Genomic DNA, 230686 nt, shown 5'->3' on the forward strand with positions numbered 1-230686 from the left:
AGATTGAGCCGGCTTGGATATGAAATCCACTGCACCATTTTGTAAAGCAGTAATGGTTGCTGTTATTCCATCCTTTGTAGCGGAGCTCAGGATAAGTATAGGTGTTGGCCGCTGAGACATTATGCTTGTGAGTGCTACCAAACCGTTCAATTCCGGCATTTCTATATCTATAGCCACGACATCGGGCCTGAGTCTTTGAACCATGCTGATCGCTTCGGATGCATTTCGAGCTACTCCAATGACCTCGAGGGTTGAATCCTCCGAAATCAGGTTCGAGATCTGTTTACGCATGGTTACTGAAGCAGCTACAACGAGCACCTTTATTTTTTGCACTACTTCTCCTCTCCTATCAATGATAATACCCCTGACACTGTTTATTTAACTTTAAAAATAGATACCAGACTATTTAACTCTTCTGCTAGCTGAGCCAAAGCATTGGCCGTCGTTGCCGTTTCACTGCTGCTTGCCGCCATTTCTTCAGTTGCGGCGGATATGCTCTCAATTGAGAACATCACCTCAGACGATTGTGCAGCCTGTTCTTCACTGGCAGCCGCAATTTCTGTTACTTTATGAGCGGTATCGTTCACCATCGTAAGGATATGTTCAAAGGCTTCTCCATTTTTTTGTGAAAAAGCTACTCCTTCTAATACGGCATTTACACTGTGCTGCGTATTCTTCTGCATTTCTTTGATAATGCCCGTGATTTGTTTCGTAGCCCCACTGCTCCGCTCAGCTAACTTTCTTACTTCATTCGCAACAACGGCAAAACCTCGACCTTGTTCACCTGCGCGGGCCGCTTCAATCGCTGCGTTTAGGGCAAGCAGATTTGTCTGTTGGGCAATATCTTCAATCACCGCGATAATCTCACCAATCTTATCGGAGTCTTCCGCAAGTCTAGACATTTGTGTATCCAGTACTGCCATTCCTTCTACGGAGTTCTTAACCACGATCCCTCCATCTTGAGCGATACGCATCGTTTGATCTGAAAGCTCAGAGGCCTGTTCAGCACTCTGGGCTACTGAATTAATCGCCGCAGATAATTCTCGGAACAACTCATTCATCGTTTGTGCTGCACTAGCTTGACTCATACTTCCACTAGCTACTTCCTCTGTACTTGCTGAGATTTGCTGTGCAGCAGCTGAGACACTTTCCGCAGAAGAGGAAATGCCGCTAACAGTGCGTCTTAGGTTCAGAACCATTTCATTAACAGAATAAGCTAGCATTCCAATCTCGTCCTTAGATTCCAGGTTCGACGTTTCGCTTAAATCACCATTGGCCACTTTACCTAGCAGGCGCATTACTTGATTTAGAGGCCGTGCTATGATCTGCGATATTAAAAGACCCAGACCAATACTGATGAGCAGCGCAACAATAGTAACGCTAAAAGTAATCAAACGAGAGGACTGATAAAGGTCATTGGCATTAACAATCGAACCTTGAGCCTGCTTCATATTGATGTCTATTAAATTTTGCAGAAAGTCAGTCAGCTCTGTTGTAGCTGTTTGCAAATCACTTACAAGCAAAAAATTTGTATATTTCTCATTACTAATATTTGTTTTATCAATTTCAATAGTATCATCAAGACTTGTGATATAACGTTGCCAGATCTCAGGATAATCCTTCATTATGGCTAATTCTTCAGCTCTCAACGCAGTCTTGCTATATTTACCCATGATCTCTTCAATACTTTGAACGTTTTTATGTATTTTATCTTCGTATTCTTTCTTTTCTGCCGCTGTTTTAGCCATCGTGTTTATATCACGGATATTAATTCTATTTGTTAAAAATAGTTCATTCGCTTCTCCCAGATAAGCTATAGGTGTTAAGCGATTTTCGTACATGTCCACGATAGAGCGGTCCATCTTACTCAAATTCGTAATTCCATAGAATCCTACAAAGCACAATATTGCGGATACTAACAGAAATGCGGAGATTAACTTCACTGCTGTTCTTAAATTATAAAACCACTTCATTTTCCTCAGCCCCTCATTGGCGTTAGTCATTTTTTAGTAATTCTTAGGAACTATTTCATCATATACGGTAAGCAGATTAAGGTAACCGAAAAAAAATAGCGCGACCACGCAAAAATATTGCGTTATCCCGCAAAAAAAGCGCAGACCAAAAAATCCCGCCTCACAGCACCGTGAACGGGATTTTGATCTATTTGTTTGTTACGAATTTTCATAGTGAATTGTTGAAATCGGACTCCTTCAATATGCCCAGTCGTTTAGCTTTTATTGCCGCTTCAATTCTTGATTTCACATTTAGCTTCTGGAACAGACTCGTTAAACTGTATTCCAGCGATCGTTGACTCATAAGTACAATCTCTGCTATTTCCTTGTTGCTTTTTCCTTTTGCAATCTCTGTCAGCATTTCATGCTCTTTTTTGCTTATCTTCGGGTTTGCTTGGTCAATATTAATCTCCATTCCTTTAGGTGATACTTTTCTTAACTGTTTAACTAGGGTATGAGGCAAAATGACATCTCCCCTTAAAGCACAACGCACTGCTGCAACCAACTGCTCTCTATTGGTCGTTTTTGAAATAAATCCAAACAAACCCGATTCGATCATCAAGTTGAATTTGTTTGTAATTTCGTATCCGGTGTAGATTAAGATAATCGCGTCTGCGTTTATTTTCAAGACTTCCTTCGCCAAATCAATCCCATTCCCATCAGCGATATGAAGATCAAACAGCATCACGTCAAACGTATGGCTACCCACCATGTTAAGCGCCTCATGGGCTGAATTGGCTAGGGTAACCTCCATATCTCCCTCTTGTTCCAGTATCATCTTAGTCCCTTCCATGACAGAGGGATGGTCGTCCACTAACAAAATTCGAATCATGCCTAATACACCCCTATCCCCTTATTATGCCCCATGATTAATCTGCAGGTATGGATATAAAGACAGCTAATCCCTTATTCTCTGGCGAAAGAAATCGTATGGTCCCATCCATACTGCGAACCCTTTCTTTCATCCCATAAATCCCCATGCTCTTAAGAGAATCCTCTCCTAAAAGGCTCATTCCAATTCCGTTATCTTCATAATCCAAAAGCACCTGTTGCCCTTCACTAGCTAAGGAGATACGTACTTCTGTGGCACAAGAATGTTTAGCTGCGTTAGCCAAAAGTTCCTGCACAATACGGTACAGACCTATTAGAATCTCGTCTTTTAACTTATGCTTGAAAGCTGTTGACTCAAAATAAATCTGATAGTCGTTCCGCAGCTGAGCAAATTCAAACAACGTCTCAAGTGAGGAAGCAAGCCCCTCATTGATTAATGCTGGTGGCCTAAGCTCATTGCAGATCATCCGCAGTTCATAGATAACATCGAGTAAACCTTCTGTGATCTGTTCTAGCTGTTCCTTTAGTTCCCCCGTAACGGATTTATCACTTAAAAAATTATCAAGCTTACGATACCAGATGATCTGTTCTTGAAGTGCTGAATCATGTAAATCTTGAGCCAGCCGTTTGCGTTCATTCTCGGATAAATTAAACATAAAGCGCAGCAACCATGTCGGAGCTTGCTCGGAAGCCGCTAACTCAAGGTCCTTAGTTAGATCTTCTATGAGCAAAAAATTATCAAATAACACACTAACATAACGGGTAATCGTCTTCAGCCACACTCGAACAGAACTTATTTCTAATAAAATAGACTTCTCATTAATGGATAGAATATAGCTTTTTCTTCGGAACTCTCCGATCTTAAGTGAATAGCCCCGCTCGGTCTCAATAATCTCGCATATTTTATCATGGTTATCTTCAACTTCAATCATACAAATATTGGTAACCCGTAAGACCTCTCTAACTTCTTTCAGTAATCGTTGTTCCATGTGACTGATCTTCATCGCACCAAACAAATCTTGCGAGAATTGATCAAGACTCATCTGTAAGTTGAAATACCTTTCCTCGCTGTTCCGAATGATCTGCTCTGTGAGCTGTCTTTCCACCTCAATTTTTTTTCGATCACTGATATCCCTAAAGATAGAGATACATGCAACCTTACCCTTGTATAGAATTGAGCTAGCTGTTACTTCTACATCGATAATAGATCCATCTGACCGCACGACCTTTTGTTCAACAGGAGCTAATATCCGATTGGGTCCATAATAGATTTCACGCATCCGATCTCTAGCCAGCGTTATATAGTCCGGGTGGGCCCAATTAAAAATAGAGGTGCCAATCAATTGATCCTCACTACAAACTCCAAACAATCCTAAACAGGAAAAATTCACATAAAGGAATTTATATTCACTATGGAGTACTACCGCTTCAGGTGACATATCAATAAGCAGCCGATTGAGTTCCTCGCTTTCTCTAAGTTCACTCTCCATCTGGACCCTTTTTGTAATGTCTCTCGCTACGATCACAATACTAACTACTTCTCCATCCTCACCAAGAACAGGTGTACCCAAGCATTCCAGATCTATAATGTGACCTTTGATGTGAATAAACCGATTGTAAAACATCTTACATACTTTTGTCCGAAAAATATCCAAGATCTGTTCCCGCAACACTTCTTGTTCATCAGGATGAATATACTCCAAAATAGTTGTGTTCTTTATTGAACCTACAGGAAGACCAATAATTTTCTCACAAGAGGACGAAGCAATAATGAAGTTCCCTTGCTGATCCAGAACCCCAATCATATCCTCCATATTCTCTGTAATAAGCCTGTACTCCGCTTCCCGCTGAGCCAGCCGCTTTTCTACCTCCACAGATGCAGTGGTATCTCTTGCGATAACAAAGGTACCCACAATTTGATTGTTTTCATGTACAGGGATGTTTTTCATCGACCAATGGTTAACTAATCCATTCTCGCGGACAGAAGTAACCGTATAATGCTGCAGAACTCCGCCAACCGTTTTATCAAAATAATCAGACATCATATGCGAATTCTCTGCGCCAAATAAATTCACAATGGATAAGTTCTCTCCGAATCTATTAAAAGCTTCGCCAGTAATTTGCTCTGCCGCTGGATTGATAGCCACAATGCTGCCCTGCAGATCCAATTCACACACGATATCTGGATTATGGTCAAACAGGGATTTGTAGCGCTGCTCGCTTTTTAATAGAACCTCTTGCATCTGCTTTTTTTCCGTATGATCGATTAAGATCCCATTGAGCCGTACCACTGCCCCTGTCTCATCCATACTGGGAATGATCCTGACTTGGACCCATCGGAGTTCACCGCTGGCATGGATGATCCGATATTCACTGAGATTGCTTATTCCTTGCCCCACTGTAGTTATAATCTCTTGAATTAAAGGCCGCTCTTCTTTAGGAGCAATTCTTAGCCAAAAGTCATCTTCCTTCGCCTGTTCTGGTGAATATCCCGTGATATTGAAAATGGCATCCGATATGAATAACATTTTCCGTGATACGTAATCGTAAGACCAAATCGCCACATCGATCGTAGCAAACATCTGCTGATACAGAGAAAAGCTACTCTCTAACTGGGCTTGAGCATTTTTTTGTTCCGTGATATCTATGATGACGCCATCTATTCGACAAACCTTATGCTCTTGATTAAAAACGGGCGTGCCTATACTTTGAACCCACTTCAGCGCTTTTGCAGGTAACTGCATACGATACTCAAGATTACATAGGTGACCAGAGTATAATTTATCTATATAAGCATCAAACCGTTCAAGATCCTCACCGTACACATATTCACGTAAAAAATTGGGGTTATGCGTTAAAGCATGATCTGAACAGTCCACCCATTTCTCCAAAACATTCGACATTGTCAGCAAATTCGCTTCCATGTCAATAGACCATGAGGTCATATCCTTGTCGCCAAGTGAATGCATATTGAGATTCCCTCCACATAAAAAGCCCCCCCTTTTCGGGGCGGCTTTTTCTTCCTATTCGCTATTTCGCAAGCGTCTTTACATTTTAGCCATTATCTACTGAGCAATCTGCTCGCGGATATTCTGCAATATTTTCTTCTCCAGCCGGGATACCTGGACTTGAGAAATCCCAAGGCGACTGGCAACCTCTGACTGCGTTTGGTCACGGTAATATCGAAGATAAACAATCAGCCGTTCACGCTCGCTGAGACCTCCGATAGCCTCATTCAGTGCCAGCTTATCAAACCAGCGTTCCTGTGATTCGTCAGCGATTTGATCAATCAGTGTGATCGGATCGCCATCATTCTCGAACACCGTCTCATGAATCGAGGTCGGTGGCTTGTTAGCTTCCTGAGCAAATACCACTTCTTCAGGGGTAACCCCCAGTGCCTCAGCAACTTCACCGATGGTAGGCAGACGGTCCAGCGTCTTAGACATTTCATCCTTCATCTTGCGGACCTTATTAGCCATCTCCTTAAGAGAACGGCTAACTTTCAAGGTTCCATCGTCGCGAAGGAAACGCTGAATCTCGCCAATGATCATCGGCACGGCATAAGTGGAGAATTTGACCTCATAGCTGAGGTCGAACTTATCAACGGACTTCAAGAGCCCGATGCAACCGATCTGGAACAAATCGTCAGGTTCATACCCGCGGTTCATAAACCGCTGCACTACCGACCAGACCAACCGGATATTGCAGCTAACTAGTGTGTCTCGGGCAAGATTATCTCCGGCCTGACTGAGCGCGATAAGACGTTTGACCTCCGCATCGTCCAAATAGGTCGGCGGAGCTTTTTTTGACTCTGCATCCATGGCTCCAACCCCTAATTGTATAAAGCTTTTTTCGAAACGATGGTTTTCTTCATTGAGATCGAAGTGCCGTGTCCCGGTTCACTAGTGACTTCAAATTCATCCATGAAATTCTCCATAATGGTAAAGCCCATGCCCGACCGCTCCAGCTCTGGCTTTGAGGTATATAGCGGCTGTTGTGCCAGCTCCAAATCCTCAATGCCCCGTCCCTGATCCTCAATGGTTAAATGTACCGTTTCGTTGTCCAGCGAAGCTGAAATAGTCACAATACCTTCCGGATCACTATCATACCCATGAATAATACAATTGGTGACCGCCTCCGACACGACTGTCTTCAGATCATTCAGCTCGTCCATTGTAGGATCAAGCCTAGAAACGAACGCCGCTACAACTACACGCGCGAATGATTCGTTCTCCGAGAGTGCAGCGAACTGCACGTTCATGAAGTTACCAGCCTTACCATTTGTCATAACGCAACCTCCAAATCCGAGAGTGCAGTGCTCTCGTCGTCATATAGGGGCATGATCTTGAACAGGCCTGACATTTCCAGAAGTCGCTTCACAGGTGCCGTTGCATCACACACCACCATTTTGCCGCCTTTACTATGGATCAGTTTATACCTTCCCAGAATTACGCCGAGACCCGAACTGTCCATAAACTGCAGATGCTTAAGACTAAGGATCAAATGCGATACCTGACCCCGCATAATCGCTTCATCCATATCCATTCTTACAAAATCGGCGGCATGATGATCGAGTTCCCCAGATAAACGGACAATCAGCACACCCCTGTGATGCTCCATTTCCACATTAGAATTCATGCTTGCCACTCTCCTCTTCGTTGCTTTGAAAACTTGGCCTTAAGAGACAGTACCCATTCTCTTCAAGGACAAGGTTTCTACGTGGCAAATCAGGAATCCTGCCTCACGACAAAACTAGAAGAAAACCCCTATGAATCTACAAAGCACATGGGCGCAATCTACAAAAAAGCTCTTTTTAATCCATGCCGAACATCGAGCCTGTTGTACGTTTAAAGAGCTTCCACCAGCCTGCTTTTGCCACAGCTTCCCCTGCTTTAAGTTCATACTCTTTAATCACTTGGGTTCCTTGGTAGACAACCAGCTTGCCTATGGACTGGCCTTCAGCCACTGGTGCCTTCACGCTTTCTGGAAGTACTAGTTCGTGACGAATGCCTTCTTGCGTCACACCTTTTTTCAAAAGAACACTATACGTCTCTTTCGCCGTAATCGGCAGCTCGGACTTCACACCCTTCTCAATCTTAAGGGTACCGATAGCGTCCCCTTCTTTGTGAATAGTGTGGATCTTATATTGCGAAAAGAGATAGTCAAACATGCCCGACACTTCACTGTTACGTGTCTTCGTGTTCGGTTCACCCAGCACAACAGCAACAGCACGCAGACCGTCTCTTGCAGCCGTAGCAGATAAGCAGAATTTTGCTTCAGCGGTATATCCTGTTTTCAGTCCATCAGCGCCTGTATAGAAACGTACAAGCTTGTTCGTATTTACCAACCAGAATGGTTTGGTGGAATCCTTACGCAGATAATCCTGATAGGAACCGGTATATTTGATAATTCTATCATGCTTTAAAAGCTCCCGGCTAATTACCGCAATATCGTAGGCTGAGGAATAGTGATTAGCAGCTGGAAGACCGTTGCAATTGGCAAAGTGGGTATCTTTCAGACCCAGTTCTTCCGCTCTTTTATTCATCAGATCGACAAAAGCGCTCTCCGAACCCGCTATTTTCTCTGCCATCGCCACAGATGCATCATTACCGGAGGCCATAGCGATGCCTTTGAGCATCTCATCCACCGACATTTCTTCACCAGGCTCCAGGAAAATTTGCGATCCGCCCATCGATGCGGCATATTCACTCGTGCGCACCTTATCCGTCAGTTGCAGTCTTCCTTCATCCAGTGCTTCCACCGTAAGCAGCATCGTCATAATCTTCGTAATACTTGCGGGAGGCAGCTTATCATGGCTGTTCTTTTCATAAATAATAGTGCCGGTGCCTGCATCCATCAAAATCGCTGAACGCGCACCAGGCGCAAGATCTACAGCGGCAGCATTACTGCCAGAATCCTTGCTTTTTTCCTCAGCATAAGCACCTGACATCGGTCCTAGAACCGACACAACGATACAGAGCACAAGCACAGCAAAACGCATTTTTCTCACAATGGTTCCCCTCCTGAACGTTAACCTTCATATCACAGGTACTGTGTTCCAGTTTCGTCAGAAAGGGTGGAAATTATTCCATTTCCAAGTAAATAACTATAATAATTTATCGCAAGAAGTAATGATGTTGTCAATAAAAAAAAGCCCAGCAGCAGTTGCAGAGCATTTTTATTATAGGGGAGATCAAAAGTTAATTCAATTTTTAAGTATTTCCAATTTTTCCGTACTCATTTAACCCCCCTTTAAAGGAAAATGTAATATTTTAACGAATGGTATTTAAGAACTTAACTGCTTATAGAGGAGTGAATATACAGATGAACCACCTTGCAGATTGTATTGAAGCAGAAGCTAAACAGAACAATTTCTCTGGTGTAGTGCTGGTACAACAACCTGATAAAAAAGTCATCAGCAGTTGTTACGGTTATGCCAATAAGTCGGATAAGCGCGAAAACAATATTCATACTCGGTTCGGCATTGCTTCCGGGTGTAAAATATTTACCGCGATCGCTGTCTGCCAGCTGGTCGATCAGGGATTGATTTCTTTTGAAAGTAGACTAATAGATTATCTTAAAAAAGTAGATTTTCCTCTCTTTAGTCCCGACATCACCATACATCAGCTGCTAACGCATAGCTCTGGTATTCCGGATTATTTTGATGAAACAATTATGGATGATTTCGAGGATCTGTGGAAGGCACGGCCTATGTACACCTTGCGACAGCTTGAGGATTTTGTGCCGATGTTCCGGACCCTTCCCATGATGTGGACTCCTGGCGAACGTTTCCACTACAACAATGCCGGCTATATCGTGCTAGGCCTTCTGGTGGAGGAATTGAGTGGAATGACTTTTTCCGATTATGTAGAGCATCACATCTTTAAGCCTTGCGGAATGGAGCAATCCGGTTACTTTACGTTAGATGCCTTACCTGCCAACTGTGCACTAGGATACATAGAGGAAGAGAACGGTAACTGGAGAACCAACATCTACTCAATCCCGGTAAAGGGAGGCGCTGACGGTGGAGCTTTCGTCACTGCCCCCGACATGCAGCTATTCTGGAGCGGGTTAATCAACCATACATTATTGAGTCCAGTACTCACTTCATTATTGCTTACTCCCCATGTACATGTGGATGGCGAAGGCTATTATGGTTATGGTGTATGGATTACCCTCCGCGAAGAAAAAGTGTTCAAATTTCACATTATGGGCTATGATCCCGGTGTTTCCTTCCGGTCGGCTATCTATCCAGCTAGTGGCGAGACTGTAGTCGTATTATGTAATACAAGCAGCGGGGCTTCGCAGATATTCAATAAGATTAATAATCAGTTATAAATATTGCACTATTGAGCAAAACGCAAAGCAGCGACCTTCCCGTTATGGGAGGATCGCTGCTTTGTTGTCTGTTTAAGGCCATAGCCATGACAATATTTATATTGCCTTGGCTAGTACCGTGTTACCCCATCTTTAGTAACAAGCGCAAATACCAGAGGTTGGGCAGGAACAGGTTCAGAAGTGATACGGTAGGCTTCTAACACCTTACCTTCAGCTTCCTCTACTTTCTTCTCACTGGCATCATTGATATGCAAGACTGCAAGCGTCTCACCGATCTCTACAGCATCTCCAACCTTTTTAGAAAGTTGAATTCCCACAGCCAGATCGATTACGGATTCCTTAGTTTCACGTCCAGCTCCAAGCAGCATAGCCGCAACGCCAATTTCCTCGGCCTGAATCCCTTCTATGAATCCTTTGGTTTCTGCTTTCACTTCAATGAATCGCTTAGCCGTAGGGAGCTTCTCCGGAGAATCAATTTGCGATACATCTCCACCTTGTGCCTTCACGATTTGTTTGAACTTCTCTAGCGCACTGCCATCTTCAATATGCGTCATAAGAATCGAACGTGCCTCCGCTTCATCCTTGGCTTTGCCGCCAAGAACAAGCATCTGGCTGCCCAGAATAAGACAGACCTCCTGCAGATCCTTCGGACCGTGACCCTTCAAGGTCTCGATTCCTTCCTTAATTTCCAACGCATTTCCGATCCCGTAACCAAGCGGCTGGTCCATATCACTGATAATCGCAACGGTATTCCGACCCAGATGCGTTCCAATGTCAACCATCGCCTGAGCGAGTGCTATAGAATCATCCAGCGTCTTCATAAAAGCACCGCTGCCTGTTTTGACATCCAACACGATCGCATCTGCACCTGCTGCAATCTTCTTGCTCATCACAGAGCTTGCAATAAGGGGGATGGATTCAACTGTTGCAGTTACATCCCGAAGGGCGTACAGCTTTTTGTCTGCGGGTGTAATGTTGCCCGACTGGCCGATCACGGCAGCCCCGATCTCCCCTACTTGGTCAAAGAAACGCTCACGAGCCATCTCGATAGAGAAACCACTGATGGACTCCAGCTTATCGAGCGTGCCTCCAGTGTGCCCAAGTCCGCGGCCGGACATCTTCGCTACCGGTACTCCAGCAGAAGCTACCAAGGGTGCCAATACTACAGTTGTTTTATCGCCCACTCCGCCTGTGGAGTGTTTATCAACCTTAATGCCTGCGATTGGGCTAAGATCTACTTGATCGCCGGACATCGCCATTTCCATCGTTAGATCGCCGGTTTCCCGCGCGTTCATGCCTTGGAAATAAACAGCCATTGCCCATGCAGAGAGCTGATAATCAGGCACTTCACCTTTACTGTAGCCCTGAATTAAAAAGGAAATTTCCTCACGACTCAGCTCTCCACCATCTCTTTTTTTCTGAATAATATCTACAGCTCTCATATTACACCTGCACTTCACGGACAATTGCGCGAGCAAGTCCGATAAATTTTGGTCTAGTCAAATTAGTTACCTTCATTATCTGTTCAAACGTCAATGGCTCAAGCTCATTCACTTGTGTCATAGATTGGACCTCCCAAAAATTCAAAATGCAGTATCCGAAATTACATTTTCGGAATAAAGCCCAACACCAGCTTCAGGAAACGCTCACGCACACGATCTGCAGTTTCCATAACCTCTTCATGGTTGAGAGGTTGATCCAGGATTCCCGCAGCCATGTTAGTAATACAGGAGATACCCAATACCTCGATACCTGCATGCCGGGCAACAATGGTTTCCGACACAGTAGACATGCCAACAGCGTCAGCCCCCAGATGACGAAGCATTACGATTTCAGCAGGTGTTTCGTAGCAAGGTCCCAGTAGACCTGCATATACACCTTCTTTGAATTCGAAATTCTGCTGCGCTGCCGTTTCCTTCGCTACCTTGATCAGGCGGCGGCTATAAGCGGTTGACATATCCGGGAAGCGCACGCCCAGTGCAGGATCATTAGGTCCTATTAACGGGTTCCGTCCCGTCATATTCAGATGATCCGTAAGGAGCATAAGATCGCCCGGCGTGAAATCTGTGTTCACTCCACCAGCAGCATTAGTTACTAATAGGCTGGCTATACCAAGTTCTTTCATAACCCGAACAGGGAATGCTGTAACTTCCGGTCCATAACCCTCATACATATGAAAGCGGCCCTTCATCATCACGACACGGCGTCCTTCAATCATACCGATCAGCAGTTCTCCCTCATGCCCTTCTACAGTGGACACAGGGAAGTGAGGAATCTCATCATATGGAATGCTGATTCCATCGGTGATCAGGTCTGCCAGCACACCGAGTCCTGAACCAAGGATCAATCCAATTTCCGGAGCCACCGGACATTTGTCTTTTATATAAATGGCTGCTTCTTGAATTTCTTTTTGAGTTAACATGCTATGGATGATCCTCCTTAATGAATGTTGTGGCGCAACCCAAATTCTTTTATTGCAGTTTCGCTAAAAAGCTTGTCCCATACTGCGGCGCCTTCGCACCGAAATTATCAGCAATGGTTGCAGCAACATCTGAGAAGGTCTCACGAATACCCAAGCTATCTGGATGCTTAAGGCGTGGGCTGTAAATAAGCAGCGGCACATATTCACGAGTATGATCTGTTCCACTATGGATTGGATCATTCCCATGATCTGCTGAAATAATCAACAGGTCATCTTCACCAAGCGTGGATAGAATTTCAGGCAGCGCCTGATCGAATACTTCTAGTGCATGACCGTATCCTTCCGGATCGCGACGGTGTCCATATAAAGAGTCAAAATCCACCAGATTCGTGAACAGCAACCCGTTGAACGGTTGGCGAAGCTGCTCAATGGTAACTTCGATACCATGTTCATTGCTCTTCGTAGGGTAAGAAGCTGTAACCCCTTCACCTGTGAAAATATCGTTGATCTTTCCTACCGCGATAACATCTTTTCCGATATCAGCCAGCGAATTCATTACCGTTGGTTCCGGTGGTTTCACGGCATAATCATGGCGATTCGAGGTCCGTACGAACTTTCCTGGTTCGCCAACATATGGACGAGCAATAACGCGCCCTACGGAGAATTCAGGAGCCATAGTTAGCTCACGGGCGATTTTACACGCGCTGTATAGCTCTTCCAGTGGAATGATATCTTCATGTGCCGCAAGCTGGAATACACTGTCCGCAGAGGTGTACACAATCCAAGCTCCGGTCTTCATCTGCTCTTCGCCATATTCAACTAAAATTTCCGTACCGGAAGCCGGTTTATTACCGATCACTTTCCGGCCAGTTGCTGCTTCGAATTTCTCAATCAATTCTGCCGGAAATCCATCCGGATACGTATTAAATGGAACCTCAATTTTCAGCCCCATCAGCTCCCAGTGCCCGGTCATCGTATCCTTACCTACAGATACTTCCTGCATCTTGCCATAATATCCAGTTGGTGAAGCTACAGGTTCAAGCGGCGGCAGCGGAGCAATATTAGCTAATCCTAACTGCTGAAGGTTAGGCAGTTTTAATCCGGGAACACGGTTCAAAATATGGCCAAGCGTATGCGACCCTGCATCACCAAAATTCGCAGCATCTGGAGCTTCTCCGATACCTACACTATCCAAAACAATAAAACCAATTCGTTTAAATGAGGACATATTGTCTTCACTCCTTTTTTTAATATAGATCGTTCGTTCATTCGTTTGCACCAACAAGAAGAAACGGCTGTACCTTCTCCCGGAAGTCAGACGCTTCCGTAGCTAGCGATACAATGTATCGCCTGTCAGGTATCCGTTTCTGCCAAAGGATAACCTGTGGAAAATTACCCATTCCCCAGTCTATCCTATAAGTATGATTCCATCATAACTATCTTACTCACAAAAAGCATCTTTGAAGCATGATCAGCGAGCTCTGGGATGATGGCTCTCATATACTTCCTTCATATTCTTACGCGCGATACCGTTATAAATCTGAGTCGTCGAAATATCAGCATGACCCAGCATTTGTTGTACGGAACGCAAATCCGCTCCACCTTCCAGTAAATGGGCGGCAAAGGAATGCCTAAGCGTATGCGGTGTAATATCCTGCTCAATGTTTGCTTCCCGAGCGTATTTTTTTATGATTTTCCAGAACCCCTGGCGGGTTAAACGCCCACCTAGGCTATTCAGGAACATAGCCGGCTCCTCCTGATGATCACGAAGCAGCTTGTCCCGCATAAGAGAAGTGTAAGCTGCTACACTCTCTGCAGCAATGGTTCCGATGGGAACCACTCGTTCCTTGCCCGAAGTCCCTGTACAGCGCGCAAACTTCATGTCTGTATGCACATCGTCTACGTTAAGAGAAATTAATTCAGAAACCTTTATCCCCGTTGCGTAGAGCAATTCCAGCATAGCCTTATCGCGCATCCCTTGTGCTGTACTCACTTCTGGAGCAGCTAGCAGCCGCTCAACCTCCGAAACCGCAAGCACCATAGGTGGCTTCTTATCGGGCTTCATGGTTTCCATGTCCAGTGTTGGATCCTGCTCAATTAAACGTTCCTTCAGCAAATAATGAAAAAAGGCCCGCAGGGACACCGCGTTTCTGTTGAGCGTTGCAGTGGCTCTTCCCGCTCCGCGTAAGGAGCCAAGATATAACATCACATGAGATCTTCGGATTTCTTCAGGCTGCTCAACCCCCCGCTCTTCAGCAAACTCTAGAAACTGCGATACATCCCTACCGTAAGATTCCAGTGTATTCGGCGACAAGCCTTTATCTCCGGACAAATAATGTAAAAAAGGCTGCAAGTGTGACTTCATTATTTCACGCTCCTGTCCTGGCGCAGCTACTCTTAGTGTCTTCCTGCAGCACATTCAGCATGAGGCTTCAGCAGATGTGTACACAACTCTTACTCTGCATAAATCCACCCTAGCTTTCTTCGACATTCTTCTCGCTTGTTCCTGCTTCCTGCGTAGCTTTCATTCTCCGAACCAGTAATAGAAACGCAAGCGCTGCCGTGCATCCAGACCATCATCACCAACCTCGGCGTGATCAAATGCCCGAACAGCGGTGCCTTCAGGAATTCCATAGTTCTCTATCGGACTGAGCCATTCCCCTAGCCAGCTCATAGCATAGTAGAGTAAATAGCTTAGAGCCACAAACATGATCATAAAATACAGCTTACGCACTGTTTTGGGCACAGAAACAATCATAAGGACGCCTCCTATTACATATAAATGAATTCTGCTCGTCCTTCATTTTATGCTCCAAAAAAGGCTGATATGTATGGCTCTAATAGACTAATCATTTAAAAAGCCCCCTCCGGTATAGGAACCGGGGAGGACTTGTGAAGTTAATTCTTAATATAAGATAACTTTAGGATGGATTTCCGTCTGTATTGTTCTTATCAGTACAGCGGTAGCAAATCCCATGGAAATCAAGTCTATGATCAAGCACTGTGAAATTAAACTCTTTCTCCAGTCGCTCTTCCAGCGGACCGAGCCAATCCTCGCGAATCTCATCCATACTGCCGCATTGCACACAAATTAAGTGATGATGATGATGCTTCGCAGTATCTGTTCGCAAATCATACCGGGCTACACCGTCGCCGAAATTTATCTTTTCTACGACATGAAGCTCACTGAGAAGTTCGAGGGTACGATACACAGTCGCAAGACCGATCTCGGGAGCTTTCTCCTTCACGAGCATAAATACGTCTTCCGCGCTAAGATGATCTTCCTCATTCTCCAGCAGCACTCTTAAGGTCGCTTCCCGTTGGGGTGTAAGCTTGTATCCTTGGGATTGTAACTGTTGCTTAATCTTGTCTATCCGTGCTTCCACCTGTCTCCCTCCCCCTTGGATAATTACCGCACCGGTCTTCAAACCACTTCTTCCATTATAGGGGGTGTCGCTTTCAGAAGTCAAACGCTTTTACTGCACAGTCAAGGTCGTCACCGCTTGTACAAGTGAAGGCGTGACCCAACGCATCATGGTTGGTGTAACCCAGGTCTCAAAACATGAAATACCCAGGATCAAAAGCGCCATCACAAATGACAATATAGTGTACATGGTAAAAGGACGAGTCACTGGCGTCCGGCGCTGTCCCATCACCCGGCTGCGGATCATCTGCAAGGAAAAAGCTATCGCAGCTGCACTGCTAACCAGCAGCACAGGGATCAGCACCAGATTATGTGGAGCCACAGAGACTAACGCGAACAACATCCCATGCCAAGAATATTGACTGACCAGACAGCCAACCGTAAAACCGATCAGTACCCCTTTTAAAAAATCAAGAATCAAAATTCCCGGCAGCCCAATGACCGACAACCCAAGAATCCAGATCAGTCCGATCCATTTCAGATTCAAGGCCGCTATACTCCAGTACGAATCAGGTGCGGCTGGCAGACCTTGCTGATCAACCGTAACAAAGAAATTCCCCAGATAATCCCCCAGCTCCTGCTGCTGATCCATCGTAAGCGCACTAACGATAAGAGCTCCAAACACAACACCTACCAGAAATAATACGCCGACAAAAATATACAGAGGCGTCTGTTCCTTCATCATCAGCCGTAAATTACGCATTTGGGACGTTCCCCTTTCCGGTTACATGTTACACCATATGAGAAAACGTCCCGCGATATGACTTGTCCTTCAGGTAATGACTCTACTTTCTGGGCTGAACCACTTTACCGTACGTCCCGCCACCGCCTGCTGATAGCTCCAAAATTCCAGAGCGGGCCTGGACGATCATCGACGCCAGATCCGCACCTACAACGCTGGCAATTTCCGCTTCACCACAACCATGTAAAATGTTCATCTCAGTTCCAAACGCTTGCAGTAACGCGTTCATCTTCGCCTTCCCTAACCCCGGGATAAATTCAAGCGGAACCTGATAATGATAGGGTGGACGGTCAGCAGGCACTAACGGGGTCTTGCGGTCCGCAATATCTAGGATCCGGTCGAAGACACCTCTAACCAGCTTAAGACTGCCGCAATATTGGCAACGGTCCGAGTTGACATAAGCCTCATCAATAATACTGCCACAGCCCCCGCAATAGCTCCGGTGGTATTTGCCAAGCCGCGGATTAAGTCCGAAATTAGCACTTACCTTCCGCCCATCTTTACGTTCCAGTGCAAGCCGCAGTTCAGCGAACGAAGGCCGTGCCAGCTCCATCACATTATACTCACGCCCTAACTTACCTAGTGAATGCGCATCTGAGTTGGTTAGAAACGTGAAATCATCCAGTTCAGAGAGATATCCAGCCATTTCGGAATCTGCACTCAGCCCAAGTTCAACCGCAGCTATGCGGTCCAGATCAAAGATGTCCGCCATACGCTCGGCAGCACAGCCGTACAAGCCCTTGTGAGGCGTGAAAATATGTGCAGGGATAAGAATGCCTCCCCGGCCGTAAATCTCATCCTGAAGCTCCCTAGCCGGAGCATACAGGCGTTGGGAACTTAGATTCACGTTCCGCATATAGCGGCTCATCCACGTACTAAAGTCGGTCATGCGTTCCACGTCCGGCATGTAAGCGAGCACATGGCACTCTTTTCGCCCTGGCTCGCGGATTTCAATCTCTGTTCCCAGAATGATCGTAGTCCCTCGGTAAGCAATGCCTCCACCTTCAGCTAATGTCATCTCTCCAGATTCCAAAGAGCGCTGAATATCCCGCAGTACGCCAGGTGAATGACTATCTATAATACCGATCATTTCTAGTCCCTTGCGCTCTGCAGCTTCTTTGGCAATGCCCGCAAAGGTAAGCTCGCGGCTGCCGCTAATTTTGACAGCCTGACCTTCCGACGTTCGCCCAATATGAACATGCAAATCGCAATAGAAACTCTTCAGTTCAGTTGTTAATTCCATTGGCCTGTCAGCGTGTATAGATGCCAAGCGTACACTGCCATCATCGTTTTTGCATCCGCGATGCGCCCGTCAGCCATATATTGATACGCTTCCTCCAGGGTAAGCTCCGAAACCTCTAGAAATTCATCCTCGTCCAGTGACATGTCCCCTGGTTGAGCGTTAGTAGTCACATACAAATGAATAATCTCATCGGCGAAGCCGGGAGAAGTATAGAAAGATTTAAGCAATTTCAGATCTCCACTGTGAAATCCAGTCTCTTCCTGAAGTTCACGACCAGCCGCAACTAATGGATCTTCACCTTTATCCAGCTTCCCAGCCGGAATTTCTACCTCAGTGCGCTGCATGGGCTGACGGTATTGCTCTACAACAAGCATTTTGTTGTTGTTTAAAGCAAGCACCGCTACGGCGCCGGGATGCTTCACAACTTCACGTGTCGCAGTATTTCCATCAGGCAGTCTCACTGTGTCCACCTGCAAAGATATAATCTTCCCATCAAAAACAGGCTGTGTAGACAATGTCACTTCATCAAGCTCGGGTTTGCTGTGCAAATGTTGTTCTCCCATAAAGTTTCTGGTCTCCTTTTTCTCTATTGTGCATACGGTGTATTATAGCAAACTTAAAGGGAAAGAAGGAATTTCAGATGAACGAAATCTTCAGCCGTACAAGCTCATCCGCAGTTATGATGGTAGGTAAGCCGGAGGAAATAAAGGCCATCTTGGCTGGATGGATCCAGCAGTATGGGCGCGATATGCCCATGGCATACATTCTTTCCCTGCACGATCAATCCGCAATCCTTCCGTCCAAGGCAGGATGAATTCATCCTCTCCTTTGGGACTTAGCCATACATGTTCACACAACTATAGGGGGTGTCTCAAAAGCCATGAAATGGCTGCTGGGGCACCCCAGTCTTTTTGCGTCGCCCCGATTAGGGGGAATTGCGCTTAGGCCGCTGGTATTGGGCACAGGTTGATTGATTAAGCGACTAATAGGCTTACGATGCTGGCATGTGACACAACTTGTTGATCGCTCACGATGCTGGCGTCAGACACAACTTGTTGATCGCTCACGATGCTGATATCTAGCACAAGTTGTTTGATTAGGTTGCTATTGCGCCTACCTTTGTACGCTATCGGACTCAGTTGACCTTAAACACACCTTTTCCCCACTTTTGCTATGCTATCGGACCCCAGTGACGCTATCGGCACGAAAAACACACTATATGCTCCTCTTTATAAGGAATAGCTGCACGGGTGTCCGAAACTCTGCTCAAATGGCGATAATTTTGCTTATAGCGTCATCTGGGTCCTTTAGCCTCAAAAGAGGGGGCGGACTTGGCGCTATCGGACACAGCTTCCCTTAAACACACCTTTTCCCTACTTTTGCGATTCTATCGGACCCCATTGCAGCTATCGGCACGAAAAACACACTATATGCTCCTCTTCTTATGGAATAGCTGCGCTGGTGTCCGAAACTCTTCTCAAATGGCGATAATTTTGCTTTTAGCGTCATCTGGGTCTTTTAGCCTCAAGAGAGGGGTGGCATCCGGGCATTCCGGAAATTTCTACTTCGAGACTCGCCAAAAGCGGCATTAGAGGTCGCATGACTTTTTTGGGATTACCCTAAATATAGCTGCACTAAACTCCCCATAAAAAAAATACAGAGCAGCAATCCTCCGTTACGGTAGAATCGCTGCTCTGCTGTTTTATAAGGTGGTTAGCCCTTTACGCTCTCTTTTACAATATTCACAACGAGTTCAGCCACTTTAACGATATCTTCGGCTTTAATCCGTTCCTTGGTAGTATGGATATGTTCATAACCCACTGCAAGGTTAACAGTCGGAACATCTAGACCGTTGAACACGTTAGCGTCACTACCTCCGCCAGAGTGGAACAGACGTGGAGTAAGCCCCATAGAAGTAATGGCCCGCTGTGCAAGCTGCACTACCGGATCATGTTCATTAAAGCTAAAAGCAGGGTAGATGATTTCACTGCGGAATTCGCATTCTGCGCCGTATTCCCGCACAGTTGTCTCGAGCGCTTCGCGCATCGAAGCGATTTGATCGCCAACCTTCTCCTGCACAATACTGCGTGCTTCTGCATCCAGCTGGACGTGATCGCACACTACATTCGTTGGGCCGCCGCCAGCGAACTTTCCAATATTCGCTGTGGTTTCGTTATCAATACGACCCAGCTTCATGGCTGCAATCGCTTTGCTAGCGACTTGAATTGCGCTGATGCCGTCCTCTGGGTTCACGCCAGCATGAGCCGATTTTCCAAAGATTTGCATCGTGATTTTAGCCTGTGTCGGTGCTGCCACCGCAATCGCTCCAACTTCACCATTGGAATCAAGCGCAAAGCCGAAGTCTGCATCCAAGTTGCTTGGATCCATCGAACGTGCGCCCAGCAATCCAGATTCTTCACCCGCTGTAATCACGAATTGAATCTGACCATGCGGAAGCTTTTGCTCTTGGATCACTCGAATGGCTTCGAACAATGCAGCAAGTCCTGCTTTATCATCAGCTCCAAGAATCGTAGTGCCATCACTTGTAATCCATCCATCTGAACCAAGTGTAGGCTTGATATTTTGTCCGGGAACAACCGTATCCATATGGCAAGTGAACAGAAGCTTTGGAGCAGCTCCTCCATTCTCAGCTGGCCAGGTAATGAATAGATTACCTGCTCCATGTCCGGTTCTTTCCTGGGAATCGTCTTCGAGCACTTCTAAACCCAGTTCGTTAAACTTACTCTTAAGGACATCGGCAATCTGCCGTTCATTTCTTGTTTCGCTATCAACTTGGACAAGTTCCATAAACTCCTGAATCAATCGGTCTTGTGAAATCACTGGACTTCCCTCTCTTTCGTGAATACGGTACAATGGTTATACGACATTACCATCTTCATGTTAATAACTTAAACTAAATCTAAAGGAGTTACCCATGCAACGTAATAAATGGTTCAAGATCTTCATCTACGTCATGTTGTTTGCCATGATTGCCTCTACGCTCTTTATGGTTATCGAGCCGTTCCTTGCAGGTTAAACATTGCTCAGGAAGCATTAATAATAGCGGCTAGGAACTCCTTGCCGCTATTTGGCCTGCACGTTTTTTCCTAATCAACCTTTGCCATATCACAGAAAGTATCCATCAGCTCTTCATATGGAAAATGTTTCAAGAAATATGGAACCAGCTCTCTAGCCACCTCTTGAAGCTCAAATCGACGACCTGCACATTCCTCTAGAGAAGTTATCCCAAAATCGGTGATCCCGCATGGAATAATCCCTTGAAACCCGCGCGCCGCAATCCCCTCAGAAATGTTAAAAGCAAAACCATGACTGGTAATAAAACCTCTTCTAAATTTACTCTTATTAAACTTCACACCAATAGCACAGATCTTCTCATCGCCAACCCATACTCCGGTGTACTCCGGTTTACGATCTCCGACAATACCGTAGGATGCCAAATAATCAATAATAACAGCCTCCAGACTGCGCAAGTACCCATGCAAATCCACTTTGCCATCTTCTCCGAGCTTAAGGATCGGATAACCTACAAGCTGACCGGGTCCGTGATATGTAATATCTCCTCCGCGATCGATTTCAAACAGCGCGATTCCTTTTTTTTCGAGCTGCTCATGATCCAAGAGAAGATGTTCAGGATGATTTTGTGAACCAATAGTATAGGTAGGCGGATGCTGCAAAAGAATAAGTCTCTCCGGCTGCTCGCCAGAATCAATGGCATGCACACTTTCTTTTTGCAGCTCCCAGGCCGTCCCATACTCCATAATAGGGTCATATGAAATCTGCAGCTTACGAATATCCGAATTATTCATACCGTCAGGTCCCCTTTTTCAGTCTCATGCCTGCACAGTTTGGCTCGTTATTATTTTAGTAAAGTTTCGTATCCGGGGTATATCCTTCAATGTTATCCTTGACGCGTTGCAAGAAACGACCACAAATGACTCCGTCCAGAATCCGATGATCGAGCGACAGACAAATATTAGCCATTGATCGCACACCTATCATATCGTTAATGACCACAGGTCTTTTTACAATCGATTCAAATGTTAAAATCGCTGCCTGTGGATAGTTAATGATTGGATAAGAAAGAATGGAGCCAAACGAGCCTGTATTATTTACAGTGAAAGTCCCTCCCTGCAAATCTTCCAGGCTCAGTTTGCCTTCGCGTGTTTTTTGTGCCAATTCATCAATCTCACGAGCCAACCCAGCGACATTTTTCTGATCAGCCTTCTTAATCACAGGAGTGATAACCGAATCTTCTGTACCTACCGCTAACGAGATATTGATATCACGTTTGACAATAATTTTGTCTACAGCCCAGACAGAGTTCATAATCGGGTAATCCTTAATCGCACTCACAACAGCCTTCATCATGAAAGCCAGATAGGTTAGATTGATACCTTCTTTACGCTTGAACTCATCCTTATGTTTATTGCGCAGTGCGACCAGATTAGTCACGTCTACCTCAATCATTGTCCAAGCATGCGGAATCTCAGAGACACTTTGACGCATTCTTGTAGCAATTGTATTCCGGATTGGCGTTACATCAATCAGGTATTCAGAACTGCTGCCTCTGCCACCCTCAACTTCAATTGTTGGAATACGAGGAGATTCGCTCAAGTGTAGACCCGAATGGCGAAGTGGCTCTTCTGCCTTCTTCTCTTGGGCTTGAACGAACTGTGGAGCAGGCGGTTGTGACGCCATTGGGGCAGGCTGGCTAGCAGAAATCGAAGCTGCAGATCTAGCTCCGCCGCTTTCGAGGAAAGTCAGCACATCCTTACGGGTAATCCGACCACCCATACCAGTACCAGCAACTAAAGTCAGATCGATGTTATGTTCAGCAGCCAAAGTCTGTACCGCAGGAGAATAGCGTGCACGCATCATATCGCCAGCAGTTGAAGTCGCACTTTGTCCTGCAACATTATTAGAGGAATTAGCTGCAACTGTGTTAGTGTTAGTCACGTTTGCAGCAGCAGATGCAGTCACAGGCACGGCTATACGACAAATGACTTCGCCGACATTGACAACCTGGCCTTCTTCCGCCAATAGTTCACCCATAACTCCATCTATCGTTGAAGGTAATTCCGCATTTACTTTATCTGTAATAAGCTCACATATTGGTTCGTATTGCTCTACCGGATCGCCCGGTTTCTTCAGCCATTTGCCGATCGTCGCCGATACTAGCGATTCCGCCAGCTGCGGCATGATCACGTCAGTCAACTTTTGGTTGTCAGACATCTTTTCACTCCTTAAAAGTTTTACGAAGCATTGACTCTTAGAAAGACTACATAGTAAAACTTGCTTCGTAAGCATATTCTTAAAGTTTTACGAAGCTTCGTCAGCATCACCTGAGTTTTAGGAAGCTTCGCATCTACTCAACAAATTAATATTGTGCCAGCCGGAGCATTTCCGCCTTCACTTTTTCTTTACTTAGCATGAAAAACTTCTCCATTGGCGGGCTGATTGGCATCGCCGGAACATCGGGACCACAAAGACGGAAGATCGGTGCATCCAGCTCGAACAGACAATGCTCAGCAATAATAGCCGCCACTTCGCCGCCAATACCGCCCGTTTTATTGTCCTCGTGCACAATCAATACCTTACCGGTCTGACGGGCAGCAGCAATAATCGCATCACGATCCAGCGGTTGCAAGGTACGCAGATCAAGAATATGTGCTGTAATTCCTTCCTCGCGTTCCAATTCTTCCGCAGCCTGCATAGCAAAATGCAGCGGAAGACTGTAGCCAATCACCGTAATATCCGTTCCCTCACGCAGCAGATTAGCTTCGCCAATTGGAACGGTGTAATCCCCTTCCGGTACTTCTTCCTTGATCAGCTTGTAACACTTTTTGTTCTCAAAGAAAAGCACCGGATCAGGATCACGTACGGCTGCCTTCAGCAATCCTTTAGCATCATAAGCGGAGTAAGGCGCTACAATCTTCAATCCAGGTGTACCAAAGAAAATCGATTCTGGACACTGTGAATGATACAAACCGCCGAACACCCCGCCGCCAATAGGAGCACGAATGACAACCGGGCAACTCCAATCGTTATTTGAACGATAGCGGATTTTAGCCGCTTCACTGATAATTTGATTCGTCGCCGGAAGCATAAAGTCGGAGTATTGCATTTCAGCTATTGGTTTCATTCCGTACATAGCTGCTCCGATGGCTACACCAGCAATCGCTGATTCAGCGAGGGGTGTATCCATAACCCGCTCTTCGCCAAACTGTTCCTGTAGACCTTTAGTTGTGGTAAATACGCCGCCTTTGAGACCAACGTCCTCACCAAGCACGAACACGGAATCATCGCGCTCCATTTCTTCCTTCATCGCGAGCCTGATGGCATCGATATATTCCATTATAGCCATGGTTTATGCCCCTCCTTTGAGGTCGGAATCACTGTATACATGCAGCAGTGTGTCTTCCGGTTTCGGGAACGGAGCATTATCGGCATACTCGATAGCCGCTTTAAGCTCAAGATTGCATTCAGCAGCAAGATCTTGTTCTTGCTCGTCACTCCACAATCCCAGACCGATCAAGTAATTACGGAATCCTGCTACGCCGTCCTTCTTCCAGTTCTCATCAACCTCTTCTTTGGTCCGGTAAGCCAGATCATTATCTGAGGTGGAGTGTGGAGACAAACGGTACATCATCGCTTCAATCAGCGTAGGACCTTCACCCGCGAGGGCTCTTTCCCGCGCTTCCTTAACGACACGATAAACCTCAAGCGGATCGTTTCCGTCTACACGCACACCAGGAAATCCATAACCCAGTGCACGGTCGCTAACCTTGCCGCCTAACTGTTTATGAACAGGAACAGAGATTGCGTACTGATTGTTCTGGCACATGATAATAACCGGCAGCTTATTCACTCCGGCAAAGTTACAAGCTTCATGAAAATCCCCCTGATTGCTGGAACCTTCACCGAAGGTTACAAAGGAGACGAATTTCTTCTTCTGCATTTTGGCCGCCAGAGCAAAGCCAACCGCATGAGGGACCTGAGTGGTTACAGGGCTTGACCCTGTCACAATACGCAGACGTTTGCTGCCAAAGTGACCCGGCATTTGCCGCCCACCACTGTTTGGATCTTCTGCCTTAGCGAATACGGACAACATAAGTTCGCGTGTAGTCATACCCACTGAGAGCACGAAAGCATAATCGCGGTAATAAGGTAAAAAATAATCATTTTGCCGGTCCAGCGCGAACGCCGCCGCCACCTGACCCGCCTCCTGGCCTATACCGGAGACATGAAAGTTGATCTTGCCAGCGCGCTGAAGCAGCAGACTGCGCTCATCGTATTTACGAGCGAGCGACATATATCTGTACATATCGATGACCTGGCCGTCACTAAGTCCAAGCTGCTTATGTCTGTTAATCGTTTCTACAGTACCTTGGGATTCCATAAAGAGATACCTCCTTATTCATAAAGCCTGAAGTCTTACAGGAATTAAGACCAATTGTGCCCTGATCTTAAAACCTGGTACTAAGACTTGACTTGAGTATATTATAATCCCTTTCTACCCAAAAAGAAAAGCTAAGAAAAACTAAAATCCAATAGATCTTCCATCCACAGCTAACATTGCTTCTCCGATAATCTCCGAAAGGGTAGGGTGAGCATGTATAGCTTCGCCAATCTCCCAAGGTGTTGCATCCAGAAGCTGTGCCAAGGCCGCTTCTCCAATTAGATCCGTCACATGAGGACCAATCATCTGCACACCAAGAATATCTCCACTGCTACGATCGGCTACAACTTTGACAAATCCGTCCTTCTGGCCATATACAATTGCCTTACCAATGGCCGAGAATGGGAACTTCCCAATCACTACATCATGTCCAAGCTGTTTAGCTTCCTTCTCGGTGTAACCCACACTTGCTACCTCAGGCCGAGTATAGACACAGCGTGGTACTAAATGTGTATGATAAGGATGTAGCTTCTCACCAGATAGATGATTAACCGCCATTATCCCTTCATGACTGGCTGCATGAGCCAATTGAAGCCCACCGATGCAGTCGCCAATGGCATAAATATGCGGCTCTGCCGTCTGCATACTAGCGTTTACAGCAATAATCCCTTTGTCAAAGCGAATGTCTGTGTTTTCCAGTCCAATATTCTCGATGTTGGCCACTCTGCCTACGGATACAAGCAATTTTTCTGCCGTTAGGCTTTGACTTTGCTCTCCCTTACGGGCTTCGATCGAAATTCCATCCTCCGTTACCTGGCAGGTTGCAGCATCCACTGTAGTTTCAGTCAGTACCTTAACCCCACGCTTTTTCAACAAACGTTGCAGTTCCTTAGCTATCTCTTCATCCTCTTGAGGCAATAACTGACCTGCCGCTTCAACCACAGTCACCTGCACTCCAAAATCAGCCAGCATTGAAGCCCATTCGACTCCAATTACACCACCGCCCACAATGATGATAGAGGATGGCAGCTCTTCGAGCATGAGCGCTTCATCACTGCTAAGAATCACTTTCCCGTCTGGTTCGAGACCAGGCAATACTCGTGGGCGTGAGCCCGTAGCGATAATAAGATGGCTGGAAACTACTGTTTCCATCTCCCCATCTTCCAGTTCCACAGCTACAGCACCGCTGCGCGGAGAAAAAATAGAAGGACCCGTTACGCGCCCTTTACCTTTGACAACTTGTATTTTATTTTTGCGCATCAAATATTGTACGCCTTGATGAAGTTGCTCAACTACAGCTTCTTTGCGTTTCTGTACCTTTGGGAATACCAGCTGTACACCGCTTGTCTCAATGCCATAGCTCTCGCTCTCATTGATTTCAGCATATACCTCTGCACTACGGAGCAGCGATTTACTAGGAATGCAGCCCCGATGCAGACAGGTTCCTCCCAGTTTGTCCATTTCGATGACGACAACGGACTTTCCAAGCTGTGCAGCGCGAATAGCCGCCACATACCCTCCAGTACCTCCGCCAAGTATGGCCACGTCACATGAAATTGTCATGATATGTATCCTCCAGTCATTACACGTAAGTTCATTTTACTTAGTATATTGTACTCTCTTTTTGCTCTATTACAAAACTTATAAACGTCATATGCAAATGGACTTTTTCTTGCTAAAGCGTTATCATATGGGTGAATCTAAAGGGCTAAGAGGGGTAGGAGACACTTATGAAACTGTTAATTTCACGCTTCATTGCCATCCTTATTCTTGTGTTTCCGGGCTTAATAGCAATGAAGGGCTTCCTCATGATGAAGGATGATATTTTTGATTACATATCCATGCATGGTGATGATTCTGTTGTGCCCCACTTTGCTTGGCTGCATTTCGGTGGTGGATTGCTGCTCTTCGCAGCTGGCATGACTTTCCTTGGTGGCTGGATTCTGGCTAGGGACCGTAAGAAGAATTACGTAGGTCCAAGGTTCAAGGAGAAGCAAAAGGCGAAACAAGCCGGAACGCAGGAAACGATCTCTTAAGAGGCTATGCTAAACTTAGGATCAGCTTTTTCATCTCATCATTTATTCACCTAATCATCTGAATCTCGAATCGCACACAATCAAGCCTTATTACCCTACTGATTGTAATTTGTACAATAGATTTCCCCACATTCAAAGCCTCCCAGCTCACCCGATCTGGTGCTCGTTATCTATCATAAATAACATAAAGGCGAGAACTTCATGGACGCAATCTGCGCTCCCTGAAAATTCTCGCCTTTTTCTTAAATCCCCGCCTTATCAAGCGCCTCTTTCCGCCGCCCCTGTACCAACTCGCTGTACAGTCCGCCTTGCTTCAGCAGCTCTTCATGAGAGCCTTGCTGCAATAATCTGCCGCCCTGAAGCACAAGAATTCGATCAGCTGCACGTATCGTGCCAAGTCTATGAGCAATGACGAAGCTCGTTCGCCCTTTCATCAGCGCCTGCAGCCCTTCCTGAATCTTGATCTCGGTCACTGTATCAATACTGCTGGTTGCTTCATCAAGCACAAGCATAGAGGGGTTAGCAAGAATCGCTCTCGCAATGGAGAGCAGCTGCTTCTGCCCTTGGCTTATACCGCTGCCATCCGCCGAGAGCATCCGTTCATAACCTTCGGGCATTCGCATAATAAAAGAATGGGCATTGGCCAGCTTAGCCGCCTCTTCAACCTCTTCATCGGACGCATCCAGCCTCCCGTATCGGATGTTATCGCGGATACTCCCTTTGAACAAAAAGGAATCCTGCAATACAAAGGCCATATGACTTCTCAAGCTTTCCCGCCGAATCGAAGTGATATCTAAGCCATCCAGCGTGATTTTCCCCTGATTAGGATCATAGAAACGGGATAACAGCCCAATTAGCGTTGTTTTGCCTGCACCGGTAGGTCCAACTAAAGCGATCATCTCGCCAGGCTTCGCTTCAAAGCTGATATCCTGCAGCGTGTTAGAACCTCCATCATAAGAAAAAGCTACATTTTCAAACTTCACCGCACCCTGTACAGTTACAAGTGATTTGGCTGCACCTTCATCTTTAGCCTCGGTCTCTTCGTCCAGCACTTCAAACACCCGCTCGGCCCCTGCCACCGCTGAGAGCAAGGTATTCCACTGATTCGCTAAATCATTAAGCGGACGAGTAAACTGGCGGGTATATTCCACGAATACGATGATCACACCCACTGTAATCGACCCACGGATCGCAAGCAGACCACCAATTCCTGCAACTATGGCGAAGCTGAGATTATTAAGACCATTCATAAGCTTGGGGATGAAACCAGAAATGGACTGCGCCCAGTAGCCTGACAGCATAATTCGCTTGTTGCGTTCATGAAAACCAGAGATGACGCGTTCCTCTTGTGAAAAAGCCTTGATAATCCGTTGTCCGGATAAGGTCTCCTCAATATAACCGTTAAGCTCCCCTACATTACGCTGGCGTTCTTTAAATAATGGGCCTGTACGGCGTGTAATCCAGCGCATGCCTAACAACATCAAAGGCACTACGAGGAATGTGAGCAGCGTCAACAAGGGACTAAGCCACAGCATAACCCCTACGGTTCCTAGCAAGGTTAAGACACTTGAAAATATCTGAATAGCCGAGCTATTCAACGTAGAGCTGACGTTCTCGATATCATTGGTAAGACGGCTCATAATTTCCCCCTGCTGTCTCCGATTAAAAAAGGAAATAGGCAGACGGTGTAAATGGGAGAATAGCTCCGTACGCATCCGTAATACAGTTTCTTGAGCAATTTCGATCATCCATATGTTTTGCAGCCAAGAAGTCAGAGAATAAAAAATGTACACACAAGCAAGGCTTGTCAGAAAAACAACCCATGATCGCCCGCCGGTACCTTCCAGATAATTATCCACCGCTCTGCCAATCATGTATGGCCCCAGCAGCGCTAGCGCTGAGCTGAAGACAACCATGATCAGTACAAGAATAAGCTTGGCTTTACGCTCAGCTAGATAACTCCAGATCCGGATCAGCGTCCCTGACCAATCCTTCGCCTTTGCTTTGGGTTTGCCGCCAGATGCTGTCCCTAGACTTCGTCCCACGCCAAGTTCAAAATTCGGTTTAGGATGACGAAAAGGTTCAATTAATGCTTTGAACATGCTGCTTCGCCTCCTCTACCTGTGATTCATAAATCTTGCGGTACAGCTCGGAGCTTGCCATAAGCTCCTTATGCGAGCCTTTGCCAATTAATCGTCCCTCATCCAGCAACAGGATCAAATCGGCTGATGCCGTTGAACTGATTTTCTGAGTAATCAAAAAGGTTGTACAGGAGATATCCTTTAGCGCCTCCAGCAAAAGCCCTTCCGTAACCGCATCAAGGGCACTGGTGCTGTCATCAAGGATCAACATAGCCGGTTTTCTAACAAGTGCACGGGCAATCGTTAACCGCTGCTTTTGTCCGCCGGAGAGATTAACCCCTCGTTGACCAAGCATCGTGTCATAACCATCTGGCAACCCTTTTACCGTCTCGTCAATTTGTGCACCTCCCGCTGCTTGTTGGATTTGTTCCAGTGTGGCGTGTTCATTGCCCCATGCAATATTATCGCGAATTGATCCGCTGAAAAGCTGCAATTCCTGAGGCACATAACCTATCGATCTCCGCAGTCTGGAAATATCGATATCGGCACTTTTTTCACCGTCAATCCAAATGATGCCCTCTGTCTCTTCATACAAGCGCGGAATCAGACTCACGAGTGAGGATTTTCCTGATCCGGTCGCCCCCATAATCGCTACTCGCTCACCAGCAGCTACTTCAAAATGAATGTCCTCCAGGACAGAGATATCACTATTAGGATACTTAAAGCAAACGCCTTCAAATTTAACGTGGCCCTGAATTGGCTCACCTTGCAAAGTCCCGCCTTCACGAACTCCAGCTCCCGCTTCCATAACTTCTGAAACACGTTGAGAGGAGGCACGAGCGCGGGAAAATGTTACAACAAGACCAGAGATAGCTGATAACGCCCCAATTGTTCGCAAGGAGTAATTAATAACAGCAACAGTCTGACCCAAAGTAGCCTCCCCATTGGAAATGGCTATCCGTCCAAACCATAAAATCGCCAAAATCGCCGCATTCACAATAAGCATAACAAAAGGCATCGTCGTCTCAGTCAAACGCAAGGCAGACACTGTTGATCTCATCAAATTCCCGCTAAATACCGTGAAACGTTCAATCTCATACCCCATACGCACAAATACGCGGATCAAGCGAATACCCGTAAGATTCTCCTGAATCACGCCATTAACTCCGTCTAAACGCTGCTGGACCGTACGAAATAACAAGGAAGCTTTTCTCATAATCCAGTAGAGGAAAAAAATCAACAAAGGTAACGCCACCGTCAGCAGTAATCCCAGCTTCACATGAACAACTAACGCCATAATCACACTGCCTACCACAACAAGTGGCACCCGTGTCATAAAGCGCAAGCTCATAAAAATAGTATCCTGCAGCTGTGATACATCGCCAGTCAGACGGGTAATCAGTGACGAAGTAGCAAAACGATTAAATACTTCATACGTAAAAGACTGTACCTTTTCGTACAATTTGTCCCTAAGATCGAACGCAAAGCTCTGACTTGCATGGGCAGCAAAAAAAGAACTGAGTACCCCGGCTGTAAACGCAACTACCGCGCTGCCGATCAATACACTGCCCCACAGCCATACTACAGAGGTATCTTTTTCTCGGATCCCCAAGTCAATGATTTTGGAAATGATCAAAGGCTGTGATAATTCTACCGTCAATTCAATGAGCATCATTACAAGGGCAGCTATTGCAGCTACCTTATATTTTTTGAGAAAAGAGAAAATCAAAGCCATTCGCATACCCTCTTTTTCTATTCGTACAGTGCATCCCTTAACCGAGTTGACATCGTGGAAGCCTGTCCAGTTTTCAGTATTGCTCGACGCAGTGCTTTATTACTCCGATTCAATTCCACCAAATCCGCCATCATTTCTTCCAGCAAGCTTTCAGTGTCACTGGATAAATCTCCATTCTGCTGCAAAAGAGCTAACCGTTCCTTATATTCGTCTAATCTTTCAGTCACACTTATTACTTCCTTTCCCATCTCTTATTACCTCTTATCATACCACATCCAATCAATCGCAATGTTTTCACTGGATACATCTGATCCGAATATGATACTCTAATATGGTCGCATTTTTAAGATATAATCAATGTTTTTTACGAAAGGATAGATGGAAGTGGCACAATTGTTTTTCAAATACGGAGCAATGAACAGTGGTAAATCTATTGAGATACTCAAGGTTGCACATAATTATGAAGAGCAGGGGAAATCGGTGCTCATTTTCACTCCATCCATAGACGACCGGGACGAGGTTGGTTTTATTTCTTCTCGTATTGGGCTTCGGAAACAAGCAATCCCCATCGATGAGAACACAGATATTTATAATATCGTCAGCAGTAACCAACCTAAACCACACTGTGTACTTATTGATGAATGTCAATTTCTAAGCAAGGAATGTATTCTCCAGCTAGTGCGTATCGTTGATGAGCTGGGCATTCCGGTAATGGCCTTCGGACTTAAAAATGATTTTCAGAATCAGTTATTTGAAGGCAGCAAATATATGCTGATCTACGCTGATAAAATTGAGGAAATGAAGACGATCTGCTGGTTCTGCGAGCGCAAAGCTACTATGGCTCTACGAGTAGAAAACGGCAAGCCCGTATATAGCGGCAAGCAAATCCAGATTGGTGGCAATGAAGCTTACTATCCGGTATGCCGCAAATGTCACAAGAATCCACCGCTATAGCCGTGTATAAAAAGCATCCCAAAGCCATAAAGGCTATTGGAATGCTTTTTTGATTAAGAAGATATTACCCTAAATATCTTTCTTTAAGAATATTCAAATGATGATGGTCATGTCCAATCATAATGCAGGCCTGAGCTCTCGCAGAAAGAGTAGCCTCGTTAACTATTCCCTTCCGGATCCATGCTTCCTCCGGCAGAGTTTCCATTAAGAGTAATGTCGATTCTCGAACAAGCTTGTAGTGGGCCAGCAATGCTTTTAAAGTGTGCGCTTCGAAATTGGCGGTAAGTACATAGTCTTTCTCTTCAAAACCCGGCAGTGGAGTCGTATCCCCTCTGGCGATGCACAATAAACGGTAGGACATGATTCTTCCGGTATCAGCCAGATGTCCGACCATTTCCTTGATACTCCATTTCTCCGGAGCGTAACGATAGTCCCCTTGTTCTTCCGTAAGATTCGAAATAAAAGTGCAAATCTCATCCGTCTGCTCTCTAAAAATAGTAATGATGTCTCCTTCAGCTGGCACTAAATCGACATATTTTGATAATTCTTTGAGATACTCACTGCTTTCTGGACGTCGATCCATGTCTAAACCCCTCTCATTTTGAATTTTTTTGAAAAAATAGGAGGAAAATTATACTGTAGTTGTTGTATTTTAGCTCATTTTATACGATACTTGCAATAATAGGGTTAGTTAAACTAGAAGTCATCGGGAGTGTCGGCATGCTAGATTTTATTCTTTTTATGATATTTTCAATACTAGAGACTTATGCAATGTTTTTTCTGGCTTTCAAAATCTTCAAAATTGATCTATATCATAAAGAGATGGTGTTTGCTAGTTTTATTATGGGCTTTTGTTCTTATACAATTAGGATCAACTATGGGATTTTTCCATTAGATATTTTCTCACAATTTGCACTAATGTTTTGTTTTATGTGGATGTTATTCCGGATTCATCCCTTCTACGCTTCAATATTAACCGGGATGGCCTATCAAGCTTACTCGGTGATTCAAGCCAGTATTGTGTATCTATTAAACTCTGTAATGTCCATGCCTCTAAATACTTCGGACCCGATTACAAAAAACATAATGACAATGCAGATTTTATCAGCATTAGCCGCGATTCTCATTGGTATGTATGTGGGCTATAAACGTATTGGATTTGACTTTGTACCTGATAAACCCGATGTAAAAGTCAAACCAACAACTAGTGAAAAAATATTATTCGCTCTTAATCTTCCTACAGTAATTGTCGTTACTTTATTCACCTACTTTATTGAATCTAATTTCTTTTTCTTGATCCCAATTTTCTATGGGGTAATACTATGGGGATATCTATATTTCTCATACAAAAAGGACAGAAATAACTATGAGTCATTTAGCACTTAAAATTGTTGAGGTCATTAAGAAAAGTAATCCAGAGCAATCGCATTCAATTGAAATCATGCATTATGCCCTTAGCATTATTCTGAATACTTTATTCATTATTATGACTTCTTTATGCATTGGCGGGCTCACTGGACAGCTAAAGGAAACATTCTTAGCCTTATTCAGCTTCATGCTCCTAAGAATGTCATCTGGTGGTGTGCATTTAAAATCCGCAAGAGCCTGCAATATTGTATCTATCTTTATCTGTTCACTGATCCCTCATATAACTTATCTAATACATAACCATTTGATTTGGATTAATCTTTTTTCTTTACTTGTAATGATCTTATGTGCTCCGAATCCTGATGCTAATGCCCAAATCCCCAAAGAATGGTATTTGGGTTTAAAGCTACTTTCCATAATTCTGGTTTTTTTAAATTTTCGGCTCCATTCGCCTGTCATTGGATTGGCATTTTTAGTTCAATCCTTTACAGTCATAATCCCATTACAAAGGAGGACAATCAGATGAAAAAAAACTTAGCTCGTTATGCTTCTAACATTTTAGGTACTTCTGCTACTGTTTTTGCAACAATTCTGAAACCATTTGCTCACAGCCCTGAGATTCCAAAAGAACTGCGCAAGTAATTAAACAAGGATGGGGAAACGATGCGTGTCTTACAGAAAGACGGTTCCTCTAGTGATATTCTAGAGGAAGATATATTGTATTTCTCGAATTATAAGAATACAATATTCGTCCATACGAAAGAAGGCGAATTTATTCTCCCCACCACGCTTTCCGATCTTTCCGTAGCGTATGAGGGTAAGGGATTCGAACGCCTTGACCGCAGCAATGTCGTCAATATCAACAACATAGAAGGCTATGATCCCGGGCGGAAGATTGTATGCTTTAATCAAGGTACGCAGTTCACTACTGTTTCGGAATCCAATGAACCTCGCCTTAAGAAGTATCTTGCTTCACAAAAGAAAAAACCGTCAGAATAAAATTCAGTTTTTTAATAATCCCGGCATGTTCACGCATGCCGGGATTATTTTATTAAAAACTGAAACTTTTTAGCAATTTCCTCAAAATCGCACATTATGCCATAATAATCCTCAAATGTAAAGATAAATTCGTAGGATGAATGACAGGAGACGGATCCTATTCCAAATGATACCATATAGATAAACCTATAATAAAAACAATTAATGATGGAGGATCATAATGAATTACTATTTTCATCCCTCTCCACGGCCCTCATCTCTGGAATCTATATCTGACGAGGATTTACTAAGAATCTATGAGCTAGCGATTGATGCCCATGCGTTACCGGATTTCATTGAAATTATTAAAGAGATCATGAGAAGTAGAAATCTCATAGATTCTGAAAATATATAACATCCCCTTCCCCATTAAATTCACACTGACGCATGGTACACATTTTTCTTCAGCTTCAACCAACAATAAGCTCCTTAGGTCGCCTTAAGTCAACTACATTAACATAAAAAAGGTAGAGCCTCCGCGGCCCTACCTTTTTTATATGCACATATGATGGTTAATCTGAGATAAAAATAATGCTCTATTCTGTAATTTCTGTTTTGAAAACATTTTCCAATTTGCCGCCTAGTCTTTTCTTCAAGGGAACTTTAATATCTCTGCCCAATTCTTTAAAGAAAGTTTCAACATCACATTTCACATTTTTTGCAGTTGCGATTACCGCACCATCACCAACAATGTTTTGATTCGCTTCAAGAGGAACATCAACTTCGATGTCATACTTTTTGGATAATGTCTTGATGTAACGTGCGAAGATCTCCAGCAATTCCTCGTTATTAAAATTCTCTATAGCGACTTTGCCCTTGCTGGTAAACTTCATGTTAATTTTCATTATTAATATCCCCTTTTCTGTCAAACCATTTTTAGTTGTTAGTTTATGGATCAAGATGAATAGATGGCTGCAAGAAAGGGCAACATTCATTCATTTTTGAGATCATTAGCACAAGGCATACATTATTTATAAGCACCCTTTATTTGTTGTACTTTAAACTGAGTAAATTCTTTAAGTGCTTGTATGACCTGATCCTGTTCCTCTTCCTTCAGTTCATAAACGCACTCCCGTAGCCACTCGCCAAATAGAAAGGCTTGACGCCCTTTACGGGGGCTCTTTCTTAAGGAGTCGAGGTTACCCTCAAACTTATCGTTCAGGACATCGGTCAGATTGTATTTCTCAATCTTCTCTATTACCATTCCTGCCCCATATTCCGTTTCGTAAACTATAACTTCATTCGAATCAAAGGAAACGTACGATGTTTCTTTCCCTTCCTTCGCTCTGAATTCCTTAAGCTTGTTAAAGGCTGTCTCGTAGATGTAATCTTGAGACTGTTTGAGCTGTGGCAGCTCATATCCTTGCTTCAAGGTCTTGATATATTCAATATCTGGCATATAATCTGCCAAATGGTACATCCGATTCTTCAGATCCGTTCCAAGCGCTTCAATGATCTTGTCCAGATTGTCTTTAAGCGGAATGCTCTCTCCACGTTCGATTTTGCTAAGCTGTGAGTAACTTATACCGCTCTTTTCTTCCAGTCCTCTTAAGGTTAACCCTCTCGTCTTTCTGATGTGCCGAATGAAATTACCCAGCTCATCGGGATAGTTCTCAAAATCATTCATGGGAGTCACCTCCCTACTATCATAACACAACATAACAATTTGTGTTGGCTAATAACAATTATTCCTTGTTTTTACTTGCCTCTGAAGAGTAATTCCCAGTATTCCACGCCCAATATAACCCTATCTTTACAAAATACCGGAAAAAGACTCAGCGCTCGTCTGTAAGGATTTGGAATATGCTCGTTACTCGCCTCAGTTTTACTTTCTGCTTAAGCCCCATCCATCTTCTTGGTCTTACCTTCCGCTTTCTGCTCACTTTACTCACCTGGCTCACTTGGCACACTTGGCTCAACTAGCTCACCTGACTCACCTAACTCAACTAGCTCACCTTGCTTACCTAGCTCACTCAATTCTACCTCATCGGACCGAGGAGACCTTATTAAGCTGATTTCAGCCATTCTGCTCATCTATCGGACTCAGATGCAGCTATTCATTAAAATATATTACGATTCCGGGCAAAAGTATGACAATAAGAGCTATGGAGTCCGAAAATTTGGAAAAATGGACCAAAAAGTTAAAATAGCGGCAATACAGTCCGTTACGATCCCAAACCATCGAGGCTATCTGTTAAAACAAACTTTCTTGATAAAAGTAGCTCGTCCGAGCAGAACTTACCAAGTGTGCATCGCTGTTGGCGTACTTTAGCTTTAGCGTTCCTCAGCGAGCGTGTCTTAGCCTGCCTCAGCAAGCGTGCCTTAACTTTCCGTTCTCCATTTTCCCTTCTCCAATCCTTTGTGTCTCACTACCTGTTTTTACTTTTAATTCGCTTTCCCCCTCTGTGTACATGCGTGCGTACCCTGCACATATCCAACTAATCGAATTATCAAAAAAAACAGCCAGTCCCCATCAACCTGAGACTGGCCACAATCATTACTCCATAAGACTCAGCAGGTTGAGGATCATCTGTGCACTTTCAGCACGTGTTCCGTTTTGGTTCGGTGCAAATTGTCCTTCAGCCCGTCCTTGCATCAAACCAAGTCTGTACACTTCGCTGATTGCCTCTTGAGCCCACTGTGGAGCATAACCAATATCGTTGAATGCCGAAATGTTACGGCTAGCTACAGATACATTACTCTTCGCGTAAGCATATGCACGAGCCAGCATTGCAGCCATCTCCTGGCGGGAAATCTTCGCCTCCGGTTCAAACTGTGAAGCAGTCTGGCCGTTAATCACTCCAGCTTGTTTGGCTAACCCTACTGCTTCTGCATACCATTTATCTGCAGGTACATCAGCGAAACCAGGTTCCGCTTGACCTTTCAAGCCAAGCGCACGAACTAACATCGCTGTGAACTCCGCCCGTGTAACCGCACGGTTCGGATCAAATCGGTCCGCAGCTACACCCTCTACAAGCTGTTTTACCGCAAGCTGCTTCACAGCAAGGTAAGCCCAGTGATCGGACTTCAAATCTTTGAATGTTTTATCAACTTCTAAAACAACGTATTTACTAAAATGACTGACGGCAGCAGATAGATAACCATTCGTCCATGTACTGCTCATATACTCTAATTTACCCACGTCTTCGATAAAATAAATACCTAATAAGCTTCGATCTACATCTGCACCGACCTTATATGAAATCATAATCGGCTCTGCAAACTGTCTTAACGAGAAGGACTGATCATTTTGTGTGAATATGCTAAGCGACCATTCCCGCAGATCACTTTTCGCCCGCAATTGTGCACCCGCAAGTGCACTTGCACGAGCCAACAGATCCACTGCTGTATTATCAGCTACAGGTTTCAGCCGTAGCGAAATCGTACTCTTGGCAAGAGCCTCAGCTGAGATTAGCTTACTTAGTTCTGCCAGTACTGTAGCAGGAATCGTAACGGATAAATCCTGCATAACCACTCTAAGCGGTGCGCGTCCAAGCAGCTCTGCTGCATTGCCTGGCAAAAGTAATTCCGTAACCGCCCCATTAACAGAAACCACAACTTCACCTTGAGCATTCTTGCTCTCTGACAGTTGAGAAGCCGTTATGGTGACTACGCCCGTTTGTGCTGATGCCGACGGAGTTGGTGTAGCGGTTGGCGTTGGTGTCACCGCAGGTCCCGGCACCCAAGCACCCGGCGTTGATGTTGGCTCTGGACTTGGTGTTGGTGTTGGTGTTGGTGTTGGTGTTGGTGTCGGCTCTGGGCTTGGTGTCGTACCCGGCGAGCCCTCAGTCACTATCAGAATATATTCAGTGCTCAAACCGTTATAAACAGCGCTGACTTTTGTTGTACCAGCACTCAGAGCATGAAGTTCTCCAGCCTCACTAATCATTGCAATGGAATGATCAGATGTATCAAAGATTACTCCCTCGAACAATTCTTGCTTGCTGCCGTCACTGTATACCGCCTGAACAACAACGGAGCCTTTACTTCCTTGTTCCAGCGAATCCGGCCCATCCATTGTTATTTCTGTAAGAATAGGTGCTTCATCATTTGTTACTACAAGGTTATACTCAGAGGCGAACTCCCTATAGGTTACTGAAATTACAGTGGAGCCTTCCTGATGAGCCTGAACTAAACCCTGTTCATTGATCGTAGCAATATGCTCATTCAAGCTGGAATAATGAAGTCCATCTAATATTGCGGTACGTTTACCAGATGCATAGACAGCTTCTGTTACAGATTGGTCGGCTTCTTCCGGTTTAAGCTGTCTCTTTCCCTGAAGCTTAATTGCTTGCAGCGCATCTACAGTTATCGTACTTTCAGCAAAAATATTCGGGTAACCTGCCACTGTGACTCTTATCTTAGCTGTCCCTGGCTTCAATGCAGTAACCAAGCCATTTTCATTTACAGTAACAACTGATTCTGCCGTATCAGGAACGATGGTCCAAAGCTTTGTCAGATGATTAGCCTCATCCGGCCCCACCTTAGCTTGCAATTGTAGGCTAGCCCCAAGCTCAAGCTCTACAGCAGTTTGATCCAGCGTAATGGATTCCGGAACCAATTTGCCGATTACTAAACGGTCAATCTCAACCCCGTCTACTGTTCTTGCGGTAACCGTAATCTCGTTCTTCTCAATCTCAACAGCCGTATAGATTTGCTCATCTTCGTCATATATTTTTTCCTGCCAAAAACGTGGTGTCAGCGCATAGAACTTAGGACCCGAGGAACCGCCGATAACATACCGAGTGCCTTCGCCTTCTGCAACCTGTTTACCCTCCTTCATCGGAAAAGTTCGCAAATAGATATGATCATGACCGTTCATGACCAAATCTACGTTGTGCTTATCAAAGACCGGAACCCACTTCGCTTGTACCTGCTCATTCGAATAGATGCTGCCGTACGGTCCTTGATGGAAAAAAATCACCTTCCACTTTTTATCTGTAGCGGAAAGATCCTGATCCAACCACTCGGCCTGTTCAGTGAACGGACTACCTGAATGCTCTGTATTCATAACCACAAAGTGCGTATCCTTAATATCAAAAGAATAATTCGTACCTTTTACGCTCGCCGCACCGTTTTGCGGGTTATTGAATTGCGCCAGATAATCCCCATCTCCATTGGTTCCCATCACTTCATGGTTCCCGATAATCGGAACAAGTGTGGTATTCATCAGCTGCTTTTGAGCTGCATCAAACCACCAGTTCCACTGCTCTTGTTCAAAGCCCTTATCCACCATATCTCCAGCATGAACCAGCATTTCCGCATCCGGCATATACGCGTAAGCCGCTTCAATCGTATCTCCCCAAAGACCAAAACCAACCTTAGAATCTGCTTGGGAATCTCCGATAAACAGGAATTTTGTAGAAGTGTCCTCACCACCACTTGTAACAAAAGCTCCTTGCTCACTTACATTTGACTCGCCATCACCCACACGATATACATATTCCGTTCCGGGGGTAAGCGCAGTGGCCTCCGCTTTATGAACTCGCATCGTTCCGTCATTGTTGGTGTTGTAAATTGAACTGCGCCCGGTAATTTTTATTACATTCGCAGCTTGAAAGCTTGTAAACTCCGCTTTTTTCACAAGTTCTACTACAGTATCCATGGTCAACGGTTCTGTCTGCCAAGTAAACTGGCGAGAAGTTGCTGCATCTTGGCCCATCGTAACATTAACATTACGCGGAGCTGCAGTAGCGTCATATGGAGCAACCTTGAACGTCATTACAGGACTATAGGTATTTCCTTTTACCGCCTGCAATTTAAAAGTTCCTTCTGCTGAAGTGACAAAGTCAGTAGTTAGTGTTCCACTTGCCCCTGAAGCAACACCTTGTACCTCCACTCCATCGAACAGCAGCTTTGCTCCTTCAACGACACTTCCATTCAGATCTTTTACCGCAAAAGATGCATCAAAGCCCTTCGCAAGATCATAATGGTTCCAAGTGAGCATCAACTGTGTCTTCACAACAGATTCAACAGCTGCTCCAATAAAAGAAATAGGAACCCCAGTACCCTCTGTAGAAGTTACCGATCCGGATGTATTTTCAATTACAAAAGCTTTGCTAATATCTCCAGCCAACTGCTCCTGAGTGTAGAGACCCACAAAATCATTTCGAACTGTATATTGAATTTGCCCGATGAGATCCGTATCTCCCAGATTGGAGGAATTGATATTCGTTAAGTTAAGACGCACAGTGCCCAATACCGGATCAATGATGGACTCCACTTGCGTTTCTGATACCTTATTCCCCCGAATTACCTGCAAATCTTTAACTGCAGCCGGATTAAAAGCAAACGTAAGATGTCCTTCCTTCAGCTTGTTCGCTTTCTCTGCCGTTACGTCCAAAGTGTAAGTGTTGCCGGCATATACTACTTCTGGTGTTTTGTACACATAGAACGGAGAGCCCAAATTTACTGTAAAATACCATTCTTTTATCGTCTGGTTACCGCTCAAATCGCGAATGGCAACTTTTACTTTATGACGGCCTTCTGTCAGTGGAACCTTTGGTTTATAAGTGATCTGACCTTTTGGAGGATAAAAGCCATGCTCCACTAATTGATCGTCCACATATACTCGTGTTTTGTCAGGATCGATTAAGGTCGTTCCCGGATGCACCACTGGATCATAACCATCATCCTCACCATTGACGGAAAGGGTCGGTGTAGCTGTTTTGACAATTTCGTTCACGCCGGGATATGCATCTTTAAGAATAGGAGGTATTCTGTCCTCCTCTAGCGGGCCATAAATGGCACGAATATCATCAACGTAAATAGCTCCCGCACTCTTATTAAGATTGCTTGTCTCCATATAGCGGACAGGCATATCCATCGTTAACGGGGTGGTTTTCCCCTTAGGAACGGATACTTCGACGTATTTCCACCCCGTCCAGTTCACACCATTTACCTGATCAGTAAAATCCACTGGCACTGCCGCATTATTGCCATCCCGAATCTGTCCCCGCAGCCAGTGCTTTTTGCCATCTCCGTAGATCCACATACTGATCTTTTCAGGATACCCCGGAATCTGAATCCGATTGGCGGTTGAGCTTGCGGCTAAATAAGCACCGGATGTGCCTGTTTTATTAACAAAATCATATTCCAGCTTCAAGGCTTTGTCCCCGTTGCGGACAAAATCCAGATCCGACACTTCCTGAATCGCCACGCTGTTAGCTGCTGCACTAGAGGCTATATATTTATCAATGCCATTCTCAAAATCCTCCAGCATTACAGGCGGTAACCCCACATTTACTTCAAAAGAGGTCTCAACGTCCCTGTATTTAGCATAAATCTTTCCGTTTTTCCCGTTCTCACTCGTCGCCTGAAACAGACCCTTCTCGTCCACGGTTCCGATCTCGCCCTCAACCCGCCATTCGAAGCTAGGGTTGTCAGCTTGAATCACTTGTCCATTACGTAGCGCCTTCACAGTTAATTGTGCAGCAGCACCTGAAGAATAAGTTTTGATCTCATCAGGAAACCTAAGCTCTGTAAGCTTATCTACAACCTCAATTTCAACACTGCCTTTGACTGCCCCAGCCTCTACAATTACATTTCCTGTGCCGGCAGTGATTCCTCCGGTGAAGACTCCGTTCGCATCAACAGTACCAAGGTTAGCGTCCACCTGCCAATTCAGCGTACCCGAATAAGGCGCCGGATGGCCGTTCTCGTCCACTCCTGCCGCTTTGAATATAAAGCTGGAGCCTTGCAAAATACGTTCCGTATTCGGCTGCACAACCAGCTTAGAAGCCGAAGGTTGCTCAGGGGCTGTATTGACAAGCAATAAACCGTTACCGGTTTTACGCTCGTAACCATCTGAGCCCTGATTCATCATTCGGACACCAGATGTACCCGGCATTCTGGCCACAAAAGTAGAAGAACCGCCACCATCCAGATTCATGGCGTTCACTACGCCCATATCCTTCAGAATGTTGCCAAGCTCATCGGTATCTACGCCCTCACTAAAACCTGGCGATCTTCCATCCACTTCGAATAAAACGAGACTTCCATCCGCTTTTGTCCCAATGGCTGTCCGCGGATGAATGCCTAAAGGCCCTACACCTTGTTGAACTACTCCGTCTTTTACCAGCGGCCCCTCGCCGCCAATAGCTACCTTCACATCATTCCATTCTCCGCTGAGCGCAAAGCTGGCAGTAACGTTATCGCCAACAGATAACCCTTGCAGAACAGCACGGGACGTACCCTGGGCAGATAAAACCACTTTTCCTTGGGAAAGCGGCGTATTGCCTTGATTGTTGCGGATTTCAGATACCTTCAGCTTCAAGGTCTGGCCGCTTTTCACTTCTCCCTCGACAATATCTAGAACAACCTCGTCACCCTCATTGGTTGACTTTGTAGTTGTATTATAATCTTCCGTATAAAGAACCAGCTCATTTGTATTTCGGTATCGGTTGATGCTGGTCAGATTGGTTGTTTTTCCATTAATCGTTACGTTTTTGGTCAGCTTCGGCACCCCATAAATCGAGCTGCCATCTTCTTTTAAACCGAAAGTAAAAGCTGAAATCGAACTGTTCAGGATTACACCCTCATCCATAAATAACCCATTAGGAACACCCGTAGCAAAACCGGAGATTTCATAAAAATCACCGTTAATCCCTGCGATCACTCGGTTTCCAGGTGAATCCGCATACGTGGCCATTTCTGTAATGCCCTTCATACCGTATACCTTTCCATCCTTCTTACCTGCCCGCAGCTCCAAATTTCCTTGTTGCGGGTTGAACTCCACTGCATGTATCTTTTGTAAACCACGTTCATTCTGGAGATCCATCCAGGTATACATCGCCCCAGGTGCAAGCTCTGTTTGGCGAACATCAATAACGGTTCCGTAGTCTGTTGCTGGTAAATCAGAGATGGAAGCGCGAACAATTGCCCCCGGTTGTAACAACGAAATCAACAAAACAAAGATAACAACAACATTAATTTGCCTTAGATACCTTCTCACTGTGTTGACATCCTCCCCACTTGGCTGTCCTAATATCGATCTGAGCTTGGACAACATCATAGGGTTAATATTAACTAGGAAGCGTAAAGGTTAGATAAAATTTACCAAGGCATACTGTTAACTTCGTCTAATCATTTCATCAAATTCATGCTTTAGCCTGTTGATAAATCTTCGGGCGGTCTGGGAGGTCTGTTTTGAAGCAGAGACAATAGCTCCTGAATATTTCGCACGGGTATCTGGTGATCGTAACTCGATGGTTTTCATGAAGGCAGAAGTAATCTCTGATATTTTAAGAAACGAATAATCCAGACCAATTGTGATGGCCAGTCCTTCTGCAACTGCATTCTCAATCGCCCGTGTGTTGTTACTTACAAAAAGCAAATTGATCGGCCCATAGCCAGATAAATATCGCTCTACATAGTCCTTAATGTAAGGATCATCGTATAAAACCAACGTCTGCCCCACTAACTGATCCGGTGTAAGGATTGAATTCAGGGCTAGCGGTGAGTGTGGATGTACACCCACTACAATCTTTCCTTCCATTAACCTTTCAAACTTAACCCCCTTATATGTGTCAGGCATTCCCTCCGGTGAGACCATAAGTCCAATGTCCATTTCATCCTGAAGTACATTATCCAGAATTTCTTTGGGTCCTTTTTCAAAAATCTCTATTTTCACATTTGGAAAATCTGCCTTAAAACTGGAGATTACCTTCACCATCAGATGCATGGGTCCAGGTATCGTAGCAATTTTCAAATGACCACTTAACGTATCGCTGTAAATCTGTGCTTCTTCTTTTAATTCATTTACTTTCATCAGGACTTCATTTGCTTTGCTAATAATGGCATTTCCTTCTGCTGTGGGAACCGCCTTTTGCCCGCGCGAACGGATGAACAAAGTAACTCCCAGCTCAGCCTCCAGCATGGTAATGGACTGACTCATTGCGGATAGAGTGATATGACGATTCTGAGCTGCTTTGGTTAAAGAACCAATCTTTGCGACTTCTACAATATTCTCGCATTGCTCCAAATTCATTTGAATCACCCCTTAAGTTAATCTTTACTTAATAACTATTAAATTTACTTAAATTTTAATTAATTTAGACAAGTGTTACAATGTAAATAAGTTAGTAAGTAACCATTTTTACTATATCAACTTTCATTTCTAGTATAACTATATTTCTTGAGGAGGAAACTCAAATGACAGACAAAAGAGTAGCCGTAATAACAGGTGGAGCCAGTGGAATCGGGAAACAAACCGCCATTAAATTTGCAAGTAAAGGTGATCAAGTTGTCGTTGCCGATTTCAATCAACAATTAGGTGAAGAAACGGTAGCACAAATTATTAAAGATGGTGGCGAAGCAATTTTCGTCAAAACAGATGTTTCCAAATATGAAGATGTCGAAGCGCTGGTTCAAAAAACTGTAGATACTTATGGAAGAATTGACGTTATGTTCAACAATGCCGGAATCGGCCGCGTCACTCCTGTACTAGACCAAGACCTTAAGGATTATCACAGTGTCATTAATGTCAATCAGCATGGTGTAGCCCATGGGATTATCGCTGCTGGTAAAAAAATGCGTGAGCTCGGCATCAAAGGTGTGATCATCAATACAGCTTCTGTATTTGGATTCCTAGCTTCCCCAGGTACATTCGCATATCACGCTTCCAAAGGTGCGGTCATTATGATGACTAAATCCGCAGCACTTGAACTTTCGGTTCATGGCATCCGCGTGCTTGCCGTTGCTCCAGGCGCTGTAGATACGCCAATTATCCAAGGATATAAAGATCAAGGAATGGTTGACCAAATGAAGAGCAAAGTAATGGGTAACAAACTAACATTACCTGAACAAGTTGCAGACACTGTATACTTGCTCTCCTTACCAGAAGCTAGTGCAATTAACGGTAGTGTTGTAATGGCTGATGAAGGTTATGCTTCATTTAAATAAAGTTTAGGGTGAAAAAAATCCAAGGCTTCCCTCGAGGGAGGTCCTTGGATTTTTTTAAAAGTATTCAATAGATACACCCTACTCCCAAGTCCTCTGTTCATTAATCTCCAGCTTACGTTTAAACGCCTGCTCCAGATCAATACCAAGTTTATTGGCCAGATCAAAAATATTCCACACCACATCGTACATCTCGTATCCCAAGTTTTCTTTCCGCTCCGCATCTGGATGAAAAGATACCGACAAAACCTCTTTGGACAACTCCCCAACCTCAGTCATTAAGTACAGCATTCTCTGCTCAATGGTGCTGGTATCAAACCCTTTGATTTCACTGAACTCCTTAACATACTGTTGAAACTCTGCTGCATTCATTTCCTTACGCCTCGCTTTTTGGTATAAAGTTATGTAAAGTAATTATTCCTGCGTATTTACCAATTATCATCCTTTTGATCTAAGAATACAAACTCTCCAAGACTTTGCTGTTTATTAGACAAGAACGCTCTCACAATGCGATAAAAAAGAAGCGATTCCTCATTTATCGAAGAATCGCTTCTTTGCATTTTGCTCACTATAGTGATACCCCAATAGCCAACTCGTTACAATCTGAATAAAGCCACTCCGATGATCACCTTATTTACCAGCCCCTACTTCAGCCACTCTACGATTCTGGAAATGACGAATATCCGGACGCTCCAATCCTAGATGTTCACGAAGGGTACTCCCCGTATACTCAGTGCGGAACAAGCCGCGTGCTTGCAAGATGGGCACAACATGATCCACGAATTCATCCAAGTTGCCCGGCAGTACTGGTGGCATAATATTAAATCCATCGCAGCCGTACTCTTCGAACCACAATTGCATTAAATCTGCCAATTGTTCATAGGTTCCAACAAACTGCATATGTCCTCGTGCACCAAGCAAACGGCGGCCTAATTCTAATATCGATAATTTGTCCTTACGAGCCATATCCATAATCAGCTGAACCCGGCTTTTCATTCCATTTGATGCTTCTACTGGATCAGGAATCTCAGGCAGCTGTCCATCTACTGGGTATTCGGACAGGTCAAACCTCAACATGCCAGACAACATACCAACAACAGCGGCAGGAGGAATCAACTCCTGCAGTTCTTTATATTTACTTTGGGCTTCCTCTTCGGTCGCTCCAATGATCGGAGACAAGCCCGGCATAATTTTTAAGCTACCACGTTCACGGCCATAATCTGCTAATTTGGAATTGACGCTTTCATAGAAGGCCTTAGCCGCTTCAAGCGACTGCTGTGCCGTAAAGATCACCTCTCCAAAACTAGCTGCAAAATCTTGTCCTGGACCAGAAGATCCGGCTTGAATAAGTACAGGATACCCTTGAGGTGAGCGAGGAACATTGAGGGTTCCTTTTGTAGAATACCACTCCCCTTTGTATTCCACTTCTTTGATCTTCTTCGCGTCAGCAAATTGTCCCTCTTCGCGGTTGACGATTAAAGAGTCATCCTCCCAGCTGTCCCAGAGAAGCGTTGCCACCTCAACAAATTCACGTGCCATTTTATACCGAAGTCCGTGCTCTGGATGCTCCGGCTTCCCATAGTTATAAGCTTCCACATCAAGCTGGGAGGTAACAATATTCCAACCCGCTCGGCCTTCACTAATATGATCTAAAGAAGCAAATTTGCGAGCCACATTATAAGGTTCGTTATACGTGGTCGATACGGTAGCCGTTAATCCGAGTTTTTCTGTTTCTGTCGAAAGGGCTGACAACAGCGTCAATGGGTCCAGCATACCCGAAGCTGCTTGATCCGCACCCATCACATACAACAAATCCGCCAAAAACATCATATCGAACTTCCCACGCTCGGCGGTTTTTGCCAATTCGCGATAAAATTTATAATTGAAGATCTTATCCGCTCCCGATTCCGGATGACGCCAGCCATAATGATGATGTCCTGAATAATAAATAAATACACCTAAATGTAGCTGATCTTTTCTGGTTCCCATAATGACCCTGCCTTTCGAATTCTAGAGTTCGTTAACCTTTGAATGTATCACGCCAATGCAGCCATCTTCTCTCCAGCAATCGAATTGCGGAATCCGAAAGTTTTCCTATCACTGCAAAGATTGAAATTCCAACGAATACTATATCTGTTTGCGAATAAGCTCTGGCATCCTGAATCATATAGCCTATCCCCGCACTTGTTCCCATCATCTCCGCTACGACGAGTACAAGCCACGATGCACCAAGTGATAAGCGAATACCAAGTAGAATATTAGGCATTGCAGCCGGAATAATCATTTTGCTAAGCAGCTGCCATCTTGTATATTGGAAAATACGGGATACTTCAACAAGCTTGATATCAACATTACGAATTCCTAGGAAAGTGTTCAGATAAACTGGAAAAAAAGCACCTAATGAAATCATTAGTATTTTAGAAAATTCACCTACACCAAACCACAAAATGAATAACGGAATAAGGGCAAGTAATGGAATCGTTCGAAGCATCTGTAAAGATGGATCCAGTGTACGCTCTACCAACTTCCCAAGTCCTGTAGATAAGCCAAGCAGCAGTCCAGTAGCAGATCCCAATAAAAAGCCAAGCCCTGCCCGATAGGCGCTAATCCCCAGATGTCGAAACAGCTCACCGCTAGCTATTAAAGAAAAGAACTGCGCAATAATCGTAGATGGAGCAGGCAATGTCGTCGCAGAGACTAGATGGAGCGCAGCTGCCACTTCCCAAATCACCACTAGAGCTAGAGGTACAATCCAACCATGCAGTTTTTTTGGAATCCAGCTTAAACCATCGTCGTGACGCTCTATTTTATTACTGGATAGGTGATTGCTCATGATCCTTTATCTCCTCTATAACTGTCCTGCCATCTTAGCAATCTCGATTCCAACAGCTTCACTAATGAATCTGACAGTTTACCTACTACAGCAAACACGATGATCCCAACAAATACCACTGTGGTCAAAGAAAACGATCGCGCGTCATTGATTAGATAGCCAACACCTGAGCTAGAGCCCATCATCTCCGCTACGACAAGTCCAAGCCAAGCTATGCCCACAGACAAACGGATACCTAAAAAGATGTTGGGCAGTGAGGCTGGAATAATTAACTTACTCATCATCTGCCATTTACTGAATTGCAGTACTCTCCCAACATCAAACAACTTGTTGTCCACCGAACGGATTCCTAGAAATGTGTTCACGTATAATGGGAAAAATGAACCTTTGGCAATCAACAATATTTTTGAGGTTTCACCGAATCCGAACCACAAAATAAATAGTGGAGCGATTGCTAAATGGGGCAGCGTGCGCAGCATTTGCAGCGACGGATCCAGCAAACGTTCTGTTTTGTATGAAAAGCCTACCCACAAACCAGCCGCTAAGCCAAGCCCTCCCCCAATTAAGAAACCAAGCAGTGCCCGCCAAGCGGATATGCCTAAATGTTTCGCCAGCTCACCGGACGCGGTCAAGCTAACCAGTTCCCGCCATATTTCACTTGGCCTTGGCAGCAATATAGGATTTAACTTTCCCATCGCTCCGGCTATCTCCCAAATCAGGAGTAAAGCAATTGGTAAGATAAGTCCAAGCAATATATTCGTCGTTTGGATGGAAAGTCCGCGCTTCTTTACTGGATTCTTCTTATGAATTAGTGGCGAGATCACAGCTTTTTCAGCACTGAATTGCATGTAAACAACCTCTTTTCTACATCTGTGGTTTCATCCGTTACTTCAAAGGTTCCTTCAGTGCTGCTTCAATATATTGATTGTCTGTTATTTTAGAAACTTCAATCTCTTTACGGATGTTCTTAATATCAAATTGAAAATCGGCTGTCTTCTGCAATTCTTCAACAACAGCATCACTAATTGGAATGTTGATCATCTGGGAACGTTCAAACGTACCTTCGATTACCGCTGCCGGAATGTTCCGCTCAGCTGCATATCTTTCAGTCGCTTCAGCGCGATTATCTGTCTCCCAAGCTATAGCTTTGTTGGTTACTTTTAAATAAAGCGTAACTAGTTCTGGATATTTCTCTGCGAACGCTGAACGGGAGATCACAAAAGAAGGAGATAAGACACCCAATTGCTCACCATCCGTCAAAACCTTCCCTTTACCGGTCAATGCGTTTAGAGTAATATACGGATCCCATGTAGCCCATGCATCAACGCCACCGGTTTCAAATGCAGGTTGTGCTTCATCAGGCTGTAGCTGGATAATCTCAAAATCTGCTTCTTTAAGACCTGATTCCTCAATACCGCGATATAGAAAGTTGTAAGCATTGCTGCCTTTTGTAACAGCTATCTTCTTGCCTTTCAGATCCTCCAGTTTCTGAGCAGTACTACTACCAGGTACAAGAAGAGCAACGTTATTCGTACCTTCTAATACTTGTGAGATAATCTTGATAGGAATGCCCGCAGCTTGGGCTGCAATCACCGGCATGTTACCAAGAGTCGCTATGTCCAACTTATTAGAAGCGATCGCCTCTGTCATTGGGGGCCCACTTTGAAATTCCGTCCATTCTACTTTTACGCCCAGCTTATCAAATTCTTGCTCATACCATTTTTCCTCACGGGCCTTACCAAACATCCCACCACTGCCCTGCACGCCAATCTTAATGGTCACACCTTCATATTTGTTGGCGTCGTTCTTTCCCGCACTCTTTTCATTCGATGCACAACCCGTTGCAAATACAGTCAAAACAAGCATAACAAGTAGTGAATTACGAAATAATTTCATGGATCATTTCTCCCCTTTTTATAAAAAATGGACTCTCTTTATCTAGATACCAGCACCAACATCGATTGCCGGTTCTTCAACCTTCTCAAACTCACTCAGCACCAGTCGACGTAATTCTTGGAAAGAAGTACTGGATCTTTTTCGCGGAAACGGTAAATCGATGGGAAGAATATTGCGAATATGCCCAGGTCGGGGATTCATAATGACTACCCGCTCACCCAGGAATACAGCTTCATCCAGATCATGAGTCACAAATAACATAGTCGTCTTATTGCTCTGCCAAATATCAAGAAGTACCTCTTGCAGATGTGATCTAGTAAAAGCGTCTAGTGCGCCAAAAGGTTCATCGAGCAATAATACATCCGGATTACGGAGCAACGCCCTAGCAATAGATACTCGTTGGGCCATCCCGCCTGACAGCTCACGTGGATAGGATTTCTCAAAACCCTTTAATCGTACAAGTTCAATCAATTCATCTACTTTTTTGCGAACCTCTGGATTTTTAAGCGATAAATTTGCTGCAATATTATGCTCCACCGTCAACCACGGAAAAAGTCTTGGTTCTTGAAAAATAAATCCCTTCTCAATACTTGGTCCGTCGATCTGTTTGCCATTCAGTAGAACCGTGCCGCTATAGCTCGTATCCAATCCTGCCACAATTTTTAGCAAGGTACTTTTTCCGCAGCCGCTGGGACCTATAATCGTAATCAACTCGCCTTTTTTCACCTTCAGCTGAATATTGCTTAATGCGATAACATCACCTGCAGGCGCGGCGAATACTTTATTCAAATGTTCGATAACCAGTGTTTCCTCCGACACACCATTCACCCTTCCGATAAATTTAAACTAAACTATACTTATGTATTTAATGGGTATTAAGAGCAAAAAAATAATGAGAGCTTCTAAAGAACCTTATCCGATTATTCAACTAGGTTTAATTTACATCATCTTATCAGTGACATTCCTCACATGTCAAACATTATTTGCCAAATGGTTGTATGTTTTGTGAAGTGGGGAGGTTTTGCAAATGGCAAGGACATGGTATTAGTTATAGTCGATAGGGATTTATCTAATTGGAGTTCAAAACTGGCACAAAAAAATACCGCATATTTATTGGTTTTGGACCAATGAATAAGCAGTATTTTGGGGGCTGTTCACAAACCCCATTGCTTTGGGAACCTCATGCTAAATTCTGAAAGTATCAGCATTGATAATAATTCCAACTATTACTTTCTAAACGTTCTTTCATAATCTTCAAACCGTATTTTTCTAATTTGTTTACGATCCGTTGTTCTAACAATGATTCCTTCTGATTTGCCTGATGCGTCGATGCCTACTTGCGTGTTTTCGAATCTTTTTAAATAAGAATATGTACTCTCAAGAGAAGTTGGAAACTCGGAACCCTTTATGGTTTCAAGAAGTGGTGCAGACTGCAAATCAATACTTTCAATAAATCTCTTCTTCTCAATTTCATCATAAAATGGTTGATTTCCGTGATCACGCCACATCGCAATTTTCTCCTGCGATAACTCAAGAAGTCTATATAATTCATCCTTATTCAAGGAGAACACATCAAATACACGATACCCTTGAGTTTTTCTGTCAGAATAGTTCTTGGATGCTTTAGTTTTCCCTCCATAAGATTCCTGATAAATTACGGTTAATGCCCAGTCACCCTCAAGAAGGATATCTGCAATTACTTTTTCTGCTAACGGCTTAAGAAATTCCGCAATGTTCCCATAAGGATTACCGATTCTATCTCCTTTTGCATATAACAATTCTTCTCTGGAACCAATTAGATAATCAACTTCGTTATTATCATTTTTTAATAAAATGATCCTTGAATTTTCACCATCTACTTTTTCGTAAACAAAAACATCGTCTAATTCTGCGAAGCCTCTTGACTCCGTTAAAACATCATTTAACCGACCTCGTTCACCTAATTGATGATATGTAAGAATGCTTGGGTACTTTGTTAAAGAATTAATTTTCTTTAAATCCATAAACTATTCTCCCACTTTCAAATTCACTTTATATGACTCTTGTTCTTATAAACATAAACAAAGATAGCCAAGGAATATTTTACTACTGATTACGTGTTCACGTGTTATTCCTGATGGGATTGTCATAAAGAGTTCTCCTTATTTGTTTACCAATTTAACTTTGAAGATAAGTATCATCATAATCTACGTAATTACTTTGTTGAGTACGCATGAAGGTTATACGCAAAGAAGGTTCTTATATGTATTTTCAAGTGATACTCATGTAATAGAAAATCAGCAAAATAAGAATATGTAAATAGTAGTAAACACCAATAAATCTTCTTTAATAATCTGATTCAAATATTGTTTCGTTTTTATCATTTGAGAAAATAATTTTTAATTGAGCAGTCGGATTCCAAATCCTACTATCTTTTATAATTAGATATTTTCCACCTGTATATTCATACTCACGAGTCTTACTGTCAATCACCACTGAAAATGTTTTAGCATCTTTTAAAACTGGCGTATTATTAATTACAAGGCCAATTGAACCTTTCTCTAAACCACCCATAGCTATCTCATCTCGTATCATAGCCGTAGATTTAGTATAGTCAGAAGCACTACGATAAATATAAATATAGGGCAAGCTAAAAATGTAATATTCCTCGTCGTTTAGCTTTTGTATAGATACATAATCCAAATTTTCACTTTCGATAAATTGATCTAATTCTTTTTCATTGATTGCATTCCAGCTACATCCTGACAAAAAGAAGAATACACAAAAAGATAGTATTACATATCTCAAATAAAATTTCATATTCCCTCCATAATTAAATATTACACTTAGATTATTTACATCTGTAGCTATGATTCTCCTTAATAAATTCAAGCATGTACGTATCTAAAATAACAAAGGATTTACCCTACTAACTCCACTATAACATTAAATGGAATATGCTTATCTTCTACCAAGGCAATAAATTCCGAGTTGTAGCCATTAGGTATTTATAGGTTTTATGACCATAATTTATTAGTCTGTAAGATTGTATTATCAGATGATTTTGATACCTTTAATGCGAAATGATTGAAGTTGCTTGTAAACAGTGTTACTCTATCAACGGTAAACTCAAAATCTGTACTCTTCAATACATCTTATAATAGTCACTATTTTTAGTTAAGAAAGGTAACACTATGATAAAAGTTGATAACTTATCCTTCGCATTCCCGCAAAAAGAACTATATAAAAACATTTCATTTACGCTTGAAGAAGCACAACATTGCGCTTTTATAGGAACAAGCGGCAGTGGTAAAAGTACACTGATCGATATACTGATGGATCCAGAAAAATATTTGTTCGAAGGCAAGCTAGAGATGGACCCCACCTGCAAAATTGGATATGTAAGTCAGTTTTCGCAACTAGACAAATCTAAAGAAACAACCGTTTTTGAATATATAGGAGAAGAATTTATTAAGATACAAAATGAAATAACAGCTATTCTCACTGAAATGGAAACATCATCAGATATTGATTCATTACTCGAAAAGTATCAATTAGCTCTAGATGCCTTTGATTTAATGGATGGAAATGATTTTGAAAGCAATATTAATAAGAAACTAAATTTAGCCAACCTCTTGAAGCTAAAAGATGTTAGGGTATCCGACCTAAGTGGTGGGGAATTCAAGCTTATTCAAGTGATGAAGGAAATGCTGACTAGCCCAGACTTAATGATTATGGATGAGCCCGATGTATTTTTAGATTTTGAAAACCTAAATGCACTTAAAAATCTTATTAATGCTCACAAAGGAATATTGCTAGTTGTTACGCATAACCGTTATCTATTGAATCATTGTTTTAACAAAATTATACACCTTGAAAACATGGAGATCCAAGAGTTCGATGGGCGATATATTGAGTATAACTTCTCATTACTTCAGACGAAAATTGAGTTACAAGAAATCGCAGTCGCTGAACAAGAAGAAATAGAGAGATACGATAACATTATTGATAATCTTAGAGCGATCGCAACCTATAATTCAGAAGCATCTAGAGGGAGAGCGTTAAAAGCTAGGGTTAAGTTTCAAGAAAGATTGGAAGCGCGAAAAATTAAAGCGCCATTCGTTGATATTAAGCAACCAAAAATCAGTTTTGGTGTGGACAATGAAATTGAAGAAGACATCACTGTTTTAAATGTGAATAATTATAGTGTTTCCTTTGATGAGTTGATTTTAGAAAATGTTAACTTTGAGATGAAACCTACAGATAAAGTAGCCCTTATCGGTCCAAACGGTACCGGGAAAACGACTTTACTCCGAGATATCTTTAAAAATAATCATGATTCAATTGAAATAAATGCTGATATTAAAGTGGCTTATCTTTCTCAGCTTCAAGACGAAGTGCTAAAGGATTCTAATACCATACTAGAAGACTTCATCGATGCTGGGTTTGCAACTTATGACGAGATTAGAGCACATCTTTCAAACTATGGCTTTGAAGGAGAAATTCTTACTCAAAAGATAGAATCTTTATCTGGTGGCGAAAAAAATATACTGCAATTGGCGAAAGTTTCTGCTAGCAAAGCAAACTTATTGCTTCTTGATGAACCGACAAGCCATTTAGACACCTATACACAAATCGCACTGGAGAAAGCCATTGAAGATTATAAAGGTGCAATTCTCATGATTTCTCATGATTTCTATTCTGTAGTAAATGGTATGGATTATGTACTAATCATTGACGAGAAGACGATTAGAAAAATGAGTATGCGAAAATTCAGAAAGATGATTTATGCCAGTCATTTTGATAAAGATTATTTAGAAAATGAACAAAATAAAAAAGCAGTTGAAATGAAAATAGAATTAGCTTTAAAAGACAATAATTTTGAACTTGCAAAAGGTATGGTTGACGAGCTAGAAGAGCTGATTAAGTTACTTTAAATTCCAACCTTCTGAATGAAATGATTACAAGAACGATGAAATAAACTGTTGGTGGAAAAGTATCCACATTAAAGACACTGATGAATAGATCTCAGTGTCTTTTTACTGCATTGATTTTATTGATAGCTCATGCCGCGGACAGTGGTTCACTTATCATTAAAAATCTTTCCCAACACATTTTTTTCCAAACTTCTCTTCATCTCTCTGATTGATATAACTATAATGAAGTATCATGAGAAATTTTTATCAAAACAGTCTTTGGTCTCGCATTTAATTTTATACCATTGATAACCATAATCCGATAAGTTTGGTAGGATCAATAATTTGTTACCACAGCGGATACAATTATTTTCTGATAAATTTCCGTTCTTGTAGTCCGCTAAGTAACCTTCTGCTAGTTCTACTTCCTTAATTATATTTTCTAGAACAACATCGCTTATATCAAAAGGGGTCATATCTCCTCTATTTGCATAAATAGAGCGTGAAAAAGCTCCAAATCCACCAACCAGTTCGTGGTGATGGGTATTAATCCGTCCCCCACCTCTCTCAAATAATTTGATCATCGGTTCATATATATCTGGAAACTGCAATGCGATATTGTCGCGCGCATCAAGCAAAGAGCACCAGCGTAAATAATGTATACTTATTAATTTCATAAGCATAATATCAATTTTATTAAAATTCGGACACGTTTCTAAGAAAATGTCCCACTCATTTTCCTCCATCTTAAAACCTAATAACATATCCATACCTATGTATATACTTGCTGCTTCCTTAGAGATAAACTGCAAAAACACGCCGACTCTACGGTAATACTCTGCAATCAAATTAGCATCTGCTTCATATTCACCTCTAGATCTTACTTCTTCGTATCTTTTTTTTGAAATTCCAATGTATAAATTCGCATCAATATTCTTAATTCTTTCAACACCTGATTCGTAATAATTCATGAAGATTCCTCCGACTTAACTCACAAATGTAGTTCCCTATATCTGATAGAAGATTGGTTTATTTAACCAGCTCGCCCGATTGTTCCATGTCTGCTTGAGTTTCACCATTTATAAGATGGCTAATCTTTAAATAAAAACAAAACCCAATAAACCATTTAGGTTTATCGGGCGAGATTTAAAAAAGTTTATCGGCTTCAAAACAAGTTTATCGATTTTTATATACTGACTGAAAGTCGCTTCCAGCAACCCACAATCCCTTACCCCGCACTGCCCCTAACCCTTTCAACTAACCTTATGCTCAATCCGCAGCTTGTCTGCTACCATGGCAATAAATTCCGAGTTAGTAGGCTTAGATTTGGAGATATTAATGGTGTAGCCGAATAAATGGCTGATGGAGTCGATGTTGCCACGTGTCCAAGCGACTTCAATCGCATGGCGGATCGCGCGTTCTACGCGTGAAGGCGTGGTTTTGAACTTCTCAGCGATTGCTGGGTAGAGTGTCTTCGTAATCGCACCAAGGATCTCGATATTGTTATATACCATGGTGATCGCTTCACGCAGGTACTGATAGCCCTTGATATGCGCTGGGACACCGATTTCATGGATGATCGAGGTAATGTTAGCGTCGAGGTTCTTGCCCTTAGAGAGCGGCACTACATTCGATCTGGACGTCGACGAATAATTGTACATGTTGGAGGAGGAGCTCATGCTGCCTTGAGAGCCGACAAGCTGACGTACACGATTTGCCAGGACCTCCATATCGAACGGTTTCAAAATATAATAGGATGCACCAAGCTGTACAGCTCTTTGAGTGATGTTCTCCTGACCAAAAGCAGTCAGCATGATGATCTTCGGTTGAGGATTCAGATCCATATCACGTAGACGTTCCAATACACCTAGGCCGTCTAAATGCGGCATGATGATATCAAGAATAAGAACATCGGGAATTTTACGCGCTTCGCTAAGCATTTGAAGCACTTCTTCACCATTATAGGCGATACCCGTTACGGTCATATCTTCTTGCTCAGAAATGTACTCGGAAAGCAAATTCGTAAATTCCCTGTTATCATCGGCCAACAACACTTCAATATTCTGCACTGGCTGCTTCCTCCTTAATTATATCTGCTATTCGAAAATAACATTTTTTTCTTGTCTCTTACGTTTTCGACATGGAGATCGAATTCCCTTCTGTCGAAAATTATTTTTCTTTATTTTTTTTCTGCGTTGGATTATAATTAAATATTTTATCTCAATGTTCGAGGTTCTTCGTAATCGTTCGACAAAAAAATCTTAAGGCTAAACCGCCTTAAGATTTAATGAATACCTATTCTCCTGTTTGGTCACACCTGAATCTTGAAGCATCCATTCGATGAAGCACCCATAACCGGACTTAGGATCATTTACAAATACATGAGTTACGGCTCCGATGAGGCGGCCATCCTGTACGATAGGACTTCCGCTCATGCCTTGGACGATACCGCCTGTCTTATCAATAAGGCGTGGATCGGTGATCCGCAGCACCATTCCTTTAGTGGCTGGCGTTTGCTGATGTGCTACATGAATGATCTCAACCTTAAACCGCTCCACCTGTTGACCATCAACTACAGTTAGGATCTCAGCAGGACCTTCCTTGACTTGATCGCTCATCGCCACGGGGATAGGTTCTTTGTAAAGACTGTGCTCGGGATTGGAGCTCATTTTACCGAAGATGCCGAAGTCAGTATTGCTCTCCACATTTCCAAGCACTTGGCTTTCTTTCAAAAAATGCGCTCGTTTCTCGCCCGGATCGCCATCCTGGCTTTTGGATATCGAGGTGACACTGGACTGAACGATATGACCACTACCTACAACAATTGGAGTACCGGTATTCATGTCTGTAATCACATGTCCCAAAGCTCCATATACACCTTGCTCTGGAGCATAAAAAGTTAATGTGCCAACACCCGCTGCTGAATCACGAATGTACAGGCCTAACCGCCACACTTTGTCATGAATGTCATACGCGGGCTTTAGCTTAGCTGTATGCTCTTTACCTCCGCGTTTGAAGACAATGGTCAAGGGGTTATTCGCTTTACCAGCACGATCCACCAGCTTGGCCACCTTGGACAACTCGTCCAATTTCTCACCATTCATGGAGATCATCAGATCACCCGGCACTAAACCGCTGACCTCTCCTGGGGAAAGCTTAGTTTTCTCGGATACTTCAATCAGATGATGACCAACAACCAAAACACCTGCTGATTTCACTTTCACACCGATCGTTTGACCTCCCGGGATCACCTTAAGCTCGGAATGAATTCCTTGTGCAGTCACCTTGGCTGGTTCACCTTGCAGTGGTGCAGCAGAACTTAGGTTTGTTCCCGTTATGCCCGATAAACTAAGAAAGAAGGCAAATAAAAGGCCTGGCATTAACTTCCTGAGGTTAGGCTTCAATGGCTGTCACGCTCCCTTTTGCTTCTTTCGCTTGACGAAAAAGGTGGTCGCCAATTGCGTACCTATAAGATAACCTTGCCCCCAGGCTTTTATTACTGTCAATCATTGCTCCGCTTAGCTTGTTGCAGCCTTACTTGCCTCGGCCAGATTAAGCATTTCCTGCGAGTGGTGCAATGTTTTTTCGGTAATTTCTACGCCACCCAGCATCCTGGCCAGCTCCATTACACGTCCATCGTTCGTTAGGGATTCCACTTCAGTCATGGTTCTTCCATCCTCAACCTTTTTGCGGATTAAGTACTGATGGTCAGCCATACAAGCCACCTGCGGCAAGTGAGTAATGGAGAACACCTGACAGGTAGAGGACAGCTTAAACAGCTTATCTGCGATGGACTGAGCAGCTCTGCCGCTGACACCAGTATCCACTTCGTCAAAAATTAGAACTGGAATTGCATCATGGCGCGCAAAAATACTTTTCATTGCCAGCATAATACGCGACAGCTCACCACCAGAGGCAATTTTGCCAAGAGGTCTCAGGGGTTCGCCCGGGTTAGGGGATATCATAAATTCTGCGCTGTCTATCCCTTGTCTTGTGAGGCGAATACGCCGACCATTGTATTCGACTCCACGCGGGTCCTCCAGCCTGTCCAATTTGACCTGCAACGAGGTTCTTTCCATTTGAAGGTCTTTGAGCTCACCCTCCACTTGGGTGGCCAGATCAGCAGCACAAAGCTTTCGTGCTTCACTTAATTCCGTAGCTGCTTCCATTAATACAGACAGCAACGAATCGCGCTTCGCCGTCAGTTTCTCCAGATATTCATCTTTATTCTCAAGCAAATCAGTTTCCCGGTGAATTTGTTCATAATAAGCCAAAATCTGTTCTACACTTTCTCCATATTTACGTCGGAGTCCAGTGATCAAATCCAAACGATTCTCGATTTCTTCAAGTCGCATCGGATTGAACTCGATATTTTCCCGGTAATCACGAAGCTGAAAAGCAGCATCCTCTAGCTGGTAATATGAGGACTGCAGCTGTTCGAGCACTGTTCGCAGACCCTTCTCATCGTAACGAACTGCATCCTCAAGTCTGGAAATAACATTACCGATCGATTCCAAGCCTTGTCTGTCGTAAAGTAGCTCATATGCACCCGATACGGAATCCATCATTTTCTCACTGTGGGATAGTTTGACCCGTTCTTCGGTAAGTAATTCATCTTCTCCCGGTTTTAATCCGGCGGATGAAATTTCTTCAAGCTGAAAACGATATAAGTCAAGCATTTGGTATGCCTTCTGGCTGGATTCCTGTAGCTCTCGCAGCTCTTTCTCCACCTTCGCGAAGGCAGAATACCTTTCCTGAAAAACTGCCTTTAGCGGACCAATAATCGGTTCTCCGTATGTATCCAGCAGTCCCAGATGCCGTTCCGCCTTCAGCAAGTTCTGGTGCTCATGCTGGCCGTGTATATTAACCAGCTGCTCGCCGATCTCGCGAAGCATGGTAAGATTGACCATCTGCCCATTTACACGTGATGTACTTTTACCTTGAGAGGTAAGCTCGCGTCGTATAATAAGATGCTCCTCGCGCTGGGCCTCAATGCCAAGACGCTCCAAAGTCTCCCAAACGGGATGACCGCTTGGAAGACTGAAGAGCGCCTCCATCTCCGCTTTTTCACAACCATAACGAATGGAATCCGCTGAACCGCGGCCTCCAACAATCAATCCAAGCGCATCAATAATAATGGATTTACCTGCCCCGGTCTCCCCCGTAAGCACGTGGAAGCCAGGATAAAAATGCACATCTACCGCCTCAACGACGGCAAGATTGCGTATAGACAAGGTTTCTAACACTAATAGAGCACCTCCGAGAAGATGACAGGCATCTGATTAATTATAATTAAGAAATATAACCCATGATTTGTGAAATTACGGTCTTGCTGTCCTCAGGTAAACGGCAAATGATAAGGATTGTATCATCACCAGAAAGGGTTCCCATAATTTGTGGCCAGTCAATATTATCAATTAAAGCAGCGACAGAGTTAGCCGTACCTGGTAAACATTTCATCACCACAAGATTAGCCGAGGAATCGATCTGCACAAAATTATCCACAAGAACGCGCTTAAGCTTCTGAATGGGATTGTACCGTTGATCCGTTGGAAGTGAATATTTATATCTTCCATCATCCATGGGTACCTTGATGAGCAACAGCTCTTTTATATCTCGAGATACTGTGGCTTGAGTAACTTGAAAACCTGATTCCCGCAAGGCTTCCACAAGCTCGTCCTGTGTCTCGATATCCTTTTGTGTAATAATTTCACGAATCTTAATATGTCGTTGTCCCTTCATTGTTGCCTCCTGGTATATAAAAAATATGGACTCAGTTTGATTCTCCGTCGTCTTTGCCAAGCTTAATGACATGGATCGATGCTGTTGCTACATTAACATATAGAACGCCGCTGCATTCCGGATAGATCAGCAGGTAGGGAAGCAAGGTATCACGTAAGCCACTGCCAGTGAAATCCAAAGGCTTGCGTGGTCTGGAAAGGATAACTAAATATAAAGATCCTTCCTCTTTTGTCGCCACATAATCTATAAATAACCGGCTATACATCTGCGCCCCATTTACGTTGAAAGACAAGGGGATTTTTAATTTCCCTCCAACGACCTCATATCCTTCATCCTCAAGTATATCAATAGAGGGATGTGGAATAATCACTTTATTGAACGGAATTTGATCCTTCATAAAAGAACGCGGAGAACTCTGCAGCCATACATATATCCGATATATTATAAAAATCGATAATGCTACCCCAATAAACGCCATAACGACCTTGTCAGAGCTACCCGCCACTATCAATCACCTCGGTGATTTATTCGCGTGAAGCCCTGGTAAATCCTGCTTCTAAGCTGTCTTTTTATAAGCTTTCCGCATAATTGATATTATTCGCTAATTCAGCAATTTACAATTACAACGAGCACAGTAAATCCAAAAAAAGATTCAAAATATAAAGACCCGGATTTTATACCGGGTCTTTATTTTAATAAATTCAATCCCTTTGAGCAAATCTGCTCCCTCAATCTTAACAGATGAAGAGGAATTTTCAAGGTTGAACTCTTCAGACTTCCCACTCAAAAAAAACACCCCGCTGACCATTTGAGGTTGACGGGGTGTTCATAAAGCTCTAACGGCGCGCGGAGTTTCCATGAGTAGAACTCACATTAAAAGTACCCGTAGCCTGCTTAATCACTTCATCAGCAAGGGATGGAAAGTCCTCCACTTGAATGACTGCTGCAACAGCAGCTGCCGGCTGTACGGATGATTCTTCGCCTTCCGCCACTTCTGGCGTCAGTCTCCAATGAGCAAGAAACTCAATATTGCCTTCCCCGCCTGTAATTGGCGAAAAAGTCAATCCATGGAGACCGAATCCTAACTCAGCAGCCATAGTCAGTACATTAATCAAAACCTCTTTATGGACAGCAGAATCACGAATCACACCTGATTTTCCAACCTTCTCACGTCCAGCCTCAAATTGCGGCTTGATGAGTGCAGCGATATCTGCTGGACGTTGCAGCAAGGCTTTGAGGGGTGGGAGAATTATTTTTAAGGATATAAAAGATACATCAATACTGGCAAAGTCCGGAACAGGACCCTGCAAATCTGTAGGTGTCATATACCGGAAGTTCGTACGCTCCATAACGCTCACTCGCTCATCATTCCGCAGTGACCAATCCAGCTGGTTATAGCCAACATCAATGGCGTACACATGGCTTACACCATTCTGAAGCGCACAATCTGTGAAGCCGCCAGTGGAAGCACCAATGTCCAGCATGTTCCGACCGGTAAGATCAATATTAAATTGGCGAAGAGCCTTCTCCAGCTTTAGGCCTCCACGACTGACATACGGATGCACAGAGCCTTTAACCTTAAGGGTAGACTCCCGCGAGACCTTCATGCCAGCTTTTTCAATACGTTCCTCATCCGCGAGCACCAACCCTGCCATAATAGCAGCTTTAGCTTTCTCCCGGCTTTCATAAAAACCTTGCTCCACAAGCAGTACATCAATTCGTTCTTTACGGTGTTCCATGGTCATCTCCCGATCGTTCAAGGGTTACTAATTTCCGGCTTCCACTTAGGAAGACGAAGTCGTTTTGTAATTATAAGCACTTAGAGCCATCATGGACTTGATACGAGCACATAACGCTTCTACGGTAAGACCTGTTTGCTGACGTTGTTCTTTAATGGAGCCATGCTCCACGAAGATGTCGGGCACACCCATCAGATGTACACGAGCGTCATAAATTTCATGCTCCGCGTAGAACTCCAATACCGCACTGCCGAGACTTCCCGCTTGACAAGCCTCTTCAATAACAACCATATTGGTTCCAGCATGAGCCAAATCCAGAAGCATGGAATTATCAAGCGGCTTCAGGAAACGCGCATTCACAACGCCCACCTGAATCCCTTCCCGCTTCAGCAAATCAGCGGCTTCTTCAGCCACTTGAACCATAGGACCACATGCTACTACAGCATATCCTTCTCCTGTACGCAGTCGTTCCCATGATCCTATAGGAAGGGTATGCAGTTCAGCGTCCAATGCCACACCTGTTCCGTTAATACGCGGATAGCGGTAAGCAATTGGACCGTCATTATATTCAAGTGCCGTCTTCATCATATGACGCAGCTCATTTTCGTCTTTTGGCATCATCATAACCATATTAGGGATATGGCGCATAAAAGCAACATCGTACACACCCTGATGAGTCTCACCATCCGCACCCACAAATCCAGCACGGTCAATGGCGAACATAACATTGGCGTTATGGCGGCAAATATCATGGACGATCTGATCATAGGCACGCTGCATGAAGGTAGAATACACGGCGTATACCGGCTTCATCCCTTCCATAGCCAAAGCTGCACACAAGGTTGCCGCATGCTGCTCTGCAATCCCGACATCAATCATGCGATCCGGGAATTCCTTCGCAAAAGGAAACAACCCTGAACCACCTGGCATCGCAGGGGTAACTGCAATCAGACGCGAATCTTCACGTCCCAGCTCAATCAGCGTACTGCCAAATACTTCGGTGTACATTGGAGGACCTACAGCTTTAAGTGCCTGACCTGACTCAATTTTGTAAGGGGAAATGGCATGCGATTTATAAAAATCAGTCTCAGCCGGTTTGTAGCCCTTGCCTTTGGTCGTCAGCACATGCACAAGCACAGGACCCGCCACGTTATCTGCTTGATGGAAGGTGTCGATCATTTTCTCCAGATCATGTCCATCCACTGGCCCAAGATACGTAAAACCAAGCTCTTCAAACAATACTCCAGGAACCATCATATATTTAAGACTGTTTTTTAACTGTTCAGCGGTTTTCGCTAATCGTCCACCGATGGCAGGAATCTTCTTAAGCAGCCCTTCAACCTCGTCTTTGGCACGCAAATAATGACGGTCCGAACGAATTTTGCTTAAATAATTGTGCATCGCCCCTACATTCGGAGCAATCGACATTTCATTATCGTTCAAAATAACCATCAGCTTACGCTTCTCATGGCCAATGTGGTTAAGCGCTTCAAAAGCCATCCCGCCGGTAAGCGCACCGTCACCAATCACGGCAATCACCTTGTTGTCTTCGCCTTTTAGATCACGAGCCATAGCCATCCCCATCGCTGCCGACAAAGAGGTGCTGCTATGTCCAGCCTCCCACACATCATGTTCGCTTTCAGAGCGCTTAACAAAGCCGCACAATCCCTGATATTTGCGCAGGGTATCAAAGCGATCTTGACGGCCGGTCAGTATTTTGTGGACATAGGCTTGGTGGCCAACGTCGTAGATCATTTTGTCACGAGGACTGTTGTAGCAATAATGTAAGGCCAGCGTGAGCTCCACCACCCCCAGATTAGAACCGAGGTGCCCGCCGGTTGCTGTAAGCTTCTCAATCAGAAATCGTCGAATCTCCTCTGCAAGAGTAGTTAATTCTTCGACTGACAGTGATTTCAGTTGTTGTGGATCATTTATTTGTGGAAGCAGCACGAATAGTTCCCCGCTTTCCTAGATGTTGTAAAATATATAAAAACCATTATAACACAAACGAAACGGCTGTCGAAATACAGCCGCTTCGAAAGTTCATACTTAGTGATCACGTGCCATTAAATAATCTGCAATTTCCAGCAGGCGCTGGTTGTCGTAAAAACCGCCATTCAGCACAGCATTTCGGGCTGCTTCTGTAAGCTGCTTCACCTCAGCACGAGATTCCTCCAACCCAATAAAATAAGGGTAGGTTACCTTCTGCTGCTTGATATCGCTGCCTGTTTTTTTGCCAAGCTTTCCTTCATCACCAACCAAATCAAGAATATCATCCTGGATTTGAAAAGCTAGTCCGATGCTTGTACCAAAATCACGCAGAGCTTCAAGCTGCTTCTCTGTTGCCCCTGCGATACGTCCGCCGGCTAACAACGAAAAGATAATTAAATCTCCGGTTTTATGCAGATGAATATACTTCAACTGCGCAAGATCTGTTAGTCCTTGCTCGCCTTCCATATCTGCAATCTGACCGCCGACCATGCCGCGTGGACCTGCCATTTCCGCCAGATCCTCCACTATGGATAAAACATTATCAGCAGGAATGCCAAATTTACGGGAGGCTTGTACCACACTATAAAAAGCATGGGTCAAAAGCGCATCACCCGCAAGAATAGCTGATGCTTCACCAAAGACTTTATGATTCGTCAGCTTGCCGCGCCGATAATCATCATTATCCATGGCAGGCAGATCATCATGAATCAACGAGTAGGTATGTACCATTTCAATCGCAGCTGCAACAGGCAAGGCTGCTTCACGGCTGCCTCCCAGTGATTCACAAGCAGCGATCACAAGCAACGGCCGGAGGCGTTTGCCCCCTGCCATTAGCGAATACTTCATCGCTTGCTGTAAATTTTCTGGAACCGTCCACGCTGCGGGAAGAATAGTCTCAAGCTCATGTGAGAGCAAATCACTTATCGATGCGATGTAATCCTCCAGCGGCTGCCGCATGCTTTCACTTGCGGAGCTTCCCTCCAGATCATTCTCAAAGCGATTCATCGGCGTCCCCTTCCAGACGTGCACCAAACGGCTTTTTGCGCAGTTCTCCGTCCTCTTGGGTAATCATTTCGATCTTACGCTCTACTTGTTCCAGCTTGCTGCCGCAAAGCTGCGACAGCTTCATGCCCTGCTGAAATAAATCGATGGCCTTTTCCAGAGGAACGTCGCCGTGTTCAAGCTCACGAACGATTTCCTCCAGTCGGTCCATAGCGCCTTCAAAATCAAGTTCCGCTTCCTTCGTCATCGTCTTTGCCATCCTCCTTCATCCCCCATACTTGGCAGTTCAGCTGTCCGTCATTCATCTTTATCACCACAAGATCGCCAAGCTGCACTTCGGTCAGCGATTTGATTAAATGTTCTTCCGCCTCGTCATACACTAAGCTGTAGCCTCGCGACATAACTTTTAGCGGGCTCAGCGCATCCAGGTGACGAATCTCTGCCACATAGCGAGATCGCTTCTCCTGCAAACGAGCCTGCATAGCGCCCATTAACTCACGGCGCATACTGTCCGTGCGCTGACGTGCTGCGGCAACACTGTCGCGCGGATGGAACCGCTGCAGACTGTGATGCAGCACCGCCTTGCGCTCGCGGGAACGGCTGAGCCGTGCATCCGCCGAGCGCTGGAGCCGCTCACGCAGCATGTCCAGCCGCTGCGTGTGCTGAATCAGCGTGCGGCGCGGGCCTGCCAGCGCCAGCGAGCGCTGCAGCACCGAGTGGCGCTCGCGTCCACGCTGGGCGCGTTGTTGCAGCGCCTGGCGCAGCCGCTGCTGCAGCTGGCGAAGCTGCGCAGCTAGCTCGCCGGCATGAGGCACGGCCAGCTCAGCGGCCGCTGTGGGCGTAGCCGCGCGGAGGTCGGCGGCGAAATCGGCAATCGTGAAATCGGTCTCGTGGCCGACGGCCGAGATGACCGGAATCCTTGATGCCGATATCGCTCGCGCGACTTCCTCCTCGTTGAACGCCCACAGCTCCTCCAGCGAACCGCCGCCGCGGCCGACGATAAGCACGTCGGCTTCACCCATGGCGTTCAGCGCACCAATCGCCTTCACTATCGAAGGCGCAGCGCCTTTGCCTTGCACCAGTACGGGATAGATTACAATAGCTACCTGCGGAAACCGCCGCTGAAGCGTAATCACAATATCTCGTACAGCTGCTCCTGTTGGGGAAGTAATCACACCAATACACTTCGGGAACCGCGGCAACGAACGCTTGCGAGCTTCTGCAAAAAGGCCTTCTTTTTCAAGCTTGCTCTTCAGCTGCTCATAGGCCAGATATAAACTGCCAATCCCATCAGGCTGCATATGTGTGGCGTAGAACTGATATTGCCCATCCCGTTCATAGACGGTCACATTACCTCTGGCAATTACCCGAGCGCCTTCCTTCGGAATAAAAGGCAGCCGCTGGTTATGAGAAGCAAACATAATCGCTTTAATGCGGCTGCTCTCGTCCTTAAGTGTAAAATACATATGCCCGCTGCCATGATGTGTAAAGTTGGATATCTCTCCGCGAATCCACACATCCGAAAGTAAATTATCCGAGTCTAGCTTCATGCGGATATAACGGTTGAGTTCTTTGATCGAATAAACCTGCCGCTCTGCCGCCATGAATCTTACCCCTATTCCAGGCCGTGACGGCGTTTAGCCGCAATCAGCGTGTTGCTCATCAGCATTGTAATAGTCATCGGACCAACCCCGCCTGGAACAGGCGTGATGTATCCGGCAACTTCTTTTGCACTTTCATAATCAACGTCACCTGCGAGTTTACCGTTATCCAGACGGTTCATGCCCACATCGATGACAACAGCACCCGGCTTCACATAGGAAGCATCAATGAAATTAGCTCGTCCGATCGCTACAACCAAAATATCCGCTTGACGGCTAATCTCTTGCATATTAGCTGTACGGGAATGGCACATAGTTACGGTAGCATTTTCGCGTTGCAACAAGAGGGAAACTGGCTTTCCTACAATATTGCTACGACCAATTACAACGGCATGTTTACCTGCCATACCTGTTCCTGTACGTTTGATCAGTTCGATTACTCCTGCAGGAGTACATGGAAGAAGACTGTCGGCACCGATGACCAGGTTGCCTACATTGACAGGGTGAAAGCCGTCTACATCCTTTTCCACGGAGATTGCATCAATAACAGCCTTCTCCTCGATATGCTTAGGCAATGGGAGTTGAACCAGAATTCCGTCGATATCATCGCGTCCGTTTAGCTCTGCTACCAGTGCCAGAAGTTCTTCTTGAGAAGTGGATTCATCCAATTTATGCACTTCCGAATGGAATCCTAAGCTGATACAAGATTTCTCCTTATTGCGAACATAAACCTGAGATCCCGGGTCTTCACCTACTAGAATAACAGCCAAACCGGGCTTTACGCCGCGTTTCGCCAGTTCAGCAACCTCTTGGGCAATGCTAATACGAATTTCCTCGGATACTTGTTTACCACTGATGATTGCTGCTGTCATGTTAGTCTCTCCCCTTTTATATACTTTACTATGGTTTATAAATTAAGAATGGTCAGCTTTAATAGTATCTATCTCTTGGATCATCTTGCCGAGTACTCCGTTAACAAACTTCCCGGAATCATCCGTTCCAAAATGCTTGGCCAAATCGATCGCTTCATTCACCGCAACCTTCGCAGGCACATCATTGGCGAACACCATTTCATACGCTGCTAAACGTAGAATCTGACGATCCACACGTGACAGACGGCTCATTTGCCAGCCCTTCAGGTAATGTTCAAGTATATCGTCGATCGCTACCTTGTGCTCCCATACCCCATTCACATGTTCTACCACATAGTGTTTAAGCTGAATCTCGTCCGTGATTACACGTTCGGTTTCATTCTCTTCTGAAGCTTCCTCGAGCAGCATTTCTACGGCTTCCGCGCTTTCCACATCGTTCATTTCCATCTGATACAGGCTTTGGACAATAATCTCTCTAGCTATACGTCTTTTCATGTGTTCCTCCTAAAATCTTATATCGCATTAAAATATTCACTTGTACTGCAACAACGTCTACGACCCAAATATCGCTTCACACTTATTCATTCTTTCCCTAATCCTGTGAGGATTATTGCACAAAGCGAAGATACCTTCAGAGGAAGCTCGCAAATATACCTATCCCTTGTCGCAAAAAAACCGCAAAGCCTTTCTTCCGGGGGCAACGGACAACACAAACTTACGGTTTCCTGCTCCGGGAAAAAGACTATCGCGGTTCACTTAAAGGGACGCCAGCGTCCGGATAATCGCGAAACCAACTCCTGCCATTGAAACAGGGGCGCTTGCGCGGTATCCTTTCTTTTGCCGAGCGTATATCCGATGAACACTACCAGTGCAAAGAACAGCATATCCCAAAAACCGCAAATTAAATAAATCAAACCCAGACCAATGCCGAAAGTCACTCCGGCGATTCTACCCCCGTGACTTTCCCATACTTCTTTCCAAGACATAAGGGAAACTCACCTCTATTCCACTCGACTTTTGAAGCTTGGAGACTGCGTGAGGTTAGCAATATATACAGACACATCAGCAACCGGAATGCCGGTTGTCTCCTGCACAAAATCATGCACCTGACGTTGTACTTCTGTCGTAAGCAGCGGTAATGAATGCTCACCGTCCACTACTGCACGAATTGTAATTTCAAGGCCAGCCTGCGAGACACGAATACGTGACTTGAGATCTCTGATTCCCTTCACTTTACCGGCAGCCTTAAGACTCAGATTCTCAATAGTTTCCATTGAAATCTGGATATCCCCATACTCTGTACGCTGATCGACCGAAGGCAATGAAGCGCGATCACGGCGCAGAGAGATGTAGAAAAATCGGATGCTCAGAAGGAACAAGACAACTGCTACTATTATTGCTGTAATATAAGCTGCTGGTCCATTCTCAATCTCCAAAGTTCTAGGAATCGCACCGCTTAAGAGGAGGATGGCAATAACAGATAGTATTCCGATACTTAAGCTGTAGACAAACAGCAAAAGTCTGTCCAAAATTTTTGCCACGAGTCTCATAACCTCCTTAAATTAGAGTAAACCCTCGACTTTGCTGTCGGGGGTTTATGGAAGAACGATGACTGCTATTTCACACGAAGAATCGTTTCTGTTTCTTCGTTCTTGTCTACAGTGTTGTTGTTCTTGAATTGCACATCATGAATATGCACATTCACTTCCACAACAGTCAGACCAGTCATAGTCTCGATGGAGCGCTTAACATTACGTTGAATTTCAGCAGCCACTTCAGGAAGGCGATTGCCATATTCAATAATTACAGAAACATCCACCGCAGCTTCACGTTGTCCAACCTCTACTTTAACTCCTTTGGACAGATTCTTACGTCCAAGAAGTTCAACAATACCACCGGCGAATCCGCCGCTCATACCTGCTACACCTTTAACCTCAACGGTCGCCAGACCTGCAATAACCTCGATTACTTCAGGAGCAATCTGGATTTCACCGATTTCCGTCCGTTCGTATTCTGTCGGCAATGTACTCATTTTAGACTTCACACCTTTCAAGAAAGATTGTTCATGATTTCAAGCGTAAAGCACGTCTCTTATTAAACATACTATATCATTTGACGAACTTTATGACAAACAAACCGAAGTCGTCCTAAATTTCATACTCTTCAAGAAACTTAATGTCAAAGTTACCATCCAAAAATACAGGATGCTCCAACAGTTTCTGATGGAAAGGGATGGTGGTATGAATGCCTTCCACGGCGAATTCAGCCAAGGCGCGCTTCATCTTCGCAATCGCTTCCTGACGTGTAGGAGCCCATACAATCAGTTTTGCAATCATAGAATCATAGAAAGGGGAAATCGTATATCCTGGGTACGCCGCACTATCCACACGAACGCCAAGGCCTCCTGGTGGCAAATAAAAGCCGATTTTTCCTGGTGAAGGCATGAAATTACGCTCAGGATCTTCAGCATTTATACGGCATTCAATGGACCAGCCATTAATCACGATATCTTCCTGAGTGAATGACAGCGGATTGCCTTCTGCTACAGAGATCATTTCCTTAATCAAATCCACACCTGTAACCATTTCTGTTACTGGATGTTCAACCTGAATACGGGTATTCATCTCCATGAAGTAGAACTGTCCGTCCGGTCCAAGCAGGAATTCAAGTGTTCCGGCTCCCGAATAATTCACGGCAAGTGCTGCTCGAACTGCTGCATTACCCATTGCTTCCCGAATTTCCGGTGTGAGCACTGAACAAGGTGCCTCTTCAATCAGCTTTTGGCGACGACGCTGCACGGAGCAGTCCCGTTCACCTAAATGCACTACATTGCCATGTTTATCTGCAATAATCTGAATCTCCACATGCTTCATGCCTGTTAGGAATTTCTCCAGATATACACCAGCGTTACCAAACGCCTTTTGTGCTTCCTGTTGTGCAGCAGTAATCTGCTTCACCAAAGATTCCTCGTCCTCAGCAATTCGTATTCCCTTACCTCCGCCACCTGCAGTCGCCTTAACGATGATTGGGTACCCAATATCGCGGCCCAGCATGACAGCTTCCTCTACATCGCCTACAAGACCATCTGAGCCCGGGATAATCGGAACTCCAGCCAGTTTCATGGTTTCCTTCGCCACAGCCTTGTCACCCATACGGTTTATGGCATCTGGAGAAGGTCCTATGAAGATAATATTGCAAGATTCACAAATCTCTGCAAAATCCGCATTTTCAGCTAAAAATCCATAGCCAGGATGGATGGCATCACATTCCGTTAAGGTGGCTACACTCATAATATTTGTAAAGTTCAGATAGCTGTCCTTGGCCGGCATCGGACCGATGCAGTAAGCTTCATCAGCCAACCGGACATGCAGTGAATCCCGGTCGGGTTCCGAATAGACCGCGACGGTGGAAATGCCCAGTTCACGGCAGGCCCTAATAATGCGGACCGCGATTTCGCCGCGGTTGGCAATCAACACTTTTTGAATGTTCATGCGTTTCCTCCCAAAGTTTTGCGAAGCTTCCGCTCCTTAAGTAGTCTGCGGTATTTATTCCGGTTTAACCAAGAATAGTGGTTGACCGTATTCTACAAGCTGACCGTTCTCAGCAAGCACAGACACGATTTCACCTTTGATCTCCGCTTCCAGCTCATTCATCAGTTTCATCGCCTCAATAATGCAAACCGTTGATTTTTCACTTACACGGTCTCCAACATTAACAAACGAAGGCGTTTCCGGAGAAGCGGCACTATAAAAGGTCCCCACCATTGGAGACACAATTTTATGTAGTTTGCCTTCTGCAGCTGCTTGTGGCTGCTGCGCTGGAGGAACTTCACCTACTACCGGATAGGATACTTGCGGTACGCTCTGCGGCTGCGGGGCAGGCGTAAAGGGATAGGCAGCATAAGGAGTCGCCTGTACTGCTGTTCCATCAGCTTCAGGGCGATCCGGTTTGCGAATTGCAAGCTTCATTCCTTCGCTTTCGATCTCCAACTCATGTACAGAGGAGGTCTGGTCCAGCAATTTAATCAATTCCTTAATTTCGCTCAACTTGAACATATATCAGTTCACTCCTTCAGCTTTCTCTCGAAGCCACTTCTTAAGCGGACAAGATAACTTTATGTATTATATCACAATCGGTAAAAATGGAAAGAGCCCGGGGCAACCCGAGCTCTTTCGTCATTTTTCTTTTAATTATACAGCTTATTATTGCTCAGAAACGTATTGTACACTAATTTTATCTTGAGATACACTCAGTTCCTTCATTACGAGATCCACGATGCTAACCGCTTGCTTTACATCCAGTTTGTCGCTGAGAACGACTACTTTGTAGCTGTCTCCAGCTTCTTCCTTTACAATCGCTTCTCCATATTTTTGTTGAAGCTGTTCTTCAATACCGGTAATTTTGGATTCTTTTTCTTCAAGATTAAGAAGTTGTTCTTGAGCGACTGCGTTATCAGCAGGTGTTTTGTCCATGTCATTAATCAAAGCAAGCAAGTCTTGTTGGTTCTTAAGATTCTTTTGCTCACGTTCATAAAGGTAGTTAGTGAACATACTGCTCGCCGATACACTTTGAGAAGCTACTTCATCGAGAATTTCTTTGTCATTTTTGGCTGGAGTCTTGGTTGTTGTATTTGCGGCTGTATCTTTAGCAGATGTATCTGTTTTGGCGGCATCTTTAGCAGCAGTGTCGGTTGTTGCCTTCTCTGAGTCACTGCTATTTGCGGCAGCTTTACTGCTATCGTCCTTAGCAGCTGTAGTTGTACTGTCGTCCGTTTTAGCAGTAGTAGTGCTATCATCCGTTTTAGCGGTAGCAGCACTGTCATCCGTTTTGGCGGCAGTAGCGCTGTCGTCCGTAGTAGCGGCGCCAGTAGTGCTATCTACAACGCCTTCATCGGCAACAACATCGCCTTGACTAACAACTTCGTTCACAACAACACCTTTGTCGCCAACCGTTGGCAACGCTGCACCTGCTGTATCTTTCAGGGAATCAACCTGCATTGTGCCAGCCGTGTCTTTTGGAATCGAAGCACCTGAGTCTTCAGTGAATAAATAATATGCAGAGAGGACCACCATCAAGCTGAGCATAGAAACCAACCATATCGTTTGTCTTTTGCCGTTCATTCCTAATTCCTCCTAAAATTTAATCTAGTGGCTGCTTCGGAAGCACTCACTTATTGACTTTCTCCTGCTACTCTTGTTTGCGTGGTACTACTGAAATGCGCTGGATCGGGACATTCAAGCCTTTTTCTATAGCCTGCTCGACAAGTCCACGAACAACCTTGTTCTCTGCCCCTTTGGCAACTACCAGTACGCCGCGTACCTGAGGTTTGATCCGCTTCGTCACGATGGGTGTCTCGTCCCCTGATTGCGAGTAGGTTACGATTTCGCCATCCCTCGTATATTGTGTCGTATGACGTTTCCCCCCACTGGCATCCGTCTCTTCACTAAGCTGTTGGGAGTCATTCATATTACGCACCACGACAATTTCTTCTGTAGACTCCACTGTAACCATGATATCGACTGTACCGACGCCAACGATTTTCTCCAAAATTTCCTTCATCCGGTTCTCCATCGCTAGTTCGATGCTGTCGAACGAATTGGTCGTTGTGGTTGGATCACTCTGCACCAGCGCCGTTTGAGAGGACTGATTCACCGGCGGCTCACGCCCTGTATTCTCGTTATCAATCCTCTTCACATTGACGAAGGAATTGAATAGCATGATCGCTGCGCCCAGCAGACCCAGAATGATCAGCCAGCGAAAGGTATGGCTTCTCTTCGGACTGCCGGCCCCACCCCCAGCCCACTGCTCAAGCTTTTTCAGCCAATTGCTCACTCCCATCCCTCCTAAAAATTATAGTTTCTTAGAAACATCAAGCTCATGATTTGACGTTACTAGCCACGCTGCCATCCACCTGAATGACTTTGGGATCCAAATCCCACTTCAGTTCCAGCAGCTTTACAATGGACTCCATTTCACTCGAGGACGCGCTGTCTTCAGCTACAGTTCCGTTCACTGCTTTATTAGGTTCAGCTGATGATGTTGCTTCACTCTCTACGTTATCTGCCGGACTAGCGCCAATTTTAACTTCTACAGGTGCTACAGGAGAGATTGTAATGGGTGCTGTAGTCGCTGTGCTGGAAGCTCCGGAAGTACCAGGGGACTTAGCCGTTGTCTGAGGCATAGAGACCCTTACATTGGAAATGACAGGAATGTCTTCGTTACCAGTGCCGCCAGACTTCCCCATGCCCAGCGTTACGGTGACATTAACCCCGCGTTTGCCGGTCTCACTGATAATCTGCTCTTTCATCTGACCCGCCACCTCTTCGGCAGCGAGCTGCAGACTCTGTTCCTGACGGCCTTGTGCAAGCTTTTGCCCATCTGCCAGAATCTGTTCCAAGGATGGGTCTCCCTTCCCTCCGCCAGTGAACAAACCGCCCTCTTTCTCTTGCTGTCCCATAGCGACACTCAGTTCGGAGATTGCATCACCCTTCAGGAGAGAGACGATAGGGCTGAGCATCGTGAGCAGGATTAGGAGACTTAGCACCAATCTTGCATAACGCTCCATGGATTTGCTTGGGAGCAGCAATTCAACAAATGACGCCAACAGCACAACCAGGATGATCTCCCGCAGCCAACCGCCTAACCAGCTCATGGTTTCCCTCCTAAAAGTTTGGTTGCTTCACCTCATCATCACGGTCAAATTGCCCGCAGTCAGCATGATCGTAACCGCCATAAAAAACATTAAGGAAACAGCAGCCAAAGCAGCGAACACGTATACCATGCTTTTTCCAATCGTCTGGAGACAGACCACAATCGGCGTCTCTCCCAGCGGCTGCATCACAGCGGCGGCTATATTGTAGATAAGGGCAAGCACCAGGATTTTGATTGCCGGAAAAGCACACAGGAACAATATGATAATGACACCCGATAACCCGATCGCATTCTTCACCAGCAGTGAAGCTGAGATTACTGTGTCTGTGGCATCCGCGAACATTTTGCCGATGACCGGAACAAAATTCCCTGTAATATATTTAGCGGCCCGAATGGTGACCCCATCCGTTACTGAGCTTGTTATCCCTCGAACGGAAATTACACCTAGGAACACAGTTAGCAGTACACCTAACAATCCAGCACCGATGTTTCGCAGCAGATTAGCCAGCTGCGTTAGTTTATATTTCTCCGACAATGCGCTGACCAGATGCAGCACAGCCGAGAAGAACAGAAGCGGAAAAACAAGGGTGTGGATCATGGTGCCAACCGTATGAATCATAAAAACAATTAACGGATGGGTGACGGAGACCGTAACGATATTCCCCATCGAAGCCAGCAGCGCGAACAGCAGTGGAATCATCGCCATCATGAAATCGATCATCCGATCGATAGCATCCTTTGCATAACCAATAGCGATATTGAAGCTGTTCACAGCAATTACCAGCACCACCATATAACAGAGCGTATAAGCGACCTTACTGACCGTTTTTCGCTCAAAAGCGGTTTGCAGCGTCTCCAGAATCATGCTGAGCACACTGATCATCACAATCGTCACGAGCAGCTTTCCGTTGTACAGCACCTCATGCCACATAAAGCCTAGAAGCCCAGATAACACACCCTTCAAGCTGAGCCCCTTATCTCCTGGAAGCAGCATGTCCATTAGCGTGGGTGTGGCCCCGTCCGGGAAAAAACCACCATAATCCTTCATCAGCTGATCCCAGTACGACTCGACTTTATCTTTTGGCAAATTATTCACCTGGCTCTTGACCCACTGGTCTACCGGGGAGGAACTGCCGGATTCTGGTGTTGAGGAAGCTTGCACACTCTGAGCTGTACCTGCAAACCATAGAATGAAAAAGAATGGAAGCAGCAGCAGTATTATTTTTAGTTTTGGAGGACGGAAAACACTGCGCTCTTGCATAATTTCTCCTCCCGATTCGTTGCTCAGCTCTCTTTACGATTGCTTTAAGCAGGCAGTAGTTTCATGACGGTTTCGATAATGATGCTGATGATGGGTACGGCTAGTACCATAATTAGCACTTTGCCGGCGAGTTCTATTTTGGAAGCAATCGATTCCTGACCGGCATCTCGTACAATCTGTGCACCGAACTCCGCGATATAGGAAATGCCGATGATTTTGAAAACAGTCTTCAAATAAATCATTTCCATCCCCGATGACTCAGCCACCCGCTCCAGTGTAGAGAGGATCATTCCGATCTTGCCGATGAGAAACATAAAAATTAGAATTCCTGTTGTAGTAGCAAGAAGGAAGGCGAACATCGGTTTTTGTTCCTTCAGTACGAGAATCAATATGGTCGATATCAGCCCAATCCCAACAACTTGAATAATCTCCATGGCACGCCTATTGAAAAAGAAAGATCGTTTTTATTTCCTGCAGCAACCCGTCCAGCATACGAATCACCATGAACAGCACGACTACGAACCCGATCACGGTGACCCAATGTGCGAAATCCTCTTTTCCCATCTGTTTGAGCACCGTGTGTATCATGGCGATAATTATGCCAATGCCGGCAATTTGAAAAATCGCATTGACTTCAATATTCATTCCTGGCACCTCGCTAAAAGATCAAAATGACGATCAGTACTCCAAGCAGCAGACCCAGGCTTTTACTTAACTTTTCATATTTGCCTTGATCCTCTCTGGCCACCGACTCCTCCTGCTTCAATTGCTGCAATGCTAACGCGATATGAGTGCTCTGATTCGACCTATCGCTTGTGCCGAGAGTACAGCTGAGCTGGCGAAGAATCTCTCTTTCTGTCCCCTTCATAGCGGTAGACTTCCAATATGCTTCCATCGCCCGCTGGATGGCATCCTGGGCGCTTCTGTCATAGGGAGGGCTCATCTCCTCCGCTGTTTTGACAAACAACGATTTCAGCGGGTCCTTCGACTGATTCCCAATCCGCCGCATGGCTTCCGGCAGTGGGGTGAAGCCGTACATGATCTCTGTTTCCAACCGCTGTAGTGCTGCTATTAAACCTCTGATATGTCTGGGCCTGTCTGCATATTGACGAGCAAACTGGAGACCTGCAAGCGTACCAGCCACCACAATGAGCACAGCACCGAACAGCTTAAGCATGCAAATCACCACCTAGTCGATCCCCGGGAGAGATAAGCAGCATTCCTCTTTTCTGGCCATCCAGAATACGAAACGTGAGGCCTGCTTCTGAACGATGGAGTATGACATATCTCTCGAACATCTTTTGTTCCAGCAGTCCTCCAAGACCCGGCCTACGAGCCAACTCTGTTACATCTTTTCCGTGAGCGGAAGCAATGACAGATATTCCGGCATGCAGGGCCTCGGTAACTGCTTCGGCATCTTCAGGACGCCCAATCTCATCCGCGATTAATACATCTGGCGATAGCGACCGGATCATCATCATCATGCCTTCTGCCTTGGGACAGCCATCAAGAACATCAGTCCGCGGACCCACGTCAAAAGCGGGAACACCACGCCGGCTGCCAGCAATTTCAGACCGTTCGTCAACAATTCCCACCTTCAGCCCCGGTCTAATCCCTTCGCGCTTGCCCAATTCCCCTAAGGAGATTTGTCTTGCAAGATCGCGGAGCAGGGTAGTCTTGCCATGTTGTGGAGGGGAGAGAATCAAGGTGTGCATCATTCGCTGCCGCCCCTTGTCCAGTAAATAAGGCAGCACTCCATCTGCGATTCCAGGTACTTCTCGAGCAATACGGACATTAAAGCCAGTGATATCACGAAGATGCTCTACACCTCCGCCACTCAGCACTGTCCGACCAGCAAGTCCTATCCGATGACCGCCGGGAATCGTAATAAATCCTTTTCTCAGCTCTTCTTCCATCGTATATAGCGAATGGTTGCTGATCAGGTCTAGCAGTCGATGAGTGTCTTCCCGATCCGGCTTGTAAGCTTCTTCAGGCCTCTGCGTCAAACTGCCATTCACTCTTAGAAAGTGATATTTACCAGAGTAGTTAATTTCCAGCGGACGACCTTCACGGACACGAATCTCCTCCACCATTCCTAGCAGCGGAAGGGGAAGGCACTTTAACAGCGCTCTTACTTTTTCAGGAAACAATTGCAGCCAATCATCTGCCATACAAAGTACCCCCAAGCTGTCCTCTACTTAATTGCTTTATTCCATATTTATGCTTGTACGCGCCCAATATGCCTATCATCTATCATTTTTTCAAAATCCCGATTAAGAGAAAGGCTACACCGCAGCCCACCCAGCCTAATTTGCTCCATGACAGCTGCTGTGCCATCCCAGTCAGACCAATAGCTGTCGTCAATATCAATATGGTCGGGCCTACCAAAGCCAGTCCAGAATTGACAGCCAGCGCCTTATCGACCTGATTTAATCTGAGCATTATCAGCGCAGCTATAATCTCTGCACTGCCCGAGAACAACCGCAGAGTCGCCATCCAGCTTACATACTTGTCCAATCTACTCCACTCCTTTTACTAATTCATTCATACCAAAAGAGATCTGAGGCTTGTTTAGCTTTCTATTATTCATGGATATGCGTGGCTTTTTCACTTTAGACAATGAGAAATGACAGATTTGCAGATCAGACTGTGAAAGAATTCATAGTGAGTGGGTTCATAAATAAATATAATCAGTACGATAAAATAATTTTTACGAACGCCTTCATCTGTGGTATCCTTTTTAATTGGAAATATAGTGAGTTTATATTTTCAAAAAAAGGCAAACTAAAAAGACATAAGAAAAAGAGGGGATTTGTGTCATGCACGTACGAAATTACGGGCTACCGCTCAGCATGCGGTCCGTAGTCAGACCAGTAAGAGAAGCGGCAATCATTATTTTTTCAGCTTTTTTAGTCGCCGCAGGGATGAGATTATTTCTAATTCCTCATCAACTGCTAAGCGGCGGGGTAGCAGGGGTGGCTTCAGTCATCGGGTATGTAACTAATCCGAAGTACATCTCAATCATTTATTTTGCGATAAACCTTCCTGTTCTGATCTGGGGATTTATTGCAGTGGGGAAAAAGTACATCTTACTAAGCATGCTTTCCGTTTTAGCTACCACCTGGTTCATGACAATTATTCCTGCGTTGAAAGTGACCAAAGACCCGATTTTGGCTAGTATTTTTGGCGGCGTAATTATTGCTGGCGGGGTTGGATTTTCTCTCCGTGCCGGGGGTTCATCTGGAGGATTTGATATATTAGGCTCGATTATTACACGTAAGCGGGATATTCCTATTGGGAATGTACTCTTCGTAATGGATGGGCTCGTTATTCTGAGTTTAGGCTTCTTTAAAAGCTGGGACTCAGCCTTATACGCTATGCTCTGTATTTTTGTGAAAAGCAGAGTGGTTGATATGATTCATATTCGTCATGTTAAGCTAACCTGCTTCATTGTTACCAAGGAACGGGATAAAATGCTGAATCGTCTTAGAGAGCTGCCTCATGGCATCACAGTAGTCAACGCAGAGGGCGGCTACAGTCACGAGGGCAATACAATGCTGATGACCGTAACGACCCGCTATGAGCTTTCAGAGCTGCGTAAGACTATCCTTGAGACGGATCCAAGCTCTTTCGTCAATGTACTCGAGACTGTTGAAATTCTAGGCCGATTTAGACGTTTAGGATAAATACCCATATAGATGTAAAAAGGAACGCTGCATTCAAACCTGCAGCGTTCCTTTTCATTTATAGCGGGATGCCCAAAAAGGAGACCCCGTAGCTAAATAGCTGTAGGATCTCCCTTTTTATTGATTGAACGGCTCTTAACGACGATCCTTAGGACCACCAACAAAGGCCTGCTCAGTTGTATCCAGATTATAAGCGGTGTGAAGCGCCTGAATGATCGATGGCAAATTACCGGATTCGATTACACAAGAAACCTTAATTTCTGACGTGCTGACCATCTTAATGCTTACGCCCTCTTGGGAGAGTACATCAAACATTTGAGCTGCAACACCAGGATGGCTAACCATACCCGCACCAACAATAGAAACCTTCACAAGGTTATCCTCGGACGTTACTTCACGGTAAGGTAAAGTTTTATGGATTTCTTTAATGACTTCCTTCGCACGATCCAGTTCATCAAGTGAAACTGTAAATGAGAAGTCAGCCTGTTCATTCTGCACACCACTTTGCACAATGATATCTACGTTTACGCCTTCTTCAGCCAGCTTGCCGAAGACTTGAGCGAGTACACCCGGTACATCAGGTACTCCTAGAATACTGACACGCGCTACATTCTTATCATAAGCAATCCCACTAACTACGACACCTTGCTCCATGCTTGCTTCCTCCTTCACAACAGTACCTTCATTATGATTAAAGCTCGATCTAACGACCAGCTTAACTTGATGACGCTTAGCATACTCCACTGCACGCGGATGTAGTACCGCCGCTCCCAGATTGGCAAGCTCTAGCATCTCATCGTATGAGATTTCGTTCAGCTTGCGGGCTGTTTTCACAATGCGTGGATCTGTAGAATAGATACCATCAACGTCGGTATAAATCTCACATACATCTGCTTGAATAGCAGCCGCAAGGGCTACAGCTGTCGTGTCCGATCCTCCGCGGCCCAGGGTAGTGATCTCACCATCCAAAGTCATCCCTTGGAAACCGGCAACGATAACGATCTGTTCGCGTTCCAAAGACGCTACTACACGGTGTGGATCAATATCATTGATACGAGCTCTACCGTGGGTTTCGTCTGTACGGAACCCGGCCTGCCATCCTGTATAAGATACTGCATTCCGCCCGATCCCATGAAGAGCTATGGACAAAAGAGCAACGGAAATCTGCTCTCCTGTTGTCATCAGCATATCCATTTCACGTGCAGGCGGCTGCCCGTTTAATTGCTTCGCCGTATCGATCAAATCATCTGTTGTATCCCCCATAGCAGATACAACTACAACGCAGCGATGTCCCTCATCCTGCTTGTCTGCGATGCGCTTGGCAACACGTTGCATGCGTTCTGTGTCGCCGACGGAGCTGCCTCCGAATTTCATAACATAAAGTGACAAAGTCCCACTCACTCCCCATATCGGTCTATGTAGTTGCTTCTAATCGGTTTCCCGCTTTAAACCAGTATAATACGAAAATAGCGTAATGCGTTAATGATTTCATTAAAAAATTATTGATTTTCCAGAAGCTAACAAAAAGATAAGGTCAGCTTCAAGACACTAGCTGACCTCATTTCACTCGTCTTCCAGTTTTTTATTGAGAAGCTGGTCGATAAGTCAAGGCCATCACTCCAGAACTGAATCTTTTGGAGTCCACTAGCTCCAACGTCTTCTCTTCACCAACGTTATCGAACAGGCGCTGACCGCTACCCAGCAGAATCGGGAAGACCAGAAGCTGATATTCATCGACAAGGCCAAGCTGCATCAGGCTCTGCGCAAGCGTACGACTGCCAAAAACGAGAATATCTCTCCCCGGCTGTTCTTTCAGCTTGGACACCTCTTGAACAAGATCGCCCTTGAGCAAGCTTGAATTGCTCCATGTTGTTTGTTCGAGAGTTGTGGAGACTACGTACTTAGCGTATCCATTCATCATTTCACCGTACTCACCTGTCTGCTCAACCATATTTGGCCAAGCCTCTGCAAAACCTTCGTAGGTTGTCCGTCCTAACATTAGAGCGTCAGCAGCTTTCAGTTCAGCAAATTTGAAATGCTCCTGTTCTTCACTTCCGAATGAGAAGGTCCATTGTGGATTTTCCATAACACCATCAAGGGATATGAACTCAGATATAATTAATTTTCTCATATGCGCCTCCTTCTAATCCTTTAATTCGTAAGTATAACATTCCACACCCATACTGTTCCTCATGCATCCTCGTTTATATACCAAAAACCCCCCACCGTAATAACGGGGGAGGCTGATTGGTTATAAGTTCGGCAAGTATGATGCTTCCTACGCGCGGGAGATATATTTACCTTCGCGAGTATCAATAAGCAGCACATCTCCTTCATTGATGAACAGAGGAACTTGTACAGAATGACCTGTTTCAAGCTTGGCCGATTTAGTAGCGCCTTGAGCAGTATTTCCCTTCACACCTGGCTCAGTTTCAACAACCTTCAGCTCTACGCTGGTAGGCAGGTTAATCCCAAGGATTTCACCTTGGTAACTGATGATGTTTACAGTCATGTTCTCTTTAAGGAAGTTCAATTCCCATTCAAGCTGCTTGCTGGACAATTCGAATTGGTCATAAGTTTCGTTGTCCATGAAAGCATGCTCCGATCCGCTTGCATACAAATATTGCACGCCACGGTTCTCAATAATAGCACGGCCAATAGTTTCACCAGCACGGAAAGTACGCTCAACAGTGTTACCATTGCGCAGGTTTTTCAGCTTAGAGCGAACGAACGCTGCACCTTTACCTGGTTTAACGTGCTGGAAATCAAGAACGGTAAAAATATCACCGTCCACCTCTACGGTCAAGCCTGTCTTAAAATCGTTTACTGAAATCACTAAAAATCCCTCCTGAATTCGATAATTAAACTACTACTTTTCTTACTTACAGTACTGTATATTCTTTGGACGAATGGGTCAGCAGCGATATTCCGCTCTCGGTGATCACAATATCGTCTTCAATACGTACTCCGCCAATCCCCGGCAAATAGATACCTGGTTCTACAGTAACGACCATTCCCGGCTGCATGATATCGTCACTCAGCTTGGACAAACGCGGCCATTCATGAACTTCCATTCCAAGTCCATGACCCGTGCTATGTCCAAATTGATCACCATATCCGTAGCTAGCGATGATATCACGTGCCAGTGCATCACATTCCCGTCCAGTCATACCCGGTTTGATATGTGCCAACGTATGTAGCTGAGCTTCCAGCACAATATCATAGATTTCTTTCAGCTTCGGATCTGGAGCTCCGAGTGCAATGGTACGAGTCACATCTGAGCAGTATCCATCGAGTAATGCACCGAAATCAAGCGTAATAAATTCATTACCTTGAATTACACGGCTGCTTGCTACGCCATGCGGCATGGACGAACGTTCACCTGAAGCAACAATCGTATCAAACGATGACGCAGTTGCCCCGTGGGTACGCATATAGAATTCCATTTCCAAATCGACGTCTCTTTCAGTCATGCCTGGTTTGATCACATTCAGAATATGATTGAATGTAGCATCAGCCAGATCAGCTGCACGTTGCATAACAGCAAGCTCTTCAGCATCCTTGAACATACGGAGGTCTTCCACGGCTTTGGAAACTGGAACTAACACTGCCGGCTTAAGGGCTTCCGCATATGAGGTATAAGCGCTGAATGAGACATCATCCTGTTCGAAACCAACACGTACCTCACTGCCTGTTGGCAGCAACTCGCGTACTGTATCAATAAATTTAGGACCATGCTCTACAACCTTAACTCCTACCGCTTGATCCGCAGCCTGTGTCATGTACCTGAAGTCAGTTAGCAGATAACAATCATCGCTTGTCACCAATACATAACCGGACGATCCGGTAAATCCACTTAAATAGCGGCGGTTATAACCGCTGGTTATCAACATTGCTTCCAATCCTTTATCCTGCAAAACCTTACGCAGCTTGGAGACGCGCTCGTTACCCATTTTCATTCTCCTCTCGAAATAGCCACATTGTATTTTAACATAGGGATATCCCCTTGAGAAGTTTTTTCGAGCCGTTAGGCAAGTGCAGTCGCTTGCTCACGCTTTCGTTCGTCGGTATACTCAATCGCCGCTGTGTATCCAATGAACATCCCCCAAAGTAAAAAAAGGCAGAACTCACTAATCACAGTGTTCCACGGCAGCTTAAAAGGCGGCTGCATAAGAAACATTTGCGAGCCGGGAATAAATATAACTACCCACCACAAAACACCATAAACCAATCCTGGCCAAGGTCCCTTCAGATTGCGCAGAATAAGCACATATAGCAGTGAGGCTATCACTGAAAATAAGATGAAAAACAAATAACCCACGAGATGTCCATACATTGTTGTCAGAAAAGTATGTTTAAAAAACGGCTCTGCTAAATAACCAGGACTAACCTTGGTAAAGCTGAACCAGTAGATTAACCAGTGCAGCCCTCCCCAAATCAAACCTGCGAAAAAACCTAATTCGAGCGCAAAAAACCAAATATTAGTATGATCTGATTGTTGTTGATGTGATTTGCTCATAGAATTGCCTCTCTTTCCGTATTTTTAATAACGATTTGTCTCTCCTTGTCCATATAAGGTAGTATGTGCAGCAAAAGGCGATCCAACTAGTAATGTCTTCAAAAATTAGTTACAATGTATTATATAAATCATATTAATTACGGGAAGGTGAATTGGTTGTCCCAGGAAACTCCCAGCTATGGCGGCCAAGCCGTCATTGAAGGCGTCATGTTCGGCGGCAAGCATATTAATGTAACAGCCGTGCGACGAAAGAATCAGGAGATTACATTTTTGGAGGTGCCAAGAAGCGATAAGAGCTGGGTCACTAAACTGCGCAAGATTCCGCTGCTTCGCGGCCTTGTCAGTATTATAGATGCCAGCGCCAAAGGCTCTAAGCACTTGAACTATTCGGCTGAATCCTATGCCGAAGATGAATTGGAACCCGAAGAACTGGCGAAAGAGAAAGCTAAGCCGAAGAAAAAGGACGAAGGCTGGAGCCTCGGAATGATTTTTGGCGTTGCTGTAATGGGTATTCTCTCCTTCTTATTCGGAAAGCTCATTTTTACGCTTGTACCAGTATTTGTCGAAGATTTTTTATTCAAGAATGCATTTGATAACTATGTACTGCACAACCTCATAGAAGGCGGCATTAAAATGGTTCTCTTGCTGGTCTATTTATGGGCGATTTCGCAAACACCTGTGATCAAGCGGCTATTCCAGTATCACGGTGCGGAACACAAAGTCATCAGCGCCTTTGAAGCAGGTGAAGAGCTGACTGTCCAGAACGTTCAGAAATACAGCCGTCTGCATTACCGCTGCGGAAGCAGTTTTATGATGCTGACGATTATCCTCGGCGTTATTATTTACTCCGTAGTACCCTGGGATAATCTTTGGGAACGTGTGATCCAACGGATTATTCTGCTGCCTGTCGTAATCGGTGTTTCGTTTGAGGTTCTGAAGGGTACCAACGCAGTAAGAGAAATTCCAGGTCTCAAATACTTGGGATACCCTGGACTATGGCTGCAGCTGCTCACTACCAAAGAACCAAAGGATGATCAGGTAGAAGTATCCATCGCCTCTTTCAATCGTATGCGTGAGCTTGATGCAGAGATTGAAGCCAGAGGATATACGGAGGCAAGTGTGTCAGGCGGCATATTGGATCCTGCGAAAGGATGAGTGTCCTATGATCAGGCATGCTTTAATTTTTTGGATTTCAGTAATTCTTGCAATATTCGGTTTTGTGATTGGAGTCTTGACTGAGCCTTTCTATACGCTGTCGAAGCTGATTCTCCCCTTAGTACTGTTAGCGATTATCTATTATGCTTACAAAATGGGACCAGGGAAATACGCTCGCAGCAGTAATGGATCTAGAATCAAAGTCAAACCTTCGCAGAAAACCATGACCAAGGTTGCTGGGATTCGCAAGACTCAAGCAGTACCAGGCAAACGTAAAAGTTATCCCTTCCAAGTCATCGAAGGAAATAAAGGGAAAAACGATGATCAGCTTCCGAAGTACCATTAACTAAATAAAAACAAACACCAAAAAGCATCTCCACGTTTCAAAATAACGTGCGGGATGCTTTTTTTCTGATATTATAAAGCTTGCTTGTTATCTGGGGCGCCACTCCTTAAAGAAGTCTTCCCCTGCCTTCAGTCCGGCGGCATACAATTCGTCGCTTTGCATCTTCGTAATATTAAATTGGGTCGTGCCGATACCAAGCGTTGGGATGGTTACCGTGCGGACATATTTATCATCTTCAATATATTTCTCATCATGAGCAGACAGCATGGTGCTTACCATAGCTTGCAGCATACTGAACGGCCCCCTAATCCTGTGGGGCTGCGGGTCGGTTTTACCTACTGTTTGATACCCTACCGTAGGGATTCTTTTCCCCGTCACTTTACTATTCTCATTCATCCCGTCAAATAGCCATAAAGGAAAATTGCTTAATAATCCTCCATCCACAACGTATACAAATTGCTCAATAAAAGACTTCCCTCTAGCAGACTGTCCATTTAACCTGAGCATCACTGGATCAAAAAAATAAGGAATACTGCAGCTCATACGCACAGCCTTAGCCACCTCAAAATGTTCAGGAGAGATTCCATACTGTTCCAATCCATCTGGTAAGACCAATATCCGGCCATTGGTAATGTCAGAAGCAATTATAGATAGTTTGCCTGGAGGCAGATCACGAAAAGTGATAATTCCCTTTTTTAGCAAAAGCGATCTCATCCACGATTCCAAGGCTTCACCCGAATACAATCCCTTCTTCAATAACACTCGCAGTGCAGGACCTACCCAAGCCGTATTATAGATGGGAGCTCGCTTCATAAACGATGAAAAAGAAGTTCCTTGGATCATCCGACTCATTTCCTCGCCTTCATAACCCGCAGCCAGTAAAGTCGCTACAATTGCGCCTGAGGAGGTTCCAGCGACCTTTTTAAAGGTTCGCCCCGCCCTTTCCGTGGCTTCAACTGCTCCAGCGAGAGAAATCCCTTTTACTCCCCCTCCTTCAAACACAGCGTTAATCTCCATACACAATAATCCCCCGTTTCCCATAGATTCTATTGCTTATCTATGAGCACGGGGGAGCATTCATGACTCCTTATCTAGAACAGTTATCTTATTTGGACTGAAAATAAAAGGTCAGCAAATTTGATAATCCAAACGGATTGCGGACTACAATGTCATTTGCTCTGAACATAATACTGCCTGCAACCTCTTTATATTTCTCATTATATTTAAGCTGGTTGATGATTTGGTCGCCACTTTGCCATTCTGCTTTCTGGTCACTTGCTCCAACCTTATAAGCAGCTTGCCCAATATAGAGCTTAACATTTGTATTCTCTACCTCTTTAACCCACCAATCTACTAGCTTATCATAACGGGCAGTGCTAAAGGACAGACTCCAATAAATTTGCGGTGCTACATAGTCAATCCAGCCTTGCTTGATCCATGTCCGAACATCGGCGTACATATCGTCATAAGCGGTAACTCCAGCTGTGGTATCCGAACCTGTGCTGTCTTTTTTGATATTACGCCATACACCAAACGGACTAATTCCATAAGAAACCTTCGGTTTCACCTTATGAATCTGTTCTCCCAATTGACGGACGAATTCATTAATATTATCGCGGCGCCAATCCGCCTTAGAGGACAGGTTCTTCGTGTTATAAGTCTTATAAGCAGTATCATCGGCAAAAGATACACCTGAAGGATAGAAATAATCATCCAAATGGACACCATCTACATCATAGCCTTTGACGACCTCCAACACTGTATCGATAATGTGCTGACGGGCTGCTGGGATCCCTGGATTGATGTATTTTTTACCTCCTGCGTCTACAATCCATTCCGGATTTGACTTAGCCACATGATTACTTGCTAATGCGGATGTAGAAGCATCCGTTGTCGCGCGGAATGGGTTGAACCATGCATGGAACTGCATACCGCGTGAATGTGCAGCGCTGACCATATAGCTCAACGGGTCATAACCCGGATTTTTTCCTTGTGTTCCGGTCAGCACCTTAGACCAAGGAACTAGAACAGAAGGGTACAGGCTGTCTGCTGAGGTTCTAACCTGTACAAAAACAGCATTAAAACCAACAGCTTTTAGCTTGTCCAGCAGATTATCAAATTCTTGTTTTTGTTTCGCTTCGTTACCTGCAGAAGCTACTGAAGGCCAGTCCAGATTAAATACTGTAGAGATCCAGGCTCCCTTCATCTCCTTGTTAGCCGACGCACCAGGAATACTTGGAACTGTTGGCGAGGTCGGTTTTGGAGTCGCTGTAGGGGTTGGGGTCGGCGTTGGCGTAACGACTGGAGTCGCTGTAGGTACTGCTGGTGTTTCCGGATCAGCAGCCTGCGGCGGCTCTGTATTAGAGTACAAAGAAATATGTTTGGTTGCCTGATCCCAGATAACCTGTAACCCCAATTGCTCACTTACAAAACGAAGCGGCACCATAACCCGTCCCTGCTTAATCTGTACTGAGGTGTCGAGGGCTACAGAAGCATTATTAACTAATGCACTTTTCTGGCCACTGGTCAGCTTGATCTCTGTATCTCCTTGCGTGATTGTTACTGTCTTACTGCTTTGATTCCAAACTACTCCAGCATTCAACCCTTTACTAATGACGCTAATTGGCACCATCGTTACATTCGAAGCTGTGATATACGGCGGCACATCGCTTGCCAGCGCCTCGCCATCCAGTTCAATGGTAATCTGCACAGCTGCCGCACGTGCCCCAGGAGACCATAAAGGCAGAAACAATACTAATACTAGCAATCCCAACATCCATTTACGATAATTCATAATTCCTCCCCAAATCTAAAATAATATGTATCCTATAAAAAAAAGAAAAAACGGATCAATCCTCCAAGTTGATGTACCGATTCCACCCTTCAAAAGAGTGGTATCAGTCTCAGCCAGAAAAAGGACTTATCCGTTTTGACGCTAAAAACTGGGAAAGGTTGCACTAAACAAAATAGAAACGGCTATACCATCTAGTAGTTTATGCTCACCAAAGCCTTGCTGGGCATAACTTTAAGGACGATATCCGTTTCGGGAAAAAACATTTCAAGAATCGCTTGCCAGTTCATTGTGAATAGCATATAAAGTCTGCAGACGTTCTTCATCGCGGCGGAAATATTCCACCAACGTTTCGATACGTGTAATCGAATCCCAACTCAGGTGGTGCTCGATCCCTTCAACATCATTATAGATAAATTCCTGCTGTACTCCGATCAAACCGAGGAATTCTTCCAATAGTTGATGACGATCAACAAGACGTTTCCCTACTTTTTTCCCTTTGTTGGTTAGGACAAGCCCACGATATTTCTCATAGATGAGATATTCGTCCTTATCCAGTTTTTGGATCATCTTGGTCACAGAGGAGGGGTGTACTTCCAGTCCCTCGGCAATATCCGAGACCCGCGCATAACCTTTCTCATCAATGAGCTTATATATGCGCTCCAAATAATCCTCCATGCTGGGTGTTGGCATTAAAATTTACCTCTTTTCTATAATGAACCTGGCGCCGAGCCAAACCTTGCTCTAACAATGATACATGTTTCTAACGCCCCTTGGCAAGTCCTTCAAGAGAACATGCTGAGGAGTTACCCATGATTGCCATGCTTCTAATGAGACTCAGTTAGGCATAATAAACGTACTCATCTTTCAGAAGGAGCGTGAATTCATGACTATAGTGACACCTGAGACCCCTCCCGTAAAGAGAACCATAAAAGCTACAGCCCTTTTTGTCCCCGAGCTTGTTTTCTTCGAGCCGGATGCTTTAAATTACCCGAAAGGTGAACGAATCATGGAATGGGTGAAGGCTAACAATATTCCCTATCGCATGACTACATCGCATAACCGTATAATGAATTTCCCGGGTGACACAGAGGTCGAGCAATATAAAATTGCCAAAAGAACACTTGTAGTCGGCCTGCGCAAAACCTTAAAGTTTGACCAATCCAAACCCTCCGCAGATTATGCAATTCCGATCGCAACTGGCTGTATGGGCCACTGCCATTATTGTTATTTGCAGACTACTTTAGGGGCAAAGCCTTACATTCGTGTATATGTTAACACCGAAGACATCATTGACGCCGCAAAAAAATATATCGAGGAGCGCAGCCCTGAAATCACGACTTTTGAAGCAGCCTGTACCTCAGATCCGTTAGGACTGGAGCATATTACCGGGTCTCTGTCAGAACTCATCACATTCATGGCAGCGGAGCCCCTTGGCCGCCTGCGCTTTGTGACCAAATACCAACATGTTGAACCCCTACTCGATTTGCAGCATAACGGACATACCAGAATTCGTTTTAGCGTGAATGCTGACTATGTGATCAAAAATTTCGAGCCTGCTACCTCGCGGTTTGAAGAGCGAATTGAAGCGGCTGGAAAGGTTGCCCGCGCCGGCTATCCACTGGGCTTCATCATTGCCCCAATTATTTGGTATGACGGCTGGCAGGAAGGCTATGCGGAGCTGCTGGCCAAATTAGCCAAGACCCTTCCGCCGGAAATCGGAAAAGGTCTAACCTTTGAAATGATTCAGCACCGATTCACCAAAACAGCCAAGACTGTAATTGAGAAACGTTACCCGAAATCTAAACTAGAAATGGACATGGAGAAACGCAAAAAGAAATGGGGCCGCTGGGGACAGAACAAATATGTCTATCCGGATGAACAGCAAACCGCCCTGCGAGAATTTATCACAGAGCGGATTTTCGAGCACTTTCCGGAAGCAGGTATTGATTACTTCACCTAAAAAATCAGCCAATCCGGCGTTATTCCTTGTAGCCACACTGTGATCCGAAACATTTGATCCGTGAACAGCAAAATACCCATAAATACCATAAGGACGCCGCCAATCTTCATCAGCAGATTCGAGTACTTGAGGATACGCTTCACTCCGCCTAGGAAAAAGGCTAAAAGAAAAAATGGCAAAGCAAATCCGATGCTATACGCGGTAATCAATGTAAACCAAGTGCCTGGGTCGCTTGCCGAAAGAGCAATAATTGCCGTCAAAATCGGCCCGATACAGGGTGACCAACCCGCAGAAAAACCAATTCCGAAAATAAAGGAGCCCACATAACCCGCCGGTTTCCATTTTAAATCAAGCTTACGTTCACGAAGTAAAAACTGCGGCTGAAAAATCCCAAGCAAAAACAAACCCATTACAATAATTAGAATCGCCGACAATTGCCGGATCAGATCACGCTGGCCATTAAAGAATTGCCCGAATAATCCAGCCCCAAAACCAAGTGTGTAAAAAACTGCAGAAAAACCTAATATAAATGCCAATGTATGAGTCAGGGTGCGTATACGAACCTCTTTAGAGTTGCTGCCTGATTTTAATTGTTGAACGGATAACCCAGTAATGTACGATAAATAAGAGGGGTACAGCGGTAAACAGCATGGCGATATAAACGATGCCACCCCTGCGGCTAAAGCAATTCCTGCATTGATATTAGACAAAATAGCGGCTCTCCTTCCGGCATTCGAGTCACTTCATGGAGCTGCTTATGGCTCCTTTTTTTCGCTTATCGTCCTTACAAGGACACCGAAGGCGTTTATGCTTGCCTAATGTGATACCGATTACTTAATTCGCTGTTTATGCTGGCAATCCCTTTTTACCGATCAAGGTTAATACCAATAATGATATGAGCAAAAGCACAATAGTTGCACCGGGAGCCAAATTCCAGACTCCAGCTACCACTAGTCCGCCTACAACGGCAATCTCCGAAATAATAACCGCCAGGATGACCGAGGATTTAAAGCTACGGGATAGCAATAAGCTGATTGCGACCGGAATAGTCAACAAAGCAGATACCAACAGCGAGCCTACGATCTTGATGGCTGTGCTAATCACAAGTGCTGTCAGAATGGTGATCAGCATGTTAAGCAGTTTCACCGGAAGCCCACTTACACTTGCTGCATCCTCTTCAAAGCTAAGCAAAAAGAACTCTTTAAAGAACATCGAAACTACCACTACAACAGCTATAGTCACTATGCCTACAACGATCAAATCGGTATTATCGAGCGTATAAATGCTGCCGAACAAATAACTCATTACGTCCGCATTATACCCTTTTCCTAAGGTGAAAAAGAGTGAAGCCAACGCCACTCCGCCTGACATTATAATGGCAATCGACAGCTCCGCATAACTCTTATAAGCCTTGCGAAGCTTTTCAATCGCGAAGGACGCTACCACTGCAAAGATAAGGCCTGCGCCCAGCGGATAAAATCCTGTTAGAAAACCGAGTGCCACCCCCGCTATAGTAACATGAGCCAGCGTATCTCCGATCATGGATAATCGTCTAAGCACAAGAAAAACGCCTATAAGCGGCGCTGTTATACCAATCAGCAGTCCGCCCGCAAGCGCCCGCTGAAAAAAATCGCTAAATAGTATTTCCAACTTAAACTCTCCTTCTTTCGGAACCTTTTCGAACCATTCGAACATTAAAAACCTTTTTCAAACCTTTTTCGATCCCTCCCAAACCCTCCCTTCCAAGGGAGGGCCCCAAGGGCTCTGCCCTCTGGACACCCGTTAAGTGCAACTAGCGTAGGAGTTAGTGTTACTGAACATAGATAGGTCGGGGAAAGATCGCTTTCGTCCCTAAAGGGACACGCTTGCAGACTGGCGGTGCCTAGATACGAGAAAGATTAAAATCAACAAGGATTGAGTCCCCGACTTCCGCACTCGCACACTATGTATAGCTCAAATCGCAGAGAAAGCTGCGATTCAGAGTTTAATTATGACTTAAGAGAGCGTGTGCTGCAGATTCTCTTCTGTGCAATTCTGGAGATCATGTGAGTGGCGGGAGTAAAAGTTGATTTTACCATTCGTCTGCACGGGCTCATGACCTAAATAATTTTTGATCATGTCGATATCATGCGACACCATCAGGAAGGTCATATGATGATGAGCATGCATATGGGTAATTAATTCAAAGAATCCCGCTTGCGATTCGGCATCAATACCCACCGTAGGTTCGTCCAAAATCAGCAGGTCAGGATGGTTAATCAGCGCCCGAGCCAGAAAAACACGCTGCTGCTGACCGCCTGACAGCTGGCCTACTCTTTTCTCCGCGATATCTTGTATCCGCATGACTTCAAGTGCATCCTCACATTGACGATGCTGAGCCTTAGATACTCTGCGGATCAGATTCTTGTTATTATATAGACCTGACAGAACTACTTCACGCACCGTTGCTGGAAACAATGGGTTGAAGGCATTCTTTTGCGGAACATACCCGATCCGTTCCCAGTCTTTAAACTTGCGGACAGGCGTTCCGAATAATTTAATTTCACCACTGCTCGCTGGAAGCAAGCCAACGATCATTTTCATCAATGTTGTTTTACCAGCACCATTAGAACCAATGATACCAAGGAAATCTCGTTCTCTTACACTATAGTTAAGATTCGATATCACCTTCTGTTCCCCATATGAAAAAGAAAGATCCTGTATATCGATGATATGCTGATGGCAGTCCAAGGATACCGATTGCATGCTTAAGTACCGCCTTTCCCTTATACTTTCCTTATTATTGTAAGGCCATAATCAGATTTTGCAAATTTTTCTCCATCAGAGTGAAGTAATTATCGCCGTTCTTCTCTTGCTCCGCAGTAAGTCCCTCTACCGGATTAAGCACCATAGTGGAAACGCCCGCTTCGGCGGCCAGAGTCTTAGCCAGTTTATCGGAGACAAGCTCTTCAAAAAAGATATACTTAATCCCTTCATCTTTTACCATTTTCGCAAGCTTCACTAAATCCTGTCCGCGCGGCTCAGCGTCTGGCGAAAGTCCCATAATCGCATGCTGATCCAATCCATAGTCACGGGCAAGGTAAGAAAAAGCCTGATGCGATACTACGATCTTATGGTTGGGCAGCTTAGCAAGCTCCTCTTTGAATTTACTGTCTAACTCCTGCAAACGTTCCGCAAGCTTATTGTAACGCTCTTCATAACCGTCTTTATGCTCAGGATCCACGGACTGAAGGCTTTCTTTAATATTCTGAGCCATGACAATGGCTGATTTTGGACTTACCCAAGTATGCGGGTCTGTATGCAGGCTGTCTCCTGAGGCATTACTGTTATGATCCGTGTCCTCATTTTGATGAGACTCTTCCTCACTTGCCCCATGATCATGCCCGTCATCTTCATCGGTCATGATATAATCAATACCTTGACTTACTTCAACCGCCTTAACTTTACTGCTGCTATCAAGGCCTTTTAAAAAGTTAGGAACCCAGCCTTCTAAGCCTGCACCGTTATATAGAAATAGCTGTGCCTTAGAAGTGTTGATAATATCTTGACTGCGCGGTGTCCAATCATGTGGCTCCACACCCACTGGAAGCAGGTTAATAGCATTGATATCTTCCCCGCCAATCTCCTTAGCAAACTCGTAAATAGGATAAAAGGTTGTAACTACATTTACTTTCCCTTCAACTATACTTCCACTGCTCTTAGGTCCGCATGCACTTAGTGTAAATACAAGTACCAGTGCAAGGACGAGCAAACTTATACGTGATTTCATTGCCGCCATTATATTGATCTACCCCTCAAATCGTAAATTTTACTATTAGTAGTATAATAGTAATCGTTACGATAAGTCAACAAAGAAACCTCACTCAGAAGAAAGACGGTATCGTCCTTTATAAAAAAGAAATGCTCCCACAACCAACCCGGCTGAAGGAGCATTCCCTTGTTCAAGCAACCTCATTAAAAAATTTCTACAACAGTATTGTCTTATTTCACTACTGCTCCGTTTGGCATACTGTCCGGCACGGTAGCGATCGTTAGCTGGTCATCTTTAGAAGCCGCCAAAATCATCCCTTGGGACAACTCCCCACGCAGCTTCACCGGTTTAAGGTTTACGATACAAATCACTTTACGTCCCACCAGCTCTTCCGGTGTATAGAATTTCGCGATACCAGAAACCACTTGACGTTGTTCATAACCCAGATCCAGTTGCAGCTTCAGCAGCTTGTCAGCTTTTTTCACTGGCTCTGCAGCAATAACCTGGGCTACCCGCAGCTCTGCTTTAGCGAAATCGTCAATGCCGATTTCCTCTTTATGCTCTTCCACTGGCTCGGAGTCCGCAGCAGTAGGAGCAGCCGCTTCCGCCACTTCAGCCGCAGCTTTACCAGCGCCCATAGCCTCGGCAATATAAGCTACCTCTTGCTCCACATCTAGACGTGGGAAGATTGGATTGCCTTTCACCAGCTTTGTTCCTGCCGGAATCAGGCCAAAGGTCTTACCGCTATCCCAAGTCGTTAACTCACCAGGCTCAATACCCAGCTGTTCCCAGATCTTTGCTGGTGTTTGTGTCAAGAACGGCTGCAGCAGGATTGAAGCGGTACGCAGACCTTCCACCAGATGTCTCATCACTGAAGCCAGCTCGGCGGTTCTATTTTCATCTTTGGCAAGCACCCAAGGTTGTGTCTCATCGATATATTTGTTGGTGCGGCTAATGAATATTCCGATAGCTGTCAGCGCCACGGAAAACTCCATTTTTTCCATAGCTTCTTCTACTTTGGAATAAGTATTCTCAGCCGCAGCTTGAAGCTCACCATCAAATGCTGTTACATTTCCTTCATATGCCGGAATCTCGCCTGCAAAATACTTTTCAACCATAGCCCCTGTACGGTTCAACAGGTTACCAAGGTCGTTGGCAAGGTCATAGTTAACCCGGTCTACAAAGCTTTCCGGTGTGAACGTGCCATCCGAACCAAACGGTACTTCGCGCAGCAGGTAGTAACGTAATGCATCCAAGCCATAACGATCAATCAGTGTCACAGGATCAACTACGTTACCTTTAGATTTCGACATTTTTCCATCTTTCATGAGCAACCAGCCATGGGCAAATACCTTTTTCGGAAGGGGTTCACCAAGCGCCATCAGAATGATCGGCCAGTAAATGGTATGGAAACGAACGATTTCTTTACCAACGATGTGTACATCCGCAGGCCAGAACTTGTCATACAAGGTGCGATCCTCGGAACCATAACCCAGAGCAGTAATATAGTTAGTCAAGGCATCAATCCACACGTACACGACATGCTTCTCGTCGCCCTTAACTTTTACGCCCCAATCAAAGGTTGTACGGGAAACTGCAAGGTCTTCCAGTCCGGGTTTGATGAAATTGTTAATCATTTCGTTCTTACGGGATTCCGGCAAAATAAACTCTGGATTCTCCTCGTAAAATTGCAGCAAACGATCCGCATATTTACTCATCCGGAAGAAATAACTTGCTTCCTTCACCAGCTCAACCGGGTGGCCGCTATCTGGGCTTTTTGCACCAGTAATCACACCGTTGTCATCACGCACTATATCAACTAATTGCGTTTCTGTGTAAAAGGTTTCATCTGGGATACTATACCAGCCTTCATATTCACCTTTATAGATGTCTCCTTGCTGCAGCAACCGATCAAAAATATCCTGTACCACTTTTTTATGACGCTCTTCCGTAGTACGGATGAAGTCATCGTTCGAAATGTCCAGCTTACGCCATAGCTCCTTAATACCAACAACAATGTCGTCTACGAACTGCTGAGGGGTCTTTCCTGCTTCCTCTGCCTTCCGCTCGATCTTTTGTCCATGTTCGTCTGTACCGGTTAGATAACGCACTTCGTAGCCGCGCAGACGTTTGTAACGGGCCATTGCGTCTCCTGCCACGGTTGAATAAGCATGTCCGATATGTAGCTTGTCACTTGGATAATAAATTGGTGTCGTTAGGTAAAACGTTTTTTTCTCACTCATTCAGTAATCATCCTTTCTTATTAAAAAACAAAAAACTCCCGCCCCCATAATGGGGCGAGAGTATAACTCACGCGATACCACCCAAATTTCCTGTCTCTTCACAGAGCGCAGGCTTCGCCAGTTCCCTCGCGGGAACTGTCCATTAACGCTGGATCACGCTGTTATCTTACGTGAACCACAATTGCAGTTCCCGCTCGAACACAGTTCCTCCCGGACCATATTCAATCTAACGCTCCATACCGGATTTCAGCATATTCCGGCTCTCTGTAATGGACGTAACGATTTACTTATCCGTTCTTCGGAATTCATACTATTACTTGTGAATATACCCAATGGTAAGGCCCCATGTCAAGTCGCAGGGGCAGAATCCTTCTCAGCAGATTCATCTTGAAGGGGCGGCACAGGATCAAGTCCTCCAGGATGAAAGGGATGACATCTGGCAATCCGCTTAGCTGCAAGCCATGAGCCTTTCAATGGACCATGGACTTCAATGGCTTCCAGGGCATAGGCAGAGCAGGTTGGATAGAAGCGGCAGGTTGCAGGTTTAATAGGGGAAATGTACCTGCGATACACCCGAATAGGTGCCTGAATCGTTCTGCGTAGGGTCACCATTTCTAAAGTCCCTTTTGTTTATCTGATGCTGCAACTAATTCTTCTTCCCGGTTCTCTTCACATTCTTTGCAATAACCGAACACCTCAAATTTATGCTTGACTACCCGGAATTGATCGGGTGTATCCGTTAAATTCATCGGACAGAAATTAATCGGGTAGGTCTTTTGGCATTGAAGGCAGATCATATGATGGTGATGATCCTGATGATTGCAGCTTCCCTTGAACTTCACTCCGTCTTCAAAGACAATCTGTTCAAGCACACCAAGCTCTTCCATTACACGAAGATTGCGGTACACCGTATCAAAGCTAAGTCCGCTATACTTACGGCCCATATGCTCATATACATCCTTCGCTGACAAATATCCCTTATTCTCGCCGAATAACTGGGCAAGCGTTTTGCGTTGGTCGGTGATTCGCAGTCCTTGCCCCGACATGACTTCTAATATTTGTTCTGTCGACAGCATACGCTCATCTCCCATAAGATCAGTTCATTTATATTTCACTCTCTTAATAATGCCCCAAAATAAATGCCCCGTCAATGAAGCACCATGAAGCGCCCCTACGCAACCTCTGAATTATTATATTTAAACAAAAGCCCGGCTCCGTATTCCCTTACGGAATATTCAGCCGGGCCTTTATTGTAGATAATTCCCCAATAGAGCTTATAGGGATATTCCTATTTGTTATTTCTTTGCTGGAAGTGGAGTGATGAGGAAATTGACCGGCAAGTTACTGCCTGAAGCTGCTGTGAACAAAATCTCCACAGAACCTCCATACTCACCACTACGATAAACCACACTGTTCATGTCAGCGTTCGAGAGACTTCCCACGCTTGGCATATGCACGATTTGGTTATTAACCATAACCGGCCCCATATAGTTACCGCCACGTGGATTAAACGTAATCAATGAGTTTGGTGCAACATTTTCGAATCTGATCTTGTATAATACCCCGAAATTACCGGCATTGGATGCTTCCGTACCTGCCATTGGGTCTACGCCAGCCAGGTTCTTATCACTGGAATTATCGCCTAGCAGAAGTTTTGCAGGAGTTTTTCCTACCTCATCGGTAACCGTGATAATACGAGTAGAATCTTCGTAAGTTCCCCGATTATGCACTCCGTCTCGATCCAGAACTGGAAGTGTTGGAAGTGTAGTCAGTGGATCTTTATTCGCATCAATCAACATGACATTATAATCGATTGGATAATCACTAAATAAGTCCGCTTGAAGTGAAACAATTTCACTTGGTTTCATAGCAATTTGGTTTAGATCGGTCAGAATTGAGACACTTTCCCCTGGTTGCAGAACAATCGTTTTATAATGCTCATTTGTAAGCATAGATTTCCAATAACGTTCTACAGACATTTTACCAGTACCTTCAGGATATGTGCTTGGGCCTGCAAAGCCCACATATTCGGTTGTAAGCGTCGTTGGGTACAAATTGTTATTCGTAGCAATCACATACACTTTAGCTTTAATATTCAGGTTATTCTTGTGGTGAATCAAGAAGCGGGTTTTACCCAAAGAAGTCTCACGGTAAGTAACACCTTCTGTATACACCGTTTCTGGGCTGTTGCTGCGAATTAGTTTATAAGGCTCGGAAGAAAGATTATAAGCTACTTGCTGCCAAGTAGGGACCATCGATCCATCGATGCTAAACACACTGCCCGGAGATGCAAATAATCTGTTGAAATCTTCTTTACTGTACAAGATTTCATCCGAAATATTAACGGTTTTCTCAAACGTGCTGATCGCGCCATGTGAATCTTTTACTTGGACAGCAATTGTCGCTGGCCCCGGAGTAAAGAAAGCCTCGGCCTTGTTCGTCCAAGTTACGGTAATTTCATCACCATCAGGATCGCTACTTAGATCGGTATAAGTAATCATTTCACCCATCTTGTATGAATCCTTGTCTGTAGTGAAATTAGCAACTGGAGGTGTATTAGGTTTAAGCACTGTGATGGTCATGGTGTAAGGATCACTCCACTGTTGATTCGCATCCATTACGGAATAGGTTACTACATAATATCCTGGTTGATCATAGATATCCTGCTTGTTACCTCCCCAGCTTTCATCCACAATAGCTACACCATTTGGTGAGGAGCTGGAGGTTACGAAGGTCACTGGTTCACCGGCGTAAATTTCAGTTGGCACTGTGAAGGAAGCTTTAGGTTTGTTGTTTAATGTAAGGATTACTCGTTTTTGCACATTATCAACGGTATATGGAATGCCCAGTGCTCCAGTTATGGATGTCAATGGAACCATGAAAGTCCCCTTGTATTGGTAAGCTGGACCTTTCATCGTCTTCTTCTCACCATTAACTGTATAGACCTTGCTGTCGGTCTTAAAGCGCATAACGTCGCTTCCCTTGGTAACAATGGTTTCTTTCGTTTTATAATCATAAACGTATTTCACGCCTACACGTTCTACCATAGCCCGGATCGAAACGTAGGATACGCCGTTTTTCACTGCCATAGGCTGATTAGCTAAATATTCCTGGCCGTTCTGATACATTTTGTTGCTGTTCATCATAAGAATAAGCTGACTGTTAGCCGCAGCACGAGCACCATCTGTTGTTGTAGGTTCTGTAGTAACTCCAGGTGTTGCAGTCGGAAGCGGTGTTGCAGTAGGTGCAATTGTTGCTGTAGGTTCAACAGTAGCCGTAGGATCAACTGTCTCTGCAGGAATTGGAGTAGGTGTTGGTGTCGGTGACACTACTCCTCCTGGCGTCTCCGTCGGCAATGGCGGCAATGGATCAGTAGATTCTGGCATTACCTCCGGCGCAGCTGAAACAACTGTCCCAACTACAGTAGTATTACTTGGGGTATTATTGACAGCTTCAGCAAAAGCCGGCACTGCCGCGGCGGCCTGAGATACGGCCAAAACAGCAACTAACGTTAACTTTTTCAAATCCATGATATAACTCCTCTGCTCCTATTTGTAAATATAAGTAGGTCTCTGTCTTTTTCATACTCCTCTTATATTCCCCGCAAAATGCTGCCACCCACGGTAGGGCGGCAAAAAGCTTTTGCCACGATCGTCATAACAAACATAGTATTAGACGCATGCCACCATAAAAAGTTTCATTATTAAGTAAAGAAAGATTAACGCTGTATTAAATATTGTTGGACAACCACGCTGTTTCCCCTGAAAAAAATGAGATTTTTTCTATAAATATGTTTATTTTTCGTCTGACTATATTCGCTTTCATTTGCTTTTGTTACAATGTATGGAAGAATATCTTTTACATGCGAGGGATAACATGTCCAAAAAAATCTCCATCCTCGTTCAATTAATCATGGGCTTCTCTCTAATCATCTTCACCATCGTAGGATTCACCATTTTTTTGTCCTACCGCTCTTCCTCTCAAGCTGTTCTAAACCGCTCCAACCAATATATCCTGGAATCCGTCAAGCAACTTCAAGGTAAAATGGACGCAATTCTTCAGGATAACGATAAGCTTTCTTCTACGATCATGTTCAGTCCCTTGATTCAAGAAACCTTGGGTGACTTAGCGTTGTCACGTTCACCTCGTACAGACGCCATGGAAATTACTCGTTACATAGATCAACAGACACGTTCCATAAACTCTGACATCCAGTTCAAGCTGCTCGGTCTGTCCGATGATCAGGTGTATACCAACAGCAGTTCCTTAAAGGTCATCTGGGACAGCGAAAAGGAAATCCGCGATGCTTATTGGTTTCCGGCTATAGCACAGAATAAAGGCCGAATGGTCTGGTTCGGTGTAGATGTATGGCAGAACGGTAATATCCCTGTGGTGATGGGAGCCAGACAAATTAATGATTGGAATGATCTAAACCGGTTAGGAACCCTGTTTCTTGTCCTCCCTGTCGAGGTTATCCATAACGCTATCAGCCAATTTCACCTCGGCAAAAACGAGAAAATCCAAGTTGTTGATTCATTTAATACCATTGTCTATTCCACAGATCCAAAAGAAATTGGACTCTATATGAACGACGGGCTTCTAAAACAATTCAGCAATCATAAAGCCAGAATCGTTCCACAAAAAATAAACTCACGCAATCTGTTCGTATCCTATGCCTATTCCGACTATAGCGAGTGGAGCGTTTTTGCTTACATTGATTCTAAAGACGCTGTTAAAGATTTAAATACGATTCGCCGGAATATTATTTTAATTGGCCTGCTGGGGATGGGTGCTGCCCTACTATTCACTTTCTTTTTCTCTTGGACCCTATCCAAGCCCCTTCGTAATCTGGCAACCAAGCTGAGCAATGTCGAACGGGGAACTACTTTACCTTTTGTAAAAACAACCATGAACAAAGAAATGGCTATCCTTTATTCAAGCTATAATTCGATGCTCCAAAACCTGGATCATACTATAGCTGACCTATCCAGCAAACAAATTAGTGAAAAGCAAGCTCAGATCGTAGCACTCAAAGCGCAATTCCGCCCGCATTTTCTTTATAACACTTTGAATACAATCTATTGGTCGCTCGCCAACAAGCGCATGCAGGAAGAGTCCCAAATGGTACTCGCTCTAAGTGATCTGCTCCGCTATAGTATTGACCGCGGATCCGAATTCGTTACAGTTGAGGAGGATTTAAAGCAATTAGAACGATTCATTTTTCTCCAGAAGCTGCGCTACGAGGACAAATTGCAGATTGATCTTTTTGTAAATCCTGAGGTTATGAATGGCCAGCTTATGAAATTAACCCTTCAGCCACTTGTCGAAAATGCCATTACTCATGGACTTGAACCCACACTTCGGAAAGTATGGCTAATTCGCATACGCGCCTATAGTGAAGGAACCTCTCTGGTGTTAACTGTAGAAGACAACGGGGACGGCATGAGCGAGGAAAGTATGGCAGACGCATTAGTCGGCGGTGAGGTTAATCCGGAGAAGCTGCTTCATACCGGAATTGGACTATCTAATCTAAATCATCGCATAGAGCTAATCTACGGACAGGAATTTGGTCTACAGCTATCAACAAGCGAGCTTGGTGGCTTATTTGTGAAGGTCACTGTTCCATTACAGTATGATCAAAGTTAAGGGGGCACAACGATGAATGTGTTAATCGTGGACGATGAAAGTTTTGTTCGCCGTTCTCTGTCAGAAATGCTGGGAAGTGCGAATCACAACTTTAGCATTATTGGCTCGGCAGAGAACGGTTTAGAGGCTGTGCAATTGTTAAAAGAGCATATGGTTGATCTGGTGATATCCGATATCCGAATGCCCGGCATGGATGGGCTGGAACTCGCTAAGCATATCCATGAATGTTATCCAGACACTGAAACCGTGCTGCTCACAGGTTATCAGGACTTCACCTATGCCAGTCAAGCCATCCGTTATGGTGTAAAGGAATATTTGGTTAAACCAAATTCAGTAGAACATATTCTTGAAGTCGCAACAGGCGTATATGAACGTCTTCAATTGAAGAAACAGCAGAGGCAATTAACGCAGCTAAGAGAAAAAAACCTTCGGGAGAAACGCTTATCTGATCTTCTTTACGGCATCCCGTTGCCCTATTTTGAAGAACAACTTATTCCTCCTTTTCATTCCTTTGTAGTCGTAACCGTAAACCATCTTGGAGTGGGCATGCCTCAGAACTGGTCGGAACAAGCCATGTATGCAGCAGTTATAAATATATTAGAAGAATGTTTTGCGCTGTACGCCAACGTTGTTGGCATTCAAGAGGAGCAGGAAGCCATCATGCTATTATTCTATCCTCTTGAGCAGCCTAACGGCGTTGATGAGGTATTGACACAAGAGCTGCTGCATAAGCTATCAGGCATTCTGAAATCGCCATTTTGTGCAGGGGTCTCCAACCCTCACTATCAATTGGGGGCGCTCGCAACCGCCTATCATGAGAGTCTGGAAGCTTGTCAGCAGGTCAAAAAAGAGAGTACGCCATCCGTTATCTTTTTCAGAGACCTCTCCATGCATTCGGCTTCTCCACAGCTCACTGAACAACTACAAGTAAAGGCAACGCGCAGGGTAATCTCTATGATGATTGAGGTTATGAATTCCCGGCTCCAAGAAAATCTCTCCCTCAAGATGATCGCAGACGAACTGTATATGAATCCTACCTATCTCGGCCGATTGTTTAAAGATGATGTAGGGGAGCCTTTCTCTAGCTTTCTTACCAAACTTCGTATTCAAAAAGCTACTGAATTATTAGAGAATGTTACTCTCAAGGTATATGAGGTTAGCGAATTAGTAGGCTTTAAGGATCCTGCATATTTCAGTCTCATTTTCAAGAAATATATGGGGATGACTCCTCAGGAATTTCAGAAGCACAACAAATAAAGCAGAGGTGTGTTTCTCTTGAATGTAAATGGTAAGTTGATTACTGTCCTATTAACATTTGGCTTGTTACTTAATACAAGTGGTTGTCAGCTCTCCCCTTCCAAGGAAGATACCGCTTTACAAGACCCGATACAGCTGAACATCTGGCTCACTGCTGGATCAGGTCTTGAGTCGCTCATTGACCAATATCAATCCCAGCATCCCGAGCTAGAGATTCATATTCAGACCTCCACCTCCACGCAGCTTCCAGCCAAGCTACAGACCTCGTTCGCAGCTGGATATAGTTCGCCGGATGTGGCTGCCATTGATATTAGCTATTTAGATCGCTTCAAACAATTTCCTGATTATTTTTATAATCTAAAAACCTTTGAAGCTGACAATCTGAAGGACCAATTTCTGAATTGGAAGTGGCAGGAGGTGCTGGGTAATGATTTTATTTTCGGATTACCAACGGAAATTGGACCCTATGCCATGTTATATCGAACGGATATATTCGCATTATCAGGCCTCCCTACTAAACCAGAGGAAGTGGCTAAAGAAATCCAAACTTGGGATCAATTCCTTGAAGCGGGCACCAAAGTACAGGAGAGAACAGGAAAAGCTTTTGTAAATGACTTGGAGAACCTCTATCTCACCCTTCTACGTCAGTCCAAGCTTCAATATTACAGTCCCACAACACAAGAATTGATCCTCGACAATAATCCAGCGGTCAAACGAGCCTGGGACTTCTCAATTCAAGCCCTTAAGCTAAATCTGTCCGCCAGTATTGCAGTGGATACCCAACGCTGGGGTGCAGGCCTGCTCAACGGAGATTTTGCAGTCATGCTCTGTCCGGCTTGGATGATTGGTCATATCAAGAGCAGTGCTCCAACTGCCAGCGGTTTATGGAATGTAACACAAATCCCAGAAAACAGTGCTAATCGCGGAGGCTCCGTTCTGACCTTACCAAAGACAGGTAATCATCCTGATGAATCCTTTGCTCTTATTAAATGGCTAACCGAACCAACGCAGCAATTGGTTTCTTTCAAGGTACAAGGGGCTTTCCCTTCCACCCCCGAAATCTATGATGACCCAGAAATCCACGATCTGCATGATCCTTATTTTCCTAATTCAGAGCTTGGTCTGACCCTTTCGTCAGCAGCAAAAGCAGTAATTCCCACCTATTACGGCCCTCATCATGCTGACGTGGAGACAAGCATGCTCGAATACTTGACCAAAGCTGAAAAAGGCGAGCTAACTCCTGAACTGGCTTGGACCCTTGCTGTTCAAGCCGCAAAGCGAATAGACAGCTCCTTCCGCTAAGTAATATCATAAAAAGGCTCTCCCCGGCTAAATCAGCCTGCCGGGGAGAGCCTTTTTTGAATTCATTTTCGCTTTATTTTTGCGCAGCCAGGAAAGCATCCAGCTGTTTTTGTTTCTCTGCAATAATCTTATCGAGCCCTGCCTTTTTCAGCTTATCAGCATACTTAGTCAGTACGGTATCAGGATCAACAGAACCCGTATCCAAACTGATGTCGTATTCATCCATTACAGCTTTACAAGCAGCCATTTCAGTCTTCATTGAGGAGGCATCGAAGTTGAAACCAAGCGCTACAGAGGCTTTACCTTTAGAGTTAAAGGCTTTGAATTGTTCCCATTTGTCTGGAGCTTCACTTTCCCACACGGGGTTCAGGAATTGACTTCCAAGCATCCAAGCTGCAGCCGTATTATAATCAGCTGTTTTATCTGTAGCTTTGATCGTATCACCACTTACGACTTCATAGTGCACACCTTTTATACCGAAAACAAGCAGATTGTTGATATCTTTATCTGTGTGCAGAATATCTAGCACCATCATGGCCCGGGCCGGATCACCAGAGGAAGCGGAGATCGCAAGCATAGATCCAGCAGCATCACTTGTAGAAATCGTTGGATCATTGAATGCAATTTGTTTCAGCTTGCCAATCAAGCCGGTAGCATTCGCCAGCTCACTATCTTTACCTGGTTTAAGCGATTGCACTGTCATAAAGACATTGCCAGCCTTCATTGCATCCTGAGTCGAATTTGTAGCAACAGCTGCGTCTTTGTTAATGTAACCTTTTTTCATATACTCACGAGTAAGTTTAATGATTTCTTTATAACGATCCATCTCAATCATCGATTGAATCTTAGTATCTGAGGAATCTTTAAGCAGAACACCAGGAATGGCAGCATCACCAAGGGTATCGTATTGTGCCATGTACTGTGAGTTAAAGGTCTCACCTTGTTTGAAATACAATGGAGTCAGGTCAGGTCTTTTCTCCTTCACTACTTTGAGAACTGCATCCAGATCTTGGATGGATTTCACATTTGACATATCGATGCCCAGTTCATCCGCAATATCGGAGCGATAGACAACCCCACCTTGTGCAGCCAGCTCCTTGTTTGTAGGAACAGCATAATTCACACCATTGATCGCTGAACCTTTTAAGAATTGTGGATCCAGATTTTTTAGAATTCCTTGGCCGTATTCATTTAGGAGATTACCATATTTGCCGCTATCGTCATTAATCGGGAGATAAGCGCCTTTAGCTGCATTCGTTACGTAGTTCTTCCATTGAGCTGTAAAGATGATATCGAATTTTTCCTGACTCGCAATTTTCAGATTGACATCATTGTCCCATGGACCCCAATCGATCGGTGCGATATCCAATTTGGCGTTGATTTTAGGTTCCAATAACTTATTGATTTCATCTTCTACAGCTTTTTCATCCTTTTGCACGGCACCGACATAAATTAACTTGACGGTATAAGGCTCCAATTCTTTTGCCGGTTCGGCAGTAGGATCCGCGGCTGGCTCATCCGTAGCAGCAGCATTGGTAGCGGTTGCATTTTCGCTTGGAGCAGGTGAAGCTGCTTCATTATTCCCGTTATTCCCACCGCAGCCTGCTAAACTAAGACTCAGTACCATCGTTAGCAATAGTGTCATTAGTGCGCTTTTTCTAACAGCTTTCATATACACCATAACCTCCCTCAAAATATTTATATATGCTGAATCGGCCGTTCACACCTTAGCATAAAGCGGCCGAATTAAGCCATTACAATCGTCCTTAACCTTTGACAGCACCCACGGTAAGCCCTTTAATAAAATACTTCTGGAAGAAGGAATATACAAACACGATAGGTCCAATACCAATAACAGCCATCGCCATTCTTACCGTTTCTGTTGGAATATTGATTTCTACACCCTGTGCAGCCAAGGCAGCCATCGCCTGAGGACTTGCTGTCAGGAATTGAACATTCAGCATCGTCTTATACATTAGGTATTGTAAATTGACATGACCTTCGGGTGAGATAAAGATCAAACTAAGGTACCAATCATTCCAATAGGCCAGGGTCTGAAACAAACCTACTGTAGCTAACACTGGCATAGACAAAGGCAAAATAATTTGAACGAAGATCCGGAATTCTGGTGCCCCATCGATCTTAGCAGATTCGATTAAAGCTGGCGGTATGGTATTGGCAAAAAAGGTCCGTAAGATGATAACAAAGAAAGCAGAAACCAGCAGCGGCATAATTAGAATCCATAACGTATCCTTCATATGCATCATTCGCGTGTAGACCAGATACCAAGGCACAAGGCCACCATTAAACAACATTGTAAAAAACATAAAAAATGAGAAGAAATTACGATGTGGAAAATCTCCACGTGAGATAGGGTAAGCGTACATAGCCATAATGATAAGACTCAGAATCGTGCCCACCACAGTCACAAATAACGAAACGGAAGCTGCATCGATAATTTGCCAATAATCTTTTAACAGAAATTCATAAGAAGAAATATCCCACTTGTTAGGAAAAAAGCTGTAGCCGTTCTGGATAACGGAATTCTCGTCCGAAAACGATACAATAACTACGAGGATCAGCGGCACCACACAAATCGCTGTGTATATCCAAAAGAATATATTAATTAGCAAATTAGATATATTAGATATTTCATTGGGTTGTCTTTGCCGTTTTGTGCGCTTCCCTGTACGCCGTGACGACCCTATTGCTGTTTCTGTCTGGCTCAACACTCCCACCTCCCTTTAGAATAAAGCATCATCTTTACTGATTCGCCGCACTGCTAGATTCGCTAAGAAAATCAATAGAAATCCTACAACAGATTGAACGAGACCCGCGGCTGAAGACATTCCTATATCACCGATTGCGAGGAAGGTTTGATATACATATGTGTCGATAACCTGCGTCGTCGAGTATAACGCTCCTGCATTTCTCGTAACCTGAAAGAATAATCCGAAGTCTGCGTTAAAAATCCTACCTATCTGCAGCAGCGTCATTACTATAATAACTGGGCTGATTAGCGGCAGTGTGATTTTTCGAATCTGCTTCCATTTAGAAGCTCCATCAATAAGTGCAGCCTCATAATATTCATTATCTATTCCAATAATAGCGGCCATATAAATAACCGTTGTATACCCAATCTCTTTCCATATCTTCACGATTACTAGAATCCCAGGCCAATATTTGGACTGTGAATACCATTCGATAGGATCTACCCCAAAGAACGGGAGTAATGTCTTGTTCATGAACCCATGCTCTGCACTCAGAAAGCCGTATACTAAGTAACTTACGACGACCCAAGAGAGAAAATAAGGGAGAAACATAGCGCTTTGATGGAATTTCGATAGCCATCTGCTGCGCATTTCGTTAAACATAATTGCGAAAGCCAGCGAAAAAAATAGCGTTAGTATAATAAACGCTGTATTATACAATAACGTATTCCTCGTAATGATCCAGGCCGTCTCCGTCGAGATTAAATATTTGAAGTTCGCTAACCCGACCCAATCACTACCTAGAATCCCTTTTTGGTAATTGATATCCTTAAATGCAATTACCGTTCCTAACATCGGTATGTAGTTATTGATGATTAGAATCACTATCGCAGGTAACATCATCAAATAGAACACCCAATATTTCTTCATTACTCTAAGAAAATTCGGCGTTCTTCCCCTGCCTGGTTTCTTTACTTCTGACAAGCTGACGGAAGGATTCGTCACACTCATTTTTGGTTCCCCCATTCTCCATCATCCCATTCTTAAGCCCCAATTACTCTTGCTTGCCTAACGTTTTGTGTATCCTCCTTACACTCTAATTAAAACATATGATAATTTATGGGAGTATAGGGAACATATTATATTTCTATAAAAAAAGAGACGATTATCCTCGAAAATCGAGGAAAACCATCTCTTCAGCCTATAATAGAGGCAAAAAATTTAATTAATCATAGCTTATGTACCTTAATCGCATTTATCACAGCCAAAGGCTGGTTGATAATCTTTGCTCTTTATCACAGCCAAAGGCTGGGCGATAATCTTTTCTCTTCATCACAGCCAAGGGCTGGGCGATAATCTTTTTCTCTTCATCACAGCCAAGGGCTGGTCGATAATCTTTTTCTCTTCATCACAGCTAAGGCTGGTTGATAATCTTCGTACTTTATCACAGCTAAGGCTGGTTGATAATCTTCGTACTTTATCACAGCCAAGGGCTGGTCGATAATTCCTGCCTTAAATTAACTAGGCGATCGGTCCTTGTGTTCCCAGAGAGGCCCACATCCGTAGGTGTGGGACGGCCCCTATACTACGAAGAGGGGTGAGGGAGAAGGAACGGAGAGGAAGTTTGGAACTGTAGGAGCGTAGCGTTCGCCTTTATCCTCGGATTTCAACCGCTAATAGCGGTTTCTAATCAAGAAATCTGAGGATAACAGCGACCGGAAGTCCAAACATTCCTTGGAGCGACGCTAACCTCACCACTCAGCAACAAACATTCCTTGGAGCGACGCTAACCTCACCACTCAGCAGCTAACCTCACTGCACTTCGGTCCGGCATCGGTCGCGATACTCCTTAGGCGACATTCCTGTCTGCTTCTGAAATACCTTGGTAAAATAACGCCGCTCCTGATAGCCAACTCCCGAGCCAATCATCGTAATACTCTTATCGCTGTTAGTTAGCATAAACTTAGCAGCTTCAATTCGTTGTAGGGTCACGTATTCCACGAAGGTCATAGCAAAACGATTCTTAAATAAGAGACAGAAATAACTGCCACTAATCCCGATCTTATTCGCCACTTCCTCAATCCCAATATCAGAATGGAGATGTTCTGTGATGTACTTAGCTGCTTGGTTCATCAGCTGATCCGGTGTTTTTTTGCCAGAATCATCTTCACCTTCAGGGATTTCCTGAAAAATTGGAATGCTATTATACAGTTTATTCTTAAACTGCTTACTACGGATCTTAGCCCCAATCTCCCGTACCTTATTGCCAAGCTCTTCATAATGTATCGGCTTACAAATATACTCTTTAACACCTAGCCGAATCGCTTCCCGTGCATAATCAAACTCCTGATATCCGGTAAGAAGCAGCACCTCGCTATCCAATCCCATCTCCCGCAACTTACCGATAAAAGTTAACCCGTCCATCACTGGCATACGGATGTCACATAACACAAGATCAGGCTGTTTCTCCTCGGCAATACGCAAAGCATCCATTCCGCTTCGCGCCATACCGACAACCTCCATCCCCATCTCCTGCCAAGGCAACACCCTGTTCAGATTATTCAGAATTGGGGCTTCGTCATCAACCAATAATACTTTTAGCATAATGATCTTCCCCCTGCTCGTATTTAGGTATGACACATTGGATAATAGTACCATGACCTGGACTAGAACAGATAAATATTCCGTACCTGTCACCGTATTCAATGCGGATGCGATCTGCTACACTGCGAATACCAAGACCTCTGCGTTCAAGATTCATCCGGTTATCCCGTTCAGCCTTAACTTCTTGCTCCACAGGATCATTCACAATATATTGAAAAATAGCCAACTGAGACGGTGTAATACCAATACCATTATCTTCAATACGTAAAATCAAATCCCCCTGCTTCTCCCAAACCTTCACAGAAACATGACCTTTGTAATCAATGCCCTCAAATCCATGTTGAATGCTGTTCTCTACAAGCGGTTGTAACGTGAGTTTAAGGATACCGCAACTCATCAATTCATTCGGAATATCGATCTCGTATTCGAACAAATCTTCAAAGCGGAATTTTTGTATATCCAAATAATTGCGTAAATGTTTAACTTCTTCATCCAGTGTAATCTCTTCCCGATCCTGAATGCTGATTCGCAAAATACTGGCCAGCCTGTAGACCATCTCACTAACTTTTTTGCCTTCATTCTGTATAGCGAGAACATTGATTGATTCTAATGTATTGAATAAAAAATGTGGTTTAATCTGTGCCTGCAGAACACGCATCTCAGCTTGATTCTTGCGACGCTGCTCCACATGAATTCTGTTAAACAATCCATTGATTTTATCCATAAGATCATTAAAACCCTTAGCAAGCAGCGTTAGCTCATCATTCCCTTTAACTTCTACCCTAGTGGTCAGATCTCCGTCTTCAACCCGGCGCATAAAACGAACAATGACAGCGATGCCGCCGGTAATCCGGTTCATAAAAAATAAATTGAAGATCACAGCTGCCAATAAGCAAAGAAAAATCACAGCGACGAACCAGCGAGCAAATACTGTAACTTCATGAGACAACGTATCCCAAGAAGTCACAGATACCAGACTCCATGGATAGTCCTTCAAATGATACATGGAAAGAATGCTTTTCTCCCCGTTGTACTCTGTTTTGAAACTCTGAAACCCTTTTTTAAAGGTAATCTCTTTATCCGCGAAAGACTGGAAGTCCTGTCCATCCAGCTTTTGATCCGGGTCAAAAAGAATCATTCCATCATCATTTACAAGCATAAAGGAAACATCCTGATTGCTATCCCCAATTTTTAAATTGCGAAATATGGATTCGAACTCCCAATTCTTGATCTGCACAACTAGGATACCTATGTTCTGAAAGAAGCTCAATTCCTTCACTAGCCGAATTTGTGTAAACACAGGTTCAGTACCCGTAAGCTCGGGATACTCGTGAGGAGCCAGCCATTTCGGCACACCATTTAAGTCCATAACTTCCTGGTACAGATCACTTTTTTTGAATGTATCATAGGGTAGCGTTCGGAAATTTTCCTTGTTAAAAAGCGACACGATTTCAGAGTTACCTCTACCGTTAAAATTGTACAAAAATGCATAGCTGATCGATGGATGATTAAACAACAGACTACGGAAATTGCGCTGGCTCGCATTCAGATTCAGTTGCTCAGCATCAGTCAAATCCTGGTTGTTAGGATCATCTGCACTAAGGGCCATATGAAACACCGAGGTAGCAATTCCGTTGTCTGTAACGTTATCCATATCTTTTAATACATTAGAAATACTGTAACTAATCGCTTTAAGTGAGTATTCCGACTGCTGGCTGTACTTTTTTTCAATAGAATTATAAGTCACAAAAAACATAAGCATGCCTAGAATAAATAAAGGAATGATAATCAGGCCCAAAAATGCCGTAAATAATTTATAGCGCAAATTCATCGGCTAGTGCTCCTGACTGAGAATAAAGTTATCCTTTTACGCCGCCCGCTGTCACACCTTCAATAATCTTCTCCTGAAGAATTGCATAAATGATAATTACCGGCAGTACGCTGAAGACGATACCGGCTGACATTTGTGCATAGTTCATCTGGTATTGATCCCGGAATTGGACCATACCTACTGGAAGCGTTCGCAGCTCGTCATTCGACAGGAAGTAGTTAGCTAGCAAGAACTCGTTCCAATTTCCCAGGAAATTAACAATGAATACAGTAACCATAGCCGGAACCGTTAGAGGTACAATAATTCTAGCAAAGATACCCGGTGCCTTCAAGCCATCCATGACCGCAGCTTCTTCTATTTCTCTAGGTAAGTTTCGCATAAATGCTGCTAAAATAATGATGGTAAATGGAATCGCATTGGCGATATAAGGAATGATCAACGCCCAGTGGGTGTTCAGTATTCCTAACTTACGTACAATCGTATAAATCGGCAGCATTAAAGCATTATTCGGGATGAGCATTCCTACTAAAACCAGTGAGAACAAAATAGTATTCCATTTCCCCTGACGCATCCGCGTAACCGCAAAAGCAAACATAGACGCAAGCAGAATGGACACTACAGAGGCAAGGATCGAAATGTACAAACTGTTGAAAAAGTAAGTACTAATCTTGGCATTTACCCAAGCCTCCACGTAGTTATTGAAGACGAATTCCTTTGGGATGCCAAAAGGATTAAGCGCAATCTCATTATTATCCTTTTTCACAGATGAGAATAATACGAATAGGAAAGGAAACAGGATCACTAACAAATAGAATAAAAGGGCAATATGTGGCAGACTCTTTTTCAGGGCGCGTGGCATCAGTATTCAATCCTTTCTGTACGACGTGCAATCAGCAGCTGATAAAGGACTGTAACCACCAGTGTAAACGCAAAGATCAGGACAGCGATGGCATTTCCGTATCCATACTTAAAGTTCGTGATCGCATATTTAATCATGTATGTTGCCATTACATCGGTTGAACCTGCCGGTCCACCTTTAGTCATAACAATGACGATATCCGCAGCCTTCATTGCTCCAGCAATCGATAGCATAATTACAACCGAGATGATTGGTACGATTAGTGGAAGCGTGATACGAGTAGCGCGTTGAAATCCAGTTGCGCCGTCAATGGCTGCAGCTTCATCCAATTCACCAGGAATAGCTAGAATCGCCGCTAGGACCATAACGATATAAAATCCAGTCCACTGCCAAGCATTCGTCAACAAAATAGAAAGCATTGCAAATCTTTCATCTGACAGCCAGTAAATAGGATTAATTCCTACTAGACTAAGGAGCTTATTAAAAAGTCCAATGTTGGGCTCATAGATAAACCCCCAGAGAATACCGATAACCGCTGTAGACATAATGGAAGGCATAAAGACTGCTGTCTTATATAAGCCCTTTAACTTCTTCACATTAGAAATTAATAACGAGAAGAATACGATCAACGGTACCTGTATACATACGGAGAAAAGAATAAACCAACCGTTGTTTTTAACGGATATCCAGAATCGTTCATCTCCTAGAGCTTTCTCATAATTACTTAATCCGGCTGATTTAACCGTCTCCGATACACCGTTCCAACTAGTAAAGCTGTAATAAATAGAACTAAAAATGGGGTAAATGAAAAACATCGTGAACAATATCAATGCTGGAAGAACGAAAAGGAAAAATACCACTGGATTTCTTAATGCTTTATTCATGACTACCTCCGGTTGCTTTGACATCTGGCGAATAGTGAATGCTTCAGATCAAGTGCAAACACATATTTTCTTTGATTTTAAAAATGTACCCTGGATTTAGCACCAGGGTACATTCAGTTTGCAGCTATTTATTCAACTGCTGCGTTTGCTTCTTCTTGTACCTTTTGCAAAGCTTCGCCCATTTTCTCAGGAGTCGTCTGATCGCCAATCAGTTTTTGAATTTGAATGTTACTAATTTCTGTAGTTACATCAGCTTGAACAAGAGAGTCAAATGCTGGGAACGAAGATTGTGAGTTGTTAAGTACACCTACGATTTCGCTCATCAGATCATCAGTAATATTCTCATTCAATACGTTTTGGTCAATCTTCATTGCTGGCAATACACCATCTTCAACAAGTCCGCGCAATTGCATTTCTTCATTAAATAAGTTTTTAATAAAAGATTTCACAGCAGCCAATTGACGTGGATCTTTCTCAGCAGATGCAGAGAAACCATAACCATTGTTCACATCGCGCATCAATGCAGTTTGGTCACCCGCTCCGCCTTCAACTGCTGGGATGTTGAAGAATCCAACTTTACCAATCAAACCTTCGCCAGATTGGCCCGTTTTAAATACGGAGGATTTCCAAGTACCATCATACAGCAGGATCGCTTCACCACTAGTGAATTGTGTTGTGTATTCAGCATATTCAAAGCCAAGTTCGCCTTTTTTGAAGTAGCCTTTATCAACCCATTCTTTGTATTTCGCAAATCCTTTTACTACATTTGGATCAGACCATTTAGCTTCGCCTGTTGCAAATTTAGCAGTTACATCCGGACCTGCATAACGTGACCACAGGTGGTTAGCTAACATAAGTGGTACCCAACCAGCTTTGGATGCACCAGCCAAAGGTACTTTTCCATCAGCCTTGATATCAGCCAATTGTTGTTCCAATTCAGCAAATGTTGTTGGAGCCTTCCAGCCCTTGCTTGTATAGTATTCTTTGTTATAGAAGAAACCTTCACCAGAACCACCGATTGGCAATCCATAGATTTTTCCTTCATAAGTGAAAGGATCAAGATTTGAGAATTTATCCTTAATTCCAAGTTCCTCAAGGATTGGAGTCAGGTCAAGTAATTTACCTTCTTTAGCATAGATCTTGGAGTCAGGGCTACCGAACAGATCGAAGATTTCCGGTGGATTACCCGCAGCCATTTCACCACGCAATTTTTCTTTACGGTTTACATCTGAATCTACCCCATCGAGTTTAAAGGTCAGACCCGGTACATCCTCTTGTACTTTGTTAACTACTTCTTCGAGAATAGCCAGACGTTTCTGCTTGTCTGCACCGATTTGAGTGTGACGAATCGTCATTTCAAATGGCTCGTTATTTACCGGTTCTTCTGTTGCTGGAGCATTTGTAGCGGCTGAGTTAGTCGCGGTAGCGTTTCCATCTCCTTTGTTAGAAGACGCATTGTTGTTGCCTCCGCAACCAGTCAGTAAAGCTGATGATACGAAAATCAGGGACAATAGCAAAGTCATACTTTTTTTCATTTCTTGTGACCCTCCCTATATATTGATGTGCTTTACACTTCTTATTATAGAAAACAGACTTCATTATCGTAAGGTTAAGATTCATCCACTATAGGGATAAAAATCTCTAATGTAAGCGGAATCAACTACATAATAAGTTATATTATATGACACAAAAATGTTAAATCGCTTTATTCATTTGTTTTTTTATCACAAAACTTTGTTTTTACTCTAGAAACGATTAATAAAAATATCTAACTAGTCACATTACCTGACATATTTATTTATCATTCACCCCATAAACCACGTGTAACTATAGCATGTCTTTATTAGGAATAATATAAAATTCCCCCTCAGAGGAGCTTTATCCCCTCCCTTTTTACTTCCTCATAACAAAAAACCGCACCTTCAGTGATCAACCACTGAGGGTACGGTCTCTCTTAAAAATAGATATCTATTATACCAATGCCGTTTGCTTACGACCTTCTTCGACCAAGCGATATGCCCGTTGCACTTCTTCTTCTGTTGGAGAAGGTACTCCATCCAGTTCATAAGCTTTGCCGAGCATTTCCCATTTATAGATACCCATCTGATGATAAGGTAAGATTTCGAATTTCTCGACGCCATTTAAGGTCCCAATATAACGACCTAAGTTAATCAGATCCTCTTCACGATCGTGAATACCAGGTACATATACATGTCGGATCCACATCTTACGATTATGGTCTGAGAGCCAGCGTGCAAGCTTCAAAGTTCGATCATTGGATTTACCGGTTAACTTGATATGCGCTTCTTCATCAATATGCTTCAGATCAAGCATAACCAAATCTGTAACGTCCAATAAGTCATTAATCTTGTCACCTTCGTTGTAGCCATTACTATCTAATGTGGTATGCAGATTCCAACGTTTTTTTACTTCCGTGAATAACTGCTTTACAAATTGCGCTTGCAAGGTTGGTTCTCCACCGGATACAGTTAACCCGCCACCGGATGAACGATAGTAGTTTATATATGGCTCGATCTCCGAAAGTACTTCTTCTAGAGTCATTTCTTTACCTTCATCTAAAGCCCAAGTATCAGGGTTATGGCAATACTGACATTTCAGCAAGCAGCCTTGCATAAATAAGACAAATCGAATACCAGGTCCATCAACGGTTCCAAAGGTTTCCAAAGAGTGTATGCGACCTTTAATCATAGGATGTCATCCTTTCGCCACGACAGACTAACAGTCCCTTTTTCAACGATGAAGCTCCCTGTCCTTGAGACTGTCATATCCCTATATCGCGGCAATAAAATTTAAAATTTTAACAATTCTCAAACAAGATATTACCGCCCTTGAGACAAGGGCGGTATCTTCCTTGCAATTATTTCAATGTAGTACTAATTCAAAGATCTTCATGACAGAAACAAATTACATCGAACCGTGGAATGTACGGTTGATTACATCCATTTGTTGTTCACGAGTCAGCTTGATGAAGTTAACTGCATAACCGGATACACGGATAGTCAATTGTGGATAGTTCTCTGGGTGCTCCATAGCGTCCATCAGCTGTTCACGGTTAAATACGTTAACATTCAAATGCTGAGCGTTGTTATGGAAGTATCCATCCATCATGTGTACCAGGTTAGACTTACGGGAATCCTCGTCTTTACCAAGCGCCTTAGGTACGATGGAGAATGTGTTAGAGATACCATCTTGTGCATCGGAGTAAGGCAGTTTAGCTACAGAGTTCAGGGAAGCCAAGGCGCCTTTCTTGTCACGTCCGTGCATTGGGTTAGCACCTGGTGCGAAAGGTTCACCTTTCTTACGTCCGTCAGGTGTAGTACCTGTTTTCTTACCGTACACTACATTCGAAGTAATGGTCAGTACCGATTGAGTCGGCACAGAATCACGATATGTTTTGTTTTTACGGATCATAGTCATGAAGGTTTCAACCAATTCTACTGCGATGCTGTCTACAGCATCGTCATTGTTACCGTAGCAAGGGAATTCGCCTTCGGTTTCGAAGTCGATCGCAATACCTTGTTCGTTACGAATAGGTTTTACTTTGGCGTATTTAATTGCGCTTAGTGAGTCAGCTGCAACGGACAGCCCAGCAATACCACAAGCCATCGTACGCAGAATGTCACGGTCATGCAGCGCCATTTCGATACGTTCGTAAGAATATTTGTCATGCATATAGTGAATGATGTTCAAAGTGTTAACATAAGTTTTAGCCAACCACTCCATCATCGGTTTGAAACGTTTCATTACTTCGTCATAATCCAGATATTCAGAAGTGATCGCTGGGAATTCCGGTCCAACTTGTGCTCCGGATTTTTCGTCTATACCACCATTGATAGCATACAGCAATGCTTTTGCCAGGTTGGCACGAGCGCCGAAGAACTGCATTTGTTTACCGATACGCATTGGAGATACGCAGCAAGCAATTGCATAATCTTCACCCCAGTATGGACGCATTACATCGTCATTTTCATACTGAATTGCACTAGTTTCGATGGAAACCTTGGCGCAATATTTTTTGAAGGCTTCAGGCAATTTTTCGGACCACAGTACAGTTAAGTTTGGTTCCGGAGCTGGACCCAAGTTGTACAGGGTGTTCAAGAAACGGAAGCTGTTCTTGGTAACACGAGTTGTTCCGTCTTCAGCCATACCACCGATGGATTCAGTTACCCATGTTGGGTCGCCGGAGAACAGATCATTATAGTCAGGTGTACGCAAGAATTTCACGATACGCAGTTTCATTACGAAATGATCGACGATTTCTTGTACTTGTTCTTCAGTCAAAGTACCTTCAGCAATATCGCGTTCTGCATAGATGTCCAAGAAAGAGGACACACGGCCCAAGGACATCGCCGCACCATTTTGTTCTTTAACTGCTGCCAGATATCCGAAGTATACCCATTGAGTAGCTTCTTTGAAGTTGGTCGCTGGTCTGGAAATATCCATACCATGAGCGGCTGCCATTTCTTTCAATTCGCCAAGTGCACGAATTTGCTCGGACAGCTCTTCACGCAAACGAATGATATCTTCAGTCATGGAATCAACTTCAAGCTCAGTTTGTTGTTGTTTTTTGTCTTTAATGAGGAAATCAATACCGTACAGAGCAATGCGGCGGTAGTCGCCGATGATGCGTCCGCGTCCGTAAGCATCAGGAAGACCTGTAATTACGCCGGATTTACGCACAGCTCTCATGTCTGGTGTATATGCATCAAATACGCCTTGGTTATGCGTTTTGCGAATGTTCGTAAACATGTCAACGATGTTTTGTGGAAGCTCGAAGCCATAAGCTTTCGTAGCATCAACCATCATCTTGATCCCGCCGAATGGCTGGATGGAACGTTTGAAAGGAGCGTCAGTCTGCACACCTACAATTTGTTCCTTGTCTTTATCAATGTAGCCTGGAGCATGTGAAGTAATTGTGGAGACAGTATCTAGGGAAACATCCCATACGCCGCCTCTTTCTCTTTCTTCCTTGCTCAATTGGGAAATAATCTTCCACAGTTCAGTTGTGTTACTAGTAGGTCCTACGAGGAATTCTTCATTTCCCTCATAAGGCTTAATGTTACTTGCGATAAAGTTGTTAACGTCAACTTTTCTGGACCATTTACCTTTTGTAAAACTTCTCCAACCGGATTTCACTTCTTGTACATCTTTTTCAATCACCGACATGCTAAATCCCTCCATCTATATTTATAATATTTGTAGAGATCGCGGGCTTGAAGGTTGATCCCGTGTCTCGTGATCCCAAGAAAGATATGGTTGTTCGAAAATTCACAATCATTGTTCCATGTATGGGACCGTTGTTTATATAAACATTTTAGTTTATTTTCTATAAATAGACTGTGACAAATATCACCTTTCGGGTGATATTTGTCACTTATATCTAATCCACAACCATCCTATTATCTACTTAACCAAATATTAATTATCAAATCTTCCGTAGAAAGCATTACGGTATACATCTGCAAGTTCAGATACCAGTGGCAGCTTAGGATTGGCAGTTGTACATTGATCTTCAAATGCACGGTCAGCCAAGTAATCTACACGGGATTCAAAATCCTTAGGATCAAAGCCCAATTGTTGGAAGGATTCTTCGATACCCAGTTTTTTGTTCATGTCGCGAATAGCATTGATCAGGCTAGTTACACCTTCTTCAGTTGTGCGAGCTGGCAATCCCAGAATACGGGCGATTTCTGCATAACGCTCGTCAGCTACGAAGTGTGAATATTTAGGGAACGAAGCGAACTTCGTAGGTTTCTTAGCATTGTAACGAATAACGTGTGGCATAAGGATCGCATTAGTACGACCGTGAGCAGTGTGATATTGACCGCCCCATTTATGCGCCAAGCTGTGGTTAATACCCAGGAAAGCATTAGCAAAGGCCATACCAGCAAGTGTTGATGCGTTATGCATTTTTTCACGGGCAACTCTGTCGCCTTCAAGAGCCGATTTTTCAAGGTATTGGAATACCAATTGGATTGCTTTAATTGCCAGACCATCCGTGTAGTCACTCGCCATAACAGATACATAAGCTTCGATGGCATGTGTCAATACGTCCATACCTGTATCAGCTACAGCAGTTTTTGGCAAGCTATATACGAACTCTGGATCAATGATAGCTACGTCTGGAGTTAGCTCGTAGTCAGCCAAAGGATATTTAGTGTGTTGTTCAGTTGTTTTATCGGTAATAACTGCGAAAGATGTTACTTCCGAACCCGTACCCGAAGTAGTTGGAATCGCTACAAACTTAGCTTTGTTTCCAAGTTTAGGGAATTTGTAAACCCGTTTACGGATATCCATGAATTTTTGTTTCAGACCGTTAAAGTCAGCGTCTGGATGTTCATAGAATAACCACATTCCTTTTGCAGCATCCATTGGGGAACCACCGCCAAGTGCGATGATGCAGTCCGGTTGGAATCTGTTCATCATTGCTGTACCTTTTTCAACTGTAGTTGTCGATGGATCTGGTTCAACTTCCGAGAACACTTCGATCGCTACAGGAGTTTGGCGTTGACGCAGGTAATGTTCAACTCTCTCAACATATCCAAGCTTAACCATCATTGGGTCAGTGATAATTGCGACACGTGTGATATCAGGCATTTTGGTCAGGTACTGAGTAGCGCCTTTTTCGAAATAGATCTTGTCAGGTACTTTAAACCATTGCATATTCACGGTACGACGATTCACCCTTTTCACGTTGATCAAATTGATTGCTGTAACGTTTTGCGACACGGAGTTACGACCATAAGATCCGCAGCCCAGCGTCAACGAAGGGATGTTAGTGTTATAGATATCGCCGATCGCACCATGAGTGGAAGGCGAGTTAACGAGAATACGTCCTGTTTGCAGACGGTTAGAGAACTTCATGATTACTTCTTCGTTGTTGGAGTGGATAGCCGAACTATGGCCCATACCACCAAATTCAACAACTTGTGCTGCGCGTTCAATACCTTGATCTGCGTTTTTAACTTTGTAGCAAGCAAGCACAGGACTCAATTTTTCAGCGGACAATGGATATTTAGTGCCTACACCTTCAAGTTCTGCTACCAGAATCTTAGTGCCGGCAGGAACTTGAATGCCGCACATTTCAGCAATTTTCACTGCGGATTGTCCAACGATTGCTGGATTAACCGCACATTTATCAACGTTCATAGCGCCGCTAGTAAGTTTGGCAGCTTCTTCTTTGTTAACAAAGTAGCAGCCATTAGCGATCATTTTCTTTTTCACTTGATCGAAGATTGGTTCTTCGATAATAACAGCTTGCTCGGAAGCACAGATCATACCATTATCAAATGTTTTGGAAAGAATGATGTCCGTTACGGCTTGATCGATATCCGCGCTCTTTTCGATGAATGCAGGTACGTTACCAGGACCTACGCCAAGAGCTGGTTTACCACAGCTATAAGCTGCTTTTACCATTGCAGAACCGCCTGTTGCGAGAATAAGTGCAACGTCAGGGTTGTTCATCAAAGCGTTTGTTTTGTCCATCGTTGGCATTTCAATCCATTGGATACAATTCTCAGGTGCGCCAGCTTTTACAGCCGCATCATGAAGAATTCTAGCAGCTGCTGCACTACACTCTTGCGCAGATGGGTGGAAACCGAATATAATAGGGTTCCGTGTCTTAATCGCAATCAACGCTTTAAACATCGTGGTGGATGTAGGGTTGGTTACCGGTGTGATACCCATTACAATTCCGACGGGCTCAGCAATTTTTTGGAAGCTTTCATAAGCATTGTCTTCAATAACGCCTACTGTTTTATCGTATTTAATTCCGTGCCAGATATATTCTGTCGAGAAGATGTTTTTAGTAATTTTGTCTTCGTAAACCCCGCGGCCAGTTTCTTCTACAGCCAATTTAGCGAGGTACATATGTTTGTCGAGTCCAGCCAACGCCATTGCATGAACGATTGTGTCAACTTGCTCTTGATCCAGCGCCATGAATGCCTCATGTGCTTTTTTCGCTTTATCCACCAAAGTCTGAATATACTCTTCAGCGGTAGTTTGTTTAACTTGGGCGGCGACTTCGTTCTTAACTGCCATCTCCCTCGTCCTCCTGTCAATTTTTAGGTTGTTTTTCTCTACACATTTATCTTATCACATCATTTCCACCTTGTATAGTGAAATCTTTCACAAAGTATAAAGTTTTTTTGATTTGTTTTCAAAGCGCTTTCATTCGATCATATTATAGGTTTTTTACCATTATTTGTGCTTTATTATTCCTTAAATCTAAAGTTTATGTTTAAAAAGACAAGAACCGATACCCATTTTCTACCTTTTCGCTCGCAAAAATATTTTAAAAATACAAATCTAATTTTGTTGACACTCTATTTTTCTCATGACCCTCTAAAAAATAGTCGGAAGCCATCCGTTGGGTTGATTTATAAAAATATCAATAATATAAACATAAAAAAACCGACTCCTAAAGGAGCCGGTTCTGTCCTTCCTTGCCTATTCTACTTTAATTGTATCGAAGAATTTCTCTTGCACTGTTTTGGCAGCAGCTTCAAGCTGTGTCTTAGAATCTGTTCCTTTTTTGGAGAACAGCTCTTGAATTACATTGGACATGGTTGCGTAGTAGTCCTGTGTATTGTATTGCGCTTCCGGTTTACCGTCCAGCAAGCCTAAAATATCAGGGCTGTATTGATATACATTTGTATATTTATCATACACAGCTTTTGTTTTCTTGCCGAAGTCAGAATCTGCAGAATAGTAATCTAAGAGCGGCGGAATAAAGTATTTGCCATCCGTTGTACGTTGTTGCAGAACTGCATCCAGTGCTTCTAGACCTTTATCGGAGAAGTAATCAAATGTAATATAACGGAATGCCATTTCTTGCTCGTCTGGTGTTGCATTTGGATTGATTACAAGGTAGTCACCACCAAGTACCCCAGTGTGTTTTCCGCCTTTTTCCATCGCAGGCATTGGATACGTAAGTACATCTTCTGGTTTCAGACCGCCTTGATTCAACGCTTGCTCAATAACACCGTCAGAACCAGCCATTACCATTGCTGTACGACTTTGTTGGAATGCGCCTACAGCATCGCCCCAGCCCAGTGCCCAGTCCTGAGGAATCGCGTTTGCTTCCCATCTAAGTTTCTTGTAGAAATCCAGCGCTTTAATCCCAGCCTCAGAATTAAAAGTAGCTACAACCTTACCGCCTTCAATCTTCTGAATTTCACCGCCAGCCTCGAACAGGAAGTTGGTCCAGTTCCAGCCTGCTTCATTCCCTTTACCCATTGGAGCAATACCGGAAATCCCTTTTTTGGTATCAGCTACGCCTTTCGCGGTATTCAGCATATCATCCCAAGTCCAATCCATAGATGGAACAGCAACGCCTTTTTCATCCAGCATTTTTTTGTTGATCATTGTGGTTGTTACATAACCCTTTTGAGTTACGCCGAATACTTTTCCGTCAATGATAAATTGGTTTTGGAGAACCGGGTTAATTTGATCCTTAAATTCGTATTTATTCCACAGATCCGTAATGTCAGCTACCCAGCCTTTTTCAACTAGGAATTTTGCTTCTGTAGCGTAAGTGTTAAAGAAGGTTGGAGCTTCATTCGCTGCCATTTTGATGCCGATTTCACTTACATTGTACTGCCAATCGTCTTTGACGATTTCAACATTCGGATACTCCTCTTGGAAACGTTTGATCTTGTCATCTTCCTGTGCTCTAACTTCGGTTAGGTCAGGGGTTGGATAGTGAATTTTGATGGTCACTTTTCTTTGTGTGATATCATCAGTTGGCGCTGCTGTAGCACTGCCAGCATTATCTGTTGCAGCATTCGTTGGCGCAGTAGTCGCTTCCCCTTCCTTGTTTCCTGTTGTGTTTCCGTTATTGTTGTTACCGCCGCATGCGGTTAACAATGATCCGGCCACAAGGAGGCTTAGTAGCACGCTAGAGTACTTACGCATTGAAACTCCCCTTTTCAATTCATAGTTATCTTACATATCGATCATAAAAGAGAAATCGTTTACAAACGAGGTGCATTTATATTCCTTTCATGTGCATGTTTACGATCCGTGACTAAATCGGTCGATCTGCGCTTATCCCTTAACTGCTGATAATGCGACGCCACGCATAATGAACTTTTGGAAGATCAGGAAGACAAGGATCGGCGGCAACGATACGATAAATAGGATAGCGAATTTAATATTCGTATTAAGTGCCTTTACATTAATAACGTATTTATAGATTGCTGTCGCGAGCGTATATTTCTCTTCACTGTGCATAACCAGAGATGGCCAGAACCAGTCATTCCATGCAGTAGAAAAGATAAAGATCGCCAGCGTAGCAAATATCGGAACCGACAATGGCACTGCAATGGAGAAAAAGCTTCTCGGCTCAGAGGAACCGTCGATCCGCGCGGCTTCAAAAATTTCAGGATGTATCCCATCAAAAAAGTTCTTTAGGAGTAGAAAATAGAATGTATTCGCACCAGCCGGCAGCCAAAAGGCAGCGTACTGATTCAGTAATCCGAGCTCTTTTAGATTGACAAAGTTGGGAATCATGTAGCTGGTCGCCGGAATAAACAATGTCATCAGGAAAAAGAAATAAATTGCCTTTCTGTAAGGAACATTCATACGAGAAATGCTGAAAGCAGACATTCCCAATACGACTAGTGTCACGACCATATTCCCCACAAAAATATAAATAGTGTTCTTAAGGTACATCAGCAGATCAATGTAGTTCATCGCTTCTTTAAGGTTGCTGAAGTGCCATTCCTGCGGGAAAAAATGCGGTGGGAATGAGTTCACCTCTTGATTCGATTTCAGTCCGTTAAATAACGTCATACAGATCGGATACAGCATGCTAAACACCATAATCAAAATAACCACGCACATCAAGCCATAAACGATCTTATTGCTTGTTTTTTTCAAATCATGTTCTGAGAGAATCCCTCTATCTGCGCTCTTCATCTTAGTTGTCCTCCTTGTTAAGCTTGAACTGTAAAATGCCCAAACCACCTAGGACTATGAACATTAGCATGCCAAGCGCAGTCGCTGTTCCATAATCGAGTCGCGTAAAAGCATATTTTACGATCAGCAGCGCATAGGTAAGCGTAGTATTATTCGGTCCACCATCAAGCAGCGCCATTTGTGACTGATACCCTTGTGAAGTCCCGATAATCTGTAATATAAACATCAAAATGATCAAATTACGTAGCGAAGGCAATGTGATGTACTTTATACGTGCCCACACACCCGCCCCATCAATCTCAGCTGCTTCATACCAATCCCGCGGAATGCTGAGTACAGCAGCCAAGTATATTAACATCCCTGATCCAAACTGCTGCCACGTCTCCATAAAAACAAGGGAAATCATGGACCACCTTGTATCTGTCAGGAAGGCAACCTGGTCCACACCAAGCGAGCTTAATACTGCATTGATTGGGCCCACAGGATCATAAAGCCATCTCCAGAGTCCATATAGCACCACACCAGGCATTACAAAAGGTAGGTAAGCCGCTACCCGTACAAAGCCCCCGAACCTTCTCAGCTCCGAGATCATAATAGCAAAAGCAATCGGAACCCAGAACCCGATAATAAGACATAGAAGCATGTAATACCCTGTATTTTTTAACGCGGTCAAAACATCCGGATCACTAAGGGCTCTAGCATAGTTCTCAAAACCAACAAAGCTATTCCCTTTTACAAAATCAACATGGTAGAAGCTGTACAACAAGCCTTTAAAAATTGGCACCCACAAGAACATTACAAAAATAATCACAGCAGGTACGAGGAACATATATCCCCAAAAGTTTTTCTTCCAGCGGTTTTGCTTGTAAGGTGTACCCTTCAGCGCCGGCGGATTTTCGGATACAACTGCGGTTTGATTCATCAGGCTCCCTCATTCCATTTTTCTTTCAGCATTTTTCGCAAAATGCTTCCTACCTTAAATTGTAGAAAATGAGGGTTGTACTGAACATGTCTAAATCTACCGAAGTAGTATGTGTTTTTACTTCTTCAATTCACTGGGGCTAATCCCATAATATTTTTTGAAAATTTTACTAAAATGCTCCGGTGATTCATAACCTACGCGCTCGGCGATTTCGTATCTGCGAAGATCTGTGTTCAAAATCATCTCCCGGCTTTCTTCCATCCGCAGCTTAATTACATATTCCCACAGGTTGTAACCTGTATTTTTCTTAAACAGATAGCTCAAATAATTGGGGCTGACATGGTTTTTCTTAGCCACTTCATGGATGGTTAATCCTTTTTGCGCATAGTTCTCGTCAATATACTCTCTCGCTTTCTCTACAATCAGATTGCTGCGTGTATGAAGCTCTTCTACTGAAGGATCGGTTGTGTAGCTGTTCCAATTAAAATCCCCGTAGTAAAACACATAATGGTCATTGTGTTCATTATTCCAGAGAATGGCTTTGGAGGCTTGACGGTTCAATACAGCCATAAAAGAAAGACCCTTGAGAATCTGGCTGATGCCGATAACTGCATTTAAGTGCAGATATTTTTGAATATTAAAATGAAGACTACGGCCAAGGATATCTAGCCTATTAATTTGGCTGGCAGACGAATCTTCATAGCTTTTTTCATCCCACTGAATAATGATCGTAATCTCTTCATCCTCTGCGTAAAAGGCTGTCGAGTTCCACTCCTGATCCATCAGCTCTTTGGCGATATTCAGCGCGGCATAACAAAGAAGCCGTCTGTCCCGCAGGGTGTAGTGCTTCTCCTGATTCGTTCCAGCCAGAGGTACCTTAATTTTTAAGACGGAAAAATACGGCCCTTGCAGCTTCAGGTTATCCAGCTTTTGCAAGCGTTCTGCATCACACAGTACACCTTCAGGCTCAATGAGCAGCTCATTCAATAACTTGCTGTATTCCGGAAGCGGCTCTTCCAGCCGAAAGCTTTCGTTAATACCTGACATGAAAATATCCAATTCTGGTGATGGTTTCCCCATCTTAAGCAGCACATTTCGCACCGAATCCAGAAATTGCTCACTGTTCAAAGGTTTGATCAAATAATCCTTCGCTCCAAGCCTAACGGCCATTTGCGCATATTGAAACGTCTCGTGTGCAGAAATCACGATGGTCTGTACCCAGGGTTTGGCCAATTTTGCATGCTGCATTAGATCAATCCCGCTCATTGCGCCCATCTGAATATCAGTCACGAGCAGGTCTATTTCCTCCATCCGAATGCAGTCCAGCGCTTCAAAACCACTGTTTGCTGTATAAATATGGTCTATGTTTAACCCCGAAGAAGCTAATAAATTGCTCAGCCCTTTACAAATCAAGGGTTCGTCATCCACAACTAATATATTGAACATATCTGTATGCTCCCCTTCCTTAGTCCTGATTCTCTGATTTCGGAAGCTTAACCGTCACCAATGTACCGCCCTCTTTACGAGGGGTATAGCTGATGCCATAATCAGAGCCGAAGTGTAAATGAATACGCTGGTTAATGTTGCGAATCCCGTAACCGCTGGCCGGATTTGGACTGTCGTCATTCAGCACAGCTTCAATGGCCTGATAATCAACAGACTTATAGCCGTTATCTTCAATAGTGATCTCGACGGTATCGTCCACACAAACTGCGCTAATGATGATTTCCCCATCCTCGCCCATATTTTTGACACCATGAATAATAGCATTCTCAATTAACGGCTGCAGGGTAATTTTAGGAATTAGATTTCTTTTCGTATCTGGATGAATCTTCATTACTACACGAAATATATAATCATACCGGTGCTGCTGCAGCTTGATGTAGGCCGTTGCATGCTCCAGCTCTTCTTCAAGGCTAATCAGCTCCCTTCCCCGACTGAGGCTAATCTTCATAAGCTTGGATAATTCCTTGATCATCTCGGCGGATTCAACGTTACCTTCCAGCGAGCTTTTCCAGTAAATACTCTCCAAAGTGTTGTAGAGCAAATGCGGATTGATCTGCTGATAGAGCAGTTGAAGCTGTGATTCCTTCTGTTTTAGCTCCATCTGGTATTTATAAGTAATTAGTCCATTTAGCCTGCGGGCCATGTCATAGGTAGATCCAATCAGCACACTGACCTCATCGTTACTCCCTCTTTTTGGCGTCTCAGGGACACGATTGCCTGGCTCAAACTTCCGGACGAAAAAAGCTAACTTTTGCAAAGGCGTCATTAATGAACGCCAGAAATAAGTAATCATGATTAATCCAAAAACAGCATAGGCCACAGTTATGTATTGAATCACACTTTTCATTTCGTTTTGTTGCTGCAGCAGCGCTTTTACGGCGATTTTGTAGACTAGCTTCTGTCCTAAGGCATGGTTATTATTGACCACATAAATAAAATCCGAGGTAATAACATCCACGGTTCCTTCCAAATCCTCAGCAACGACCGTCTCCGGCAGCGTAATGATCTCACCAGTATTATTCGTAGTAGAAGCGAGTACACGATTATCCAGATCTGTTAAGTAAATATCACCATCAGGCAACGATATGGATTTAAGGGATTCTCCGATTTTTGCGTCCATTTTGGTAATGACTAAAACCCCAATGGTCTCAGCTTTTCTGGAGATGTTATTGACAGCTCTCATATAGGTAAGAGTCTTCAAGTTTTCCGCTTGCGCACTTAGCTTCCCTGTGAATTTTAGAGATCCGCGACCCTTTTTCTGGACAACCTCCTCGAACCAATAGGGCTCTTCCGCTTTGGAAAAGAAATATACCCCCGCCTTCTTAACCTGTGGGAAATTGGGGGCAAAAAAATAATAATCCTCGGGATCGTATATATAAAGGGAATAATAGATGCCGTCCCCACGCTCCGCTCCCTGCGAGTAACTGACCAACAGCTTCTCTATCGTCTCATAACGTTTAACCCGCTCCAGAATGGTATCCGAACCCGTCATATTAATCTGTTGAATCAGAGGATTTTGAATTACAGTGGTAGTAATTTTATTTACGGTATCGATATCTCGGTTAATGATGGTGAAGTTTTGCTTGTTCAGCTCTACATAAGCATTCGTCACATGGCGCTTCAGAATTTGCTCAGCCTTCATATTCCCGTAAATGTTCAAAAACAGAATCGGCGAGATCATAATCAGAAACAGCAGGATAAGCTGTTGTTTGACGTTTAGCTTCAAAATCGGCCTAATCAGCCTAGACAACATCGAGATACACCTCCGGGTTCAATAACTATATCAAAGTGATAAACGCTTACATATGTTTATTTTAAAGTTTTTTATGTTCATTTGTATGTAGTTTTTTCTGTTGGGCGGATAAAAAGAGCATGATGATATGTTCGCCACTACGTAGAGCGTTTGAGCTTACGATCGCTGTTATCCTCAGATTTCCTGATTTTATACCGCTGAGCGGTAGAAATCCGAGGATAAAGGCGACCACTGGCGTTTCTCCAGCTCCAAACCTCCACTTCGCAACTCCATCAACGGAACTCTTAAAAACCGCAAACAGAAAAAGTGGGAGCGGTATAAAGGACACTGCGTGGGGCTAGGAGAAATGAACTCTATATGGAAGAAGTGCCATGTATGTTCTTGAACACTTGAACACTTGAACACTCAAGTACTTCAATACTTGAATGTGCTTTGTCTGTTGGGCGTCTGGATTACTTGATGTGCGATGGTGGTATTGTAGGGCGTTGGATTGCTTAATGTGCGATGGTTGCGTTGTAGGGCGTTGTGGGCGTTGGGTTTCTTGATGTGCGACTTATTACTTATTCGGCGTTTTGCATTCCCACACACACTCTTTTCACGATGAGCGATCGGACTCAGATGCAGCTATTGGGCTAATTTTTGGCTTTTACGGGGAGTTACGGACCCCAGAGGCATTATTCGTTCCAAACGTGTGCGATATGAAGGATTTTCGCGCCAATAGCGACTATGCGGTCCGATAGGATCGCAAATGAGCCGGATTATTACTTATAGCGACTATGCGGTCCGATAAACTGTTGAGCTTTTGACTAACGTTCTGAATGACTTAATATACGGCTAATAGCGACTATGGGGTCCGATCACCGTCTGAGCTTAAGACTAACTATCTGAATTACTTAATGTGCAGCTCAACTACTTATTCGGCGTTTTGCATTCCCACACACACTTTTTTCACGATGAGCTATCGGACTCAGATGCAGCTATTTGAACAAATTCCTGCTTTTACGGGGAGTTTCGGACCCCAGAGGCGTTATTCGTTCCAATCGTGTGCGATGTGAAAGATTTTCGCGCCAATAGCGACTATGCGGTCCGATAGGTTCGCAAATGAGCCGGATTATTACTTATAGAGACTATGAGGTCCGATAGACCCTTTGAGTTTTTGAGTTTTTGAGCTTAAGACTAACTATCTGACTAACTTAATGTGCAGCTCAGCTACTTATTCGGCACTTTGCATTCCCATACACTCTCAGCACGATGAGCGATCGGACTCAGATGCAGCTATTTGAACAAATTCCTGCTTTTACGGGGAGTTTCGGACCCCAGAGGCATTATTCGTTCCAAACGTGTGCGATATGAAGGATTTTCGCGCCAATAGCGACTATGCGGTCCGATAGGTTCGCAAATGAGCCGATTTATGGCTAATAGCGACTATGAGGTCCGATGGACAGTCTGGGCCAGCTAAATACAGAGACTTTGCACAAAAAAAGACCGCCCCCAAAGTCATCCGCTACTTTGGAGTCGGTCCCATGTTCATTTAGAGCTTTAGTCTGTCAGCAGCTCATACAACCCTTTAACGACCAGATCAGCTTCCTTCAGCACCTCAGGTTTGCCGATACCTACAACCTTCATCCCAGCAGCTTTACCTGCTTGAACGCCTGCCTCAGCATCTTCAAACACAACACATTCATCCGGCTGCAAGCCTATCTCCTGAGCCGCGATCAGGAACACCTCTGGGTCCGGTTTGGCTAGTGACACTTTGTTGCCGTCAACAACTGCATCAAATAAGTCTGTAATGTTCAGCTTATTCAAAATAAACTCAGCGTTCTTACTGGCTGAACCTAACGCAATCCCAATCCCACGTGATCTCAATCCTGTTAGGTATTCTTTCACTCCAGGCAGCAGCTCCGATTCCTCGAGTCGAGAAATGTATTCTACGTACAGGCGGTTTTTCTTCTCCGCCATTGCCAGCTTCTCTGCTTCCTCAAATTCCAGGCCACCCACTTCCAGCAGGATATCAAGTGATCTCATCCGGCTCACACCTTTAAGCCGTTCGTTATCCTCCTCCGTGAATTTAAAGCCAAGCTCATCTGCAAGACTCGCCCACGCCAAATAATGATATTTGGCTGTATCTACGATCACGCCATCCAGATCAAAGATGGCGCCTTTCATATTTTCCAACATTGATTTGCTTCCTCTCCGTTGTGTATTAATATTTATAATCCCGTTTCGTCAAAGGCCAGTCGAAGGATCTCACCTGCAGAGCAGGACTTGCCTTCTCCGCCTTGCACCGAGAATACCAAGTCTCCACTGTAATCAGCAGCTGTGATCACAGTGACTTCATCCTTACTGATCCGCAGTTGGATGGTGTCGCCGCGCAGGGTAACCGGAAGCTGAACGGACTGCCAATGTTGCGGCAGAGATGGATTGATGTGCACAACCCCTCCTTCGTAGTCCAACCCAGCGAAGCCAAGAACCGCCGCCATCCAAGCACCACCATTCGCAGCCGGATGAGTCCCTCCGATGTAGAGATCCCCTACATATTGCTTAGATTCGCCGGTGAGATCGACGGTAGCCGTACGCATAAAATACGGATAGCCCCAATCCGGTGAACCAATATCAGCAGCTACCAAAGCGTAGATACAAGGGCTTAAGCTTGATCCGTGTTCCGTACGCGGTTGGTAAAATTCCCAGTTCGCTTGTTTCACTTCCTTGCTAAAGGAGTGCTTGAACAAATTCAGCATCAACACAACGTCTGCTTGTTTAAGTATGGTTGTGGTGGTAGCTAAGCCATTGCCGCCGCCAAAATACTCATTTTTATTAAGCACACGTGATTTCAGTTCTGTTAGTTTTACATCCTCCAAGGTGAGGTACCGGTCGAATTGTTCAATAACAAGACTGGCAGGATCAGGCTGTGGAACGTAAAAGCTATCCAGCATCGTTTTGAACTCCTTCAGGAATGGCCCTGAGCTAAACTGAGCGGACAATTGACTGTAGTCCTCAGGATACTTCTCTTGCAGCAAGGCTGCCGTACGCAAGGCAATCTCAAGCGTCTCTTTAACCAGTGCATTCGTAAAAGCATTATTGTTCACACGCTCATGATATTCATCCGGACCTGTAACATCCAGAATCTCAAACCGCTGTTTAACCGAATTATAGTAAGCGTAAGAGTAGAAAAAGCGAGCGCATTCCCAGATCACCTCTGCTCCTCCACTAGTAAGCAGACTTTCATCCCCTGTGAATTGAACATATTTCCAGATCCCATGCACAACGTCACCACTGATATGAACCTGCTTATCGCGGAAATAGGTGCGCATCGGCCGGCCTGTAAATACATCATTCACATTAAACAAAGTACAGGCATCGTCTCCCGTATCCTGACTTTCCCAAGCATAAAATGCGCCCAAAAATCCATATTCCGCGGCCTTACGGCGAGCACCATCCAATGTATGAATCCGGTACATCATCAAGTTCCGCGCTACCTTAGGATCACTGTGCAGGAAAAACGGCAACATAAACATTTCCGTATCCCAGAATACAGCTCCCTTATATACCTGACCCGATAATCCCCGGGCTGGAATAGACACCTTCTCCGAAACTGTAGGCGCAATGATTAACAGCTGATAGATACTATATCTCAAGGCAAATTGGGCAGCTTCATCACCTTCGATGATTACATCACTGTGTGACCATCTCTCATCCCATATCAGACGGTGAGACTTAAATAACGCCTCATAACCCAGCGCCTCAGCAGCATGGACAGATTTAACAGCTTCCGTCTCCGGCTGATCAGCATCAAGTCCAGTATAGACTGCTACATACTTAAACCATTCATACGTCTCACCCGCACGGGCATCAAAAGAAATCCGGCGAACAGCAGCACCATCTTCCAGTAGCTCCTCACCAAAACTGAATACCGCCCTCTCCGCCACAACCACCGGGATCTTCAATTCTCCGCTAACAGATGAAGAGATCAGTACCTCGTCCTTCAATTGCACCGTTTGTCCGTAGAGATGAGGCCCATTGATATCCCACACATCTACGTCAATTCCCGTCTCAATGGCTACACGGCAGTCATGTGTGCTGCGAATAGAGTATTTACTAACGAGCAAGTGAAGATTATCCAGGCTTACGAAACGATCTGCGGTAAACGTCAACGTCCCGCCGTCAGATACAGCAAATTCAGTGCTCCGATGATGAATGGCATTTCGGATATTTAGCTCCTGAGTATGAGCGACCGGTTCACGGTCAAGCACACTTAAGAGCTGATCATTACAGAAAATTTTGGTCAACAATCCATTAGGGGCATTAACGGGTTCTCTCCATTTGTCTCCTGCTCTGTCATATAGACCTGCGAGGGTGACAGCTACTAGCTCGGTTTTGCTGAATTCCTCCAGTGTGCCACGATATCCCATGTAGCCATTGCCTAGCATATATTTGTTACCGTTTGTCGTCACCAGCTGTTTATCAAAACAACTATCCTTTACGGTCCAATTCATCCTGCCAGCATCCCTTCGCCTAGCGGAAGCGTCTTCCCGGAAGCATCCACTGTAATCGACTGTCCGTACACTATAATTTCGGTACTTCCACCATTAACCGCAGTGATTGTTACTGAATTTTTGTCGACCACAATTCTCAGAAGCACTCCTTCATACAACACTTGGAAGCTATATTCATCCCAGCGTTCTGGCAGGGTTGGCTGAAAGGACAGACGCGCTCCATCCGAACGCATTCCGCCAAAGCCGTAAACAATATTCATCCAAGCAGCAGCAATTGAGGTAGTATGCAGCCCTTCACGGGTATTGCGGTTATAGTTGTCTAAATCCAGTCGAGTAGCAAATTCAAAAAACGAATATGCTTCCTCGGGTTTGCCAATTTCACTTGCCAAAATGGAGTGGATCGAAGGTGACAGCGAAGACTCATGAATACATCTAGGCTCGTAGTATTCATAGTTCGCCAGCTTCGCTTCTTTAGAGAATTGTCCGCTGTACAAGAACATAAACATAAGTACATCCGGCTGCTTAATCATGTCATAGCGATACAAACGATCATATGACCAGTTCGAATATAATGGGAATTCTGTTACCGGAATCGAATGAATATCAATATGTGGCATATCGAAGAACCCGTCATGCTCTTCATAAACTCCTGTCACTTCGTCAACCGGAATCCGCATATGCTGCGCCTTGTTGTCCCAATCGGTGAGTTCCTCGTCATGGAGTCCAGTTTTTTCTACCACAGCTGCAAAAGCAGCAGGAGCCTGTTCTTTCATCTCCCGAAGAGTCTCTAAGGTGTATTCAAAAGATTGTTGAGCCATCAGATTAATGTAACAGTTGTTATTGACCATCAATTGGAACTCATCAGGGCCCATTACGCCAAAATAACCATATTCCCCGCTGCGTTGCCCCCATTGACCACGTGTAGCATAGAATCTGCTGATCTGAATCAGCATCTCAGCCCCTTTACTATGCAGGAAGCTTTTATCACCGGTATTTTTGACATAATGCCAAATGCCATAAGAAACAGCAGTCCCTACATGAAGCTGAAGATTAGAGTGCTGCCAGAGATCACAGCTTTCTGTTCCATCTATAGTAGCAATAGGATAGCAGGCTCCCTCACAATCCACTTCTTTAGCGCGCTGCATAGCCTGTGGCAATGTTTTATATCTGAATTCCAATAAGCTCCGGGCAGCTTTTGGATTATTGAACATATAGAACGGTAAGCAATAGGATTCTGTATCCCAAAAAGCCAACCCACGATATACTTCCCCCGTCAGCCCTTTGGCACCAATATTAAAACCGGGATGATCGCCATGATAGGTCTGATAAAGCTGGAAGATACAGAAACGAATACCCTGTTGATTCTCAGGATCGCCCTCAATTCGGATATCACTTGTCTCCCAGATGCCCTTCCAATAAGCTGTCTGATCAGCGATTATTTGAGTATCCGTCAATTGGCTTGCGGTTTCAGCAAGAGACAGACCTTTGCTCCACAGCTCTTCAGCTGTATGGGCAGAATCACTATCCGAATAGTTCATAACCAGTTTGGTAAAATAGGAGACTTCTCCTTTCGTAAGGTTGAGGGTGAAATTTTGTCCAATAAACTTATCACTCTCAGTAGCAGTGAGCTGTAACGGCTGCGAGGATTGTAAGGTAAAGCTTGAGAACAGCTTATTCCCAGTATTCACTGTACTCGCCATAATAGCAGAGGACGCTCCACTTACTCCGCTGCGGAGATTGTTCCACATACATTCGCCGCGTTCTTCATGAATAATGCCGAAATCAAGACCTGCACAAATGTCCACGCTCCCCGAGAAATTAAGGGGTTCAAATTCCACCCGCTGCAACCCCAAATGAGACATAGTCATACTGACCAGACGTGTAAAGACTACTTTTAGCGACTTGCCATCGTTTAGATGCCAGACTAGCTCTCTCCGATACGTACCCTTACGAAGATCCAACCTACGCACATAATCCGTTACGCTACTTTTTGCTAAATCAAGCTGTTCACCATCTACAGATAGACGTGTATACAGCCAGTCCACTGCATTCACCATATATCTCAGCGAGCGAATAATCCCTTTGTAGTGATTGCCAATATCCAATTGTTCATTTAATCCATTAAAATAACTTCCTTGCAGGGTGTCACCTGAATACCCTTCCTCTGCATATCCCCGTACACCCATATATTCATTACCCAATGAAAAAATAGATTCCGAAGTCCGATTTCGCTCTGGATCAAAGCCCTCTTCAATAATTGCCCACGGATCAACCTTAAGATATTTGTCTGCTACTTTTGCCATATATGATTTCTCCTTCTCCTGATTTTTGCTCCAATTTCAGGATATCGCTGCATAGCAGTAGAGCCAATGTCCGACCGTAATGAAGATGTGTGCATTTATACGGAGTTGAGATAGAACTAATTTCTTGAACATGAATTTCAACTGTGTTATATGTTACAATCTAACGGGGACGCAAAAAAACAGCGATTAACCCAGTATTTGAGAATAATGGATAGCCGCTGTTCATATATCATAAACGTGAGATCACTTACTCTTTTTTAGTTAAAAAGAATATTACATCGAACACTTTAGAAGTGAAATTTATCACAATGTTGAAAATTCGACACTTTTAAACGATTTTTTATAACCAATTCGAGGGATTTTCAAGGTATAATTAATTTAAAATTTACTGAAAAACTGAGGGAATAAAGGGGATGTCGATTATGCTAAAAGAACATTACAATGTTATCGAAGCCCACGGAAATACAAACTGTTTCTCCGAACAGAATTTCAACAGACTTCTAGTTACAATGAAAGAGCGCATAGTTCCAGAGGGTTCACATCTATTCTGGGAAGGCGACTACTCGGATAAATTGTTTTATATCAAACGTGGACGTGTGAAATTAACTAAATCTACTGATGAAGGTAAAGAACTCATTCTTTATATGTATCAAGCTGGTGATATGGTAGGTCAAGCAGATCCATTCTTCAGCACTAAGCATAGCTTTACAGCCGAAGTGATTGAAGAAAGTGAAGTTGGCGTCATCGAACAAAAGGATCTAGAAATTCTCATCTGCCAACATTGTGACTTTGCTATCGACTTTATGAAATGGATGGGTATTCATCACCGTCTCACCCAAACTAAATTCCGTGATCTAATGATGTACGGCAAACCAGGTGCACTCTGCTCCACGCTCATTCGTCTTGGCAACACCTACGGTGAGAAGAGCAGCGATGGTGAGAATATCCTTATCAACAAAAAAATTACGCATACAGATTTGTCCAACATGATCGGTGCCACTCGTGAAAGTGTTAACCGGATGCTGAGCGATCTGCGTAAAAAAGATGCTGTTGAGTATGAGAACGGTATGATTGTCATCAAGGACCTTGGCATGCTGCAAGAAATTTGCCACTGCGAATTGTGTCCGAACGAAATCTGCCGGATCTAATTCCGTTATAATATACCCTCTATTCACCTCAATGAAACATACATGACCCAATTATTCTGCATAATATAAAATAGAGTGGTCCAAGGCGCCTAATGCAGGTGTCTTTTTTTTATATTCAACAAAAAAAGAGCTAAACCCAAGATCGGTTCAGCTCTAATATAGTTAATTAAAAATGGATCTTAACGGTTGTTGCGAGCACCACGCACTGGTGAGATCACCCAATAGGCCATACCGACGAATACGCCTCCACCAATGATATTCCCCAAAGTTACAGGGATCATATTATGCAGCCATCCAGCTATCGTAATGGTTTCCGGATGATTTGGAAGCAACACAGCAACACTAAGCAGAGTCATATTAGCCACACTATGCTCATATCCACTTGCGATAAAGGCAAACAGACACCACCAGATTAAGATTAGCTTAGCAGATTCACTTTTAGCGCGTGAGGACATCCATAGCGCTAAACAGACCAGCCAGTTACATAGGATCCCACGAAAAAACAGCTCAGAGAACGGGAGACTCATTTTTTTAGCAGCGGCTGTAAAAATCAAATGCTCCGGCGGCGCAGCACTGAACAACCCAGTCCCACGAATTAAAAGTGCTAAAATCACTGCACCTACCACATTCCCGATGAATACAAGAATCCAGTTCTTAACGGTATCCCAGATACTGGTTCTGCCTGCCAGTGTACTTACAGTAAAAAACATATTATTCCCGGTAAACAGCTCTGAGCCTGCAAATACTACAAGCGTCAGGGCGATGCCGAAGGATGTGCCCATAATAAGCGGTTGGAAAGGAGATTTGGCAGCCGCTAGCGGTGCTCCTAGGGAGAAAATAAGGATAATCCCAATGCCTACATAAGCACCTGCCAATAGGGCTGCTAGAAAATATCTTGGCATGCTTTCATTCATTTTGTCCCGCTTACTGACTGCCGTCTCTACGATGCTCTCCACACTTTGCGTAAACATAATACTCCACCCCACCGTTTTCTATTAAATCTATTACTACACTCTTCGGTGTCTACACGCTCACTGTAACTTTCTCTCCGTCCAGTGTGACTGGATAAGTCACCACACTACCTTGGTCTGGTGCCTGCACCTCACCCGTGCGCAGATCGATTTTCCAATCGTACAGTGGATCGTACAGATAGTGACCTGACACGATCCCTTCAGCAAGCGGTCCCCCCTTAGGATGAGGACTGCGATTCTCTACTGCATAGATGGCTCCGTCAGAGGCACGGAACACAGCCAGTTCAATATTTCCAGCAATCACTACGCGGCCAATTTGCAGCAGGAAATCCTGTACTGATCCTATTGCATACGTTTGTGTGGTCTTATTCATTGGTCTCTCCCCTTCTGTGTGTGTTATATCCGCTAGACTCTTGTTTCTTCAAAAAGCGCAGTACGAGTGCTGCTGTCATTGAGCATTTTTTTCCAAGGATCCGTAACCTGAGTCAGAGCAAAGTCAATCCGTGCGGCCAGCTCTTTGCGGTTATCTTCATTATTCAAAATGACCATTTGAATCTGCTCAAGTCCCATACGCTCAACCCACTCGGAGGTTCTCTCCAAATAATTGCCGGTCTCACGGTAATATTGCATCACAGCGGAGCACACTTCGATCAACTCTTCATCGGTCTTTATTTTGCAGAAGGAGTCAGCGATCCGTGGCTTGATCCCACCGTTACCACCGATAAACACTTCCCAACCGCCATCATTACCGACGATGCCAATATCCTTCGTACAGGATTCCGCACAGTTACGCGGGCAGCCGTTGACAGCTATTTTAAACTTGGCAGGAAAATCAAGACGTTCATACTTACGTTCTATGAGCGCGCCCATTCCCAGCGAATCCTGTGTGCCGAAACGGCAGAACTGTGAACCCACACAAGTCTTAACGGTACGTAGCGACTTGGCATAACCATAACCTGATGGCATATCGAGCTCTTCCCATACTTTCGGCAGATCCTCTTTTTTCACCCCGATTAGATCCAGGCGTTGCCCACCCGTCACCTTCACAACTTTCACATCATATTTAAGGGAGACATCAGCGATTTTCTTCAAATCCTCCGGTGTCGTTACCCCGCCGTACATGCGTGGAATAACGGTATAGGTTCCGTCTTTCTGAATATTGGCTCCCATACGTTCATTAACAAAGCGTGATTCCTTCTCGTCTTGATGTGTATCCGGATTTATCATCCCCAGATAATAGTTAATCGCCGGACGGCATTTAGAGCAGCCTTCCTCTTGTTTCCAACCCAGTACATGCATAACCTCTTTAGTAGTACTAAGACCTTTAGCTGTAATCTCAGCAACAATCTCATCCCGGCTAAGCGTTGTGCAGCTACAAATTCCTTGCTTGGCAGACTGCTCAAAACTATCACCCAGGACAAATTGTAAAATTTGTTCTACAACCGGTTTACAACCTCCGCAAGAGCGCGTCGCTCCTGTACATGCTTTTATTTCGTCCACAGTAGTAAAACCATTTTCTAAGACCGCATCCACAATCGCTTTTTTCGTAACCCCGTTACAGCCACAAACGATTTCTTCGTCCGCCATCGCTTCTACGGACGTGCTCTTTTTGGCTCCACTTCCGCAGCAGCCCGTACCCATAACCTCTGTATAAATTTCATCGGTCATTACAGCGCCTTGTTTTACTAACTTTTGCAGGTTAGCCGACTCTGTCACATCCCCGAATAGGACTGCACCAACAATGACATTGTCTTTGAGCAGAATTTTCTTATAGGTTCGCTTCCATTCATCTTTGCTTGAGATTACAGTATGTTCAGGAGAATCCATAAACTCACCTGCAGAAAATACATCCACACCGGAAATTTTTAATTTGGTGGAGACAACAGAACCTTCATATGGATTTGTATCACTTCCGCAGAGATGTTTAGCTAGAACCATCCCCTGCTCAAAGAGCGGCGCTACTAATCCGTAACAAACTCCGCGATGTTCGGCACATTCGCCAATGGAATATACATTTTGCATAGAGGTCTGCAAATAATCGTCCACTACAATCCCACGATTAACGGCAATTCCGCTTTCTTTTGCCACAGTTATATTCGGTTTGATGCCTACAGCCATAACTACAAAATCAGCCGCAAGTGAAGTGCCATCACTAAATTGTAATCCACTTACTCTCTGTTCCCCGGTCAATTCTACTGTTTGTTTGCCCATGGCAAATTTCACGCCTTGACGCTCTAGCTCAGCTTGCAACATAGAAGAGGCATTACGATCCAGCTGGCGCTCCATTAGATCTTCCATCAGATGTACTACAGTAACGTCCATGCCAAGGTTCACAAGACCTTTTGCCGCTTCCAATCCAAGTAAACCCCCGCCGATTACCGCCGCTTTGTTGTATTGTTTAGCCGCAGCCAGCATCGCATCACAATCTGCAATATCCCGGAAACCCACTACGCCTTCCTTATCACAACCAGGTACAGGTAAAATAAATGAATTCGAACCCGTTGCAATAATCACTTTATCGTAAGAAACAGCCATACCGTTATCCGCAATTACTTGCTTGGAATGCTCGTCAATTCGTGTAACTGTTGTTGCTGTATGCAAGGTAATGTTGTTATCTTCATACCAATTCCAGTCGTTTAGGATGATATCGTTGATGGTTTTGCTGCCTTCGAGAACATAGGACAACATGATCCGATTATAATTGGGATGAGGTTCGCTTCCAAAGACCGTAATGTCATAAGCTCCACCTAGCTTCAATATTTGCTCTAGCGTACCTATGCCTGCCATACCGTTGCCGACTAATACTAATTTTTCTCTCTTCGCTGCCATGGTTAGGTGCCTCCTCATTCTTATCCGTTCTTGTTGAACTTTGCTTCAACTTCTCTTCTACATAATGGAATTATACATTTCAAAATTTAAGAGAGATTGTGATTACAGTCACATTAAATGTGAATGTTTTCACATAAAAATAAGACAACTTTATTAGGTTATAACTTCCAATTAAAAAAGCCAGATCACGGATTCTGAGCAACCGTAGATCTGGCATTTATGTACTTTTTTTTAACGTATAGCCAATAAAATCTCCAATTCATCCTGCACTCTAAGCTTCATGTCCATTCCATTCTCAAGCAGCTGCTTCCCATTCACCTTCATCTTCCAAACTTCATTGCTAAGAGGAGTATAATCACCAATGGATAACACCTTTTTGTTGTCTTCGGTCAACTGCACCACACTGCTGTTCTTCAACAAACCTCTCACTGTTAAATCTTCAGTAAATCCCATAACATATGAATGATTCAAATTCACTTGCTCACTTCCACCATTCACGGTCAACAACACAATTTGAAGGGGTTCCTCTTGTTCCTTAGACATCGCCGTAATTACTAATTTTGATTCATGCCCGACTGTTCGACCCCAATCCTCAGGTCCAATGGTCTCCCCATCCATTTGCAGCTCCCAATTCATTCCTGGACCGAGTGAAATATTATTCACCGTTAGAATGCTTGTGTTATCCTCAGAAAAGGTGGCCTTCCCACTACCTTTCAGTAGGTCAAAGATCGTTATCCCTTTTCTGTAGCTCTCGCTAAGCTGCTTGTCCAAAGGGTTGGTAAGCAAGTCATTTCCCGCAACGATAAGCGAAAGCGTAGGCCCGTCTGATCCTGCTAAGCCATTATTCCCTTCATTATTAACGTCAGCAAGAGTGGAACATCCACCTATTATGAATACGATGACTAATCCTAGTAACAACCTCCACATATATTTCGTGGGCATAGTGACACCACCTTGTCCCGCCTAATGACCACACAGCGTCTCAGGCTTGTAGTAAGTTATGCATACTGTCTATTTAAGAATAACGTAAATAAGCTTTGTTCTCAAATATAAAAAAAGTCCCCTAAGGGACTCTATGAAAACTCATTTTTTCTACTGGAATCTAGGGAACAATATATTATTCTCCAGATGAACATGTTCAAAAGTCATGCTCTCCAGCTCCTCTAGCCGGGCATAAGTCAAACGATAGGTTGTACAAGCATGAGCCGGTGGGGTGAAATCAGCTGTTATTTTGCGTATTTGTCTCAATAGTTCGCCTGCTGTGTCATGTTCACTCTCAAGTTCAATTAATGCCTCGCGAAGTATGGTCAGCCCTTCTTCACTTGGATTGGCATCATATGCTAATAATTTTGGAAACTCATCTTCCTCTTCTTTAGCTGTATGCTGAAGCAGATCTTCCTTAAGTGCATTAAACAAACTATATAACTCTTCTAAATGGGGGGAATCTCCGCCATGAACCCGGTATACCTTAGTTACATTTTGGCTAATCAGGGGCAGCTCTTCACGCAGGTAATGGTGATGTTTACTCACGATATGCTCGATTAACTCTGCAGAAGGTGCTGTGTTCCATGCGAGTTCTTCTTGAGGTACCGGATATTCCTCGAACAGCTTGTTGAGATCACTAATGATCATCTCTTGATCTAGTCCACGCTCTACAGCTGCTTCAGCAAGAGGTTTGGCGCCTCCACAGCAGAAATCAATCCGTTTGGACTTGAAATAATCCGCAGCTTTTGGGAATTGTAGCACAATATCTTTTACCAGGGCATCTGGAGTAAATCCAGGTTGCACCGATTGCTTATGCTGTAAATCCGAAATTCTATCATTAGGTTGTTTAGTTTCCATAATAGTTCCTCCTCGGGATATGTGATCAGGTTCTGAAAAAATCTTTTCTACCTGTTCACCTTAACCCTGAAAGGAGTTTTGACTTGTGATTGTACTCACGAAAATTGTATCTCTTTGTTGAACGAAAAAGGTCAATTATGGAGATAAATCCCCACAATTGACCTGTCCTTTGTTTACCACACGGGCATCAATAATGTTATTTGTCTTACATTTATCTATTTGGTCACACCAAATCTGTATCTTCTATTGAACATAAGCCTGCATATACGTTCGCTTACCCTTTGCGTCCTTCAAATAAGGTCCTAAGCCAGCAAAGCGGGAGTGATCCATATAAACACCAGTCATCCATCTGCCTTCTGTTAGGCCTCCGTTCCATTTGAGGACAAGGTCAGGGGCGGATATCCATTCCTGATATATCTTTATATTCTGATCTTTGTACTCTTTACAAGGCTTAGACTGCTCCAGAAGACGTAGATCATTAAGGTAAGTTGGCACGAAATAAGAGGATATCGTATGCAAATCATCTTCATCAAAAAAGGGCTCATCCCCTAAAAAGGGTTTGAATAATACGGTATTCTCGTACATGGACCAAATTAGGGCTTGTAGCACCATGCTTTGGCGAATGCCATTATGGAACTTATATTGTCGTTGATTACTCGCCACATTCACTTCTTGAAGAGGTTCCGTCGACTCCAGGCAATGCCGTTCACAGCCGATACATTTCCAGCCAGAAGGACTTTGAATCCATTTTTGAAAAATAGTCCCGCTATCATTGTTGCCTTTGTAGAGTGAAGAGATAATGCTGTAAGGCACGCCAATCCACGCATCCCATAAGGAATCTGGAAGATGGCTATGCAGCATGAACAACGTCTTGTCATAGATGAGCTGTACTTTGATAGAAGCGTTCTCCAGCTCAGCAACATCCTTTTTTCCATACGTTATTTCCCGGGAAAACAGGGTGGTCTTCATCTCCCTCGCCTCCTAATAGTTTTGCTATGCCTGTACTCCAGCTGAGTAGATTTGAGCAAAAACCAATATTGCAAGCGTTTCCATGCAAGGAACATACAACGTTTTTTCTATTATATTACAGATTTTTTCGATCTGTGCAAGGTTTTTATTTAAAAATTGAAAAGCCCTCCTCCGTTCTTCAGGAAAAAGGGCCACAACACGACTTTGATTTCTACTCTACCCAGCTCTCAGCCCAAGACTGAATCTGCTGCATAACAGGCTCCAGCGCACGGCCTTTGTCTGTTAGTTCATATTCAATACGCACAGGTGTTTCCGGGTATACATGTCTAACCAGAATACCCTCACCTTCCAAATCCTTCATCCGCTCGGACAGCATCTTATCGCTCATTGAAGGAATGAGGCCGGAAATATCTTTAAACCGCTTCGGTCCACTCATCAATGTCTGAATAATAAGTCCATTCCAACGTTTGCCTAAGAAAGAGAAGGCTGTCTCAAATCTGGGACACATCGAAATTTGATGTTCTTCCATTGTTCTCACCTCTCACTAGCGAAACTTACTATTAGTTAGTATATATAATATTAACACATTTCATCCCTGATGAACATCGTTTACTAAAAAAAGTTCATCTGACATTATCATTATATCCTCGTTGTCAATCCCCTGTATGTGCTTTAGATTCCCTTTTAGAGATCGCTTCTGTCACGATTTGCGCCAAGTCATCATTTCCGAATAAGGAGAGTACGCCCAGAACTGTGTCATCAGAAATATCCCCTGCTTCCTCCGCAGAAACCGTTAGGGCAAGCGCTTTTCGCAAGGCTTCATTCCCTTCTTGCTGTGGATAAGCCTGTAAATATAAACTGTGCGGGTCGAGTCCTTGATTCACGCACCACTGGGCGAATACAAGGATCATCATCTCTTCCTCACGCTTATAGCTTTCGATGATTTGTTCCTCCACTAATTTACGGTTGTCTTCCATATTTTACTCCTTTCTTAGAGACCTCATTCAGCAAGCTGAGCTGCCAATCTATGACTAGGCAGAACTGCTGAAGCAGCAATACTGCATAACTCTGGTGTATTTATATTGTTCAGGAAATGATCTACCACTCCACCAAAACCTCTTCTATCCAGCACCGTATCCCAGCTTCCAAAGCTCTGGGTCCGTGGCAAAGCATTTTTTTCATATAGGATGGCTTGGTCCAGATCTGCCACTTCCACCGAACGTCCATTACCGTGCAGCTCCAGCTTCTCCAAATCAACACCCGCCTCACGAACCATACTATACATCCCCACTGAGCCTTGCTCCCAACCCAGCATTCCAGATGCCTGCACAAGTCGCCCCTCTCCATTGGATTGAAGATTACTGCGAAGCAGCTCATACTGATCTCCACATAACCATAACAGCAGATCGAGCATATGAATCAAGTCGTCATGCACAGTCTCACGGCTGCTGCCTAACTGCAGCTTCGTGCGATGTTTAATCGCGTGGCAATGGCTAATGCCTCCGGCTTCCTCGAGCCAACTCTTGGCAGTGACATACATTGGGGCAAAACGCCGATTAAAGCCCACGCCTAGCAGCAGCCCTTTATTTTCTGCCAGCTCTGCCATCCTTCTGGATTCTTCCAGATCATAGGACAGCGGCTTATCTACATACACCGAAATCCCATGTTCGAGACATTTTGTTACTATATCATAATGGGTCGTCGTTGGGCTATGCACAAATACTGCATCCAGATCCCAAGACAACAGCTCGTCCAAATTTGTCGTACCTTTAGGAAAACGGTAGGCTTTAACAGCTTGCTCTACTGTTGTGGATGAGTGACTGAGAACCCCCACTACCTCAACTTGTCCATGCTGAGAGAGCAGTGGCAAATATACTTTGCGGGCGATATTGCCAATCCCGATGATGGCGACTCTTTTGCGTGCAGAAACGATCAATGATTTAACTCCCCTCTTTATAATTCAAGAATTTATCTCTCTCTTTGTTCTCTATAAATGCTATTATACCTGCTTGGCGTTCGCCGACAATGATCTTCACTTCAATATTTACTTTTTATCCCGTATGATGAGATGAATGAGTGGAAGAAAGGGTATATTAGCTATGAGAAAATGGTTCTCGATTATTCTTTATGTTTCGGGCACAATCCTTGCGTTTATCTACAGATATGACATCCTTAGCTGGATGAAAGAGGATCATAATCTTTTCGGCTCTATAGGGATCGCAACTTTACTGGCTCTCTTTCCAGTTGTACCGTACAAAGCGGTCATCGGATTTTTTGGTTATGCATACGGAAGTTTGGCAGGTGCTTTAATTTGCTGGGTAGCTACAACCCTTGCTGCCGCATTCCTTTTCGGCGTAGTGAAGTTCTTATTTCAAGATCAAGCGAGAGCTTATCTGACTTCTATTCCCCTACTCGAAAAATTCACAAAAGGCATAGAACGGCGGCCCTTTGCTTCTATTGTCTTAGCACGTCTCTTGCCGATTATCCCGCAGACAGCAGTTAACATCTATGCCGGAGCAGCCGGACTGCCCTTCTGGAGTTATCTTGCTGCCTCAGCTATTGGAAAAATCCCAGGCATCGCCTTGTATGCCTTCCTTGGGGATCAACTGTTCCAGAACCCAGGTAATGCGATTATAGCCATTATTGTTTATGCCATTGTGCTTATTATAGCCGGACTAAGCTTTCGTTACAGTTCACAGGAAGTAAAAAACACTAGGTAACAGAGAGCTTATTTGGCGGAAGCTGGCAGGCTGTGGTTATTTGCTTTATAATTAGATTGTGATCTATTTAATTGCATTACATGAATGGAGGGATATTAATGAATGAACATCAGACTAACCATATAAATTCCAAGGCGGAAAAAGCAACCTTTGCAGGTGGATGCTTCTGGTGCATGGTCTCGCCGTTCGAGGAATTGCCAGGCATTATTAGTGTCGTCTCCGGCTATACTGGCGGGCATACAGTGAACCCTACCTATGAAGAGGTATGCTCCGAAACTACAGGACATGTTGAAGCCGTACAAATTACGTTCAATCCAGAAATTTTCCCTTATAGCAAGCTGCTTGAGTTATTCTGGCAGCAAATTGACCCAACCGATGCGGGTGGACAATTCCATGATCGCGGCACCTCTTACGGAACGGCTATCTTCACCCATTCTGAAGAGCAGAAGCAACAAGCAGAGGCTTCCAAGGCAGCTTTGCAAGAAAGCGGCCGATTCGCTAGCCCGATTGTTACCCCGATCCTCCCGGCAGCAACCTTCTATCCTGCCGAAGAATATCATCAGGGCTACCATCGTAAGAACCCGGGTCACTACAAACGTTACCGTAAGGGTTCCGGCCGAGAGGATTTTATCGAAACCCACTGGACACATAAAGAAGACAAACTAAGCTTAAAAGAACGTCTGACGCCACTTCAATATGAAGTCACTCAGAATAGCGCTACAGAGTCACCTTTCCGAAATGATTTTTGGGATCACCACGGAGAAGGCATTTATGTAGATATCGTATCTGGTGAAGCATTATTCAGTTCGCAGGATAAATACGATTCCGGTTGTGGCTGGCCCAGCTTTACACGTCCGATTCGCGATTACGCCGTGAAGGAAAAGACGGACCTCAGCCATTTGATGGTTCGCACAGAAGTGCGCAGCAAAGTAGCAGATTCCCATCTAGGTCATGTCTTCGACGATGGTCCAGGGGAAAACGGCCTGCGCTACTGCATTAATTCAGCGGCATTGCGGTTTATACCCAAAGAGGATCTGGAGAAAGAGGGCTATGGCGAGTATCGTGTACTCTTCCAGCCTGCCTAATCTTCGATAAGGCGAAATACTGTGCTGTCTTATAGAAAAGCCTCCAATTCACGGTATACCGTGAATTGGAGGCTTTTTAATTCATAGGAGCTTATTCTTTATTCTCGTCCTCGTTAGCTTTCTTATCCTTTATTGAGGTTGTCACCGTTGGCTCTGCTGGTGCAGGGAATATCTCCTTGTTCAGTTCCCGATTTTCCTGCCGTATCCGCTGGGTCTGCTGCTCCCGTCGTGCACGGATATTTTTGCGGGCAAACCAAACGATGACTAAAATAATGCCCGCACCGATTAGAATCGGCAATGCGCCTGCAAGAATTACAAAAATCCACTGAAACATAACAGATAGTGCGTTCAGGCTTCCTTTTAAAGCATCCGATGCCCGTTCCAGCAATGGACCTTGCTCTGCCTTTTCCTTCACGGCTAAGCTCTCATCCGTCTGGTACACTCTAAGCTCTACCGTTGAAAAAGATACGTTCTGATCTATATATCGCATTCTGCCTTTGATCTGCTCAATCGTTTCTTGAATCGAACCAAGCTCGTTTGCAAAGGCGACCAGATCACTTGATTTCGTTGCTTTTTTCATAAACTCTGTGTATTGAGCTTCCATTAACTGCTTTGCCTTTAGACGCGACTCCAGATCAACATACTCCTCCGAGACATCCTGACCTTGAATACTGCGCTGTAGCGATTCGTGTTTTACTTTTTCCAAATTATTCAGAAAAGGAGAGAACCCGGAGGCAGGCACCTTAAGGATAAACGTCCCTCCTTGCTCATATTGCGACATGTTTTCGTTAAACTCTATAATATATCCTTTAGCCATCGTTACCATGTTGCGGATTTCAGTCTGAGCTTTACCGTAATCTTCTACTTCCATAGTCAGATTGGCATGATAGATTAGCTTCTTGTTCAACCCTTCCACGACATCACTGCCCGTGAATCCCGCGTTCCCTTGATCCGTGTTCTCTGATGTCAAACCTTTTTCAACTGGGGCTTCGTTGCCTCCCGCTGCTGTCTCAGCTTCTGCTGAGGTGCTCTTATCCGCTAATGTAGCTTTCGAAGATTGCTCAGTGGTTGCTGCAGCAGAATTACTCGTATTTCCGCCGTCACCAGCTAATTTGTCTGCCGCCGAATTGTTATCACCCGAGCCACAACCTGCCAATACCACCGCAAGAATTAATAAACATAAGTAATGCAGACCCCATTTGCGCATTCTCATTCCTCCAAAAGTGTAGTGGTTATCCCTAGCATTGTAACGTTACGGAATGTCATGTTCTGTACAGATCTCTTCCGTCTCTCATTTCTATAACGCCCCAAAACTTGGAAGGTTGCACTGGAATATGGAATTCCGGTAAATTTCTTTTGGTTTTTCATGTTGAATACACAAAAAGCCGCATTTCTGCGGCTCTTATTGGACATATTTTTGATGTGGGAAGGTGACCCGAAAGTTAAAGAACTCATTTGCTTACAAACTCATTATTTGGTACAATTACCACGTCTAACCTAGTAAAAAAAGCCAAATACCCTCTATTCATAATGAATGAGGGCGTGACACGGCTTTGTTGAGACAAGCTCCACCTTGCTAAACAGAGCCGTTCATTGAATGATACTATCAATTACTATAAGGGGAGGTGAACCCTCATGGCAAAAGACGTAGTTTGTGAAGTTAACTCCTGCACCCACTGGGCAGAAGAGAACAAATGCAGCGCTGAATCGATCTTCGTAGCTTTCCACAGCTCCCAAGAACCAAAACGCGCAGAAGAAACAGATTGCAAAACTTTCGAAAGTAAATAAGTAAATGCCTGAAGGGACCCTCCACGGTTCCTTCTTTTTCTTTTTCATTCTAACAAGATTGAGAATTATTATCAAGTAGCTGATTATAAAAAAATAAGTGAACTAAAAAGCCAGGGTAAATTACCCTGGCTCTAATTTATTTATGTCTATTTTGATGCAATAACCCCTGACTTTTCCCTCGCAATAGCAGCAGCGCTTACCATGTTACGTAGTGCATCCTCTGTCTCCTGCCAGCCACGTGTTTTCAGACCGCAATCCGGATTAATCCAGAACTGTTCAGGGTCCAGCACCCGCAGCGCACGATCGATATTCGCCGTCATTTCTTCTACAGCCGGAACCCGCGGGCTATGGATGTCATACACTCCAAGACCGATTCCTTTATCATAGGCCTGCTCCTCAAAGCTGATAATCAGCTCCCCATGGCTACGTGAAGTCTCAATGGAGATTACATCAGCATCCATAGCCGATATGGAATCGATCATGTCATTGAATTCACTATAGCACATATGCGTATGAATTTGTGTCGTAGCCTTCACATGGTTCGTAGCAACGCGGAACGACTTCACTGCCCAGTTCAGGTAATGCTCACGGTCTTCTGCCTTAAGCGGAAGTCCTTCACGTATAGCCGGCTCATCCACTTGAATCATTTCGATGCCTGCATCTTCCAACGCTTTTACTTCATGGCGAAGGGCAAGAGCAATTTGATTGGCTACCTCTTCCCGGCTGAGATCATCACGTACAAATGACCAATTGAGGATAGTTACAGGACCCGTCAACATTCCTTTAACCGGAAGCTTCGTCAACGATTGTGCATAGACACTTTCTTTAACAGTCATAGGCTGTATAAATGCAACATCCGCGTAGATCACCGGTGGCTTAACGCAACGGGAACCGTAGGATTGAACCCAGCCATTACTAGTAAACAAGTATCCGTCCAGCTTTTCTCCGAAAAACTCCACCATATCTGTACGCTCGAACTCACCGTGGACCAGAACATCCAGACCTAGCTTTTCTTGGAAGGTAATTGCATCCGCGATCTGCTCACGAACAAATCCATCATAACGCTCCTGATTCCAGACCCCTTTACGCCATTTCAATCTCGCCTGACGCACTTCTACTGTCTGCGGGAAGCTACCAATTGTAGTGGTTGGCAGAAGTGGAAGCTGCCATTTCTCTTGCTGCACCTTTAAGCGTTCAGCAAAAGGCAAACTGCGTTGGTCCGGCAAAGCTGCAAGTGCAAGCACTTGCTCCGCCACATCCTTACGACCACGCTCAGGTAGTGCGCGGAATGCTGCAATAGCTTCACGACTAGCGGCCAGCGCTGCTTTAGAAGCTTCTCCTTTATCTGCGAGGGCTGCTCCGAGCAAACTAAGCTCTGCAAGCTTCTCATCGGCAAAAGCTAACGCATTCTTAACTGTCGCCTTCAGCTTCACCTCACCTTGAACGGTGACTGGGACATGCAGCAGACTGCAAGAAGGCTGAAGAATAAGGCGATCAAGCGGCACATGAACGCTGAGCTTTTCTACCAGTTGCAGCTTAGCGTCTAAATCGGAACGCCAGATGTTCCGTCCATCAATAATTCCGGCACCCAGCCATTTGTCCTTCGGCCAGCCAAGACGTTCGATAGAAGCCAGATTCGCTCCACCATCGTGCACAAAGTCAAGACCCAAGCCTTGAACAGGCAACTCTAGCAGTGCCTCCAACGGTTCAGCAGCTTCAAAATACGTCTGTAAAATAATATTCAAGCCCGGCACGGAGCCGGCAATTTCTGTGTATATCGAGTTAAGCAGTGTTAATTCTTCTTTACTTATGCCTGTAACAATCGCTGGCTCATCGATTTGTACCCAGCTTACCCCTTCTTGCTTCAGTTCCTGTAGCAGTTGAACATAGACTGGAACAAAACGTGCAGCAATCTTGGCGATATCTGCCGCTGCGTAACCTTTGGACAGCTTAAGGAAGGTATACAGACCTAAAAGTACCGGTTTACCTTCAATCCCTGCCTGCGATTTAGCAAAACGATAAGCCGCTAGAGGTTTATTTTCAGTCAGGCGTGGTGTTTGTGTGCCGATCTCTGGAACGATATAGTGATAGTTCGTATTGAACCATTTGGTCATCTCACAGGCAGTAGCCTCAGCATTACCACGGGCCATTGCAAAATAAAGATCAAGCCCGATGTCGCCGCCATCATACGTGTACCGTGGAGGTACAATTCCAAACATAACAGCCGTATCCAACACATGGTCATAAAAAGTAAAATCATTTACCGGAATAAGCTCAATTCCTGCCTCTTGCTGGGTCTTCAAATGCTGCAGCTGAATTGCTGCCATTTCGGAGCGGAATTGCTCCTCATTTATTTTCCCCTGCCAGTAGGCTTCCAGTGTCTTTTTCCATTCGCGGTTCTTTCCGATTCTCGGATATCCAAGATTGCTTACTTTTACTTTATTCGTCATCTCGATACACTCCCTCTTCCATCTCTTATTTCAAACTCCAAAGCTACTTGCTTTCCTATAAAAAAGAGCGCCCTTCCCTAAAAAAGTCAAAGGGAAAGACGCCCATGATATACCCATGGTTAACGTCTAACACCTCCCTATCTTCCGTAGGTGAAGCAGTGCTGTTGAAACAGGCAGGTCTCCTGGCTAGCGGCGTCAACATCTTGAGCAGTCTTCCCAGCAGTAGTAAATTGCCAGTGACCTCTGTTGCTCGAGATTCTTCCGTTACAGTGGCGGGACCGCATCGGCTTCGAACCGAATTTCCCTATTAAGCCTACCGAATTACTATTTTCCGGTCAGCACCTGTCTCCGATATCATTCATCATTTGAGTGTCTTAATCTGATGTCATCATACGTGAAAGCCCCAGCAATCTGCAATAGATTACTGGGACTTCTGTTATATCGATTCCTTATAACGGACTTAGAAAAATACGAAATATACTACAGCAGCAAGAATTATACGGTATATAGCAAACGGTAAGAGCTTGATACGATTGATCAGTTTTAAGAAGAAACGCATCGATAACAGCGCAAATAGGAAGGCACTAATAAAGCCTGCAATAAAAAACGGCAACGCGTCCATGGTGAAATATTGCCAGTTTTTCATCAGTGACAACAGACTGGCACCTGCCATGATGGGTACTGCCATAATAAACGTAAAATCAGCAGCGGCACGATGGCTCATCCCGAGGAGTACGCCACCAGAAATCGTCGAGCCCGAGCGTGAAAATCCAGGCCATAACGAAAAACACTGTACAAGACCTACACCAAGTGCCTGTTTGTATGTAATCTGATCTACACTCTCAGTTCTGATCTTCTTCGGCCCAAACAGATCGGCAATAATCATTAATATAGCCCCAATCACTAGACCAATTAACACTGTTGATGTAGAGAATAAATGCTCATCAATATAATCATTAAACAGAACACCTAACACACCTGCAGGCACTAACCCTACCAGAACCTGAGTCAGCTTGAGGTGCCCGCCCTGCTCCAACTTCGGTAGCTCCTCTGTTACAGGATCCAACTGCTTACGGCTGAAACGCTTTAAACCCAACAGATCAATGAACCGATTTCTAAAAATCACAACAACCGCTAATATTGAACCCAGTTGAATAACTACTTTGAAGGTATTTGCCGTATATTGTCCAAATAACTCCTGTGATTTCAGCCACATATCATCAACAATAATCATATGACCCGTGGAGGATACTGGAGCAAATTCGGTTAAACCTTCAACAAGCCCCAAAATAATGGCTTTAATAATCGTTAATAGCTCCATGTGTTTCCCTCCTTTTTAATAGTCATTTCTATTATCAGTCCACTACCCGCTTAGCCCTCAGTGTTCATTCTCCGGCTGCGTTTGCGGAAGTACAGAAACCCAAGAATAACTAATCCACCAGCAATTAGTACATAGACTACATTGGAGTACACGTCCATGTACATAGCAATGTCTTCCCAGGATTCTCCTAAAGCCGCGCCAATAAGCACAAGCAGCAAATTCCATCCCAATGTGCCAATCGTTGTGAAGATCATAAATACTCCAAATTTCATGCCCGACATTCCCGCCGGAATCGAAATCAGACTGCGGACCAGCGGAACCATCCGACAAAACAATACAGTCCAGTAGCCATATTTATCAAACCAGGCGTCAGCCTTGTGGATATCTTTTTTACTGACCCTAATTAGGCTACCCCAGCGTTCAACCAGTTTCTCTAACCGGCTCACATCCAATAATCGGCCAATATAATAGAGAATTACTGCACCCAGTAGTGAACCAGCCGTGGCAGCAATGATTACACCAGGGATCGTCAAGCTCGTCGTAGTCGTCATAAATCCTCCAAAGGGCAGGATCACTTCTGAAGGAATTGGTGGAAATATATTTTCAAAGGCCAGCATCAGAAAAATACCGAAGTAACCAAACTGCTCCATAAAATCTGTAATCCATGCTTGCATCTTGTTACCCCCATTTCTCATATCAAGTTCTTCTTCAGGTTGCGTAAATAGCGGCTGCGAATAAAAAAGAAGTATAGTCCTTGAACAGCCAAATATCCGAGTAACACCGCGCCTGTCTCCGTTGCGATAGATAAGTAGAACAACCGTTGAAGCGCAATAAAGGCAAACACACTGTGTAAAATAGCTATTCCGACCGGCACAAAAAACAACAAAGACAGCTGAATCGTAACTATTCGATTGAGTTCTTTATCCGTAAGTCCCATCTTGGACAAAGTGGAATATTGATTGCGATCATGATCAAGATCGGTATATAACCGGAAGTAAAGAAAGCTGCCTGCCGCGATAAAAAAGACAGTACCCACCAGCAAGGAAGCAAAAAGCATTGTGTTATACAATGTTTTCTGAAGCTCAAACAGCGTGCCGCTGATCACAATCGCATACGGAGAATCACTTTCATAGGACTGTTTGCCTTTATGGGCAAGATCAGCAGCGATACCTACCGTCTGTGGAAAATCCTCTACATAAAAACCTGTATAAAGATCCGTCTGCACGGGATCAATAGCGCTGTAGAGCTCATCACTGATCACGACACCACTAAAATCCCCGCCATCTCTACCATCCAGCTCCGGCAATAAATATTCGGCGATGGGAACTTGCTCGGTATAACCTATTTCTTTAATGGCAAGTCCTTGCTGCAAGGAATAGACCGCTTTTACTCTGCCTTCTGTTAAACTGCGATCCCGCTGTGAACCAATCATCACCAGACCTTCGTTGCCCACCAGAGCACGCTCATCTGTTGGGAACCCTGCACGTTGCAGGGCGAGATTATAATCACTGAAAGCAATCAAGGGAAGGCGTAAAGTGCGATCGGGTCCAGTCTGAGCTTCGACCTCAGCATATTTAATCGGGATACTAAGCGCTTCATAAGGGAGTCCGTGCGTCTTGAGCTCTTCCTTAATTTCGTTCAGATGCTGATCAAAGGGTACACCCGTCTGATTTCCTTTGGCTACATAACCCACTGCTGCGGGATAATCCAATTTCAGCTCTCTGGAAAGTGTATGTATCGATGCAAATACCCCTACGGAAGTGAAGGAGACTGCGGATACAATCGTCACCATAAAAAACATCCGGCCATTCTCTTTCCAGCGGTAGGACAAACCGGATAAAGTGATGATATTCGTACGATGCCAATACAAGCGCCGAATGTCCTTAAGCAGCTTAACCAAACAAATACTTAGCTGGGTATAAAAGAGATACGTCCCGATAACCGTAATCGCAACGACCGGAAACATGACTTTCTCTACGGAAGCAGCTTTTGCAGTAGCCGCCATATAATAACCACTGATCAGCAGTACAGCAGAAATAATAGATAATACAAAGGATACTTTGGGTTCTTCTTCTGCCTTACGCTCTCCCTGAAACAGACGCATCAGTGACTCATTGCCGATAAAAACAAAGGTGCAAAGTGATATCAGAAAAAACAATAACACGAAGCTGCAAATCGTAAGCACAAGTGCCTGCCATGGGAGATGAAAGGTTAACAGGGGAATTCCCAAAAAAGTAGATCCGATCATCAAAAATAATTTGCCCAGAAGTAACCCGAGAAGGGTACCTGTCAGGATGGCAGAGGTGCCGATCATCATATTTTCCAGAAAAACCATGGTGTTCAGCTGTCTCTTCGTCATTCCATGCATCAATAAAATTCCGAACTCCATCTTGCGCGACTGCAGGAAGGATCCAACGGATACGAGTACGAACAAAGAACAAAAGACATAAATAATTGCCTCTGCCACCATCATCGTATGAGCCGCCGTACTATAAATTAAGCTCTTTGAAATATCCGGATGGTAAATAAACAAAGCGCACACGAAAAAGATCATCACCGAAAAAGCACTGACGACAAAGTAAGCTGCATATTTGCGTTTATTACGTGTTACATTCCTATAAGCGAATTGCCGAAAGGTCATGGCTGGTTCCCCCAAGCAGAGACAGCATATCAATAATACTTTGGAAGAAAGCGCCTCTATTACTGCCCTTGTACATTTCACTATAGAAACGTCCGTCTTTAATAAAGATGACCCGGTTGCAAAAGCTTGCAGCCACTGCGTCATGTGTGACCATCAGCACCGTAGCTCCTTCTTCCTTATTCACCTCTGTCAACATATTCATGACTTCCCCTGAGGCTTTGGAGTCCAGATTGCCTGTGGGCTCATCCGCCAAAATTAACGATGGACGATGAATCATCGCCCGGGCGATAGCCGCCCGCTGCATTTGTCCGCCTGAGACCTCGTACGTGCGCTTCTTCAGCAAATGTTCGATGCCAAGCAAGGTAGTGACCTCTTTCAGCCTGCTCTCCATCTCTGGGACACGAGCACCTGCAAGCGTCAAAGGTAATACGATGTTTTCCTCTACAGTGAGCGTATCCAGTAGATTAAAATGCTGAAAGACGAAGCCTAGCTCATGACGGCGAAAAAGCGCCTTTTCTTTTCTGCTAAGCAGATTAGGATCTCGGCCGTTGATCAGAATCTGACCGGAGGTCGGTTGGTCGATGGTGGCAATCGTGTTGAGCAGCGATGTTTTCCCGCTCCCGGATGGACCCATTATGCCAACAAACTCCCCCTTTTCTACAGAAAAGCGGATATGATTCAGCGCCTGAGTGGACACTTTACCCTCATATATTTTTGATAAATTATGAACATCTAGAATGGGCAAGTGTTACCTCTCCTTCTTTCGACTGGATTGCCTTCATTATACAAAGTGTACACATAGGCTGCTATTTCTGAAACTTACAATGCCCTTACACATTTGTAAGGTTTGTTATATGCTGCTCCCTAAATACAATCCGCACGGTGGTCCCGCTTCCTTCTTCGGAACGGATACTCACCTCATGTCCAAGTTTGCCGCAGATCTGCTTCACGAGATATAAACCCATCCCCGTAGATTCCTGGAAGGTTCGTCCATTCACCCCGGTAAAATAAGCATCGAACACACGCGGTAGATCTCCTGCTGGTATGCCTACTCCTTCATCCCGGATCTCAAGCACAGTCTGCTTATCTTCCGTGACCATCCCTTGGAAATAAACATGTTTGCCCTCTTCTGTCGTATAACGTACAGCGTTCGTAATCAGCTGCGTAAGGACAAAAGTGAGCCATTTTTCATCCGTGTTTACGGTAATCTGTTCATCTATTTGTATAGCTGGAAATACTCTTTTTCGAATAAAAAGACGCTTCTGCTCAGAGGTCACACCACGTACGATGGTCTCCAAATTCAGCCGTTCCACATAAAAATCGTGCTCGAAAGTATCCAGACGGGCCGTATAAAGCACGGTATCCAGTCCTTTTTTCAGACGATCCAGTTCATCACCAATTGCCGTAAAAGGAGGGCCATCCTTATCCTGAATGATCAGATGAATGACAGACAACGGCGTCTTCATGCCATGTACCCATTGATTAATAAAGTGAATATGCTCTTCTAATTTGTGGCGGTAGCTGTGCAAATCATTTTTGTAGAGGCGGAATTGCGACCCCAGTAAACCTCGCAAGCTTACGGCTAGCGGAGAATCCTGTGTAGGGCCACCTGCCTCATCGAGAGAGGAGGGCGTAGTCTCCAAACGTTCATAGAACGTGCGATTGGTGACGTAACGGTAAGCGAGGTAGCCAATCAGTAGACAAGTGCTGAGCAGCGCGGCATATAAACTTACATTCAGACCGCTGCCCCCATCCAGCCGATACACTAATGTGATCAGGACTAGCTGGGCTAGATAGACCACAATCAGGGGGAACTGTTCCCGTAAAAACAACTTCATTCCTCATCCCCCCAATTCGGAATCAAACGGTAGCCTTGACCGCGTACGGTTTGTAGTCCATCTGTGATAGCGAGAGCGGCAAGTTTTTTGCGTACACGTGTAACATATACATTTAAGGTATTTTCATCCACGAAGGCTTGATCATCCCAGATTTTTTCGAGCAGCCTGTCCCGGGTAACGATGACGCCTGATTTTTGCATTAGCTCATCTAGTATCTTGGCTTCCGTGTGGCTTAAGTCCACTTTAGCTTCGCCTCGGGTAAGGATTAGCCGCTCTACATCCAGCGTCATTCCGGCAACGTTTAGTGTGCGTTCATTATTCCCACCGGCATAGGTGCCGTAGGCGCGCCGCAGCTGACTTTTGATTTTGGCCATCGCGATTTCGTAATCAAAAGGCTTAGTGATATAATCGTCGGCTCCATTTTCCAGCGCCATTACTTGGTCCATTTTGCCATCGCGGGCAGATATAAAAAGAATAGGGCAGGTTGAAATTCCGCGAATCTGGCGGCACCAGTAATAACCATCGTATTTTGGCAAATTTACATCAAGGAGTACCAGATGTGGCGTGAACGCCTCAAACTGAGTGCGGACCCGCTCAAAATCACTCACCGCCTGCGTTTCATATCCAAACTTATGTAAATAATCCTGCAGCAAAGCCACAAGTCCACGGTCATCTTCTATAATAAATATTTTGAACATATCATGCCTCCGGTCCAGCCTTAACAATATAAGGGGGTCTGCCAAATAATATATACACCGTGCATAGGGTTAGTCAAATCGGAAGGAAGAAAAAAGAACCCATGAAGCACCTGTTTACGGCACCTTCTAGGTTCTTGGATAAGTTAGGTTTAAGGATATCAACTAGTCCCATTGTTTCTTCTGAATCCCGGCAAGAACTCTCTCTACAGGTGCCCAGCCGATAAGTTCTGGTTGGCTCCAGCCCGGAGCAGCTTGCAGATGGCAAATTTCCATGTAGTGATCTATCCTAACTATATCCCAGGCATGAATGGCCTCGCCATTCCCAAGGGCCAAAGCTACATGCCCCCAATCCTTAAACTCACCGTCCACCAACCCTGAGCAAGCATAAAAAACAAACGCGCCAGCTGGCGGAGCCCCGGTATTCTTGTGCGCATCGTACAGCCCTGCGGATTCGCGTGCATCGCTGCCTCCCCACATTTCGATTCCATTGCTTCTTTCATATGCATCTTCAACAAAAGCAAGACAACGCAGCGGATACTCCTGCGACCCCAGCCGCTCCTTAGCCCAACTAATGGCACTCTCAATTTCCTTGCCAAATTCCACGTCCATTACCAATATACATTCCTCCAAAGTACGATATAGTGTTGAACACATCATACCTGAACCTGCTACTCATGAGCTGGTATTATATAGTTATCAATTAAACTATCCCAATCCTACCTGAGTGGTCATCTACTTCGGCCAACCATTACTTACAAAAACATAAAAAACCGTAAATGAGCATAGCTCATACGGCTCTAACAAACTATAAATTGGTTTAAAGATACAGGAGTGGTGGTGGTAGTGGTAACAGTAGTAGTAGTAGTAGTAGTAGTAGTGGTAGCGGTAGTGGAGGACAATGTAAAGTTGATATTGCAGACGCCGAACGGTGATATCCCATCGAACATAAGTAACTTATTGCTTGTTGGAGTAGCTCATCTGCGGGATTTATACCGTACATCTGACCGTATACGCTCGATTGCCTCCATTCTACGGAATTTATACCGTACATCTGACCGTATACGCTCTATCGGCTCCATTCTACGGGATTTATACCGTACATTTGGCTATATATGCTCCATCGGCTCCATTCTACGGGATTTATACCGTACATCTGACCGTATACGCTCTATCGGCTCCATTCTACGGGATTTATACCGTACATTTGGCTATATATGCTCCATCGGCTCTATTCTAAGGGATTTATACCGTACATTTGGCTATATGTGCTCCATCGGCTCTATCTGCGGGATTTATACCGTACATTTGACAGTGTCGCGTAAATCAAAGCACTTTTGCCATTCTTTCGTGCCAAACTAGCTCATTCGAGTAAATTAAAGGCACTTTTGCCCTTCTTTCGCGTCACACTAGCTCATTCGAGTAAATCAAAGTCATTATTGCCCTTCTTTCGCGCGATACTAGCTCATTCGAGTAAATTAAAGGCAGTTTTGCCCTTCTTTCGCGCCAAACTAGCTCATTCGAGCAAATCAAAGGCAACTCTGCCCTTCTTTCGCACCACACTAGCTCATTCGAGCTAATCAAAGGCAACTCTGCCCTTCTTTCGCGCCACACTAGCCAATACGTGCAAATCAAGGGCAATTCTGCCCTTCTTTCGCGCGATACTAGCGAATACGTGCAAATCAAGGGTACTTCTGCCCTTCTTTCGCGCCACACTAGCTCATTCGTGCAAATCAAAGGCACTTTTGCCCTTCTTTCGCACCACACTAGCTCATTCGTGCAAATCAAAGGCACTTCTGCCCTTCTTTCGCGCCACACTAGCTCATTCGTGCAAATCAAAGGCACTTTTGCCCTTCTTTCGCGCCAAACTTGCTGATTCGAGTAAATCAAAGGCACTTCTGCTCTTCTTTCGCGCCACACTAGCTCATTCGAGCAAATCAAGGGCACTTTTGCCCTTGTCTCACGCGATACTAAACCTTTACAGCAAAACAAGGGCATTTCTGCCCTTGTTTCACCACAGCCTATAGCACTACCGCTGAAACGACGCGTCCTCTTGTAATGTTGTATACCTCGTATGTTCCACATCTCGTACGCTCATCGCCTCATATGCTCAGCAATTCCACGCTCACTCCACATTACGCACGCTCTCTGCCTCACCTACTTAGCACTTCGCACGCTCACTCCACATTCTATATATCCTCTACTTCCACGCTATGCAATTCGCTCACGCAGACTTATCTACCATCCAGCAAATTGCCGAGCCCGCCAAGTACGCTTCCTTCTTCTTTCCGACCGCTGTTGCCAGCAGCGGACAGGATGCGATCGGCCATTCGGCTGAATGGCAGCGACTGTACCCACACCTTGCCGGGTCCGCGCAACGTTGCGAAGAACAGGCCTTCACCGCCGAACAGCGCGGTTTTGACCCCTTTTACAAACTCAATATTGTAATCCACCGAAGACGTCATAGCGACTAAACAGCCAGTGTCCAGCTTAAGCGTCTCTCCCGCTTGAAGTGTGCGTTCCATAACATAACCGCCAGAGTGTACAAATGAAAGTCCGTCACCCTCCAGCTTTTGCATAATAAAACCTTCACCACCAAAAAAGCCGGTACCCAGCTTACGCTGAAATTCAATACCGATTGAAACGCCTTTTGCCGCACAAAGGAACGAATCCTTTTGACAGATGATTTTTCCACCGTATTGCTGCAGGTCGAGCGGGATGATTTTGCCTGGGTACGGAGCAGCAAAGGTGACACTTTTACGTCCATAAGAACCACTGTGTGTAAAGACGGTCATAAACAAGCTTTCACCTGTCAACAGACGTTTGCCCGCCCCCATCAGCTTCCCCATCAAGCCACTTCCACGCGAGCCTCCGCTGCCGTCGCCAAATATCGTCTCCATTGTTATTTCCTGATCCATCATCATGAAGCTCCCGGCTTCGGCAATTACACTCTCTCCTGGGTCAAGCTGCACCTCTACACACTGTATTTCCTCACCCATAATGGCATAATCAATCTCATGAGCACTCATCCCGCAGTTCCTCCTTATAATTAAAGTCAACATGTGACTTATGAATGAAAATATATACGTGCGTTGCGATTCACGGTTTCGCTAATCCTAACTATCCATGAAAACCGCCTATATCCAGCAAAAAAATCAACCAGAGGTTCTGGCTGAACTTAATCCTGGTATCCCTAAAAAATGTTATTTATACCAGATTTCTTTAGGTTACTGTACCACATCTCTTGTCAATACTTGATAATATGTTACAATACTTTTTATACTTAAATGTTTATTTAGTAGTCTAATTCTAATGATAAAGGTGAAAAGAATGAATCCACAATCGAAATATGCAATTCTGCTATACTATAAATTTGTAAAAGTGCCGGATGCAGAACTATTCGCCCAGGAGCATTTGGCTTACTGCAAAGAGCTTGATGTAAAGGGACGAATTCTCATCTCAGATGAAGGCATTAACGGAACACTATCTGGTACGGTTGCCCAAACCGAGCAATACATGAAGGATTTGCGCGCAAACCCTCTGTTTAGCGATATCGTCTTCAAGATCGATGAGGCTGATGGTCATGCCTTCAAAAAGATCTTCGTTCGTTATAAAAAGGAACTTGTGACGTTCCGGGTCGAGGATGAACTGGACCCTAACGTGATTACCGGAAAGCATCTGGCGCCTAAAGATTTCTATGAAATGATGCAACGCGACGATGTGGTGATTCTGGATGGTCGTACCGGCTACGAATTCGATCTTGGTCATTTCCGCGGCTCCATCCGCCCCGAAGTAGACAGCTTCAAAGAATTTCCGGACTGGATTCGCGAGAATATGAGCGACCTTAAGGATAAACCAATCCTGACCTACTGTACAGGCGGGATCCGCTGCGAGAAATTAAGCGGGTTTATGATGAAGGAAGGTTTTGGACAGGTGTACCAGCTGGATGGCGGCATTGTGACTTATGGTAAAGACCCTGAGGTACAGGGCCAACTGTTTGATGGCAAATGTTATGTCTTCGATGAGCGGATTTCTGTACAGATTAATCATACCGACGAGGATATCGTTGTCGGACGTTGCCATCACTGCGGTCAGCCAGCTGACCAATTTATCAATTGTGCTAACGATGCTTGTCATCTTCAGCATATTTGCTGTGAGGACTGTGAAACACAGCACAGTGGTCATTGCTCGGACGAATGCGAAGCTATCACAAATGCTGTGGGCTAAATAAAAGGACAAGCTGGCCGCAAATGTTTCTGCACGATTCAATTACGAGCACTAGTGAGTCTTAAGTTAACTAAAAGGTGGCGTACAGGATTTCACTGTACGCCACCTTTTGTTATGAGCGAAACGTCCGAGCAACGCTCCTAAGGACTGCACCTTTTAAATTACGTCATATCCAGCAAAAAAAAGTCAACCAGAAACTCTGGCTGACCTTAAATGTAGTATATCCCCGAATAAGCTGTTTATACCAGCCTTCTTCACATTACCGTACCATCATGCGGTTTACGCAGTGTAGATTGAATCTTTGGCGCTTTCACTAGCTTTGGTTTGCCTAAAGAGGTTGTAAAGGTGATCACATAGCCGGCTACGACTACTGCCATCACTGTATACATCGTTTCTTTAACAGGCATATAAAAGAGTGATAGTGCCAGAACGATTACATCCATCATGATGAATACCGTACCTACTTTGATTCCCTTCCATTCACTAACCAGCAACGACAAAATATCGTCTCCACCGCTAGCCCCGCCACTCCGCAGGATAATTCCCGCTCCTAAACCTGTCAGTACGCCGGACAAAAGAGCTGCTAATGCCAAATTGTCCTGCAAGTTGATGACCAAACCGGAATAACGTTCCATGAGACCATAGAAGATTGTAAAAGCTCCTACAGAAACAAAGGTGTTGCACACGAACGCTTTCCCTTTGAACATCCATGCTATCAAGAGTACTGGAACGTCTAGAAGCAGAGTTGAAATCGAAGGTGAAATTCCTAATACGTATTTGCCAAGCAGCGATAATCCTACGAATCCGCCCTCTGACAAATGATTCTGAAAATTGATGTGATAATAAGTAAATGCAAGCAAAAATGTTCCAAACAAAATGACTGTCAATCGGAGCAGTACATTCACTCCGTAATTGTGGTTCCTCATACAGGTCTCCCCTTATCGTATATGGCGGCTAGACGTCCCACCAACCTCTACGACGGGTAAAACCGGAGGTATTGCTCCTTCGCATATATATACTCCTTCCCCTCGCAGAGGCGGTTCGTCAAGTAACAACGGTTTACGCACCTTCTACAGGGAAGCTAAGTATAAGACAGATCATAACGTTTCCAAATCGTCCTTTGGGGAATCGTCCTTCGGGGACACATGGTATCCTGATCCTTTCTCTAATTTGATAAGTTCTGTTTACATTATACCACGGAGCCACCCTACTCTAAACAGTTTGCCAGAAAAAAGCAGGAATCACTCTGTACTCCGCAGCAAACGGTTGATTGTTTCACGTCTTACACCGATTAATTGTCCTATTTCTTCCTGGGTCAATAACTCTGTTAGCGCTGCGCCATGAGAGTAGTCATTAAACCAGCGGGTTAGCAATTCCATACGTTCTGCAGGTGTACCTACAGTAAGATGATCCAGCCGTGTCTGCATAAACCGTACCTTCTCCTGAAGCAGTCTGGCGATTTCCATCGCTTGACCAGAATCCTCCCGCAGCTGTTGATACCATTCTGCTGATGGAACTGCCTCCACCTCGCTCTTCATCATCGCAACTGCCGTTCCATGCGCCTCCTTTGGCGAAATGAGTGAATGATGGGGAACCATCTCACCGGGATACAGGATGTTGAATAACACCATGTTCCCATTCTCATGAAGTCTTGTGACCTTGAACAGCCCGCTTTTTACCTTAAATAAAAAATCACAGCTGTCTCCTTGGCGGAACAAGACTTCCCCCTTATGTAATATCATCTCGCTCGCTCCTTTTCCTTCTGATTATATATATTTTCAATTATATAAAATTAAACCTCATTTATGGAGATAAATCTACCTATGGGCGAGGAGGTGGGTGATTAATGTCCATACAAAAACTGCTGGGTGCCAGAATGAAAATTCTGGCACCCAGCAGTTCAATTTATTTATAAAGTTACTTTGCTTCAAGCGGTTTCTTCCATAATCCGAGCATCAATCCGGAGATGACCGAACCGATCAGAACAGCTAAGAGGAACAACAGCGCGTGGCTTGAAAGGGCAGCTACAAAGATCCCGCCATGCGGAGCCGGCACGTTGATATTCCAAAGCTGTGTAAGACCTCCAGCAACGGCCGAACCAAGAATACAAGAGGTTAGGACACGAAGTGGATCGGCTGCGGCGAATGGAATGGCCCCTTCCGTAATGAACGACAAGCCCAGCACATAGTTCGTTAAGCCTGATTTACGTTCTTCTTCCGTGAATTTATTCTTAAAGAAAGTAGAAGCCAGTGCTATTGCAAGTGGAGGCACCATCCCCCCCGCCATTACAGCAGCCATCATGAAGCCGTTGGTATTGCCACTGGTAGTGAATACACCGATGGCAAAAGTATAAGCAGCTTTATTGAAAGGTCCACCCATATCTATGGCCATCATGCCACCGAGAACCAGACCCAGAATAACAGCATTAACAGTTCCAAGATCATTAAGCCAATCAATCAGTCCTACATTGATCCAGCTAAAGACCGGATCGAACAGGTAATACATCAATCCACCGGTAATTAGAAGCCCGAATACCGGATATAACAGGATCGGCTTCAGTCCGTCAAGTGTTTTAGGCAGTCCTGCAAATACTTTACGTAATCCGATAATTACATAACCCGCCAAGAAACCAGCAGCCAGCCCGCCGAGGAACCCAGCGTTGGAATTCAAGGCCATGTAACCCCCAACCATACCTGGCATCAGAGCCGGACGATCACCAATGCTAAGCGCTATAAATCCAGCAAGGACTGGAATTAGGAAATGGAAGGCACCATCTCCACCACCAATTGTCTGCAGTAACTGGAACAGCGGATGATCTGCTCCACCTACTTGTTCAATCAGGAAGGAGATTGCTAGCAGAATACCGCCACCGACTACAAATGGGAGCATGTGGGAGATCCCATTCATTAAGTCTTTATATATTTTACTGCCGATACTGCCAGATTTCTCTTTAGACCCTTCGTCATTGCCACCGCGACCTTCATTGTGATAGATCGGCGCTTCCCCATTCATAGCTTTACGAATAAGCTCTTCCGACTTACGGATGCCATCACTTACAGGTCTTTGCAGTACAGGTTTACCGTCAAAACGGGCCATTTCCACCTTTTTATCAGCTGCAACAATTACACCGCTTGCACGCCGAATCTCATCAGGGGTAAGTACGTTTTTGGCCCCTTCTGAACCATTCGTCTCTACACGGATATTAACTCCCATTTCCAGAGCTTTTTTCTTAAGGGCATCTTCAGCCATAAAAGTGTGTGCAATGCCTGTAGGACAAGCAGTTACAGCTACGACAAAAGCTTGGGAATCCGGGTTGCCCACGATTACACGTTCAGGCTCTGACTTCGCGGCAGTTTCAGGGGCTTCGTTCTCTTTCTCCTTAGCTTCACCTTCCGCCTGCTTGGCATCAAACAAAGCTGATACCTCGTCAGGAGTCTGAGTATTCATAAGCTGTTCAATGAACTCGCTATCGATCAGTAGTCTGGACAATGAGGCCAGTGTACGAAGATGCATATTGCCTGCTCCTTCTGGAGCGGCAATCATAAAGAAGATACGTGCTGGCTCATCATCAAGGGATTCAAACTCCACTCCCTTTGCGCTCTTAGCAAATACAACCGTCGCTTCATTTACCGCTTTAGTCTTAGCGTGCGGCATTGCAATGCCGCCGCCAATCCCAGTGCTGGACTGCTCTTCGCGCTTCAGAATCATCTCTTTAAAAAGGATCGGATCATTAATTCGGCCACTTGCAGCAAGACTCGCAATCAATTCATCAATTGCAGCTTCCTTAGTTGTAGCTTTTAGATCCATGATCATCGTTTCTTTTATCATTAAATCCGTTATTCTCATCATGCTCAACTCCCTTAAGTACTTTGAATGCTGTCGGCTTACACTTCTGAGATTTGGATCAGCGGTCTCAGCTGTTCAATGAATTCTCTGTCCGCTAAGTCATCAGAGAATGCGGTTGCACTGCCCGAGGCAACGCCTGCACGGAACGCCTCCAACAAGTCTCCTGTCAAAGACAGTGTCCCTACAAAACCAGCGATCATGGAATCTCCTGCACCTACAGAATTTTTCACTTTACCTGATGGTGCGTTGGCGTGGTATACCCCTTGCTCCGTAATGAACAAAGCCCCTTCACCCGCCATGGAAACCAGTACATTTTTCGCTCCTGCATCCAGCAGCTTGCGTCCATAAGTAATAATCTCTTCCCTCGTATCTATGGTTACGCCGAATAGCTCTGCGAGCTCATGATGGTTCGGTTTAACCAGCAATGGCTGATACGCCAGTGCTTTTTGAAGTGCAGCACCAGTAGTGTCAATGACGAATTCCGCTCCGCTCTGTTTGCACACAGCTATAAGCTTGTCATAGAAATCTGCACCCAGTGATGGGGGAACGCTTCCCGACAAAATCACTACATCCTCCGCGTTCAAGGCAGCCAACTTTTGCAATAGTGCATTGGCTTCAGGATCATGAATGACGGGTCCAACACCGTTAATCTCCGTTTCCTCTCCATGCTTGAGCTTGATATTAATCCGCGTATCATCGGAAACAAACACGAAATCGCTTGAAATTGACTCTTCGTGTAACCAATCCTCAATATATCGGCCGGTGAAGCCTCCAAGGAATCCCATAGCCTTATTCTGAACCCCAAGCTGATTAAGCACTCGGGATACGTTAATTCCTTTCCCTCCCGGAAGCTTCAAATCACGTTTCATCCGGTTCAAGTCACCCAGTCTCAAATCTTCCACTTCCACGATATAATCAATGGAAGGATTAAGCGTTACAGTATAGATCATGATTATCCCTCAATTATGTTGGTTTTCTAAGCCATAGATTACCGATCACAAGTACGGCATCTGTAATTTCTCCAAACGATCACACGGTAATTCATAATTGCTTATCCTATATAAAATTTATACCAGCGTGAAATCCACACCCAATTGCGTGATCTCACGGATGAATTTGTCAGACGCTCCTGAATCTATAATGCAATGATCCATTTCCGTCACATCTGCAACCTTGCTAAAGGATATCTGCCCCAGCTTACTGTGATCTGCCAGTAGAATAACTTGCTTGGCGACTGCGATCATTTTGCGTTTTGTAGCTGCCTCTAACATGTTCGGAGTTGTGATGCCTTCCCGCAAATCCAGTCCATTAGTGGCAAGAAAAGTTTTATCTACTCTCACCATATCTAAGGAACGCTCTGTCATCGGTCCAACAAAAGCCATCGTATCCGGGCGAAGCATACCGCCTGTAATTGAGACTTCGATATTGCGGCAATCCCGCAGCTCATTCAGCGCCATAATCGAGTTCGTAATGACTTTGATATTCGAAAAGTTCTTCAGTTCTCTGGCAATCTGCAGTGTTGTTGTTCCTGCATCAAGCAGTATTGCGTCCCCCTCCTGAATCATCTCCACGGCCTTACGGGCAATCCGTTGCTTCTCATCCAACAAATGGTCTTCCTTATCAGGATAAGCCGCTTCAAAATTGACGCTCTGCAGGGAAACCGCTCCGCCATGAGTACGCTTTAATAGCTTGGCTTCTTCCAGCTCCTTCAGATCACGGCGCACAGTAGACTCAGATACGCTCATTTCCTGACTTAGCTCCTGTACAGAAGCTCTGGAGTTCTTTTCCACAAAAAGCACGATTTTTTGTTTTCTCTCTTCCTCAAACATCATCGTGGCTCGCTCCTTTATGTGACAGCGCGACCTGTGCAATTCCTTGCGCTCATCTATGAATTTTCTTGACCGTTAATTGATTATATGTGACCGTTATTGATCGTTTGTGCTCGTTTATGATTTTAACAGCGTTTTCATCCTGTGTAAAGTGCTAAAAAGAGACAGTGCAAAATTACATCCGAATTGCCTATCTCATATGCGGCATTTATAACATATTAATAATACATACCGGGAAAAGCGGGTGATCAGAAATGGCCAATGGAAGAAACAGCGGGAGAAATAAAGGCAACAGCAATGCTAATAAGAATGGGACCACCAATAACAATAATCCAGTGGAATCCGCAGAACTTAGCGCTGAGGATTATGAGATCATCGCAGCTGGACTTGTAGCCTTAGGTGAGATTTTTTCCTTTTTATCTCTTGTTAAAGCAAGACAAGTTACCAAAGAAACCGGAGGCGAAGATGTAGTTCCTGAAATCTTCACTTTATCCACTAGAAAATCTCATAGACGAAAGTCAAGATAATCTGTGAAAAAGCAGAGAAATAGTTATATCCCCTTGTTAAATTGCGAACTTTTTACTTGGCGTAACCTTTTTAACTAGAACCTCTATATGGGTATGCCAAGAACTACCTAAAAGGAATTGCCCGCTTTTGAATCAATACTTGTAAATTAGGGTTATTAAACTACATAGACATAAATTTGAATTTTGGGGGATGTTTTTATTGCCACAACAGAAGTATTTTCGGACAAGCCTTGCTATTATCGCCTTTTTACTGATTTTGTACTTAGGCTCCAAAGTAATGTTTCTCTTCGCCCCACTGGGTGCCATTTTCAAATTATTACTTGTTCCCATGATGTTATCAGGGTTCATGTACTACCTGCTGCGTCCGTTAGTAAGAATCCTTGAGAAAAGAAAATTAAACCGGGCGTTCTCCATCCTGCTCATTTATTTTCTGATTGCCGGCTTGTTCGTTCTCTTCTGGATTCTAGTCTGGCCGACACTTCAAGAACAAATTCAGAACTTTATTGATAACACTCCTTACCTCGTGCAAGGTTTGCAGGATCAGTTCAATGCATTGAGGGAGAATCCGACACTTTCGCGTTTTTTCAAAGGGGATTCCGACGTCGCAGCCCGTTTATCAGAATTTCTTAGCGATACTATTACCTGGGTTACCAATTCCATGTCCAATTTGATTGGCGTTGTTTCCAGCATTGTAGTGTTAATCGCAACTTTGCCCATCATTCTGTACTACATGCTAAAAGATGACTATAAGCTATCGCCTAAACTTCAAGGCTTAATTCCGAGAAAATATCGTAAGGAAGGGCAAGAGATGTTTGGAGATATCGACAGCGCCTTAAGCAGCTTCATCGTCACACGCGTGGTGCTAAATGTCGTACTCGGTATTATGTTATATATAGGGTTCCTTATCATCGGACTGCCTTACTCCCTGTTGCTCGCCGTAATTTCAGTGCCCCTTAACTTCATTCCATATGTGGGATCATTCTTAGCAGCGATTCCGGTAATTATAGTGGGTTTCATTGAATCACCGACGATGGCCATATGGTCCCTGGTTGTAATCTTCATTGCCCAGCAGATCCAGGATAATGTACTCTCACCGATTATTTACGGAAAATCATTGGATGTTCATCCACTGACTACGGTCATCCTTGTCCTTATAGGTGGAGACTTCTACGGTATTATCGGAGTTCTTATTGCGCTCCCTGTTTATATGATTATAAAAATTGTTTTCCTGCGCGTGTATGAGATTATTATTGCAGACCGGATAGATGAAACTGAGCCTATCAAAAAAGAGGAGCTATAACGGTTGTAATCTACTTCGTGAACGGGCGGAGCTTATCTATAAAATAAAAAAGGGTACGTCTCCAATCACTCGGAGTCGTACCCTTTTTTATTCTTTACAGGTGCCTGAAATCATCCTCGTAAAGAACGAACTACAAAGATGTGATTGCCCTTCATCAGGTTTTGGCCGTTCTGAAGAGTAACTGAACCTTTCGTATGTGAGGTAATAATCGTATTAAAGGCAATAAGCTGATCTTCTTTCCAGACGCTAACCGCCGATTTAAAATACACTGCATTGTCAAATTGCTGCCGATCCCTCATCACATAACCTACGGAATGGAGAACTGGAGGCAGCGCTCTTTCTTTTGGAGCCAGAGCCTTAATAACAACAATATCCCGAAACGGCACAGCAATTTCCTGATGGCCAATCACCGCCACCGATGCGGAAAGGTCCCATTTGCGGAGGATTCCCTTCATAATGGTATAAGGTTTCTCCCCGCAGTACATTATAACGGGTTTACCTACCCAATGCTTCATAGCTACCTCCCCTTCGCATCACTCCATAAATTATAAGTCCGGAATGAACCAATCTATTCCTGCCAACCCCTGCGACTCTAAAAATTGGTTGGCCTTTGAGAACGGACGACTGCCAAAAAATCCACGATGCGATGAAAGTGGGCTTGGATGAGGCGATTGCAGCACCTTATGCCGGCTTTGATCGATGAAGGCGCCTTTTTTCTGCGCATGACTTCCCCATAATATAAACACCATAGGCGTAGATCTTTCATTTAGCTTTTGCATAATAGTGTCTGTGAATGTCTCCCAGCCCAGACCTTTATGCGAACCAGCCTCACCTTCACGTACCGTCAGCACGGTGTTCAGCAACAACACTCCCTGCTCTGCTAAGTGCAGCAAAGAGCCGTGGTTCGGAACAGGCACACCGACGTCCTCCTTCAGCTCTGCATAAATATTGCGCAGTGACGGAGGGATACGTACCCCCAGATTGACAGAGAAGCTTAGTCCGTGCGCTTGTCCGGGACCATGATAAGGATCTTGACCTAAAATAACTACATGGGTCTCCTTATAAGGCGTTAATTTCAATGCTGTGAACAATAATTCTTTTGGCGGATAAACGGTATGTTCCTTATATTCTTGTGTTAGTGCGTCCATTAATTTTAGAAAATAGGGCTTTTGCATTTCATCCTGCAATACCTCATCCCAATCGTTGCCAAACATCCCCAAACTCCTCCTTTAACCGAAACCATAGCGATATAGCTTTTTTATTTCCGACCATAATCCGCTTTGATCTCGCCCCACTCTTTGGTCTGCCACTTGAGCACCTTATTGTCATATGTATTGGTTTGCAACCAACGCTCTGCCCGATCAATAAGCACCCAAATTTCCTCTGTTGAAGAATCGCGCGGCAAGGTTGTTGCCACCTTCTTCTGCTTCACCCACTTCATTGCATTTACTGAATCACTGTAGACCGTTTTATCGCTTCCCTCTTTCTTTAACAACGCCAAGGCATGAACAATCGCTAAAAATTCGCCTAAATTATTAGTGCCCTTTTTGATCGGACCACAGGAGAAAATGATATCTCCCGTTTGTGTATCTACACCCTTATATTCAACAGGCCCCGGATTACCACGAGTCCCCACATCTACTGAAATACTGTTGTAATCAATCTCCTCAGAGGTCTCTACTGTAGCACTGCGTTTAAAAGAACTAGTCCCCTTAGACTTTGCTGCACCAGCTGCCCCTGTTCCCCAATTCCCCTTCCAGCCCGCTTTATATGCCGCATCAGCTGCTGCTTTGGATTCATAGGATTTATATTTTGCACCGGTATAATGATCTGTCTGTGCCTGGCATTCTGCCCAAGTGCTATAGACTCCCGGTTGTTTACCTTCCCAGACTACATAATATTTCTGTTTGGCCATGGATAATGCTCCTTTTCTACTGCCTGTACTTATTGTAATCCATATTGCTCGTGAATTCATCGGATAAATCACATTTTTCAGGTCATACTATACGCCAGAGATGTCCAGGCCTATATTACCATTTGTAGATTGATTGGTAAATTACTAACTAATCACTCTATAGTAAGCTCGAAGGATATCAGTACAATTACTTAGGGAGGTTATACAGATGAGAAAGATAGCAAGTGTTGCTGCGGTATTTGCTTTTGTGTTAATGGTCGGATGTGGAAATGCAACAAACAATGCCAATAATGCTACTGCAACAAGCACTCCTGAGAACACGAATAATGCGGGAACCACTAATAATACAGGCACGGCTAATAATCAAAATAACACCACAGATGCTGTAACCTCAGCTTCCGTAGTAGATAATGAAGAAGCCTTCAAACGCGCCATCAGTCCAGAAGGAACCTGGATTGCTGCTACACTTAAAGACTTAACCTTCACCGAAGATCTCGTGGTGGATGGAGAATTCATGAATAAAGAGGAACCCGCCAGAAAAATTGCTCTATACACACAAGATGCGGATCACAACATCACCAACTCCTTTAAACTGACTGCTCCAAAATTGACCATCAAGAGTAAAAACGCCCGCATCCAAGGCGGCACTTTTATTGGAGATGTATACGTAGAAGCGGATGGATTTACCCTGGTGAACGCAACCGTTGAAGGCAATGTCTACTTCGCAAACGATCAATATAAATCCACCTTTAATTCATCCGATCAAGGAAAAGTAACTGGTGTTACAGAAGTGAAAAAATAAGCTTCAACCCCAAAAAGGTGATCTCAAGTCGTTAAGACTGAGACCACCTTTTTTTATATACACCCTTATTCTTGATAAAAACCATCTTTGAAAAAGTTGTACCATCCCTCGACGGTTTCGATTGGGAAACCCTCTAACTTCTTCATAACTTCCCTTGCAAATTCTAAAGAAGCTGTGCCATTAGCTGTAATAATATATTCACTCGAAACTGCCTGTTTTTCTATATAATTTGCTTCTCCTTTATAATTAGGAGCATTTTGTTTTAAATAATCCAATGAATTTCCGGTATGCGGTATGTTGTCTAAATAGCCATGTTCAGCCAAAAAAGTTGTAGCGTCACATATAGCGGCTATAGGCACACTCTCCTGCAGACATTTTTCAATCACTGGAGTAATAGCTGAATTATCTTTCCAGCCTGTGCCCCCGATTAAAATCAACATTTCATACTGAGCAGGTAAACTGTCTAAAGTATAGTCAGGTACAACAGTAAATCCACCCATAGATTTGACATTGTCGCTAGTTAGAGCAACTGTTCTTACTTTATATTCACTTTCCTGCTTATTTAGTTCGGCACTAATATATCCGCTTTCCCAATCAGCGTAGCCATTGGATAGAAACATCAAAACTTCTTTTTTCATATATTAGCACCCCCTTTAAGTTCTAACGCCACTTCCGCCACTTCTCGCCCATTTACCAGCAGCACAATCCGGTGCTCTCCTGGATAATGACGCCGAGTTGTTAAATCAGCCCAACGATGTGTCCGTTTACCTGACAGAATTGTACCTCCAGGTACGGTCTTATCCGATAACAAAAAAGATTTACGGGAGGTTCGACCTGCCGCTTTCACGAAATAGATTCCGTATTCAATCCGAATCCGTGCTGGAGCTCCCTCACGAACTTGAAGCTTATACTGTAATTCGGAGCTTTCGCCAATGGTCAGGATTGAAGGTTCCAATAGAATGAAGGCACTCGTTATAAGTGGAGCAGCTTCGTCTGTCTGCTCTGCGTATCCGAATAAAGCCATAATCTCTGGCTCAGCTTTACGAATCAAAGAACGGCAGCCGTGCCGCACAATCCAGTCTGTATCGGGATGTGTTCCCTTCCAGCGCCGAGCGGTATCGAGCACCACTTCCGGATGATCCTTTGCAATATCATTCAAATGATTAGCGACACTTTTACGTACATACAGGGATGTATCCGCCTTAAGCTGCTCAAGTACAGGTAATACCGGAGCTGGGTCAAGCTTGAACATGGGAAGCGCCTGTCCCCAAGGCAGACGAGGCCGACAGCCCTCACTAGCCAGCCTACGTACATGCTCATCAGGGTGCTCCGCCCATACCAGCATTTGAGCCATCATCCGCTCTGGTTCCCGTAAGAGAAACGGCCTAACTGCAAATTCAGCCGATGATTTCGCTGTGAATCTTTCCAGCGCCTGCATAGACAATTCCCAATGATCGTCTCCCTGACCATATACCTCAACAAAATCCGGAAAAATCAAATAAGGAAATCCCACGCAATCGTCAGCAATGGCGAATAGGATAGCCAGCGCTTCCTCATAAGGAAGCTTTAAGTGGCTGCCCAACGTCTCGGTGATCCGCCGCATTCTTGCCTTCAGCTCAAGCGTTTCCCACGGTTCAGTCATGGCTGAGCTTACAAATGCCTCAGTCTCGAAGACATTATGTACGCCACGAATCTTTTCGCCGAACTCACGCAGAAATTGTTCATTGTACATTGCTTTTAAAGGTTCAGCCATTCGATAATCCCTCATTTTCTTCTTTAGATCAGCAGACTTGATTCTGTCATGAAATCGTAGCACACCCAATTTGACAACAGTATGTCAACTTTGGCAGCTAAGAATTAATAAGTACCTTTACCTCTTCAATCCCTTGTCGGGCTCGACTGTTTAACGCGCGCTTATCTTTAAGGTTATGTTCTTTAAGTTCGTGTCCAGGATCAATGACCAGCGGCTGTGAGATTACATCCTCGAGAATTTGCACAGCAACCTTACAGCCTTGAAATAACAGTTCTTTTGTGATCACTTGGTTATGAGAACGAATGATTTCAAGCATTTTTTCCGCATAAATCAGTCTAACCAAACTATCAGCGCTCATAATATTCCGCGAAGCAAAAGAAGCCACTTTTTCCACAATCCAGCTATCCTGATAATTCCGCGAGATGGATTCCAGTATCGTAATCGCATCCCAGTCCCGTATCGACAACTGCTTGACGTGCTCCGTAGCCCATTCCTGCAGCCATTCCAGCTCCACTTCTCTTGGAATTTCAAAACTCTTGTACTCCTTAAGTACTCCTGCTTTATGCATATTTAAAAAATGACCCAAAAACTGAATGTACAGCTCCTTGGCTCTTTGTGTCGGTTCTGTCATCTGGCAATCATCCTTTCATTATCCAAATCATATCCATTCCCCGGTTTCTTTTCAAATTAAAAATAAAAAAGGACAGGTAGCGAAATCATCGCAATACCTGCCCTTTAATAACTTTGGGTTATGGTAAATAGTTTGCTTCAACCGGAGGGGTTTTCTCCACTATTTTCAGTTCTAGTCCTCCGAATCTCTTCGCCAGCTTGTTATATACCAGCGCTACCAGCATACCCACCAATCCATAAATGAGTATCAAAATAACCGGCATAATCAAATAAGGGATACCCATAACAACGATAAACGTCTCTTTAATGATAAGCCCGACCACCACCATCCCTAGACCTACTATAAACAATAGCAGTGTAGGAATGATCATAAAATAGATAGTTGTTTTAAAAAAACTCTTTTTGTTAATTTCCAGCACTTCATAGTCTTTCATTATGTAATCCCCTTAATTTATTTAGAGTGGTAAAATTACCCTCTTCGTTTCATTAAAGACGATCTTAAATACAATTTCAACCAAATTTCTCATATTTTCGACTTTTACCAAAGAATTCTTCCTAAAACTCAACGATAAATCATGGTAAAATAACTCCTATGGTTTAATATATCATCATGTACAAGATGTCACCGGAGGGAATAACATGCCACAAACATTAGTGAAAAATATTGATTTTTTTATAGCTGCCTTATCCCAAACCTATATTTCTGCGCTACAGCTTGATCCTGATGGAATGTATTCAGAGGTTGCTTCAGGAATTGTTGAATTGTTCTCTGACGAACAAGTACGGCTGAGAAGATATGACGGATCAGTATCCCATTATGCAAGAGACAACACCAAATTTCAGCGATGACAAAAGGACGTGAACTGGAAAAAGGTCATTGTGAATGATCCTCTTCCAGCTCACGTCCTTATTCACTCTACACACAACTAATCTAGCACAATCCATTCGCCTTCAGCATCCGCTGACTTCATTTCTGCTTCCACGATTCTTAAAGACTCCGCTGTACTCTCTGGCGTACAAATAATGATAGGCTTATCCTGGATAATAACATCCAGAAAATATACAAGCTCTCTATAGTAGCCAACATCCGGTGAAAGTTCCGCTAAATAGCCTGCCCCGTCATTCGGATTGAGCTTGACCTCGCTGCCATCAAACACTATATTTCCACGTTCAAAATTAACCCGGTACCCCATGTAAAAACCAAAATCACCTTCCAGCGTCCAATCCACCTGAGCATTAATTACTTTTGCATCCTTATAAAAATAGTGAGTCGATGCGATATCATATCCGCTTCCCGGAAGGACATTACGTCCTAAGGATGATACTTTATCCGGTCTGCCGAACAGATAGTTAATCATATCCGTATCGTGAATATGCATATCCATAATGCCTCCACCGCTTAGTGTCTCATCAAGAAACCAATCCTTAGGAGCACCAGATCCCCTGTAAAAATACCCTTCCGTGACCTGACCGAACTGCCCGCTCTCTATCACTTCTTTTAAATATTCATACCCCGGCCAAAAACGGAGACAATGTCCGATCATCAGTTTTTTCCCACAGCGGGCTGCCGTTTCCACCATTTCCAGCGCTTGTACGGAAGTTCTGGCCATCGGTTTCTCACAAAAAACATGATATCCACGCTCCAGCAACGAACAAGTCATTTCCGCATGCAGATAAGTAGGAACCGCAATGTCGATCATATCCAGTTCCTCACTGGCTATCATTTTCTCCAGATCATCGTATAGATTGTAAGCTGACAAATCATAGACTTCCTGGGCAGTGCTCATATTCCCGGCTGCTTTTCCATCCTTTAATTCCTCAATTCGCAAATCACAGATGGCTTTAAGGGCAATGGGCTGCCCCTCTTTCGTTAAGCGCACATAATTATCAAAATGCATCCGGCCCATAAATCCAAAGCCGATCAAGCCTATTTTCAACATCGTGAAGTCTCCTTTACTAAAAGTATGGTACTTAACGTATCCGTATCCAGGCCCCTTCCTGATCAGCCGATTGGATTTCAGCCTCAATGATTTCTATGGACTGGGCAGCACTTTCGGGCATACATAGGGTCACTGGCTCATCGTTCTGGATGATTTTCAAGAAATATACCAACTCTCTGTAATATCCGGTATGCGAAGAAAGCTTCGCAATGAACCCCGGTTGACGATTAGGATTTACCTTAACTTCCGCGCCATCAAAGACTACATTTCCCCGTTCAAAATTAATCCGATAGCCCATGTAAAAACCAAAGTCGCCTTCCAGTGTCCAGTCCGCTTGGGCATTGACCACTTTTCCATCCTGATAAAAATAATGAGTGGAGACGATATCATAGCCACTTCCCGGTAAAACCTTCCGCCCAAGCGTTGATACTTTATCCGGTTTCCCAAACAAGTGATGGATGATGTCCGTATCGTGTACATGCATATCCAGCATACAGCCGCCACTTAGCTCATCATTGACCAACCACCCTTTAGGAGCACCGGAACCCCGGTAAAAATAAGCCTCTGTCACTTCACCCAACTCACCGCTAGCTATAACCCCCTTCAAATATTCATATCCCGGCCAGTAGCGAAGACAATGACCAATCAGCAATTTTTTTCCGCTGCTTTGCGCCGCCGATACCATCTTCCAAGCTTCTGCGGAATGTCTCGCCATCGGCTTTTCACAGAACACATGATACCCTCGTTCCAGCAGCGAACAAGCCATTTCAGCATGCAAGTACGTAGGTACTGCAAGGCTAATAGCATCTAGTTCTTCTTTTTCGAGCATATGCTCCAAATTCTCATAAAGGCTGTAAGGGGAAAAATCATATACCTCGTGGGCCGTGTTCATATTCCCCGCGGATTTAGTATGTTTAAGGACTTTAATCTGCGGGTCACAAATGGCAACCAGAGAAATCGGATGGCCGTCTTCCTGCAATTGAACATACTGATCAAAGTTCATTCGGCCCATAAATCCAAAACCCACCAGCCCCACTCTGAGCACAGCCTTCACCTCTCTTAAACTTAGTAACTAGTGCGTCCTAAAATAGCATCCATCGCTGCAGAAGTATTAAAAATGATTTGCTCCGAATAATGCGTATATGGCGGTATCATTTCTCCAGTAACATAATTGCTGTAGCCGATCTCTTGCAGTGCTTCCATAACAGCAGGATAATCCACATCCCCAGCAAGTAGATCAACAAATCCATGAAGTCCTCCGGCTGCCCGGCGGTAATCTTTGAAATGCACCTTCTTGACTCTATGGCCTAGAATCCGTATCCACTGCTCTGGATAACCAGAATGAACGATATTCCCTACATCCAGATAGGAACCTACATAATTGGAGCCTACAGCATCTATAAAAGAACGTAATTCGAGCGGAGACAGCAGGAATTTATTCCACACATTTTCAATCCCAATAGAAACACCCGCCATTTTTGCATCCTGAGCCAGATCACTGATCGCCTTCAAGGCTCGATCATAAGCTTTTTCATAATCGACTATTTCACAGCCCTCAATAAAATCCACACCAACCGCACCAGGAATGACAAGAATCGTATCTACGCCAAGTGTTGCTGCCAGCTCCAATTGTTTTTTACATACATCGATAGCCTTCGTCCGGTTCGCCGCGGATTCACTTGTCATGGCATATGACCAATATAGTCCTGTCGCCAGTCCTGCAATTTCTAACCCCATCTCCTGAATGGAATTTTTGATCTTAATAGCTTCTTTCTCAGTGGTTTGCAGGCCAAGTTCACCCGATTCATTCAAAGATAACTCAATTCCGTCGAAACCTGCCGCTTTAGCCAGACGTGCACATTCTTCGATCTCAGTACCTTCGCGAAACGACCAAATGTTTATTCCCTTTTTCATCTGAATCCTCCTCAAATTTGTTATTTTCCGTTTTTTAAGATTTTTCCCTAAGTGCGCTTATATCCTTGATTTATTTATATTATAATAGATTGTAAGTTGAATTTATTTAGGTGAACAAGAGATTTATTGCACGATTCCGGTCTATTTAAAAATTCATTTTATACTGTATGGGAGGTTAATTCGTGGCTGAAAAAGAACCCCGTTATCCCCTGAGAAAACAGGTCCCCTCCCGGGAGTGGTCACCTGGCATTCACTACGCACAATTCCAAACCCTCTCACCTTGCCTCTTTCCAAGAAGAAGATTGTATGATTTCGAGCTGCTATACGTTCGCCAGGGGAAATTATCAACAAAGATGGATACGGAGGAATATATCCTGAATTCAGGACAACTGATATTTCTTTCTTCCGGGGTATATCATCAAAATGCGATTGTCTCAGATTCGGAAACCAAACTCATTGGGATCCATTTTGATTTTTTTGGGGAATCGATTATTACAAGCGATGAAGACATGCTGGTCAATGAGGAGGAGGTTATGGACGAGAAGTTTGCCTTGGAAGCTGTGACCGCTCCTTTTATGCCATTGTCACAGGAGCCCATTTATACCCCGCCACCCGAATGTATCCATGCGATGGAACAGCTCGTGCATGAATTTACGATGCGGCCTGCCGGTTATGAATGGGTCTGTCGGGGGTTACTGCTCGGCGTTCTAACCTCGCTGCTCCGAACACAAAGCTCCCGGAATACAGCCAAATCTTCCGTTCATACCGGGCGGATCAGAGCTTTAATCGATGAGATGGATTCAAAGCTAGCAGACCGCTGGAGCAATAAATCCATGGCTGGTGCCATGAATATGCATGAAGACCATTTCTCCAAGTTATTTCGTGAGGTAGCTGGCATGCCTCCTGGTGAATATCTCCGTTCCATCCGGCATCGAGAAGCACGCAAGCTGCTGCGTGAAACGGATTGGCCGATTGAACAGGTCGGGGATAAGGTTGGTTATCCTGATATCCATTATTTCAGCAGGGTATTTACCGCAAATGAGGGGATTTCTCCGCGGGCTTATCGCAAAATGTCCCGGATACTCTAGAAACGGAAAACTCAAGATATCTCAATCCAAGTAAGAAAAACTTGCCAAAAACATTGAGGGTGATGGGTCATCTGCTTTGTGTGATACCTGTGGGGGCCGATAAAGAATATACATTGTACGGTGAGATGTGCAATATGCGGGGCGGCGAACGTTCGTGTTTTCTGCGTTAATGCAGTATGCGGGGACGGCTCTAAAACTAATTAGGGAAAAACTCCCTGAAAACAGCCAATATTCGCTCTAAATGAACGAAATCAGGGAATTCCTCCCTAATAATAAGAGGAATAACTATAATTGCTAACGAATCAGCTAAACTTTGGGGAGGTTTTCCCTGATTATTAGTCTGATGACCAAATATCCCGGAATTTCAGGGAGAAATTCCCCAATCACTCTATCGAAGCAGTACAATTCAGGAAAGTTGGAGATAACAGCAGCCGGAAGTCTAATTATTCGCCGTAGTTACGGCTGACTCTTAATGTATGATCTCAAATTGAAACCACACACTTTCCATCCCACCCAACTCTATTTCTTGGATCACGGCGTTATCCATCAGGATCGTCGTCTTTTGGATCTCGGAAGTGTTATTTACGGCACAATATCGACCCGTCTCAGGATACGCGTGACATTCAACATTCGGATTCACTGAGAACCATGAATACAATTGCTCCTCTTGATGTGCGGCCCAAAAGATCGCTCGGCTGAGTAGTCTGGTATTCTGAATACTATAGGGAAGCCCCGCGATATAAACGCCCCGCCCCTGACCAAATGAGTTCACGGCAAGATTGCAGCTGCCTTGGTGCACGTCCAATATTTGTGCTCCGGCCTCCGCTTGATAAATCATGGTCATCCCTTCACCATAATTAATCTCACCTTCCAGATCTTCCGTTATGAAATGACCCTGCACAGGCGTTACCTTGGGCTTATTGATGCTTGCTGTAAATCCAATTTCCTTCTGAACACCTAGAATATCCGCTAGTTGAAAAAGAACCCCTTGATGTTCATAAGCTGATGGATCACCAATCCCAATAAAACCGCCCCCTTGCTCCACCCACTCACGAAGTGTTGCCACAACTTGCGGATCGCTCCATTGATCTCCACCGCTCCAAGAGGTGTGTACATCACCCGCGTTAATAATCACACCGATACTAGGATCAATCCCACTTAACCTGATGTCATCAAAGCTTATAAACTCAATGTCGAACGGCAAGCCCGCCAATGACTCTAATGCCCCTATGTAGGAGTAACATCTTTGATTCCATAATGAATGAGCCACTTGATGTGTCTGCCAGCTTCGAAGGGAGCCCCAAGTATTCAGAACCGCCACTTTAAAAGGAGCTTTAAAAGGCTGTGTCCCTTCTGCATTGGCATGAATCCCTTTGAACTGCGTCGCAATTTCTGTCACATGATCTATAAAATCCGGAAATTGATGCGCTAGACTTAAATATCCGCCATACCCCATCCTGCCAACTGGTTTGCGCATGAGCGCACGCCGGCATTTGATCCAGATTGGCATGGACTCTCCGACAGGGTCTCCCCCTTCAAAAAAGACATCAGGAAAGAAATAAGGATAGAAACGTGCCTCGGTATCCTTAATAGGTATATCCGCAATCATACGGGTTGTAACGCCATCTCCTGCTGCCCCTACCACTGCGTCGAGCCCGATCTCCGGAAAATATTTGCCATAAGGCTCTGTACCAGCCCAGTGATCCCCAAAAAACATAATCGCTTTCTTCCCGAAATCATGCACCATTTCTACACATTGTTTAGCATAACCTGCGATGAATTTCTGATTGAAGTCCATCCAGTCCAGATATCTTTGGGTCGGGTTCTTAAATGGTGTGTTATATCGCCCCTCATCCACAAAATCTTCTGCAGTCAATCGGTACCCATAAGCTTGTTCGAATTGCTCTAACGCAAGTGGACTTACACAACTCAGATAGCCAAACCAATTCACCTGTTTCTCCTTACCTTCCTTGTTAAAAATCAAATCAAAATTATAAAAGAAGGTCGTAAAACGTACGATATCAGTCTTGGGATGTTTCTTCAGCCAATCCTCCAGCACCTTCAAAACATGCTCTTGAGCCTCGGGATAACGAATATCCAACGGTAAACGATGCTCCTCATCCCAATCATTCGTGATGTGGTTGTACATGGAGACCGGCTCCCATTTCTGGTAGGCCAAGAAACTGACCGTATACTTGTGAAATTGTACCGCCTGTTCAAGTGTGACAATTCCCTCTGCGTAACTCCAACATTCAGAAGGTAATACTTCTCCTGTAGTCCGGTTTACAACCTGCCAATATTTTTTTATATCCACATCTGTGTTAGGAATAAATTGCTCGGCAAAATAATCAGCCATAATATCGATGGTCTTCACCTTTGAAGTTACTATTACTGGAGCAGACATCAGATAAATCTGCTGTCTATATTGCGGATGCTGCTTCGCCCACTCATTGTCCTCACGGACAAGACAAAGCGTTGAATAAATTTGCAGACCCATATCGAGAATGTCCTGCGATAGATTCGTGCCATCACTGTCACGTACGGCATCTACACCCCATTTTTCGACGAGATCGGCTATGACCTCTTCCATCCCTGTTTCACCAGGCAGTGTAAATCTTCCTTTGTCCACGTAACTTCCCTCCATGTCTTTGTTGTTCAGCCCTTAATTCCGCCTGCGCTTATTCCTTGGAGCAATTGCTTTTGTCCAATCACATATAAAAGAATCGTTGGAATCAGCACTAGGATCAGTGCGGCAAAAAGTGCACTCCAATCAGTAGCATAACGTTGAACCTCAAAAAGATTGGCTAAACCTACTGGCAATGTTTTTTTGCTATCACTTTGAATTAAGACCAATGCCAGCGGATACTCATTCCAAAAGCCCATCGCTGCCAGCATACAGACCGTCACAATGCCCGGTTTAGCAAGCGGCGCAACAATTCTGACGAGCACTCCTGTGTTGCCACAACCGTCAATCTTAGCGGCCTCTTCATAATCTCTAGGGACGGACCTCAGAAATCCACTTAATACAAAGATGGCAAAGGGAAACTGCAGAACAGCATAGATTAAACTGAGCATCCCGCGATTGTCTAACATCCCGAACGAATTCACCTGCAGAAATAAAGGAACCATAATGTAGGAGGCTTGCAGAAAAATACAGGCCATATAAAGGTTAAGGATTAGTTTAGAGCCCCAAAACTTAAATCTCGTTAAGACGTAAGCCATAGGAACCACAAAAATAACTAGAATCGCCGTGGATAACACCACAAGAAAGATAGAGTTCAGGAAATAACTCCCCATCTTGGATTTCTGAAAAGCACGTACATAGTTATCGAAGTGTAGGGCTTGTGGAAAGGAGAAGGGGTCTGTCAGAAATTCTGTATTGCTTTTAAATGAGGCTAAGAGATTCCATACAAACGGATATAATAAAACAATGGTGGCTACAATCAGAAACAGCCGCGTGATCCAGTTAGCAATATTCATTTTTAGAAGACTCTGTTGATTGCTCGTCATCCTTCTCCCCTACCCTTCTGCTCGATTTGTAAGTAGTCTGGACAGAAAAGAAAGCACAAAGGCGAACACCAGCGTAAATATAGCTATAGCCATGGCATAACCAAAGTTCGCATTCTGGAAGGCCTGCGTGTACATGTAGTGGAGTAAAACAGTAGTTCCACCTGCCGGACCACCACCAGTCATTACAGTTACAACTATAAAACTTAAATTGATCGTACCAGCCAGAGACAACACAAACGTAATGCCAATAATATCTTTTAGCAGAGGGATCGTAATACTGGTAAGCTTCCGGAAATATCCCGCACCATCAATAGTCGCCGATTCAAACACATCCGCAGAAATCCCATCAATCGCAGCGATATACATGACCATATAGTAACCAACCGCTTGCCAGATCAGTGTAACGGCTACACACCACAATGCTGTTCGGCTATCTCCAAGCCAGGGTCTGCTCAGTTGATCTAATCCGATGCTCCCCAGAATATTATTCAAAATGCCCATGTTGGGATGAAACACAAAGGACCAGATAATTCCGACTACCGTCAATGAGATGATACTAGGAAAGAAAAATACGGTTCGGTAAAATCCTCTTTCCTTCAGCTTCGTCTGCGTTAATAGAAAAGCAAGCACCAGCCCAAAAATCAACGTAATCACTGGCACAACCAGCATCAGTTTAAATGTATTGCTCAGAGCTTTGAGGAACATCTCATCTTGAAACATATATTTATAGTTATCCAAAAAGATAAACTTGTTCTCATCACTCATCCCGGTAGCATCCGTAAAAGACATAAAAAATGCCCGAAAGGTTGGAATAATCATAAATACGAGGGTCAACAGGAGCGTTGGAATCGTGCATACCGCTATGAATAGCTTAGGATTTCTGGTTTTCGCTGTCCTAATCTTTGATTTCCTCTGTCTAGGAGCTACTTCTGCCAGCTGCATTTCAGACATCTTTCTCACTCCCCTTCATACAAAATGCATCCCGTTCATAGATAACCTTATCCATTCCTAACAGGATGCATTTGCATGAGATACTATAGATTATTTACTAGCCGCTTTCTCTTTACGAATCTGTGCAAAAGCTTTTTCCACATTATCCATCCATTGATCTGTGGTCATTTGGCCTGTCATCACTGGTGTGACCGTATTCTTGAACATTTCAGTGACTACACTAACCTTGGAACCCTTCGGTAACGATTGCCAGCCCTGTAAAATAGAAATGGAACCATTATAAGCCTCGAACATGTCATAGACACCTTTAGTCAAAAATGGCTTAGACAGCTCCTTCGCATCGTTAAGCGCATACGCCCCATTCGCTTTTTCCGCAAATAGTTTTACAGATTCATCGGTATACAGGAACTTTAAGAATTCCTTAGCGAGCTCAGGATTTTTGGCCTTAGCAGGGATGGAGAATTGCTCGTAGCTGGAAAGCACATACTTCTGATCGCCTTTATTGAACACAGGTACTGTAGTCATCCCAAATTCAAATCCATTTTCTCTAGGTGAATCCTTCATTTCATTTTCCATCCAGTTCCCGTTTACGATAAACAAAGCTTTACCCATCATCATATCGGTCTGCGACTGTGTATGGTTCAAGGCAACCGTGCCGTCCATCAGATAACCGTCTTTAGAGATTTTATAGAAAATATCCAGTACTTTTTTGATCGTGTCGTTCTTAAATGAACCTTCCTCATAAGCAAAGACTTTATCCAGCGTTTCTTTTCCCCCCGCACTCGCAATGGCCGGGTAGAGAATTTCCTCCAAATAATCCGGATAGATGCCTTGGTAAGTGAATAAAGCCCGCTTCGTTTTGGTTCCATCTGCATTAACTAGGTAGTTCTCCTCTTTGTTCAGCTCATCCCCTAAAGCAAAGAACTCCTCCCAAGTCTCAGGAACACTCCAGCCTTTTTCTGTGAACAGTGTTTTATTGTAAATCAAGCCCATCGGTCCAGCATTAAAAGGTGCGAGGTACGTCTTTCCATCTTGATAGGGCTGAAATCTTGTACTGTCCAGCATCCCCGGTAGAATCATATCCTTAAGCGTCTCCTCTTTATCAAGCGCTTTGCTTTCAAATACATCGCTGATATCTAGCAGTCCTTTTTCTTTAATCAGTGAAAGCACGATGCCACTTTGCTCTGTATCTGTAACGGATAGGAAGTCGGGAGGATTACCCGCAACAATCTGCGGCCGGATTACTTCACCAACTTTAGGATTAATCGTCATGTTCACTTTCACACCTGGATAAGCACTTTCGAATTTGCTGACAATTTCATTCCAATAATCCGCACCATATCCCCCTTGGAATACAGCAATGCTAAGTTCCTTGTTATCAAAATCTTTAGCAGGTTCTTCTTTAGTCTTCCCGGCGTTCGTTGTACTTGTAGCTTGCGCGGTGCCCGCAGCTTTCGTTGAATCAGATTCATTCGAGGCAGCAGGTTTATTATTGCTGTTCCCACAGCCGAGCAACCCCACACCTAGCAGCATTACTGCTAATAATGTACTCATAGTCTTTTTCATAAACGCCCTCCTTAAGATATTCTTGTAAACGCTTTTTTAATAATCTAAGTATAGAAGGATTTACGCTATATTTACATTTACAATACAAACCTACCTATGTATTATCTTATCCATCTTCCAATGCGAGCTCGTACAAGCTTATTCATCAGGGTCACATAACCTGTAAACTTAGCCGTTAACGGAATGGATAATATTATCCATTCCATAGATTATTCTCACTTTTCGCCGCTGCATATATATTCCATAGTTCTTTTTATGTTAACTTGTAAGTAAAAGATAGTGAATGGGAGGTCATCCACCTGAGTCGACGCAAAGGGAAGCTGCATTTTCCTAATCCTCCGCAAATCATGCGCAAGGTTAAAATTCAAAATCGCTTAACCGTCATTTTCTTAATCGTATCCGTGATCCCAATCATCTTTATAGGTTTCTACTCCTACACCATTTACTCCAAATCTATTAACAATAAATTAAGTAAATCCACATTTCAGGCTTTAACACTGCTTAATCGAACGATGTTAAGTGAACTTAACAACTATCAATATCTTGCAGGCTCTGTTTCTACCAATAGTATTATTCAGGAGCGTTTATCGGCAGCACCAAATGAACCCGCTCCTAGCAATGCTGCCATTAATCATGCCATGGACAATTTATATAGAACCATCTACCCCGGATATGTCCAGAACGTTCGGGTCATCGACGCCAAGAACCAACCTATTTATGAATTAGGCTACGATGGCATCCCCAATCCTAAGTATGAAGAAATTATGAAACAAGTAGAGCTCAATGCCCCTTATGACAGTCTTAACTACGCAAAAAGCTATCGCGCTTACAATACCATTGTCCTGGGCCGGAAAATTTTTGATCAAGATGACATTGGCGTTCCCTTAGGTCATGTGTTTGTTTTTATTGGTGGGGAGTTATTTTCAAAAGTCATTCTTTCCAGTGTGGATTTAGGTACAGGTTCCAGTCTCCTTATTATGAATAGGGAGGGAAAAGTAATGTCCTCGAATCAAAAGGATACTCCGCTAGGAGAACCCTATTATAAAGATGAACTTTTTAAGCAAATCAAGACACAAGAGGCAAAGAAAAACCATTCCTTCCAAGGCATGGTCAATGGCAAAATGCAGCAAATCTCCTATATTAACAATAATCAATTAGGCTGGTACATGATTTCTACCGTGCCCTTCTCTTATATCAATTCAGAGACAAGTAAAATCACCACTGGACTACTTATTGTTGTCAGCATCATTGTAGTCGTGTGTATTCTAATTATTATCGTATTGTATAAAAGCATCCTGAAACCAATCAAACAAATCATCGTCTTCTGCAATCAAATTTTTTATGGTGATCTATCGAGCCGGATCGAAGATCACAGCAACGATGAAATGGGCGTGTTGGCCAATAGAATTAACAGCATGGTCAGTAGAATGGAACAGCTGATGAAGGATCAAAAGAAAGATCTGAAAAGAAGACGTTCGCTCGAATTGCAAATGCTGCAATCGCAGATTAATCCTCACTTTCTTTTTAATACACTTAACTCCTTACGATGGCTGGCGATGATTAACCAGGTTCCCGTCCTTAGCGACGGCATCTCCTCACTAGCTGAATTGCTGCGTAGTACCATTATCGATCAAGATGAGCAAATCACCATCAAGCAGGAGCTGAACAATCTGGATCATTATTTTGCCATTCAAAAAATACGTTATGCCGACAGGTTTGACATTGAATATGACTTGGATGAGTCTTTATTACAGAGCATGATCCCCAAGCTCATCCTGCAGCCGATCGCAGAGAACGCGATTCTTCATGGAGTTACAGATATAGGAGGAAAAGTTCTAATCCAAATTAAGGTATACGCAAAAAATGAATACACCCTTATTATTGAGATCATCGATAACGGAAAAGGGTTTGACACCACCAAATCTGAAAAAGCTGACAATCTGTCGGGTATCGGAATTTCAAATGTGGCCGATCGCATTAAACTTCAATACGGTGAGAGTTACGGGCTGTTCATCACAAGCTCAATGGGTCATGGAACCTGCTGCCGCCTAATTATCCCTAAACAAACATACGAACTTAAGGGGTGATACTATGTATCCTATGTATAATGTAATGCTAGTGGATGACGAACCTATTGTTAAAGTCGCGCTCAGAACCATGATTCCATGGGAAGAGCTTGGATACATGATCTGTGCTACTGCCTCTGACGGAGTGGAAGCCTTAACACTTGTAGACAAGTTTAATCCCCATATCATCATTACAGATCTCAAAATGCCTAATATGGATGGTCTGCAGCTGATAAAAGAACTTAATAACAGAGGGTTTGCAGGAAAAATCCTGGTGGCGAGCAACCACGGGGAGTATGAGTTAGTTCGTGAAGCCTTAGTGCTTGGGGCTATAGACTATATGCTGAAGATTAGTATGAAAACGGGGGATTTGATCCATTTGCTGGAGAAATCTACGAAGCTAATTCAAGAGCAGCTTCAATCTAGGCAGCAGCAGGAGACCCAAACACAGTTATTGCAGCACAATTTAAAAAGCGTGAAAAATGCGCTGCTAAAAGATTATTTCACCGATCCTTATTACGATGTGCAGCAGCTTGATCAGCATGATGCTATAAGTTTCGCTTTCAGCGAAAGCAGCTGTTATTTATTCTACATTACTTTTGAGCAGAATAACGCGACCCAAAACGAAAGACAAAATCACATCTCCGTATCCTTTATTGAAAACATCATCTTGGATATCTTGGAGACCGTAGATCAGTTAGAAATTATTCAGCTAGAATCTAATGGGCTGCTGCTTCTAATCTCCTGTGATACCTTAGACGATCATCAAATTATCCGCACAGACTTTATCCAGAGGGTCATTCGGTTAATCAAAATGTATATTTCTATCACCCCTACTATTGTTTTTTCTGATCCTGTACGGGGATATGCTGAAGCAAAACGAACCCTAGAGCAATGTAAAGAATCCTTGCAAATCCAATTTTACAACGAAATAACGATTATAGATCCAACGGATGTCCATTTAAAGGATACGCTGGACTTCGAGGATGTACATGATTTCTCGACGCAATTAATTCAGAACTGGAAGCTTTCAGGGGTTGAAGCCGTTAATCAAGCAACTCAGCAATTTCTCGACACCTGTAAATCCAAGCAAATTAATCCTGCTGAAACCAAAAAGTTCATCGTAAATTGTCTGCATTATCTTCCCTTATGCGATGCTCATCTCATTGTCGAGGATCCGAAGCTTTTGAAGACCTATATAGAAAATATCGCCAGCAGTAAACGTACCACTGACGTTCTATCTATAATGGAGCTTGTGTTCCAACTATTCTCCCATCAAAAGCAACAGATCGTAACTACACACAATAGAGATGTTAAACAAGCGATTGACTATATCAACACACATTATCAGAAGAAGCTGACCTTATCTCTGATTGCCAAGCATGTCAACTTAAGTGAGAACTATCTGTCCAGAATCTTCAAAGAAGAAGTGGGGCAAAGCATCATTCACTACATTAATACTGTGAAAATGGAAAAAGCTGCAGAATTAATACTTAAAGGGAATCCATACATTAAAGAAATTTCCACGCAAATCGGTATACACGATCAATTTTATTTCACCCGGTTATTCAAAAAACACTTTGGTGTTAATCCTAGTGAATATAAGAATCACGTTCAGGCCACGCTTGGTTCAGAAAATTAAGACCATTCAAACTCTTTTTATGATCCTTTCACAACCTGAATGTTATTGATGAACCCTTCTTTAGGTGCAAATATGGAATTAAACAACAACTCTTTGTTTAACCGCTCCAGCTGCAGTAGATGATGACGATAGTGCATTTCAATAAGTAGGAACCATTCCTCCGCGCATAGTCCACCAAATCGCGGGTGAGATACGGTATTTTGTTTGGACGCTTTTTCAAGAGAGGGTTCGATCTCTCTCATTCTTTGAATGACTGTACGTAACCCTTGAATTAATTGTTCTTTGCTCTCCGGCTGCTCCGGCGTATATTGGGCGGAAGGCGGAACCTGAATACGAATGGGCGGAAAGCTTCCTTGCGCAAATATAGCCGCACCATCCTCAGTTTTCCCCACATGAGCTACTAAGGGATCTTGGTCTAGCACAAGGCATTGATCAATATTACGAAGCTGCATATACAGCGCCGAGTTAATGAGATGCTGAAACATCTGTCCGATGGACCAGGCGTTTTCACTCGGCTTTTGCTTCAACTGCTCCAGATTGAATCGCTCCAATTCTTGAATATAGTATGTCGCAGTTTCTTCAAATCGTTGTAAGACTTCTTTTGTTGTAATCATCATATATCAGCTCCTGTAGTCATTGATGGTCCAAGTATACAAAAACGCTACTGACAGCGTTATGTCAGTAGCGTTTTAACATTATTTCTATTTCATTTCTAACCTGATCACGGAAAGATTCGGGCTCCAGCACAACCATACCGCCTCCCCAGCCAAGCACCCATTGCAGCAATTCCCCTGGCTCGCGAACGCGAAAAGTAACAAGTACCCCCTCCGCATGCTCCTCAATAGTTTCCATATAGAAATTATTTGATTCCCTTACCTTATCGGCTATGTCAGCTTGGACTAAGATAAGCACATGAACGTTGCGATCATCAGGAGGTTGGTATACCTCCAGATGAAAATCTGCTGGCAGTATAAATTCATCTTCCAGATTAATAAGCTCCCTCATTCGGGATAACCGGAAATGACGGATGTCTTGACGCAATTCACACCAGGCGATGAGTACCCATGACCCGTGATGAAGCACAAGTCCATAAGGAGCAACCGTACGAATACTTTGACGGTTCCCATCGGCTTCGGCGATTCTTTTGGAATAACGAAATCTTATTTTCCTTCCCTCCAATATCGCTCCACGAATGGCTTCCAAACATGCCTTCTCTTGTATGGGTGCTATATCTTCTGCGGATGCAAATAAACGAAAACTTTTGCGAATCTGTGATGCTTCACTGCGGATAGCTTCCGGCAGGATGGCTTCTATCTTTGCTTTAGAACTTCTAGCCTTATTACCATAGTGTGCATCAAACCGCTGCTCGATAAAATCAGTTCCGATAAGCAATGTCACTGCTTCGTCCAGCGTGAAACTAACGGGTGGCAGGAAATACCCCTCGATTAAGGAGTAACCCTGCCCTGGCGCTCCTATTATGGAAACGCCCGCTTCACTCAGTGCCTGAATATCCCGATAGATCGTTCTTACGCTCGTTTCAAACGTAGCAGCCAAATCCTCCGCCCGCAACATTTTGTTACGCTGCAGTTCAAGCACTATAGCTAACAACCGGTCCATTTTGTTCATACGACTCCCCCTCCCCGAACAATCTCATCAACAGCTCGTCGATACCCACCCGAGTTCCGAAATGATTCACTGATATTGGAGACAGCTTTTTTATAAGATAAATCGCTTAATATATGATCTACTGCTTCTCGTAGTTGAGTTGCAGTTAAACTTTGCATTTGTAACTTAATGCCTGCTCCGACATGGACGACTTGATCCGCAATTATTGGCTGATCCGCACTTTGTGGAATTACAATTAGCGGAACCCCGTAATAAAGCCCTTCATTGATACTGTTCATTCCACCATGTGTAATAAATAACTTTGTGTATTGCAGGATATCCGTTTGTGGAACATAATTTTTCACGAAAAAGTTTTGCGGAATTTCCCCTAAATCCGTGATTTGGACTTTATCTCCAATTGACATCACAATAGTGTGCTCCGTGTTCCCCAATGCTTCAATACAAAGTTTATAGAATTCAATGGCTTGGTTAAAAACTGTGCCGAGTGAAATGTAAATTGGACTTTTCCCCTTAATTGCCATGAGGTCGAAGTTTTCTGGAGCTAATCGTGAAGAGATGGAGGGTCCTACAAAGATATAAGACGGGTCGAAAGCTTCTCCCTCAGGTTGAAACTCCCTAGTTGTATAAACGATAGTAAGTGGGGCAGGATTACAAAACACTTCATAAGGGGATTCGATGTCCACATCATATTTGCCCTTCACCATTTGCGTCAAGCTTTGGAATTTATCCTTTATAGGATTAGTTACTTCTGCAGGAACTGTAGTATAAAATTGTTCTAACATTTCATCGAATGCTGCTTTTGTCTGCGCAAAAGAAGTACAGGAGCTAATGGCCGGAAGCCTAAGAATTTGAGCTAACAAACGTCCACAACCAAACATAGAATCATGGATGATGTAATCAAAATGCTCCCCTTTGATCTGTTCAAGAACGCTTGGAATAACTATATCTGCCGTAAGTAAAAGACCGTTGATTCTTTCGAGTACATAATTTCTTCCACCTGAGATAAAAGCTTGTATAAATTTCTGATCGTCAAATGTTCGTACTGTAGCCCCCGTCATCTCCATACGTTCTCTATAAGCTTCTATACAAAAATACACTACCTCTTCGCCACGAGAAATAAGCTCTTCCACAACGCCAATCGTGGGATTAATATGTCCCTCTGATCCACCATTAATAAATAACACACGCGCCAATTGTAATCCTCCTTAACTATAAATCATTTTTATATTAGATATTATAAACATTAATTTTACTTATATCGCTCTAAAAGGGTATAGTAATATAGGCTTTAAAACCATTTTAATAATATAGAGTATACCCTTATTAGAGGAGAGATCATATTGGAAAGAGTAGTTGGAACAGTTGTACGTGGACTTCGCGGACCTATCATTAACAATGGGGATAACATTGAAGAAATCGTAGTTCAGACGGTATTGAATGCAGCAACAGTCGAGGGTTTTTCGATCGAAGATCGTGACATTGTGACCGTAACTGAATCCATTGTTGCTCGGGCACAAGGAAACTATGCAACGATTGACAATATTGCTGCTGATATAAAGGGGAAATTCGGCGAAGAAACTGTAGGGGTCATTTTTCCAATCCTTAGCCGTAACCGGTTTGCTAACTGCTTACGCGGTATTGCCAAAGGGGCACAAAAAGTAGTCCTAATGTTAAGCTATCCAGCTGATGAAGTAGGCAACCACCTTGTAGACATCGACGAACTAGATGCTAAAGGTATCAATCCATGGACGGATGTATTAACAGAAGCTCAGTTCCGTGAGTTTTTCGGCTATATTAAGCACCCATTCACAGGGGTTGACTATATTGAATATTATAAAGGTTTAATTGAAGCTGAAGGTGTGGCTTGTGAAGTCATCTTCTCCAACAACCCAAAAACCATTTTAAACTATACAAAAAATGTATTAACTTGCGATATTCACACTCGCTTCAGAACCAAACGCATTCTCACAAACAACGGTGCTGAAAAAGTATTTGGTTTGGATGATATTCTTACACAATCAATCGATGGCAGCGGCTTTAACGAAGCTTATGGTCTGCTAGGATCAAACAAAGCTACAGAAGAAAGTGTAAAGCTATTTCCAAACAACTGCCAGCCTATCGTGGATGGTATCCAAGCAAAAATCAAAGAAATTACAGGTAAAACTGTAGAAGTTATGGTTTATGGCGATGGAGCATTCAAAGATCCAGTCGGAAAAATCTGGGAGCTCGCAGATCCAGTTGTCTCCCCTGCTTACACTGCCGGACTTGATGGAACACCAAATGAAGTAAAATTGAAATACTTGGCCGATAACAACTTCTCTCATCTTCGTGGTGAAGAGTTAAAACAAGCCATTTCTAAATACATCCAGAATAAAAATGATGATCTAGTTGGTGCGATGGAAGCCCAAGGGACTACACCTCGTAGATTAACTGACCTGATTGGATCATTATCTGATTTGACTTCTGGTAGTGGCGATAAAGGAACACCAATGATTTATATCCAAGGTTATTTCGATAACTATACAAAATAAGAGTAGTACAACAAAGGGAGTCTCTAAACGAGGCTCTCTTTTTTACTTTCTGGGTTATAATAAAAGCAAACAGCGGCAGGCGGAGGATACTATGAACATAAGAAGGATTAAATATTTTATCGATCTCGTGGAATGCAGAAATTTTACGGAAACAGCTAAAAAGAACTATGTTTCGCAGACCACCATTAGTCAACAAATCGCCGCGCTTGAAGAGGAATTCAACATTCAATTGATTGACAGAAAGCAGATCCCTATTGAGCCAACCAAAGCCGGATGGCTTTTCTATGGCGAAGCCCTCATCCTCTGGAAGCAATATAATCATATGAAGCTGAGCATGGAAAACTTTCAAAAGTATAATACGCAATCCCTGAGTATCGAATATGCGGCGATGACGGATATCCAAAGTTTGTTGAAATTGATTCCCTCGTTTCAGGATCATCATCCGAATATTAAGCTGGAACTGAATAAAGTATTGCTAAAAGATATTGCAGAATACTTGCTAAAAGGGATTTACGACATGGCTATTGCCTTTGATTCCGAGTTTCAGGGAAAAGAGGACATTGTAACCTATCCCTTATATAAGGGACGTTATTGTGCAGCTGTGAGTCATCACCATCCTCTCTTTCATCATAAATCGATCGCCAAAGAGGAGTTATATGAACATCCGCTAGTCATGCTGAATCCAACAGCTATTGGAAACTCTTATCATCTAATGATCCAGCATGCAATTGAAGACGGCTATCAGCCGAACATTCTTCGAACCGCAGACGATGTGGAGACAGAATTGTTTTATATCATCACAGAGAATTTGATTGGCTTTTTCCCGGATAACTATCAGCTCGCTTATCTTCAAGATGAAGTCCGGCTAATTCCTTTAGATGATTCACACCATACCTTTGCAATCGAAGCAGGTTATCTCAAAAATAATACAAACCCGGCCTTGCCCTCCTTCCTGCAACAAATCCAAATTGGATTTAGCAATCGACCATAAGTTTTATGTGTTAGACTATGTTCTTTTTTTCACATACTATAAGGGTATAAATCATATCCACAAGGAGTGACAACGATCATGGGTAAATTATTGTTGACTGGTGTCGATGGAAATCTAGGGAAGCAAGCTGCGGAATACTTGTTGGAGCTGGTAGATAAAGACCAAATCATTTTTTGCGCTTACGATCCGGCATGTTTGAAAGAATATGCGGAACAAGGGATTGAAACACATGTGACCAACTTTAATAACAAGGAAGGCCTTGCCGAAGCTTTTGCTCATGCCGATAAACTCGCTCTAATCTCCATGCCTTTTGTTGGAGAGAAACGTCAAAATGCACAAAAAAATGTGGTCGATGCTGCCAAAGAAGCTGGAGTCAAACAGATCATTTATACTTCTTTGGTCAACGCAGCCGATGAAAGCAATCCAAGCGTAGAAAAAATTGACCATGTGTATACCGAACGTTATATTCAAAGCGTTGGGCTAGATTATATCTTCCTTCGGAATTCCCAATATGCGGAAGCCATGATAACCAATTACTTTACGTATGTGAAGGGTGACGGGGTATTAACAAACAATCAAGGTGACGGTAAAATGGCTTATATCTCGCGGAAGGATTGCGCAAAAGCCGTTGCGTATGCCCTAGCCTCCAATAATTATCAGGAAGCGATTCTAAATATCAACGGGCTTGAATTGATGACAATTACCGACTTCATTAAGATTGGTAATGAAGTAACGGGCAATCATATCACCTACAAAGAAAACACGGACGAAGAAAATTATGCCGTATTCGAAGCAATGGGCGTGCCTAGAACCACCGATGGTGCATTTAAAGAAGGTTCCGAAGCCCCCTTTTCTTCAGAAGGTATGGTTACTTTCGGACAAGCTATTCGTGAAGGAAAAATGGATGTTTATACGGACGACTTCAAACAACTTACTGGTCAAGACCCTTTGACCGTGAAATATATGTTTGAACATGCCGATGAATTCCAGGTTGGCGAAAGACACTCTAAAGACAATTAAAAGCTGCCACTCTTACTTCTTAGGCTAAATCACCCCCGTTTATTAAACGGGGGTGATTTCTTTTATACTGAGCGTGGCACAAAAACTCCGTAAAGCTCAATCATATGCTCGCCCTGAAGATAATCAAGGAAAACCTCCCTAATATTCAGAGGATTCTGGTCATCAGACTAATAATCAGGGAATTCTTCCCTGAAATTTAAGTGATTTGGCTGTAAATCTTGATATTGCTCTGTTTTTAGGGAGTTATTCCTTAATTTCATTCATTTAGAGCAATTATCGACTTTTATTAGGGAGGTTTTCCCTAATCCTCCGTCACGGTATAGATAGAACTAGCCAAGTATATCGGTAAAATCGCTGTAGAACAAAATACACCTTTAACTGTACGGATAAACATCCGAATGGCTAAAGGTGCATTATCTTTATCTCTGTCTATTTTTAATTAAAGTTAGTTCCAGATCTCTTCAGCAATTTCTTTAATATAAGCAAGCTTACGCCATTGCTGCTCTTCAGTCAGGTGGTTGCCTTCTTCCGTGGAAGCAAAGCCACATTGCGGGCTAAGGCAAATCCGGTTTAGATCAACGTATTGCTTCGCTTCCTCAATACGCTTCAGAATATCTTCCTTGCTTTCAAGCTCACCAAATTTGGATGAGAACAGACCTAACACAACCTGCTGATTGTCTTTCAAAAAGCGCAATGGTTTGAAATCGCCTGCACGTTCGGTATCAAACTCCAGATAATAACCCGAGTAGTTATTGATATTAAGAAGCGTTTGCGCGATAGGCTCGTAACCTCCACCTACTCCAGCATAAGTCGAAACATAATTGCCCCGGCATACATGGGTCGTTACAACAAGATCTTCCGGCAGACCCGTTACAACTTCCTCGTTCAATTTTGCCAGTTCGCTTGCATATTCAGCTACGTTCACGCCAATCTGATTCATAAACGCTATAAACTGTTCGTCGCAAAGTGCTCCCCACGTACAATCGTCGATTTGAATGCTGCGGCAGCCCGCTGCATAGAAGGCAAGAATCGATGCTTTGTATGCTTTGGCAATATCCGAGATAAGCTCTTCACGATTCGGGTATAATTCATTTGTGCTCTCCTTGTTTTCTGCCCGATCTAGCTCGAACAGGAATTGTGCAGCCGCAGGAATCGATTGACGCGCAACAACGTCCTCACCAGCAGCATCTTTTAAAAATTCATAATGCGAAACAAAAGGATGGCTGCTGTAGCTTATTTTCCCGGTCAGTCGGGCTGTTTCTGGTCTGGACTCCGCACCGTTAAATTGGTAACCTTGATCAATAATTGTCCGTTCTACACCGTCAAGTCCCCAGAAGAAGTCGAGGTGCCACCAAGAGCGGCGGAATTCACCATCAGTCACCGCTTGAAGCCCCACCTCTTTTTGTTTCTGCACGAGCTTAACGATCTCGTCGTTCTCTACTTCCTTCAACTGCCCGGCAGTAATTTCACCGTTCTTGAATTTTAATCTAGCCTCTTTCAACGCTTGGGGGCGCAGGAAGCTGCCCACGATATCATATCGAAATGGAGTAACGGTTCGTTTTTGGGGTTTGGTCTGAATGCTCATATATTAATCTCCTCGTATACAAATTATTAGAATTAATATAGCATAACCGACTGACTATACCGATCTACCAATGCGCTATGGCAGGTTATAAGTATTAACTATAGCTAGATTCAGTGTGATAATTAGAAGGGCATGCCAAAAAAGAAAGAGGCGCATGAGTAGCGCCTCTTCTTTAACAAATCATATCGACGGAAATTACATAGTAATTAAACTCCGCAGTCACCTCGAACCCAACCGACTGATAGAGGGATAATGCATTTCTATTTTGAGTGACCACGCTAAGACGAATCTGGGAATTCTTCTGATCTCGCAAGATTTTAACTACCTCTGAAAGAATTTCACGACCGTATCCTCTACCTTGACACGAAGGAAGCACACAAAAATCATGTATAACCGCAGTATTTGTATCTAAATCATTGACTCTAATCATCCCAACCGGAATCATGTTGTCCACAGCAATGTAAGTAATCCGTGCCGGTTCTCTGGTACGAGTTAAATAATTCCTAGTCCAGGACTCTGAATCACCAAAGGCTTGTGATGAACATTTAACCATGAACTCTAAATCCTGATCTTCTTCCAATCGCACAACTAAACCGGAGTGGCTTGATCCAGCGATTTGTGCCCGATTAAAAACCATGAGGAATTCAGACGGTGCAGCACTTGCCCCTAAATGCCGGATATAATCCATCCCTGATTCAGAATTAGAAGGTATCCTAAAACGGGAAGTTTGTATGCCTTGTATTTGCATATCTGCTGCGGCACTTTTCAGTAAGTCGTGGAATACCTCTTGGCGACGAAAGTCCGGGTGAACCATTCCGTTAATATTAGCTTCGATGCCATCCGAAGTATACCAACTGAGAAATCCAACTAATTGGTTATCGATCTGGCACAAGAATGCCTCATCTCCGTCTATCTCCTTAAGGCTTTCTATACCCACCCTCAAACTTGACCTGTCGGACGTCTTGCAAAGTTGTTCTAATATCCGGATTTGGTCAATGTAATGCTTTGAAAAGTCTTTCATTATACTAATGTTATATTCTTGCATCTAGTACCCTCATTAAGAAGGAAATACGCAGTTTATGGACGAGTAGGCGTTATCCTTCTAAATTCTGTCCACCTAATGATAGTTACCAATGGAACCGCCTCCTAAAAGTCAATATCTTCACTCTAAACCAGGGTAATCATAAAACAAACCTTATAACTAAAAAAATGACGGCAATTATAGCCACAACGATCAACAGATTGGTTACCTCGCTCCAAAATCCAGGAACGCCTTCAGTATGATATTTTTGCGCATTTACATCATGGTTTGCTTTATGGCCTCCAGGGTCCGTCATATTGGGATTAGGTCCTGAATTAAAAAAGTCAGACATAAAAACAACTCCTTTCCATGATTATAAACCATATTATACCAGTTCATTACCATTTAAACGACAAATTAATGCCATATTCAGTAGATCGTTTGTCGGAGGCTCTTGGGAAGATTTTGGACAACCCTATCGTAAGAATGATCAATCATTAAATAGATATCCGACTCTGGTAAGGAGCCATCCAAAACAATCGTATTCCAGTGTTTTTTGTTCATGTGGTATCCTGGCCGAACGCTCTCATGCTGCTCTCGCAAGTTCCCTGCAATCACCGGATCACATTTTAGATTTATGTAAGCAGAATTCCCCTTATTCTCAAAAATAAGCGCGAACATTTTACCGGCAATCTTAATCACCAATGGATCGAATCCGAAAGGATAGTCCTTTGTTGCTCCGTTCTTTTTTAAACAGTATTCAATAATATTATGGGTCAAAATCAGTCCCTCGCCTTCTCAGCCTAACCAATTTGAGAATAAAAATAAGATAAGTGTTCCTTTGATAAGGCTTTATCGATTAGTTCTTTATCATAGCCATTTTTTTGTAATGCAGCGATAATCGCTTGTGTCCTATCTGATCTTTTTCGTCTTAAATTAGATTCCAACTGTATTTCTAACGGAACCGTAGGAATAGTATACGGTCCGATCTCCACGTTTTTGAAATGGCTCCAAATGAATTGTCCACCTTCCCATATCCCCCCACCATCCATAGAATCAGGAATTCCAGCTGAATTGGAAATATGAACAACCTCCACCTTAAATCCATCGATTATCCAACTCCCTTTTGTCCAAGAAAATCCCGAAGAAAAGGTTTGAGTGAATGTAGGTTCTTCTAAAGAAGATAACCAGTTATCCCCATGAGGAAATTCACATTTATCCAAAAGGGAAAATTCTTTAAGAAGTTCTGCAAATTGGTCAGGCCCTTCCTTATTCCTTGTATAAATATCAACGTCTCCTGGGGTCATTTCACAGCCCTGAAGAACCGAACCGACCGAGCCAACCAAGATCCATTCTAAATTCGAATTCATTTTGGATGAAAAATAAAGTTCACATACCTTTGACAAAGCTTTTGTCCAGCTAAACATAACTTCACCCCAAATTAACTAGTAAGTTCAAGTGCACGAAACCTGAATAACCTCAAATACGTTAAAGTATTATACAAATCCACAGGAGGTTTTTAAAATGAGATACAGTGCTGCAGGCGCACCAATAATCTGTCCTTGCTGTCAAAACGATACTTTTGATCTGGATTATAAACTGCTTAACACAAGCGGCGCATCATTTTTAGGCTTTGACTGGGCGAACAAAAACGCTGCCATCCTTATTTGTAAGCGATGCACCCATATTTCATGGTTTATGAAAGAACCAACATCTGATTAGTGTTTGGTAAAAATAAAGTATTAGACTGGATCCATTAAAAGAAGCAGCGGCGGACCAAGACTTGATAAATAAAGTCTTAGACTGCCGCTGTTGTCGTTCCAATAACGTTCCCCGTGAGCAATCACCTTAAGTGACAAGGTTATCTTACCGTCTGGTAAACGAGACCTATGGCTCCAGAATCAAAGGTCTTGTTTTCGATTAGCTTAAGATTTCTCTTCTCCTTGAGACCTTGGAATAATGGCAATCCCTTACCGATCAGGACGGGAGAAACCGTAATTTTATACTCATCAATTAAATCAAGCTGCATAAGGTGGTGTGCGAATCTAGGACTGCCGAGGATGACCATATCCTTGCCGGGCTGCTGTTTGAGGATATTGATCTCTTTCTCGACAGCTTCTTTCACGAGTCTGGAATTATTCCATTCGACTTTCTCCAGCGTCGTGGAAAAAACAATTTTGGCTGTCTTTTCGATCCACTCGGCGTGATTCCGTTCATGCTGCGAAGCTGATGGGTTCGAAGGGACAGATGGCCAGTAACTGTGCATCATCTGATAAGTCCCACGTCCCCAAATGACAGTGTCGGCAGTACTCAGAATTTCTTTCGCATGGTTCTCCAAATCAGCATCGTAGGAAACCCAGCCAATGTCCATTTCACCATTCGGCCCTTCTACAAAACCGTCAAGCGATGCGTGAAGAAATAGAACGAGTTTTCTCATTTTCAGTTCTCCTTTGTTCATGAGGGATATCTACATTAGACATTAACTACATTTTAGCAGAATTCAACTTGGGTTGTTTCTTATGGATTGCTAATCTCAAACGCTTTTTTCTTCACTTTGGTATTTTTATCCACATCAACATATTAGCAAACGTACGTTCGTTTGTAAATGCACCTTTTTCTAATTTTCAATTCATCTTTCATTTCTTTAGAGCCGGCATTTTCCTGTGTTTCGTTTGTTGTTCGAATGCAAATGCAATCCGAATGAGTGTCGGTTCACTAAATGCCGTTCCTGCAAATGTGATCCCAAAGGCTCTTCCATTCTCTTGAAAGCCTGCGGGCACTGCTATAGTTGGATAACCTGCTCTAGCACTTAAATCAGCTCCGACATAAGCAGGAAACAGGATTGCATCCAATCCATACTTTTCTAAAGCATGATCGATCCCCATATTTTGCGAATAATATAAGTCAGAGATAGACTCTACTATATATTCCGAATGATTCAACGGTTTATCTAGCTGTGATCGATAGTTCAGCATATCTTGTCCATATTTCAAAGCCTTTTCCGAATTCCGCTCGTTCCATTCCATCAATTCATTTAGGTTATGGACAGGAAGTTGAGCCGGAAGGTTATATAAGTAATTTTCAACGGAATGCTTAAATTCAAGATTCATTTTGTTATATTTCCACTCTCTATGGAACGATGGAATATCTATATCTTCTATTATGTTGGCTCCAGAACCTTTTAATTTAGCCACAGCATCATTAAATAAATGTTCATCATATTCACCCATGTCACAATAATTCTTAGGTAGAGCATTTCTAAAAACGCCTATGGTCGCTTTATTTAATCCGTCTTTATCCAAAAATGCTGTGTAGTCCATAGTAGAATATTCATTTTTCCAAGTAGCAGGATCACTTTCATCTTTTCCCGTAAGCGCATTTAATAAGATCGCAACATCTGTCACATTCCTTGCCATAGGTCCAGCTGTATCCTGAGAATATGACCATGGAATTATGCCTGATCTACTTATTAGACCTACAGTTGGCTTTAAACCAACTATTGCGTTTTGCACAGCTGGACTTAAAATAGAGCCAGACGTCTCTGTCCCCACGGCTACTGTTGAAAAGTTGGCTGCAACGGAAGCGGCAGAACCCGTACTGGAACCTCCCGGAAAATGATCACCGTATGGATTTTTGGTTTGTCCTCCTATTGAGCTATACCCAGCCCACATGGATGATGACATCCCATTTGCCCATTCCGTCATATTTGTTTTTGCAAGTATAATGGCCCCAGCATCCCTTAGTTTTTGGACAAGAAAAGCATCGTTCGAGCTAACATGGTTTTCCAAAGCTAATGCGCCCGCAGTTGTATGCATTTTATCATTCGTTTCAATATTTCCTTTCAATAATACAGGCACACCATGTAGAAGACTTCGTGCTCCGCTTAATTTCCTTTCCTGATCTAATGCCTCGGCAAAATAAATCGCATCTGGATTCATTTCCATAATAGAGTTTATCATGGGACCACTCTGGTCAAACGTTGCTATCCGATACATGTAATACATAACAAGTTCCCTAGAACTAACATCCCCTCTATCCATTGCATCCTGCAGTTCGAGTATCGTTATTTCTTCACTCTTTATTTTTGTTAATTCGAAGATATGTTCCATGATAACTCCTGCTTTCCATTTGGGTCATTTGGGTCATTTATGTAATAGTGTAATGTTCATATATTTTGGTGGGCCGTCCCCACTCGAAGTTATCCAGACCTATTTCCTTAAATCCATATTTCTCATAATAAAGAATATGATCCGTCGCCAAGTAGACTTTTGCATAACCTAGTTGCCCAGCTATTTTTCTGGCATGCTCCAACAAAACGGCTCCCAGTGCTTTGCCCCTCTCACTTTCGTCAATAAACAATGGCGCAATCCAAGGTGATAAATCTTTTCGAGTTATAAATTCCTGCTCAATTAATTGATAAAACCCGATGATTACATCATGTTTCAACAGCAAAAATGTAAAAGGGAACTCCTCATCTTTTGAGATTAAACTTTCTTGTATATTGGGGAGCACAGCTTGTTGTACTTTTGGCCACCGTTTTTTGACATACTCAATAAGCTCATTTTGACGAAGAGGGCATTCTTGTAAGGATTTAATATCTAGCATCTAACCATCCCTTCTTGTAAAAAGAAATTCCTATACCCATGCCTGCTCTCACAATAGTCATCCACCAGCTCTCAAAATGCAGAGCAGCAAGCCCCGAGTGGGGCTTGCTGTAGGTTGTAAATACTAAAGTAGTTTATAACGCTGGTTCACTTCATTACTTGGAAACCGGTGTATAGATCAGGCAGCGCAGAGTCTTCTCCGGATAGCGCAGCTCTACCGTGTAGGAGCTACCGTCTTTCAGTTTGACCAAGACCGCTACTACTCCGCTTTTGTCATATGCACTGTCTTTAATGATAGATGAGCTGGTTATCGCACGGGTCTCACCCTGCTTGTCCACCACAATGGATTTAGCGGCTTGAAGCCAGCTGGAATCCTGGCTAATCTGTTTATTCATAGCTGCTGTAATCGGCGTTCTCTTATAGGACAGGTCCACTATCGTGGTATCAAGTACGGTCCCGCTCTTTGCATCCACGAACGTATTATACATGAAATAAGACTTATCCTGAGCCCGCAGTGTCTCTGCACGGTAAGGTAGAAAATTAACGAACCATTGCCCTTTCGAATCAGGAAAAGGTTTATAATATGAGGTCTGAGCCTGCAACTTTGAGAGATCGACACCGAATAGACGGCTTACGCTCTCTTCTGCTCTGCGTAGGGCTTCATCCTGACTGATGTCCTTCTTATCTGGCTGTGCCACGACAAGATTGAGGCTTACCACATAATTAAAGCGATAATTCCAGTCGATCAATTGCAGCATTTCTTCATCAGTCAGTTCGCGCTTAGGAATTACATAGGTAAATTTGCTTTGATCCAGATAAAATTCGGAACTCCCTGATTTCAAAGGTAGCTTCTGCTTGGGCCGTAAGCCATCGTACTTGTATTGATCATCCAATAACATCCGCCGCTTATTCTCCTGGTCCGTAAATTGCCGCGTAAGCTGTTCATCCTTGCCAGTGAGCCTGGCCTTCTCTGCATACTCATTAATCTGCTTAATTTCTTCAGCAGTGACTGTGCGCTCAAAATACGACTTGATCGTCGAGACCGGTGTTTTGGTTGCAACCTTAAGTACCGGGATCTGGCTGCTCGCCAGTTGAACAGCTGGCTTCTGGTTGAGTTCTTGCGTGTAGGAAACGTTCGCTTGAGACATATTCTGGTTCACTGTAGTATAAGCGACGATTTTGGGCACTGCCAAAGCAGTGAGGGCTAGCAGACCACCGGAAATCGCGATCACCCCGAGGGCTGATTTCACATTTTTACTCTTCATTTCTCATAACCTCCATAGTGTAAGTGGGCTTGACTTACATGTACTTTAAGATACGAATGTTATAAAGTACGAAGCCCCTTGTTATGAAGTTGTAAAATCATTTACAGACTCGTTTTAAATATTGGAGCCAAGCAACAGATCAAGAATTGGGAAGCATACACTGCCCATGTTGACATAGTCACAATTACTCATAACAGAAATAGCGATTTTTTTATCAGGAAGCAGGAACAGATTGCTTAAGAATCCAGTATCCCAGCCGGAATGTGAGAGAATACGAGAACCCTTATATTCTCCTAGAAACCAGCCCAATCCTATCTGTGCATTTTCCGGATCATAGCCCGTTTGTGCATGAGGTTTCCACATTTCATTATAGCTACCTGGCTGGAGGACTTCATTGCCGTTCCCGGCTGTTCCACCGTTTAGATGCATCAGCAGATATTGGCACATATCTTCGGCATGGGTATATAAAGTGGAGCTAGGTGCATGAGCCCTGTTATATGGAAAAACACTACTAACGCAGCCATCACATTCATGGGTAGCTCCAAGCACATGAGGTGCAGCAATATAAGCTTCAACCTCCTGTTTAAGAAAAGAACTGGACTGCATTCCTGTCGGTTTCAGAATATTTTTTTCCATATACTGCTCGAAGCTCATATCGCTGACTTTTGCTATCATATCTCCCAAGATCTCATATCCTATATTACTATAGGCAAATTTCTCTCCCGGTTGGCTTAACAGCTTGTGGTGACCTATCCCTTTTACATATCGTTCAAGACTTTGCTCGTCGTATTCAGGGCGTTCCCACGCGTAATCTTCCTCATCAGGCATACCAGAGGTATGATTCATAAGCTGTCTTATTGTTATATTTTGATACCGCTCATTCTCTAACTTAAAATATGACAGGTATTTAGTGATGGGAGCATCCAATTCTACCTTACCACGCTCAACTAATTGCATAATGGCGGTTGCTACGAAGGTTTTGGAGACAGAGGCTTGGTGAAACAAAGTGCCACGAACTACAGGATCACCCGTCGATAAATTTGCCGTCCCATATTCACCAGTAAACAGAACTTGGTTGTCCTTTACGATTCCGGCCGCTAATCCCGGAAACTTTTCATTTTCCACAAGCTTGTTTAGCATTTCATGCAAACTATCCTCTAACTTCTGATTCGTGTACATTTTGACCTCCCCAATGACAATTAAGCAGCATTTTCAATAAATTCACCCATACAAATAATAACATCTTATCGACCCTTTATCTGGTAATAAATAATTATAATCAAATAAACATGCGCTTACTTGAAAAGGCAGCAATACATTCCCTGAGCTTCCGAGCCAGCCTCCAATTAGAGGACCCACAACGCGTGGTCTTTCTACCTTGCTAATAATATCCATGAATCGTCTTCGCCTGCCCTTCAACAACCATAGATTTTACGGCTGTAACAGACGGCTGCCGCAGCTTGATAACCTCTAAAGCCTCAGTAACGATAGCATCCGCGGCTGATTTCCGGGAAAAGTTCTTCATATCCTGCACCTTTTCATCCCTGTACCCCAGATGCTCCAATCTCTGAAGCTGCTCTACTAACTGCTCCTCGTTTCGAGCAATCTCTATTAAATTGTGCTCAGACAACCATTCTGCATTACCTGCCTCCTGACCGGGGAGCGGACGATAGACAATTACAGGAAGTGCTAGAGCCATCGCCTCAGTCAAGGTAATCCCCCCTGCTTTGGTCAACAGACAGGAGGATATGCACATTAGCTCCTGCATTTCTTCTGTATAACCCCGTATATGTACCCGAGGATTCCCTTGAAAAAGCTCTTCCGTAGCCATCATGAGCTTATGATTATTCCCGCACAATACCATTACATCGAAGTTTGATAGCTGCAGCGCCCTTATTATTAAATGGTTAATATCACTCAACACGCCGTAAGCCCCTGCCGCAAGTAATAGATAATGCCGATTTCCATCTAGTCCATGCTTACGTAAAAGGGCTTCACGTTCCTGAGTCTGTTCAAAAGCTTCACGAATCGGAATCCCGCTAACCACAAGCTTTTCTTCAGCAATACCTAATGACATCAGTTCTGCTTTCATGCTTTCCGTAGCGATAAAATACTTTGTGGTTTGTGGATGAAGCCATCTGCCATGAACCACATAATCCGTCATGACAGTGAAAAGGGGGATCCGTCTCCCCTTTGTTGATGCAAGCTCTGCAGCGGCCAAATAAGGAAAGGTATGAATGATAATATCCGGTCCGATCTCGTCGATGATCCTTTGCACTTTCCGCTTGCCCATAGAATGAATCCATCTGCCCATGAACTGGTCTGGGTTCATCTTGCTCGTCAACTTGTACACTAATCCATAAAATTCTTGAGTATAACCTGTGCTGTTCAGGTAGAATCTGCGGGACAGCTCATTCAGAGTAGGGTAGACTGCAGCGAAAAGATCCAAGGTGACAATCCGGCTGATCCCTCTACGTCTAAAAGAATGATCAATCGCTTCTGCTACTTTGAGATGCCCGTCTCCAAATGCCGAAGTTACAATAAGCACTTTAGGATCTGTGTTCATGAGAAAGCTCCTTTTTCGCTTGGCCTTCTCTAACTCTAACTCTGAATCGTAAACAGATAGTGATGAGATCCTCAACAGAATATTAACTTCAACATTTTCATAGCGCGAAGCAAACGAAGAAATCCGCAGAAAAAAACACAGTGCATCAACCTCCAGTAACGATAGGATTAATGTTCTGTGTTTAGTTAAAGGCCAACGAACCTTCTGGTGGGTTATGAGGAGCTACTTATGAAAAGACCATAATTGCTTTTGCGAAAATTTGTGAATGGAGTTTTTGTTTTTCATCCATGTATTTCCTTTCACTATTAAAATATAAACAGCTATGGCAAAATAAATTGCGCTCCAAATCCAGTCTGAGAGGGTTATTAAATGATGCTCATATAAGTAGTTGATGTACCAGATCCCCACCGGCAAATGCACAAAAATTGCGGAGACTAATCCTGGATTATACATGCTTTTTGCTCTTATATTAATGACGACTCCATGGAAAATGATTTGGAAAAGGCCCATTAAAACAGGTGCCATCCCCAGCCATACTACTGACGGGAAGAATACAGGGAGCAAGTAGAACACATAGGCGATGACCACATTAATAATCATTGCCGACTGTTTATTTAATGGATAGTTGTCAGGGGATTCACTTTTAAAAAGGGCTATATTGAATATGCCTGGAAAGTACCCTGGCCAGCGGTATTCCTCAAATTGATGAAGAAGGATCGCCACAAAGCTTAACCATAATATGCTGTTTATCCGCGGTATTGTTTGCCAATTCATTAGAAGATACATGCATATAACAATGCCAATGAATAGTCCTATATCCTGCCAATATTTTCTTAGAAAATTCATTTAATCACCTCAATCTGAGTTTATTAATGAAAGTATCTTGCAAAGAGCAGGTCAATCTGTTCCTCTATAGGTGCTATCTTCACGGAAGCTCCTGTTTCTAGAATAGGACTCATAAGTGCCGGTAGAAAAAGCGCTCCAAAAATCTGCATCGTCATGGTCATCAGGTGCTCTGGCTGCTGTTCATCGGTTAACTCTCTTAAAGTATTTTGTATCTTAGGAAACCCCAATAGATTCAAAAATGATCCATATTCATGCTGGGAGGAGAAAACGGTCTTGCCCATCAGGATGATTCTGGAGAGCAATTCGGGATATTGAAGGATCACTTGCAAATAATCCAGTAAAAATTGCCTCAATCTATCTCGTGAGGATATAGAGAAATCGTCAAGTATGGCAAAGGTATGCTGAAAGCTGTTCAATATCAATTTGATGGACTCGCTAAACAAGTTTTCTTTGGACCCAAAGTAATAGTTAACTAGAGCGACATTCGTGCTTGAGGCTTCTGCAATTTTTTTTATAGTGATCCTTTCAAAGCCTTCTTGTTTGGTCAACTCCAGTGTGGCACGCATAATCTTCTCTTTTGTTTCCAACTTTTTGTCTGTCTCCATACGCAACCTCCAAGTATATTTCCTTTGATTTAAATGACATTTAAAATAACGTTTAAATTTAGTATAGCAATTTTTTTCCTTTTTGCAACTTTTATTTATCCGAAATCAAACCAAGTTTAAATGAAAAAGCAGCCGGTTGTTTGAGCGGCTGCTTACATGTTTTTATTAAATTAACGTTTCCTGTTAGCTTAATTGATTACCTTTGAAAAGTGAGTCTGTATTTGATATATATCCATAAATGAAAAATGTATTATTTTCTTCTCTATACGGAATTCTTAATTCATGTAAAATCGAAAGAAATTCTTTACTTATGTCAATTAATTCAGGAGGAAGCAGATTCCCCTTGTGCTTCTGATACCTTGGTCTAACCCGTATCCATTCTACAGAAAAAAAAGGTGAAAGTCCTTCTATCCAATCCCCTAAATACCAGACGTCGTTTTCGAAGTTCTCTGGATAAAGTATATCGTCTAAGACATACTTAGCTTGATATGGAGGGGTAAAAGGTAGTTTATTTAGTACATCACTTTGTAAGTTTCCCCACTTAGTGTCATTCATAACTGAACATAGTTGTTTCTGTTTAATAACTTCATGTACCCTTTTTTTAAAATCCTGTTCATAACCCACAATCAAAAATCCTCCTGAATAAACAACATAAATCCCACGCTGACCTGCCTGTGTGTCATTATTGAGTTATCGTTTCCCGGTAAATTAATTCAAAATTAGTCAAGTTTAATAATCTTATCAAAGCAGTATGAATCTTTGTCATAGCCATTATGCACATAAAAAGCATGGGCGTCGGTTCGCTTAAATCCGCTACATAAAATAATACTGGATATTCCCATTTCTTTAGCATAATTCTCAGTGTGTCTTAGTAGTTCTGTACCTATCCCACTATGCTGTAATTCCTTTTTAACGGCAAGCCCTTGAATATGTAGATAACCATTCGAAGACCCTACGGATAACGCCTGAACTATAGTGACAAAACCAACCACTTCATTTTCAAATAATGCAACGAATGTTTTATAATTCCCAGCCTTATTCATGTTTTCCATAGTAACTCGAAAATTTTCAATATTAACATTGCGAACACCAAGTACATCATTCCATAAAAAAACAACTTCAGCATAATCATTTGCTACAACTTCTCGTATCTTAATTTCCATCCCCTCCTTTATAGAAATATTCAAGCAAAGGATTCGACAGTGGATGAAGCAATCCTGCCCGTTACTTCAACAAATAAAAAAGGAGCATTGCCATGGCAATGCACCTCAGCTATCGTTTCCCGTAAGCTTTATAGATTGCCTCTTTTTCAGCCTGCAATCCCTAGAATCCAATCTCTCATTAGTTTGTTGATTTATAATATTCTGATAAAATGCTCTCTAAAACTTGCTTATAATCGTTTTTATTATAAGAAGAGTTATCAACTTTTATCTTGGTAATGTTTAATCTGTTAAAAATCTCTTCTTCTAATTCCCTTCTTACTTTAAGAACCTGCAGTGTTCCATCTAACCCTTTATAATTTTGTATTTTTCCATACCCCTGGTTCGTGTAATATTCAATAAATCCCTCTGACCATTCCTGAGATCTTTCCTTTACAGCCTTTCTGAAAGAATGATCAAGATCATTCTGCTGTACGTATATCAACAATGGATTCAGCCGCTCTACAATTGTTGCCAGTTCAATAACATAACTTATAACGTCTTCCTTCTTCGTACCATGTTTAATCATGCCTATAGTTACAGGGTTTTGTATAAAACAACAATCAAAAACAAAGGTGTCTGCGCCATACAAAACACGATCCGCAAACTTCGTCCATCGTTCTGTTATCAGTTTCCTATTTTGATCTAGCGGCAATTCATAAATATCATGTTTAAAAACTGCGCGATGCAATTCATCTGGAAAACTTGACCAGACTTCACTTTTTATTTTCCGATATTCTAGGAAGTAATCGTTATCTTGTTGAATCATTAGATTACTCAACAAATCTTTAAACTTTTTATGGGTATTCAATAATTCATCCCATTCAGTTTTCTTAAAGAAAGCGACTCCATCATAATCAGCAGGATGTTCCAAATTACCTTCTAAAAATAGCTGGGATGTAATGTTCACTTCCGTAAGAATTTCATGAACGAGCTGAGCAGTTGTTGTTTTACCAGATCCTGGCATTCCCTCAATCAAGACTAATTTCGATCGCATAATAAATTTCCTCCACTCGCTAGTAGAAGGATAAACAGGTAGGAATCAATAGAGATGCTGTTTCCCACAAATAAAAGCGGATACCATCAGGTATCCGCAGGATGGGTATATGATACACCTTTCCCTGCACACCTTGTAAGATTAAAGAAAAGCACACCTAATAAAATAGTGTAATCACTATTTCAGGCATTCTTTCAAATTGTTAATCTTTACAGAGTATTCCACATGATAAGGTTTATGCTCCTTTGTTAGCATCTCTATCGTTTAGATTAACAGTAAGCATAGGTAAATACAATCAGGGACTTTCTAAACAATCCTGCCCGTTAGCTTAACGGAACTTCGATATTATTGTTATTATCTGATTTAGGATGAAGACGATTTTCTATCACAAAAAAATGATTAAAAATACCTACTACTCGTATTTTGTTATCTGCCTCTCCAAAAATTTTTGTTTCTGCTGTCATAAAAATAATCTGATGTGTGAGACTTGATGATTTCAAGTCATTAATAGTATGAAAGCAATTTGAGCTTTCGGAACTGTCACATTTAAGACCGTGAACCTTATGGAGGTAATTATCATAATATTGACTACTTGGTTTTGTATAAGCCATCACAAATAATAATATGAAAACGATTAGAAAAGCATATTTCTTCTTGATAAAGGCACCTCATCTCTTATGGATAATCGTACTATATAATACCGCATTTAACTGCCGAATAGTGCTTTTGAATACACTTATATCCACGTTTGAAACGATTTATTGACCATCTTAACATTGTTCATTTTTGCCCAACTCTTTAAATCCGAGATACCTTTATCTTCATCCTTTGAATACCTAAATGCCATATCTAATGGGACGATCTTCCTCCTGTAAGGTAATATCCCAATAACAGGTTTAAAGTACCCCCTGGTCATTATCACTTTAATATCCTTTGAATTAATAATATTTTTATTTAATATAATTTGCTCATTGGATAGGCATAACTCCGTTGGTTTCTTAAAAAATGTTCTGTACAATGCGAGTAACAATAAAACTAAACACAAAAGAACCACAGTTAACGAAGTGTAGAATACCCCCCTCTGATTCCATAATCTCAATCCAAGAATAGATTGACTCGATATAAGAGCAATCATGCCTATAATAGTTCCAATTCTGGATGGATTCTTAACTGGATATTTTATTTCCGTCAACATGGCTCCCCCCTGTTCAAATCCCATACCTTAGAATACCACATATTGGAAGTATCCTGCCCGTTAGTTGAACATAGGCAGCCGATCCATTGACCGACTGCCTGTGTGTCGTTATTGTGTTATCGTTTCACGTTAGCGTAAAGTTCAGGTAATGAATCGACATGTGATTCGACTTCAAAAATAAATTCTTTGAGGTTATCGCAGTCAAACCAAAAATCAGCGAAAAGGTTCTCTTTGTCGTTTCCCAATCCATTTCTTATTTAATAACCATAGTAGTTTTAGTCCTACTGCTCATTTTTTTAAATAGTAAGAGGGCAAGAAGTAAAGCTATGCATACAGCGGCAAAACCCAGCCAATTCAAATATAGGACAGATGTACGACTGATGACTAACCCGCCTAATCCAGATCCCAGTGCAAAGCCAAATTGGATGAACGAAGTATTTACACTAAGAGCAATGTCCGGATTTCGAGGCGCCAGAGTAACCAGATATAGTTGCTGGGCCGGGGAAATACTCCACGTTGCTAACATAAAAATCATTAAAACCAAGATTAAAACCAACAAATTGACTCCGGCTAGAGCGAATAAAAGCAGTGTCGTCCCTTGTAACAGGAGCCCGAGACAAATGGTGAATTTCGATCCCTTTGCATCTGCCAGTTGTCCGCCCAGCTTTGATCCGACAAAGCTGCAAATGCCCGCCAGGAACAGAACACCGCTAATTTCGGTCATGGAAAGAGAGGACGTGGCTTGCAAGAAAGGCGTAATATAAGTAAACAGTGTAGAATAGCCGCCGACATAAAATAACGTAATAACCAAGGCCATCAGAATGGTTGGATTTTTTAAAATAGAGAGCTGCATTCTGAGGGTAACCTTTTCCTCTTCTTTGATTGCCGGAACCTTTTTATAGATGATAAGTAATGGAAGAATACTTAATAATCCGATTAAAACAAATAGCACTCTCCATCCAAACATCTCACTAAAAAATGTGCCCACAGGAACACCAAGCACTAGTGAACTGCTAAGCCCCATCAAAATGATACCGATGGCATTGCCCCTTTTTTCTTTTTCAACGAGTCGGGTCGCTATTGCCATGGCTACAACGGTAGCGACTCCTCCGCTAGCCCCTTGGATAATACGTATCCATAGTACTGTTTCATAAGCAAGATCTACAAACATAAGTCCGTTGCTGGCAATAAACACACCTAGGGTGATCATTAGTAGTTTCTTGCGATCTGCATTGATCGTTAATGCAATCAAAACCGGAGCGACAATGGCTGCAGAGAGGGCAAACACAGTCACCAATAATCCAACTTCAGAAGTAGATACTCCCAAGTCCACAGCAATCATCTCAATAACTCCTGTAATAATATATTCAATGGTTCCAATCAGAAAAACAGCCAGTGCCAGAATATAAATGATCCGTTTATTTTTCAATTTCCCCCACTCCACTTCTTCTGTTATCTATTTATAATGGGAATTTGTATTTCTATGAATTGTGCATCTCGTTCTGGAGATAACGGTAAATATAACTCCCTGCCCGGTTCGTTCTCCTTGATCTGATAGTTGTTTTTCTCAATCCATTTAGCTAAATGAACACAGGCCGCACAATCAAAACTAGTATTTGAATGAAAAGCCATTGTGGCCATCATCGGTTCAGGAGGAAGAGTCCGTAGCTGAAACGGTTCTGGAAATGATCGCAGCTCACAGGTTAAAAAATACCCGACTTCAAACTCAAACTCATCCTCTTTTCCTTCGACTTCTTTCCACAAAACAACCTGAGGGCCTTGAATGAATTGACGATTTTCCGTCGTTATAAACTGATCAAATTGACGAAGCAAATCCGGAATGTCCTCTTCTTTCCCGCATGCTTTCTGATAAAGAAACAATTGAGCACCCTCTGCTTTGACTCTGATTTCTTGACCCGTTTCGAATTGCCCCTCTTTTTCTATAAGCTGCATACGTTCCTCAATCCTGACGAGTTTAGCTTGTTCCGTATCGATGATATGCTGGATTTCGCTTCTTTTCAGCTTAAACATGCCTTGAATATTTTCTAATGAAATATTTTCCTGAAGCAGCTGTTTAATTTGAGGCAATGTAAAACCCAATTCCTTATAGATTAAAATTCGGTTGAGCTCAAGGAGCTGATCTGCGGAATAGTAACGGTAGCACGTATCCTGATCCACTTTTTTCGGCCTTAGTATGCCAATCTGGTCGTAATAACGCAGTGTTTTTAAGGATACCTTGCTTAGCCTAGAAAATGCACTAATTTTGAACAAAATATCATCTCCAATCTATAACATAAAGTGAGTATACAGTTTCCCGTGCAGGGGAAAGTCAAGGATGCTTTTATTTATTTGAGAAATTACTCTTAGATGAACAAAAGCAGCTGATCGTGTTGATCGGCTGCCTTCTTGTTTATATTAAGCTTCTTTCCAAGGTTTAATTGGTGCGTTATAAGCCAATAAACGTTTTCACCTTTGCCCATCCTTCAATTATCGCACGGAGTAGCTAGCTTGAGCTATAGGTAGCTAATTCCACGCACGGTGTAGATAGCTTGAGCTGTAGTTAGCTAATTCTGCGCACGGTGCAGCTAGGTTGAGCTATAGGTAGCTAATTCCGCGCACGGTGTAGATAGCTTGAGCTATAGACGGCTAGTTTAAGCACTTGGTAGCACGTTTAGGAGCAAATTTGGCTGGCGGCGTTCTTTTCACCAACTGTTCGGACTCAGTTGCTCTTATTTCCACAATTCAGCTCGTTTTGCCACACTATCGGACTCAGTTGCAGCTATTCCCTCAAATGTACTTCTTTTCTACGCAAATCAAGGGCAATAAGAGCTATACAGTCCGAAACCTTCGCAATATGAACCCATATGCTGAAATAGCTGCAATACGGTCCGATACGATCAAGATCGCGCAAAAGGCAGCTAGTTTCGAGACATAGGCGGCTAGTTTGAGCAACAGGTAACAAATTCTGCGCACGGAGTAGCTAGGTTGGGCTATAGGTAGCTAATTCCGCGCACGGAGTAGCTAGGTTGGGCTATAGGTAGCTAATTCTGCGCACGGTGTAGCTAGGTTGAGCTATAGGCGGCTAGTTTAAACACTGGGTTCACGTTTAGGAGCAAATTTGGCAGGCGGCGTTCTTTTCACCAACTGTTCGGACTCAGTTGCTCTTATTTCCACAATTCAGCTCGTTTTGCCACACTATCGGACTCAGTTGCAGCTATTCGCTCAAATGTACTTCTTTTCTACGCAAATCAAGGGCAATAAGAGCTATACAGTCCGAAACCTTCGCAATATGAACCCATATGCTGGAATAGCTGCAATACGGTCCGATACGATCAAGATCGCGCAAAGGGCAGCTGATCGCGCAGCTGGCTGATCGTGATTTGAGACAACGTTTCCCGTTAGTAGAACAAACTATTCCCAGTAAGGAGTCCCACTAAAAAGAAATTCTTTTTTATTTACATATAACTTAAATTCCCGACTTGCTAATCTACTAATGTGACTGGGTAACCACTCATTAGATTCAGGCAACCCAAGCCAAAAATTCATTGTTTCGAGTTGGGCAGCTACAAAGAAGCCTTCTAACTGTTGAACATAGTTATGAGGCAGGTCGAATTGTTTGGCGTATGATTCTAGCAACTGGCTTCTGAACGCTGGGTGGATATAAGAAAGTGTCCAACCTAAATCGAATAAATAATATCCGAACCCGCAAGCTCCAAAATCAATGGCTCTAGCTTCTTGTTTATGAAACACATAATTACTTGGAATCAAGTCTGCGTGAATTATCCCCCAGTTGCCAGGTGTTCTTTCTATATCGTTCATCATTAAAATTGCACGCTCACCGGCCAATTGCAGAATTTCCACATCATTTTTATTGAGCTCACCACCGTCAGCAAGCTGTTTGAGCTTTTCTAATGATTGTGAAATTCTAGTATTATCAAAGGATGGTCTAGTAAATGATTGCGGAACCTTCCAAATAGATGATTGTTTATGAAGCTTTCCGATCAATTCACCTACGCACTCGGCATCATTGATTGTTGGAACAAATTGTTTTTGTTCACCCTCTACCCATTTTACCAATGTACAGTTCATGTCAGCTATCTTAGTAACATATTCACCAATGTTATTTTTTATAGGTGACGGTAACACCAGATCAGTATCATTTATTAATGATTCCAGCCAAATCATTTCTGAATGAATGACTTTTTCCTCAGACCAAATACTTTCCATCGAATCATTTTTTGATAGATGTATCCGCAAACTATAGTAGTTACTTTCCTTATCTGTCACTTTATAGATGGTGTTTGCATTTTGGCCAATATGAGCTATTGATTGATAAGTAATCGAATAACAAGTTAATGCTTCTATTGCAACATCATGAGTATTTAACATGTTCTCCTCACTCCCCCTGAAACAACCGAATAAGGACATCGTACCATGACTTTTTCTAATAGTTCGGGAGAGAACTCTTATATTTATATTTTATCCACCACTTAGTTTATTAAGGTAACTTGCCCGTTAGTTGAATAAAGGCAGCCGATCACATTTACTGACGGGCTGCCTTTATCGTGTTTATGGAACTAGCGTTTCCCGTTAGCTTAACGCCATTGCCTATGCATCACCAATCTCCGATATACGTGTCTACTTTACTTTATTTAATAAGTTTGTCACCATTCTACTCAATGTCCCTTGATCGACGAAAGGAGCAAGGCTTGCCAGCAGATCTGGGCTAAGATGTTCAGCTTCGACTCCACTAATTAACTTCTCGAGATTTTCCCTGTCCAGAAAAGGTGCGAGGCTTATGATCCGGTTCGCATCAATAGTGCCATCTGCAACCCGGTCTACCAAGCGGCTTAACGTTTCTCTGCTAATAAAGGGTGCCAGCCCTTGAACGAAATGCCAGCTCAAGCTACCCTCTTCTGCTTGTTGAACCAACCGATCTACATGTTCTCTTTCAAGAAACGGGGCAATTCCAACAAGATTGTGCACTTCTAAGGAACCGTCAATCGATTTATCTACCAGTCGGCTTAATGTGTCGCTGCTGACGAATGGAGCGAGTCCAGTAATGGCATTCCACACAATTTCGCCCTCTTCTGCCTGACGAACCAGTTCATCCAATGTATCTGTTCCAAGGAACGGAGCCAGCCGCATGATCACGTCTAACTTAAGGACGCTGCTGTCTAATCGTTCTGTAACCTTATGCAGAGCGCTTGCTTTTACAAACGGTGCTACTTCTACAAGCTCTTCCACCTTCATCTCACCGGTATTGACCATCTCTGCAACTTGGTCCGGCCTGTTCTCTGCGATCTCCTCAACGATCGTTCCTAGGTGCTGGTGCTCCCGATTTTCTGAGTTGTCTCCTGCATTTAAAATGTCGTCTACCGTTTTGCCGAATAACCTCGCAAACTGCGGAAGCGTTCCGATATCCGGTAGCGAGTCGCCCCGTTCCCATTTCGATACCGCTTGATGACTTACATTCAGTTGATCGGCAAGTTCCAATTGGGTCAAATCCTGGTCTTTGCGAAGCTTCGAAATATAAGCTCCAATTTTACGCAAGTCGAGCATTGTATACCTCCAATAAAACAAAATGTACAGTGCGCACTGTCGAAAACAGCATAGCATTTCCTCAAACGCAATCCTATCAAGCGGTGGTTGAATTTTCATAGGCGCTTTATTCAACTGTCGGTAGAATTCTCCACTTTTGTCACTTTCATTTATAGGTTTTTTTCTACAGTTCATTTCCATTATCCTGCCCGCTAGTTAAATTATCCCCAGGCCTTTGGTCAGTACTGAAGTCTTAAATACGTTGCTCTCTCGTCCAATTAATTCAGAAATCCTGAGGTTCATCAGCGCTCAACGTTTATACATAATATAATCATCACTCTAACTCATCGCTGTTAACAACACGGCAATCGTATTAAACACACCGTGAACGATCATACCAGGCACGACCGATCCCGTACGTTCATAGGTCCATGCAAGGACAACTCCACTAATAAAATTCACGGGCATGGCATTCATAGTGGGAAAATGTGCAAGCGTAAAGATTAGCGAACTAATCACAATCGCCCAGCTCATACTAACACGAGTCCGTAACCAACGATATACAAATCCACGGTAAAATATCTCCTCATAAAATGGTGATACGATCCCTGCCGACACAATACCAATAATTATAGTAAATAGAGTGACATTTTGCTTCAGACTCTCTGTTTTACTATTGTCCACCGAATTCCCAAGAAAACTCGTGAGATAGAGAGTCACCACACTGAATACGATAAGAATAAGTGTCCACAGCGCAATCCTCCACCAATCTTTCACAGAAAATCTCTTTACTCCTACCTCAGCCCAAGGCATTTTCTTCGGTCGTAAAGCAATAAAATATAAACCTAACAAAAGTACAATTGCTATGGTAAGCCCTGTAAGAGTCCCTGAATAAAGAGTATTTCCCAACCATTGCTCATACATTGACTGTACCGCATATTTGATAACGAATATAACAAATACAAACTCAAGCGCAAGTAAAGCAATAAACTCACGCCATGTCCACCGATCCATCTTCTTCCACATTTCCGTACTGGTCATCCTTAATCCCTCAATCCTCTGTGATATAATTTAATGATATTAGGTGACGTTACGTCACCTGCAAGCATTATTTTCGGGAGGAAAGAAGGAACATGAATAGATGGACAACAGGACAAGTATCCAAACAGCGGAATATTTCCGTTCGAACCCTACGTTATTATGATCAGATCGGTCTTCTTACACCGAGTTATAAGGAAGATAACGGCCGCCGTTATTATTCAGAAGAAGATTTATTCACTCTCGAAAAGATAACGTTGCTTAAATCACTATCACTACCGCTTGAAGACATTCAAAATGTAATGGACAAGCTATCTTTTCGTCATATTCTAATCGCACATCATAATCATCTTCAAGAGCAGCTAACTTCTCTTCAGGGCAGTATTGCAAATACTACTTCTTTGATCAACATGATTGATCTAGAAGGTACACTCTCCTGGGATCGGGTTTCTCATCTGATACAGAACGTACAACCCATTTCTAAACAATGGATCGATTACTTCAACGATGCCGAAAGTACCTTTCTACAAAATGCACTACCCAATCTCAGCAGTAATGACCAGACTACTCAGCAATATGCCTCTTTGCTGCGCCGGATTGAGTGGTGCATACAGCAATCTGTTCCACCTGAATCTGATGAAGGTTATTCCATTGCCTGTGAGTTAATAAAGCTATCACACGAAACCTTTAATGGAGACGAGGAATTGATGGAGAAGTTTTGGGAAGTGAGGAAGCTCCCTACATCAGAGTCAGGACTATATCCCGTATCCGACGAAGCGCTGAACTTTGTGGAGCTTAGCATGGCTCACGCTCTAGAAAAAGAGATGGCACAGAAATAGGAGATTTCATCATATTGATAGATTTTTTCTTTATACCCCAGGCCGCGGTTTATCATAACTCGCTGGAGAACTTTTTTTATTTCCTATAGCCATTTGAACGATAATCTGAAGCACGATGATTACAGCCAAACCATAGAATGCTTGAACGAAGCTACCTGTTGCATCGTGGAGCCAGCCAATCGCTAGCGGCCCAAGCGCTCCGAGAATGTAGCCACCAGATTGGGTCATTGCGGACCAGCTACTGGCTTCCTGAGCATTGCTTGTTTCATCAATGGGCAACATCAGTGCAATCGGGAACAGCCCACCCGCCCCAATACCGAGAGGAATCGCCGCGAGCCAGGGGCTAACGGATAGGTTCAGCATCAAGACACCCGTCAACTCTAATATTGCACACCCGACAAGCCAGAATACACGTCTTTGGTAACGATGTACAAGCATCGGAATGAACAAAGTAGAGGGCAGCGATATCAAGGTAAATAAAGTTTGGATTTTGCCGGCCGTCTCTTGACTATACCCCTGGCTTTGGATTGCTGGCGCAAGCCAAGCGGTCAACGAATAGAAGATCGCTGCCATCAGCCCGAAGAATAATGTCAGCACCCAGGCACGTTTGTTGTTCACCGGAAGTGGTGCATTAAGTACACTCGAGATTTTACCGGATTGTCGATCTGTGCGCGCAGACCAGGCTAATCTTAACCAAATCGGCAATGCAATAGCTGCGAGTAATGCCCATACAGCCAACGAGCCTCTCCACGAACCACCCAGCGTATGCTGCAGCGGGACCGATAGTCCCACACTAATGCTGGCCCCCATCACCATCGCTGTAGAGTAAATACCCACCATGGATGCCACTCGGTCAGGGAAGTACTGCTTAATGAAACTGGACAACAGCGGCCCTGCCAATGCAATTCCTACACCGGAAAGAAAAGAAGTGAACATCATCAAAGGAGTTGTACCAACAAACCATCGTAATCCCGTACCTAACCCAATGAGGATTAAAGCCAGAACAATTGCGCCCTCATTTCCCCACCTTCTGCTTAATCGTACAGAGAACGGAGCAAATATGCCCATGCATAATACCGGAAGTGTGGTTAACAAACTGGCGGTAATCCCGCTTATACCCAGATCATTCTGAATGATGCTCATTAGAGGAGAAATGGATGTAATGGGTGGTCGTAAATTCAGTGAAGCCAGGATAAGCGCCAAGACGATATAAAAAAGTTTCATTATGAATCACCTCATGGTAGTAGTATCGCTGCATTCTCCCATGACCCTTTGTTAATAACAGATCTTTGGGAGGGCACGATTAAGTATAGAATCATTAGAATGATTGAACAATACTATTGTTTCTATTAAAATGATTACTAAAACCAATGATTAGAGGTCATTCATATGGAGATTCGTCAGATGGAAAACTTCATTGCTGTGTGTGAGGAGCTTCATTTTACACGAGCAGCTGAGAAGCTTGGCATATCTCAGCCTACGTTGAGTCAACAAATACGCGCACTTGAGGATGAACTCGGAGTTCCCTTATTTGACCGAGTCGGCAAAAAGATTGTGATGACTCAAGCAGGAAATCTGTTTTTGGAGCACTGTGTACAGATGATTCGGCATTTACAGAATACCCAGGATGCGTTAGCTGAATTACGCAATGATCAACGAGGTCGGTTGGTAATTGGTGTTCTCCCTTCCGATCTGGACTATCGGCTCACCCCATTGCTCGTGAATTTTCATACGCGATTCCCCAAGGTGCAGCTGAAGCTTATCTCTTCGATCTACGTCTTGAATCAAGTACTAGATAATGAAGTAGACATCGGGATCGAGATCACCTCTGCTCCAGATGATCGGCTTGTACGCATTCCCTTGTGCAGTGAAGAATATGTACTTGTCGTTTCTGAGAATCATGATTGGGCTGAACGAAGCACGATTGGAATCCAGGAACTGCGTAATATCCAAACTGTGATGTTCCCCGAAGGATTTACAGGCAGAGAATTAGTTGATGGCTATTGTCGTAAATATGGATTCAGCTTAGATACGATCATGGAGACCAGTTCGGCAACTTCCATTATTAGCTTGGTGAAAGCCAATGTCGGAGGAACATTGCTGCCTTACCGTTTGATCCAAGCAATGAATGAACCAACATTACGCTGCATCCGAATTACAGACGATCCGCCATATCGTCACTTTGAGATCATTCATCGGTCCGACCGTTTTCTGACAAAATCGGCCAAGGCATTTATTGAGAAAACTATCGAGTATTTCAACTAAAGGTGAGATGCGAAAGAGATCGCTTCTGCTGCCAGAAGTAGAGTATAGTAGGAATGAAAATATATTAGGAGGCTACAGCCATGTCACAGGAGATTTGGATTAACCTGCCAGTCAAAGATGTTGAGAGGTCAACTGCCTTTTTCAATGAGATTGGATTCCAAGCGGTGAGTGTTGGTAACGAGAGGGCTAAGCTTGTTATAGGTCAAACAACAATTCTGCTGTTCCCGGATGCGGCGTTTGAGAAATTTACTGGTTCAAAAACCGCAGATACTTCCCATAGCGCTGAAGTAATCTTCTCCATTGGTGCTGAAAGCAGAGAAGAAGTAGATGCCTTTGTCCAAAAAGTAGAGGCTGCTGGAGGAAACATCTTTGGCAAGCCAAGTGAGACTGACGGCTGGATGTACGGCGCAGGATTTGCCGACCTGGACGGTCACCGCTGGAATCTGCTGTACATGGATGAGAGCAAAATGCCAAAACGCGAAATTTGAAGCGAAACGCCAACACCAACAAATCCAAGATATGGTGTAATGATTCGGGCTTATACGTGGATGAAAAGAGCTGGGGAACGGAATGAATAAAGAAAATAGGGACTTCGCTGTACGAGTTCTTAAACATCTTTGTATTGGGGCAAAAATTGATGGTCTTAGATTTGGAGTATCAAGTGGTGCTACTCAAGTCTATTTAACTAAGTATGAAGGCTTCGATGATTTAGCTGGTCAACTGTACCTGAACATTGAATCAAAGTGGACTATATTTGATTCAGTTCCCTCTCAATACCCTAGTAATGAAAGCCAAATTTCAGATTTTTCTGAGGAAGAAAAATACAGTCAGATCATAAAGGTGAGACGTGAAAAGATTATAGATATACAATTGGGAGACAGCACTCCACATTTAATTATAAGCTTTGAATCAGGTAGCATACTATTTGTTATTGGTTTTCATGAGAAGTATGAATGTTGGCAGGTGGGAGTAGAATCTGATAACTGGCTAGTTGTTGCATGTCCAATGAATGGAATTGCTACATGGACTTCAAATAAATTTGAATAATAATAAAACACTCCATTGTCAGGAGTGTTTTTTCTTTTATATACAGATATACATTTAATGGTCAAACTGTACTTTGTGTTTGGAAGCATTGAGGTGAAGCGTATTATATATAATCAATGAATTCATTAGTTTTGTTATATCCATAAATTATGATGGAGTCGGTAGTTACTTCACCTGGAACATGTATTTTTTTCAAGATTTGAATTAAATCAGCATTTATCGAGTCATCTTCAGCATGAATTTCTAACCACTCAATAAATTTGTAACCACCATCTGAAAAATGGTAATACCAATCTCCATCCCAAAGGCTGATATAGCCAGTATCAATGTCTTTAATCCTCCATTTGGTTGGAAAGGCATAGTTGAGCATTGCTTGTCTTATTTCTTCCCATTTTGTGTTGTTCATTAAAGGTTTTAGTTCATTTGAATCCATATATTCACCTTTTTCATCCATCAGTACTGAACGTGTTTATTCCACTTCATCATTTTCTCTTGTACAAAACTTCCCGGTAGTTGAATGAAGGCAGCTGATCGCATTGACTGACGGGCTGCCTTATCATGTTTATTGAACTAACGTGTCCCGTTAGCGTAATGCAATCAGTAAAAAACTTACCCATACCTACGGTTCACCACTTTGGTTGAAGCGGTGAATTTTGGAGCCACTCTTATATCAACCGAGCACTCATTTTCGGCACGTGACAATTTTCCCAATTAGCTTTTATGAACGCCCGATGCATGAGCAAGCGTGTTGTACTTGAGATAATCATCATATTACTGATCGTCACTCTGCTGTGAATTGTTGTGTTGAGTTCACACCCTCCACAACTTGGCCGCTAGACAGATAGTAATCTCTTTGCACTGAACCGTCTGTTTTGGTGCTTTTGACCACAAAGACCTGGCCTACTTCTATCGGCATCAGATAGTTATCGTAAGGAAGATAATTGTCCACCAGTGGAAGGTCTTGGATATCTTCATAGGCGTCCTCCAATCGCCAAAATTCTCGATAGGCGTAATCCTTGAACCCGTTCAAATCCTGCTTACCAAAATAAGATGCTGCATATTCCTTGCCCTGTAAGGAGATGTAATCTACTCTGGATGGCTCAATATCTTTAGCAATCCAACTTAGGTTCTCAGAATAAATGTTATCGCCATAATGCTCCTGTAATTGATTGCCCATACAAGGGATGGATTGGGTCTTATAGTCCATTTCATCAAGCCCGGTATGCGCTGAGCCGTAAATGCCCATAACGCTCTCATTGCCCAACTTCTCAAATTCGCGAATAAAGTTTTCCGTCATCGTGTCTTCCCGATATACGCCGTCTTCTTTGCTGTAAAAAACACGGCCTTGCCGGATCGCTTCCATTGTTAAAGTATACTTCTCCGATTCTCCCAGATCGTTTGCCACAAGATAAGATAAATAGCGGCTCCCGGTAGTTTCATATTGATGCCCGATGTCTGTGCCGTGGAAAATCGTCTCCGGACACTCGCTCTTTATTTTTTTGTAGAACTCTTTGACATCAGGGTTGTGACTACGTGTCCGTTCCCAATCATCATAAATCTCCTCTAAAATATCATCATTGTCCGACTGCATCCATAGATTCAAGTATTCGGCGGTAAAATAGGGCAGCTCGACGAATAAGTGTCTCATGCCCTCGTTATGGTAGTATTGAGACCACAATTTATATTCCTTGTCCAATATCTTGGCTACGCCGTGTGCTTCACCGTACAGATAAATGCTGCCTGATGCTTGCGCTACCACAGGTGTCACTATAGTCGGCTGCGCAGATTTACTTGCTGTCTTGCCTGCGGTGGAATTATCGCAGGCAGTAAGGCTACTGACCACAAATATAACGATCAGGGCAAGCAGCAAAGGGTATACAAGCATCATTTTCGCTTTTGCTACGAAGATGAGATTATGGTCATTCATAAACTAGGATCAACCTTTCATGTACATTTATAAATCCATAATTTGGTATTCCCTAGCTGATGCAAGATTTCCTGCTATCTCATCTTTAATTCTATATAGATTAAGGGAAAATGTGTCCTTTAGCGCAAGGAAGATAGCCGTTCATATAGGCCAGCTACCTTCGTTTTAGATTAAGCTATTGTTTCCTATTAGAATGAATCAAGGCACTTTTTATGTATCTTTTTAGTTTATCCAACTTTTCTTAGGGAATCTACTTTCATATAGGCAGGACTATATCTTGACTCGTTATGAAATGCCTACTGCGAAGTTACTGAGTGGTAATCTCGAACTTCGTACCAGCATCTCCGGCGAAAACAATAGATCCTCCCGCGGGCAGTTCGACCTGATCCTTGCCACCGATGACACTGAAGTAGATGCATTTTCCCCTGGCATTATAAACAGCGAAGGAAGTGTTCGGGGACATGCTCACCTTAACGATCTTCCCCCTGTCCTTTTCGCTTATCGCATACCATTGGGCGTATCCGTCAGGCAGAATTGTAACGGTTGACATCTTAGTGAAGTTAAAAGGCTTCACGGCATCCTCGTTCACTAAGAGGATTTCACCCATCTTTAGGTACTCAACGCCGTCTTGTGTAAAGAACGTAAGACCTAAAAGATCTCGCCCGCTCATTCCCGGTATTTGCAATTCGGAGATGGCCGTATTCGGGCCGGTTATTCGCTTATCAAACACGTATCCAGGCAACTGTTTCGACACATTCAAGTTGATGGTTACCGATGTCAAATAAGAAATCGACGTATACTTCCCATTCAGCAGATAATACTTCTTGCCGTCGCGCTGCATCCATGCTTTTTTTGTCTTTGTCGAAAGATCTTGAGGCTGGAGCTTTTCCGCGTTGTACTCTGACAGAGCCGTCTGCCCAAGAGCTGGCACCGAAACGTATTGACGAATCCATAAGTAAGTGCGGCCATTCTTATTCGTCACAAAGCTGATCATCACTTTCCCATCCGCACTCTTAAACGTGCCGTCCGCGGAATACTCGTAGATCTGTACCGGGTTATCAGATGGCTGCTCCGAAGTAATGGACATGACGCCGCCTTCGTTAATATCGATGTTAAACGTTCCTATATACGTACCATAGATTCCCGAATACTGCAGCATGGATTCTGGCATATCAGCCTTTACCGGCACGCCGTAAGACTTCTCAGGCTTGATTTCAGCAATTATACCTTTCTCCTTCAGCGCCTGAAGTAGGATTTCGTTCGCCAAAAGCTGGTCGTACGTGCCGCTCCCACCGGAAGAGACAACAGCTACCGCCATCTCCTGCTCTGGAAGCACAACGAGTGACGCGTGATAGAGAGTGACGTCCCCGCCTTTGGTCAATGCCTTTATTCCGTATTCGCTGAACGGATACAGATTGACGCTGTCCCAGCCTAGACCGTATTCGATTGAGTTGTCCGCATCGTCAGGCCACAAAGGCATCTTGTACTCGTTTTGCGCCATGGCCGCAACCGATCTACCTGATAAGACTTCTTCCGCTTCCCCCGTGAAAATCGTTGAAAATCGAGCCAAATCCTCTGCCGTGGAATAGATACCTCCAGTCCCTATCATGTTAATCGTCTGGTTGGGAAGTTGTCCTATATAGTTATGATAATAGAGTCCCGCCATCTTCGCCGTGTCCGGAGAATCGAGCGGCGTCACCGTATTAGCCATACCCAGAGGTTCTGTAATATATCGATGGATATAAGAGGTAAAGTCCATGCCGCTGACCTGCTCGACCAAAATCTCGGCCAGCGTAAATCCGTCATTGCAGTAAACCGAATAAGCGCCCGGGTCTGCTTTCAAGGTCTGCTCGGACAGTTGCTTCAGCAGTGTGTCGTGGGCATAGGTGTCGTTATCTTCGAATAAATCGGCGTTCATCACCGATGATCCGTTCAGACCGGAAGAATGATTCAGCAGCATGCGCGCTGTAATCTGCTTATAGCGTGCATCCTTCATCGTAAACTCGGGGATATAATGGACAACCGGCGTATCAAGATCGATTTTCCCTTGATCGACCAACTGCATAACGGCAACCGTGGTAAACATTTTACTCGTCGAGGCGATCCCATACATCGTGTCTTTCGTGAGCGTCTTCTGTCCCTGCTCATCATTTCTGCCGGATTGGCCAGATACAACAATGTTGCCATGATCGATAAGGGCGTACTGTACACTGTTAGTATCGTAACCTTTCGTAAGGAGATCGGCTTTCTCATTTGCAGCTTTCATGGTTAATTCGTAGGTGAGCCCAGCTTCGTAAGAAGGCGAGTCCACTTCAATCGTTGACACGGTTATCGGAGCAGCACTTGACTCGATCACCTCAGTCGTATTCAGTCCTATTGCTATGTTCTGCGTCTCTGTCGCTTTGTTGTCGTCGCAGGAGGTTAACAGCAGAAGCAGACATAGCACAGCTAGCATTATCCATCGACTTTCCATCATTTGAACTCCCCTTCCGGAGTTTTGGTAGATATAACACTAAATTGGTATATTTATATATTAATGAAAAATTAGTATTTACGCAAAACTGCCCGTTAATTGAATAAAGGCAGCCGATCCACTGACCGGCTGCCTTATGTCATCATTTAGCTATCGCTATTCGATAGTTTAACAATCAAGATTTCTGCATGCCATGGCCACTTTTCTAATGTCTATGCTCAAGGATGTTGATAAGTTTGCCAAACGGATCGCGGACATAGAATCGCCGAACACCCCAAGGCTCATCAATAAGCCCATATTCTATCGGAAATCCAGCTTTCTTCATGCTTTCAAATGTAGCATCGACATCATCGACTTCAATTGATAGATCAGGCGTAGGCGTTTCTGAGCCACCCTGTGAGGCAAAACTAATCTGAATGCTCATCTCCTCGTCTAAACCATAAGTTCTAATCCAACCATGATCCATCATTAAATCAAGACCGAGCACATCCTCGTAGAAGCATTTAGCTGCCGCGATATCCTTCGTGTTTATATTGGCGACGATTCGTTTGACCTTCATTTCAAACCTCCCAGACAGAAATAGATTATCCTTGAATATAGAATGCATTCAACATATAACAGTTAATTCTAGCCTCGACGTTCCTGACCTTTATTTATCCATATTTAGCTGCGGAGGCTCACCGAGCAGAAAACACCAGAAAACACCCGAAGAGCTGGCATTAAGTCTGGTTACGAAATCTCCGTACTAACCACCTCAACACAAGAAGCACCACGATTCCGCAAATGGTATAACTGATTGGGCGAATAAATTGCTCAACGATACCCCAGTTGTCACCTAAGCGGTATCCCAGATAGATCAAAGCTAAGTTCCACGGGGTACAGCCGAGTGCTGTAAATGTTATGAATCTCCAAGCTTTCATTCCACCAACCCCTGCGGGCAATGAGATAAAAGTACGAATAAAGGGCAACATACGAGTAAAAAATACGGTACTCTCGCCATAACGCTCGAACCAACGCTCCGATTGCTCCAAATGATGCTCATTCAAGAGAATATATTTTCCGTATTTCTCTAATAACCGGCGTCCACCTGCCTTACCAATATAGTAGGCAATGATGGAACCCAGTAGGTTTCCGAATATCCCAGCGACAGCAACTTCCATAAAAGTAAGCGAGCCTTGCGCAATCAGCCAGCCACCGCTGAGCATAATCACTTCACTGGGAATGGGGATACAGGCACTCTCTAGAATCATCCCTAACCATATGCCCCAAATACCCATAGAATTAACAAGATGAAGCGCGGATTCAGATATCCACGTAAATAGTTGATGCATGAGTGTTCACTCCGCTTCATAAATTTTACTATTCCTTAAGAAAGTCTCGTTATAATTGAACAAAAAACGGGGGGAAAACAAAATAATGATGAAATTCAATATACACAAATTTTTGTATGGCATATTCGTTATAGCCGCTATCTTGCTGATGTTCCCTAAATTTTCTTACAATGATCCCGATACCTTCTGGCATATAGAGCTAGGACAATATATGATCGGGCACGGACAAGTTCTACATCATGCCATACATACTTTTTACGGAGATAAGCTGCCCTACGTCCCTCATGAATTCGGATTCCAACTGCTCGTTGCCCCGCTTTATGCAGCTTTTGGATGGCCGGGTGTGTATATTTTGACCGCTGTATGCTTGTTCTTTTTAGTGCTCGGATTGCTTCGGCTGGGTAAGGTTTCACGCAAAGAACTGGGACTTCAAGAAGACCATGTTCTCCTGCTCCCTTTTGTGCTGCTAATTTCTTGCTGGATTTATTATAATTATTTCAAAGGCCGTCCACAGATGATCTCTTCGTTTATGATTGTCTGGTTTTTCGTATATTTACGTGAATATCAAATGAGTTCTCAAAAGAAATATGCCGCTGCGATGATTGCTCTTTCTATTGCCATTGCCAATTTTCATGCAGGAGTATGGCTTGTAATTGCTGTATTTACAGGGATGGCTCTGCTTGAATCCTTGATCCAAAAAACGCTGAATGGGCGTAAAATCATAGTCTTCAGTCTCGTCTGGTTCGTTGGCATTCTAAATCCAGGCGGCGTAAAAAGTCTCTTGTTTATTTTGACAGTTACGAAGAAAAACTTTAACCTGCTGATCAATGAATGGCAGCCGATTCGGTTCAATAGCTTGGAGAATTTGCCCATCTTACTATTGCTTTTGTTCTTTGCCTGCACACTTCCTTTTGCACTCCAGCGTAAACCGTTCCGTTTTTTTCTTATGCTTGGGATTCTATACCTCGGTGTATCAAACTTCAAGCAAAACCTGTTTATGTGGCTGTTCATCCCCTATTTTGCGGCTGTATTTTTTGATGCGCTTCCTGAATTCACCAAAACAGGTATTCTAGTCCGACAAAGTACATTACGAGGGTTACTGGCAGTTGGCCTGCTGCTAAACATTGCTTATCTATTCCTTGTACCACCAGTTATTGACGCCAAAAAATATCCTGTCGATGAAATGGACTATATTCTACAGCATACATCTGAAGGTACACGTCCCAAAGTTCTCGCCCACTACGGTTCATCCGGCTATGTCATGTTTCGAGGGGGAGATGTGTTATGTGATGGCAGACAAGATCCCTTCGTGACAAAAGATTCTCTTGGCGTATTGGGTTGGACTGCTTTTGAACGCTCGATGCACGGATTCTCTGAATACCTTCCCGAGATCGTTAAATACGATCAGCCCGATTATGTAATTACGAGCAAAAAGGTCTCATATAAACTACTCAAGGAATGGACACAAAAATTCGGTCAGCCCGTATTTACGGGGACCTATGGCAGTGTCTTCTCGTTTATCCCAGAGTAATGATCCGGCACATTAATTCCTCACTCTGTAGAACGCAAAAAAACGCTGACCTGAGGCAATCTAGCCTATAGTCACCGATCCGCAAATAAGTATTCTGATTAATAACATCCGCATGGTAAGGATATACATAATTACGACAAATAAGAAAAATAAGTTAGTAAAATATCAAATCTAGCGTTGATTGTTCCTAAATTGTATAGTATTTTATGGAAGAAAGGTAATTTAAAAGAAGGGAGGAATTAAAAATGGACAAGATGTGTATGGAAATGATGATGAACATGTGTATGGATGATATGATGTCTAAGATGAACTGTATGAAGATGGGCATGGAAAAAATGTCTGAAATGGGCATGATGGATATGAACATGGATATGATGATGAAAAAAATGCAGGACTGCGATGAAATGATGACTATGTGTATGACAATGATGCGCGAAGGAATGCAAATGTCTAAGTAGCCTATAGACCATCGTAAGTTTGGCAGAGCAGACTAACTGCATGCCTTTTTTTATTTTCTATTTATTATTACAATGTGAGCTTAAATTATATCCTGATATATCTACTCTGAATCTTCTTCGATAGATTAATCCGTTCCTGCTTTAACTCCCAGATTTTCTCTTTCCACCGATACTGCTCTACTGGATCCGCACTTTCCCTCAGCTTATTAAATAAATCCATTAATATTGCATTTATATCGTCGAATTGAATCCACAGCTCGTTCACACTTTGTTCTGTTGTCTCAGCATGAGAATTCTTACTCAGCTTATTCAAACGATCTATGATGTCAGCTTGCCACTGTCCATCGTTAATTGCTTTGGCGTAGTTTAGAAGATCCAGATAATCATCGACAGACATTTTCACCGACTCCTTATTCTGTGTATACCCAGTATTATACTCGGCATTATAGAAATTGCAATAGTCTATCTGTAGAAAAGGCATCTTCTCAGATGCCCCCGCAATGTTATTCCCAATCCGTTACTGGATTTTCCCGCCTTCAACGACAAGCTCATCAGTATATCCTTCACCGTAAATTTCATTTAAGGTTTCTTTGTAGGCTTGATGGATAAATTGTTCTTTACCAAGGGTATCAAGTTCTGTATTAATCCAGTCCAGCAATTCCTTATTCCCCTTTGCCACTGCTGGAGCTATTGTATCCTGACCCCCGAAAGCAGGAATGCTGACCGTAAATCCAGGATTTGATTTAGCCCAAGCAATGAGTTCTGTATTATCGTTAGCGATTGCCGCCCCCCGACCATCTTTAAGCGCTGCAAAAATCTCGGTGTACTGATCGAATTTGAGCAATTCAATATCCGGATATTCTTTGGTAAAATAGGTTTCCGCTGTCGT

General features: G+C 43.7%; 214 protein-coding genes, 1 riboswitch and 1 other annotated feature (2 of these 216 only partly in view). Of the genes, 42 read left to right on the forward strand and 172 right to left on the reverse strand.

Going from position 1 to position 230686, the window contains the following annotated elements; genetic code table 11:
* The 8 genes from cheB to MHB56_RS05555 all read right to left on the reverse strand — a co-directional run.
* A protein-coding gene (cheB, locus tag MHB56_RS05520) for a chemotaxis-specific protein-glutamate methyltransferase CheB (RefSeq protein ID WP_076184108.1) crosses the window boundary here: on the reverse strand, nt 1–333 show its 5' portion. It extends 771 nt beyond the left edge of the window; 333 of the gene's 1104 nt are visible here — the first part of the coding sequence; it begins with the start codon at nt 331–333; its stop codon lies off the left edge, out of view.
* Between the two features lie 41 nt (nt 334–374).
* Nucleotides 375–1973 (reverse strand): methyl-accepting chemotaxis protein, encoded by a 1599-nt coding sequence (locus MHB56_RS05525; RefSeq protein WP_076278373.1) that lies wholly within the window; start codon nt 1971–1973, stop codon nt 375–377.
* A gap of 208 nt (nt 1974–2181) precedes the next feature.
* The gene (locus MHB56_RS05530) at nt 2182–2844 is read right to left on the reverse strand and encodes a response regulator transcription factor (protein ID WP_076219667.1); all 663 of its coding nucleotides are present in this window, start codon (nt 2842–2844) and stop codon (nt 2182–2184) included.
* Between the two features lie 37 nt (nt 2845–2881).
* Complete coding sequence (locus tag MHB56_RS05535; protein ID WP_076308421.1) at nt 2882–5812, reverse strand: sensor histidine kinase; 2931 nt, start codon at nt 5810–5812, stop codon at nt 2882–2884.
* A gap of 96 nt (nt 5813–5908) precedes the next feature.
* The gene (gene sigF, locus MHB56_RS05540; protein WP_036676059.1) at nt 5909–6664 is read right to left on the reverse strand and encodes an RNA polymerase sporulation sigma factor SigF; all 756 of its coding nucleotides are present in this window, start codon (nt 6662–6664) and stop codon (nt 5909–5911) included.
* An 11-nt stretch (nt 6665–6675) separates the two neighbouring features.
* A complete protein-coding gene (spoIIAB, locus tag MHB56_RS05545) occupies nt 6676–7131 on the reverse strand; it encodes an anti-sigma F factor (RefSeq protein ID WP_036676058.1) in 456 nt (151 codons plus the stop codon).
* Nucleotides 7128–7481 (reverse strand): anti-sigma F factor antagonist, encoded by a 354-nt coding sequence (gene spoIIAA, locus MHB56_RS05550; RefSeq protein ID WP_036676057.1) that lies wholly within the window; start codon nt 7479–7481, stop codon nt 7128–7130. The genes spoIIAB and spoIIAA overlap by 4 nt, the downstream gene beginning before the upstream one ends.
* A 175-nt stretch (nt 7482–7656) precedes the next feature.
* Nucleotides 7657–8793 (reverse strand): D-alanyl-D-alanine carboxypeptidase family protein, encoded by a 1137-nt coding sequence (locus MHB56_RS05555; RefSeq protein WP_235219379.1) that lies wholly within the window; start codon nt 8791–8793, stop codon nt 7657–7659.
* Nucleotides 8794–9167: 374 nt separating this feature from the next.
* On the opposite strand from MHB56_RS05555, the gene MHB56_RS05560 reads away from it, so the two are divergent.
* Nucleotides 9168–10181, forward strand: a complete 1014-nt coding sequence (locus tag MHB56_RS05560) for a serine hydrolase domain-containing protein (protein WP_341143363.1) — start codon at nt 9168–9170, stop codon at nt 10179–10181.
* A gap of 110 nt (nt 10182–10291) precedes the next feature.
* On the opposite strand, the gene MHB56_RS05565 is transcribed toward MHB56_RS05560, so the two are convergent.
* From MHB56_RS05565 to MHB56_RS05605, 9 genes are all read right to left on the reverse strand, one after another.
* A complete protein-coding gene (locus MHB56_RS05565) occupies nt 10292–11623 on the reverse strand; it encodes a pyrimidine-nucleoside phosphorylase (RefSeq protein WP_341143364.1) in 1332 nt (443 codons plus the stop codon).
* A gap of 161 nt (nt 11624–11784) precedes the next feature.
* Complete coding sequence (locus MHB56_RS05570) at nt 11785–12603, reverse strand: purine-nucleoside phosphorylase (protein WP_036676055.1); 819 nt, start codon at nt 12601–12603, stop codon at nt 11785–11787.
* Nucleotides 12604–12652: 49 nt separating this feature from the next.
* The gene (gene deoB / locus MHB56_RS05575; RefSeq protein WP_076129494.1) at nt 12653–13831 is read right to left on the reverse strand and encodes a phosphopentomutase; all 1179 of its coding nucleotides are present in this window, start codon (nt 13829–13831) and stop codon (nt 12653–12655) included.
* A 243-nt stretch (nt 13832–14074) separates the two neighbouring features.
* Nucleotides 14075–14968, reverse strand: coding sequence for a site-specific tyrosine recombinase XerD (xerD, locus tag MHB56_RS05580; protein ID WP_341143365.1), 894 nt, complete (start codon nt 14966–14968; stop codon nt 14075–14077).
* A 159-nt stretch (nt 14969–15127) separates the two neighbouring features.
* Nucleotides 15128–15361 carry a DUF4227 family protein gene (locus tag MHB56_RS05585; protein WP_036676052.1) on the reverse strand — a complete coding sequence of 78 codons (234 nt, stop codon included), beginning with the start codon at nt 15359–15361 and terminating at the stop codon, nt 15128–15130.
* 163 nt (nt 15362–15524) lie between these two features.
* Entirely contained in the window at nt 15525–15989 is a 465-nt protein-coding gene (gene fur, locus MHB56_RS05590) for a ferric iron uptake transcriptional regulator (RefSeq protein ID WP_036676051.1), read from the reverse strand.
* Between the two features lie 90 nt (nt 15990–16079).
* Entirely contained in the window at nt 16080–16730 is a 651-nt protein-coding gene (gene spoIIM, locus MHB56_RS05595) for a stage II sporulation protein M (protein ID WP_036676050.1), read from the reverse strand.
* An 82-nt stretch (nt 16731–16812) separates the two neighbouring features.
* Nucleotides 16813–18012 carry an endonuclease Q family protein gene (locus MHB56_RS05600; protein WP_341143366.1) on the reverse strand — a complete coding sequence of 400 codons (1200 nt, stop codon included), beginning with the start codon at nt 18010–18012 and terminating at the stop codon, nt 16813–16815.
* Nucleotides 18003–18575 carry an NUDIX hydrolase gene (locus MHB56_RS05605; protein WP_036676048.1) on the reverse strand — a complete coding sequence of 191 codons (573 nt, stop codon included), beginning with the start codon at nt 18573–18575 and terminating at the stop codon, nt 18003–18005. The genes MHB56_RS05600 and MHB56_RS05605 overlap by 10 nt, the downstream gene beginning before the upstream one ends.
* A gap of 77 nt (nt 18576–18652) precedes the next feature.
* On the opposite strand from MHB56_RS05605, the gene MHB56_RS05610 reads away from it, so the two are divergent.
* Nucleotides 18653–18826: a hypothetical protein gene (locus MHB56_RS05610; RefSeq protein WP_179088798.1), complete on the forward strand. Its 174-nt coding sequence runs from the start codon at nt 18653–18655 to the stop codon at nt 18824–18826.
* Nucleotides 18827–19725: 899 nt separating this feature from the next.
* Here MHB56_RS05610 and MHB56_RS05615 read toward each other — a convergent pair.
* Entirely contained in the window at nt 19726–20853 is a 1128-nt protein-coding gene (locus MHB56_RS05615; RefSeq protein WP_076129490.1) for a tripeptidase T, read from the reverse strand.
* A 94-nt stretch (nt 20854–20947) separates the two neighbouring features.
* On the opposite strand from MHB56_RS05615, the gene prli42 reads away from it, so the two are divergent.
* Nucleotides 20948–21049 carry a stressosome-associated protein Prli42 gene (prli42, locus tag MHB56_RS05620; RefSeq protein ID WP_094872112.1) on the forward strand — a complete coding sequence of 34 codons (102 nt, stop codon included), beginning with the start codon at nt 20948–20950 and terminating at the stop codon, nt 21047–21049.
* Nucleotides 21050–21119: 70 nt separating this feature from the next.
* Here the strand turns inward: prli42 and lipB are convergent, their stop codons facing one another.
* The 5 genes from lipB to lpdA form a co-directional block, all read right to left on the reverse strand.
* On the reverse strand, nt 21120–21839 hold the full coding sequence (gene lipB / locus MHB56_RS05625) for a lipoyl(octanoyl) transferase LipB (RefSeq protein ID WP_341143367.1): 720 nt from the start codon (nt 21837–21839) through the stop codon (nt 21120–21122).
* Nucleotides 21840–21894: 55 nt separating this feature from the next.
* Nucleotides 21895–23265, reverse strand: coding sequence for a dihydrolipoamide acetyltransferase family protein (locus MHB56_RS05630; protein ID WP_076193183.1), 1371 nt, complete (start codon nt 23263–23265; stop codon nt 21895–21897).
* Nucleotides 23266–23410: 145 nt separating this feature from the next.
* The gene (locus MHB56_RS05635; RefSeq protein ID WP_036676034.1) at nt 23411–24397 is read right to left on the reverse strand and encodes an alpha-ketoacid dehydrogenase subunit beta; all 987 of its coding nucleotides are present in this window, start codon (nt 24395–24397) and stop codon (nt 23411–23413) included.
* 3 nt (nt 24398–24400) lie between these two features.
* Complete coding sequence (locus MHB56_RS05640) at nt 24401–25432, reverse strand: thiamine pyrophosphate-dependent dehydrogenase E1 component subunit alpha (protein ID WP_036676031.1); 1032 nt, start codon at nt 25430–25432, stop codon at nt 24401–24403.
* A gap of 141 nt (nt 25433–25573) precedes the next feature.
* Entirely contained in the window at nt 25574–26995 is a 1422-nt protein-coding gene (lpdA, locus tag MHB56_RS05645; RefSeq protein ID WP_340392448.1) for a dihydrolipoyl dehydrogenase, read from the reverse strand.
* 167 nt (nt 26996–27162) lie between these two features.
* Between lpdA and MHB56_RS05650 the strand changes: the two genes are divergently transcribed.
* Entirely contained in the window at nt 27163–27468 is a 306-nt protein-coding gene (locus tag MHB56_RS05650; RefSeq protein WP_076129486.1) for a DUF2627 domain-containing protein, read from the forward strand.
* A 242-nt stretch (nt 27469–27710) separates the two neighbouring features.
* Here the strand turns inward: MHB56_RS05650 and MHB56_RS05655 are convergent, their stop codons facing one another.
* Genes MHB56_RS05655 through MHB56_RS05665 form a run of 3 tightly spaced genes read right to left on the reverse strand, consistent with a single transcriptional unit; the run spans nt 27711 to nt 31532 of the window.
* On the reverse strand, nt 27711–29570 hold the full coding sequence (locus MHB56_RS05655; protein ID WP_341143368.1) for an ABC transporter ATP-binding protein: 1860 nt from the start codon (nt 29568–29570) through the stop codon (nt 27711–27713).
* Nucleotides 29551–31284, reverse strand: coding sequence for an ABC transporter ATP-binding protein (locus tag MHB56_RS05660; protein WP_339244286.1), 1734 nt, complete (start codon nt 31282–31284; stop codon nt 29551–29553). The genes MHB56_RS05655 and MHB56_RS05660 overlap by 20 nt, the downstream gene beginning before the upstream one ends.
* Before the next feature lie 17 nt (nt 31285–31301).
* Nucleotides 31302–31532 (reverse strand): hypothetical protein, encoded by a 231-nt coding sequence (locus MHB56_RS05665; RefSeq protein WP_036676022.1) that lies wholly within the window; start codon nt 31530–31532, stop codon nt 31302–31304.
* Between the two features lie 136 nt (nt 31533–31668).
* On the opposite strand from MHB56_RS05665, the gene MHB56_RS05670 reads away from it, so the two are divergent.
* Nucleotides 31669–32238 (forward strand): thymidine kinase, encoded by a 570-nt coding sequence (locus tag MHB56_RS05670; RefSeq protein ID WP_036676019.1) that lies wholly within the window; start codon nt 31669–31671, stop codon nt 32236–32238.
* A gap of 64 nt (nt 32239–32302) precedes the next feature.
* Here MHB56_RS05670 and MHB56_RS05675 read toward each other — a convergent pair whose 3' ends face one another.
* The gene (locus tag MHB56_RS05675) at nt 32303–32821 is read right to left on the reverse strand and encodes a DinB family protein (protein WP_076302724.1); all 519 of its coding nucleotides are present in this window, start codon (nt 32819–32821) and stop codon (nt 32303–32305) included.
* 137 nt (nt 32822–32958) lie between these two features.
* Here MHB56_RS05675 and MHB56_RS05680 point away from each other — a divergent pair, with 137 nt between their 5' ends.
* From MHB56_RS05680 to sda, 5 genes are all read left to right on the forward strand, one after another.
* Nucleotides 32959–33624, forward strand: coding sequence for a hypothetical protein (locus MHB56_RS05680; RefSeq protein WP_139330033.1), 666 nt, complete (start codon nt 32959–32961; stop codon nt 33622–33624).
* Nucleotides 33605–34132, forward strand: a complete 528-nt coding sequence (locus MHB56_RS29820) for an accessory gene regulator ArgB-like protein (protein WP_076129481.1) — start codon at nt 33605–33607, stop codon at nt 34130–34132. The genes MHB56_RS05680 and MHB56_RS29820 overlap by 20 nt, the downstream gene beginning before the upstream one ends.
* Nucleotides 34129–34248, forward strand: a complete 120-nt coding sequence (locus MHB56_RS05685) for a cyclic lactone autoinducer peptide (RefSeq protein WP_139330034.1) — start codon at nt 34129–34131, stop codon at nt 34246–34248. The genes MHB56_RS29820 and MHB56_RS05685 overlap by 4 nt, the downstream gene beginning before the upstream one ends.
* A 21-nt stretch (nt 34249–34269) precedes the next feature.
* Nucleotides 34270–34605, forward strand: a complete 336-nt coding sequence (locus tag MHB56_RS05690) for a LytTR family DNA-binding domain-containing protein (RefSeq protein ID WP_036676016.1) — start codon at nt 34270–34272, stop codon at nt 34603–34605.
* Between the two features lie 220 nt (nt 34606–34825).
* Entirely contained in the window at nt 34826–34999 is a 174-nt protein-coding gene (gene sda / locus MHB56_RS29825) for a sporulation histidine kinase inhibitor Sda (RefSeq protein ID WP_081383395.1), read from the forward strand.
* 181 nt (nt 35000–35180) lie between these two features.
* On the opposite strand, the gene MHB56_RS05695 is transcribed toward sda, so the two are convergent.
* From MHB56_RS05695 to MHB56_RS05710, 4 genes are all read right to left on the reverse strand, one after another.
* On the reverse strand, nt 35181–35489 hold the full coding sequence (locus tag MHB56_RS05695; RefSeq protein WP_036676014.1) for a hypothetical protein: 309 nt from the start codon (nt 35487–35489) through the stop codon (nt 35181–35183).
* A gap of 122 nt (nt 35490–35611) precedes the next feature.
* Entirely contained in the window at nt 35612–36271 is a 660-nt protein-coding gene (locus MHB56_RS05700; protein WP_036676012.1) for a helix-turn-helix domain-containing protein, read from the reverse strand.
* Nucleotides 36272–37141: 870 nt separating this feature from the next.
* Nucleotides 37142–43597, reverse strand: a complete 6456-nt coding sequence (locus tag MHB56_RS05705; RefSeq protein WP_341143369.1) for a phosphodiester glycosidase family protein — start codon at nt 43595–43597, stop codon at nt 37142–37144.
* A gap of 117 nt (nt 43598–43714) precedes the next feature.
* Complete coding sequence (locus tag MHB56_RS05710) at nt 43715–44632, reverse strand: LysR family transcriptional regulator (RefSeq protein ID WP_341122059.1); 918 nt, start codon at nt 44630–44632, stop codon at nt 43715–43717.
* Between the two features lie 164 nt (nt 44633–44796).
* Here MHB56_RS05710 and MHB56_RS05715 point away from each other — a divergent pair, with 164 nt between their 5' ends.
* A complete protein-coding gene (locus MHB56_RS05715; RefSeq protein ID WP_340392453.1) occupies nt 44797–45546 on the forward strand; it encodes an SDR family NAD(P)-dependent oxidoreductase in 750 nt (249 codons plus the stop codon).
* Nucleotides 45547–45624: 78 nt separating this feature from the next.
* Here MHB56_RS05715 and MHB56_RS05720 read toward each other — a convergent pair whose 3' ends face one another.
* The 8 genes from MHB56_RS05720 to MHB56_RS05755 form a co-directional block, all read right to left on the reverse strand.
* Nucleotides 45625–45915, reverse strand: coding sequence for a MazG nucleotide pyrophosphohydrolase domain-containing protein (locus MHB56_RS05720; RefSeq protein WP_036676004.1), 291 nt, complete (start codon nt 45913–45915; stop codon nt 45625–45627).
* A gap of 258 nt (nt 45916–46173) precedes the next feature.
* The gene (locus MHB56_RS05725) at nt 46174–47532 is read right to left on the reverse strand and encodes an LLM class flavin-dependent oxidoreductase (protein WP_341143370.1); all 1359 of its coding nucleotides are present in this window, start codon (nt 47530–47532) and stop codon (nt 46174–46176) included.
* Between the two features lie 31 nt (nt 47533–47563).
* The gene (locus tag MHB56_RS05730) at nt 47564–48376 is read right to left on the reverse strand and encodes an ABC transporter permease (RefSeq protein WP_076129474.1); all 813 of its coding nucleotides are present in this window, start codon (nt 48374–48376) and stop codon (nt 47564–47566) included.
* Nucleotides 48373–49224, reverse strand: coding sequence for an ABC transporter permease (locus tag MHB56_RS05735; protein WP_341143371.1), 852 nt, complete (start codon nt 49222–49224; stop codon nt 48373–48375). The genes MHB56_RS05730 and MHB56_RS05735 overlap by 4 nt, the downstream gene beginning before the upstream one ends.
* 37 nt (nt 49225–49261) lie before the next feature.
* A complete protein-coding gene (locus MHB56_RS05740; protein WP_341143372.1) occupies nt 49262–50272 on the reverse strand; it encodes an aliphatic sulfonate ABC transporter substrate-binding protein in 1011 nt (336 codons plus the stop codon).
* Between the two features lie 42 nt (nt 50273–50314).
* The gene (locus MHB56_RS05745) at nt 50315–51091 is read right to left on the reverse strand and encodes an ABC transporter ATP-binding protein (protein ID WP_076129471.1); all 777 of its coding nucleotides are present in this window, start codon (nt 51089–51091) and stop codon (nt 50315–50317) included.
* Between the two features lie 407 nt (nt 51092–51498).
* The gene (locus MHB56_RS05750) at nt 51499–52275 is read right to left on the reverse strand and encodes an RNA ligase family protein (protein WP_076184157.1); all 777 of its coding nucleotides are present in this window, start codon (nt 52273–52275) and stop codon (nt 51499–51501) included.
* 322 nt (nt 52276–52597) lie between these two features.
* A complete protein-coding gene (locus tag MHB56_RS05755; RefSeq protein ID WP_076278393.1) occupies nt 52598–53071 on the reverse strand; it encodes a hypothetical protein in 474 nt (157 codons plus the stop codon).
* Nucleotides 53072–53445: 374 nt separating this feature from the next.
* Between MHB56_RS05755 and MHB56_RS05760 the strand changes: the two genes are divergently transcribed.
* Nucleotides 53446–55188, forward strand: coding sequence for an ABC-F family ATP-binding cassette domain-containing protein (locus MHB56_RS05760; RefSeq protein WP_076302720.1), 1743 nt, complete (start codon nt 53446–53448; stop codon nt 55186–55188).
* 230 nt (nt 55189–55418) lie between these two features.
* On the opposite strand, the gene MHB56_RS05765 is transcribed toward MHB56_RS05760, so the two are convergent.
* From MHB56_RS05765 to MHB56_RS05895, 27 genes are all read right to left on the reverse strand, one after another.
* Nucleotides 55419–56138 carry a hypothetical protein gene (locus tag MHB56_RS05765; RefSeq protein WP_248548445.1) on the reverse strand — a complete coding sequence of 240 codons (720 nt, stop codon included), beginning with the start codon at nt 56136–56138 and terminating at the stop codon, nt 55419–55421.
* Between the two features lie 282 nt (nt 56139–56420).
* Nucleotides 56421–57236: a sporulation transcription factor Spo0A gene (gene spo0A / locus MHB56_RS05770; RefSeq protein WP_036682806.1), complete on the reverse strand. Its 816-nt coding sequence runs from the start codon at nt 57234–57236 to the stop codon at nt 56421–56423.
* A 198-nt stretch (nt 57237–57434) separates the two neighbouring features.
* On the reverse strand, nt 57435–58547 hold the full coding sequence (spoIVB, locus tag MHB56_RS05775; protein ID WP_081383394.1) for a SpoIVB peptidase: 1113 nt from the start codon (nt 58545–58547) through the stop codon (nt 57435–57437).
* Between the two features lie 138 nt (nt 58548–58685).
* The gene (gene recN / locus MHB56_RS05780) at nt 58686–60413 is read right to left on the reverse strand and encodes a DNA repair protein RecN (protein ID WP_076129654.1); all 1728 of its coding nucleotides are present in this window, start codon (nt 60411–60413) and stop codon (nt 58686–58688) included.
* 46 nt (nt 60414–60459) lie between these two features.
* Complete coding sequence (ahrC, locus tag MHB56_RS05785; protein ID WP_036682813.1) at nt 60460–60909, reverse strand: transcriptional regulator AhrC/ArgR; 450 nt, start codon at nt 60907–60909, stop codon at nt 60460–60462.
* Nucleotides 60910–60940: 31 nt separating this feature from the next.
* Complete coding sequence (locus MHB56_RS05790; protein ID WP_232061423.1) at nt 60941–61414, reverse strand: hypothetical protein; 474 nt, start codon at nt 61412–61414, stop codon at nt 60941–60943.
* A gap of 331 nt (nt 61415–61745) precedes the next feature.
* Nucleotides 61746–62648: a TlyA family RNA methyltransferase gene (locus MHB56_RS05795; RefSeq protein ID WP_076303987.1), complete on the reverse strand. Its 903-nt coding sequence runs from the start codon at nt 62646–62648 to the stop codon at nt 61746–61748.
* Between the two features lie 45 nt (nt 62649–62693).
* Entirely contained in the window at nt 62694–64598 is a 1905-nt protein-coding gene (gene dxs, locus MHB56_RS05800) for a 1-deoxy-D-xylulose-5-phosphate synthase (protein WP_076129652.1), read from the reverse strand.
* Between the two features lie 99 nt (nt 64599–64697).
* Complete coding sequence (locus MHB56_RS05805) at nt 64698–65645, reverse strand: polyprenyl synthetase family protein (protein WP_076129651.1); 948 nt, start codon at nt 65643–65645, stop codon at nt 64698–64700.
* Nucleotides 65632–65889, reverse strand: coding sequence for an exodeoxyribonuclease VII small subunit (gene xseB / locus MHB56_RS05810; RefSeq protein WP_036682818.1), 258 nt, complete (start codon nt 65887–65889; stop codon nt 65632–65634). Before xseB ends, MHB56_RS05805 begins: the two co-directional genes overlap by 14 nt.
* A complete protein-coding gene (gene xseA, locus MHB56_RS05815; protein ID WP_038572529.1) occupies nt 65867–67246 on the reverse strand; it encodes an exodeoxyribonuclease VII large subunit in 1380 nt (459 codons plus the stop codon). Before xseA ends, xseB begins: the two co-directional genes overlap by 23 nt.
* 11 nt (nt 67247–67257) lie before the next feature.
* Complete coding sequence (gene folD / locus MHB56_RS05820) at nt 67258–68115, reverse strand: bifunctional methylenetetrahydrofolate dehydrogenase/methenyltetrahydrofolate cyclohydrolase FolD (RefSeq protein WP_036682821.1); 858 nt, start codon at nt 68113–68115, stop codon at nt 67258–67260.
* Between the two features lie 42 nt (nt 68116–68157).
* The gene (nusB, locus tag MHB56_RS05825) at nt 68158–68610 is read right to left on the reverse strand and encodes a transcription antitermination factor NusB (protein ID WP_036682824.1); all 453 of its coding nucleotides are present in this window, start codon (nt 68608–68610) and stop codon (nt 68158–68160) included.
* A gap of 257 nt (nt 68611–68867) precedes the next feature.
* The gene (locus tag MHB56_RS05830; RefSeq protein ID WP_036682825.1) at nt 68868–69101 is read right to left on the reverse strand and encodes a DUF2273 domain-containing protein; all 234 of its coding nucleotides are present in this window, start codon (nt 69099–69101) and stop codon (nt 68868–68870) included.
* Between the two features lie 15 nt (nt 69102–69116).
* Nucleotides 69117–69656 carry an alkaline shock response membrane anchor protein AmaP gene (gene amaP, locus MHB56_RS05835; protein ID WP_036682827.1) on the reverse strand — a complete coding sequence of 180 codons (540 nt, stop codon included), beginning with the start codon at nt 69654–69656 and terminating at the stop codon, nt 69117–69119.
* A 74-nt stretch (nt 69657–69730) separates the two neighbouring features.
* Nucleotides 69731–70147, reverse strand: a complete 417-nt coding sequence (locus MHB56_RS05840) for an Asp23/Gls24 family envelope stress response protein (protein ID WP_076129649.1) — start codon at nt 70145–70147, stop codon at nt 69731–69733.
* A gap of 115 nt (nt 70148–70262) precedes the next feature.
* Nucleotides 70263–71606: an acetyl-CoA carboxylase biotin carboxylase subunit gene (accC, locus tag MHB56_RS05845; protein WP_036682831.1), complete on the reverse strand. Its 1344-nt coding sequence runs from the start codon at nt 71604–71606 to the stop codon at nt 70263–70265.
* Nucleotides 71607–71660: 54 nt separating this feature from the next.
* The gene (gene accB / locus MHB56_RS05850; RefSeq protein ID WP_076098642.1) at nt 71661–72170 is read right to left on the reverse strand and encodes an acetyl-CoA carboxylase biotin carboxyl carrier protein; all 510 of its coding nucleotides are present in this window, start codon (nt 72168–72170) and stop codon (nt 71661–71663) included.
* 147 nt (nt 72171–72317) lie between these two features.
* Complete coding sequence (locus MHB56_RS05855; protein WP_036682837.1) at nt 72318–73235, reverse strand: SpoIIIAH-like family protein; 918 nt, start codon at nt 73233–73235, stop codon at nt 72318–72320.
* Nucleotides 73236–73302: 67 nt separating this feature from the next.
* Nucleotides 73303–73947: a stage III sporulation protein AG gene (spoIIIAG, locus tag MHB56_RS05860; RefSeq protein ID WP_175617305.1), complete on the reverse strand. Its 645-nt coding sequence runs from the start codon at nt 73945–73947 to the stop codon at nt 73303–73305.
* Nucleotides 73948–73990: 43 nt separating this feature from the next.
* Complete coding sequence (spoIIIAF, locus tag MHB56_RS05865) at nt 73991–74767, reverse strand: stage III sporulation protein AF (protein WP_076184161.1); 777 nt, start codon at nt 74765–74767, stop codon at nt 73991–73993.
* 27 nt (nt 74768–74794) lie between these two features.
* Nucleotides 74795–76027 (reverse strand): stage III sporulation protein AE, encoded by a 1233-nt coding sequence (gene spoIIIAE / locus MHB56_RS05870; protein ID WP_036682845.1) that lies wholly within the window; start codon nt 76025–76027, stop codon nt 74795–74797.
* A 44-nt stretch (nt 76028–76071) separates the two neighbouring features.
* Complete coding sequence (gene spoIIIAD / locus MHB56_RS05875) at nt 76072–76461, reverse strand: stage III sporulation protein AD (RefSeq protein WP_036682847.1); 390 nt, start codon at nt 76459–76461, stop codon at nt 76072–76074.
* A 7-nt stretch (nt 76462–76468) separates the two neighbouring features.
* Nucleotides 76469–76672 carry a stage III sporulation protein AC gene (gene spoIIIAC / locus MHB56_RS05880; RefSeq protein ID WP_036682849.1) on the reverse strand — a complete coding sequence of 68 codons (204 nt, stop codon included), beginning with the start codon at nt 76670–76672 and terminating at the stop codon, nt 76469–76471.
* Between the two features lie 13 nt (nt 76673–76685).
* A complete protein-coding gene (gene spoIIIAB / locus MHB56_RS05885; RefSeq protein ID WP_076104383.1) occupies nt 76686–77204 on the reverse strand; it encodes a stage III sporulation protein SpoIIIAB in 519 nt (172 codons plus the stop codon).
* Nucleotides 77197–78198: a stage III sporulation protein AA gene (gene spoIIIAA, locus MHB56_RS05890; RefSeq protein WP_076129644.1), complete on the reverse strand. Its 1002-nt coding sequence runs from the start codon at nt 78196–78198 to the stop codon at nt 77197–77199. The genes spoIIIAB and spoIIIAA overlap by 8 nt, the downstream gene beginning before the upstream one ends.
* A gap of 82 nt (nt 78199–78280) precedes the next feature.
* The gene (locus MHB56_RS05895; RefSeq protein WP_371915730.1) at nt 78281–78544 is read right to left on the reverse strand and encodes a YqhV family protein; all 264 of its coding nucleotides are present in this window, start codon (nt 78542–78544) and stop codon (nt 78281–78283) included.
* A gap of 302 nt (nt 78545–78846) precedes the next feature.
* On the opposite strand from MHB56_RS05895, the gene MHB56_RS05900 reads away from it, so the two are divergent.
* Complete coding sequence (locus MHB56_RS05900) at nt 78847–79713, forward strand: YitT family protein (RefSeq protein WP_280753397.1); 867 nt, start codon at nt 78847–78849, stop codon at nt 79711–79713.
* Between the two features lie 135 nt (nt 79714–79848).
* Here the strand turns inward: MHB56_RS05900 and MHB56_RS05905 are convergent, their stop codons facing one another.
* The 5 genes from MHB56_RS05905 to MHB56_RS05925 form a co-directional block, all read right to left on the reverse strand.
* Nucleotides 79849–81102: an aspartate kinase gene (locus MHB56_RS05905; RefSeq protein WP_036682855.1), complete on the reverse strand. Its 1254-nt coding sequence runs from the start codon at nt 81100–81102 to the stop codon at nt 79849–79851.
* A 193-nt stretch (nt 81103–81295) separates the two neighbouring features.
* Nucleotides 81296–81844, reverse strand: coding sequence for a dihydrofolate reductase family protein (locus tag MHB56_RS05910; protein ID WP_280753398.1), 549 nt, complete (start codon nt 81842–81844; stop codon nt 81296–81298).
* Nucleotides 81845–81991: 147 nt separating this feature from the next.
* Entirely contained in the window at nt 81992–82549 is a 558-nt protein-coding gene (gene efp, locus MHB56_RS05915) for an elongation factor P (protein WP_038572538.1), read from the reverse strand.
* Between the two features lie 46 nt (nt 82550–82595).
* Entirely contained in the window at nt 82596–83666 is a 1071-nt protein-coding gene (locus MHB56_RS05920) for a M24 family metallopeptidase (RefSeq protein WP_036682862.1), read from the reverse strand.
* Nucleotides 83667–83740: 74 nt separating this feature from the next.
* The gene (locus tag MHB56_RS05925) at nt 83741–84232 is read right to left on the reverse strand and encodes a YqhR family membrane protein (RefSeq protein ID WP_341143373.1); all 492 of its coding nucleotides are present in this window, start codon (nt 84230–84232) and stop codon (nt 83741–83743) included.
* A 207-nt stretch (nt 84233–84439) separates the two neighbouring features.
* Between MHB56_RS05925 and MHB56_RS05930 the strand changes: the two genes are divergently transcribed.
* Nucleotides 84440–85387, forward strand: a complete 948-nt coding sequence (locus tag MHB56_RS05930) for a DUF1385 domain-containing protein (protein ID WP_094901946.1) — start codon at nt 84440–84442, stop codon at nt 85385–85387.
* A gap of 7 nt (nt 85388–85394) precedes the next feature.
* The gene (locus MHB56_RS05935; RefSeq protein ID WP_076129641.1) at nt 85395–85733 is read left to right on the forward strand and encodes a hypothetical protein; all 339 of its coding nucleotides are present in this window, start codon (nt 85395–85397) and stop codon (nt 85731–85733) included.
* 87 nt (nt 85734–85820) lie between these two features.
* On the opposite strand, the gene MHB56_RS05940 is transcribed toward MHB56_RS05935, so the two are convergent.
* The 3 genes from MHB56_RS05940 to mntR all read right to left on the reverse strand — a co-directional run bounded on the left by MHB56_RS05940 (nt 85821) and on the right by mntR (nt 89217).
* Nucleotides 85821–86750 carry a patatin-like phospholipase family protein gene (locus MHB56_RS05940; RefSeq protein ID WP_076129640.1) on the reverse strand — a complete coding sequence of 310 codons (930 nt, stop codon included), beginning with the start codon at nt 86748–86750 and terminating at the stop codon, nt 85821–85823.
* Between the two features lie 88 nt (nt 86751–86838).
* On the reverse strand, nt 86839–88527 hold the full coding sequence (locus tag MHB56_RS05945; RefSeq protein ID WP_076317028.1) for a family 10 glycosylhydrolase: 1689 nt from the start codon (nt 88525–88527) through the stop codon (nt 86839–86841).
* 264 nt (nt 88528–88791) lie between these two features.
* Nucleotides 88792–89217: a transcriptional regulator MntR gene (gene mntR / locus MHB56_RS05950; protein ID WP_036682880.1), complete on the reverse strand. Its 426-nt coding sequence runs from the start codon at nt 89215–89217 to the stop codon at nt 88792–88794.
* Nucleotides 89218–89410: 193 nt separating this feature from the next.
* Here mntR and splB point away from each other — a divergent pair, with 193 nt between their 5' ends.
* Complete coding sequence (gene splB / locus MHB56_RS05955; RefSeq protein ID WP_339281228.1) at nt 89411–90487, forward strand: spore photoproduct lyase; 1077 nt, start codon at nt 89411–89413, stop codon at nt 90485–90487.
* Here the strand turns inward: splB and MHB56_RS05960 are convergent.
* From MHB56_RS05960 to MHB56_RS05995, 8 genes are all read right to left on the reverse strand, one after another.
* Complete coding sequence (locus MHB56_RS05960; RefSeq protein WP_076302716.1) at nt 90484–91197, reverse strand: cytochrome c biogenesis CcdA family protein; 714 nt, start codon at nt 91195–91197, stop codon at nt 90484–90486. The two genes, splB and MHB56_RS05960, sit on opposite strands and share 4 nt — an antisense overlap.
* Before the next feature lie 136 nt (nt 91198–91333).
* Entirely contained in the window at nt 91334–92137 is an 804-nt protein-coding gene (locus MHB56_RS05965) for a metal ABC transporter permease (protein ID WP_036682884.1), read from the reverse strand.
* A 345-nt stretch (nt 92138–92482) separates the two neighbouring features.
* Nucleotides 92483–93232, reverse strand: coding sequence for a metal ABC transporter ATP-binding protein (locus MHB56_RS05970; protein ID WP_036682888.1), 750 nt, complete (start codon nt 93230–93232; stop codon nt 92483–92485).
* 34 nt (nt 93233–93266) lie between these two features.
* Nucleotides 93267–94265: a metal ABC transporter solute-binding protein, Zn/Mn family gene (locus tag MHB56_RS05975; RefSeq protein WP_341143374.1), complete on the reverse strand. Its 999-nt coding sequence runs from the start codon at nt 94263–94265 to the stop codon at nt 93267–93269.
* Nucleotides 94266–94468: 203 nt separating this feature from the next.
* Nucleotides 94469–96481, reverse strand: coding sequence for a methionine--tRNA ligase (gene metG, locus MHB56_RS05980; RefSeq protein ID WP_076278405.1), 2013 nt, complete (start codon nt 96479–96481; stop codon nt 94469–94471).
* A gap of 47 nt (nt 96482–96528) precedes the next feature.
* Nucleotides 96529–96789: a binding site (T-box leader), on the reverse strand.
* Nucleotides 96790–96829: 40 nt separating this feature from the next.
* Complete coding sequence (gene yidD / locus MHB56_RS05985) at nt 96830–97093, reverse strand: membrane protein insertion efficiency factor YidD (RefSeq protein WP_036682893.1); 264 nt, start codon at nt 97091–97093, stop codon at nt 96830–96832.
* A gap of 2 nt (nt 97094–97095) precedes the next feature.
* Entirely contained in the window at nt 97096–97557 is a 462-nt protein-coding gene (locus MHB56_RS05990; protein WP_036682896.1) for a Fur family transcriptional regulator, read from the reverse strand.
* A 219-nt stretch (nt 97558–97776) separates the two neighbouring features.
* The gene (locus MHB56_RS05995) at nt 97777–100011 is read right to left on the reverse strand and encodes a copper amine oxidase N-terminal domain-containing protein (protein ID WP_076281382.1); all 2235 of its coding nucleotides are present in this window, start codon (nt 100009–100011) and stop codon (nt 97777–97779) included.
* Between the two features lie 346 nt (nt 100012–100357).
* On the opposite strand from MHB56_RS05995, the gene MHB56_RS06000 reads away from it, so the two are divergent.
* From MHB56_RS06000 to MHB56_RS06010, 3 genes are read left to right on the forward strand one after another with little or no spacing between them, the layout of a single operon-like run.
* On the forward strand, nt 100358–102127 hold the full coding sequence (locus MHB56_RS06000; RefSeq protein ID WP_341143375.1) for a sensor histidine kinase: 1770 nt from the start codon (nt 100358–100360) through the stop codon (nt 102125–102127).
* Between the two features lie 12 nt (nt 102128–102139).
* Complete coding sequence (locus tag MHB56_RS06005; RefSeq protein ID WP_076184175.1) at nt 102140–103384, forward strand: response regulator; 1245 nt, start codon at nt 102140–102142, stop codon at nt 103382–103384.
* An 18-nt stretch (nt 103385–103402) separates the two neighbouring features.
* Entirely contained in the window at nt 103403–104686 is a 1284-nt protein-coding gene (locus tag MHB56_RS06010) for an ABC transporter substrate-binding protein (protein WP_076306152.1), read from the forward strand.
* 73 nt (nt 104687–104759) lie between these two features.
* Here the strand turns inward: MHB56_RS06010 and MHB56_RS06015 are convergent, their stop codons facing one another.
* The 19 genes from MHB56_RS06015 to MHB56_RS06105 form a co-directional block, all read right to left on the reverse strand.
* The gene (locus tag MHB56_RS06015) at nt 104760–106358 is read right to left on the reverse strand and encodes an ABC transporter substrate-binding protein (protein ID WP_076184178.1); all 1599 of its coding nucleotides are present in this window, start codon (nt 106356–106358) and stop codon (nt 104760–104762) included.
* A 94-nt stretch (nt 106359–106452) separates the two neighbouring features.
* Complete coding sequence (locus tag MHB56_RS06020; RefSeq protein WP_235219483.1) at nt 106453–107415, reverse strand: carbohydrate ABC transporter permease; 963 nt, start codon at nt 107413–107415, stop codon at nt 106453–106455.
* 15 nt (nt 107416–107430) lie between these two features.
* On the reverse strand, nt 107431–108423 hold the full coding sequence (locus MHB56_RS06025) for an ABC transporter permease (protein WP_305953563.1): 993 nt from the start codon (nt 108421–108423) through the stop codon (nt 107431–107433).
* 786 nt (nt 108424–109209) lie between these two features.
* The gene (locus tag MHB56_RS06030) at nt 109210–110001 is read right to left on the reverse strand and encodes a response regulator transcription factor (protein WP_036682908.1); all 792 of its coding nucleotides are present in this window, start codon (nt 109999–110001) and stop codon (nt 109210–109212) included.
* Complete coding sequence (locus MHB56_RS06035) at nt 109979–111832, reverse strand: cache domain-containing sensor histidine kinase (RefSeq protein ID WP_076129629.1); 1854 nt, start codon at nt 111830–111832, stop codon at nt 109979–109981. Before MHB56_RS06035 ends, MHB56_RS06030 begins: the two co-directional genes overlap by 23 nt.
* A gap of 28 nt (nt 111833–111860) precedes the next feature.
* Nucleotides 111861–112691 (reverse strand): carbohydrate ABC transporter permease, encoded by an 831-nt coding sequence (locus MHB56_RS06040; RefSeq protein WP_036682912.1) that lies wholly within the window; start codon nt 112689–112691, stop codon nt 111861–111863.
* Nucleotides 112691–113575, reverse strand: coding sequence for a carbohydrate ABC transporter permease (locus tag MHB56_RS06045; protein ID WP_036682917.1), 885 nt, complete (start codon nt 113573–113575; stop codon nt 112691–112693). The genes MHB56_RS06040 and MHB56_RS06045 overlap by 1 nt, the downstream gene beginning before the upstream one ends.
* A 128-nt stretch (nt 113576–113703) precedes the next feature.
* Complete coding sequence (locus MHB56_RS06050) at nt 113704–115110, reverse strand: extracellular solute-binding protein (RefSeq protein WP_076129628.1); 1407 nt, start codon at nt 115108–115110, stop codon at nt 113704–113706.
* A gap of 436 nt (nt 115111–115546) precedes the next feature.
* Entirely contained in the window at nt 115547–116284 is a 738-nt protein-coding gene (gene pflA, locus MHB56_RS06055) for a pyruvate formate-lyase-activating protein (RefSeq protein WP_036682920.1), read from the reverse strand.
* A gap of 216 nt (nt 116285–116500) precedes the next feature.
* Entirely contained in the window at nt 116501–118762 is a 2262-nt protein-coding gene (pflB, locus tag MHB56_RS06060) for a formate C-acetyltransferase (RefSeq protein ID WP_036682923.1), read from the reverse strand.
* Nucleotides 118763–119014: 252 nt separating this feature from the next.
* Nucleotides 119015–121636 carry a bifunctional acetaldehyde-CoA/alcohol dehydrogenase gene (gene adhE / locus MHB56_RS06065; RefSeq protein ID WP_341143376.1) on the reverse strand — a complete coding sequence of 874 codons (2622 nt, stop codon included), beginning with the start codon at nt 121634–121636 and terminating at the stop codon, nt 119015–119017.
* A 408-nt stretch (nt 121637–122044) separates the two neighbouring features.
* Nucleotides 122045–123511, reverse strand: coding sequence for an ABC transporter substrate-binding protein (locus tag MHB56_RS06070; protein WP_076129626.1), 1467 nt, complete (start codon nt 123509–123511; stop codon nt 122045–122047).
* Between the two features lie 132 nt (nt 123512–123643).
* On the reverse strand, nt 123644–124516 hold the full coding sequence (locus tag MHB56_RS06075; RefSeq protein WP_341143377.1) for a carbohydrate ABC transporter permease: 873 nt from the start codon (nt 124514–124516) through the stop codon (nt 123644–123646).
* A gap of 1 nt (nt 124517) precedes the next feature.
* Nucleotides 124518–125345 (reverse strand): carbohydrate ABC transporter permease, encoded by an 828-nt coding sequence (locus MHB56_RS06080; RefSeq protein WP_370510708.1) that lies wholly within the window; start codon nt 125343–125345, stop codon nt 124518–124520.
* A gap of 210 nt (nt 125346–125555) precedes the next feature.
* On the reverse strand, nt 125556–126884 hold the full coding sequence (locus MHB56_RS06085; protein WP_076278412.1) for a response regulator: 1329 nt from the start codon (nt 126882–126884) through the stop codon (nt 125556–125558).
* A gap of 19 nt (nt 126885–126903) precedes the next feature.
* Entirely contained in the window at nt 126904–128697 is a 1794-nt protein-coding gene (locus tag MHB56_RS06090; RefSeq protein ID WP_076129623.1) for a cache domain-containing sensor histidine kinase, read from the reverse strand.
* A 1539-nt stretch (nt 128698–130236) separates the two neighbouring features.
* Nucleotides 130237–130875, reverse strand: a complete 639-nt coding sequence (gene pgmB, locus MHB56_RS06095) for a beta-phosphoglucomutase (RefSeq protein WP_076302713.1) — start codon at nt 130873–130875, stop codon at nt 130237–130239.
* A gap of 32 nt (nt 130876–130907) precedes the next feature.
* Entirely contained in the window at nt 130908–133190 is a 2283-nt protein-coding gene (locus tag MHB56_RS06100; RefSeq protein ID WP_341143378.1) for a glycosyl hydrolase family 65 protein, read from the reverse strand.
* Nucleotides 133187–135493, reverse strand: a complete 2307-nt coding sequence (locus tag MHB56_RS06105) for a glycoside hydrolase family 65 protein (protein ID WP_341143379.1) — start codon at nt 135491–135493, stop codon at nt 133187–133189. Before MHB56_RS06105 ends, MHB56_RS06100 begins: the two co-directional genes overlap by 4 nt.
* A 422-nt stretch (nt 135494–135915) precedes the next feature.
* Here MHB56_RS06105 and MHB56_RS06110 point away from each other — a divergent pair, with 422 nt between their 5' ends.
* Nucleotides 135916–136641: a Crp/Fnr family transcriptional regulator gene (locus tag MHB56_RS06110; protein WP_036682945.1), complete on the forward strand. Its 726-nt coding sequence runs from the start codon at nt 135916–135918 to the stop codon at nt 136639–136641.
* 179 nt (nt 136642–136820) lie between these two features.
* Here the strand turns inward: MHB56_RS06110 and MHB56_RS06115 are convergent, their stop codons facing one another.
* From MHB56_RS06115 to MHB56_RS06155, 9 genes are all read right to left on the reverse strand, one after another.
* Nucleotides 136821–137612: a formate/nitrite transporter family protein gene (locus MHB56_RS06115; protein WP_076281375.1), complete on the reverse strand. Its 792-nt coding sequence runs from the start codon at nt 137610–137612 to the stop codon at nt 136821–136823.
* A gap of 52 nt (nt 137613–137664) precedes the next feature.
* On the reverse strand, nt 137665–137985 hold the full coding sequence (gene nirD / locus MHB56_RS06120; RefSeq protein ID WP_076193069.1) for a nitrite reductase small subunit NirD: 321 nt from the start codon (nt 137983–137985) through the stop codon (nt 137665–137667).
* A 32-nt stretch (nt 137986–138017) separates the two neighbouring features.
* Nucleotides 138018–140441, reverse strand: coding sequence for a nitrite reductase large subunit NirB (nirB, locus tag MHB56_RS06125; RefSeq protein ID WP_076308945.1), 2424 nt, complete (start codon nt 140439–140441; stop codon nt 138018–138020).
* 231 nt (nt 140442–140672) lie between these two features.
* Complete coding sequence (locus MHB56_RS06130; protein WP_248548405.1) at nt 140673–141383, reverse strand: hypothetical protein; 711 nt, start codon at nt 141381–141383, stop codon at nt 140673–140675.
* A gap of 150 nt (nt 141384–141533) precedes the next feature.
* Nucleotides 141534–142229, reverse strand: a complete 696-nt coding sequence (gene ric / locus MHB56_RS06135) for an iron-sulfur cluster repair di-iron protein (RefSeq protein WP_248548611.1) — start codon at nt 142227–142229, stop codon at nt 141534–141536.
* A gap of 297 nt (nt 142230–142526) precedes the next feature.
* Nucleotides 142527–143252 (reverse strand): hypothetical protein, encoded by a 726-nt coding sequence (locus tag MHB56_RS06140; protein WP_076302708.1) that lies wholly within the window; start codon nt 143250–143252, stop codon nt 142527–142529.
* 211 nt (nt 143253–143463) lie between these two features.
* On the reverse strand, nt 143464–143781 hold the full coding sequence (locus tag MHB56_RS06145; protein ID WP_036682958.1) for a winged helix-turn-helix transcriptional regulator: 318 nt from the start codon (nt 143779–143781) through the stop codon (nt 143464–143466).
* 124 nt (nt 143782–143905) lie between these two features.
* Nucleotides 143906–144229, reverse strand: coding sequence for a hypothetical protein (locus MHB56_RS06150; RefSeq protein ID WP_076184188.1), 324 nt, complete (start codon nt 144227–144229; stop codon nt 143906–143908).
* Nucleotides 144230–144252: 23 nt separating this feature from the next.
* A complete protein-coding gene (locus MHB56_RS06155; RefSeq protein WP_445253427.1) occupies nt 144253–145185 on the reverse strand; it encodes a Gfo/Idh/MocA family protein in 933 nt (310 codons plus the stop codon).
* Between the two features lie 166 nt (nt 145186–145351).
* On the opposite strand from MHB56_RS06155, the gene MHB56_RS06160 reads away from it, so the two are divergent.
* Nucleotides 145352–145972: a TVP38/TMEM64 family protein gene (locus tag MHB56_RS06160; protein WP_076130695.1), complete on the forward strand. Its 621-nt coding sequence runs from the start codon at nt 145352–145354 to the stop codon at nt 145970–145972.
* A 98-nt stretch (nt 145973–146070) separates the two neighbouring features.
* Nucleotides 146071–147057 carry a peptide-methionine (S)-S-oxide reductase MsrA gene (gene msrA / locus MHB56_RS06165; protein WP_076193056.1) on the forward strand — a complete coding sequence of 329 codons (987 nt, stop codon included), beginning with the start codon at nt 146071–146073 and terminating at the stop codon, nt 147055–147057.
* Nucleotides 147058–147148: 91 nt separating this feature from the next.
* On the opposite strand, the gene MHB56_RS06170 is transcribed toward msrA, so the two are convergent.
* Nucleotides 147149–148264 (reverse strand): DUF4349 domain-containing protein, encoded by a 1116-nt coding sequence (locus MHB56_RS06170; protein ID WP_179086311.1) that lies wholly within the window; start codon nt 148262–148264, stop codon nt 147149–147151.
* A 428-nt stretch (nt 148265–148692) separates the two neighbouring features.
* On the opposite strand from MHB56_RS06170, the gene MHB56_RS06175 reads away from it, so the two are divergent.
* Nucleotides 148693–148845, forward strand: a complete 153-nt coding sequence (locus MHB56_RS06175) for a DUF1540 domain-containing protein (protein WP_076098619.1) — start codon at nt 148693–148695, stop codon at nt 148843–148845.
* 146 nt (nt 148846–148991) lie between these two features.
* Here the strand turns inward: MHB56_RS06175 and metE are convergent, their stop codons facing one another.
* The 8 genes from metE to MHB56_RS06215 form a co-directional block, all read right to left on the reverse strand.
* The gene (gene metE, locus MHB56_RS06180) at nt 148992–151295 is read right to left on the reverse strand and encodes a 5-methyltetrahydropteroyltriglutamate--homocysteine S-methyltransferase (RefSeq protein ID WP_076310107.1); all 2304 of its coding nucleotides are present in this window, start codon (nt 151293–151295) and stop codon (nt 148992–148994) included.
* 155 nt (nt 151296–151450) lie between these two features.
* Nucleotides 151451–151656, reverse strand: a riboswitch (cobalamin riboswitch).
* A 99-nt stretch (nt 151657–151755) separates the two neighbouring features.
* Nucleotides 151756–152616 (reverse strand): undecaprenyl-diphosphate phosphatase, encoded by an 861-nt coding sequence (locus MHB56_RS06185; RefSeq protein WP_076193050.1) that lies wholly within the window; start codon nt 152614–152616, stop codon nt 151756–151758.
* 50 nt (nt 152617–152666) lie between these two features.
* The gene (locus MHB56_RS06190; RefSeq protein ID WP_076218903.1) at nt 152667–153290 is read right to left on the reverse strand and encodes a DedA family protein; all 624 of its coding nucleotides are present in this window, start codon (nt 153288–153290) and stop codon (nt 152667–152669) included.
* Nucleotides 153291–153307: 17 nt separating this feature from the next.
* Nucleotides 153308–155257 (reverse strand): FtsX-like permease family protein, encoded by a 1950-nt coding sequence (locus MHB56_RS06195; protein ID WP_076193048.1) that lies wholly within the window; start codon nt 155255–155257, stop codon nt 153308–153310.
* On the reverse strand, nt 155232–156002 hold the full coding sequence (locus MHB56_RS06200; RefSeq protein ID WP_076193046.1) for an ABC transporter ATP-binding protein: 771 nt from the start codon (nt 156000–156002) through the stop codon (nt 155232–155234). The genes MHB56_RS06195 and MHB56_RS06200 overlap by 26 nt, the downstream gene beginning before the upstream one ends.
* Nucleotides 156003–156087: 85 nt before the next feature.
* The gene (locus MHB56_RS06205) at nt 156088–157095 is read right to left on the reverse strand and encodes a sensor histidine kinase (protein ID WP_339187984.1); all 1008 of its coding nucleotides are present in this window, start codon (nt 157093–157095) and stop codon (nt 156088–156090) included.
* Nucleotides 157092–157793, reverse strand: coding sequence for a response regulator transcription factor (locus MHB56_RS06210; protein ID WP_038572574.1), 702 nt, complete (start codon nt 157791–157793; stop codon nt 157092–157094). The genes MHB56_RS06205 and MHB56_RS06210 overlap by 4 nt, the downstream gene beginning before the upstream one ends.
* Nucleotides 157794–157955: 162 nt before the next feature.
* Entirely contained in the window at nt 157956–158408 is a 453-nt protein-coding gene (locus MHB56_RS06215; RefSeq protein ID WP_218640548.1) for an NlpC/P60 family protein, read from the reverse strand.
* A 228-nt stretch (nt 158409–158636) separates the two neighbouring features.
* Here MHB56_RS06215 and MHB56_RS06220 point away from each other — a divergent pair, with 228 nt between their 5' ends.
* Nucleotides 158637–159152, forward strand: coding sequence for a hypothetical protein (locus tag MHB56_RS06220; RefSeq protein ID WP_341143380.1), 516 nt, complete (start codon nt 158637–158639; stop codon nt 159150–159152).
* An 872-nt stretch (nt 159153–160024) separates the two neighbouring features.
* Here the strand turns inward: MHB56_RS06220 and MHB56_RS06225 are convergent.
* Nucleotides 160025–160819 carry a TIGR00266 family protein gene (locus tag MHB56_RS06225; protein ID WP_076302703.1) on the reverse strand — a complete coding sequence of 265 codons (795 nt, stop codon included), beginning with the start codon at nt 160817–160819 and terminating at the stop codon, nt 160025–160027.
* 301 nt (nt 160820–161120) lie between these two features.
* On the opposite strand from MHB56_RS06225, the gene trhO reads away from it, so the two are divergent.
* The gene (gene trhO, locus MHB56_RS06230) at nt 161121–162017 is read left to right on the forward strand and encodes an oxygen-dependent tRNA uridine(34) hydroxylase TrhO (protein ID WP_341143381.1); all 897 of its coding nucleotides are present in this window, start codon (nt 161121–161123) and stop codon (nt 162015–162017) included.
* A 254-nt stretch (nt 162018–162271) separates the two neighbouring features.
* Here trhO and MHB56_RS06235 read toward each other — a convergent pair whose 3' ends face one another.
* The 5 genes from MHB56_RS06235 to MHB56_RS06255 all read right to left on the reverse strand — a co-directional run bounded on the left by MHB56_RS06235 (nt 162272) and on the right by MHB56_RS06255 (nt 167695).
* Nucleotides 162272–162943 (reverse strand): YitT family protein, encoded by a 672-nt coding sequence (locus tag MHB56_RS06235; protein WP_076130250.1) that lies wholly within the window; start codon nt 162941–162943, stop codon nt 162272–162274.
* A 315-nt stretch (nt 162944–163258) separates the two neighbouring features.
* Entirely contained in the window at nt 163259–163759 is a 501-nt protein-coding gene (locus MHB56_RS06240) for a Crp/Fnr family transcriptional regulator (protein ID WP_076217941.1), read from the reverse strand.
* 175 nt (nt 163760–163934) lie between these two features.
* A complete protein-coding gene (locus MHB56_RS06245) occupies nt 163935–165863 on the reverse strand; it encodes a PTS fructose transporter subunit IIABC (protein WP_339174574.1) in 1929 nt (642 codons plus the stop codon).
* A 38-nt stretch (nt 165864–165901) separates the two neighbouring features.
* A complete protein-coding gene (pfkB, locus tag MHB56_RS06250; protein WP_076184203.1) occupies nt 165902–166813 on the reverse strand; it encodes a 1-phosphofructokinase in 912 nt (303 codons plus the stop codon).
* A gap of 117 nt (nt 166814–166930) precedes the next feature.
* Nucleotides 166931–167695 (reverse strand): DeoR/GlpR family DNA-binding transcription regulator, encoded by a 765-nt coding sequence (locus MHB56_RS06255; RefSeq protein WP_340010867.1) that lies wholly within the window; start codon nt 167693–167695, stop codon nt 166931–166933.
* Between the two features lie 251 nt (nt 167696–167946).
* Here MHB56_RS06255 and MHB56_RS06260 point away from each other — a divergent pair, with 251 nt between their 5' ends.
* Nucleotides 167947–168219, forward strand: coding sequence for a hypothetical protein (locus MHB56_RS06260; RefSeq protein ID WP_076130246.1), 273 nt, complete (start codon nt 167947–167949; stop codon nt 168217–168219).
* Between the two features lie 190 nt (nt 168220–168409).
* Nucleotides 168410–169519 (forward strand): AI-2E family transporter, encoded by a 1110-nt coding sequence (locus MHB56_RS06265; RefSeq protein ID WP_076130245.1) that lies wholly within the window; start codon nt 168410–168412, stop codon nt 169517–169519.
* Between the two features lie 110 nt (nt 169520–169629).
* Here MHB56_RS06265 and MHB56_RS06270 read toward each other — a convergent pair whose 3' ends face one another.
* The 3 genes from MHB56_RS06270 to rnhA are packed head-to-tail and all read right to left on the reverse strand — an operon-like array spanning nt 169630 to nt 171434.
* Nucleotides 169630–170034: a hypothetical protein gene (locus MHB56_RS06270; RefSeq protein ID WP_036683006.1), complete on the reverse strand. Its 405-nt coding sequence runs from the start codon at nt 170032–170034 to the stop codon at nt 169630–169632.
* Between the two features lie 30 nt (nt 170035–170064).
* Nucleotides 170065–170733 carry a uracil-DNA glycosylase gene (ung, locus tag MHB56_RS06275; protein ID WP_340010869.1) on the reverse strand — a complete coding sequence of 223 codons (669 nt, stop codon included), beginning with the start codon at nt 170731–170733 and terminating at the stop codon, nt 170065–170067.
* A 44-nt stretch (nt 170734–170777) separates the two neighbouring features.
* Complete coding sequence (rnhA, locus tag MHB56_RS06280) at nt 170778–171434, reverse strand: ribonuclease H (RefSeq protein WP_076184205.1); 657 nt, start codon at nt 171432–171434, stop codon at nt 170778–170780.
* A 208-nt stretch (nt 171435–171642) separates the two neighbouring features.
* Between rnhA and MHB56_RS06285 the strand changes: the two genes are divergently transcribed.
* Entirely contained in the window at nt 171643–172236 is a 594-nt protein-coding gene (locus MHB56_RS06285; RefSeq protein WP_076130242.1) for a hypothetical protein, read from the forward strand.
* A gap of 65 nt (nt 172237–172301) precedes the next feature.
* On the opposite strand, the gene MHB56_RS06290 is transcribed toward MHB56_RS06285, so the two are convergent.
* The 4 genes from MHB56_RS06290 to MHB56_RS06305 form a co-directional block, all read right to left on the reverse strand.
* Complete coding sequence (locus MHB56_RS06290; protein WP_076184206.1) at nt 172302–172874, reverse strand: type 1 glutamine amidotransferase family protein; 573 nt, start codon at nt 172872–172874, stop codon at nt 172302–172304.
* On the reverse strand, nt 172871–173989 hold the full coding sequence (locus MHB56_RS06295; RefSeq protein ID WP_076310113.1) for a hypothetical protein: 1119 nt from the start codon (nt 173987–173989) through the stop codon (nt 172871–172873). The genes MHB56_RS06290 and MHB56_RS06295 overlap by 4 nt, the downstream gene beginning before the upstream one ends.
* Before the next feature lie 97 nt (nt 173990–174086).
* Entirely contained in the window at nt 174087–174620 is a 534-nt protein-coding gene (locus tag MHB56_RS06300; protein ID WP_076217945.1) for a hypothetical protein, read from the reverse strand.
* A gap of 118 nt (nt 174621–174738) precedes the next feature.
* Nucleotides 174739–175053 carry a hypothetical protein gene (locus MHB56_RS06305; protein ID WP_076130239.1) on the reverse strand — a complete coding sequence of 105 codons (315 nt, stop codon included), beginning with the start codon at nt 175051–175053 and terminating at the stop codon, nt 174739–174741.
* A gap of 205 nt (nt 175054–175258) precedes the next feature.
* Between MHB56_RS06305 and MHB56_RS06310 the strand changes: the two genes are divergently transcribed.
* Complete coding sequence (locus MHB56_RS06310; RefSeq protein WP_036683023.1) at nt 175259–175468, forward strand: hypothetical protein; 210 nt, start codon at nt 175259–175261, stop codon at nt 175466–175468.
* 77 nt (nt 175469–175545) lie between these two features.
* Here the strand turns inward: MHB56_RS06310 and MHB56_RS06315 are convergent, their stop codons facing one another.
* The 3 genes from MHB56_RS06315 to MHB56_RS06325 are packed head-to-tail and all read right to left on the reverse strand — an operon-like array spanning nt 175546 to nt 178473.
* Nucleotides 175546–176559 (reverse strand): Gfo/Idh/MocA family protein, encoded by a 1014-nt coding sequence (locus tag MHB56_RS06315; protein WP_076281364.1) that lies wholly within the window; start codon nt 176557–176559, stop codon nt 175546–175548.
* Nucleotides 176560–176590: 31 nt separating this feature from the next.
* On the reverse strand, nt 176591–177604 hold the full coding sequence (locus MHB56_RS06320) for a Gfo/Idh/MocA family protein (RefSeq protein ID WP_341143382.1): 1014 nt from the start codon (nt 177602–177604) through the stop codon (nt 176591–176593).
* Nucleotides 177605–177624: 20 nt separating this feature from the next.
* Entirely contained in the window at nt 177625–178473 is an 849-nt protein-coding gene (locus MHB56_RS06325) for a sugar phosphate isomerase/epimerase family protein (protein WP_341143383.1), read from the reverse strand.
* A 182-nt stretch (nt 178474–178655) separates the two neighbouring features.
* On the opposite strand from MHB56_RS06325, the gene MHB56_RS06330 reads away from it, so the two are divergent.
* On the forward strand, nt 178656–179561 hold the full coding sequence (locus MHB56_RS06330) for an AraC family transcriptional regulator (RefSeq protein WP_076184211.1): 906 nt from the start codon (nt 178656–178658) through the stop codon (nt 179559–179561).
* A 469-nt stretch (nt 179562–180030) separates the two neighbouring features.
* Here MHB56_RS06330 and gnpA read toward each other — a convergent pair whose 3' ends face one another.
* The 4 genes from gnpA to MHB56_RS06350 all read right to left on the reverse strand — a co-directional run bounded on the left by gnpA (nt 180031) and on the right by MHB56_RS06350 (nt 185588).
* Nucleotides 180031–182190 carry a 1,3-beta-galactosyl-N-acetylhexosamine phosphorylase gene (gene gnpA, locus MHB56_RS06335; RefSeq protein WP_341143384.1) on the reverse strand — a complete coding sequence of 720 codons (2160 nt, stop codon included), beginning with the start codon at nt 182188–182190 and terminating at the stop codon, nt 180031–180033.
* 26 nt (nt 182191–182216) lie between these two features.
* Nucleotides 182217–183071, reverse strand: coding sequence for a carbohydrate ABC transporter permease (locus MHB56_RS06340; RefSeq protein ID WP_076134560.1), 855 nt, complete (start codon nt 183069–183071; stop codon nt 182217–182219).
* A 9-nt stretch (nt 183072–183080) separates the two neighbouring features.
* Nucleotides 183081–184022: a carbohydrate ABC transporter permease gene (locus MHB56_RS06345; protein WP_244886367.1), complete on the reverse strand. Its 942-nt coding sequence runs from the start codon at nt 184020–184022 to the stop codon at nt 183081–183083.
* Between the two features lie 90 nt (nt 184023–184112).
* On the reverse strand, nt 184113–185588 hold the full coding sequence (locus MHB56_RS06350) for a carbohydrate ABC transporter substrate-binding protein (RefSeq protein WP_076302696.1): 1476 nt from the start codon (nt 185586–185588) through the stop codon (nt 184113–184115).
* A gap of 347 nt (nt 185589–185935) precedes the next feature.
* Here MHB56_RS06350 and MHB56_RS06355 point away from each other — a divergent pair, with 347 nt between their 5' ends.
* Nucleotides 185936–187675: a cache domain-containing sensor histidine kinase gene (locus MHB56_RS06355; protein WP_076130231.1), complete on the forward strand. Its 1740-nt coding sequence runs from the start codon at nt 185936–185938 to the stop codon at nt 187673–187675.
* Between the two features lie 4 nt (nt 187676–187679).
* Complete coding sequence (locus tag MHB56_RS06360) at nt 187680–189296, forward strand: response regulator transcription factor (RefSeq protein ID WP_076130230.1); 1617 nt, start codon at nt 187680–187682, stop codon at nt 189294–189296.
* 17 nt (nt 189297–189313) lie between these two features.
* On the opposite strand, the gene MHB56_RS06365 is transcribed toward MHB56_RS06360, so the two are convergent.
* The 3 genes from MHB56_RS06365 to MHB56_RS06375 form a co-directional block, all read right to left on the reverse strand.
* A complete protein-coding gene (locus MHB56_RS06365) occupies nt 189314–189907 on the reverse strand; it encodes a DinB family protein (RefSeq protein ID WP_076130254.1) in 594 nt (197 codons plus the stop codon).
* A 67-nt stretch (nt 189908–189974) separates the two neighbouring features.
* A complete protein-coding gene (locus MHB56_RS06370) occupies nt 189975–190922 on the reverse strand; it encodes a helix-turn-helix transcriptional regulator (RefSeq protein WP_076130229.1) in 948 nt (315 codons plus the stop codon).
* Complete coding sequence (locus MHB56_RS06375) at nt 190919–192115, reverse strand: macrolide family glycosyltransferase (RefSeq protein ID WP_341143385.1); 1197 nt, start codon at nt 192113–192115, stop codon at nt 190919–190921. Before MHB56_RS06375 ends, MHB56_RS06370 begins: the two co-directional genes overlap by 4 nt.
* Before the next feature lie 147 nt (nt 192116–192262).
* On the opposite strand from MHB56_RS06375, the gene MHB56_RS06380 reads away from it, so the two are divergent.
* From MHB56_RS06380 to MHB56_RS06390, 3 genes are all read left to right on the forward strand, one after another.
* The gene (locus MHB56_RS06380; protein WP_076130227.1) at nt 192263–193453 is read left to right on the forward strand and encodes a coenzyme F420-0:L-glutamate ligase; all 1191 of its coding nucleotides are present in this window, start codon (nt 192263–192265) and stop codon (nt 193451–193453) included.
* 91 nt (nt 193454–193544) lie between these two features.
* The gene (locus MHB56_RS06385; protein ID WP_340976602.1) at nt 193545–194444 is read left to right on the forward strand and encodes a LysR family transcriptional regulator; all 900 of its coding nucleotides are present in this window, start codon (nt 193545–193547) and stop codon (nt 194442–194444) included.
* Nucleotides 194445–194522: 78 nt separating this feature from the next.
* Nucleotides 194523–195464 carry an NAD(P)H-binding protein gene (locus MHB56_RS06390; RefSeq protein WP_076217959.1) on the forward strand — a complete coding sequence of 314 codons (942 nt, stop codon included), beginning with the start codon at nt 194523–194525 and terminating at the stop codon, nt 195462–195464.
* Between the two features lie 445 nt (nt 195465–195909).
* On the opposite strand, the gene MHB56_RS06395 is transcribed toward MHB56_RS06390, so the two are convergent.
* From MHB56_RS06395 to MHB56_RS06415, 5 genes are all read right to left on the reverse strand, one after another.
* A complete protein-coding gene (locus MHB56_RS06395) occupies nt 195910–197049 on the reverse strand; it encodes a 5-methyltetrahydropteroyltriglutamate--homocysteine S-methyltransferase (RefSeq protein ID WP_341143386.1) in 1140 nt (379 codons plus the stop codon).
* A 172-nt stretch (nt 197050–197221) separates the two neighbouring features.
* Nucleotides 197222–197986 carry a GNAT family N-acetyltransferase gene (locus tag MHB56_RS06400; protein WP_341143387.1) on the reverse strand — a complete coding sequence of 255 codons (765 nt, stop codon included), beginning with the start codon at nt 197984–197986 and terminating at the stop codon, nt 197222–197224.
* Between the two features lie 244 nt (nt 197987–198230).
* A complete protein-coding gene (locus MHB56_RS06405) occupies nt 198231–198422 on the reverse strand; it encodes a hypothetical protein (protein ID WP_076130223.1) in 192 nt (63 codons plus the stop codon).
* Between the two features lie 77 nt (nt 198423–198499).
* Entirely contained in the window at nt 198500–198850 is a 351-nt protein-coding gene (locus MHB56_RS06410) for an MmcQ/YjbR family DNA-binding protein (RefSeq protein ID WP_076217962.1), read from the reverse strand.
* Between the two features lie 23 nt (nt 198851–198873).
* Entirely contained in the window at nt 198874–199497 is a 624-nt protein-coding gene (locus MHB56_RS06415) for a hypothetical protein (RefSeq protein ID WP_341143388.1), read from the reverse strand.
* A 97-nt stretch (nt 199498–199594) separates the two neighbouring features.
* Here MHB56_RS06415 and MHB56_RS06420 point away from each other — a divergent pair, with 97 nt between their 5' ends.
* Nucleotides 199595–199792: a hypothetical protein gene (locus tag MHB56_RS06420; RefSeq protein ID WP_076130220.1), complete on the forward strand. Its 198-nt coding sequence runs from the start codon at nt 199595–199597 to the stop codon at nt 199790–199792.
* Between the two features lie 139 nt (nt 199793–199931).
* Here MHB56_RS06420 and MHB56_RS06425 read toward each other — a convergent pair whose 3' ends face one another.
* The 17 genes from MHB56_RS06425 to MHB56_RS06505 form a co-directional block, all read right to left on the reverse strand.
* The gene (locus MHB56_RS06425) at nt 199932–200507 is read right to left on the reverse strand and encodes a dihydrofolate reductase family protein (RefSeq protein WP_076307288.1); all 576 of its coding nucleotides are present in this window, start codon (nt 200505–200507) and stop codon (nt 199932–199934) included.
* A 199-nt stretch (nt 200508–200706) separates the two neighbouring features.
* Nucleotides 200707–202179 (reverse strand): amidase family protein, encoded by a 1473-nt coding sequence (locus MHB56_RS06430; RefSeq protein ID WP_341143389.1) that lies wholly within the window; start codon nt 202177–202179, stop codon nt 200707–200709.
* A gap of 37 nt (nt 202180–202216) precedes the next feature.
* Nucleotides 202217–202675: a GNAT family N-acetyltransferase gene (locus MHB56_RS06435; RefSeq protein WP_341143390.1), complete on the reverse strand. Its 459-nt coding sequence runs from the start codon at nt 202673–202675 to the stop codon at nt 202217–202219.
* Between the two features lie 154 nt (nt 202676–202829).
* A complete protein-coding gene (locus MHB56_RS06440) occupies nt 202830–203939 on the reverse strand; it encodes a hypothetical protein (protein WP_341143391.1) in 1110 nt (369 codons plus the stop codon).
* A 114-nt stretch (nt 203940–204053) separates the two neighbouring features.
* Entirely contained in the window at nt 204054–205118 is a 1065-nt protein-coding gene (locus MHB56_RS06445; RefSeq protein WP_341143392.1) for a serine hydrolase domain-containing protein, read from the reverse strand.
* 202 nt (nt 205119–205320) lie between these two features.
* Complete coding sequence (locus MHB56_RS06450) at nt 205321–206505, reverse strand: MGDG synthase family glycosyltransferase (protein ID WP_341143393.1); 1185 nt, start codon at nt 206503–206505, stop codon at nt 205321–205323.
* 222 nt (nt 206506–206727) lie between these two features.
* Nucleotides 206728–207351, reverse strand: coding sequence for an HXXEE domain-containing protein (locus MHB56_RS06455; protein WP_341143394.1), 624 nt, complete (start codon nt 207349–207351; stop codon nt 206728–206730).
* A gap of 23 nt (nt 207352–207374) precedes the next feature.
* Nucleotides 207375–207956, reverse strand: a complete 582-nt coding sequence (locus tag MHB56_RS06460) for a TetR/AcrR family transcriptional regulator (RefSeq protein WP_076184227.1) — start codon at nt 207954–207956, stop codon at nt 207375–207377.
* Nucleotides 207957–208139: 183 nt separating this feature from the next.
* Complete coding sequence (locus MHB56_RS06465; protein ID WP_081386470.1) at nt 208140–208580, reverse strand: DUF6678 family protein; 441 nt, start codon at nt 208578–208580, stop codon at nt 208140–208142.
* A gap of 95 nt (nt 208581–208675) precedes the next feature.
* Complete coding sequence (locus MHB56_RS06470) at nt 208676–209119, reverse strand: GNAT family N-acetyltransferase (RefSeq protein ID WP_076279211.1); 444 nt, start codon at nt 209117–209119, stop codon at nt 208676–208678.
* Nucleotides 209120–209297: 178 nt separating this feature from the next.
* Complete coding sequence (locus tag MHB56_RS06475; RefSeq protein ID WP_341143395.1) at nt 209298–210152, reverse strand: hypothetical protein; 855 nt, start codon at nt 210150–210152, stop codon at nt 209298–209300.
* Nucleotides 210153–210888: 736 nt separating this feature from the next.
* Complete coding sequence (locus MHB56_RS06480; RefSeq protein ID WP_341143396.1) at nt 210889–211347, reverse strand: hypothetical protein; 459 nt, start codon at nt 211345–211347, stop codon at nt 210889–210891.
* 253 nt (nt 211348–211600) lie between these two features.
* Nucleotides 211601–212776, reverse strand: a complete 1176-nt coding sequence (locus MHB56_RS06485; RefSeq protein ID WP_341143397.1) for an MFS transporter — start codon at nt 212774–212776, stop codon at nt 211601–211603.
* A gap of 23 nt (nt 212777–212799) precedes the next feature.
* Complete coding sequence (locus MHB56_RS06490) at nt 212800–213618, reverse strand: MerR family transcriptional regulator (protein ID WP_076194965.1); 819 nt, start codon at nt 213616–213618, stop codon at nt 212800–212802.
* Between the two features lie 1140 nt (nt 213619–214758).
* A complete protein-coding gene (locus MHB56_RS06495; RefSeq protein ID WP_341143398.1) occupies nt 214759–215736 on the reverse strand; it encodes a phosphotransferase in 978 nt (325 codons plus the stop codon).
* Between the two features lie 249 nt (nt 215737–215985).
* Nucleotides 215986–216909, reverse strand: a complete 924-nt coding sequence (locus MHB56_RS06500) for a helix-turn-helix transcriptional regulator (protein ID WP_076218443.1) — start codon at nt 216907–216909, stop codon at nt 215986–215988.
* 318 nt (nt 216910–217227) lie between these two features.
* Nucleotides 217228–217929 (reverse strand): CPBP family intramembrane glutamic endopeptidase, encoded by a 702-nt coding sequence (locus MHB56_RS06505; protein WP_340394390.1) that lies wholly within the window; start codon nt 217927–217929, stop codon nt 217228–217230.
* Nucleotides 217930–218021: 92 nt separating this feature from the next.
* Between MHB56_RS06505 and MHB56_RS06510 the strand changes: the two genes are divergently transcribed.
* Nucleotides 218022–218765, forward strand: coding sequence for a MerR family transcriptional regulator (locus MHB56_RS06510; protein WP_340394392.1), 744 nt, complete (start codon nt 218022–218024; stop codon nt 218763–218765).
* A 30-nt stretch (nt 218766–218795) separates the two neighbouring features.
* Here MHB56_RS06510 and MHB56_RS06515 read toward each other — a convergent pair whose 3' ends face one another.
* Nucleotides 218796–219989: an MFS transporter gene (locus MHB56_RS06515; RefSeq protein ID WP_341143399.1), complete on the reverse strand. Its 1194-nt coding sequence runs from the start codon at nt 219987–219989 to the stop codon at nt 218796–218798.
* A 180-nt stretch (nt 219990–220169) separates the two neighbouring features.
* On the opposite strand from MHB56_RS06515, the gene MHB56_RS06520 reads away from it, so the two are divergent.
* The 3 genes from MHB56_RS06520 to MHB56_RS06530 all read left to right on the forward strand — a co-directional run bounded on the left by MHB56_RS06520 (nt 220170) and on the right by MHB56_RS06530 (nt 222077).
* Nucleotides 220170–221030 (forward strand): LysR family transcriptional regulator, encoded by an 861-nt coding sequence (locus MHB56_RS06520; RefSeq protein WP_254847659.1) that lies wholly within the window; start codon nt 220170–220172, stop codon nt 221028–221030.
* Nucleotides 221031–221110: 80 nt separating this feature from the next.
* Entirely contained in the window at nt 221111–221518 is a 408-nt protein-coding gene (locus MHB56_RS06525; protein ID WP_076130260.1) for a VOC family protein, read from the forward strand.
* An 82-nt stretch (nt 221519–221600) separates the two neighbouring features.
* Entirely contained in the window at nt 221601–222077 is a 477-nt protein-coding gene (locus tag MHB56_RS06530) for a hypothetical protein (RefSeq protein WP_341143400.1), read from the forward strand.
* A 103-nt stretch (nt 222078–222180) separates the two neighbouring features.
* Here the strand turns inward: MHB56_RS06530 and MHB56_RS06535 are convergent, their stop codons facing one another.
* The 5 genes from MHB56_RS06535 to MHB56_RS06555 all read right to left on the reverse strand — a co-directional run bounded on the left by MHB56_RS06535 (nt 222181) and on the right by MHB56_RS06555 (nt 227808).
* On the reverse strand, nt 222181–222510 hold the full coding sequence (locus MHB56_RS06535) for a DUF6678 family protein (protein WP_218640442.1): 330 nt from the start codon (nt 222508–222510) through the stop codon (nt 222181–222183).
* Nucleotides 222511–222858: 348 nt separating this feature from the next.
* Nucleotides 222859–224004, reverse strand: a complete 1146-nt coding sequence (locus tag MHB56_RS06540; protein WP_076310133.1) for a hypothetical protein — start codon at nt 224002–224004, stop codon at nt 222859–222861.
* 307 nt (nt 224005–224311) lie between these two features.
* On the reverse strand, nt 224312–226480 hold the full coding sequence (locus MHB56_RS06545; RefSeq protein ID WP_081387971.1) for a serine hydrolase domain-containing protein: 2169 nt from the start codon (nt 226478–226480) through the stop codon (nt 224312–224314).
* A gap of 202 nt (nt 226481–226682) precedes the next feature.
* The gene (locus MHB56_RS06550) at nt 226683–227036 is read right to left on the reverse strand and encodes a VOC family protein (RefSeq protein WP_076310136.1); all 354 of its coding nucleotides are present in this window, start codon (nt 227034–227036) and stop codon (nt 226683–226685) included.
* A 160-nt stretch (nt 227037–227196) separates the two neighbouring features.
* The gene (locus tag MHB56_RS06555) at nt 227197–227808 is read right to left on the reverse strand and encodes a DedA family protein (RefSeq protein WP_341143401.1); all 612 of its coding nucleotides are present in this window, start codon (nt 227806–227808) and stop codon (nt 227197–227199) included.
* Between the two features lie 85 nt (nt 227809–227893).
* Here MHB56_RS06555 and MHB56_RS06560 point away from each other — a divergent pair, with 85 nt between their 5' ends.
* The gene (locus MHB56_RS06560; RefSeq protein ID WP_340010907.1) at nt 227894–229339 is read left to right on the forward strand and encodes a hypothetical protein; all 1446 of its coding nucleotides are present in this window, start codon (nt 227894–227896) and stop codon (nt 229337–229339) included.
* 245 nt (nt 229340–229584) lie between these two features.
* A complete protein-coding gene (locus MHB56_RS06565) occupies nt 229585–229797 on the forward strand; it encodes a hypothetical protein (RefSeq protein ID WP_038572647.1) in 213 nt (70 codons plus the stop codon).
* An 85-nt stretch (nt 229798–229882) separates the two neighbouring features.
* On the opposite strand, the gene MHB56_RS06570 is transcribed toward MHB56_RS06565, so the two are convergent.
* Both MHB56_RS06570 and MHB56_RS06575 read right to left on the reverse strand, forming a co-directional pair.
* Nucleotides 229883–230194 carry a hypothetical protein gene (locus MHB56_RS06570; protein ID WP_076279284.1) on the reverse strand — a complete coding sequence of 104 codons (312 nt, stop codon included), beginning with the start codon at nt 230192–230194 and terminating at the stop codon, nt 229883–229885.
* Between the two features lie 120 nt (nt 230195–230314).
* Nucleotides 230315–230686: the 3' portion of a cysteine ABC transporter substrate-binding protein gene (locus MHB56_RS06575; protein WP_341143402.1), read on the reverse strand. The gene runs 504 nt beyond the window's last position; 372 of the gene's 876 nt are visible here — the last part of the coding sequence; the start codon falls outside the window, past its right edge; the stop codon is at nt 230315–230317.

Source organism: Paenibacillus sp. FSL H8-0315, assembly GCF_038005365.1.
Lineage (GTDB): Bacteria > Bacillota > Bacilli > Paenibacillales > Paenibacillaceae > Paenibacillus_AQ > Paenibacillus_AQ odorifer.

Bases quoted from the DNA above. Each gene is read 5' to 3' on its own strand.
- MHB56_RS06260 (WP_076130246.1), top strand. From the start codon at position 167,947: ATGGCCAATGGAAGAAACAGCGGGAGAAATAAAGGCAACAGCAATGCT.
- MHB56_RS06440 (WP_341143391.1), bottom strand. From the start codon at position 203,939: ATGAAGAGTAAAAATGTGAAATCAGCCCTCGGGGTGATCGCGATTTCC.
- MHB56_RS06415 (WP_341143388.1), bottom strand. From the start codon at position 199,497: ATGTTTAGCTGGACAAAAGCTTTGTCAAAGGTATGTGAACTTTATTTT.
- MHB56_RS06015 (WP_076184178.1), bottom strand. From the start codon at position 106,358: ATGAAAGCTGTTAGAAAAAGCGCACTAATGACACTATTGCTAACGATG.
- MHB56_RS05565 (WP_341143364.1), bottom strand. From the start codon at position 11,623: ATGAGAGCTGTAGATATTATTCAGAAAAAAAGAGATGGTGGAGAGCTG.
- spoIIAA (WP_036676057.1), bottom strand. From the start codon at position 7,481: ATGAATTCTAATGTGGAAATGGAGCATCACAGGGGTGTGCTGATTGTC.
- MHB56_RS06075 (WP_341143377.1), bottom strand. From the start codon at position 124,516: ATGAAGAGCGCAGATAGAGGGATTCTCTCAGAACATGATTTGAAAAAA.
- deoB (WP_076129494.1), bottom strand. From the start codon at position 13,831: ATGTCCTCATTTAAACGAATTGGTTTTATTGTTTTGGATAGTGTAGGT.
- MHB56_RS06530 (WP_341143400.1), top strand. From the start codon at position 221,601: ATGAATAAAGAAAATAGGGACTTCGCTGTACGAGTTCTTAAACATCTT.
- MHB56_RS06345 (WP_244886367.1), bottom strand. From the start codon at position 184,022: ATGTCTGAAATGCAGCTGGCAGAAGTAGCTCCTAGACAGAGGAAATCA.
- MHB56_RS05990 (WP_036682896.1), bottom strand. From the start codon at position 97,557: ATGCTGTCGACAGAACAAATATTAGAAGTCATGTCGGGGCAAGGACTG.
- MHB56_RS05760 (WP_076302720.1), top strand. From the start codon at position 53,446: ATGATAAAAGTTGATAACTTATCCTTCGCATTCCCGCAAAAAGAACTA.
- MHB56_RS06210 (WP_038572574.1), bottom strand. From the start codon at position 157,793: ATGTTCAAAATATTTATTATAGAAGATGACCGTGGACTTGTGGCTTTG.
- MHB56_RS06310 (WP_036683023.1), top strand. From the start codon at position 175,259: ATGCCACAAACATTAGTGAAAAATATTGATTTTTTTATAGCTGCCTTA.
- MHB56_RS05555 (WP_235219379.1), bottom strand. From the start codon at position 8,793: ATGTCAGGTGCTTATGCTGAGGAAAAAAGCAAGGATTCTGGCAGTAAT.
- sda (WP_081383395.1), top strand. From the start codon at position 34,826: ATGAATTACTATTTTCATCCCTCTCCACGGCCCTCATCTCTGGAATCT.
- MHB56_RS06080 (WP_370510708.1), bottom strand. From the start codon at position 125,345: ATGTTCCTCGTACCTGCTGTGATTATTTTTGTAATGTTCTTGTGGGTG.
- nirB (WP_076308945.1), bottom strand. From the start codon at position 140,441: ATGGCAGCGAAGAGAGAAAAATTAGTATTAGTCGGCAACGGTATGGCA.
- MHB56_RS05840 (WP_076129649.1), bottom strand. From the start codon at position 70,147: ATGAGTACATTGCCGACAGAATACGAACGGACGGAAATCGGTGAAATC.
- MHB56_RS06425 (WP_076307288.1), bottom strand. From the start codon at position 200,507: ATGAGAAAACTCGTTCTATTTCTTCACGCATCGCTTGACGGTTTTGTA.
- MHB56_RS06475 (WP_341143395.1), bottom strand. From the start codon at position 210,152: ATGCGATCGAAATTAGTCTTGATTGAGGGAATGCCAGGATCTGGTAAA.
- MHB56_RS06545 (WP_081387971.1), bottom strand. From the start codon at position 226,480: ATGATGGAAAGTCGATGGATAATGCTAGCTGTGCTATGTCTGCTTCTG.
- MHB56_RS05945 (WP_076317028.1), bottom strand. From the start codon at position 88,527: ATGAATTATCGTAAATGGATGTTGGGATTGCTAGTATTAGTATTGTTT.
- MHB56_RS06340 (WP_076134560.1), bottom strand. From the start codon at position 183,071: ATGACGAGCAATCAACAGAGTCTTCTAAAAATGAATATTGCTAACTGG.
- MHB56_RS05795 (WP_076303987.1), bottom strand. From the start codon at position 62,648: ATGGAACACCGTAAAGAACGAATTGATGTACTGCTTGTGGAGCAAGGT.
- MHB56_RS06370 (WP_076130229.1), bottom strand. From the start codon at position 190,922: ATGAACAAAATGGACCGGTTGTTAGCTATAGTGCTTGAACTGCAGCGT.
- MHB56_RS06295 (WP_076310113.1), bottom strand. From the start codon at position 173,989: ATGGCTGAACCTTTAAAAGCAATGTACAATGAACAATTTCTGCGTGAG.
- MHB56_RS05675 (WP_076302724.1), bottom strand. From the start codon at position 32,821: ATGGATCGACGTCCAGAAAGCAGTGAGTATCTCAAAGAATTATCAAAA.
- MHB56_RS06045 (WP_036682917.1), bottom strand. From the start codon at position 113,575: ATGAATAAAGCATTAAGAAATCCAGTGGTATTTTTCCTTTTCGTTCTT.
- MHB56_RS06100 (WP_341143378.1), bottom strand. From the start codon at position 133,190: ATGAATTGGACCGTAAAGGATAGTTGTTTTGATAAACAGCTGGTGACG.
- MHB56_RS06270 (WP_036683006.1), bottom strand. From the start codon at position 170,034: ATGAAGCATTGGGTAGGTAAACCCGTTATAATGTACTGCGGGGAGAAA.
- MHB56_RS05740 (WP_341143372.1), bottom strand. From the start codon at position 50,272: ATGAAATTATTTCGTAATTCACTACTTGTTATGCTTGTTTTGACTGTA.
- lpdA (WP_340392448.1), bottom strand. From the start codon at position 26,995: ATGACAATTTCATGTGACGTGGCCATACTTGGCGGAGGTACTGGAGGG.
- trhO (WP_341143381.1), top strand. From the start codon at position 161,121: ATGAATCCACAATCGAAATATGCAATTCTGCTATACTATAAATTTGTA.
- MHB56_RS05635 (WP_036676034.1), bottom strand. From the start codon at position 24,397: ATGGCTATAATGGAATATATCGATGCCATCAGGCTCGCGATGAAGGAA.
- MHB56_RS06540 (WP_076310133.1), bottom strand. From the start codon at position 224,004: ATGAATGACCATAATCTCATCTTCGTAGCAAAAGCGAAAATGATGCTT.
- metE (WP_076310107.1), bottom strand. From the start codon at position 151,295: ATGACGAATAAAGTAAAAGTAAGCAATCTTGGATATCCGAGAATCGGA.
- accC (WP_036682831.1), bottom strand. From the start codon at position 71,606: ATGAACATTCAAAAAGTGTTGATTGCCAACCGCGGCGAAATCGCGGTC.
- MHB56_RS06520 (WP_254847659.1), top strand. From the start codon at position 220,170: ATGGAAAACTTCATTGCTGTGTGTGAGGAGCTTCATTTTACACGAGCA.
- MHB56_RS05690 (WP_036676016.1), top strand. From the start codon at position 34,270: ATGCGTGTCTTACAGAAAGACGGTTCCTCTAGTGATATTCTAGAGGAA.
- MHB56_RS06160 (WP_076130695.1), top strand. From the start codon at position 145,352: ATGAGAAAATGGTTCTCGATTATTCTTTATGTTTCGGGCACAATCCTT.
- MHB56_RS06300 (WP_076217945.1), bottom strand. From the start codon at position 174,620: ATGACAGAACCGACACAAAGAGCCAAGGAGCTGTACATTCAGTTTTTG.
- MHB56_RS06395 (WP_341143386.1), bottom strand. From the start codon at position 197,049: ATGAGCATTCAGACCAAACCCCAAAAACGAACCGTTACTCCATTTCGA.
- MHB56_RS05925 (WP_341143373.1), bottom strand. From the start codon at position 84,232: ATGAGCAAATCACATCAACAACAATCAGATCATACTAATATTTGGTTT.
- MHB56_RS06350 (WP_076302696.1), bottom strand. From the start codon at position 185,588: ATGAAAAAGACTATGAGTACATTATTAGCAGTAATGCTGCTAGGTGTG.
- MHB56_RS06185 (WP_076193050.1), bottom strand. From the start codon at position 152,616: ATGGAGCTATTAACGATTATTAAAGCCATTATTTTGGGGCTTGTTGAA.
- MHB56_RS06555 (WP_341143401.1), bottom strand. From the start codon at position 227,808: ATGCATCAACTATTTACGTGGATATCTGAATCCGCGCTTCATCTTGTT.
- MHB56_RS29820 (WP_076129481.1), top strand. From the start codon at position 33,605: ATGAGTCATTTAGCACTTAAAATTGTTGAGGTCATTAAGAAAAGTAAT.
- MHB56_RS05935 (WP_076129641.1), top strand. From the start codon at position 85,395: ATGATCAGGCATGCTTTAATTTTTTGGATTTCAGTAATTCTTGCAATA.
- spoIIAB (WP_036676058.1), bottom strand. From the start codon at position 7,131: ATGACAAATGGTAAGGCTGGTAACTTCATGAACGTGCAGTTCGCTGCA.
- MHB56_RS05605 (WP_036676048.1), bottom strand. From the start codon at position 18,575: ATGGGAGAACAACATTTGCACAGCAAACCCGAGCTTGATGAAGTGACA.
- MHB56_RS05640 (WP_036676031.1), bottom strand. From the start codon at position 25,432: ATGGAATCCCAAGGTACTGTAGAAACGATTAACAGACATAAGCAGCTT.
- MHB56_RS06235 (WP_076130250.1), bottom strand. From the start codon at position 162,943: ATGAGGAACCACAATTACGGAGTGAATGTACTGCTCCGATTGACAGTC.
- MHB56_RS06455 (WP_341143394.1), bottom strand. From the start codon at position 207,351: ATGAATTTTCTAAGAAAATATTGGCAGGATATAGGACTATTCATTGGC.
- MHB56_RS06255 (WP_340010867.1), bottom strand. From the start codon at position 167,695: ATGATGTTTGAGGAAGAGAGAAAACAAAAAATCGTGCTTTTTGTGGAA.
- MHB56_RS05700 (WP_036676012.1), bottom strand. From the start codon at position 36,271: ATGAATGATTTTGAGAACTATCCCGATGAGCTGGGTAATTTCATTCGG.
- MHB56_RS06195 (WP_076193048.1), bottom strand. From the start codon at position 155,257: ATGACCTTTCGGCAATTCGCTTATAGGAATGTAACACGTAATAAACGC.
- xerD (WP_341143365.1), bottom strand. From the start codon at position 14,968: ATGAAGTCACACTTGCAGCCTTTTTTACATTATTTGTCCGGAGATAAA.
- spoIIIAD (WP_036682847.1), bottom strand. From the start codon at position 76,461: ATGGAGATTATTCAAGTTGTTGGGATTGGGCTGATATCGACCATATTG.
- MHB56_RS05750 (WP_076184157.1), bottom strand. From the start codon at position 52,275: ATGGATTTAAAGAAAATTAATTCTTTAACAAAGTACCCAAGCATTCTT.
- MHB56_RS05535 (WP_076308421.1), bottom strand. From the start codon at position 5,812: ATGCATTCACTTGGCGACAAGGATATGACCTCATGGTCTATTGACATG.
- MHB56_RS06355 (WP_076130231.1), top strand. From the start codon at position 185,936: ATGCGCAAGGTTAAAATTCAAAATCGCTTAACCGTCATTTTCTTAATC.
- MHB56_RS06390 (WP_076217959.1), top strand. From the start codon at position 194,523: ATGGGTAAATTATTGTTGACTGGTGTCGATGGAAATCTAGGGAAGCAA.
- folD (WP_036682821.1), bottom strand. From the start codon at position 68,115: ATGACAGCAGCAATCATCAGTGGTAAACAAGTATCCGAGGAAATTCGT.
- MHB56_RS06560 (WP_340010907.1), top strand. From the start codon at position 227,894: ATGATGAAATTCAATATACACAAATTTTTGTATGGCATATTCGTTATA.
- MHB56_RS06035 (WP_076129629.1), bottom strand. From the start codon at position 111,832: ATGAATTTGCGCTATAAATTATTTACGGCATTTTTGGGCCTGATTATC.
- MHB56_RS06000 (WP_341143375.1), top strand. From the start codon at position 100,358: ATGTCCAAAAAAATCTCCATCCTCGTTCAATTAATCATGGGCTTCTCT.
- MHB56_RS05855 (WP_036682837.1), bottom strand. From the start codon at position 73,235: ATGAACGGCAAAAGACAAACGATATGGTTGGTTTCTATGCTCAGCTTG.
- MHB56_RS05660 (WP_339244286.1), bottom strand. From the start codon at position 31,284: ATGGCTTTGATTTTCTCTTTTCTCAAAAAATATAAGGTAGCTGCAATA.
- MHB56_RS05630 (WP_076193183.1), bottom strand. From the start codon at position 23,265: ATGTCTGACAACCAAAAGTTGACTGACGTGATCATGCCGCAGCTGGCG.
- MHB56_RS06240 (WP_076217941.1), bottom strand. From the start codon at position 163,759: ATGATATTACATAAGGGGGAAGTCTTGTTCCGCCAAGGAGACAGCTGT.
- spoIIIAF (WP_076184161.1), bottom strand. From the start codon at position 74,767: ATGAGCTGGTTAGGCGGTTGGCTGCGGGAGATCATCCTGGTTGTGCTG.
- pfkB (WP_076184203.1), bottom strand. From the start codon at position 166,813: ATGATCTATACTGTAACGCTTAATCCTTCCATTGATTATATCGTGGAA.
- MHB56_RS05720 (WP_036676004.1), bottom strand. From the start codon at position 45,915: ATGAATGCAGCAGAGTTTCAACAGTATGTTAAGGAGTTCAGTGAAATC.
- MHB56_RS06225 (WP_076302703.1), bottom strand. From the start codon at position 160,819: ATGAGTGCTCATGAGATTGATTATGCCATTATGGGTGAGGAAATACAG.
- MHB56_RS06030 (WP_036682908.1), bottom strand. From the start codon at position 110,001: ATGCTAAAAGTATTATTGGTTGATGACGAAGCCCCAATTCTGAATAAT.
- MHB56_RS05585 (WP_036676052.1), bottom strand. From the start codon at position 15,361: ATGATTGTTTCTGTGCCCAAAACAGTGCGTAAGCTGTATTTTATGATC.
- MHB56_RS05970 (WP_036682888.1), bottom strand. From the start codon at position 93,232: ATGCAATCGGTATCCTTGGACTGCCATCAGCATATCATCGATATACAG.
- MHB56_RS05665 (WP_036676022.1), bottom strand. From the start codon at position 31,532: ATGGGAAAGGAAGTAATAAGTGTGACTGAAAGATTAGACGAATATAAG.
- spoIIM (WP_036676050.1), bottom strand. From the start codon at position 16,730: ATGCGTAATTTACGGCTGATGATGAAGGAACAGACGCCTCTGTATATT.
- MHB56_RS06145 (WP_036682958.1), bottom strand. From the start codon at position 143,781: ATGGAAGAACATCAAATTTCGATGTGTCCCAGATTTGAGACAGCCTTC.
- MHB56_RS05995 (WP_076281382.1), bottom strand. From the start codon at position 100,011: ATGGATTTGAAAAAGTTAACGTTAGTTGCTGTTTTGGCCGTATCTCAG.
- adhE (WP_341143376.1), bottom strand. From the start codon at position 121,636: ATGGCAGTTAAGAACGAAGTCGCCGCCCAAGTTAAACAAACTACCGCT.
- MHB56_RS06285 (WP_076130242.1), top strand. From the start codon at position 171,643: ATGAGAAAGATAGCAAGTGTTGCTGCGGTATTTGCTTTTGTGTTAATG.
- MHB56_RS06500 (WP_076218443.1), bottom strand. From the start codon at position 216,909: ATGCTCGACTTGCGTAAAATTGGAGCTTATATTTCGAAGCTTCGCAAA.
- pgmB (WP_076302713.1), bottom strand. From the start codon at position 130,875: ATGTTGGAAAATATGAAAGGCGCCATCTTTGATCTGGATGGCGTGATC.
- msrA (WP_076193056.1), top strand. From the start codon at position 146,071: ATGAATGAACATCAGACTAACCATATAAATTCCAAGGCGGAAAAAGCA.
- MHB56_RS06385 (WP_340976602.1), top strand. From the start codon at position 193,545: ATGAACATAAGAAGGATTAAATATTTTATCGATCTCGTGGAATGCAGA.
- MHB56_RS05900 (WP_280753397.1), top strand. From the start codon at position 78,847: ATGCACGTACGAAATTACGGGCTACCGCTCAGCATGCGGTCCGTAGTC.
- MHB56_RS05680 (WP_139330033.1), top strand. From the start codon at position 32,959: ATGCTAGATTTTATTCTTTTTATGATATTTTCAATACTAGAGACTTAT.
- MHB56_RS06435 (WP_341143390.1), bottom strand. From the start codon at position 202,675: ATGCTAGATATTAAATCCTTACAAGAATGCCCTCTTCGTCAAAATGAG.
- MHB56_RS05570 (WP_036676055.1), bottom strand. From the start codon at position 12,603: ATGTTAACTCAAAAAGAAATTCAAGAAGCAGCCATTTATATAAAAGAC.
- MHB56_RS06510 (WP_340394392.1), top strand. From the start codon at position 218,022: ATGAATAGATGGACAACAGGACAAGTATCCAAACAGCGGAATATTTCC.
- spoIIIAB (WP_076104383.1), bottom strand. From the start codon at position 77,204: ATGCTTAAGCTGTTCGGTGCTGTGCTCATTGTGGTGGCTGGTACGCTT.
- MHB56_RS05910 (WP_280753398.1), bottom strand. From the start codon at position 81,844: ATGAGAAAATTAATTATATCTGAGTTCATATCCCTTGATGGTGTTATG.
- MHB56_RS06085 (WP_076278412.1), bottom strand. From the start codon at position 126,884: ATGTTCAATATATTAGTTGTGGATGACGAACCCTTGATTTGTAAAGGG.
- MHB56_RS06325 (WP_341143383.1), bottom strand. From the start codon at position 178,473: ATGAAAAAGGGAATAAACATTTGGTCGTTTCGCGAAGGTACTGAGATC.
- MHB56_RS05685 (WP_139330034.1), top strand. From the start codon at position 34,129: ATGAAAAAAAACTTAGCTCGTTATGCTTCTAACATTTTAGGTACTTCT.
- MHB56_RS05735 (WP_341143371.1), bottom strand. From the start codon at position 49,224: ATGCAATTCAGTGCTGAAAAAGCTGTGATCTCGCCACTAATTCATAAG.
- MHB56_RS06550 (WP_076310136.1), bottom strand. From the start codon at position 227,036: ATGAAGGTCAAACGAATCGTCGCCAATATAAACACGAAGGATATCGCG.
- ung (WP_340010869.1), bottom strand. From the start codon at position 170,733: ATGTTTGGCAACGATTGGGATGAGGTATTGCAGGATGAAATGCAAAAG.
- MHB56_RS05560 (WP_341143363.1), top strand. From the start codon at position 9,168: ATGAACCACCTTGCAGATTGTATTGAAGCAGAAGCTAAACAGAACAAT.
- MHB56_RS06070 (WP_076129626.1), bottom strand. From the start codon at position 123,511: ATGCGTAAGTACTCTAGCGTGCTACTAAGCCTCCTTGTGGCCGGATCA.
- MHB56_RS05695 (WP_036676014.1), bottom strand. From the start codon at position 35,489: ATGAAAATTAACATGAAGTTTACCAGCAAGGGCAAAGTCGCTATAGAG.
- MHB56_RS05715 (WP_340392453.1), top strand. From the start codon at position 44,797: ATGACAGACAAAAGAGTAGCCGTAATAACAGGTGGAGCCAGTGGAATC.
- yidD (WP_036682893.1), bottom strand. From the start codon at position 97,093: ATGGTGACCCTACGCAGAACGATTCAGGCACCTATTCGGGTGTATCGC.
- MHB56_RS06495 (WP_341143398.1), bottom strand. From the start codon at position 215,736: ATGTTAAATACTCATGATGTTGCAATAGAAGCATTAACTTGTTATTCG.
- xseB (WP_036682818.1), bottom strand. From the start codon at position 65,889: ATGACGAAGGAAGCGGAACTTGATTTTGAAGGCGCTATGGACCGACTG.
- MHB56_RS05600 (WP_341143366.1), bottom strand. From the start codon at position 18,012: ATGGAATTAACAACTGAACTGAAGAGTTTCTATTGCGATTTGCATGTT.
- pflA (WP_036682920.1), bottom strand. From the start codon at position 116,284: ATGATTAAAGGTCGCATACACTCTTTGGAAACCTTTGGAACCGTTGAT.
- lipB (WP_341143367.1), bottom strand. From the start codon at position 21,839: ATGAATAATTCGGATATTCGTAAGCTGCAGATTTCATATGACCCTATT.
- metG (WP_076278405.1), bottom strand. From the start codon at position 96,481: ATGAGTGAGAAAAAAACGTTTTACCTAACGACACCAATTTATTATCCA.
- MHB56_RS06115 (WP_076281375.1), bottom strand. From the start codon at position 137,612: ATGTTTACGCAAAGTGTGGAGAGCATCGTAGAGACGGCAGTCAGTAAG.
- MHB56_RS06570 (WP_076279284.1), bottom strand. From the start codon at position 230,194: ATGTCTGTCGATGATTATCTGGATCTTCTAAACTACGCCAAAGCAATT.
- xseA (WP_038572529.1), bottom strand. From the start codon at position 67,246: ATGGCGGCAGAGCGGCAGGTTTATTCGATCAAAGAACTCAACCGTTAT.
- spoIIIAE (WP_036682845.1), bottom strand. From the start codon at position 76,027: ATGCAAGAGCGCAGTGTTTTCCGTCCTCCAAAACTAAAAATAATACTG.
- MHB56_RS05650 (WP_076129486.1), top strand. From the start codon at position 27,163: ATGAAACTGTTAATTTCACGCTTCATTGCCATCCTTATTCTTGTGTTT.
- mntR (WP_036682880.1), bottom strand. From the start codon at position 89,217: ATGCCAACACCCAGCATGGAGGATTATTTGGAGCGCATATATAAGCTC.
- nusB (WP_036682824.1), bottom strand. From the start codon at position 68,610: ATGAAAAGACGTATAGCTAGAGAGATTATTGTCCAAAGCCTGTATCAG.
- MHB56_RS06130 (WP_248548405.1), bottom strand. From the start codon at position 141,383: ATGCCCACGAAATATATGTGGAGGTTGTTACTAGGATTAGTCATCGTA.
- pflB (WP_036682923.1), bottom strand. From the start codon at position 118,762: ATGTCGGTGATTGAAAAAGATGTACAAGAAGTGAAATCCGGTTGGAGA.
- MHB56_RS06140 (WP_076302708.1), bottom strand. From the start codon at position 143,252: ATGAAGACCACCCTGTTTTCCCGGGAAATAACGTATGGAAAAAAGGAT.
- MHB56_RS06515 (WP_341143399.1), bottom strand. From the start codon at position 219,989: ATGAAACTTTTTTATATCGTCTTGGCGCTTATCCTGGCTTCACTGAAT.
- MHB56_RS06175 (WP_076098619.1), top strand. From the start codon at position 148,693: ATGGCAAAAGACGTAGTTTGTGAAGTTAACTCCTGCACCCACTGGGCA.
- MHB56_RS05920 (WP_036682862.1), bottom strand. From the start codon at position 83,666: ATGGGTAACGAGCGCGTCTCCAAGCTGCGTAAGGTTTTGCAGGATAAA.
- MHB56_RS05930 (WP_094901946.1), top strand. From the start codon at position 84,440: ATGTTCGGCGGCAAGCATATTAATGTAACAGCCGTGCGACGAAAGAAT.
- MHB56_RS05755 (WP_076278393.1), bottom strand. From the start codon at position 53,071: ATGAAATTTTATTTGAGATATGTAATACTATCTTTTTGTGTATTCTTC.
- MHB56_RS06505 (WP_340394390.1), bottom strand. From the start codon at position 217,929: ATGACCAGTACGGAAATGTGGAAGAAGATGGATCGGTGGACATGGCGT.
- MHB56_RS06110 (WP_036682945.1), top strand. From the start codon at position 135,916: ATGCTAAAAGAACATTACAATGTTATCGAAGCCCACGGAAATACAAAC.
- MHB56_RS05830 (WP_036682825.1), bottom strand. From the start codon at position 69,101: ATGTCTTGGAAAGAAGTATGGGAAAGTCACGGGGGTAGAATCGCCGGA.
- sigF (WP_036676059.1), bottom strand. From the start codon at position 6,664: ATGGATGCAGAGTCAAAAAAAGCTCCGCCGACCTATTTGGACGATGCG.
- spoIVB (WP_081383394.1), bottom strand. From the start codon at position 58,547: ATGCCAGGCCTTTTATTTGCCTTCTTTCTTAGTTTATCGGGCATAACG.
- MHB56_RS06430 (WP_341143389.1), bottom strand. From the start codon at position 202,179: ATGGAACATATCTTCGAATTAACAAAAATAAAGAGTGAAGAAATAACG.
- MHB56_RS06005 (WP_076184175.1), top strand. From the start codon at position 102,140: ATGAATGTGTTAATCGTGGACGATGAAAGTTTTGTTCGCCGTTCTCTG.
- MHB56_RS06470 (WP_076279211.1), bottom strand. From the start codon at position 209,119: ATGGAAATTAAGATACGAGAAGTTGTAGCAAATGATTATGCTGAAGTT.
- MHB56_RS06205 (WP_339187984.1), bottom strand. From the start codon at position 157,095: ATGAAGTTGTTTTTACGGGAACAGTTCCCCCTGATTGTGGTCTATCTA.
- MHB56_RS06420 (WP_076130220.1), top strand. From the start codon at position 199,595: ATGAGATACAGTGCTGCAGGCGCACCAATAATCTGTCCTTGCTGTCAA.
- MHB56_RS06305 (WP_076130239.1), bottom strand. From the start codon at position 175,053: ATGAAAGACTATGAAGTGCTGGAAATTAACAAAAAGAGTTTTTTTAAA.
- MHB56_RS06445 (WP_341143392.1), bottom strand. From the start codon at position 205,118: ATGTACACGAATCAGAAGTTAGAGGATAGTTTGCATGAAATGCTAAAC.
- MHB56_RS06315 (WP_076281364.1), bottom strand. From the start codon at position 176,559: ATGTTGAAAATAGGCTTGATCGGCTTTGGATTTATGGGCCGGATGCAT.
- MHB56_RS06170 (WP_179086311.1), bottom strand. From the start codon at position 148,264: ATGCGCAAATGGGGTCTGCATTACTTATGTTTATTAATTCTTGCGGTG.
- MHB56_RS06450 (WP_341143393.1), bottom strand. From the start codon at position 206,505: ATGAACACAGATCCTAAAGTGCTTATTGTAACTTCGGCATTTGGAGAC.
- MHB56_RS06105 (WP_341143379.1), bottom strand. From the start codon at position 135,493: ATGGCAAAAGTAGCAGACAAATATCTTAAGGTTGATCCGTGGGCAATT.
- MHB56_RS05765 (WP_248548445.1), bottom strand. From the start codon at position 56,138: ATGAATTATTACGAATCAGGTGTTGAAAGAATTAAGAATATTGATGCG.
- MHB56_RS05530 (WP_076219667.1), bottom strand. From the start codon at position 2,844: ATGATTCGAATTTTGTTAGTGGACGACCATCCCTCTGTCATGGAAGGG.
- MHB56_RS05805 (WP_076129651.1), bottom strand. From the start codon at position 65,645: ATGAATCGCTTTGAGAATGATCTGGAGGGAAGCTCCGCAAGTGAAAGC.
- rnhA (WP_076184205.1), bottom strand. From the start codon at position 171,434: ATGGCCAAACAGAAATATTATGTAGTCTGGGAAGGTAAACAACCGGGA.
- MHB56_RS05655 (WP_341143368.1), bottom strand. From the start codon at position 29,570: ATGTTCAAAGCATTAATTGAACCTTTTCGTCATCCTAAACCGAATTTT.
- MHB56_RS05975 (WP_341143374.1), bottom strand. From the start codon at position 94,265: ATGGCGGCAATGAAATCACGTATAAGTTTGCTCGTCCTTGCACTGGTA.
- accB (WP_076098642.1), bottom strand. From the start codon at position 72,170: ATGTTCAAGTTGAGCGAAATTAAGGAATTGATTAAATTGCTGGACCAG.
- MHB56_RS05730 (WP_076129474.1), bottom strand. From the start codon at position 48,376: ATGAGCAATCACCTATCCAGTAATAAAATAGAGCGTCACGACGATGGT.
- prli42 (WP_094872112.1), top strand. From the start codon at position 20,948: ATGCAACGTAATAAATGGTTCAAGATCTTCATCTACGTCATGTTGTTT.
- MHB56_RS06040 (WP_036682912.1), bottom strand. From the start codon at position 112,691: ATGCCACGCGCCCTGAAAAAGAGTCTGCCACATATTGCCCTTTTATTC.
- MHB56_RS05940 (WP_076129640.1), bottom strand. From the start codon at position 86,750: ATGGAGATTAACGCTGTGTTTGAAGGAGGGGGAGTAAAAGGGATTTCT.
- spoIIIAA (WP_076129644.1), bottom strand. From the start codon at position 78,198: ATGGCAGATGATTGGCTGCAATTGTTTCCTGAAAAAGTAAGAGCGCTG.
- MHB56_RS06535 (WP_218640442.1), bottom strand. From the start codon at position 222,510: ATGGATTCAAATGAACTAAAACCTTTAATGAACAACACAAAATGGGAA.
- nirD (WP_076193069.1), bottom strand. From the start codon at position 137,985: ATGAATAAGACCACACAAACGTATGCAATAGGATCAGTACAGGATTTC.
- MHB56_RS06245 (WP_339174574.1), bottom strand. From the start codon at position 165,863: ATGAGAATAACGGATTTAATGATAAAAGAAACGATGATCATGGATCTA.
- MHB56_RS06090 (WP_076129623.1), bottom strand. From the start codon at position 128,697: ATGTTGTCTAGGCTGATTAGGCCGATTTTGAAGCTAAACGTCAAACAA.
- MHB56_RS06050 (WP_076129628.1), bottom strand. From the start codon at position 115,110: ATGAAAAAAAGTATGACTTTGCTATTGTCCCTGATTTTCGTATCATCA.
- MHB56_RS06525 (WP_076130260.1), top strand. From the start codon at position 221,111: ATGTCACAGGAGATTTGGATTAACCTGCCAGTCAAAGATGTTGAGAGG.
- ahrC (WP_036682813.1), bottom strand. From the start codon at position 60,909: ATGAAGGGACAACGACATATTAAGATTCGTGAAATTATTACACAAAAG.
- MHB56_RS05725 (WP_341143370.1), bottom strand. From the start codon at position 47,532: ATGGGAACCAGAAAAGATCAGCTACATTTAGGTGTATTTATTTATTAT.
- MHB56_RS05610 (WP_179088798.1), top strand. From the start codon at position 18,653: ATGAACGAAATCTTCAGCCGTACAAGCTCATCCGCAGTTATGATGGTA.
- MHB56_RS06360 (WP_076130230.1), top strand. From the start codon at position 187,680: ATGTATCCTATGTATAATGTAATGCTAGTGGATGACGAACCTATTGTT.
- splB (WP_339281228.1), top strand. From the start codon at position 89,411: ATGACTATAGTGACACCTGAGACCCCTCCCGTAAAGAGAACCATAAAA.
- MHB56_RS06265 (WP_076130245.1), top strand. From the start codon at position 168,410: ATGTTTTTATTGCCACAACAGAAGTATTTTCGGACAAGCCTTGCTATT.
- MHB56_RS06190 (WP_076218903.1), bottom strand. From the start codon at position 153,290: ATGCAAGCATGGATTACAGATTTTATGGAGCAGTTTGGTTACTTCGGT.
- MHB56_RS05525 (WP_076278373.1), bottom strand. From the start codon at position 1,973: ATGAAGTGGTTTTATAATTTAAGAACAGCAGTGAAGTTAATCTCCGCA.
- MHB56_RS05710 (WP_341122059.1), bottom strand. From the start codon at position 44,632: ATGAATTTGGAGCAATGCGAGAATATTGTAGAAGTCGCAAAGATTGGT.
- spoIIIAC (WP_036682849.1), bottom strand. From the start codon at position 76,672: ATGAATATTGAAGTCAATGCGATTTTTCAAATTGCCGGCATTGGCATA.
- MHB56_RS06480 (WP_341143396.1), bottom strand. From the start codon at position 211,347: ATGTTGACGGAAATAAAATATCCAGTTAAGAATCCATCCAGAATTGGA.
- MHB56_RS06290 (WP_076184206.1), bottom strand. From the start codon at position 172,874: ATGAAAAAAGAAGTTTTGATGTTTCTATCCAATGGCTACGCTGATTGG.
- MHB56_RS06565 (WP_038572647.1), top strand. From the start codon at position 229,585: ATGGACAAGATGTGTATGGAAATGATGATGAACATGTGTATGGATGAT.
- MHB56_RS06025 (WP_305953563.1), bottom strand. From the start codon at position 108,423: ATGGGGGAACCAAAAATGAGTGTGACGAATCCTTCCGTCAGCTTGTCA.
- MHB56_RS06460 (WP_076184227.1), bottom strand. From the start codon at position 207,956: ATGGAGACAGACAAAAAGTTGGAAACAAAAGAGAAGATTATGCGTGCC.
- MHB56_RS06150 (WP_076184188.1), bottom strand. From the start codon at position 144,229: ATGGAAGACAACCGTAAATTAGTGGAGGAACAAATCATCGAAAGCTAT.
- MHB56_RS06405 (WP_076130223.1), bottom strand. From the start codon at position 198,422: ATGTCTGACTTTTTTAATTCAGGACCTAATCCCAATATGACGGACCCT.